Raw genomic sequence first — 173,830 nt, forward strand, 5'->3', positions numbered from 1 at the left:
TGGATCCAGTCAAAAATAAACAACTACAAATTAATAAAAAAATTCGATACGGATCTTGAAAGTGAAAGAACAATAGTATACATGTAATAATTCCGATTACATAGAAAATAAAGATAAGTAGTTCTAGTTTTGAGTGAAAGGAGAAACCATAGTTATGAAAAAAATTCATTCCAGTTATAATTTGAGCTCCAAAAAATAAAGAAATTCCAAATTGAAAAAATAATAAATCAGGCCCTCTTTTAATGACAAAAGTAATGAACGAAATGAAAAGTAAAAATACCCCTAAATAAATTGTTACATTTAATAATCGATCTAATGTAATCATGAATAGTGTCCCCTTTAATAGCATATTCATATATAAATAACAATTTCATTTAATTATAATATAACAATAAAATATTTTAAATGTTAGAAGTGTTGAGTTTTATAAATAAACTGTACAGACACAAACAACCTCACGCCCACATACACATAATAAAGACCACTATTTTGGCGGAGGTGAAAGGTTTGAGTCTATTCGCCGCAATTGGATATATGGTTCGAGAAGTGTTTGTCTTTGTTTCTTATGTGAAGAATAATGCGTTCCCGCAGCCATTATCATCAGATGATGAGAGAAAGTACTTAGAGTTAATGGAGCAAGGTGATGCTCAAGCGAGAAATCTTTTAATTGAACATAATTTACGGCTTGTAGCTCATATCGTTAAAAAATTTGAGAACACAGGAGAAGATGCAGAAGATTTAATTTCAATTGGTACGATCGGGCTCATTAAAGCAATCGAGAGCTATTCAGCAGGAAAAGGAACAAAGCTTGCAACGTATGCAGCACGCTGTATTGAAAACGAAATTTTGATGCATTTACGTGTACTAAAGAAAACGAAAAAAGACGTTTCACTTCATGATCCGATCGGGCAAGATAAAGAGGGGAATGAAATATCGCTTATTGATATATTAAAATCAGAGTCTGAAGATGTAATTGATATGATTCAGCTTAGTATGGAGTTAGAAAAAATTAAAGAGTATATCGATATTTTAGATGAAAGAGAAAAAGAAGTGATTGTGAAACGTTTTGGACTTGGGCTTGATAAAGAGAAAACACAGAGGGAAATCGCTAAGGCGCTTGGCATTTCTAGAAGCTACGTATCACGAATTGAAAAGCGTGCCTTAATGAAAATGTTCCACGAGTTTGTAAGGGCAGAGAAAGAGAAAAAAGCGAAAGAATAAAGTGTATTAGAAGCAGCCATATTTTAAAATGGGCTGCTTTTCTTTTTGTAAATAAGAAAAGAAAACGCGTTATGCTAAGAAGAAATACATGTTCACTGTTGAAAATGACGGATTCTATCTGTAATATTAGAAGGTGCTAAATAATTTAAGAATCATACCATACTTAGTTTTCTGCATGTATAATAAGGCTGCTTCATATGATATGTGGGAATAAGAACCAATTTCACATATGATATAGAAAGAAAAGAAGGGAAAACTAAAGTTATAGACTGATTAGGAGGTTTCGCAATTTGCGACGTACATTATATCGACTTATGATAGAACTTACAAATGGTCGCTTTACTTCTTATATATTACGTAAATTTGCACAATCTCGTTTGAGCTCTATCATTATTCCATCGTATGCGAAAGTTTTTCAAATTAATCAAGATGAGATGGAAAAGGGCTTGAAGGAATATAGAACATTGCATGATTTATTTACGCGTAAGCTAAAAGAGGGAAAGCGTAGTATTGATACAGATGCATCGAGTATCGTTAGTCCTGTTGATGGTGTTTTTGCAGATCATGGTCCTATTGAGGACACAAAGACATTTGATATTAAAGGAAAGCGTTATTCAATTGTGGATATGCTAGGTAATGAAGAACGTGCAACGCGATATGCAGGCGGTACATATATGGTAATTTATTTGAGTCCAAGTCATTATCATCGCATTCATAGTCCGCTTTCTGGTTCTGTGACTGAAAGATTTGTACTCGGTAGAAAATCATATCCGGTAAATGCAGCTGGTATGGAATACGGGAAAGAACCGTTGTCAAAAAATTATCGTTCTGTTACAGAAGTGAACAGTGATGGCGAGCATATGGCTCTTGTAAAAGTAGGTGCTATGTTTGTTAATAGTATTGAGCTTTTGCATGAAAGAGATACTGTTCAAAAAGGTGAAGAAATGGCATACTTTACATTTGGTTCAACAGTTGTGTTATTGTTTGAAAAAGATATGATAGAAGTAGTGCAGGAATTGAAGAGTGGACAAGAACTTCGTCTTGGTGAAAAAATTGCTACTCGATTAACTTACAAATAAAGAAAAGTTTTTATAACCGTAAGTAAGAGTTATGGACAAAGATACTTAATGATGAAATCCCCTAGATGGGAGTACTTGTTTATTCGAGAGCCATCGTAGGATGGCTCTTTTTACAGGTCATCCAATCATTTATCCCGTAACTGTCTGATTGGTACGGGCTGATTAAAGTTTCGCTTTATATGTAATCAAGAAGATTTGACAAGCTTGTCCTCTAATGAGCGTCTAATAATTTCTTGTTTTATAAGTAAAATGAAGTCGGGATTTAATTTTAGTTCTTTTGCTTTATAATAAGACTCAGTGAGTAACTCAGTAGATAACTGTTCCATATGTTTTGTTTTCAAGGTGAGTCACCTCCTAATAATATAAGGATTGATTCGTTGATGCATTTAATGTACCAAAAAAATATGACAGTCACAAACGAATGGTTATCCACATACCTAGGTGGATAAGGTGTGTATAGATTGTTAGTAAATTCCAAATTAACTGAAAGATTAATGTGGAAAATGTGTACAATTTTATCCACAGGTTATATATCGAAAAATGTTGTCGAAAAATTTTATGAAAAATCCTCAAAGAGGTGAAAGAAATTGAAGCTATTTTTACCGAATGAATATGTAAAAAATGTATATCATGTTCAACCAGAAGATTTAAAAAAACGTGGAATTAAAGGCGTTATTACTGATTTAGATAACACTTTAATTGAATGGGATCGTCCAAATGCAACGCCGCAACTTGAAGAATGGTTCTTAAAAATGAAAGAGCAAGGCATTCAAGTAACGGTCGTTTCAAATAATAATGAGCAACGTGTAAAAGATTTTGCTGATCCATTAGGTATTCCATTTATTCATAGTGCACGTAAACCGTTTGTTCGAGCGTTTAAGCGTGCGATACAAGAGATGCATCTGCAGGCAGAGGAAGTTGTAGTAATTGGAGATCAGTTACTGACTGACGTGCTTGGTGGAAATCGAGTAGGACTTCATACAATTTTAGTTGTACCGGTAGCACAAACGGACGGATTAGTGACGCGCTTTAATCGAAAAATTGAACGAAGAATTATGAAAAATATGAAGAAAAAAGGTTTAATTAACTGGGAGGAATAAAGTTTGACTGAAACAATTAAATGTATTGGTTGCGGTGTAGAAATTCAAACAGAAAATAAAAACGAAGTGGGGTATGCTCCTACCTCATCTTTAGAGAAAGAACAAGTCATTTGTCAACGTTGTTTTCGCTTGAAGCATTACAATGAAATTCAAGATGTATCGTTAACAGATGATGATTTCCTACGCATTTTAAATGGAATTGGAAAATCAGATGCATTAGTAGTCAAAATTGTAGATATTTTTGATTTTAATGGTAGCTGGTTACCTGGCTTACATCGTTTCGTAGGAAATAATAAAGTATTACTTGTTGGAAATAAAGCTGATTTAATTCCAAAGTCAGTAAAACATGATAAAGTAAAGCATTGGATGCGCTATAGTGCAAAGCAGCTGGGATTAAAACCAGAAGATGTCTTTTTAATTAGTGCAGCGAAGGGACAAGGGATTGCTGAACTAGCAGATGCTATTGAGTATTATCGCGGCGGCAAAGATGTTTACGTTGTTGGATGTACGAATGTAGGGAAATCGACATTTATTAATCGTATGATTAAAGAATTTAGTGATGAGACTGAAAATGTAATTACAACATCTCATTTCCCAGGAACAACACTGGATTTAATTGATATTCCATTAGACGAAGAATCTTCTTTATATGATACGCCAGGTATTATTAACCACCACCAAATGGCTCATTATGTTGGAAAGCAAAGCTTAAAGCTTATTACACCAACAAAAGAAATTAAGCCGATGGTATTCCAATTAAATGAAGAACAAACGTTATTCTTTAGTGGATTGGCACGTTTTGATTATGTAAGTGGTGGTCGTCGTGCGTTTACTTGTCACTTCTCGAATCGTTTAACAATCCATCGTACAAAGCTTGAGAAAGCAGATGAATTATATAAAAATCATGCTGGGGATTTGCTAAGCCCCCCAACACCAGAAGAATTAGAAAATATGCCTGAGCTAGTGAAATATGAATTTAATATTCGTGAACCAAAAACGGATGTTGTATTCTCTGGATTAGGATGGGTTACTGTGAACGAATCAGGAGCAAAAATTGTTGCACACGTACCAAAAGGAGTAAGTGTTTCATTGCGTAAATCTTTAATTTAATATGGAGAGGGATTTATGAAACAATTATATGGTGTAATCGGAAATCCAATTGGACATTCATTATCACCCGTTATGCATAACGATGCATTTGAACACTTGAATATGGATGCCCATTATCATGCATTCCTTGTGGAAGAGGAAGCGCTAGGGGAAGCAGTAAGAGGTTTAAAAGCATTAGGTATTTCAGGATTTAATGTAACAACTCCGCACAAGGTTGCTATTATGGAATATTTGGATGAGATTGATCCATTGGCAAGGAAAATCGGCGCAGTAAATACAGTGGTTCATAAGAGTGGAAGGTTAATTGGCTACAACACAGATGGAATTGGTTTTGTTCGAGCGCTGCAGTCAATTAGTAATGAACCACTTCAAGGGAAACGTATTTTGTTACTTGGTGCAGGTGGTGCTAGCCGAGCTATTTATTTTTCTCTTGCTGATGTAGGTGTAAAAGAGATTGATGTAGCCAATCGTACAGTAGATAAGGCGAAAGAACTTATTTCTGCACGTACGGCCGATGTTAATTCTGTTGCTTTGTCGTTAGAAAAAGTGACAGAAGAACAAGGGAATTATGATATTATCATTCAGACGACAACAATAGGTATGCATCCACACGTCGAACATACGCCATTACAAATTTCTTCGTTAAAAAAAGGAACGATTGTATCAGATATAATTTATAATCCATTTGAAACGAAAATTTTATGTGAGGCAAAAGAGCAAGGCGCAATCATTCAAAATGGTATTGATATGTTTGTTTATCAAGGGGCACTTGCGTTTGAAATGTGGACAGGACGTGTACCAAATATTGATCGAATGAAACAATTAGTTATAAAAAAGCTTGGAGGCTAACATATATGTTAACAGGAAAACAAAAAAGATTTTTACGTGCACAAGCACATCATTTAACACCAATTTTTCAAGTAGGAAAAGGCGGAGTAAATGAAAATATGGTGAAACAAATTGGAGAAGCGTTAGAAGTTCGTGAACTATTTAAAGTGAGCGTATTACAAAACTGTGAATTTGATCGTCGTGAAGTTGCAGAAGAACTTGCACAAGGTGCGCGAGCTGAAATCGTTCAAGTAATCGGAAGTACAATCGTTTTATACAAAGAATCAAGAGAAAATAAGCAGATTAAACTTCCTCGATAAAAAGATTAGCATGCGCTATTTTTATCGCTGATGCGTAATGATGTAGAGAGCGAAACCAATTGAACTTTTATTAATAGCGACTCTCTTCATTCCTAACCGAGGAGAGTTGCTGTATGTAAAAGGAAGGGGCGTTTCTTTTGAGGAAAATTGGCATCATTGGCGGTACATTTGATCCGCCTCACTATGGCCATTTGCTAATTGCAAATGAAGTATATCACGCTTTGAACTTGGAAGAAGTATGGTTCTTGCCAAACCAGATTCCGCCACATAAACAAGGACGGAATATTACAAGTGTAGAAAGTCGTTTACATATGTTAGAGCTCGCGACTGAGGCAGAAGAACACTTTTCTATTTGTTTAGAAGAGCTAAGCAGGAAGGGCCCATCTTATACGTATGACACTATGTTACAATTGACGAAGAAGTATCCGGATGTGCAGTTTCACTTTATTATTGGTGGGGATATGGTTGAGTATTTACCGAAGTGGTATAACATTGAAGCTTTACTTAATCTTGTAACGTTTGTTGGAGTTGCGAGACCTGGGTATACATTGCATACGCCGTATCAGATTACTACAGTGGAAATTCCGGAATTTGCAGTTTCTTCATCCTTATTACGTGAGAGATATAAGGAGAAGAAAACATGTAAATATTTACTTCCTGAAAAAGTACAGGTATATATCGAGAGGAATGGGTTGTATGAATCGTGAGAATGCACTTCATATTGTCAAACAACAAATGCATGAAAAACGTTATATACACACAATTGGTGTAATGGAGACAGCGATTGAGCTTGCTAAGTTATACGGTGTGGACGAAAAAAAAGCAGAGATGGCAGCTATATTCCATGATTATGCGAAATGTAGAGCGATTTCAGAGATGGAAGAGATTATTAAACGTGAAGATTTGCCGAAAGATTTACTTTGCTATAATAAAGAGTTATGGCATGCACCTGTTGGGGCATACTTAGTAGAAAAAGAGGTAGGCATTACGGATTCTGAAATTTTGCAAGCTATTACATATCATACAAGTGGTCATGAGAACATGACGATGTTAGATAAAGTGATTTATGTAGCTGATTACATTGAGCCTGGGCGAAAGTTTCCAGGTGTGGAAGAGGCTCGTAAACTCGCATATACAGATATAAATCAAGCTTTATTATTTGCGTTAAAGCGAACAATTCAATTTTTAATGGAAAAAGATCAGACGATTTATCCATTAACATTCCAAACATACAATGCAGTTATCAAGGAGGAAATAAGTAAATGAATGATAAAGATTTATTAGTATTAGCGGCAAAAGCAGCTGATGATAAGAGAGCAGAAGATATGGTTGTCCTAAATATGCAAGGTATTTCACCAATTGCAGATTATTTCATTATTTGTCACGGTAATTCAGATAAACAAGTGCAAGCAATTGCACGTGAAATTAAATCAAAAGCACATGAGTTCCAAATCGACGTACAACGTATGGAAGGTTTTGACGAAGCACGTTGGGTATTAGTTGATCTTGGAGATGTAGTTGCTCATGTATTCCATAAAGATGAGCGTAATCACTATAATTTAGAGCGTCTATGGGGCGATGTGCCACGTGAAGATATTACAGAAGAGCTAGGCCAATGAAATACGAACAATTTGCATTGTTGTACGACGAACTAATGAATGATGTCCCTTATGATAAATGGGTGGAATTCACAGAGGAAAGTTTACAGCAGGCAGATATGAAAGAGGCAAAAATTCTTGATGTAGCATGCGGTACGGGTAATGTAACACTGCCGCTTGTGAAAAAGGGTTACGATTTAATAGGTGTCGATCTTTCAGAAGAAATGTTAACAGTCGCTCAGCAAAAACTAGGTGGAGAGGGATACTTTATTCCTTTTTACCAACAAGACATGCGAGAGCTTGATGTTCCAGGTGAGTTTGACTGTGTCACTATCTTTTGTGATTCATTAAATTATGTATTGCAAGAAGATGGAGTGCAAGAAACATTTAGAAGGGTGTTTCACCATTTACGTCAAGATGGTTTGTTTTTATTTGATGTACATTCTTTATATAAAATACATCATGTATTTCAAAATGAAACATATACAGTGAATGGAGAAGAAATATCTCTTATTTGGAATTGCTTCCCTGGTGAAGAATCAAATAGTGTAGAGCATGATTTAACATTCTTTGTTCAAGATCCAGAAGAAGATGTGTACCATCGATTTGACGAGTGTCACGTGCAACGTGCATATCAAGTGGAAGAGTTAACGAAATGGCTTGAAGAAGCAGGTTTTACAGTGCTTCGCGTAACAGGTGATTTTGAACGACTTGAAGTTACAGAACAAACAGAACGTATTTTCTTCATGGCGAAGAAAAACGGATAAAACAAAAGCAACCGAGAAGGTTGCTTTTGTTTTATAAAGAAGATGTAATTTTAGTTCTAGCATAACTTGAAGATGGTATGCGTAAAGTGTGGAAATAGTAGTTGAAGTGAAAATATAGTATGAAAAAGTAAGTATTTATAAAAAGGATTTGGAATGAAAATGACGTATTTATTATGTGTGTTTATTGAATTGCTGATCAACGCATTCTAAATCTTCATCGAATTTTTCATGTGTTCGCTCGATTAACTTATGGAACATATCTCCAACATGTTCTTCTAAAACCCGAATGCCTTCCCCGGTAACGCCGCCTTTCACGCAAACCTTTTCTTGTAAGGTAGGTAATGTGAAGATTTCTTTTTCAAGTAATTTCCCCATCCCCACGACCATTTCACTTACTAAAGTAGTAGCCTCTTCGTGTGTAATATTTGTTTTATCTACAGCAGCGTTAATGAAGCGTTGTAGTAAATAACTAAAGAAAGCAGGACCGCAACTTGCTATATCAGATGAAACGCGCGTTATATCTTCTTCTATTACAATAGGCGTAGAAATGTTTTTGAATAGACGAAGTAGTTTTTGTTGCCATTCTTCAGAACAATTATCTCCAAATGTAAATAGTGAAGCGCCAGAGAGGGCGCGATTTGTGATGCTTGGAATGATACGCGCAACGTGGCAAGGTACGAGAGTCTCTAATTGTGATGGAGATATTGGACTTGTAATAGAAACTAAGCACGTTTCATCAGAAAAATGTTTAGCGTATTTTTTTAGGATAGGGTATATATCTATTGGCTTAACGCAAATAAAAATAAGTTGTGATTGTTCGATTACTTCCGGGATTGTTTTGGCTATATGAACGGAAGGGTATTTCTCTTTTATATGATATGCTTTGGCAGGCGTCCGATTAATGATTGTAAGGCACGAAGGTTTGACAGCACGGGTTTCTAAAAATGCATCGATTAGTATATTCCCCATGTTTCCTGTCCCTATAATTCCTATGTTCAAAATTTCATCCCTCCTTCGTAACAGCTTTCTCCTAAACAATATGAATGATGTTATAAATTTATGATTAGAGGTGTAAAATGATGTGGGATTTTCCGAAAAAGTGGTTAGGTTTAGTAGCTATTATTGGAACTTTACTTTTTCTTGTTTTTTGGAAAACGAACCAGAGTGCAGAACAAATGCCTATTACAATGAATGTGCAAGAGAAAGAGAAAAAGGGTAAACCGAAAATATCGGATGCACAGGAACAGAAAAGAACAATTATAATTGATGTGAAAGGAGCGGTTAGTAAAGAAGGGGTATATGAAATGAGGGAAGGAGATCGCGTAAAGGATGCGGTTCAAAAGGCTGGTGGTTTTTTGTCAGAAGTAGATATAAAAAAAGTGAATTTAGCACAAATTGTACAAGATCAAATGCTTCTTTATATACCGAGTAAAAATGAGTCAGGACAAGGAATGCTTACTTCTTCTAAGGAAGATGGCAAGATTCAAATAAATACAGCGGCGAAAGAGCAATTAGAAAAAATTACAGGGATTGGCTCTCGAAAGGCAGAAAGTATTTTGAAATATCGAGAAGAACATGGTCCATTTCAGAAAATAGAAGATTTATTAGAGATTGATGGGATTGGTGCAAAGTCTCTTGAAAAGATAAAAGATCAAATTATTATTCCGTAAAAGATTGACGAAGTTTTTCTTCTTTCGCTACACTACAAGTAGACAAAAAAGTAGGTGAAAAATATGGAACGAATTTCATGGGATCAATATTTTATGACGCAAAGCCATCTACTATCGTTACGTAGTACATGTACAAGGCTTGCGGTAGGAGCGACAATCGTTCGCGATAAACGAATTATTGCTGGTGGATATAATGGTTCGATTAAAGGTGGCGTACACTGTATAGATGATGGTTGTTACGTAATCGATAATCATTGTGTTCGGACAATTCATGCCGAAATGAATGCTTTATTACAATGTGCCAAGTTTGGTGCGAAAACAGAGGAAGCAGAAATTTACGTTACGCATTTCCCTTGTTTACAATGTTGTAAGGCAATTATTCAAAGTGGTATTACAGCGGTTTATTATGCGCAGGATTATAAAAATCATCCGTACGCCATAGAGTTATTTGAACAAGCGAATGTAACAGTGAAGCACGTTCCGCTAGAATATGATATTGCTGCATTAGAGGAGCAAAAACGTTATACGGAGCTAAAAGAATTATTTGCGTCTTTAGAAAAAGATAATTTATCAATGGAAGAATTACAGCATGTATTCACGAAAGCAAAAATGATGCTATAAGGAGTGAGTATAAGTTGCAGGAACAATGGGGGTATGTTGCAATCTCGTTTATAATGGGGATTGCAATCGCCTTTTCCTCGTCACTTTTATTGATAGTTTTTTGTCTCTTTGTATATATTTTCTTCTGTTTATATCGCACTTCGCGTAAAACCTTCATTTTTTGTATTGTAGCGTGCTTTAGTAGTGCTATATACACTTCCTATGTTCAAGAGTGGAATAAGCCTCTAGGAGAGTCCTATGGAGTTACAAGAGGGGTCATACAAAATACACCGCTTGTTAATGGGGATCGCCTATCTTTTCAATTTGAAGATCAGAATAAAAATGTAGTGCAGTTAAGTTATAGAATGAAATCAGCCTTGGAAAAGAAAAAGATGCAACAATTATACGCGGGGGTATCATGTATATTCGAGGGTGAGAGGAAAGAACCGCAAACAGCTCGGAATTTTCATGGTTTTAATTACCGTGATTATTTATATAAACAACATATTCATTTCATATTTGAGGCTACATATATTTCCGAATGCTATAAAACATCACTGTCGTTCATACAATGGATTCTTCTTTTGAGGCAACAAGTAATCTCGAAAGTTACAGAAATGTTTCCAGAGCAATCAGGTGCTTTTATGAATGCGTTATTATTTGGGGACAGACAACAAATGACGTTTGAAGTGGAAGCGCAATATCAACAGTTTGGTCTTGTACACTTGTTAGCAATTTCAGGTTCGCACATTGTATTGTTAATGGTGATAGTATATTTTATTTTGCTAAGAAGTGGTGTGACAAGGGAGGTAGCAACAATCTGTCTTATCGTCTGTATTCCTTTGTATATGGTTTTAGCAGGGGCATCACCATCTGTTATAAGAGCTTCTATAACAGGAGTTTTGATGTTGATTGCTTTTATGTGCTCTATTCGTTTATCTAGTTTAGATGCTTTAAGTGTAACAGCTATATGTATGCTTATATATGACCCTTATCTTGTTTTTAATATTGGATTTCAGTTTTCTTTTGTAGGCAGTTTTGCTTTACTTTTGTCTGCTCCGTTATTATTAGAGAGTAGCAACGGAGTAATCCGAAATTCTATTTATATATCTATTATTTCTCAGCTCGTTAGTACTCCGATTTTGTTATATCACTTTGGTTATTTTTCTCCATATAGTATTTTCCTCAATCTTTTATACGTTCCGTTTTTATCGATCATCGTATTACCATGTAGCATTATTATTTTACTGTGTATGCCAATTGTACCAGTTCTCGCAAAAGGATTTGCGGATGTATTATCAATAGGCTTGAGTATGTCTAATGATTTTTTAAGTTATTGTGAAAGTTTACCATTTACCCAGCTTATTTTCGGGAAAACGCCCTTCGTTCTTGTAACTGTATATTGTGTGAGTATTGTCAGTATATTGATGGTTTTGGAAAAGAGAGCGCCGAAAAAAATGGTATGTATAGTTGTGAGTGTATTTCTTTTTATTAGCACGTGTCATTATGTATATCCATATTTTAGAGGAAGCGGAAGTGTGACATTTATTGATGTTGGACAAGGTGACGCGATATTAATTCGCCTTCCGTATGATAAAGGGATTTATCTTATTGATACAGGTGGAACGCTTCGTGTGAATAAGGAAGAATGGCAACAGAAAAAGCATGAGTTTTCTGTTGGAAATGATGTTTTAATACCCTATCTACAAAAGGAAGGTATTAAAACAATTGATAAATTAATCGTAACGCATGGAGATGTAGATCATATAGGTGCTGCGCAAGAATTATTATCATATATACCTGTAAAAGAAGTTGTGTTTGGCCGAAAGAGACAAGATGCAGTATTAGAAAAAGTAGTAAAGAAAAAGGCATTAGAAAAGGAAATGAAAATAACTGAAGTGGTGGAAGGGGAGAAGTGGAGTGTAAATGAAGCGGAATTTTTCGTTTTAGCTCCAAAAGGAAAAGAAAAAAGTGAAAATAACGCTTCAATTGTAATATGGGCAAAATTTGGAGGGCTGAAGTGGCTATTTACAGGCGATTTAGAAGAAGAAGGGGAGAAGTTTTTAATAGAAGCGTATCCAGATTTGCGAGTGGATGTTTTAAAAGTTGCTCATCATGGGAGTAATACGTCATCTATAGAGCCTTTTTTGAACGTCATACAGCCCCATGTAGCGATTATATCTGCTGGTGAGCAGAATAGGTATGGGCACCCGCATAAAGAAGTGATAGAGCGTTTTGAGAAGATGGGGAGTGCAATATGGCGCACGGATAAGCAAGGTGCTATTTCCTATGTTTTTAAAGGAGAAAACGGAACCTTTCAAAGTAAAATCACATATGATGAAACACAGAATAGATGAAAAAGAGAAGACTGCCATGAAGTGGCAGTCTTTAAGAACCGATAAATTTAATGACAGTTGCAATGATGAAAAGTGTTGCGAAAAAACCAAATGAGACGATAAATCCTACTCCTGAATCAATAGCGTCATTTCGTTTACTTTGAACGTTTTGTTCAAAATCATTCATTTAGAATCCCTCCCAACATTCCACTTTAGTATAAAATATTGTCAGAAAAAAATCTACAATTTCCATAAGAAGAGGAAATGAGTATTTTTACTGTTTTCTAGTTCGCAAAATGGCGTGAGTTTTTCGTTTCCAAGCATGTTAACAGTTGGCACTTATACTCAAATTTTTATTGCGAATAATAAAGGGAAGGTGATTACCGCACACCAATAAGAAACCCGGGACTTATTGCGTGGCGTTTAATATAAATAAAGGGACGGGTTATAAAGCCTGTTCCTTTGTACTTGTAAAACAAAAGATAGGGCATTAGTATAAATATATATTGCCAAGTTAGGGAGTAGGAAAAAAGTATGAGTGATATACATAAAAAAATTAAAAAGAAACAGTTTGCTCCGTTGTATTTGCTGTATGGAACGGAAGCGTTCTTTATAAATGAAACGATAAAGGATATTACAACAGAAGCACTTGAAGAGGAAGACCGAGAGTTTAATGTTGTGACATACGATTTGGAAGAGGCGTATTTAGAAGATGTGGTTGAGGATGCGCGTACGCTTCCTTTTTTCGGGGAACGTAAAGTGTTATTAATAAAATCACCACTATTTTTAACTTCACAAAAAGAAAAGTTAGAACAAAATATAAAAATTTTAGAAGAATATATTGGTGAACCTTCTCCGTTCTCTATTCTTGTTTTTGTTGCGCCTTACGAAAAACTCGATGAACGAAAAAAAATTACAAAACTATTAAAGAAAACAGCGGATGTAGTAGAAGCGAATGCGATGCAAGTGCAGGATGTTCAGAAATGGATTGTTGCTCGCGCAGATGAAGTGCATGTGCATATTGATAATGCGGCTGTTAGTTTGTTGTTAGAGCTTGTCGGAAGTAATGTAACGATGTTGGCGAAGGAAATGGACAAGTTAACGTTATACGTTGGTATGGGTGGAGAGATTACAACGAAACTTGTTGCAGAGCTTGTGCCAAAGTCAGTTGAGCAAAATGTATTTGCTTTGACAGAAAAAGTGGTGAAAAAAGATATTGCGGGTGCAATGCAAATTTTGGATGGATTATTTACGCAGCAGGAAGAACCGATTAAATTGCTTGCGTTATTAGTGAGTCAATTCCGTTTGTTGTATCAAGTAAAAGAGTTACAGCAACGTGGTTATGGACAAAATCAAATTGCGTCTCATATTGGTGTACATCCGTATCGTGTAAAGTTGGCGATGAATCAAACGAAGTTTTTCTCTTTTGAAGAATTAAAAAAAGTGATTATAGAATTAGCGGAAGCTGATTATAGCATGAAGACGGGAAAGATGGATAAGAAGCTTGTGCTCGAGTTTTTCTTAATGCGGTTAAATCATATGTAACGATACAAAAAGTTCACGTACTTAATACGTGAACTTTTTTGTATATAAAAAAACGACCCAAATGGATCGTTTTTTAAACGCCTTACGCGTTTACTTGTTTCGCTAAGCGAGATTTTTGACGAGATGCAGCGTTTTGGTGGATAAGACCTTTACGAGCTGCTTTGTCAAGTTTTTTAGAAGCAGTTTTGAAAGCTTCTTTAGCATTTTCAAGATCGTTATTAGTAACTAAAGCTTCTACAGTTTTAACAGCAGAACGCATGTCAGACTTGATAGAAGCGTTATGTGCACGACGCTCTTCGCTAAGTTTAGCGCGTTTGATAGCAGATTTGATGTTTGCCATACTTTTCACCTCCCTGGTGCAATCGAATGACTCGATTCTTACATAGAACAAGTGATATTCTATCAAACGGTGAAGAGAATTGCAATAGTATATCCATGAAATTTCACGTAAAGGAAAGAATGACCTTATATAACTTTGGGAAATCTAACGATATTTACTATGAATTACGGAGGAGATACGATGAAAGAACCATTAGATTTAAGTAAATATAGCGTTAGAACTGACCTTGCTGTAGAAGCTCATCAAATGTTACAAGAGCGCCAAGAAGAACAAAAAGGGATACAGGGGGTTATTGTAAAAGAGAGGGAAGAAGAAGGTACTATAATTACAAAAGTCACAATTGATGAAGCGGCCTCTGAAGCGATGGGTAAAAAACCTGGGAATTATTTAACACTTGAAGTACAAGGTATACGTCAGCAAGATACAGAACTTCAACAAAAAGTAGAGCGTATTTTTGCAAAAGAATTTTCTTATTTCTTAGAAGAGGCTGGTGTTACGAAAGAAGCGAGCTGTTTAATTGTAGGTCTTGGGAATTGGAATGTAACACCAGATGCTCTTGGACCGATAGTTGTAGAAAATGTATTAGTAACGAGACATTTGTTTCAATTGCAACCTGAAAGTGTAGAAGAAGGATTTAGGCCTGTTAGTGCAATTCGGCCGGGGGTAATGGGGATTACAGGGATCGAAACGAGCGATGTTATTTATGGAATTATTGAGAAGACAAAGCCGGACTTTGTAATTGCGATTGACGCATTAGCTGCCCGTTCTATTGAACGAGTAAATAGCACGATACAAATTTCTGATACTGGAATTCATCCTGGATCAGGTGTTGGGAATAAACGTAAGGAACTAAGTAAAGAAACATTAGGTATCCCTGTTATCGCAATTGGTGTTCCGACTGTGGTCGATGCCGTTTCGATTACAAGTGATACAATTGATTTTATTTTGAAACATTTTGGCCGAGAGATGAAAGAAGGAAACAAACCTTCCCGATCTTTGTTACCAGCCGGATTTTCATTTGGAGAAAAGAAAAAATTAACAGAAGAAGATATGCCGGATGAAAAGAGCCGAAATATGTTTTTAGGTGCTGTTGGTACGTTGGAAGAAGAAGAAAAAAGAAGGTTGATTTATGAAGTGCTATCTCCTCTTGGTCATAATTTAATGGTGACCCCAAAAGAAGTTGATGCTTTTATTGAGGATATGGCAAATGTAATAGCGAGTGGTTTAAATGCAGCGCTGCATCATCAAATTGATCAAGATAATACAGGAGCATATACACATTGAGGAGACAAGATGATAATAGTTTGAGCCGCTTTGCGCTTTTGTGTATATGTAGTGTAGCTTTGTGCTTACTTATGATGATAGCAGGAGTGGCGCTTGCTAATCATGGTTTGAAAAGTATGAAAGGTTATCAGCAATTGTCGTATGAACAAATAGCTCATATGACAGGGACAGAGAGTACAGGTGCTGAATCAGAAGTTTTGGGTAGTTCATTTTCAGCTTCAGAAAAACAACAACAATTAGAACGTTTAAGAAGTTTTAATGTTGTAGAAGGAATTGGGATGGCGGTAGCAAGTGTAGCTTATGGAATGACGAAGTTTGGAACGGATATAGTTGTTGGAAAAATAAAAGAAATTTTTAGCTAAGAGTAACATGGGAGGCGGTTGTTTTACTGATTTGTAAGACAGCCGTTTTAAAATTTGAAAAGGGTTTGTCTCTTATGGTTTGTTCGCATAAGATATAGATAGAATGATTTGTCTTGTGAGCAGCACGAGTTTTCATTGAATCTTTGCTGCTCTATTGATATAATCAGTGCTAGTGTATATTGGCGAGACTATTAGGAGTTGAGAACATAGATGAATAAAGAAGAAAGAGCAAAAAGACAGTCCAAAATTCGTAACTTCTCCATCATTGCTCACATTGACCACGGGAAATCAACGTTGGCAGACCGTATTTTGGAGAAAACAAACGCGTTAACACAGCGCGAAATGAAGGCTCAATTGCTTGACTCTATGGAGTTAGAGCGTGAGCGCGGTATTACAATTAAATTAAATGCGGTACAATTAACGTATAAAGCGAAAGACGGTGAAGAGTATATTCTTCACTTGATTGATACACCAGGACACGTCGACTTTACGTACGAAGTATCTCGTAGTTTAGCGGCTTGTGAAGGCGCGATTCTTGTAGTAGATGCAGCGCAAGGTATTGAAGCGCAAACGTTAGCAAACGTGTACTTAGCGCTTGATAACAACTTAGAAATTTTACCAGTTATTAATAAAATCGACTTACCAAGTGCGGATCCAGAACGTGTACGTCAAGAGGTAGAAGATGTAATTGGTTTAGATGCATCAGAAGCGGTACTTGCTTCAGCAAAAGCTGGAATTGGTATTGAAGAAATTTTAGAGCAAATTGTTGAAAAAGTACCAGCTCCGGCGGGTGATTCAGAAGAGCCGTTACAATGTATGATTTTCGATTCTTTATATGATCCGTACCGCGGTGTAATTGCTTATATCCGTGTTGTAAACGGAACAGTAAAAGTTGGCGATAAAGTACGTATGATGGCAACGGGTAAAGAATTTGAAGTAACAGAAGTAGGTGTATTTACACCGAAGACTACGCAACGTGATGAGTTAACAGTAGGTGATGTAGGATTTTTAGCAGCATCTATTAAAAACGTAGGCGATACACGTGTTGGTGATACGATTACACATGCGAAACGCCCGGCTGCAGAGGCGTTAGCAGGGTATCGTAAGTTAAACCCAATGGTATTCTGTGGTTTATACCCAATCGATTCTGCACGTTATAATGACTTACGTGATGCGTTAGAAAAACTAGAATTGAATGACTCTGCTCTTGAATTTGAGCCTGAAACATCTCAAGCTTTAGGATTTGGTTTCCGTTGTGGTTTCTTAGGACTGCTTCACATGGAAATTATTCAAGAACGTATTGAACGTGAATTTAAGATTGACTTAATTACAACAGCGCCAAGCGTTATTTATAAAGTTTATTTAACAAACGGTGAAGATGTTATTGTTGATAATCCATCTAATATGCCAGACCCACAGTCTATCGATCGTGTAGAAGAGCCGTTTGTAAAGGCTGCAATTATGGTTCCAAATGACTATGTTGGAGCTGTTATGGAAATTTGCCAAGGTAAACGTGGAACGTTTATTGATATGCAATATTTAGATGAAACACGTGTTACATTGACATATGACATCCCGTTATCAGAAATCGTATATGATTTCTTCGATCAATTGAAATCAAATACGAAAGGATATGCATCATTTGACTACGAGTTAATTGGTTATAAACCATCTAAACTTGTGAAAATGGATATTCTTTTAAATAATGAACAAGTGGATGCTTTATCATTTATTGTTCACCGTGATTCAGCGTATGACCGTGGTAAAGTAATCGTAGAGAAATTAAAAGAATTAATTCCAAGACAACAGTTCGAAGTGCCAATTCAGGCGACTATCGGAAACAAAGTTGTAGCGCGTTCTACAATCAAGGCGATGCGTAAAAACGTACTTGCGAAATGTTACGGTGGTGACATTTCTCGTAAGCGTAAACTTCTTGATAAGCAAAAAGAAGGTAAAAAACGTATGAAGTCTGTTGGTTCTGTAGAAGTACCGCAAGAAGCATTCATGGCTGTACTGAAAATGGATGACAACTAATAATTAAAATGAAAAAGGAGTCGTTTATGCGGCTTCTTTTTTCTGTATAATTACTTTTTAGACATCTTAGCTTCTCTCATTTACAATGATGAGAGAGTTTTTTAGTGATCGATATAGAGTTAGGAGACTATTAATGTCCGAAAATATTCGAAAAGATATTCGAGAGAAAATACAAAATGGTAATTTTAATTGTGAAAAGGAATTGACGCTTTCTATTATTAGTGGAAAATGGAAAGTTGTGATATTGTGGCACTTAGGTGTGGAAGGGCCACATCGTTTTAGTGAATTACAACGACTATTCCCGAGCATTTCTCATAAAGTTTTGTCGAACCAATTAAAAGAGTTAATGGAGGATGGGATTGTTGATCGAACAGTGTATCCTGAAATTCCTCCGCGTGTTGAGTATTATATGACGGAATTAGGCATGTCGCTTTTACCGATCGTTGAAATGATGTATGATTGGGGAAAAATGCGAATGGAACAAATTCGTAATACGTTAGAGAAGTAGAGAATCCTCCGGAGTACGGAGGTTTTCTTTTTAGAAAGGTAGGAGTTATATTTGGTACAAGCTGCATATATTCATATTCCATTTTGTCAGCATATTTGTCACTATTGTGATTTTAATAAAGTGTTTATTGAACGCCAGCCGGTAGAGAAATATTTAGATTATTTAGAGAAAGAAATAATAAATACGGTTCAAAAAGTGCCGTTTGATAGTATGAAAACGATTTTTGTTGGCGGGGGAACTCCGACAGCTTTAAATATGGAACAGACAAAAAGATTACTCGAGATTATTAATTGTCATTTGCGTCCATTTGCTCCGAATTGCGAATTGACATTTGAAGCGAATCCAGGAGATCTACCGAAAGAGAAGTTGAATGTACTGCTAGAAGGTGGAGTGAATCGAATTAGTTTTGGTGTGCAAACGTTCCGTGATGAACTGCTTGAGAAAATCGGGCGCAAGCATACGAGGGAAGATGCATTTCTAGCGATTCGGGAGGCGCAGGAAGTAGGATTTAAAAATATTAATGTAGATATTATTTATGCTTTGCCAGGACAAACGATAGAAGATGTGAAGGAAACGTTAGACATTGCTTTTACGCTTGGTGTGCAACATTTCTCGGCATATTCATTAATTGTGGAACCAAAAACAGTGTTTTATAACTTAATGAATAAAGGGAAATTGCGTCTTCCGGGTGAAGACCATGAAGCGAAAATGTATGAAATAGTAATGGATGAAATGGAGAAACACGGTTATAACCAGTATGAAATTAGTAATTTCTCAAAAGGAGACAATAAAAGTAGACATAATCTCACATACTGGAATAATGAAGAGTATTATGGATTTGGAGCTGGAGCTCATAGCTATGTGAACGGGGAACGTATTCAAAATGTAGGTCCGCTGAAGCAATATTTTAATAAAATTGATGAAACAGGATTTCCGTATTTAGATGTTCACAAAGTGATTGAGAAAGAAAGAATGGAAGAAGAACTGTTCTTAGGGCTTCGAAAAACAAAAGGTGTTTCTAAAACGGCGTTTTACAGTAAATTTAATGTGGAGATGAATCAAATTTTCGCGAAGCAGTTACAAAGCAATCAAGGGCAGGGATTGCTTGAAGAGGAAGATGGATATGTACGTTTAACGCGAAAAGGAAAATTATTAGGGAATGAAGTATTCCAATCATTTTTGATTGACTAATTAAATGTTCCATAAACGTGAAAAAGTTTCATTATTTCGTGACGTTTCCGTTGACAATTGAATGTCAATTTTGGTAAGTTATTAATAGATTTAGCACTCAAAGACAAAGAGTGCTAACAGAGGTGATGATGAGATGCTTACGGAACGTCAGCTCTTAATTTTACAAACAATTATTGATGACTTTATTGGATCAGCGCAGCCTGTCGGGTCTAGAACGTTGGCTAAAAAAGATGAAATTACATTTAGTTCAGCTACTATTCGAAATGAAATGGCGGACTTAGAAGAATTAGGTTTTATTGAAAAAACGCACAGTTCTTCTGGACGTGTTCCTTCTGAGAAAGGCTACCGATTTTATGTAGACCATCTTTTAGCGCCGCAAAACTTACCGAACGCTGAAATTATACAAATTAAAGATTTATTTGCTGAAAGAATTTTTGAAGCGGAAAAAATTGCACAGCAATCTGCTCAAATTTTATCAGAACTTACGAATTATACGGCCATTGTTCTTGGACCGAAGTTAAGTACAAATAAACTTAAAAATGTACAAATTGTGCCGCTTGATCGTCAAACTGCAGTCGCTATTATTGTAACTGATACAGGGCATGTACAAAGTAAAACGATTACCGTTCCGGAATCTGTTGATTTATCAGATTTAGAAAAAATGGTTAATGTTTTAAATGAAAAGCTATCTGGCGTACCGATGGAAGAACTTCATAATAAAATCTTTAAGGAGATTGTTACAGTTTTACGTGGGTATGTTCATAATTACGATAGTGCAATAAAAATGTTAGATGGTACATTTCAAGTTCCTTTATCGGAAAAGATATACTTTGGAGGAAAAGCAAATATGCTTTCGCAACCAGAGTTCCATGACATTCAAAAGGTTAGATCTTTACTTACCATGATTGATAATGAAGCCGAATTTTATGACATTTTGCGCCATAAACAAGTCGGGATTCAAGTGAAAATTGGTAGGGAAAACACTTCGACGGCTATGGAGGATTGTAGTTTAATTTCCGCAACATATTCGATCGGAGAAGAACAACTTGGAACAATTGCTATTTTAGGTCCTACGAGAATGCAATATTCTCGTGTAATTAGTTTGTTACAGTTATTTACGAGACAATTTACTGATGGACTTAAAAAGTAAATAAGAGTAATACATTCGCTCAAGTGATGAAATTTTCATTGCTGTGTGTAATATATAATACTTAGGTAATCATGCTATACATGATACCTAATACCTTTTAAGGAGGTGAATATTGTGGAAGAGCGTAACGAACAAGTGGTAGAAGAAGTAAAAGAAGCGCAAGTTGAAGAAGCTGTCACGCCAGAAAGCAGTGAAGAAACTGTAGAAGAAAAAAGTGAGGCTGCTCTTTTACAAGAAAAAGTAGATGAGTTACAAGCGAAACTAACGGAAACGGAAGGTCGCACATTACGTCTACAAGCTGATTTTGAAAATTATAAGCGCCGTGTCCAAATGGATAAACAGGCTGCTGAAAAATATAGAGCACAAAGTCTAGTTTCAGACATCTTGCCAGCTCTTGATAATTTTGAAAGAGCGATGCAAGTGGAAGCGACTGATGAGCAAACGAAATCCTTATTACAAGGTATGGAAATGGTGCATCGTCAATTGCTAGAAGCGTTGACTAAAGAAGGTGTGGAAGTGATTGGAGCTGTTGGTAAACAGTTTGATCCTAATGAACACCAAGCTATTATGCAAGTGGAAGACAGTGAATTTGAATCAAACGCGGTTGTGGAAGAATTCCAAAAAGGTTATAAACTAAAAGACCGTGTGATTCGCCCATCAATGGTAAAAGTAAATCAATAAATTTACATAAAAGTAGGAGGATTAGCCATGAGTAAAATTATCGGTATTGACTTAGGTACAACAAACTCTTGTGTAGCTGTTATGGAAGGTGGAGAACCAAAGGTTATCCCAAATCCAGAAGGAAACCGTACAACACCTTCTGTTGTAGCTTTCAAAAATGAAGAGCGTCAAGTTGGGGAAGTTGCAAAGCGTCAAGCAATTACAAACCCAAATACAATCATGTCTGTTAAACGTCATATGGGTACAGACTACAAAGTAGAAGTTGAAGGTAAAGATTATACACCTCAAGAAATTTCTGCAATCATTTTACAAAACTTAAAAGCTTCTGCTGAAGCATACTTAGGTGAAACAGTAACGAAAGCTGTTATTACAGTACCTGCATACTTCAACGATGCAGAACGTCAAGCGACAAAAGATGCTGGTCGTATCGCTGGTTTAGAAGTTGAGCGTATCATTAACGAACCAACAGCAGCAGCACTTGCTTACGGTTTAGAAAAACAAGATGAAGAGCAAAAAATCTTAGTATATGACTTAGGTGGCGGTACATTTGACGTATCTATCCTTGAGTTAGCAGATGGAACATTCGAAGTTATTTCAACTGCTGGTGACAACCGTCTTGGTGGAGATGACTTTGACCAAGTTGTTATTGACCACTTAGTAGCTGAGTTCAAAAAAGAAAATAACATTGATTTAAGCCAAGATAAAATGGCGCTTCAACGCTTGAAAGATGCAGCTGAAAAAGCGAAAAAAGATCTTTCTGGCGTAACACAAACACAAATTTCATTACCATTCATTAGTGCTGGAGCTGCTGGTCCATTACACTTAGAATTAACATTAACAAGAGCGAAATTCGAAGAGCTTTCAGCAGGTCTTGTTGAAAGAACGTTAGAGCCAACTCGTCGTGCATTAAAAGACGCTGGTTTTGCTCCAAGCGAATTAGATAAAGTTATCCTTGTTGGTGGATCTACTCGTATCCCAGCTGTACAAGAAGCTATTAAACGTGAAACTGGTAAAGAACCATATAAAGGTGTAAACCCTGATGAAGTTGTAGCATTAGGTGCTGCGGTTCAAGGTGGCGTACTTACTGGTGATGTAGAAGGCGTACTATTATTAGACGTAACTCCACTTTCTTTAGGTATTGAAACTATGGGTGGCGTGTTCACGAAATTAATCGAGCGTAACACTACAATTCCAACAAGTAAGTCACAAGTATTCTCAACAGCTGCTGATAACCAACCGGCAGTAGACATTCACGTATTACAAGGTGAGCGTCCAATGTCAGCTGACAACAAAACATTAGGTCGTTTCCAATTAACAGACCTTCCGCCAGCACCACGTGGTATTCCACAAATCGAAGTAACATTCGATATTGATGCGAACGGTATTGTTAACGTACGTGCAAAAGACTTAGGAACAAGTAAAGAACAAGCTATTACAATCCAATCTTCTTCAGGTCTTTCTGATGAAGAAGTAGATCGTATGGTACAAGAAGCAGAAGCAAATGCTGACGCTGACCAAAAACGTAAGGAAGAAGTTGAACTTCGTAACGAAGCTGACCAACTTGTATTCCAAACGGATAAAGTTGTAAAAGATTTAGAAGGTAAAGTGGATGCAGCTGAAGTTGCAAAAGCAACAGAAGCGAAAGAGGCACTACAAGCTGCGATCGAGAAGAACGAGCTTGAGGAAATCCGTGCGAAAAAAGACGCTTTACAAGAAATCGTACAACAATTAAGTGTTAAATTATACGAGCAAGCTCAAGCAGCTGCAGGGCAAGCAGAAGGTGCACAAGGAGCACAAGATGCTGGCGCGAAGAAAGACAATGTAGTAGACGCTGAGTTTGAAGAAGTAAAAGAAGATAAGTAATATAAATAAGTAAGATGACAAAAAGTCAAAGTCAAGCGTGCCTTGGCTTTGGCTTTTTTCACGAATGAGGAGAAATGTGTGAGGTTCTTAAGTTTTTTACTCTGCATACTGTAAGTGAGGAAACTTTGTTGCAAAGCACTTTCTTTCGGTGTTAAAATTACGTTTATGTGAAAGATTCGGGGGTTGTAAATTTATGAGTAAACGAGACTATTATGAGGTCCTTGGACTTAGCAAGGGCGCTTCAACAGATGAAATTAAAAAAGCGTATCGTCGTTTGGCTAAAAAATACCATCCAGACGTAAGCAAAGAAGAAAATGCGCTTGAAAAGTTTAAAGAAGTACAAGAAGCATACGAAGTGTTAAGTGATGATCAAAAGCGTGCGCAGTACGATCAATTTGGTCATGCTGGTGCAAATCAAGGCTTCGGTGGATTTGGCGGCGGAGGAGACTTTGGCGGCGGCTTCGGTTTTGAAGATATATTTAGTTCTTTCTTTGGCGGTGGCGGCGGCAGACGTCGTGATCCGAATGCTCCGCGCCAAGGTGCTGACTTACAATATCAAGTCACTTTAGAGTTTGAAGAAGCTATTTTTGGCAAAGAATTAAACGTGGAAATTCCAGTAGAGGATCCATGTGATACTTGTAAAGGTAGCGGAGCAAAACCAGGAACTTCAAAAGAAACATGTAAACATTGTTCAGGATCAGGTCAAGTGAGTGTGGAACAAAATACACCGTTTGGTCGTATTGTGAACCGTCAAGCTTGTGGTCATTGTTCAGGAACTGGGCAAATGATTAAAGAAAAATGTACAACATGTCACGGTTCTGGTAAAGTTCGTAAACGTAAAAAAATCAATGTTAAAATTCCAGCAGGTATCGATAATGGTCAACAAATTCGTGTATCTGGAAAAGGTGAAGCTGGCGTAAATGGTGGACCAGCAGGAGATTTATATGTAGTCGTTCATGTAAGAAATCATGAATTCTTCGAGCGTGAAGGAGATCACATTATTTGCGAAATGCCATTAACATTTGCGCAAATGGCACTTGGTGCTGAAGTGGAAGTTCCTACTGTTCATGGTAAAGTGAAGCTGAAAATCCCAGCAGGAACACAAACTGGAACAGAATTCCGCTTAAAAGGAAAAGGTGCTCCGAACGTACGTGGATACGGTCAAGGAGATCAATATGTAGTCGTTCGCGTTGTTGTACCGACGAAATTGACTTCACATCAAAAAGATTTATTACGTGAATTTGCAGGGCAAGAAGAGCAGGATGATAGTTTGTTTGGAAAGCTTAAACGTGCTTTCAAAGGGGAATAATGGAAATAAAAAATGGAGTTGGTAAATTGTGAAATGGTCAGAAATTAGTATTCATACAACAGAAGAAGCAGTAGAAGCTGTCTCTCATATTTTACACGAAGCTGGTGCTAGCGGAGTTGCGATTGAGGATCCAGCGGAGTTAACGAAAGAGCGCGAGCAACAATATGGTGAAATTTATGCATTGAATCCAGATGAATATCCGGCGGAAGGTGTATTAATAAAAGCATATTTCCCGCAAACGGATTCTTTACATGAAACGATTGCAGGTGTAAAATCATCTATTGATGTGCTTCCATCTTACGACATCGAAATTGGTACTGGAAATATTACCGTTAACGAAGTCAATGAAGAAGATTGGGCTACTGCTTGGAAAAAATATTACCATCCAGTACAAATTTCTGATACATTCACAATCGTACCAACGTGGGAAGAATATACACCATCTTCTCCTGATGAAAAAATCATTGAATTAGACCCAGGTATGGCGTTTGGCACAGGAACTCATCCAACAACAACGATGTGTATTCGTGCTTTAGAAAAAACAGTTCAATCAGGTGACGCTGTCATTGATGTAGGAACAGGTTCTGGTGTACTTAGTATTGCAGCGGCAAAATTAGGTGCGTCTGCTGTTCAAGCATATGATTTAGATCCAGTTGCAGTAGAAAGTGCAGAAATGAATGTACGTTTAAATAAAACAGACGATATAGTTACTGTGGGACAGAACAGCCTATTAGAAGGTATTGAAGGCCCTGTTGATTTAATCGTAGCGAATTTATTAGCGGAAATTATTCTTTTATTCCCTAAAGATGCAGCGAGAGTTGTAAAATCAGGTGGATTATTTATTACATCAGGCATTATTGCTGCGAAGGAAAAAGTAATTTCTGAGGCGTTAGAACAAGCTGGATTTACAATTGAAGAAGTGTTACGAATGGAAGATTGGGTAGCAATTATTGCACGAAATGCGTAATATAGATTTTAGTCTATAATGAAAAGGGGAGTCTCTCACTATAAGGTGAGGGACTTGCCGTTTGTTATATGAAAAATGATAATGTTTCGTTCTTTTCGTAAGTGTTGACTTACGAAAGGAACGAAACTCTACTAAGGTGATTATATGCAACGTTATTTTGTAGAAGAAAAACATGTAAGTGAAGAAAAAATTCGCATTGTAGGTGATGATGTACATCACATTGCGAGAGTGATGCGTATGACAGCTGGCGATCAAATTTATTGCTGTGTAAACGGAAAAACAGCAGTATGTTCAATTGATGAAATTACCAGTGAATTTATTAATACGGCTATTGTAGAATGGGTAGAGGCGTCAAGTGAACTTCCTGTTTTCGTGACGATTGCAAGTGGACTGCCGAAAGGAGACAAGCTAGAGTTAATTTTCCAAAAAGGAACTGAGCTTGGGGCAGCTGCATTCTTACCATTTCAAGCATCTCGCTCTATCGTAAAATGGGATGCGAAAAAAGCTGATAAAAAAGTTGAGCGTTTAAGAAAAATTGTGAAAGAAGCTGCGGAACAATCACATAGAAGTGAAATTCCGGAAGTACATGCTCCGGCATCATTTAAGCAATTGCTTTCAATGAGTGGTGAGTATGATGTTTGTCTTGTTGCTTACGAAGAGGAAGCAAAACAAGGCGAGAAATCTAATTTTGCGAAAGCTTTAACGACAATGAAACCAGGTCAAAAGCTATTGATTGTATTTGGCCCAGAAGGCGGTTTAGCTGAGGAAGAGATTACAGCGCTTCGTGAACATAAATTTGTACCATGTAGTTTAGGACCAAGAATTTTAAGAACAGAAACGGCGCCGTTATACGCGTTAAGTGCTGCTTCGTATCATTTTGAATTGATGGGGTGATGATCAATGTCAACTGTTGCGTTCCATACGTTAGGTTGTAAAGTAAACCACTATGAAACAGAAGCCATTTGGCAATTGTTTAAACAAGGTGGTTATGAAAGAACAGAATATGAAAAGAAAGCTGATGTATATGTTATTAACACATGTACAGTAACGAATACTGGGGACAAAAAAAGCCGTCAAGTAATTAGACGTGCTGTTCGTCAAAATCCGGATGCAGTTATTTGTGTAACGGGATGTTATGCACAAACATCTCCAGCGGAAATTATGGCGATTCCAGGTGTAGATATTGTAGTTGGTACACAGGATCGTGAAAAGATGTTAGGTTACATCGAAGAATTCCGTAAAGAACGTCAACCAATTAATGCTGTCCGCAATATTATGAAAACACGTGTGTACGAAGAACTTGATGTACCTTATTTCACGGATCGTACACGTGCGTCTTTAAAAATACAAGAGGGTTGCAATAACTTCTGTACATTCTGTATCATTCCTTGGGCGCGTGGTTTAATGCGTTCTCGTGATGGAAAAGAAGTTATTAAACAAGCACAGCAATTAGTAGATGCAGGCTATAAAGAAATCGTATTAACGGGTATTCATACAGGTGGATACGGCGAAGATATAAAAGATTATAACTTAGCTGGATTACTTCGTGATATGGAAGCGGAAGTAGACGGATTAAAACGTCTTCGTATTTCTTCTATTGAAGCGAGTCAAATTTCAGATGAAGTAATTGAAGTGTTAGATAAATCTGAAGTAGTTGTACGTCACTTGCATATTCCGTTACAATCTGGCTCTAATACTGTATTAAAACGTATGCGTCGTAAATATACGATGGAATTCTTCCAAGAGCGCTTAGATCGTTTGAAAGAAGCGTTACCAGGCCTTGCGATTACATCTGACGTAATCGTTGGTTTCCCAGGTGAAACAGAAGAAGAATTCATGGAAACATACAATTTCATTAAAGAGAATCGCTTCTCTGAGTTACACGTGTTCCCTTATTCAAAACGTACAGGAACACCTGCAGCGCGCATGGAAGATCAAGTTCCTGAAGATGTGAAGAACGATCGTGTTCATCGTTTAATTGAGCTATCTAATCAATTAGCGAAAGAATATGCATCAGAATTTGAAGGTGAAGTGCTTGAAATCATTCCGGAAGAGCAATTTAAAGAGGGCGACCGTGAAGGGTTATATGTAGGTTATACAGATAACTACTTGAAAATTGTATTTGAAGGATCAGAAGAATTAATTGGTAAGCTAGTGAAAGTGAAAATTACGAAAGCTGGTTATCCATATAACGAAGCGCAATTTGTTCGTGTTCTTGAAGATGATGTGAAAAAAGAATCAGCAAGCGCATAAAAAGGGCATGCAACCGGAAACGGTTTGCATGCTTTTTTTATTTGAAGCGGTTAAGTATTAAAAATGGAGAGGTGTTTCGTACATCCCTGTATGAAAAAAGATGAAATGATAAAAATATAGTTGTCTTCAGGGGAGAAGGATACTAGCTATTTGCATATCTTTTGAAAAGGAAATGCGTCTATTCTTCTTTTATTCTGCCAAATAGTTGACCTGAAGTGATAAAATGTATTATAATCGTAAAAGACATGCTGAAGAAGTGTTTCTTTTTGCATGCTGAAATTAGTATGTAAGTGTGATGTTTCGGAGGGAGGGAAAGAGAATGTCAAAAACAGTCGTTCGTAAAAACGAGTCTTTGGAGGATGCACTTCGCCGTTTTAAAAGATCGGTTTCTAAAACTGGTACACTTGCTGAAGCAAGAAAGCGCGAGTTTTATGAAAAACCAAGTGTAAAACGTAAGAAGAAATCTGAAGCGGCAAGAAAGCGTAAATTCTAAGAGAGGGTGTAAGTTATGAGTCTTCTCGGTCGTTTAAACGATGATATGAAACAAGCGATGAAGAATAAACAAAAAGAAAAATTAACCGTTATTCGTATGGTTAAGGCTGCTTTACAAAATGAAGGTATTAAACTGCAACATACTCTTACTGAAGAAGAGGAAGTAACAGTTTTAGCTCGTGAAGTAAAACAGTATAAGGACTCCCTCCTTGAATTTAAAAAAGCTGGTCGTGAAGACCTTGTTAATAAACTGCAAAGTGAAATTCAGATTTTAAGCGCATATTTGCCAGAGCAATTAACTGAAGAAGAACTAGTTGATGTAATCAAGCAAGTTATTTCTGAAGTTGGTGCAACTTCTAAAGCAGATATGGGTAAGGTGATGACTGCTGTTATGCCGAAAGTAAAAGGTAAAACAGACGGATCACTTGTGAATAAGCTGGTTATCCAGCTATTAGCATAAAAAAACGTCTCATTTCGTATGAGACGTTTTTTTATTGTTCTTATTAAGGAGAAACGCTATGTTGCTTAAAAAGCGTTTCTGTAAGTGATAGAAACGCCTCTGGTATGTAAAAAAAGGTAACAGCCTTAGTTGTGATTAATCCCACCATAAAAAAGCTTTTTCGTTTTCTTAACTTCTTCGACTAACTCCTCAATGCTTTCTGTTCCCTGTTCCACTATATCTGGACAAAATTCATACATTTCTTGCACGAAAGATTGCATTTCTTCGTCTGTAGGTAACACGCTAAAAATGACATCAACCCAGTCATGATCTGCACCGATTATGATAAAAGGATAGCGATCATTCCATTTTCTTAGTTTAAAAATAACATCTATATTGCTAACTTCGTAATTAACGCCATTTGTTTGTTGGATTGTAAGGATATCAAATTGGCCATTTCCTTGTATAATTGCAATTCTACACTCACTCTTACTTCCGTGACTAAAACTTCTTTCGCAAATAAAAGCTAAGTATCCAAGCTTCTGAACCTTAGATTGAAGTTTTATAACTTGCTGTTCAGCATAAACCTCAAAGGTAACGAAAGAGACTCCAGCTATTTTAGATTTTGAATCAGTTACATAAAAGGGCTGGATGCTGCTGTCAGTAACTTGTTTTATAACATTCAAAATTTCTTGACTAAATCCAATTTCCTTTCGTATTTCCTCGCTTATTAATTCATTTTTTTGTTTTTTAATGAATCCTAATATTTTTTGAAATGCATATAACAACCACCTATAAAATCTTCTTACTTACAACGCAAAATTTAGAGTGGAGCCATTTCCTTTTTCGAATTTTATCTCATTTGTCTAATGAATGACAACTACTTATTCTATGGTCAGTATGTCACGCCCAGAACAAATTGTAACAGGGTTTTTCAAGTTTCTAACTGCTCGCTAGGCTCAATTTCTTCATGCAACTTGTACTGATATCCCCTAGGGGCGCATATTCTTGTATTAATACTTCTATTATTAAGGATAACATCTTCTGATCCATCATTGTCCCGACAAATATGATTTCATATAGCGACTGTTTTATTAACATGATATGAACTCTTACAGAATATAGTTATGTTAGTGAAGTCGTTATAACACGATAGGCACTTGTGAAGAAATACATATATGGGATGAGAGGGGGGTCTTTCGAGATGAAGAAATTAGAACAAATGAAAAATTGGTTAACAAAACAAGTAGACCTGCCAGTGGATGTATTAATGGATCTACCTCGGATTACTCTTGTTGGGCAAATACATATTTATATAGAAAATCATCGGGGACTATTAGTGTTTTCAGATAAAGAAGTACGATTGCTATTAAAACACGGTCAATTACTAATTAAAGGACAATCCTTTGTTATTAAAACGATTCTTCCAGAAGAGCTTTTGCTCGAAGGGATAATTGAGCAAGTAACATTTTTAGAAAATGAAAAAAAAGGTGATTGAAGTGAAACTTCCATTTGTGAAGTTTTTCTTCTTTGTCCTGTAAAAGTTCCGTTAATAGAGAATTAAAGTTTTACTTTGTTTCATTTTAGTACGAGCTATTTTAATGCTTCAAATGAAAAGTAGTATATCTACTTTTAGAAAGGTAGTGAAGGTGGTAGATGAAAAATAAATGGTTTATCAAGTGGCTTGGATATGTAAAAGTGCGAATTGAAGGTAGAGGAGCGGAACGGTTTGTTAATGAATGTGTACGGAGGAATTTATTAGTTTGGGATGTTAAGAAGATAGCTGATGAAACGTTAGTTTTTTGTATGTTGTTACGCGATGTGAAAAAAATAAAACCAATTTATAGAAAAAATGAATGTAAATTATATTTTATTGGACGTTATGGTTTTCCTTTTTGGAATAAGCGTTTAATTAAAAATAGCGGATTTTTAATTGGGTTTTTAATTTTCTTTTTTGGTGTGATTGCGATGTCAAATATGGTTTGGAAAATTGAAATTACAGGAGCAAAACCTGAAACAGAATATATATTGATGAAAGAATTGGATAAAATGGGTATTAAAAAAGGGAAACTACAGTTTCAAATGCCGAATGTAGAAGATGTACAACGCCATTTGACGGATAATATTAATGCGATTACTTGGGCGGGACTAGAAGTAAGAGGGACGACGTATCATTTTAAAATTGTTGAAAAAAACGAACCGAAAAAAGAAAAGGAACAACAACCACAAAATTTAGTGGCAAAAAAAGAAGCGATTATTACAAAAACGTTTGTAGAAGTTGGAAAACCAGTTGTACTGAAAAATGATCATGTAGAAAAAGGGCAGATTCTCGTATCAGGGATATATGGTAATGCGGAAAGCCCGACGATTGTTTCAGCGAAAGGTATTGTGTATGGCGAAACGTGGTATACATCTAAGGTGAATGTTCCACTAAAGACGCAATTCCAAGTGTATACTGGTAATGTATACAATGAACATTTTCTTAAATTTGGGGATACGAAAATAAAAATATGGGGATTTCAACATGATAAGTATAAACGCTCTCGTACTGAAAGTGTAAAGCATGATGTGAAATTATTTGGTTTTACACTGCCGATTGCATATGAAAAAGATGTTGTGAGAGAAGAGGAAGAAGCGAATCGAGAATATACAGAAACGCAAGCGATGAAAGTAGCGAAAGAGATGGCCGAAAAAGAACTAAAGAAAAAATTGGATGAACATGCTATGATTGTAAGTGACAAGATTTTGAGTAAAGAGGTTGAGGCGGATCAACTAAAAGTTACATTGCATTATACTGTGATTGAAAATATTGCAGAGCCACAACCAATATCCGAATCCGATATTCAAGGAGACTGAGTAATGGCAGAACAATTAGTAGAAATGAACCAACAATTGGAAAATACTAACGAAGCAATCGCTCTTTTTGGAGTCAATGATGCGCATTTAAAAGTAATTGAACGAGAACTTAATGTATCGATCGTAACTAGAGGAGAAACTGTTCACGTATCTGGGGCAGTTGAAACAGTGACACTCGTAGAAAAAATCTTACAGCAATTACTTGTTGTAATTCGTAAGAGTATATCAATTTCAGAGAGAGATGTTGCGTATGCAATTCAGCTCGCGCAACAAGGGAAAATTGCTCAATTTGAAGAGTTATATGAAGAAGAAATTTTCAAGACTGCAAAAGGTAAATCCATTCGTGTAAAAACAATGGGGCAAAGACGATATATTCATGCGATGAAGAAGAATGATATTGTATTTGGGATAGGGCCTGCAGGAACTGGGAAAACATACTTAGCTGTAGTAATGGCTGTGAGAGCTTTAAAACAAGGATATGTAAAGAAAATTATTTTAACAAGACCTGCTGTAGAAGCTGGAGAAAATTTAGGTTTTTTACCAGGGGATTTGAAAGAGAAGGTAGATCCGTACTTACGTCCATTATATGATGCCTTGCATGATATTCTTGGACAAGAATATACGCAACGTATGATGGAACGAGGAGTAATTGAAATCGCGCCGCTTGCTTATATGAGGGGGCGTACACTTGATGATTCATTTGTTATTTTAGATGAGGCCCAGAATACAACGGGTGCTCAAATAAAAATGTTTTTAACAAGATTAGGTTTTAGTTCTAAAATGGTTATTACAGGGGATCCGTCACAAGTAGACTTGCCGAAAGGGGTAAAATCAGGGCTATCTATAGCTTCTAATATTTTATCTGGTGTATCAGGTCTGTCATTTATTACATTAGAACAAACGGACGTTGTGAGACATCCATTGGTGCAACGTATTATTGAGGCATATGATAAAATGGAATGATCCTATTTGTCAGGATCATTTCTTTTTGTATGATAAGGTTGGCGAACGTCATATTTTTTACTATCATGAAAGATAAGGAAAATAAACTATAGGTACTGGTGTGTAAATTATTGCCTCAAAGTATCGTTGGGTAGAAGAAATGAAAGCTATAAATAGTTTCACTTTATTTCTGGAGAGGAGAAGGTATTGAAATCATGTCAAGATCTCAAGAAATTTCTAAGTGGTTTCGTAATTTACAACATTCGAAAAAACTAAGTTGGATTTCTTACGTTGTATTAGGAGCAGTGCTGTTTTTTGCACTTATGAATAATGTAAAACCAGAGCAATTAGATGTTAAGATGTATTCTATTGCGAAAAAGACAATCCATTCTCCTATAAAAATTGAAGATAAAGTTACAACGGATAAAAAGAAAAAAGAAGCCGCTACAAAAGTTGAAGATCAATATACATATAAAAGTGAGTATAAACAAAATAAAGTTGATATTGTGAATGACGTCTTTGCTAAAGTGGATGAAGTGGTGCAAGAGATTAAAGCTGTTGGACCGGATAATCAAAAAAAGATGACTGATGCTGAGAAAGTGGACAAGTTAAAAAAGAAACTACCCGCTGACTTAACGAAAGAATTATCTGATTCAAACTTACTAAATTTGATTAATGCAGATTCGAGCCAATTAGTATTAGCGAAAGATGCTGCGGTCACAGCGATTAATAGTGTCATGACTGAACATATTAAAATGGACGAATTGAAAGATGCGAAAGAACGATATGTAAGTGAGATGAATAGTGTTAATGTTGATAATGGTTTAAAAGAGTCGATTAAGGCGCTAGGAAGATATGCAATTTCAGCGAACTATTTTTATGACCCGGTCTTAACGAAAGAGAAGAGAAAAGCAGAGGAAGATTTAGTTCCACCTGTTTATATTCTTCAAGGACAAGTTCTTGTTAGAGAAGGTGAAACAATTTCAAGTGATGTGTATAATCAGTTGAAATTAGTTGGCTTGTTAGAAAAAGGGAACGGTTTTCAACCTTATGTTGGATTAGCGGTACTCATTGGTGTGTTACTATACTTTATGCATAAACAATTTGAATTGTTTTTAAAGAGAAAAAGAGAAGATAGACCATATGTTTTAGCGTATATTACAATTTTGTCTATCACAATCGTTTTAATGAAAATCATTAGTTTGTTTCAAAAACTTGAATATGCAGGGATTGCATATGTTGTCCCAGTAGCGATGGGAACAATACTTGTGAAATTAATGATTGGTGATCGATTTGTCTTTTTAACGAGTATGATTTTTTCTGTATGCGGAAGTATTATGTTTAATGAAGGAGTAACGAGTACATTAAATTATAGTGTAGGGATTTACGTATTGTTAAGTTCATTATCGGTTAGTATTTTCTTGAGAGAAAAAAATCGTCGTACAATGATTTTACAAGCTGGTATACTCGTTTCTGTATTAAATGTAGTCGTATTAGCAGCACTCTTATTACTACGTAATGGGAATTTTTCACCTCTTGAAATTGGTACGCAATTATTAATGGCTTCACTTTCAGGGATTATATCATCCGTTTTGGCTATGGGGATTTTACCATATCTAGAAAGTGGACTTGGAATCGTATCAAGTATGAAGCTTATGGAACTATCAAGTCCAAATCATCCGCTTTTACGCAGAATTTTGTTAGAAGCGCCAGGGACATATCATCATAGTGTAATGGTAGCGAATCTTTCTGAAGCTGCTTGTGAAGCAGTCGGGGCAAATGGTGTATTAGCACGTGTAGGGGCATATTATCATGATGTAGGAAAAATGGTACAACCGCAATTCTTTATTGAAAACCAAATGGGAATTGAAAACCCGCATGATAAATTAGATCCTGTAACGAGTAAAGATATTATAATTGCTCATGTAACTGATGGAGTGAGAATGCTCGAAGAATATCATATTCCACAAGAAATTATTGATATTGCTGGGCAACATCACGGTACAACGTTACTGAAATATTTTTATTATAAAGCAATTAAAGAAGATAAAGAAAAATATACAGAAGAGATGTTCCGTTATCCGGGTTCAAAAGCAACTTCGAAAGAGTCGGCAATTGTTGGTATTGCTGATAGTGTAGAAGCTGCGGTACGTTCTATGAATCACCCAACGCCAGAGCAAATTAATAATTTGGTGCAAAGTATTATTAAAGATCGACTGCAAGATGGTCAATTTAGTGAATGTGATTTGACGTTTAAGGAACTACAAATCGTTGGAAAAACGTTGTGTGAAACGTTAAATGGTATTTTCCATTCGCGTATTACATATCCGGAACCTCCGGAAGAAAAGGAGAAAGAATGAGTTTGTTAATTGATTTTATTGATGAAACTGAAGAAGTAAAAGAAGCGTATATGAGTTTAATTCGTGAAGTGTTAGAAAAAGCAGCTCAAATGGAAAATATCGAGGATGGTGCAGAGGTATCGGTGACATTTGTAGATAATGAGCGCATTAGAGAAATTAATCGTGATTACCGAGATAAAGATCAGCCTACAGATGTAATATCCTTTGCTATGGAAGAGATGGGAGAAGGGGAAATGGAGATTGTTGGTGCAGAGATGCCGCGCATGTTAGGTGATCTTATTATCTCTATTCCAAGGGCGAAAGAGCAAGCTGAAGAGTACGGACACTCTTTCGATCGTGAACTTGGATTTTTAGCGTTACATGGCTTTTTACATTTGCTTGGTTATGATCACATGACAGAAGATGATGAAAAAGAAATGTTCGGAAGACAAAAAGAAATTTTAGAAGCTTTTGGATTAGGAAGATGAAAAAAGGAAAACTTATAGATAGTTTTGGATATGCTATAGCTGGTATATTCTTTTGTCTTCGTCATGAACGAAATATGAAAATTCATTATTTAGCCGCAGTCATTGTTATGTGCTGCGGCTTTTATTTCCATATTACAAAAATAGAATGGATGATATTACTTATTGTAATAGGAAGTGTAATGAGTTTAGAAATGGTGAATACGGCTGTGGAAAAAACAGTAGATTTAGCGACTGCCGATATTCACCCGTTTGCAAAAAATGCAAAGGATGTTGCAGCAGGAGCGGTTTTATTGTTTACGATTATAGCTGTTATAATTGGTGCTATTATCTTTTTACCGTATATGGTATAGTTGCATTCCAAAGCTTTTATTAAGCCTTGGAAGTGCCGTAAAGGCCTTTAATGAGAGAGTGTGTATCTATTCACAGCTGTGAACAGGAAGGATGCGGGAATATGAATAGTAAACAATTAATTCTAGAAGCAATCGAAGCGCGTAAACAAGCGTACGTACCATATTCTAAATTTCAAGTAGGTGCAGCATTATTAACACATGATGGAAAAGTATATCGTGGATGTAATGTTGAGAATGCATCATATGGCTTATGTAATTGTGCCGAAAGAACGGCTTTATTTAAGGCGGTTTCTGAAGGAGATAAAGAGTTTGTAGCCATTGCAGTTGTAGCGGATACGAAGCGCCCGGTACCTCCTTGTGGAGCATGTCGACAAGTTATGGTAGAATTATGTAAACAGGATACGAAAGTATACTTATCAAATTTACATGGTGACGTTCAAGAGACGACAGTCGGAGAATTGTTACCAGGAGCATTTTTAGCGGAGGATTTACATGAATAGAAAAGGTTATAAATCAGGTTTTGTCTCTATTATTGGCAGACCGAATGTTGGAAAATCTACATTTTTAAACCGTATTATCGGCCAGAAAATTGCTATTATGAGTGATAAGCCACAAACGACTCGTAATAAAATTCAAGGTGTATATACAGAAAATGATTCACAAGTTATTTTCATTGATACACCAGGAATACATAAACCTAAACATAAATTAGGCGACTTCATGGTAAAGATGGCTCAAACGACATTGAAAGAAGTTGATATTGTTCTGTTTATGGTTAATGCAGTTGAAGGATTTGGTCGTGGTGAGGAATTCATCATTGAGAAATTAAAAGAAACGAAACAACCAGTATTTTTAGTCATTAATAAAATTGACCAACTCCATCCAGAGCAATTACTAGAGTTAATTGATCAATATCGTAAACTACATGATTTTGCAGAGATTGTACCAATTTCTGCGTTAGACGGTAATAATGTGGATGCTTTAATTGGAACAATTAAAAAGTATTTACCAGAAGGACCACAATACTACCCAGATAATCAAGTAACGGATCATCCGGAGCGATTTATTATCGCAGAGCTTATTCGTGAGAAAGTACTACATTTAACACGTGAAGAAGTGCCACATTCTGTAGCTGTTGTTATCGATGCGATTCAAAAGCGTGAGGGCGGCGCTGTTTATATAAATGCAACAATTGTTGTTGAACGTGCATCGCAAAAAGGAATCATCATCGGAAAACAAGGGAAAATGTTAAAAGAAGTTGGTAAGCGAGCTCGTTTTGATATTGAAGCGCTACTTGGTTCTAAAGTATTTTTAGAAGTATGGGTAAAAGTGCAAAAAGATTGGCGTAACAAGCTGTCACAGCTTCGTGATCTAGGTTTCCGCGAGGATGAGTACTAAAATAGAGTAAAGCTGTAATCAGTGGATGGTTGGTTCATCCACTGATTATTGGTTTTTATGAACTTTGATAAATTAGGAAAAATTTTTCTCACATGAAAATGGACAAAATGGGTCAATTTAATAACAACAAAGGAAATTGGTTTATAGGCTACGCTTATTGAGAAAGGTGGATTCTTATGCTAGATTTTACCTGGAAGTTTTTCTCCAAAACAGGAAGCATTGAAACGTACTTGCTTTTGAAAGAAATGGAAAAAGACGTAAACGATGAGATGGATCAACATGAAGAGGAGCTAGCGCATCTAGACTCTCCAATTTCTTGACCCGTTTTGTTCAAACCTTGGATGGTGACGAACATGTTTCAAAAAGTTGAGGGCATCGTTATCCGTACGACAGATTACGGAGAAACGAACAAGATTGTTACAATATTCTCAAGAGAACTTGGTAAGGTAAGTGCAATGGCAAGAGGGGCAAAAAAGCCGAAAAGCCGATTAGCATCTGTGTCGCAATTAATGACACATGGCCAGTTTCTTATTCAAATGGGATCTGGGCTTGGGACATTGCAACAAGGCGAGATTATTTCAACTATGAAAGAAATTCGCGAGGATATATTTTTAACTGCTTATGCATCATTTATTGTTGAGTTAACTGATAAAGCAACAGAAGATAAAAAACATAATCCGTATTTATTTGAAATGTTATATCAAACGTTGCATTATATGTGTGAGGGTGTGGACCCAGAAGTATTATCATTAATTTATCAAACAAAAATGCTTCCGGTATTAGGGATGCGCCCGTACTTTGATACATGTGCGATTTGTCATCAAGAAACAGATTTTGTCGCCTTCTCCGTCAGGGAAGGCGGTTTTCTGTGCTCGCGTCATGCGGAGCAAGACCCATATCGTATACCGGTAGGAGAAGCTGTTCATAAATTATTACGTCTTTTCTTCCATTTCGATTTACATAGGCTCGGAAATGTATCGGTAAAGGATAGCACAAAAAAACAAATGCGTTTAGTGTTGAATACATATTATGATGAATATTGCGGAATTTATTTGAAATCAAGACGTTTCTTAGAGCAACTTGATAAGTTTCAAATATAATTTTGGGCCGTATACGGTCCTTTTTACATACTTTCTTTTTCGAATAGCATATTTAGTATATAATATTTAAGAGATAGTATAACTTTTTTCGTTGTGCATTAAAGGTGGTGATTATCATAGAGCTGAATAAACGGCAAGAACATATCATTCAGATTGTAAAAGATCACGGTCCTATTACAGGGGAATCAATTGCAGCGCAATTGGGTCTAACACGTGCAACGCTAAGACCAGACTTAGCAATTTTAACGATGGCTGGTTATTTAGAAGCACGTCCACGCGTAGGTTATTTTTATACGGGTAAAACTGGGGGGCAGCTATTATCTGAAGCTGTTAAGAAAATTAAAGTACAAGATTATCAATCTAGACCGGTTGTAATTGATAAAAATGTTTCCGTATACGATGCAATTTGTACGATGTTTTTAGAGGACGTTGGTACATTGTTCGTTGTAGATCAAATGACTCTATTAGTTGGTGTTGTGTCTCGTAAAGATTTATTAAGAGCGAGCTTAGGAAAGCAGGATTTAACCTCTCTTCCGGTTAATATTATCATGACAAGGATGCCAAACATTGCGATGTGTCGTAGAGAGGATTCTTTATATGATATTGCGATGGAATTAATAGAAAGACAGATTGACGCAATGCCAGTTGTAAAAGATACGAAACAAGGTTTAGAAGTGATTGGGCGAATTACAAAAACAAATATTACACGTGCGTTTGTGAATTTAGTGAATAACGAATAAGTGTAATTTGTTTAAAGTGAGGTAATGTAATGGATAATAAAATCGTATATGTCGTATCTGATTCTGTAGGAGAAACGGCTGATTTGGTTGTTCGAGCAGCAATGGGGCAATTCCCATTTGCTCCTGATATTAGACGCGTACCGTATGTAGAAGATACAGGGACATTAAAAGAAGTGATTTCGATTGCTAAGAGTAATCAAGCACTTATATGTTTTACGTTAGTTAAGCCTGATATGCGCCAATATTTAGTGACAGAGGCTGCAAAAGAAGGAGTAGAGGCATACGATATTATCGGTCCTCTTATTGATCAAATTGAAGAAATTACAGGGCAAGTGCCGAGATATGAGCCAGGTGTTGTCCGTAGGTTAGATGAAGAATACTTTAAAAAGATTGAAGCGATTGAGTTTGCTGTGAAGTATGATGATGGCAGAGATGCACGAGGTATTTTGAAAGCGGATATCGTGTTGATTGGTGTTTCGCGTACATCAAAAACACCACTTTCTCAATATTTAGCTCATAACAAACGCTTGAAAGTTGCGAATGTACCACTCGTGCCAGAAGTTGACCCACCTGAAGAACTATATCAAGTGGCAAAAGAAAAATGTTTCGGTTTGAAAATTACGCCAGATAAGTTAAATCATATTCGAAAAGAACGATTAAAATCACTTGGATTAAGTGATGGAGCAACGTATGCAAACATTAATCGTATTCAAGAAGAAATTGATCACTTTGAGGAAGTAATTAGTAAAATAAATTGTCAAGTAATCGATGTATCGAATAAAGCGATTGAAGAAACAGCAAATATTATTGTGAATGCAGTGCAAAACCAAAAAATGTTTTAGCACATTTACCAAAGGTGAATGTGCTTTTTTCGCTCGTGTGAAATATGATACCTATAGATTTTGTAATAGATTGTAGCATAGTGGTTATACTTATACTCCTTTGTCTTTTATTATATTAAAGGTTTGAGTTAGTTATCCTGAAATGTAAGATGAAAAAATAAAGGGATATGTAGCGTAGTTGAAGAAAATATATTATAATAAAAAATTGTGATAAAAACCTATATTTTACGTTTAGACTTTAATTTTTCAGAATAAACTAGGGATAGGATTTACGAAAAAGACATGTAATTACGTTAAATCGACAAAATCTATACAAGAAAACGCACATTATGGAAGGATTCACAGAAGGGATGTAGAATACAGAAATATGCAAAACATCAACAACATATTAGTTGGTGTAGATGCATGTCCCGTGAAGGCTGAAATTGTGCAAGTTGGAGCGGAATTTCATGTCGGAATTTTGTTTGTCGCATCATATGCTCATCGTTTAAGAAAATAGCAAGGCAATCGGATCTTTGTAGACACTGAACAAAATGGAGTTGATTGTTTTATAAATCAACATGAAAAAGTTACAGATCTCAAGATCAAACAGTATATGTGGCTTGCTACTCTTCTTGTAAAAAAGGTGTATATTATTGTCTCTAAGAGATACATTTGTAACAGATGAGCAAATGTATACAATTTTATATAGCAGGTATGTATCTGCAATTTATGCAGATAAAGGACCTATAGGAAAGGTTCGAAATCGTTTATACAATGTAATCGGCAACACTTTCTAACAAGTTTAGAAAAATATTGTCGAATTATAAAGGAATTTTTTAATTTATATCGAATACAAAATACGACACGGAGATGGAGTTATGGGGAACAGAATTCCCGAAGAAGTTGTTGAACAGATTCGGACATCATCCGATATTGTAGAAGTGATTGGGGAATACGTTCAACTTAGAAAACAGGGGCGTAACTATTTCGGCCTTTGTCCATTTCATGGTGAGAATTCTCCTTCATTCTCTGTTTCATCTGATAAGCAAATTTTTCATTGCTTCGGATGTGGAGAAGGTGGAAATGTATTTTCCTTTCTAATGAAAATGGAAGGACTGGCTTTTACCGAGGCTGTTCAAAAGCTAGGCGAAAGAAATGGAATTGCGGTTGCAGAGTACACATCAGGGCAAGGACAACAAGAAGAAATATCTGATGACATTGTCATCATGCAACAAGCTCATGAATTATTGAAAAAGTATTATCATCATTTATTAGTAAATACGGAAGAGGGAAATGAAGCACTTTCATATTTATTAGACCGTGGTATTACGAAAGAGATGATTGAGAAGTTTGAAATTGGTTATGCATCACCTGCTTGGGATGCAGCGACGAAAATTTTACAAAAAAGAGGTTTATCGCTGTCTAGTATGGAACAAGCTGGCCTTCTAATAAGAAGTGAGAAGGATGGTAGTCATTACGATCGCTTCCGTGGAAGGGTTATGTTCCCAATCTATACGTTACAAGGTAAGGTGATAGCGTTTAGTGGAAGGGCGTTAGGAGAGGACACTCCGAAATATTTAAATAGCCCTGAAACGCCGATTTTTCACAAAAGTAAATTGTTGTATAACTTCCACCAAGCAAGACCGTTTATTAGAAAGCGTGGGCAAGTGGTTCTTTTTGAAGGATATGCCGATGTACTAGCTGCGGTAAAAAGTGGTGTGGAAGAAGCTGTTGCGACAATGGGAACAGCTTTAACTGAAGAACAAGCAAAACTTCTGCGACGTAACGTTGAAACTGTTGTTCTTTGCTATGATGGTGATAAAGCAGGGCGAGAAGCGACGATGAAAGCAGGGCAATTATTGCTAAAAGTTGGTTGCCAAGTGAAAGTCACATCCTTGCCAGATAAGCTTGATCCTGATGAATATGTGCAACAATATGGGACTACCGCTTTTGAAAATCTTGTGAAATCAAGTATGAGTTTTGTTGGTTTTAAAATAAATTATTTGCGTTTAGGGAAAAATTTGCAAGATGAGTCTGGCAAAGAAGAATATGTGAAAAGTGTTTTAAAAGAGTTATCGTTGTTACAAGATGCGATGCAGGCGGAGTCATATTTGAAGTCATTATCGCAAGAATTTTCGTATTCAATGGAAACACTTTTGAATCAATTGCACCAATATCGCAAAGAACAAAAGGTACAGCAAAAACAAATAAAGCAGGTTGCTAAACCGTCTCAAGTCGTTCAAACAAAACCGAAGTTAACAGGTTTTGAAAGAGCGGAAAGAGAAATTATTTACCATATGTTGCAAAGTGCAGAAGTAGCTGTTCGTATGGAATCCCATATAGAAGATTTTCATACAGAAGAACATAAAGGGATTTTATATGAACTATACGCATATTATGAAAAGGGAAATGAACCTTCAGTCGGAACATTTCTAAGTTGGCTTTCTGATGAAAAGTTGAAAAATATTGTCACTGATATTTCTACGGATGAATTTATTAATCCAGAATACACAGAAGAAGTGTTGCAAGGCCATTTGGAGACGCTTAGACGTCAACAGGAAAAACTCGAAAAGATGGAAATCATCTTTAAAGTGAAACAACTGGAAAAAACAGATCCTGTAGAGGCTGCTAAATATTATGTAGCATATTTACAAAATCAAAAAGCGAGAAAATAGCTTTTTTGATAAAGTTTTAGTATAATGAATGTTTGTATCTCGCGTAAGGAGGGGAACAGATGGCTGACAAACCAGCTCGTTCTAAACAAATTGAAACTGAAATGACCCTTGAGCAAGTGAAAGAACAACTCACTGAGCTCGGAAAAAAACGTGGCGTTCTTACATATGAAGAGATTGCAGAACGCATGAATGGATTTGAAATTGAATCTGATCAAATGGATGAATACTATGAATATTTAGGTGAACAAGGGATTGACTTAGTTGGTGACAATGACAACGACGAAGGCCCTAATAATCGCCAAATTACAAAAACAGAAGAAGAGTTTGACCTCAATGATTTAAGTGTACCACCTGGGGTTAAAATCAACGATCCTGTTCGTATGTATTTAAAAGAAATTGGTCGTGTAGACTTACTATCTGCAGAAGAAGAAATTCGACTTGCAACGCGTATTGAAGAGGGCGATGAAGAAGCGAAACGTCGTCTTGCAGAAGCAAACTTACGTCTTGTAGTAAGTATTGCAAAGCGCTACGTGGGCCGTGGTATGCTTTTCTTAGACTTAATCCAAGAAGGAAATATGGGTCTAATTAAAGCGGTTGAAAAGTTCGATTATCGTAAAGGTTTCAAATTTAGTACGTATGCAACTTGGTGGATTCGCCAAGCTATTACACGTGCGATTGCAGACCAAGCACGAACAATTCGTATCCCAGTTCATATGGTTGAAACGATTAATAAGTTAATTCGTGTACAACGTCAATTATTACAAGATTTAGGTCGCGAACCGTCTCCTGAAGAGATTGGTGAAGAAATGGATCTTGCTCCAGAAAAAGTACGTGAAATCTTGAAAATTGCACAGGAGCCAGTTTCTCTTGAAACACCAATTGGTGAAGAAGATGACTCCCATTTAGGTGACTTTATTGAAGACCAAGAAGCAACATCGCCTGCGGACCATGCAGCCTATGAATTGCTAAAAGAACAATTAGAAGATGTGTTAGATACACTAACAGATCGTGAAGAAAATGTTCTGCGTCTTCGTTTCGGTTTAGATGATGGACGAACTCGTACGCTTGAAGAAGTTGGGAAAGTATTCGGCGTAACGAGAGAGCGTATCCGTCAAATTGAAGCAAAAGCACTTCGTAAATTAAGACATCCAAGCCGTAGTAAGCGTCTTAAGGATTTCTTAGAATAGGTTATTTTTTAAGTTTACTTCACCTGTGTGAAGTAAACTTTTTTATTTTGTTAATTTTTGTTAAAATTTAGCTATCGGCAACGATTACAATTTCTTGTAATTTATTTTACAGAATTGTCTTTTGATTTGCAAATGCTCATTTTTCGATTTTTCGATTAATTTTGTTTATTCTATACAAAAATATATGTAGAAAAGCGAAAAATATGATGAGAAACGTTAATAATTATCGAAATAATAAGCGATATGACAATAAAAAACAATAAACTGAATTTATGGAATATTTTCAACAAGTGGTAGTTTTCTCTTTTCTGATAGAGCGTTTTCAAGTACAATGGAAATGACTGAATCATCTAACTATTTAGGGGTATAGAGGGGGGAGAAGAGATATGAAACGTAATCCGCTGATTCCGTTCGCTCTTATTGCAGCATTGGGTATTATCGTTATGTTTGTATTTTCATTTCAGGGGCTAAATAAATCTAAAGAGTTAGCTGATGCAAAAAATGGCGGGAAGCCAACGCAAACAGCATCAAAGCCAGAGGATATTGTGAAGCAAAGCTGTACGAGCTGTCATGGTGATCAGTTACAAGGGGCAGTAGGACCTAATTTACAAAAGGTTGGTGGGAAACTTTCAAAGGATGAAATTAAAGAAATTCTTTCGAAAGGAAAAGGAAATATGCCTGCTAATATAGTTCCAGCTGATCAAGCAGCTAAAGTAGCTGATTGGTTATCGAAGAAAAAATAAAGTGAAGCTTTAATCAGTGCGGCATCTCCGGTTGATTATTAGTTTTCACCAATCGGGCACTTATGAGTAGCCCAACTCCTACCTAACTTCTATGTTCTAGCAGAATTGTTCGCAAGTTACGGGATAAAGCTCTGTATAACAAGTCTTTTGCTTTTGCAAAGGGCTTGTTTTTCTATGTGTTCTAAAATAGGATGAGTAATAGAGAATTGAATTGTTGTTATGGGCTTGCAACAACTACTATAAATTCATTATCATGGAGACAGACTGACAAGAGAAGGAGTAATGGAAATACATGAATGAAGTAAAGCTTTCAAAACGATTAGAAGAAGTTGTGCGCGAGATTCCAGTAGGGTCTACAGTAGCTGATATTGGATCGGATCATGCGTATTTACCGTGTTATACAATTATAAATAATATTGCTACAAAAGCAGTTGCAGGAGAAGTTGTAGAGGGGCCATTTCGTTCTGCGCAGGCAACTGTAGCTGAAAGTGGTTTGCAAGATAAAGTAGATGTTCGTAAAGGGAATGGATTAGCTGTTATCGCGCCAGGAGAAGTAGACGTTATTACAATTGCTGGTATGGGTGGAGCGTTAATTCGTGACATTTTAGAAAGTGGTAAAGAAAAATTAGAAGGTGTAACACGTTTAATTTTACAGCCGAATATTGCAGCACATCATATTCGTGAATGGTTTGTTGAAAATGGCTGGGAGCTTATCCATGAAAAAATCGTAAAAGAAGATGGAAAAATTTACGAGATTTTAGTAGGGGAGCGAGGAAATGTCGAAGCGCCTTACTCGGAAAATAAACAAGCGGAATTGTTTATGGGATCATTTCTAATAAAAGAGAAAAGTGAAGCCTTTGTTGAAAAATGGGAAGGGGAATTAAAAAACTTCCAAAATATTTTAAAACAGTTAGAACGTGCGGCTGATTCTGAAGAAACAAAAGCGAAACGTGCAGAAATAGAAGCGAAAATGAAAATGATAGGGGAGATTTTATCATGAGTAAAATTCCAAATGGTCATGAAATTATTTCTTTATTTGAAAGTATGTATCCGAAGCATTTGGCGATGGAAGGCGATAAGATTGGTTTGCAGATCGGAGCGCTTAATCAACCCGTGCAGCACGTATTGATTGCTTTAGATGTAACGGAGGAAGTTGTGGAAGAAGCAATTCAATTAGGGGCAAATGTCATTATTGCGCATCATCCTTTAATTTTTAATCCGTTAAAAGCGATTCATACAGATAAGGCGTACGGAAGAATTATTGAAATGTGTATTAAAAATGATATTGCTGTTTATGCAGCTCATACAAATGTAGATATTGCTAAAGGTGGAGTGAATGATTTACTTGCTGAGGCGTTAGGATTGCAAAATACAGAAGTTCTAGCACCGACATATGCAGAAGAAATGAAAAAGATTGTTGTATTTGTGCCTGAAACGCATGCGGAGGAAGTACGTAAAGTTCTTGGAGATGCAGGTGCAGGCTACATCGGCAATTATAGCCACTGTACGTTCGGTAGTGCAGGGGTAGGTACTTTCATACCCCAAGAGGGAACAAACCCTTATATCGGAGAAACTGGACAGTTAGAGCGCGTGGAAGAAGTACGAATTGAAACGATTATTCCAGCTTCACTACAGCGAAAAGTGATTAAAGCAATGTTAACGGCGCACCCATATGAAGAAGTAGCATACGATGTGTATCCGCTTGATAATAAAGGTGACACGTTAGGTCTAGGAAAAATAGGATACTTACAAGAAGAAATGACACTTGGTCAATTTGCAGAACATGTGAAACAATCATTAGACGTGAAGGGCGCAAGAGTTGTCGGTAAGTTAGATGATACAGTGCGTAAAGTAGCTGTACTTGGTGGAGACGGTAATAAATATATAAACCAAGCGAAATTTAAAGGAGCAGATGTATATGTAACTGGTGATATGTATTATCATGTTGCTCATGATGCGATGATGCTCGGTTTAAATATAGTTGACCCAGGACATAATGTTGAAAAAGTAATGAAACAAGGCGTACAAAAGCAACTGCAAGAAAAAGTGGATGCAAAGAAATTCAATGTTCAAATTCATGCTTCGCAGTTACATACAGATCCATTCACATTTGTATAAGAAAAAACCGTTGCTCAATTAGGGCAACGGCTTTTATTATTGTTCTTTTTTTACCTTTACGCGAGGTAATATCTTTTGAAGTGGTACTTTTCGAACTCTTTCCCACGTCGCTGGATTCATTGGGTCATATTGCTCTAAGAACGCGATGACCTCTTTTGTAATCGGCGTTGGGGTAGAAGCACCTGCTGTGACAGCTACGTTTTCTATACCTTGTAGCCACTCTAATTGAATTTCGCTTACATCAGCAACTCGATATGCTTTTGTACCAGCGATTTCTTGTGATACTTGTGCTAAGCGATTTGAATTGTTACTTTTCGGATCACCAACAACAATTGTTAAGTCCGCAACATCAGCTTGTTTAGCGACAGCTTCTTGGCGAACTTGAGTAGCTAAACAAATTTCTTTATGGAATTCTGCTGTTGGGAATTTTTTTTGAATGTCCTCCATTAAATGTTGAACATCCCATTGACTCATCGTTGTTTGATTCGTAACTAAAATTTTATCTGTTGGTATTTCTAATGTTTTTAAATCATCAGCTCTTTCGATAAGGTGCACGATGTCAGGTGCAATACCAACTGCGCCTTCTGGCTCTGGATGATTTTTTTTACCAATATAAATGACATGATACCCTTCAGCTTTCTTAGCTTCGATAAGGTCGTGAGTCTTGGTAACATCTGGACAAGTGGCGTCGATTGTTGTTAAACCTTTTTCTTTTGCACGTTGTTTAACTTCTGGAGAAACACCGTGTGCAGTGAAAATAACAGTACCAGAATTAATTTTATCTAAAATTTCTAATCGACTTGGACCGTCTAACGTAATGATTCCATCTTCTTCAAAAGCGTCTGTAACATGTTTATTGTGAACAATCATACCTAAAATATAAATGGGTCTCGGCAATGATTTATCTAATGCAGCGTTACGTGCAATTACCATTGCATCGACAACACCGTAGCAATAACCACGAGGGGAAATTTTAACAATTTTCATATGAGTAATCCTCTCCTTCTAAACAAGGGATACTTTTGTGCATAGTCTTTTACATTATAAAGGAGGAGTGGATAGAAAACAAAGGATTGTTACACATATAGTTTTGGTTTTGTTGCTGTTTGTTGAACTGGTTCTTTCGGTAACTCTTTTTCTATTACAGGTTCAATCACTATTTTCTTTCGTTTTCGTTTCTTTTTTTGAGGCGCAGGAGGTGGACTTTCTACCTTGACTGGCTCTGTAACATCTTCCGTTTGATTTTCTTCCGTACTTTTTCCGGAGGTGAGGATTTTAACAATGCTTGGTAAACTACGCATAATAGGACCGTACTGCTCGACAACAGGACCGACAGATTGAACGACTTGGGATACTTTTTCGATATTATTTATCATATTAGTTGGATTCGAAATTAAGTTCGAAAAAAAACTGCCGATGCCACTGCTTGATGTCACTGCAGCTGTAGTTGCTGCGCCCCCGCGCGTTTCATTTGATTCATACATTTGAGGCGGTATCATTTGTTGCATATGTTGCTGCATGTATGGTTGGTATTGCGGATGTTGCTGGTATTGCTGTTGATATTGCGGCGGCGGTGGTTGCTGATGCATCATCGGTGGCCCTTCCATTTGTCGATAAGGCGGAACCATTTGCATAAAAGGCTCGGTTGGATCGTGTTTTTTAAAAAGCTTAGCAAGAAAACCTTTCTTTTTTTGCGCCATTGGTGGTAGTTGTGGAATGGGATATGGTGTATAAGGTTGTTGTCCTTGATTCGGATACATTTGCCTTATAGGGGATTTCGGAAACATGTGAGAAATCCTCCTTTCTTCAGTTAGGTATATACACATACAATATGCAATAAAAGGGAAGAAGGTTAGTTTTTGAAATGAAAACCTAAACTAAAGATGGATTTTACTTGTAGATTTCGATATAATGTAGACTTGACTGATTTGTGCGCGCAGTAGAAATTTTAGAAAGAAGGTGTAACTTATGACACAACAAACTTTTACACAGTATGATTTTAAACCATTTTTAATAGATGCAGTTCGTGAACTACGCTTTACAGAGCCGACAGGAATTCAGCAGAAAATTTTCCCGGTCGTGAAAAAAGGTGTAAGTGTAATTGGACAATCCCAAACAGGTTCTGGGAAAACACATGCATACTTACTTCCTACATTAAACAGAATTAATGCAAGCCGTGAAGAAGTACAACTTGTTATTACAGCGCCTACTCGTGAGTTAGCACAACAAATTTACGAAGAGATTGTGAAATTAACAAAGTTCTGTGCGGAAGATCAAATGATTACAGCGCGTTGTTTAATTGGTGGAACTGATAAACAACGTTCAATTGAAAAATTGAAAAAACAACCTCATATCGTAGTTGGGACACCAGGACGTATTAAAGACTTAGTAGAAGAACAAGCATTATTTGTTCATAAAGCAAATACGATTATTGTCGATGAAGCAGACTTAATGCTTGATATGGGATTCATTCATGATGTAGATAAAATTGCAGCACGCATGCCTAGAAACTTGCAAATGCTAGTTTTCTCTGCAACAATTCCTCAAAAACTAAAACCGTTTCTGAAGAAATATATGGAGAATCCAGAGCATATTCATATCAACCCAAAACAAGTTGCAGCTGGAAACATTGAACACTATTTAGTGCCTTCTAAACATCGTAACAAAATTGATTTAGTGAATAAAATGCTACTTCAATTTAAACCGTATTTAGCAGTTGTGTTCACGAATACGAAAAAGATGGCAGACCAAGTTGCTGATGGATTAATGGAACGCGGCTTAAAAGTTGGACGAATTCACGGGGATTTATCACCACGTGATCGTAAAAAAATGATGAAACAAATTCGTGACCTTGAATTCCAATACATTGTTGCGACTGATTTAGCAGCACGTGGTATTGATATTGAAGGAATTAGCCATGTTATTAACTATGAGCTTCCATCAGATTTAGATTTCTTCGTTCACCGCGTTGGCAGAACAGCACGTGCGGGTCATTCTGGTATTGCAGTGACAATTTATGATCCAGCAAACGAAGAAGCGTTAGATAGCTTAGAAAAACAACGTCATATCGAGTTTAAACATGTAGATTTACGCGGAGATGAGTGGGCGGATTTAGGTGAGCGTCGTCGTCGTAAGAGCCGTAAAAAACCAAATGACGAACTTGATGTTATGGCAACGAAAGTTATTAAAAAGCCGAAAAAAGTAAAACCAAACTATAAACGTAAACTTGCAACAGAACGTGACAAAGTGAAGAAAAAATATAGCAATAAAAAAAGATAAGGGATTCTCCTTATCTTTTTTTTATCCCGCTATTTGTGAGAGGCGTAATCAATATGGATAGAAAAGTATTGATTAAAGTTTCACTTAATCCAGCTAATTTAAATGAAGAGTATAGTCTGTTTAAATAGTCATATAAATTTGTGTAGTGCGTCTTTTGTGAACAAACAATTCACTACATATTTCTACAAATTATGCTATCATTATATCTATTGTATATTGAAGAGGTGATTGTATGTTAAAGATTGGATCTCATGTTTCCATGAGTGGTAAGAAAATGTTATTAGCAGCAAGTGAAGAGGCTGCTTCATACGGTGCAACAACGTTTATGATTTATACAGGTGCACCGCAAAATACACGAAGAAAACCAATTGAAGAATTGAATATAGAAGCAGGAAGAAAACATATGGAGCTGAACGGAATTGAGGACATTATCGTCCATGCACCGTATATTATTAATGTTGGGAATACGACGAAGCCGGAAACATTCCAATTAGGTGTAGACTTCCTTCGTATGGAAATTGAAAGAACATCGGCGTTAGGTGTAGCGAAACAAATTGTTCTTCACCCAGGCGCGCACGTTGGCGCTGGAGCAGATGCTGGTATTCAACAAATTATTAAAGGGCTTAATGAAGTACTAACGCCAGAACAGACGGTTAACATTGCGTTAGAGACGATGGCAGGAAAAGGAACAGAATGCGGTCGTAGCTTTGAAGAAATTGCAAAGATTATTGATGGTGTAAAATATAATGAAAAGCTATCTGTATGCTTTGATACGTGTCATACGCACGATGCAGGATATGATATTGTAAATGACTTTGACGGCGTATTAAACGAATTTGATAAGATTGTTGGTATAGATCGTTTGCAAGTACTTCATATTAATGATAGTAAAAATGTACGCGGAGCAGGAAAAGACCGTCATGAAAACATCGGATTTGGTCACATTGGGTATAAAGCATTGCATCACATTGTACATCATCCACAGTTAATGCATGTACCAAAAATTCTTGAAACACCGTATGTAGGTGAAGATAAAAAAGATAAGAAGCCACCATACAAATTGGAAATCGAAATGCTGAAAAACGGTACTTTTGATGAAGGACTTCTTGAAAAAATTAAAGCGCAATAAGGAGGGGATTTCCCCTCCTTATTTTAGTAATTGCTGAAATAATGTATTTACTTGTTGGGCAGTGGCAGGGGAGGTTACTTTTGCGATCTGTTTTAATAGCTCTAGTCGCTCGTTGTTATCGTAAATATTAATATTCTTACCTTTCATAAGTAAAACAATTTGATCAGCTTGTGCAGTCGTAATAGAAACTTCATATTCTTTGCTATATTTTAATAACTCTTTTGTAGAAATATGATTTAATTTTTTATTAACAATTTGTTTAATGAGGTTCATCTTGTTATCCTCCTTCACGCGTTCTTCTATCGAAATATATGAGCATATAGCTTGTACATATTCGTATAGAGTTTCTTTTTTCATGAGGAAAAGAAGCGTATGTTATAATATAAGGACAAAACTACAGAAAAAGAGTAAAGGGAGGACTTATGGAGCAAAAGCAACATCGAAAAGAAAGTGTTATTCATCTCATTTATCGTTTAGTTATGATTATTTTTGGAGCAGCATGCGCGGCGGTAGCGATTGAACTGTTTTTAATGCCAAATAAAATTATTGATGGTGGAATTATTGGTATTTCTCTTATATTAGATTATCTTACTCCTAATATTTGGTGGTTAAGTTTTTCTACTTTAGTCGTTGTTCTCAATATTCCATTTATGTATTCGGGTTATAAGCAAATTGGAAAAACATTTATGTTATCTTCGGCATTTGGTATTGTAGCGTTAGCATTCATTGAGTCAACGTTGCATGCGGTGCCACCATTTACAACAGAGCCCATTTTAGCGACAGTGTTTGGCGGTCTTATTTTAGGTCTTGGTGTAGGGCTCGTTATTCGTCATGGTGGATCAATGGATGGAACAGAAATTATGGGTATTTTATTAACGAAGAAATTACCTTTCTCTGTTGGCGAATTTGTAATGTTTGTGAACTTATTTATCTTTGCCTGGGCAGCATTTGTGTTTGGTGTGGAACAAGCTATGTATTCTGTTATGGCGTACTATATTGCATTTAAAACGATCGATACAGTAATTCAAGGGCTAGATGAAACGAAAGCAGTTTTAATTGTATCTGATCAATATGAGGAAGTATCAAATGCAATTTTGCATCGTCTCGGCCGTGGAACTACAAAGCTTGTAGCAAAAGGTGGTTACACGGATAAAGAAAAAGAAGTTATTTATGCAGTTGTAACGCGTCTGGAAGTGACGAAATTAAAGTCAATTGTGCATGAAATTGATGAAAATGCGTTTGTTACGATTATGAGCACGCAAGAGACAAATGGTGGTAAGTTTAAATCGGCTATTCACTAAAAGTTTATAGGGATATTTTTCGAAAGCAGAGAATTTTTCTCTGCTTTTTGTTATAATAGTAAGGTTTCTTGAAAAAAAAGATATATTTTAGGCAGATTGGTTTACAACTATAATAAGCTGTACTATAATTCAAATAGATATAAATCGGAATCATTCTGAATTAAAATAGGTGAGATGCTATGAATAATATATTAGAGATTGAAGGGTTAACATTCCGATATGAAGATCGGAATGTGTTAGAAAATATTAATTTGCAAGTTCCGAAGGGAGCTTTTTTAGGTTTAGTGGGACCGAATGGTTCAGGTAAATCAACTTTACTTAAATGTTTATTAGGCGTTTTAAAGCCAAAAGAAGGAAGCATTCGTGTGTTTGGTGTTGATAGTAAGAAGTTTAAAGAATGGAACAAAGTTGGTTATGTATCTCAAAAGGCAAACAGTTTCAATTCTGGTTTTCCAGCAACTGTTTCTGAAGTTGTGTCAATGGGACTTGTATCGAAAAAAGGGCTTTTTCGCTTTTTCACAAAAGAGGATAAGAAAAAGGTAGAAAAAGCAATTGCTGATGTAGGGATGAGTGAGTTTCAAGGTCGTAATATTGGAGAGCTTTCTGGTGGACAGCAACAGCGTGTATTTATTGCTCGTGCGCTCGTTAGTGATCCTGAATTGCTTATTTTAGACGAGCCTACTGTTGGAATCGATGTAAAAAATGTGGAAAGTTTTTACGAAATATTAGAGGATTTAAACAAAAGGCTCGGGATCACATTAATTCTTGTTACTCATGATATGGGAGCTGTTACCGAAAAAGTAACACATGTTGCATGTCTAAACCAACATCTACATTTCCATGGAAATGTAGAGAAGTTCCGAGAGTTAGAAGATGCAGAAATGTCCGTCTTATATGGGCATCATGTTCATCGTTTAGAACACGAGCATGAGCATCACGGGAGGATATAATGATACAAGATTTTTTACAATATGACTTTTTACGTAATTCTTTATACGCAGGTATTTTAATTGGACTTGTTGCACCGCTAATAGGTGTGTTTGTTGTTATTCGTCGTTTATCTCTTATTGCGGATGCATTAAGTCACGTGACGTTATCAGGTATTGCAGCAAGTTTATTACTTGAAAAAACCATTTTTACAGGTGGATTTTTAAACCCCTTATATATGGGGATGTTTTTTTCAATTGGTGGAGCGCTATTAATCGAAAAGTTAAGAACTGTATATAAGCACTATCAAGAATTAGCAATTCCGATTATCCTTTCGGCAGGGATGGGAGTTGGAGTTATTTTCATTTCACTTGCAAATGGATTTAACACAGACTTATTTAGTTATTTATTTGGTAGTGTCAGTGCTGTAACAAGTACGGATTTAATTATTATTGGGATTGTAGCAATTGTTGTTGTTGCGACAATTATTTTATTATATAAAGAGCTGTTTCTACTATCATTTGATGAGGAATACGCAGTATCAACTGGTTTAAGAGCGAAATGGATTCACTTTATTTTCATTATATTAGTTGCTCTTGTCATTGCAGTATCAATGCGTGTAGTAGGGGTTCTTCTCGTATCATCATTAATGACGTTACCAGTTGCAGCAAGTATTCGTATTGCTAAAGGATTTAAACAAACAATTTTCTTTTCCATTTTATTTGGTGAAATTGCAGTAATTGGTGGAATGTTTGCTTCGTATCAACTTGATCTAGCACCAGGTGGTACAATTGTTATGATAGCAGTTCTTATTTTAATCGGTGCGATTTTATGGAAGAAGAAAAAAACTGCATAAAGTAGGGATAGGTATGAATCTAACAGAAGCTTTACGCCTAATGAAAGAAAAAGGATACAAACATACTGGCAAAAGAGAAGAGATGCTCAGATTATTTGCAGCTCATAATCGTTATTTAACTGCGAAAGACGTTTTAGAGCATATGAAGGATGATTATCCAGGGCTTAGTTTTGATACGATTTATCGTAATTTAACAGTTTTTGCTGAGATTGGTGTTTTAGAACAAACGGAATTAAATGGTGAAAAACATTTTCGTTTTACTTGTTCTATTATGGAACATCATCATCATTTTATTTGTTTGGATTGTGGGGGGACGAAAGAGATTACTTCCTGCCCAATGGATTTTATGAATAAAGATTTTACCGGTTATGAAGTAACGGGTCATAAGTTTGAAATATATGGTCGTTGTCCAAAATGTGCAAAGTAAAAGCTCGTCGGTTACATAACTGACGAGCTTTTTTACGTAGAAAAAAAGGTTGCTCACAAATATTGTGGCAACCTTTTTTTTATTGTTCTTGTGTCTCTTTTTCTTTTTCTCGTTCAGCAGCCATTTCAGCAGCGATTACGTCTATTTCTTTTTTCAGTTCTTCTACCATTGTTTCTTCTGGTACTTTACGAACGACTTGCCCTTTACGGAATAATAATCCCTCTCCACGTGCACCGGCAATACCGATATCAGCTTCACGAGCTTCACCAGGACCATTTACAGCGCAACCAAGTACTGCAACTTTAATTGGTACTTGAAGTGTAGAGATGTATTCTTCCACTTCGTTAGCGATGCTAATTAAATCAATTTCAATACGACCGCAAGTTGGACAAGAGATAAGTGTTGCTGCGTTAGACGCAAGACCGAAGGATTTTAATAGCTCACGAGCAACTTTTACTTCTTCAACTGGATCAGCACTTAATGAAATACGTAGTGTATTTCCGATGCCTTTATTTAAGATTGCTCCAAGACCAGCGGCACTTTTTACAGTTCCGGCAAACAATGTTCCAGATTCTGTGATACCTAAATGTAATGGATAATCAAAAGCACGAGCAGCTTTCTCGTATGCTTCGATTGCTAAGTTAACATCAGAGGCTTTCATAGATACGATAATATCGTGGAAATCTAAGTCCTCTAAAATTTTAATATGATGTAGCGCGCTTTCAACCATACCATCTGCAGTTGGGTACCCGTACTTTTCTAAAATGTGACGCTCTAATGAACCAGCGTTTACACCGATACGGATTGGAATACCGCGCTCTTTTGCTGCATTTACAACAGCTTCTACTTTATGGCGACGACCAATATTACCTGGATTGATACGTACTTTATCGATGCCACCTTCAATTGCTTTTAAAGCAAGGCGATAATCAAAATGAATATCAGCAACAAGTGGAATGTTGATTTGTTTTTTTATATCAGCAATAGCATCTGCTGCGCGTTCATCTGGAACGGCAACACGGACGACTTGACAGCCAGCTTCTTCTAAACGCTTGATTTCAGCAACTGTTGCTTCAACATCATGTGTTTTTGTTGTTGTCATACTTTGTATAATTAATTCATTATTACCGCCGATTGTTAAATTACCGACTTTAACTGGACGTGTTTTTGTACGATGAGTCATTTCATTCACGAATAGATCGCTCTCCTTATAAAAGAAGTTTCTTATTTAGTCCCTCATATCAATAATAGTATACGTGATATAGGGCTATAGAAACCGAAGTGCTCGGTTTCACTTTTACTATTGTATCAGCGCCTTTATGTAATTGACAAGGATTAAGTGATGGCTTATTGATATAACGGGAATTTATAAGACTTTCCAATTTGTATTTTTGTAGCAGATGTACTTTTGTTTAATTGTTTAAAGTCGTCAATTACTTTTTCTATAGAAGGAATTTTTTTCTTGTTAATTTGTTCTGTAATAGAAAGAACTGTCTCGCCAGTTTTTACTTCAATTGTTTTATAAGATGTATCCGTTTCTTTTTCTGTTTTGTTTTCTTTATTTTGTTGGTTGTCAGTGTTTTCTTTTTTAATCGTTTGAGCAGCAGTTGTTTTTTTATATGAACTTAACATCGGTAAAGTACCGATTTTTATGTCGTAATAGAATATATAACCGAGAACAAGCACGAATAGGAATATACCTAATCTTTTCATATTCTTCACTCCTTTGCTAGGAATATATGCTTGTCCAAAAAAAAAATGCCTATTTAGGCATTTTTTTCGTTCTTATTTTTCTTTTGGTTTTGGAACTTCTTTAATCGTTAAGTACAGAACGATTAAAACAACTGCGATATAAATGAATGTTGATCCAGGTACGACAATCTTACATGCATCCATAATCATAAAGAAGATTGTTGGGATTGTGTAGCTGTACGCAGTTAGTGTCCAAACTTGTTTATAGGATAATTTACGTTGACCGCTCATGGCAGAACCGATGAAGGCAAGTAAAGTCACTCCTACAAAAGTGATAAATAGTTGGAATAGGTACACTAAAAATCCGATGACAAATAGTAAAATTGGGTAAATGTTATCGAATAAAGAAATGAAGTCTTGCAAATCTTTTTTCTCAAGAGATGCACCTAATAAGTCGTTATAGGAATATGTTTGAGTTTGACCATTTCCCGTAGAGACGATTTTATCTTTTAAAACAAATAAACCTGTTTTATTTTGATATTTTTCTAATTCTGTTGAATTTGGATCAAATACGAAAAGAGCATTTCCCTCTTCTTTTTCGATAGGTTGATCAATATCAGCTTTTAGTTCGCCATTTTCAATTTTAAAATCAGGTAAATCTTTGTCAATGACTTGATTTACCATGTTTACGCCATCTTGGAAAAAGCTACCGTATAGAAAAGTTCTTGGAATAGTAGTAATTAAACAAAGTAGCATAATATACAAAATGGTTTTACCGATTTTTTGAAAACGGAATAGCGCCATATCTTTAGGCGAGTATATGCTTTTTACAAATTGGGTAAATATGGACATAGATTCACTTCCTTTATGTATGTATAAAATCATTGTAACGTAGGAATCTAGAGAATCTCAAGATATATTATATTTACATATAGTGGAGATAACTAAATTTCTTTTTATTAACTTTCTTCTTTTAAATAAGAAAAATACAATTGACACTTTTCTTTTCTATATGGTAAATTTATCTTACATTTCTTAAAGGGTATATCCGATAGGAATTCCTTTATTTGATATGTTGTTACATACATAATTGTGGACCCTTAGCTCAGCTGGTTAGAGCAGACGGCTCATAACCGTCCGGTCGTAGGTTCGAGTCCTACAGGGTCCATATCCATTTCGCATGTTTATTATGTCAGCAGGAAGCTTCCTTGTAGAAGGAAGCTTTTTTTACGGAATATATGAGCATTTTAATTGAAAAGAAGTGGGAATTTTGCTACTTTAATGATAGCAAGACAATGTGATTTATTTGTTTGCACCCTATGGCAATTAGGGTAGAATGAAGTTGTATGTCACTTAAGTGGCAATACATAAACTGGGAGGAATATAACAATGGCAAAACACGAATTACCAAATTTACCTTATGCGTATGATGCTTTAGAGCCTCACTTTGACAAAGAAACAATGAATATCCATCATACAAAACATCACAACACGTACATCACAAACTTAAACGCTGCTTTAGAAGGTCATGCAGAATTAGCTGACAAAAGCGTAGAAGAATTAGTTGCAAACTTAAACGAAGTACCAGAAGCAATCCGTACAGCAGTACGTAACAATGGTGGCGGACATGCTAACCATACATTCTTCTGGACAATCTTATCTCCAAACGGTGGGGGACAACCTGTAGGTGACCTTGCAACTGCAATTGAAGCGAAATTCGGTAGCTTCGATGCATTCAAAGAAGAATTCGCAAAAGCTGGCGCAACTCGCTTCGGTTCTGGTTGGGCTTGGTTAGTAGTAAACAATGGTGAGTTAGAAGTAACAAGCACTCCAAACCAAGATTCACCTTTAACTGAAGGTAAAACTCCAGTTGTCGGTTTAGATGTTTGGGAGCATGCTTACTACTTAAATTACCAAAACCGTCGTCCAGACTACATCGGCGCATTCTGGAACGTTGTAGATTGGAACGCTGCTGAAAAACGTTACCAAGAAGCAAAATAATCGTAATAAATAATAAATATAGAAAAAGCTAGGGGAGAGCCCCTAGCTTTTTTCTATGCTTTCCTTTTACATAATTGGGCTTGTCTTTGGAAGACTAGAACATGAAGTAAAGGAGAGTTGTGTATGAAGTGGAAACATATAATTGGTGACGTTGAAGTGAATCGGGATTTAGTGTTATTGCTCCTTATAGGAGGTTTATACACGCTCGCAATTTCTTTATCGAATACGTTTGTAAATATTTATTTATGGAAACAAACACAAAATTATGTGAATCTTGGATTGTATAATTTGGCCAGCGTTGTATTACAGCCTCTCACATTTCTTGTAGGTGGGAAATTAGCGAAACGTATCGACCGTTCGATTTTATTACGAATAGGAGTAGGAACGCTCGCAATTTTTTTTATCGTTGTTTTAGTGGCTGGAAAAAGTGCTTCCCAGTATATTTTATTAATGGGGGCTCTTTTAGGAGTAGGATACGGTTTTTACTGGTTGGCTTTTAACTTATTGACATTTGAAATTACAGAACCAGAAACAAGAGATTTCTTTAATGGGTTTCTTGGACTTCTTACATCTTTCTCTGGGATGATCGGACCAATAGCAGCAGGATACACAATTTCACGTATGGAGAAATGGAGTGGTTATACTGTTATATTCTTTCTTTCATTAGTGTTATTTGCAATTGCTGTCGTCTTAAGCTTCTTTTTATCTAAAAGAGAATGTGAAGGGCGTTATGAAATTGTGCAAGTATTGAAAGAACGAAGGGTTGATAAAAATTGGGGAAAGATTACACGAGCTCATTTTTTCCAAGGATTGAGAGAAGGAACGTTTATTTTTGTCATTTCAGTGTATGTGTATTTAGCAACTAATAGTGAGTTCGCATTAGGGAAATATAGTTTAGTGAACTCTGCTGTATCCTTTGTATGTTATTACTTAGTCGCTCGCATGTTAAAGAAAGAGTGGCGAAAAAAAGCGATTTTACTTGGGGGCATTATTTTATATGCTGTCGTCTTTTTAGTTATTTTCAATGTTACATACACGAAATTACTTATTTATGCGGCATGTATTGCGATTGCATATCCTATTTTACTTGTTCCGTACGGGTCAATGACATATGACGTAATTGGTAGAGCGAAAAATGCGAGAGAATGGCGTGTGGAATATGTCGTTGTCCGGGAGTTATGGTTAAATGCCGGAAGAATCTGTTCCATTCTAAGTTTTTTATGTGCTGTACTATTCTTTCCACCTGAAAAAAGTTTACCTTACTTATTATGTATTTTAGGTGCTGGACATTTTCTTATTTATTTTGCAGTTAAAAATGTCAAATATGATGAGGGAAATGCGGGTAAAACAAGTGTTGTAACGCAAGGAACTACGCAGAATCAAACTGAACCAGAAGGTTAACTTCTCGTTTGTTTTATGCTAGAATAGAAAAAGATGTAAGACAGCAGTGAGGACACCTGTATGAAGGTGTCCCTTTCACATTACATAGCTGTTGGCAGAGGGGGTTTGTATGAGCAAGAAGCAGAAGCAAAAGCAAAATAAGAAAAAGACCCACGTTCCTTTTCGGTTAAACGTGTTGTTTTTCTGCGTGTTCTTAATGTTCTCCGCGATTATTGTAAAGCTCGGATATGTACAAATTGTTCGCGGTGAAGAATATAAGAATGAAGTAGAGAAGAAAGAGAACTCGACGATAAGTAATCCTGTACCGCGTGGGAAAATATTTGACCGTTATGGGCGACCTGTAGTAGATAATGCAGCTGTTCGTACCATTACATTTACAAAAATGAAAGGGTCAACTGCAGAGGATCGCTTAGAAACAGCGAAAAAGCTAGCAGATTTGATTGAAGTACCGACAGATAAATTAACAGATCGAGATAAAAAAGATTATTGGATTGCTATGCATAAAGAGGAAGCTAAAGAAAAAATTACGAATAAAGATCGTCAAGAGTTTAAAGATAAAAAAATTGATGATAAAGAATTAGACGAGCGTCAACGAAGTCGTGTAACAGAAGAAGAGGTTAATCAATTATCTGCAAAAGATTTAGAAATACTAGCAATTAAGAGTAAGATGGATGGCGGATATGCAATGACACCTCAAGTTATTAAAAAGGATGCTACAGAAAAAGAATATGCGATTATTAGTGAGAACCTAGCAACATTACCAGGTATAGATACGAATGTTGATTGGGATCGAAAATATACGTATGATGATTTATTCCGAAGTGTACTTGGTGGGGTGTCGACATCTGATGAAGGCTTACCGAGAGAAAGACTAGATTACTATCTTGTTCGTGATTATAATCGAAATGACCGAGTAGGAAAAAGTTATCTGGAGCAGCAGTATGAAGATAGCCTGCACGGTACGAAAGCGGAAGTGAAAAATCTTACAGATAAAAACGGTAATATTTTAGAAACGATTAATGTGGCAAAAGGGCAAAGTGGTAATGACCTGAACTTAACAATTGATATGGAATTACAAAAGCGTGTGGAAGATATTATTGCGAAGAATTTAATGAGATTTAAAGGAAGCGAACCTCTTTTAGATCGCGCATTCGTTGTAATGATGAATCCGAAAAATGGTGAAGTTTTATCTATGGCGGGGAAACAATTAGTTAACGAAGAGGGTCAAACGAAAGTAAATGACTTTGCATTAGGTACGATGACAAGTACTTATCCGATGGGTTCAACTGTAAAAGGTGCAACATTGCTTACTGGATATCAAACTGGTGCGATTCAACCAGGGGCGGTACAATTAGATGAACCAATTAAATTAAAAGGTACACCTACGAAGTCGTCTTGGAAAACGATGGGATATATTAATGACCTTACAGCGTTAAAAATGTCTTCTAACGTTTATATGTTTAAAACAGCGATGAATATCGCTGGTGTTCCATATGTAAGAGGCGGTACGTTAGATATACCTCAAAAAGCATTTGATACGATGCGTTACTATTTTGGTCAGTTTGGACTTGGTGTGAAAACAGGAATTGATTTGCCAAATGAAACTGCTGGCCAAATAGGTAAAGAAAAGAAACCAGGTTTCTTATTAGATTTATCAATCGGACAGTATGATGCGTATACACCGCTTCAATTAGCGCAATATATTTCGACGATTGCCAATGGCGGATATCGTATGCAACCACAAGTTGTAAAAGAAATTCGTCAACCGGCAGTGAAACCAGATGAAGTTGGGAAAGTTGTTCAATCTATGGAACCGAAAGTATTAAATCGTGTTGATATGCCAGAATCGCAAATTAAACGTATTCAAGAAGGATTTAGACAAGTGTATAACGATTCAGGTGGTACAGCTACAAAATACTTTGCAGGTGCAAAATATAAAGCTGCTGGGAAAACTGGTACAGCTCAAACTGTGTATGGCGGAGATCAAGAGATTGGTAGAAAGGCAAACGGTGAGCGTAAAGAAACATATAACTTAACATTAGTAGGTTATGCGCCACTTGAAGATCCTGAAGTAGCATTCTCTGTTGTCGTTCCATGGGTACATGATGATAAGACTGGTATTAATGGATATATTGGTCGTGAAATTATGGACGCTTACTTTGATTTGAAAAACCAAGAAGTAAATGGTGAAGCTCCAAAAGATGACAAAGACAATAAAAATAAAAATAAAGATCAAGATGATGAATAAAAAAGTTGTAGAAAAGCACACTATCTGAAAAGATAGTGTGCTTTTTTTTATGGTTTATGCATATCGTGTAATAAATGTGGACAAGTATACAACATTGAAAAACACGCGGCTGTATCAAAGCTACTTGTATATGATGGGATAGGGGATAACGGTTTTATAGGAAAAGCATCAGAGCAAATGAATAGCTACTACTGATTAAAATTTTATCGTATGTTGATTTTTGTGGAACTTTACAAAACTTTTACAAACAATTAAAACCGAATTAATAGTTTAGCAGTATTCTTATATCTGTAATCCTGTTATCTCCGGTTACTTCTAGGAGGAAGAACACGTGAAATGGATGCGTACACCGATTAAAATTTTCGTATTGTCGATATGGTTCCTCTGTTTTGAAATGTCTACTGCATTTGCTTTAAATGATACAGGAGAAGTGAGAGTTGATGGATCCTCAACGGTTTTTCCTATTATAGAAGCAGTAGCGGAGGAATATACAAAGGTGCATCCAGACGTGAAAATTTCCATCAGTGTTTCTGGAACTGGAGGAGGATTTAATCGTTTCAGTAAAGGAGAAGTAGATATAAATAATGCTTCGAGAGTAATGAAACAAGTCGAGAAAAATGAGATGAAGAAAAACTCTATTCAGTTCACACCTTTTGAGGTTGCTAACGACGGTCTTACGATTGTTGTGAATCGGCACAATACATGGGTAGACGATATGTCAGTAGACGAGTTACGTCTATTGTGGAGTGAAGATGGAAGAGAGAAGCGATGGTCACAAATTCATTCAACATGGCCACGTGAACAAGTGAAGTTTTATGCACCGGGCGTAGACTCTGGTACGTATGATTATTTTCAAAATGTCATCTTACAAAATCATCGCATTGTAAAAAAAGTCTCTTTGTCTGAAGATGATCAAGTTATTATGCAAGGGGTAATGAATGATAAACATGCCATTGCTTTTGTAGGATATGCTTATTATATGGCTAATCGAGATAAGGTGAAAGCAATAAAAGTGAATGGTGTATTTCCGACGAAAGAGACCATTCAATCAGGTAAGTATAAGCCGTTATCTAGGCCGCTACTTATTTATGTGAACAATGCATCTATCCGAAATAAAATGAATGTAGCAAACTATGTTGAGTTTATGATTCAACATGTTGGTAACCTCGCTGAAGAGGTCGGGTATGTAAAATTACGAAAAGAAAAATACAATGAACAGCTGCGTATGTTAACAGAAATAAAAAGGTAATGTCAGGGTGGAAAGGGGTTTTCATCTTTGGCTCATAATGACAAAAGTCAAATTACATTTTCTGTACAACATTTGATTGAAAGAAATACAAAACAAAGAAAAAAAACGCAGCGAATCAATCGAATAGTTCCTTTGTTACTAAAAATAATTGCTAGCGTTTCTATTGTGACGACACTTGGAATTGTTTTTACGCTTTCTAATGAAACAATCATGTTTTTTCAAAAAATATCATTATACTCCTTTTTGACGGAGAAAGAATGGTTACCATTTTTTGAAGATCCTAAATTTGGTATATTACCACTTATATGTGGAACGTTCCTTGTAACAGCAATCGCTATGTTTGTAGCAATTCCTATCGGTTTAGCGTGTGCCGTATTTTTAAGCGAATATGCTTCAAATAGTGCAAGAAAAATATTAAAGCCGATGTTAGAGCTATTAGCAGGTATCCCGACAATTGTATATGGTTTTTTTGCATTAACAGTTGTTACACCGTTTTTACAAAGGATTATACCAGATTTACAGTTTTTTAATGCGATTAGTCCAGGAATCGTTATCGGATTTATGATGATGCCTACAGTTGCATCTCTATCTGAAGATGCGATGAGAGCGGTGGCGAAAGGGACGAAAGAAGCTTCGTTAGCACTCGGAGCGACGCGGTTTGAGATGGTAAAACAAGTGGTGTTTCCATCCGCTTTTACAGGGATTATGGCAGCAATTATATTAGCGGCTTCTCGTGCAATTGGTGAAACGATGATCGTTGTAATTGCAGCAGGATCCACACCAAATGTATCGCTTGATCCGACACATTCTATTCAAACGTTAACAGCCTATATTGTGCAAGTGAGTTTAGGTGATGCTCCGCATGGAACGATTACGTATTACAGCATGTATGCTGTAGGTGCGACGTTATTTTTGTTTACCTTTATTATGAACATCATTTCGCAGTCTATTATGCGCCGTTTTAGGAGGATGACATAATATGCGAATGTTGAATCATAAAAAAATACAAAAAAATATGGCATCACGCTTTTTAAAAGATCGAATTTACAAATTGTTATTTTATATAGCAATTGTATTTTCAATCGTAATTTTGTTTGTGTTACTGTTTCAAATTGTTGAAAAAGGTATAAGTTATCTTTCAATAGATTTCTTTACAAATTTCGCTTCACGTAATCCGGAAGAAGCTGGTATTGCTGCAGCTTTGTCAGGGACAATATTATTTATGAGTATTGTTATACCCGTCTCTTTTATATTTGGCGTTGGAACAGCCCTTTATTTAGAGCAATATGCGAAGAAGTCTCTATTTAAAAAAATAGTAGAGATTAATAATCAAACGTTAGCAGGAGTACCATCCGTCGTATTTGGATTACTTGGTTTAACTATTTTTGTATATGCTCTTCATTTAGGCGAGAGTATAGTTGCAGCAGCACTAACGATGAGTTTACTCGTCTTACCAACAGTTGTTGTGGCGAGTCAAGAAGCAATTCGATCTGTACCAATTGCATTATTAGAGGCTTCTTACGGATTAGGTGCTACGAAGTGGCAAACGATGTATCAAATTGTATTGCCATATGCTTTCCCGGGGATTATAACAGGCTGTACGTTAGCGATATCAAGAGCAATTGGAGAAGCAGCACCACTATTAGTTATCGGGGCACTTGCGTTTGCGAATTATGTTCCATTTAGTATGTTTGATAGATTTACAGTTTTGCCAATTCAAATTTTTAATTGGATGAGTAGGCCACAAGAAGAATTTCAGTATGTAGCAGCAGCAGGGATGATGGTTTTGTTAGGTTTGTTGCTATTTATCAATATATTTGTTTTATGGTTACGAAATCGAAAATAAGTTGGAAGTGGATGAAAGGGGAATTCAAATGGTAGCAACAGTAGTAAATGTACAGGTGAAAAACGAAGAGAAAATCGAGACTGCGCCAAAGAAAGTAGTATTTGATACGAAAAACTTAAACTTATGGTACGGGGAAGACCATGCTTTAAAAGATATTAATTTAAGTATTCATGAGAATGAAGTTACAGCAATTATCGGTCCAAGTGGTTGTGGTAAATCAACGTACTTAAAAACGTTAAATCGCATGGTAGAGTTAGTACCGATCGTTCGAACTACAGGTGTAATTGAATATAGAGAACGCAATATATTTGATAAATCATATCCAGTTGAAGAATTACGAACGCACGTAGGAATGGTGTTCCAAAAGCCAAATCCATTTCCAAAATCTATTTATGAGAATGTAGCATACGGTCCAAAAATCCATGGTATTCGTGACAAAAAGACATTAGATGAAATTGTTGAAAAAAGTTTACGTGGAGCAGCGATTTGGGATGAGTTAAAAGATCGCTTGCACGATAATGCATACGGTTTATCTGGTGGACAGCAACAGCGTCTATGCATCGCACGTTGCTTAGCTATTGAACCAGACGTTATTTTAATGGATGAGCCAACGTCGGCACTAGATCCAATTTCAACATTAAAAGTAGAAGAATTAATTCAAGAGTTAAAGAAAGACTTTAGTATTGTTATCGTAACGCATAATATGCAACAAGCAGCGCGTATTTCAGACAAAACTGCTTTCTTCTTAAGCGGGGAAGTTGTGGAGTATACAGATACAAACAAATTATTTACGACGCCTTCAGATAAGCGTACAGAAGATTATATTACAGGTCGCTTTGGTTGATATCGTTGCAAAGCTAAGAGAAAATGCCCTCTTAACAGAGGGCATTTCTTATTTTTATCTCACTATTAATAGGGATTTTCTATCTTAAGGCTTATTACAGGCGTCAGAGGCTATGTAGGAGGTTTATCCCGCTATTTGCGGACAATAAGACCCCCACTTCAAAATTCAGCGAAAGCAAAGAAGTTAGGTGGGGATCGGACTGCCCGTAAAAGCCCGATTGATGAGGGCTGATTAAAGCTTCACTTTATATATAATGGCACATAATATTGAGGGGGAAGAAAAAATGGTAAGAGAACAGTTTCAAGGTGATTTAAAAGTGTTACAGCAAAAGGTGATTGAGCTTGGCGAATTAGCAAATGCGGCTTTATTGATTGCTATGGAAGGTCTGCATACAAGGGATGTAGAGAAAGCATTAGAGGTCATTGATGGTGATTACCGCATGGATAATTTAGAAGAGGAAATAAACGATCTTGCGCTTATGCTTATTACGAAGCAGCAACCTGTAGCAAGTGACTTAAGAAGGATCTTTATTTCGATTAAAACAGCGACAGATTTAGAGCGTATTGCAGATCATGCTGTTAATATTGCAAAGGCTACAATTCGTCTTGGGGAAAAAGAAGTGGCTGTTAGTTTGCACAATCTGGATGAAATGTTTGCGGTTGCAAATAAGATGTTGCAGTTAGCGTTAGAAGCATATGAACAAGAAAATTTAACTTTTGCGAAACAAATTGCTGAAATGGATGATTCTGTTGATGAAATATATGGAAAAGCAATTCGTGAGTTTATATCTTCAGTTCCGGAACAACCAGAAGCAATTACGCAAATTACACAATTATCATTTGTGGCGAGATATATTGAGCGTGTAGCAGATCATATTACAAATATTGCTGAGAATGTCTTTTATTTAGTAAAAGGAAAGCATTATTTATTGAATGAGTAGGAATCAAAGCAGGTGATGAGAAATCACCTGCTTTTTTTAGTCAAAACATGACAAAAAAAGCTCGTTGTTTCCTTTAGTTTATGATGATAAGATGTATCATAATGTAATGGAAAAATTAGTATATATTTTGTTTAATAAGTATTATTTTTATCAATTAATAGTAAGCGCTTTCTTTTAGTTTGAAACGTATATTTTTATAGGTGGGAAATTTAATTATAGGGTCTTCTAAATAAGGATTTGTTTAACCGGTCGAGTTTATGCTGCTCGTTCATGTCGGATAGAGAATATACATATGGTATATGGAGCTACTGAACATTATATAAGTGGAGGCTGAAGTATATGAAGGGGGTTATTTTAGCTGGAGGAAAAGGAAGACGCCTTAGACCATTAACATGTAATACTCCAAAGCCGATGTTACCATTATTAGAAAAACCAGTTTTAGAATACAATATTGAGTTATTACGCCAGCATGGTATTCGTGAAATTGCAATTACTGTTCAATATATGAGTACGGCCATTAAGCAATATTTTGGTGATGGTAGTAAATGGGGAGTTAACTTGTATTATTTTGAAGACTCTCCTCCGCTTGGCACAGCAGGGAGTATTAAACAAGCAGAACAATTTTTAGATGAAACCTTTGTTGTGATAAGCGGGGATGCATTAACTGACTTTCAATTATCAGAAGGAATTAGGTTTCATGAACAAAAGAAAAGAATGGTAACAATGTTTGTGAAAGAAGTAGAAAACCCACTCTCATTTGGATTGGTTGTAATGAATAAAGACCAGGAGGTTACGCGATATATAGAAAAGCCGGGCTGGAATGAGGTAGTCTCTAATATTGTGAATACAGGCATATATATTATGGAGCCAGAAATCTTTTCTTACATACCGCCTAGGCAATTTTTCGATTTCAGTCATGATGTGTTTCCGTTATTGGCAAACAAAAATGTATTATTCGCATATTTGTCGGAAGGTTATTGGTTAGATATCGGCACTTTTAATCAATACCGACAAGCACAATTTGATTTGTTAACGAAAAAGTTACAAGTACCTATTCCTTATACGGAAGTATTACCGATGGTATGGATGGGAGAAGGGGTGACGATTGGGAAAGGAACGAAAATTCATGGCCCCTCTTTTATTGGAGAAGGAGCAAAGATTGGTAAAGGAGCGGTAATTGAGCCGTATTCTATTATTGGGAAAAATAGTATCGTTTCAAGTTATTCTCATCTTCAAAAAAGTATTGTTTTTGCAAATGCCCACATTGGGAAGTATTGTGAACTAATAGAAACGACAATAGGAGAGCGTACAATGGTTGAAGATGACGTTACACTGTTTCAAAAAAGCGTTGTAGCGGATCATTGTCATATCGGGAAAAGTACGGTAATCAAGCAAAAAGGAAAACTATGGCCTTATAAGGCGATTGATAGTCATTCGATAGTAGGAGCGGCTGGTATTCAAGAGAGTGAGATGAGTGCAGGGTGGTTACAAAAAAGCCGTATTGTAGGAAGAGGGAATGTTGAAATTACTCCCCAGTTTATCGTGAAGATTGCGATGGCGTATGGATCTCTTTTTACAAAGGGAGAAAGTATATTAATTGGAAGTCAAGACAATATAGAAACAACCTCTTATAAAAATTTATTTTTACATGCCATTCATGGTATCGGGATTCATACGATGGAATGTAAAGAAATGAACGAGTCACTTTTTCAATATAGTGTTCATCATTTGCGATGTGCAGGTGGGGTTTTCATTCAAGTGGAGAATGAGAAGGAGATTGTTATAAAGTTATACGGTCAAGCTGGCATGCCTTTAACGTATAAGCAGCAAAAAGAGATAGAACAAGTATATATGTCCGAATCGTTTTATTACGTACATGAGAAAGAGATGGGGCGAAATAAGCTGGTTCATGTTTCTATGAATGAGTATATAGAAGTTATATTGGAGCATATTGATATCGAGAAAATACAAATGCAGAAGTTTCATCTTCTTATTAATAAGAGAAATGATACATTGCAACATTTACTTATGCTCTTTCTGCAAAGACTTGGATGTACAGTTACATGGATTTATGCGGGCGAACAAAAAGATCATGTGAAAGCTTTGATGAAATCAAGTAAAGCGAATATGGCTCTTATGTTTTCTGAGCAAGGAAATCATTTCGATTTATATGATAAACATAGTAATATTTACCAGGGTACAGATTTGGAAGAGGTAGATATTCCAGATTTCTTACTCGAATCGACAGGAAATATTTACCCAATGTCTTTGAAATTAGGAGAATGTTACCTTCTATTTTATACGCAGGATGAAAGAAAGTCGTTTCAAGTAAGATGGAAGCGCGATATTTTATATCGAATTGGAAAATTATTTGAGCTAATAGCATTGCAAGGGAAAACGTTTCTTAGCATAGTAGAGCAATCACCACCGCTCTATTTACTTTATGATGAAGTTGTATGTTCATGGAATGAAAAAGGGAAAATCATGAGGAAATTATTGGATGATATAGAAAGGGAGGAGGAGGGTATATTTGAAGGAGTACAGTTCAAATATACTGAAAAAGAGTGGTCTTATATCGTTTCTGATACAAAACAACCAAAATTTTTAGTGTATTCACATGCTAGAAACCCAGTGATAGCAAGGGAAAACATGAAAAATCTTATAGAAAAAATTAGACAATATCAAAAGGTGTAGAATTTTTATTTTAAAAGTGGTATTATAGTATAGTCTGATTTAAGTTATTAGTACTGGAGGGAAATAAGAATGCGTGTGAATATTACTCTAGCATGTACAGAATGCGGAGATCGTAACTATATCTCAAAGAAAAATAAACGTAACAACGCTGAGCGTATCGAGCTTAAAAAGTATTGCAAGCGTGACAAGAAGTCTACGTTACACCGTGAAACAAAGTAAGCAGTAGGAATATTTTCCTACTGTTTCTTTTTTTATTCGATTCCTATGTTAAAAGTGATACACTATCATCATAGAGTAAAGTGTCACTGTAAGGGGGAGAATGTGTGCAAGAAGAGAAAGTACGTTTGCGTAAACAAATAATAGAACACATGAATTCTTTATCAGAAGAACAGTATACAAATTTATCAGAACAGATTGCATTTTCGTTGTATGTGCAAAAAGAGTGGATTGAAGCTAAAATAATTGGAATTACTCTCTCAATGGAAAATGAAGTGAATACATATCCTATTATCGAAAAAGCTTGGGAAGAAGGAAAGAAAGTTGTAGTTCCTAAGTGTAATAAAGGAACAAGAACGATGTCCTTCCGGCAAATTAATAATTTTGATCAATTAGAAACAGTGTATATGAATTTACGCGAACCGATTCCAGCGCTTACGGAAGAAGTGAACGCGGATGACATTAATCTTCAAATCGTGCCAGGCGTCGCTTATACAGAGCGCGGAGAGCGGATTGGATACGGCGGGGGCTATTATGATCGTTATCTCGTGCATTATAAAGGGAAAACGCTATCATTAGCTTATGATTTTCAAATGGTAAAACACATTCCGGTAGAGCCATTTGATAAAAATATAGAAAAAATTATTACAGAAAAAGGAACAATGCTTATAAATGAGCTTGTATAGACAAATAAAAATTGACGAGACTTTTTCTTCTTGATTATAATAAAATATGTGAACGTTTTCTTATTATAATTTTTTATAGTAAGTGAGCATAGAGGGTGATGAAATGGTATCTATTTATGATATTCAGCAATTGCTAAAGAAATTTGGTACGATTATTTATACGGGAGATCGAATTGCAGATTTACAATTAATGCAAGATGAATTGCGTGAATTAAATCAATCACAGTTAATCGATCCACAAGACTATCAAACAGCTTTATTTTTATTGAAGCAAGAAATTCAAAAAGAGCTAAATAAGAATTAGATAAAGGTAGGTAAGCAACATGGAAGAGAAATGGTTAGTTGGTGTTGACCTTGGTGGTACAACGATTAAATTAGCATTTATTAATGTATATGGTGAAATTTTACATAAGTGGGAAATCTCTACGAATACAGGTGAGCAAGGAAAACATATTACACTTGATGTTGCGAAAGCAATTGATAAAAAGCTAGAAGAATTAGGCGAATTGAAGAGCAAGTTAATTGGTATTGGTATGGGAGCCCCTGGTCCTGTACATGTTGCATCTGGAATGATTTATGAAGCGGTTAATTTAGGGTGGAAAAACTATCCGTTAAAAGATTTATTAGAAGTAGAAACAGGATTACCTGTTGTTATTGATAATGATGCAAACTTAGCAGCGCTTGGTGAAATGTGGAAAGGTGCTGGTGAAGGTGCAAAAGATTTAATCTGTATGACACTTGGTACGGGCGTTGGTGGTGGTGTAATCGCCAATGGTGAGATTGTACACGGCGTGAGTGGTGCTGCTGGTGAGATTGGACATATCACAGTAGTTACAGAGAATGCTTTCCCATGTAATTGCGGGAAGTCTGGTTGCTTAGAAACAGTAGCATCTGCGACGGGTATTGTACGTGTTGCTATGCAAAAAATACAAGAGACTAATAAAGAGAGTATGTTGCGTTCTATGTTAGCTGAAGAAGGGCGTATTACTTCGAAAGATGTCTTCGAAGCACTTGGACAAGGTGATGAATTAGCAGGTGAAGTAGTAGAAAAAGTAGCTTCTTATTTAGGGTTAGCTGTAGCGAACCTTTCAAGTACGTTGAACCCAGAGAAAATTGTTATTGGTGGAGGCGTGTCTAAAGCTGGAGATGCGCTATTAGAACCGATTCAACGCTATTTCGAGCAATATGCTTTCTCACGTGCTGTAAAGAGCACGAAGTTAGCTATTGCAACACTTGGTAATGACGCAGGTGTTATCGGAGGAGCTTGGCTTGTAAAAAAGCACAAATACGAAGCGAAGATGATATAAGTTGTGAAATATGAAAAGAGGAAGGGGAAACCCTTCCTCTTTTTGTGCGAAATCTTGATGAAGAATAAAGTGTAAATGAATTAAGCTGCTGGTGGATACCCGTTATATAGAACAGTCATGATCGTAAACCATCCGAAAACGAGTACAGTTGCAATTGCAAAGCCGCCCGCGAAAAAGTTTTTTTCACGAAGTGTTCTAAGCGTAGCAAATACAGCTAACAGAGTGACAAGCGTAAAAATAATAACAAGGCCCATACAATATCCTCCTCTGTCTACCCATTTCTTATTATGAGTTTTTGGAATATTTACTCTTTTATATTGTACATGTTTTAAAAATGATTGTCGAGATAGCATCCTTTCTTTTCCTAAGAGAAAGAAATGTTGTATCATTAAAAGTAAGTTTAATAACTGGAGGAGATTTTTATATGAAATGGATACAAATGCCGCTAGGCCCATTGCAAACAAATGCTTATATTTTAATGAATGATCAAAAAGAGTGCATTATCTTTGACCCTGGTCACGAAGGTGAAAAGCTCGTTACATATTTACAAGAAGAACAATTAAAACCATTGGCAGTTTTATTAACGCATGCTCATTTTGATCATATCGGTGCTGTTGATGCGGTAAGAGACGCTTTTCATATTCCTGTATACGTGCATAAAGAAGAAGCTGATTGGTTAGGAGATGGAACTGTAAATGGCTCTCAAATTTTTATGATGAATCGCAGTATTACAGCAAAACCAGCGGATCATATTATTGATACAGAAGGTACATTAACAATTGGTTCATTTAATTTTGAAATTTTCGAGACGCCAGGACATTCTCCAGGAAGTATTTCTTATTATAGTAAAGAGGCGAATGCTGTATTCTCAGGAGATGTATTGTTCCAAATGAGCATTGGAAGAACAGATTTACCTGGTGGAAGTTTTGCTGAATTAATTGGAAGCATTGAAGAGAAATTATTTGTATTACCAGATGAAACAGCGGTTTTATGTGGACATGGTCCAGAAACAAGCATTGGTTTTGAAAAAGAAAATAATCCGTTTTTACAATAAGGAGTCATTATGGGAATGGAGCTCATTTTAAGAGAATGGATGGGGAAAGAAAAGGATTATTCAATTTCATATAGTACGTATATGAACCTTGTATTGTATACAGAAGGTCATGGATATTATATGAAAGAACGTGAAAAGATTGGAAGACAAGGGGATTTTTTTACAAGTAGCAACGTATCCTCTGTGTTTGCAAAAACTTTTGCTAAACTTTTTATTCGTCTTGTTGAAAATGGTGAAGTTGCTCCGAATATTTGTGAGGTTGGCGGGGGAACGGGAAAGTTTGCCTATGATGTTTTACAAGAATGGAAGCAATTATCTCCAAAAACCTTTATTGATTTAAACTATTCAATGATTGAAGTGAGCCCTTTTCATAGAAAATTACAGCAGGAGAATCTTTGCTCATTTTCTAATGTATCGTACTATACGTCTTATAGTGAAATGGGAGATTCTTTCGAGGGAATTCTTTTTTCAAATGAGTTGTTTGATGCATTTCCTGTTGAAATAATTGAGAAAAGAAATGGTATGTTGTATGAAGTACGTATTACATATACAGAGGAAGGAAACCTTTCAGAAGTATGTAGGCCGCTAGATAAAAGAATTGGTCGCTATTTATTGAAATATAATATTCATATTGCTGAAGGACAACGTTTTGAAGTCCCAATTGTGATGGAGGAGTATATAAAAGAAATTGCGAAATGGTTTCAAAAAGGTATATGTATTACAGTTGATTATGGATACACAAAAGAAGAATGGATGCATCCAGCACACCGTGAAGGAAGTTTGCGAGGATATTATCAGCATCAGCTAATAGGCAACCCTCTAGCATACCCAGGTGAAATGGATCTTACTACCCATATTCATTGGGACGAGCTAAAGGAGATGTTTAGTCTGCAAGGAATGAGTGCAGTATGGCATAAGAAGCAATCTGAGTTTTTGTTAGCGGCAGGCATATTAGAACAGCTTACGAATCATCAAGATACGAATCCTTTTTCTGAAACACAAAAACAAAATCGAGCAGTTCGTTCTATGATTTTGAATGGAGGATTAGGGAGTGCATTTGATGTTGTTATACATACAAAAGATATGCAACATTTACATTTTGATCGGTATGTAACCATATAAAAAAACAAGACACAGTATATACTGTGTCTTGTTTTTTAATACGACTTATGTAGTATTATATATTTCCTCTCATGATATATATTTATATTAAAGATATGAGATAAAAAATATAGAATACGTTCTTTTTCTTCGATTATTAGTCCCTAACCTAATAATACGCGAACGAGTTGAATGATTGTTTCATTCTCTACTTTGTAATAAATCTCCAATCCTTTTCTTTCACTAGAAACGATTTTAGCGCTTTTTAATTTCGCTAAATGCTGTGAAATTGTAGATTGTGGCATGTTTAAGCCAGTATACATTGTAGAAACGTTGCTTGGACCACGCTCGATTAATCCTTTTACGATACATAAACGAACAGGATGAGCTAGTACTTTTAATAATTCTGCATTACTTTCATATAGTTCTAATTCTTTTTGAAAGGTTTCTAACATGTTCTTTTCCACCTCCGTGTGAGCTATTATACCATACTATACATACCAAAAATTAAAAGAAAAGAAAATAGTTGTTGCAGAAAAAAAGTCCTAAAGTAAAGAAATTGTAAGAAAAGAGACCCTGATGTAAATAAAATAGATAAATTAGCACAGTTTTGTAAAATGACATTTTTGGGTGAAAATTTCGATGCGTTTTAAAAATTGAAAGATATAGATATATTTGTAACACAATTTTATCATGATTTTCTTATTCTTTCAAATGAATATACGAAATTTTTAAAATAATATGACAAAGGAATTATAATGATATATATAGAATATAAAACAGGTTAAAAGAAAAGAAGCTGAATGTAAGTAGCTTCTTTATGGTGATAATGAAATATTTGATTATGGCTGATAAATCTTAGGATGATCAAGTCATTAGTCATTTATTCTAAAATTCATCTTTTAGCAACTTTAAAAATCTGTGGTTCCATATGTTCTCGTAAAAATCAACTGTCTCTTTAGCGGACATAAAAGGATTATTCAACGTAGAAGTTGTTTTCTGGACCATAAAGTTTTCGTATCCCAGTCCGTGGGAAAACTTAATCGTAGCATCCATACAGTACTCTGTTTGGGCACCGCAAAATTCAATACGATGTACAGATAATTGAGCTAAAACTTCTTTTAAGTTTGTTTTATAAAATGAATTTGCATGTGTTTTTCTTACAAAAAAATCTTGTTCTTGAACATCTAAATCGGTATGAATAGCCCAAAGTTTTGTCTCGGGTACTAAATCATCATCACAATGTTGAACAAAAAGGATTGGTTTATTTGATTTTCTGTATGAAGAAATTCTTTTATTTACTTTTGTAAGTAAGTTCTGCAAATCAAATAAATGTTCTCCACTATAACATACCCCATGTTGTAGATCGATAACGATTAAAATATCTGCACAAGTATTCATTATTTTACCCCTTTTTTTACTTCTTAATATATCAATTAATCCATTATTTAGAAATAGGTGGTATCCTTTTATTTTTTATGAACGATAAGAAAAGAAAAAATAAATATGCTAGACAGCATAAAAAGAAGATATGAAAACTTAATTTCATATCTTCTTTTTTCTCTATGCATTTACAGGTTCTTCTACATAAGAAAGGGCGTTTTCAAAATCAGATATTAAATCGTTAACATTTTCAAGGCCGACTGACAAGCGAAGTAATGAATTAGAGATTCCTCTTTCATCACGAGCTTCTTGCGACAGTGCTGCATGTGACATTTTAGCTGGATACGAAAGAATTGACTCGACAGCTCCTAAACTAACTGCAAAAACAGGTAATTTTACTTTTGATAAAAATTGGCGGAGTGCATCTTCTGATTGTAAAGTGAAAGATAGGACAGCTCCCGCTGATGTTGCTTGAGATTGTTGAATATCAAAACCAAGATGTGTTTGTAATCCTGGATAATAGACATTTTGTACTTTAGCGTGCTCTTGTAAATAATGTGCAATTTTATTAGCATTTGCAGCTGAATGCTCGAGGCGTACATGCAATGTTTTTAGACCGCGAAGTACGAGAGAACAATCTTGGGGTCCTAAAATAGCACCGAATGCATTTTGTAAAAATCCAAGCTTTTGAGCGAGTTCTGTATCTTTTACGACTGCTAATCCGGCAGTAACATCACTATGACCAGCAATAAATTTTGTAGCACTATGAAGAACGACATCAGCTCCAAGTTCAAGTGGTTTCTGGAATAGTGGTGTCAAAAATGTATTATCAACAAAAGTAAGAGCACCAATAGATTTCGCGAGTTTAGAAACCTCGCGAATATCTGTCACTTTTAAAAGTGGGTTAGAAGGTGTTTCTACATAAAAGAGCTTGGTATTTGGTTTAATGTTTTGTTTTATTTCTTCTATATTGGTCATATTAACAAATGTATGTGAAACACCGTAACGGGAGAGTACTTCAGTTATCACGCGGTAAGTGCCTCCGTATACATCTTCTGAAATGAGTACGTGATCACCTTGTGAAAGAAGGAGGAATGCAGTAGAAATCGCTGCAATGCCTGATGCAAAAGCGAATCCCTTTGTTCCGCCTTCTAATAAAGCAATGATATCTTCAAGAGCTTCACGAGTAGGATTTCCTGATCGACTATAATCATATTTTCCGAACGTATCTACATCAAACTGGTGAAAAGTTGATGTGTTATAAATAGGAACGTTCACAGCTCCTGTTTGCGAGTCATGTTTATATTGGTTGTGCAGTAAGAGTGTATCTATAGAATAACTCATATTCTTACACCTTCTTTTACAAGTTTAATGGCTTGCTTTAAGTCTTGGATTAAATCGTTACTATTTTCAATGCCAACGGAAAATCGAAGAAGACGATTACATACGCCGTTTGCTGTTCTAATTTCTTCAGGAATATCAGCATGTGTTTGTGTTGCTGGATAAGTCATTAAACTTTCAACACCACCAAGACTTTCAGCAAATGTAATTAAGGATAAAGATTGTAAGAAGGGATTAATCCATGTTTCATCTTTAAGACGAAATGAAATCATACCACCTCTTCCTGGATAAAATACATCTGTCACCCCGTCTTCGTCATTTAAATACGCAACAACTGCTTTCGCATTTTCTTCATGTTGTCTCATGCGAAGTGCTAAAGTTTTCATGCCACGAATTAATAGCCATGAGTCAAATGGGCTTAAGACAGCCCCTGAGGCGTTATGATAATGAGCGATTTCCTCACAAAGTGTTTTCCCTTTTGCAACGACAAGTCCGCTTAGTACATCGTTATGCCCACCTAAATACTTCGTTGCGCTATGAAGTACGATATCGGCACCTTCTGTTAATGGCTGCTGTATATAAGGCGTGTAGAATGTGTTGTCTACAATAAGAAGTAGTCCGTGTCTTTTCGCTACAGTTGCGACAGCGGCAATATCAGTAACTTGCATTAATGGATTAGTCGGAGTTTCTATGAAAATAGCCTTCGTTTCAGTTGTGATCGCGTGCTCGATTTGTTTAATAGATTGTGTATTTACGTATCTACATCGAACGTTCCATTTTTTTTCGTGTTCAGAAAATAATCGATAAGTGCCCCCGTATAAATCTTCAGATACAATAAGTTCGTCTCCAGAGCGGAATAGAGAAAGGACGAGGAGAACAGCCGCCATTCCTGAACTACAGGCATAACCTTGTTCGCCATATTCTAAGTCTGCGATTGCCTGTTCTAAAAGACCGCGAGTTGGATTACCTGTTCTTGAATAGTCAAAGCCAGTAGACTTACCAATTCCTTCGTGACGATAAGCGGTCGAGAAATAAACGGGTGGATTAACCGTTCCTGTTGTAGTTTCACTACGATTTCCAATTTGCGCTAGTTTTGTTTCGATTGTTGACATGTGAAAATTCCTCCTTTTTAAATTGAACAATTAGTTGAATATAAAATAAAAAAAGCCTTCTAAGAAGAAGGCTTTCGGATTGAATAGAGTCTTCTTCTCATCTGTCAAATCTTTCACAATTTGCTGGAATTAGCACCTTATTAACAAATGTTAATGGTTGCTGAGGCGTCATAGGGCCAGTCCCTCTACCTCTCTAGATAAGAATATTCGTATGAAATTTTATTATGGTTTTAACTTTACAACAAAAGATAATTGAATTGCAACTTTATTTTAAATAATTTTTATTTTTCCGCAAGTGTCATTGACTTTTACATTTGTGCATGCTAAATTTATTAAAAATTAACAAACATTGTTAAAAGGGGAACGCATTTCCTTTTAGCTACATAAATAAAATAATAAAGACAAACTCTTATTGAGAGCGGTGGAGGGAAAGGCCCTGTGAAACCCGGCAACCTTCAAACGAAATGTTTGAAACGGTGCTAATACCTGCAAAACGAATGTTTTGCATAATAAGAGGAGGAACGATTATGTCCCCCTCTTCAAAGTGAAGAGGGGGTTTTTATATTGATAGAAATGAGGGAGATTCGTGAAATTACTAGATTTATTATCAAAAGGAATTGTAATAGGTGATGGTGCGGTTGGAACGTTATTGCATTCACATGGTTTGCAAAGTAGCTTTGAAGAATTGAATGTGTCTGATCCAGACTTAATTATATCGATTCATAAACAATATGTAGCTGCTGGGGCAGATGTGATTCAAACGAATACGTACGGAGCAAATGAAGCTAAATTACGTATGTATGGTTTAGAAAATCAAGTTACAGAAATTAATAGAGCGGCAGTAAAACTAGCGAAAGCATCTGTGACAGACAAAAATGCAATTTTAGGAACAATTGGTGGTATGAAACATATCGGAGCTGTTACAACGACTGATATGGAAAGGGAGTTTATGCTACTTGAACAGGCAAGTGCTTTACTAGAAGAACAGGTTGATGGATTACTATTAGAGACTTTTTATGACGAATTTGAATTAATTCATGCTGTTAAGGTGTTACGAAAACAAACGAACATTCCAATTGTAGCTCAATTAGCGTTACATGAGGCAGGTACAACTCAAAATGGAAATGATGTAAATGAAATATTAAAACAGCTTTTAGATTACGGTGCGAATGTTGTTGGACTAAACTGCCAGCTAGGGCCACTTCATATGACGGAAGCTTTTAAAATGATATCGATTCCGCAAAATGGCTACTTGTCAGCATATCCAAATGCAGGTCTCCCAAATTATGTGGAGGGGCGCTACGTATATGAGGGAAGTCCAGCTTATTTCGAAGCGATGACACCGAAATTTATTGAGCAAGGTATTCGGTTATTGGGTGGTTGTTGTGGTACGACTCCAGAACATATTCAAAGTATGAAGCGCGCTGTTGCGAATGTTATACCTGTAATAGAAAAAGACACGATCCAAAGACCGAAAGTAGTTCATACACATGAGAAGCGTTCGAAAGCTCAGGTTACTCTTGCGGAAAAGGCAAAAAAACAAACGACAGTTGTAGTGGAATTAGATCCACCGAAAACGTTAGATACACAGCGTTTTTTTGAAGGAGCAAGAGCACTAAAAAGAGCGGGAGCAGATGCTATTACTCTAGCAGATAATTCATTAGCATCGCCTCGCGTTTCTAATATGGCAATGGGGGCATTATTAACGAAGCACGATATTCCGGTATTAACGCATTTAACGTGTAGGGACCATAATGTCATCGGATTACAATCTCATTTATTAGGTTTATCGGCGCTAGGTATGGAGGAAGTGCTAGCTTTAACTGGTGATCCAGCACGTGTTGGTGATTTTCCAGGTGCAACTTCTGTATATGATTTGTCCTCTATTGAGCTCATTAAAATGATTAAAGAAATGAACGATGGACGTTCAATTTTAGGGAAATCAATTGGACCGGCGACAAGGTTTTCTGTAGGCGGCGCATTTAATCCTCACGTGAGGCACTTAAAAGCAGCGGTTAAGCGAATGGAACGAAAAATAGATGCTGGAGCGGAATATTTTTTAACTCAGCCAATTTACGATATCGCGTTAATTGAAGAAGTATATGAAGCGACAAAGCATTTGGAACAACCTATTTTTATTGGAATTATGCCGTTAGTAAGTAAGCGGAATGCAGATTTTCTTCATTTTGAGGTGCCGGGTATTACTCTTCCTGAAGAAATTAGAGAGAGAATGGATGGACATGAAACGAAAGAGGCAGCAATTGAGGAAGGGATTCGCATTTCACAAGAATTGATCGATGCGGCGATGAAATATTTTAACGGAGTTTATCTTATTACGCCATTTCTAAAATATGAAATTACAGAACATCTTGTTAAATATGTAAGAGAAAAGCAAGAAGTGAAAGAAGGTATTAACTGATGAAGTGTATAGAAGAAAAATTACAAAATAGCATTTTAATATTAGATGGTGCAATGGGGACAATGATTCAGCAAGAGGACTTAACTGCTGAAGATTTCGGAGGAGAAGAGTACGAGGGGTGTAATGAATATTTAGTAGAAACAAGACCAGATGTTATTTTAAAGATTCATAAAGCTTATATTGAAGCTGGAGCGGATATTATTGAAACAAACACATTTGGTGCAACAAATATTGTATTAAGTGATTATGAGTTGTCTCATTTAGATGAAGAACTAAATGAAAAGGCAGCACTTTTGGCGAAGCAAGCTGTTAAAGAAAGTGGAAAGGAAGTATATGTTGCGGGAGCGATGGGGCCAACAACGAAAGCGATTAGTGTTACAGGAGGAGTTACGTTTGAGGAACTAATTGAAGCTTATACAAGGCAAGCGAGAGGATTATTAAAGGGTGAAGTTGATGTATTACTCGTTGAGACGAGTCAAGATATGCGGAATGTAAAAGCTGCTTATATTGGAATTCAAGCAGCTTTTACAGAAATAAATCAAATTGTGCCTATCATGATCTCAGGAACGATTGAGCCGATGGGAACGACCTTGGCAGGGCAAACAATTGAAGCTTTTTATTTATCAGTAGAACATATGAAGCCATTGTCTGTTGGGTTAAACTGTGCGACTGGTCCGGAGTTTATGAGGGACCATATTCGTTCACTATCTGATTTGTCGGAGTGTTATATTTCTTGTTATCCAAATGCAGGTCTTCCTGATGAAGATGGACATTACCATGAGTCTCCATCTTCTCTTGCTGAAAAGGTGAAGCGATTTGCTGAAGAAGGATGGGTTAATATTATCGGTGGTTGTTGCGGTACGACACCAGAACATATAAGCGCAATGAAAGAAGCACTAGCATCTCTTAAGCCTCGTGACCATCATGAGAGAGAAGGACATGGAATTAGTGGATTAGAGGCACTGCAATATGATGAGTCTATGAGACCGTTATTTGTAGGTGAAAGAACGAATGTTATTGGATCACGTAAATTTAAACGATTAGTAGCAGAAGGGAAATTTGAAGAGGCTGCTGAAGTGGCAAGAGCGCAAGTGAAGAAAAATGCTCATATTATTGATATTTGTATGGCAGATCCTGATCGTGATGAAATAGAAGATATGGAGAAATTTTTGGCAGAAGTTACGAAAGTGTTAAAAGTACCGATTATGATTGATTCAACGGATGAAAATGTTATGGCAAGAGCACTTACTTATATTCAAGGAAAAGCTGTTATCAACTCTATTAATTTAGAAGATGGAGAAGAGCGTTTCGAAAAGGTAACACCGCTTCTTCGTAAGTATGGTGCTGCAATTGTAGTTGGTACAATCGATGAAGATGGCATGGCAGTAAGTGCTGAAAGAAAATTAGAAATTGCAAAAAGAAGTTACGAATTATTAACGACGAAATATGGTATACGCCCGTCAGATATTATTTTTGATGCACTTGTGTTTCCGGTAGGGACAGGTGATGAAGAATATATTGGTTCAGCGGCAGCGACTATAGAAGGCATTCGCCTTATTAAAGAAGCGTTACCAGAGTGTTTAACAATTTTAGGTGTAAGTAACATATCATTTGGTTTACCACCAGCTGGACGCGAAGTATTAAACTCTGTCTTTTTATATCATGCGACGAAAGCAGGCTTAGATTATGCAATCGTTAATACGGAAAAATTAGAACGCTATGCGTCGATTCCAGAGGAAGAAAAACGCCTTGCAGATGCATTACTGTTTGAAACGACGAAAGAAACGTTAGAAGAATTCACAAACTTTTACAGAGTTGCTAAAAAGAAAGATGTCGTTGTGCAAGAAACGTTAACGCTTGATGAACGACTAGCAAATTATATCGTAGAAGGTACGAAACAAGGGTTGCATGAGGATTTAAGTCTTGCACTTGAAGAAGGAAGAAAACCTCTTGATATTATTAACGGTCCGCTTATGACAGGGATGGATGAGGTAGGACGACTATTTAATAATAATGAGCTTATCGTTGCTGAAGTATTACAAAGTGCCGAAAGTATGAAAGCTGCTGTAAGTTATTTAGAGCCACATATGGAATCTAGTGATAGTGCGAAAAAAGGGAAAGTATTATTAGCAACTGTAAAAGGTGACGTGCATGATATTGGGAAAAACCTCGTTGAAATTATTTTAGCGAATAACGGATATGAGATTATTAATTTAGGGATTAATGTACGTTCGGATCGAATTGTTCAAGAAGTACAAGAAAAGAAGCCTGACATTATAGGTCTTTCAGGTTTATTAGTAAAATCAGCGCAACAAATGGTAACAACTGCTGAAGATTTAAAAGCAGCAAATATTGATGTTCCCATTGTTGTAGGTGGTGCAGCATTAACGAGAAAGTTTACAGATAATCGTATTTCACCATTATATAAAGGGCTTGTTTGTTATGCGAGTGATGCGATGACAGGGCTCGATATTATTAATAAGCTTCAAAAAGAAGAAGAGCGTGAGAAGATGAAACAGGCTAAAAAAGAACGTCATCTTCATATCGTAAAAAAAGAAGAGAAGAAAATAGAAATTCCAGCAGTAATTGAGCCATTACCAAAGTCAGAGGTTATGGTACCTGATTCAACAAAACGAATTGTATTACGAGATGTTCCAGTTTCACATCTCGCACCATTTCTAAATAGACAAATGCTACTTGGACATCACCTTGGATTAAAAGGAAACGTGAAGAAGCTTTTGAAAGAGGGAGATAAAAGGGCACATGAATTAAACGATTTAATAGACGAATTATTGCAGGAAGGACAATCTTGGTTAAAACCGAAAGCTGTGTATCAATTTTTCCCAGCGCAAAGCGACGGACAAAACATTGTAATATATGATCCAGAAGATCATACGCGTATTATAGAGCGGTTCACATTCCCTAGACAAGGAAAGGCTCCATATCGCACATTAGGTGATTATTTACGCCCAATCGGAGATGAAATGGACTATGTTGCATTCTTATCTGTTACGGTTGGAGAAGGAGTTCGGGCCATTGCTGAAGAGTGGAAGGTGAAAGGTGATTACTTACGCAGTCATGCGATTCAATCATTGGCACTTGAATTAGCAGAAGGGCTTGCGGAAAAAACACATATGCTCATCCGTGACCGCTGGGGCATTCCGGATTCACCTGAACTGACGATGGAAGAACGTTTCCGCACGAAATATAGAGGAATACGCGTGTCATTTGGTTATCCAGCGTGTCCAGAACTTGCAGATCAAGAAAAGCTATTTCGCTTAATTCATCCAGAGGAAATAGGTATTTCATTAACGGAAGGATTCATGATGGAGCCAGAAGCATCTGTAACGGCTATGGTATTTTCTCACCCTGAGGCAAGATATTTTAGTGTATTATAAGTCTAGAAGGGGGAGACGTATGAAGAAAATAGTCTTTACAGGTGGCGGTTCGGCAGGACATGTAACACCTAATTTAGCCATTATTCCATATTTACAGGAAGAAAACTGGGATATCTCTTATATTGGTTCTCATCAAGGTATTGAGAAAACGATTATAGAAAAGGAAGGTATTCCGTACTATAGTATTGCGAGCGGAAAACTACGCCGTTATTTTGATTTGAAAAATATAAAGGATCCTTTTCTTGTAATGAAGGGTGTTATGGATGCGTATGTAAGGATTCGAAAACTAAAACCAGATGTGATTTTTTCAAAAGGTGGTTTCGTATCTGTACCAGTCGTAATTGGAGGGTGGTTAAATAGAGTACCAGTTTTATTACATGAATCTGATATGACGCCAGGACTAGCAAACAAAATTGCGCTCCGTTTTGCTTCGAAAATATTTGTTACATTTGAAGAAGCAGCGAAACATTTACCGAAAGAAAAAGTAATATATACGGGGTCTCCTGTACGTGAAGAAGTGCTAAAAGGAAATCGTGAAAAAGGTTTAGCATTTTTAGGTTTTTCACGTAAAAAGCCAGTTATCACGATTATGGGAGGCAGCTTGGGCGCGAAAAAAATTAATGATACGGTTCGAGAGGCGTTACCAGAACTTCTTAAAAAGTATCAGATTGTTCATCTTTGCGGAAAAGATAACCTTGACGAAAGTTTACAAAATAAAGAAGGATATAGACAATTTGAATATGTACATGGAGAGCTGCCAGATTTATTAGCGGTAACAGATTTTGTTATTTCACGCGCGGGCTCCAACGCGATTTTTGAATTTTTAACATTACAAAAGCCGATGGTTTTAATTCCATTATCGAAATTTGCAAGCCGTGGAGATCAAATATTAAATGCAGAGTCCTTTGAAAGGCAAGGGTATGCCTCCGTATTATATGAAGAAGATGTAACTGTAAAATCTCTTATAAAGTATGTCGAAGAATTGAATCAAAATAATGAGAAGTATAAAACAGCACTAAAAAAATATAATGGAAAAGAAGCAATTAAAACAATCATTCAAAATATTTCAGAGGCATGATGAAACAATCATGCCTCTTTTAGTAGGGTGAAAGATTCCAAGAATTGATATTTTTATGTTACAATAATGAAAGGATTAATAGGGAAATTCCAATTAATGAGGCGTGAAAATACGAATGGATAAGGAGTGACTGTGTTGGAGCTAAGTCTCTATGAAAATACTGCACTTATTATATGCTTTGTGTTGTACGTTGGTAGTGTTATTGTTTATATTTCAAGGAAATTTTCGCAAGAAAGAGAGCTTGAAAAATCAGAGATAACAGCTGAACTAGAAATGTTAGCTGATGAAAGTTATAAAAAACAAAAAATAAAAGAAGACCATGAAGCATCCCATCATTTAAACGCAAGTAAGTTTTAAAGATGGGGATTTTTTTTGAAGTTGTTCTTTATTATACTTATAACAATTGACGCTAAAAGGAGTTTCCCGATACATAATGAAGGAGTGTATATAAATGAATTTTTATATCGCCTCGGGATTCAAAAATAAACACCTTGTTCGTTCTATAGCAAAGGAACTGAAAAACGCAGGATGGATCCATACATATGATTGGACTAACAATGAAAGAGCGGTTAATCAAGAACAATTAAGAGAAATTGGTCAGGCGGAAAAATTTGCTATAAAAGAATCGGATGTCTTTTTACTTATATTAGATGGCGGAAATGGGAGCCATACGGAGTTTGGAATGGCGATTGCGCTAGAGAAAAAGATATACATGTATCATGAAGAAAATCCGCTCCAAACAACGTTTTACCATTTACCAGAAGTAAATATCTTTGAGGGAGATGCAGAGGCGTTTGCATCGTATGTTATAAATAAAGTGAAATAATAGTAACTACTTAAAAGGTTATAAAGGTAATCTTTTGGGTACAGTGATGATAAGAAAAGTATATAAAGGAGTTACAGAATATGAAATTAGAAAATGGATGGGAAACAAGTTTTTTAGAAGTTGTACAAAATAGTGAATTTAAGAGAGAGGCACTTCTTAGTCAATTGCTTTGTGAGGATAGTGAAGAAGTAGAAGAGCTTGTTGATGATTACGGCTACGAAGAGATTGTTGAACGTGAACATGATGATGAGTTAGCAGAAATCTTAGGAGAAGAACTTTTTAGTGAGATGGAACGACAAGTATTCTTATCTTCAAACCCAGAAGAAAAACTTATTTCATTCGTCAATGGATTAGGTTTTCATGTATTAGATTGGATCGTTCTTCTTGAAACAGAATTTGGCATTGATAGTGCAAACTTTACATCAGATGCTGTGAAGATGTTAGAAAAGCGTTTCAGACAGTTTCCGTACATAGAGGACAAGACAATTTTTGATATGACGTTTGGAGAAGCGACGGATGTATTAGAATCTGTTACAGGATTACAACTAAAGGAAAAGATGAACGTATAATGAAAAAAGAACGTGATTGGATCACGTTCTTTTTTTACATAATAATAATTTTATCATCTAGTTTTGTCTGCCCGGTAAGAAGTGCGTTTAAATATTCCACTTTTCTTATACAAGCTTGTATATGTCTTTCAACCTCTTGTAACTCTGCTTGGTGATGCGTTTCAATTGGATGAATTTGTACGTTGAATTTTTCAAATTGACTACTATATGTTATTTCTGCATAGCCACTCATAATATCGGTTTCGTTATGAAATAAAAAATGCTTTGTTTTGTCACAGAATGATACATCCTGAAAGCCATATACTTTTAATGCTTCAATTACTTTTTTTATAATTTTTGTATTCATTTTTTAACCCTCTTTACGAAGTTCTACTTTTATATTATAACATAAAAAAATACATAGAAAGCGCTTCCAAATGTATTTTTTATAATATTTACGTTTCAATCATAAAAATGAAACAAAGAAAAAATAATTGTAAAGAAGGAAGGACTCTTTTATTGTTTCGTCATATATATAGAGAAATAGTGCAATGAAAGGAAATTTTTCGAGGCGGAGATTGTATTTCCAATTGGAGCGCAGTAAAAGAGGTGAGAATCTTGAACTTTGATATTGTAGGACAAAAAGCATATATAAAAGACGGACCGTACCGGAACCGAATTGGAATTGTAAAGAAAAATGAAGAACAAGAAAATTCGTACTTTGCCATTGTAATTGGAGAGCAAAGTGTTGAGGTGGAGTTAAAGGATATCGTTTTAGTTGGAGTGGACGTAGGACAATTTCATAAATGGTGCGAGCAAAATGGTTATTTGTAAAAGGGACGGGCTGTGAGATAATGAAATCTATTTGAGGAAAGAGAATATGTTATTGTATTCTCTTTTTCTATGTTTAAGGAGGCGAAAATGAAATATAAAGAACAAGAGTTTACGTTGGAGTTAAAAGAGAACATTCAATGTATGGAGAAGGAAATAGAGCGAATATCACTTAAACTTTATCGAGAGTATTCGCATTTATACATAGAAAAAAATATGGAATTAGATATGGGATTTGCAAGAGAAAAAGAGAATCCCTTTGAGGTGGGGTATGATTCATCAGTTGCTATAGCTATATTAGATGAAGAAAAAGAGATGATTGAATTTCACTATATTACAATTTGGAAATGCGAAAGAATCTTTTTAGGAATGTCAATTCAATCAAACATTTTGGGGAGTAAGAAAGTAGGAGAACTTGTTGATGAATCTTGTTATGAGATTGAGGAAGAGTTAAAAGAGCAACTAGAAGAATACTTGGAGTGATAATTCTCAAGATAAAATCTATAAAGAGGGAACGGAATAAAAAAGACGCTAACAATTGTATGTTAGCGTCTTTTTTTCATTATGAAGCAATTTCACCAGTTTTTGTATCATCTTGATTGTACGTATCATGATCTAATTCACCAAGCCATTTACTTGAAATAAGACCAGCTGTCATAGAACCACTTACGTTAAGAGCTGTACGCCCCATATCGATTAATGGCTCAACCGAGATAACAAGAGCAACAATACCGATTGGTAAGTTCATTGTAGATAGTACGATTAACGCTGCGAATGTTGCACCGCCACCAACTCCGGCAACACCGAATGAGCTAATAGCAACGACAGCGATTAAAGTTAAAATAAATTGTGGTTGTAATGGATCAATTCCTACAGTTGGAGCGACCATCATTGCAAGCATTGCTGGATAAATACCTGCGCAACCGTTTTGTCCGATAGATACTCCGAATGAAGCAGCGAAGTTTGCTATCCCTTCGGAAATACCAAGCTTTTCTTTTTGCGCTTCAATATTTAATGGCATTGCACCAGCACTAGAGCGAGATGTGAATGCGAATGTTAATACAGGGAATACCTTTTTTAAATATTGAATTGGATTTAAACCAGATAGAGCAATTAATAATAAGTGGATAATGAACATTACGATAAGTGCTACGTAAGATGCTAACACGAAGTTACCAAGTTTTAAAATGGCATTTATATCGCTACCAGCAACTGTTTTTGCCATAAGAGCTAATACGCCGTATGGAGTAAGACGTAAAATTAATGTTACCATACGCATTACGATTGCATATACAGCATCAAGCATCTTCTTAAATAATTCTGCTTGTTCTGGGTATTTTCGTTTTACACCTATAAAGGCAATGCCGATAAAGGCTGCAAATATTACAACAGAAATTGTTGATGTTGGACGAGCGCCTGTTAAATCAAGAAACGGATTTGTAGGCAATAGCTCTAATAATTTATCTGGAATTGTTGTCTTTTCAATGGAAGTAAATCTTTCTTCAACTAGTTTCAGACGAGCAGATTCTGCATCACCTTGTTGTAGGCCTGTTGCTGAGACATCAAAGCCTGCACTTGCAGCGATACCGACAGCTGCAGCAATACCTGTAGTAAGAATTAAAATTCCGATAATAAGACCACTGATTTTACCAAGGTTTTTCGTTAATTGTAATTTTGTAAATGCTGAAATAATAGATACTAAAATAAGTGGCATAACGATCATTTGAAGTAATTTCACATAACCGTTACCGATTAAGCTAAACCAAGTATTTGATTCAATAATTACTTTAGAAGTTGGCTCATAAATAAATTGTAATATAAGACCGAATATAATTCCGACTCCTAAAGCAGTAAATACACGTTTATTAAAAGATACATGCTTACGTTGCATATAATATAATACGCCAACTAAGATGAGCATGACTGCAACGTTAATTCCGACAAGCAGTGTATTCATGTTGATTCCCCCTAATTCCAATCTGTTATATAGAATATAAGGTAATAAAACCTATAAGTCAACTAGGAAATTCCGGAATTAAAAAAAGATGGCAATTTGCCATCTTTTAATGTCCAGCCCCAGGGACAAGTAAAAATGTCGTGTAGTATGTAAATCCTATGAAGAAAACAGTTAAATATGCCCCGAATACGTATATATACATACGCTCTGTCAATTTTAAATAGCTTAAAAGTACGAAGAAACCTGTTTGTCCTAAAAATAGTAGTGCAGCCTGTTGCATATCTCCTACGTAAAACATAACCGAGAAAATTCCAGTCCAAAAGCCGAGAACGCGAAACATACGATCCATGCTATCCCCTCCTTTTCTAGAAAAAGTAAAACCTCTTTTCATTATAGTTTATTTTTCTTACTATTGTAAATATTCGTTCATATAAAAAAGAAGCCTTTGAAATTGGCTTCTTTTTTATATGAAATTTAAATGGACATTTTATAATTACAAGATTTACATCCATCTAATAGACTATCATTTCGAGTTAATTCCATGTTAGGGAATAAGATTTCAAAAATTCCTTTCATCATATCTCCGTGCATGTTACAAATTTCAGTTGGATGATGAACAGCAACTTCTTTAAATGGACAATTGTGTACATCATAGAAAATTTTTGTTCCATCTGCACTTAATTCAAATGCAGGTGATAAGCCGGCTGTTGAGAAAGCTTCTTTTGCAATTTGAACTTTTTGTTCCACTGTTAAAGCATCTTCACTCACATTTAAACGCAGCATATGTTGTTGCATTAATTCGGCCCCGAATTGTTTTCCTGTTTCGTATAGCGCTTTCTCACCAGTAGCGCCAAGGCTAAGTAAAGAATTAAATGCTATTCTTGCTAACAATTGATAATCACGGAATGGAAATTGCAATTGAATAACATCTTCAGATAAGACATATAATCTGCTTGGTCTTCCGCCTTTTCCAGTTTTCTTCGTTTCCGATTTAAGCATATGAACATCTTCTAATTTAGATAAATGTAAACGCGCTACGTTTGGATGAATATCGAATTCATCTGCAATTTCTTGTACAGTTACGTAACTATGTTTTTGCGAAATATATTTATAAATGTAATAACGAGTTGGGTCAGCTAAAACACCTGTAATTTTTAAAGCTTGTTCCATGAGGATCTCCACCTTTATCACTTTATCCAAGATAATAACATTATAATACAGATAAACATTAGTATAGGTAATTTCAGACAATAATTCGGAAATTGTTCATAATTTCACAAACATATTTTTCCTTTTTGTTCTATTGAAAATACAAAAATCCAAATTTTTATTGTGCATATTTTCATGCTATATACATAGTGAGGAGGGAAAAGTGATGAATGGGATCGAAATTTTTGCGAATACAATTTTAAAAGAAGCGTGTAGAGTACAAGCGTCGGATTTACATATTGTGCCCCGGCAGAAGGATGTAGCGGTGCAACTACGTATAGGAAAAGATTTAATGACGAGACAATGTATTGAAAAGGAGTTTGGAGAAAAACTTGTCTCACATTTTAAATTTTTAGCATCTATGGATATAGGAGAGAAGCGGAAGCCACAAAATGGTTCGTTGTATTTGCAAATTGATGGACAAGAAGTGTACTTACGCCTTTCAACACTTCCAACAGTATACCAAGAAAGTCTCGTGATTCGCCTTCATTTACAAGCATCTGTTCAGCCCTTATCACATCTTTCGTTATTTCCAAGTACGGCAGAAAAACTACTCTCGTTTTTACGCTATTCACAGGGGCTACTCGTGTTTACTGGACCGACTGGATCTGGGAAGACAACGACAATGTATGCATTATTAGAGGTAATTAGAAAAAAGAAAACACGTCGCATCATTACACTTGAAGATCCGGTTGAAAAAAGAAATGACGATGTATTACAAATTCAAATAAATGAAAAAGCGGGTCTCACATATGAAACAGGATTAAAGGCTATTTTACGTCATGATCCAGATATTATTTTAGTCGGTGAAATCCGTGATGAAGAAACAGCAAAAATAGCTATAAGAGCAAGTTTGACAGGACATTTAGTAATGACAACGCTGCATACGAATGATGCGAAAGGAGCAATTATTCGTTTCATGGATTATGGTATAACGGGACAAGAGATTGAACAGTCTTTATTGGCTGTAGCTGCACAGCGACTTGTCGAATTGAAGTGTCCGTTTTGCAGAGGAAAGTGCTCAACTTTATGTAAATCAATGAGGCAAGTAAGGCAAGCAAGCATCTATGAGCTGCTATATGGATATGAGTTAAAACAAGCGCTTAAAGAAGCAAATGGAGAATGTGTTACTTACACACATGAGACTTTAGAATCATCAATACGAAAAGGATATGCTTTAGGCTTTTTAGAAGATGATGTTTATGTTTAAGAAAACATGGACTTTAAGTGATCAAGTAGTATTGTTGAAACGTTTAGGAGAACTATTAGAAAAAGGCTACTCTCTTTTACAAGCGTTAGAATTTTTACAGTTGCAATTACCTGTAGAAAAGAAAGTACAATTGCAGCGCATGATTGAGGGGTTAAAAGATGGGAAAAGTCTACACGATTCTTTTCATCAGTTAAGGTTTCATCAGGACATGTTAAGTTATTTATTTTATGCCGAGCAACATGGTGATATTTCTTTTGCCTTGCAACAAGGAAGTGCACTTCTTTATAAGAAGGATAAGTATAGGAAAGACATGATGAAAATAATGCAGTACCCTATGTTTTTAGTGTTTTTTCTAATAATCATGCTTTTTATTTTTAATCTCATCTTATTACCCCAGGTTAAAATGATTTATAGTTCGTTCGGTTCTACCACGCCACTACTTACAGAACGAATTTTAAGTGCAATAAAATTGCTACCTTACATTATTTTCACCGCTATTTTAACTGTAATCATTGGATGTAGTTTATATATGTTGTATTTTAGGAAACTTCCACATATTAGACAGGTAAAAATCATGCTTCGTATTCCCCTCATCAAAACATTTCTTATTTTAAAGCATTCGCATTATTTTGCTACTCAGTTGAGTGGTTTATTAAATGGCGGACTATCAGTATGCGAAGCTTTAACAATAATGATGGAGCAAAGATATCATCCGTTCTTTCAATATGAAGCGAGCCGGATTGAAAGACAATTAATTGCAGGAGAACAGTTACAATCTATCATTGCTAAAAGTGGGTATTACGAGAAAGAACTTTCTTATATTATTACGCATGGACAAGCAAACGGAAATTTAGCGATTGAATTAGGTGATTATAGCGACCTTATTATAGAAAAGATGGAACGGAAAATTAAACATATGTTAGTTATCATTCAGCCTATTTTATTTACATGTATTGGAGGAATCGTTGTTCTTATGTATTTAGCGATGATTATGCCGATGTTTCAAATGATGAATTCTATTTAGGGGGCATTTGTATGCAGAATGAGGAAGGATTTACTCTGTTAGAGATGCTATTAGTTATGGTTGTTATAACTATATTATTACTATTAATTATTCCGAATGTAGTTACACAGCGCTCATCGGTTCAAGGAAAAGGATGTGCGGCTTACGTAAAATCTATAGAAGCACAAATACAAGTATACCAATTACAGCATAATAAAATTCCATCATTAAAAGAACTGACAGATGAAAAGTATATTACAACTGACAAGTGTCCGAATGGCGAATCTATTCATATTTCAGATGATGGCACAGTATCAACTAGGGCATTGTGAAACAAAAAGGATTTACTCTTTTAGAAATGTTACTCGTTTTATTTGTTATTTCGGTATTAAGCGTAGTTACGTATTTTAGTGTTCATTCTTTATACGAGCGACAAAAAGTTGAACAATTTTTGAGACAGTTTTCAAATGATATTTTGTATATGCAGCAATTAGCGATAAACCGTCAAAAGCACTATACATTACGTTGGCATAAAGATAGAAATATGTATGCTATAAAAGAGTCAGGTACAAAGTATTATATCATCAAGAGAGAGTATGAAGAGGATATACAAATTGATTTGCATACGTTTCCAAATCCGATGACATATAATCCAAGCGGAAATATTAATAGAGGTGGTACGATTTTACTTTCGTATCGAAATTATAAATATGAAATTGTATTTCAGCTTGGGAGAGGGAGATTTACGTATCGTGAAATGTCAAAAAGGATCGATAATGGCTGAAATGATTGTATCGTTAAGTGTTTTAATGATGGCTGTATCGTTACTACTACCGCAAACAGTATTAGTTATGCAGGAAAGAAAAAATATACAAATTCGTTATAAAGCATCTGGATTATTAAAAAAAGAAGCAGCTATATATATGTATGAAAATAAAGAAAAGCGAATAATAGAAAAGAATATAAATGGAATTGTGTATTACACATATTGGGGAGGCAATGAAGTTTGTACCATGTGGAGAGATGTGAAAGACAGGATGATCGAAAAATGCTTTTATGCAGGAGAAAAAATAGATTAGAATTTGGATTTTCATTAATAGAAATGATTGTATGTTTGTTTCTATTATCAATATTTTTTTTACTCTTTCCCCGCCTACATTTCATTGGAATGGAAAATAAACAGTCAAAAGGATTAAATGATTGGGAGTGGGATGTGTTTCTAGGACAAATGCAATTGGAATTTCGTGAAGTATCATCTGGAGAACAGCTAGCCTTTGAAAATGGAGAAAGTATTTTACGATTCCGATCGCGTAATGGGGGCGCAGTGTCGTATGAAAAAGAGAATAGTCGTCTTATAAGAAAGGTAAATAGGCGCGGGAGGGAAGTTGTTTTACAAAATATTGGAACGGTTTCTTACAAACTAACACCACATTTACTCATTATAAATGTGAAAGATACTAGCGGGAAAATATATGAAGGGGTAGTTATGCGATATAGTGAAATGGAAATGAATGTATGAGAGGGCAAAATGGGTTTACAATGCCTGGAACGCTCATCTTTCTTATTTTATTAACTTCTTTTTTTATATACGAAACAAATATGTTACTTACAGATAAAAATTTTTATATAGAAATAGAACAAAAGTTTTTACTGGATGAATTACTTAACCGATCTATTACAGATATAAAAAAAGACTTACAGCACAAAGAAAAAGAAGATACATTTTTCTTCCAGTATGAAAAGGGAGAAGCGAGTGGAAATTATGTCTTTGAAAATGATTCAATTCTCGTTGCGTTGCAGTGCAAACTCAAACAGGAAGTTTTCTATACCGTGAGCTTTCGGTATAGAAAAAAGGATGGAAAAATAGTCGATTGGATAGAAGGATGAATATGTAAAATATACGGATAGGAACCATGATTATCCATTGTGAATGGGGTTGATTTTTTAGAAGAAATGGATAAATATAATGTTTAAAAGTTTAAATTTTCTCAAAAAAGAGAAAGGTAGAAAGAATATGATATATTCATGCTATCCAATCATTATTTTTAGGGAGAATAGGGAAATGACAAACAATAATCAAATAGGTGAAAATAAAGAACAAACTATTTTTGATCATAAAGGAAATACGATTATGACAGAAGATAGAGAAATACAAATTATTTCAAAATTTGAAGAACCTCTTATTGTCGTATTAGGAAATGTGCTAAGTAACGAAGAATGCGATGAATTGATTGAAATGTCTAAAAATAAGATGAAACGTTCTACAATTGGTTCATCACGTGATGTAAATGATATCCGAACAAGTAGCGGTGCATTTTTGGAAGAGAATGAACTTACTTCGAAGATTGAAAAACGAATTTCATCTATCATGAATGTTCCTGCGTCGCATGGTGAAGGATTGCACATTTTAAATTATGAAGTGGATCAACAATATAAAGCACACTATGATTATTTTGCGGAACATAGTAGATCAGCTGCTAATAATCGTATCAGTACTCTTGTGATGTACTTAAATGATGTAGAAGAAGGCGGGGAAACATTCTTCCCGAAATTAAATCTCTCTGTACACCCTAGAAAGGGAATGGCAGTATACTTTGAGTATTTTTATCAAGATCAATCACTAAATGAGCTTACGTTACACGGAGGAGCACCTGTAACGAAAGGCGAGAAATGGATTGCAACGCAGTGGGTGAGAAGAGGTACTTATAAGTAAAAGCGAGTATGTTACGTTTTGTTCTTCACAGTATAAGAAGAACAAAACGTTTTTTTTATTAAACAAAGTAGCATCTTTCGTTATAATAACAAGTAATAAATGACGATTGAGAGGACCGAAAATGAAATCTATATACATAACCGGCTATATGGGAGCAGGGAAAACAACAATTGGAAAAGCGTTAAGTAAAGAACTTCAAATGGATGTTGTAGATACAGATCAAAAAATCGAAGAAAAGCAAGAGAAGGTAATTCGAAATATTTTTGCCGAAGAAGGCGAAATGGCTTTTCGGGAATATGAAAGCGAAATGTTACGTTCACTACCAGTTTATAATGTCATTATTACAACTGGTGGAGGAATTATTGAACGAGCGGAAAATCGCAAGTGGATGAAAGAGAACGGAACTGTCGTGTATTTATATTGTGATCCGCATGTAATTGCAGAAAGACTTCGTGAAGATACGACACGTCCACTATTTCAAAAGAAAGATATAGATGCATTTGTAATGAAATTTGAATCGCGCCGAGCTTATTATGAGGAGGCGGAGATTTATATTGATACGACAAATAAGTCGGTAGAACAAATTATGATTGAATTAAAGGAGAAGATTAATGTATAAAAAAGTGGATATACTAATCAAGTAGAGGTGATGATAATATGTCTACTAATGATTATGTTCGCTTTGTGACGCAGCAGTTTGTGTCGTATATGGATGCTCCAAAAGAAGATCGAAAACAAAAGAAAGAACAACGCCGTGCTGAAAAAGAGCCATTTATGAATAAATGGTTTGGTGTTATGCCGCTGAGCGCTGCTTTGTTTTATCGAAACGTAAAAAGTAAAAGCAAAAAATCAAGTTAAATTTTAGTCATATGTCTAGCAAAATAAAGATCTCCTAGTGTCGTAATACACTAGGAGATCTTTATTTACTGCACGGATTCTTGTTCTTCCGTAACGGCATGTATTTTATTGTTCACCCATACGAACCCTATTCCAATACAAATAGAAATGCCCCAGCCGACAGCGGTCATAATCGCTCTCATTTCACCGTAGCCATCTACACCAAAAACAGAGATGAAATAAATTTTTAAAAAGCTTTTTAATATAAATTGCAGCCCGAAAAATAGCGTTAAATATTGCAGTGCTGGATATATACGACTATCACGATAAAGCTCACGACTTTTATCACGATCATGGCCTTGCAGCGCTGCAATATCCGCAGCAAAGTATAACATGAGTGGTTTTTTTATGAAAATTGTACAGATGACGATAATACCGAGTACGATGTGATAATATGCATCGTTCCACAACATTCGTTCAGCCGATCCAGATAATAAATCTACTGTCGTATTAGCGATGAGTGTGATTAAAATAAAGAACCCTGTCACGTTAAATTGCTTTTCCTTCTTAAACATATACAGTGTATAAACAATCCCAGGGACAGATGAGATTAACATTGCGTAATAAGGATCGATATAAGGTTTTGCAAATTTCCAAATGAGGAATGGGATTACGAGATAGAAGACGATATCTAATATAGCTTTTTTATTTTGATTCATACAACTCCTCCTTAAGTCATACATATATTTTATAATATAATTTCTGAAAATTATATAAGGTTTAATGGGAAAAGCAAAAGTATATTAAAGTTTTGGGAATTAGTAGATTAAAAAAATTGCCCCTAGCGTAGTAAGTTTTTTTAGTATATAATAAAGGAAACGCTTTCATTTTTGGTTTGTTCACAAAATGGACGGAAAATCACATATTTACTATCGATATGTTGCTTTATAATGAAACTAATTAAATATACATGCATACAATATTGTGAAATAAATAACATAAATAATCTATATAAATGTAAACGTTATCAAAAAAAGAGAGGTGGAGACAATGAGTAAATTTTTCTTCAATCATAATCCAGCAACAGTAGAGGATGGAAGGCTTGTTAAATATGCTGAAATTATTTATGGAGAAGGTGGCCGTTCTGTATTAGAAAATTTAATGGTGAAGGCATCTATCAGATTGCGTGATCGTTATCCGAATAAATCTGACGAGCAGATCTCGAACCTAGTAAATAAAGGTATCCATGATATGTTTCAAAAATATGTGAGCGAGTAAGAGTAGCCAATGGCTGCTCTTATTTTTTTGTATAAGGATTGTATCTCTAGCTGAAAATAAGCGTGTATTTTGAAATACATAAAAAGGAGTGAAAAAGATGAGCAATGGAATTGGACGTTCGAAAGAAAATCTTCCAACTGATGCAAATCATGTAAGCGCAAAGGATCGCGCGTATCAAAAACGTATGGCAAAGCAAAAACAACAAGAGCGTAATGAAGATAGAGAGTAACTCAAAATAAAGCTCCTTCTAAAGCAGAAGGAGCTTTTTTAAGATAGAAAATGATTCGCGGTAATATAAAAAAGGCCCCCGTTAATAATTTGCACTGTAATACGTGGTTCATACTGTTCTTGCAGGGCTTGTTTTTCAATTTCATAGCTTTCAGGAAGTTCTTCACTTTCTTCATAAAAACGGTTTAAAAGGTCTAAATCGTGATTCCAGCGCACTCTTGCTTCTTTGGCCCACGTATGGTCATCTTCTGCAATTATATTTTTTAAGGCGTCTTCTATACGTTGTAAACCACTTTGGGGTTTAATGATAGGCGAGAGCGTAAAACAAAAGTCAGGTATTTTTGGTGTAAGTTTAATGTTAGTTAATGTTTCATGAAAGTTTGCCATCATTGTTCCAGAAATGAGATGAATACCAATGGAGTGAAGGATGTCTTTTTTTCGATCACATTGATAGGAAACTTTTATATTAATACCGAGCCAAGGGTGGAGTGGTGTATGTGTTGCCCCGTTATGTCTTACATCCTCATATAAACGTATGTAAGAGCCTAATTCTTTTGTCGTTTGGAAAATTTGATGCAGTCGTGGTGAACCGTAGTGAATAAGTTCGCCATCGTTTTCTTCGTTTTCTGGATTTGTAATAAGAGTAAGGCGCATCGGATTCGGTACGCCTCCTGTTTTTTCAAGATAGTGCCAATAAAAAGGACGATTCATTAATAATTTGTCCATTTCAATTGTTAACTGCACGTCTAATAAGTGAGGGGAGCGCCCTAAAATTTCACAGTTATTCGCCTCAAAGAAATTGTATAAGTAATTATGGATTTCATGTTGCTGCATAGCCTTGCACCTCAGCTTCATTTCGTTTCGCAAAGTCGATAATAGATGTTAAGTTTTCCATCTTAATTCGAATTTCACCTTCGCTTTTTGATTGCGCGAAAATTTCTTGAATATGTGCATCGATGTTTTTCATATTAATTCTCGTTAAAATTTCATCGAGTTCACCGATAACACGCTCAAATAAGTTGATTTTTTCATATAACAGTTTCAGAATATGTTCTTCAACGGTATGCTTTGTAGCTAAGTTATAAATATGAACATCATTTTTTTGTCCAAGACGGTGAATACGTCCAATTCTTTGTTCAAGACGCATTGGATTCCATGGCAAATCATAATTAATCATATGGCTACAAAACTGTAAGTTAATGCCTTCCCCGCCAGCTTCCGTTGCAATTAACACTTGAGCACGAGTTTGGAAAAGTTCCTTCATCCAATCTTTCTTCCCGCGTTTAAATCCACCGCGGAATGGTACGGAAGAAATACCGTGTTGTTGTAAAAACCATTGTAAGTACATTTGTGATGCTCGGTATTCCGTGAAAATGACGACTTTATCGTCAATTTCTTTTATAAGTTCTAGAGCTTTAGTTGCTTTCGAGTTAAAAGGAATATGATTAATTTTATCCATTAGCACATCAATATGGGGATCCTTTATGTAATGTTCATTTTCCTTCTGTCGTTTTTCTACATGTTTTTTTAATGAATAGTAAACAGCCTCACGACTACTACACGCTTCTCGTTTTAAAGTTAATGATGAGAAAGCAGATGTGAAGGAATCTTGTCCTCGCCAATTTTCAATATCGTTATACAAAGCTTGCTCCTCTTCATTAAACTCAACAAAAATTGTACGTACATGTCTCTTTGGCCAATCGATACCGGTATTATGTCGTCTATTTCGCACCATTACTTTGTTAATAAGAGCTTTTAAGTCTTCATCTGATTCGGCTGAACGATTTTTTGAAGCGTAGTATTCTTCAAAGTTAGATTGATTGCCTAAATGTCCTGGTTTTAATAAAGAAACAAGGTTGAAAATTTCATCAATCTTATTTTGAACAGGAGTTGCGGTTAGTAATAAACAAAACTTCTTTTTTAATCGTTGTGCAAATTCATAGTTTTTTGTTTTATTATTTTTTAGTTTATGTGCTTCATCGATAATAATAAGGTCATATTCTAAGTTCAAAACGATATCGCGATGTGGTGAACGTTTCGCGGTATCAATTGATGAGACGATTACGTCAGCTTGTTCCCACGAGTAGCTTTTCTTTTGAGCGACAGCGGGAATGAAAAACTTTGTATTTAGTTCGTATGCCCATTGTGATACGAGAGAGGCGGGGACGAGTATGAGTACCTTTTTCACAAGCCCACGCACCATATATTCTTTTAAAATTAGTCCAGCTTCAATCGTTTTTCCAAGCCCTACTTCATCTGCTAGAATCGCTTTACCATTCATTTGTTCAATCACATTTTGAGCGACTTCTAATTGATGAGGAAGCGGTGTGAAATGGGATAAATGTTTCGGTGCTTGTAGTCCATCAAAAGTAGGAACAAGTAACGATTTTTCTGTTTCATAAGCTAAGTGATATAAATCCCAGTTTGTCCAAGGGCCATCTTCGTCAATTCTATTTAAAAAATTGTTTTGCCACGTCCGATCTACGGAAATATCGACATTCATTACGACTCTCCCACCTTTTATAAACTAAAGTAATTATTTTTTAATGTATGATGATTTGCCTTAAAAGAAGGCATGATTATCGTTATTAAAGGCTATATGATAGACAATAATAAAGTGTTAAATCTCAAAAGCTGTATTTATTGATTTTTAACATAAAAAATTCTAAATTATTTTTTATGCTAGAATATTGATGAAATATAGCGAATGATGTTAGGATAATGGTGTGAAATGTGTGGAATCTTTCGTATTTTATCCAAGAAAGTGATTTTTTATTTACGCTTTCATAAAAAAATATAATGAGATTCCGTATATCCTATCTTTTCAGAATGAAAATGTTTAGAAAAGGGAAACAACTTTTATTGATTTGTCAAAGCATAAGGGGGAGAGAGCATGATTACATTACAACGTACACCGTTATTTGATGTATACGCGAAGTATGGTGGGAAAACAATCGACTTCGGTGGTTGGGAATTACCAGTTCAATTTTCAAGCATTAAAGAAGAACACGAAGCTGTACGTACAGCGGCAGGTTTGTTTGATGTTTCTCATATGGGAGAAGTTGAAGTAAAAGGTGTAGATAGTTTAGCATTTTTACAACGTGTTGTTACAAATGACGTATCTACCTTAAAGGTAGGGGGCGCACAATATACAGCGATGTGCTATGAAAATGGTGGCACAGTAGATGATTTATTAATCTACAAACGTGGTGAAGAAGACTATTTATTAGTAATCAATGCATCAAATATCGAGAAAGATTACGAATGGTTAGCAAGTCATGTAATTGGCGATGCGACAGTAGTCAATGTTTCTAGTGAAGTTGCACAGCTTGCAATTCAAGGACCAAAAGCAGAAGGCATTTTACAAAAAGTTGTGTCAGAAGATTTGAAAGAAATTAAGTTCTTTAAATTTAAAAACGATATTCTTGTAGATGGAATTCCAGCACTAGTATCTCGTACAGGTTACACAGGTGAAGATGGATTCGAAATTTACTGTAAGAGTGAAGAGGCTGCAAAACTTTGGGAGAAACTTCTTGAAGTTGGAGCAGAAGAGGGCTTAAAAGCATGTGGTTTAGGTGCTCGTGATACACTTCGCTTCGAAGCAACATTACCACTTTATGGACAAGAATTATCAAAAGATATTACACCGATTGAAGCTGGAATTGGCTTTGCGGTAAAACCAAATAAAGAAGCAGACTTCTTTGGAAAAGAAACGTTAAAAGAGCAAAAAGACAACGGTGCTCCTCGTAAATTAGTCGGCATCGAAGTAATCGAACGCGGTATTCCTCGTACGCATTACCCTGTATTTATTGGTGAAGAAAAAATCGGGGAAGTAACGAGTGGTACACAATCTCCAACGTTAAAGAAAAGCATTGGTTTAGCACTAATTGATGTGAAATACGCAGCAGTTGATACAGAAGTAGAAATTGAAATTCGTAATAAACGCGTCAAAGCAGTAGTTGTTCCAACACCATTTTACAAACGTTCAAAGTAACGGGGAGAGGGGTAGATTTCATGTTGCATCGTTATCTTCCAATGACAGAAGAAGACAAAAAAGAAATGTTACAAACGATCGGAGTTCAAACGATTGATGAATTATTCTCGGATATTCCAGAGAGTGTTCGCTTTAAAGGGGATTTAAAAATTAAAGAAGCAAAATCAGAGCCGGAGCTTTTAAAAGAGCTATCTCAAATGGCTAGTAAAAATGCTAACTTAAAAGAATACGCTTCTTTCTTAGGAGCAGGCGTATACGATCATTATGCTCCAGTAATTGTAGATCATGTTATTTCTCGCTCAGAATTTTATACAGCTTACACGCCATACCAACCGGAAATTTCACAAGGGGAATTACAAGCAATCTTTGAATTCCAAACAATGATTTGTGAATTGACAGGAATGGATGTAGCAAACTCTTCTATGTATGACGGAGGTACAGCTTTAGCTGAAGCGGCAATGTTAGCAGCTGGCCATACTCGTAAAAAGAAAATTCTTGTATCTAGCGCGGTTCACCCAGAATCAAGAGCAGTACTTGAAACGTATGCAAAAGGTCAACATCTTGAAGTTGTTGAAATTAATCATAAAGATGGTGTAACAGATTTAGACGTATTACAAAGTGAAGTGGATGATACAGTTGCTTGTGTAATCGTTCAATATCCAAACTTCTTCGGACAAGTTGAAAAATTAGCTGATATTGAAAAAATCGTTCATCAACAAAAATCATTATTTATCGTTTCTTCAAATCCATTATCATTAGGTGCATTAACACCACCAGGGAAATTTGGTGCTGATGTTGTAATCGGTGATGCACAACCATTCGGTATTCCAACGCAGTTTGGTGGACCGCATTGTGGTTACTTTGCAACAACGAAAGCATTTATGCGTAAAATTCCAGGACGTCTTGTTGGACAAACTGTAGATTCAGATGGTAAACGTGGATTTGTATTAACGTTACAAGCACGTGAACAGCATATTCGCCGTGATAAAGCGACGTCTAACATTTGTTCAAACCAAGCGTTAAATGCATTAGCAGCTTCTGTTGCAATGACGGCACTTGGAAAACAAGGTGTGAAAGAAATGGCATGTCAAAATATTTCTAAAGCACAATATGCAAAACGTCAATTTGAAGCGAAAGGCTTCACAGTAACATTTGCTGGGCCATTCTTCAATGAGTTTGTTGTAGATTGCAAACGTCCAGTGAAAGAAGTAAATGATGCATTATTACAAAAGAATATTATCGGCGGTTACGACCTAGGCCGTGATTATAAAGAGCATGAAAACCATATGCTTGTAGCAGTAACTGAACTTCGTACAAAAGAGGAAATTGACACACTTGTAAACGAAATGGGGGCTATCCAATGAAGAACCAAGACCAAGCACTTATTTTTGAAGTGACTAAAGAAGGACGCGTAGGATATAGCTTACCCAAATTAGATGTAGAAGAAGTGAAACTAGAAGATGTGTTTGAGAGTGATTATATTCGAGTAGAAGATGCAGAGCTACCAGAAGTATCTGAACTTGATATTATGCGCCACTATACAGCACTTTCAAACCGTAACCACGGTGTTGATTCTGGATTCTATCCACTTGGATCTTGTACGATGAAATATAATCCGAAGATTAATGAGAGTGTAGCTCGTTTCGCAGGATTTGCAAATATTCATCCACTGCAAGATGAAAAGACAGTACAAGGTGCAATGGAATTAATGTACGACTTACAGGAGCATTTAATTGAAATTACAGGTATGGATACTGTTACTTTACAACCAGCAGCTGGTGCACACGGAGAATGGACAGGTTTAATGTTAATTCGTGCATACCATGAAGCGAATGGTGACTTTAACCGTACGAAAGTAATTGTGCCTGACTCTGCTCACGGAACGAATCCAGCATCTGCAACTGTAGCTGGTTTTGAAACAATTACAGTAAAATCAAATGAAAATGGCCTTGTTGATTTAGAAGACTTAAAACGTGTTGTCAATGAAGAAACAGCAGCACTTATGTTAACAAATCCTAATACATTAGGTCTATTCGAAGAAAATATTTTAGAAATGGCAGAAATCGTCCATAATGCGGGCGGTAAATTATACTATGATGGTGCAAACTTAAATGCGGTATTAAGCCAAGCGCGCCCAGGAGATATGGGATTTGACGTTGTGCATTTAAACCTTCATAAAACATTTACAGGTCCGCATGGCGGCGGCGGTCCAGGTTCTGGTCCAGTAGGTGTGAAAGCTGATTTAATTCCGTACTTGCCAAAACCAATTTTAGAGAAAACGGAAAATGGCTACCACTTCAACTACGACCGTCCAGAAGCAATTGGACGCGTGAAACCATTCTATGGTAACTTCGGTATTAACGTTCGTGCATACACGTATATTCGCTCTATGGGTCCAGATGGACTACGTGCGGTAACTGAGTATGCTGTATTAAATGCGAACTATATGATGAGAAGATTAGCGCCATTCTACGATCTTCCATTCGATAGACATTGTAAGCATGAATTTGTATTATCAGGTCGTCGTCAAAAGAAACTTGGTGTACGTACATTAGATATTGCAAAACGTCTGCTTGATTTTGGTTACCATCCACCAACAATTTACTTCCCATTAAATGTGGAAGAATGTATTATGATTGAGCCGACAGAAACAGAATCAAAAGAAACATTAGATGGTTTCATTGATAAGATGATTCAAATCGCTAAAGAAGTAGAAGAAAATCCAGAAGTTGTACAAGAAGCACCGCATACGACAGTCATTAAACGTTTAGACGAAACGATGGCTGCACGTAAACCAGTTTTACGTTATGCAAAGCCAGCTCCTGTACAAGTTTGATTAGAATAACAAAGGAAGAACTCGCTGAGGCGGGTTCTTTTTTTGTATGGAGAATTTGTGCAGAAATAGTGAAGAAAATGTTAAAAAATTATATTTTTTGTTTTCTAATGGTGCAAAGGTGTAGTTTTATAGGTAGTTTTGTTGAAAAAGTCGGTTTGATAAAAGTATTTATTTTTGTTAGAATTTTATTGAAATTAAGAAGATGTGATGAGGCGAAAATTACTCATTTTTATGTATATGTGAAAAAACGAGCAAGATGGAGGTGAAAGTGTGGGATATCGATGTTATAGAATGGTATACCATTTAGAAAATGGAGAAACAATTAAAGATGTAAAAGAATTTTGTTATCGTGACCAAGGAAAAGTGTTAGAAAGAGTAGCGCATCGTGTAATGGATAATAGAGAAGTGACGGCAATTGATAAACAAGGAACAATCATTTCAATAGCATGTGAGGACATTGTAAAGGTGGAACTTGATTACATAACAGAAAGTTAACCTTGAGTCATATCGAATTATTCGATACAATATACTGTTGAATGGTGAAGTGAGAAGAGAGGAGTTTATCATGGGTAGTACAAGACACTTTTATATGTTTATCTTAGCGTTTGTTCTTGTTGTGGCATTAACGATTTATTTAATCGTTGATAGCAGCTGGTACAACACAGTTCATCCGGCATTCCTTCTGTTTATGTATATAGGAATTGCAGTAGTAAGTTTCGGAATGAGAGACGAGATGTTAGATCGCTTTGAAAAGTGATACATATACGAAAGACCAACAGGAAAATGTTGGTCTTTTTTTCTTGCCAAAAATAGGATGGTGTGTATATACTGTGTATATAAGATATATACAGTATATACACACACTGGAGGAAAACATGAATATTATTATTTCGAATTCTTCCCAAGACCCTATTTATGTGCAAATAAGAAAACAATTAAGCCAGCTTATTTTAAATGGTGGTTTAAAGGGTGGAGACCAATTACCGTCTATTCGTAGCTTAGCGAAGGAATTACAAATTAGTGTAATTACAACGAAGCGTGCGTACGAGGAGCTTGAAAAAGAAGGATATATAGAAACTGTTGCTGGGAAGGGGACTTATGTTTCACGTAAAAATAATGAACTACTAAAAGAACAGCGGCTACGTCTATTGGAAAGTAAGGCTGAAGAAATCGTAAAAGAAAGTAAAGTGTTGCAGCTTTCACTTGAAGAATTGCAGCAGATGATCGCGTTTTTATATAAGGGGGAATAAGGGATGCTAGAGTTAAAAAAAGTTTGTAAAAGTTATGAAGATTTCGCAGTGAAAAATATAAGTTTTACATTGCCACGCGGATATATTATGGGGTTTGTCGGACCGAATGGTGCTGGAAAAAGTACGACAATCAAAATGATTATGAATTTAATTAGAAAAGATAGCGGTGATATAAAAATTTTTGGTAAGGACAACAAGAAAGCCGAAAAGGAAATAAAACAAAATATCGGCTTTGTATATGATGAAAATCATTACTACGAAGATTTAACGTGTGAGCAAATGAAGCGTATTATCGCACCGTTATATAAAAAGTGGGACGAAGAGCAGTATCAATCGTATATGCATAGATTGCAAGTTCCAAAGTATAAAAAAATTAAAGAACTATCAAAAGGGATGAAAATGAAATTTGCGATTGCCATCGCACTCTCACACCACGCAGAGTTTATTATTATGGATGAACCGACAGCAGGATTAGATCCAGTTGTTCGAAGCGAATTGCTTGATATGTTGCAAGGAATTGTAATGGAAGATGAAGTATCTGTATTATTCTCAACGCACATTACAACAGACTTAGAGCGCATTGCGGATTATATTACGTTTATCAACGATGGAGAAATTATATTTAGTGGTGAGAAAGATGAATTGATGGAGAACTACGTAATTGTAAAGGGAAGCAATGATTTATTAGATCAAGAAGGAAAAGAGCTATTTGTTGGATTACGAAAAAATAAATTTGGTTTCGAAGGTTTAGCGAAGGATAAACAAGCAATTATCGATTGGTTTGGAAATGAGGTTGTATTAGAAAAACCTACATTAGATGATATTATCGTTTACACTGCGAAAGGGAGAGGTGCCTATGCGTCAGCTCGTATATAAAGATTTGTTCTTTTTTCGGGTAACTTGGTTAGTGAATCTTGTTGTTCCCTTTGTGTTATTTATGTTAGATCCAGGTGGTGAATTGTTATTTTCGATGAGTTGTCTATTTATAACCCTTTCTTCTGTTATGACGCTAATCTTTATGGATGAAAGAAATAAAAGTGACATTGTTATAAATAGTTTACCGGTAAGTCGAAAGGATATCATTATTGCTAGATATATCTCCTGTGCAATATTCATTGTAGGCGGCATACTTTCTACGGTGTTAGTTGTTTTTCTTATAAGAGGTATTGTGGTTATTGGTGATATCGGTGCATATCATCCTAATCTATACATTGAAATTCCATGGTATGAAGTCATAAATGGAGCTGTTTACGCCGTATTTTTTGTTGTGACATTTTTTCCAAGTTATTATGTTACAAAGTCAAAGATAGCACGAAGTATAGTGTCAGGAGTATCAATGGCAGTTGGTGGAATTGCTTGGATATTTATAGGAGATGGACTGAATGAAACAACGTCATCATTCAGTAATTGGATTATGAATCCTTCGAACATTTTCTTGCTTATAGTTTGGGCGATTATATTAGTTAGTGTGTATATCGCTTCTATGTTTCTTACAATTAAAATTTACGGAGCACGTGATTTATAGAGAGGAGAATTTATATGCAGCAATTGATTTTGAAGGAGTTTTTCTTGCAGAAGAAGATGTTTCTTTTATATTTTTTAATACCTATTTTCTCCGTTTTTAGGAATCCGGTCCAACCCATGGGGATTGCAATAGGGTTATTTATAACATGTAGTACGATTATATATATTTCTTTTTATTATGAAGAGAAAAGTAAAACAGAAAAAATATTAGTGAGTTTGCCTATAACGAGAACAGAGATAGTTATAGCTAAATATATTGCAAGTTCATTATTTATTATGGCTGGTTTGAGTACAACTTTTATAGTCATAATATTAGGAAATATTCTATTGAACAGAGATATAGTTATGCCTGGATATGCAATATTTTCAGCAATAGTAGCAACTTTAATCTATTGTGTTGTAACGATACCCGCTAATTACATTGGAGGATATAAAGCTACTTCTGTTTTGAATGTTATTATGATTTTGCCTTTAACAGGTATGATTGGCCTTATGTGCAATATTTTTGGTGATAAAACAATTATGCTAAAAGTACTCCACTCTCAAGAGGCTACACTAGCAATGGGTGTTCTTGGTACTGGAGTGTTAGTAAGTATAGTCATATCAATGTTCCTCTCAATGAAAATGTTTCAGGAGGCAGAGTTATAGAAGTGACATTTTCATATTAGGAGGTGTAATACATGATCAAGCAACTAATTTTAAAAGATTTCATCATTCAATGGAAATTTTTAATGTGGTACATACTATATCCTATTCTCTTTTATATGGCTTTCAAAGATACGGAAAATGTATTCATAATTATGTCGTTCATTTTTACAGTTATGGCAACGATAAAAACATTTGAAGCAGATAGTAAAAATGAGAGCGAAGTTATAGTAAATAGTTTGCCAATATTGAGAAAACAAATTGTATATGCGAAATATATAGTAGCAATTATTATTCTTTTTATAAGCGTAACGGTCGGTTGCTTCACGATGGGAATGAAGAATGGGGTTAACCTATTTGAATTTATTGAAACGACAATGGTTGCTAGTATTAGCTTTATTTTAGTGTATTTAAGTTTGGTTTTACCGCTAGCGTTTTGGCTAGGTTATAAGAAAACTATTTTTATTACGATCGTAATATTCATGGCACCAATTGTTACTTTAGAAGCTTTGTTTCAAATCAATTTGGAACAAATTCAATTATATAATAGCTTGTTATTCGTTAGTTCAATATGCATGTTCATAGCATCGGTTTTCGTTTCAGTAAAAATATATGAAAAAAGAGAATTTTAAAAGGTGCCTCATAAAAGGCACCTTCTTCAATAACGACAATACGAGAGCAGTAGTTTATAAAAAGAAATGTTATTTGGTACATCTTTCGGAGTATGTAATATAAAGCTGAAAACGATAACGAGAATGAGAAAGAGGAAAAATAAAAATAGGATCTGCTTATGTATAGAATTTTGCATATCATTCACTCCTTTTTTAGGTAGTATGTCCAAAAGGAAGGAGTGTATGAAAAATTTTAGGAGGGAGAAGGATGAACAAAAGAAAATGGTTATATAGAATAGGGGTACTTTTCGTTTCAATCGGTCTCATATTAGCAAATTTTTATTCAGATATACCATCGCCATTTCCTAATTTGCATAAGGGGATTGGTATAAGTATTGTTATAGTTGGTCTGTTTTATCTTATCGCATCAAACTTCTATAGAAAGTCTAAATGAATATAAAAAAGGACAGCTACTCTTTTTCGGAAGAACTGTCCTTTTTAAATAACTTATTCCATAGTTTGGCGATACTCCATATAATGACGATTGCAATGGAGGCAATAATGGACCAAACGATTGATATAATTTCAAGTGTCATGTTAGGAAGGAAGGTGAGAATGGATACTACTTTATGAAACAATGATTCTATTATATGAAAACTTATTTGTAATAGAATGACGATACCAAGAGTGATCCATGCTAACACTTTCTTTCCTTTTTCTTTCCACATGACATTCACCTCACGTTAGCTTAATAGTTTTAAGCCAACAGCGCCGCATAGAATGCAGCTTAAGAAGGCAAGACGGCGCCAATCCGCTGATTCTCGGAAAATAAGAATACCTAGAAGTGCACTTCCGGCAGTTCCGATTCCAGTCCAAATCGCGTAAGCAGTTCCCATCGGTAACGTGTTCATTGCAAGAGATAAGAAGAAGAAGCTTACGCCGAAGTTAGCGATTAAGATAACTTTTGGTGCCCAGCCTTTCTTTTCAGTGGCTACTTTCATAAAGAGTACACCAATAATTTCACAAATACCAGCTAGAATTAAAAATACCCAAGCCATTTTATGCAGCCTCCTTCGCTTCTTTTTCTTCTGTTACTCGTTTTAGACCAATTACTCCGAAGAAGATTAAACCGATTAATAAAACTTTTACAATAGAGAATGGCTCCCCGAAAATGAAAATTTCTGTAAGAACGATTCCACCAGCTCCAATTCCTGTAAAGACTGCGTATACAGTACCGACAGGTAAATCTTTATAAGCTCTAAATAATAAGACGAAACTAATTGCAATTAATAGAGCAACACCAGCCCACTCAAGTGGTGCCTCCGCTTTTTTTAGTCCAATCACCCAAAAGATTTCAATAATACCAGCTATGATTACATAAATCCATGCCATATGTCATTTCTCCTTCCTACCAGTCGTTAGGTAAAGGGCTTAAAAACGACGCATTGCAAAGGAGCAATCCGTCAGTTTGAAAGTCCGCGCCAAAATACTTTCCAAGAAGCGTCTAGACGTGTCTCAAAACGATTTAAACCTGCGTATAGTAGTTCAACCATAAGACCGTCGAGTAAGCATAGAAAAGCCTCTAAGGCGTCTTTTACTTCAATGTTATGCAGCTCATCTCGTTCGCTTGCTCTTTTAAATACAGGGAATAAAAGTTTTCCGACGTTTTCAATGTGTACATTTGCTTTATCAATAATTTGTTCGCGAAATGCATCAGGCGGAAAATAAGAAGTTCGTAACCAAAACATTGATTCTTCACTTTCACCAAAGCGTTTTGCATAGCCTTTTAATAATTTTAAAAGCAATTTTTCAGTGGACGAATTGGAAAAGTTTTCGATATCGTTTGTAAAGCTCTGTAAATCTTTTTGAAGAGCGGATTCCAAGCATATAAAATAGAGCTCTTCTTTTCCTTTAAAGTGTGCGTAAATCGATGGTTTTTTAATCCCAACTTCTTGAGCAATATTTGCTAATGAAGTTCCTTCGTAGCCGTAGCGTGCGAAATGAGAAAGTGCTACAGCTTTAATGCGATTTGCTGTCATTTTCATCCCCTACCTACCGTTCGTTAGGTTCATTATATGAGATGGGAAATATAAAGTCAATAGGTGAAGAACTAAAAAAGAGCGCTATAGTTAACGCTCCTTTTTAAATTGTTTTTCGTTCAATTAAATGGAATGGAAGTTCTTCTGAGTTCCCAGTTATTTGTTCGGCCTGTATTTGTTTATGGAATAAGGTAAAAGCTCGTGATCCCATCGTGAGACCAGGATGTTCAATAGTTGAAATTTCTAATGCCTTTGAAATTTCATGGTTATCGAATCCTAAAATGGCGAGATCTTCAGGGACACGTATACCATGTTTTTTTGCCTCTGTTAGTAAACCGGCAGCTACTTGATCATTTGCTGTGAAAATAGCGGTTGGACGATTTTTCATATGTAAAATACGATGGAGTACTTGTGCCCCGTCCTGCATTGTATAGCATTGGTGAAAAATCCATTCAGGATGCAGCGTTTTCCCTCCGTTACGAAGTGTATCGGCGAACGCTTTTTCACGCTCCATGGAATTTACACTTGTTTTTCTTGCTAAACAGATTCCGATTTTTTCATGGCCTTTACTAAGTAAATAGGCAGTGCCGAGACGGAAGCCTTCATAATGATCTACGTAGATGGATGAAATGAGGGGATGGTTCATTTTTTCACATGAAATAATAGGGGCAAATTTTGCGAAAGGTTCAATTTGTTCCCAAGAGCTCGTTCGGGAGCAAATAATCATCCCATCAAATTGTTTCATTTTCATCATTTCAAGAACACGAATTTCTTCAAGGCTATCGTAATTCGTTTGACATAAATTAATATGATACCCAGCTAATAAGGCTTCGTTACCGATTCCTTCAATAATCGTACTGAAGTAGGGGAGGTTAATGAACGGGAGCATAACGCCAATTGTATATGTTTTCCCTCTTATTAAATGAACAGCATTTATATTTTTTGCGTAGTTTAATTCTTCAACAGCATCTAGAACACGCTTACGCTTTTCTTCTTTTACGTAAGGGTGATTATTCAGGACACGAGAAACAGTTGATATCGATACACCAGCAGTTTTAGCAATTTGTTTTATATTGGCCATATGTATCACCTCTTTCCCTTATTATAAAGGGAAAATAATAAGAAAGAAAAAATCTTGACCTGAAAAGCTTTTCACAAACTATGGTATGAATAAGGCTTCCTTTTATTCGCGTAACCTTTTCACTTGGGCGTAAGAATGATAGGGGTCTTTTTTGTTTGCAAAAAGTGTTGTCAAAATGTGTGAGAATAACGTGGAAAGTTTTCAAAGGTGGAGTTTGGTGACAAAGCGAATATGAAGAGCATATCAACGCTTCGTTCGTTAAGAGAGCGGTATGAAAGGACGGAAACAAATTGAAAAAAAGAATCATTTGTTTCGTGTTTTCTAGTTTCGTGCTTAGTTCATGTTCGTTTCAGCAAACAATGTATGAAGAAAAAAATTTGTGGGAACAACAGGTGGGGCTATGGATCGCGCTATTGATCATATTCCGCTAAAGGAACTTCCAAAATATTTTCCAGTGAAATTTAAAGCTCCAACTGTTTTACCGTATGACATGACGAGTGATGTGAAGGGGCAAGTAAGAAAAATTGGACAGAAGAACGCGGTCTTAACGATTAAATATAAACAGCAGGAGCCAGGTAGAAATGAGTATATTGAGTTAAATGTCGCAAATTTCCCTTATAGTTTTCCAGATTTCGTGGACGAGAAGCGATTTCAAGAACAAATGAAACTGAATAATGGAACGTCTGCTTATTTTAAAAATAAAGATGATTATGAACGTGGTGACGAATTTGCTACGCTTATATGGAAGGAGAAAGGAATTGAATATCAGCTGCTGTATCGGAATGTAGAAGGGAACGATGAAAAGGTAATCAAGCAGAATTTATTATACATTGCGAACAAGATGGAATGAAAAAACTAGCCGATTTATTCAGCTAGTTTTTTGTATGTTATTATTTCTTTTTAATTTTGCCTGTCCAAGATTTAAATCCACCTTGTAATTGGTAGAAATCTTTGTAACCTTGTTTTTTTAAGTATTGTGCTGCACGACCTGTACGGAATCCGCTTTGGCAGTATAAGTAAACAGGTTGATCTTGACGAAGTTCTTTGTGACGAAGGCGAATTTGTGATAACGGAATGTTACGTGCACCTAAAATGTGTCCTGCGTTATATTCATCTGTTTCACGAATATCGATAAGCTGTGCTTTACGGTAGCCAGCGCGAAATTCTTCTTCTGTAAGAGTTTTAATTAATTTTTTCTGATAGAAGTACATCCATACAGTGTAGCCGATGAATGCTACGATTACGGCTAATAAAATAATCCAAGTTGTTGACACGATTCTATCGCTCCCTTTTTTCTTATCCTACTTTCAATATTATAATGCCCATATGTATTTATGCAACAGATTCATTTGCATATAAGAAGAAATTTCGTATTCTTTCACAAATTTTGTCGAATTTGGTAGACTAGAGAATGTGAAAAATAATTGGTTATATGAGGTGCAGGATGGGAAAAGAAAAATGGTGTTATATTAACTCTGGTCAATGTTCACCGGCATTTAATATGGCGTTAGATGAATGTTTATTAAATTGGCAAAGTGAAAAGAAAATGCCACCAACAATTCGTTTTTATGAATGGGAAGTGCCAACATTAACAGTCGGATATTTTCAACGTGTTGAAAAAGATATTAATATGGATGTAGTTAACGAAAAGAAATATGGATTCGTTCGTCGTCAAACAGGCGGCAGGGGTGTACTACATGACAAAGAGTTAACGTACAGTGTTATTGTGTCTGAAGAGCATCCAAATATGCCAAAAACAGTTACAGAAGCGTATCGTGTTATTTCGCAAGGTTTATTAGACGGTTTTAAGGCATTAGGATTAGAAGCATATTATGCAGTTCCGAAAACAGAAGCAGATCGTGAAAATTTAAAAAATCCACGTTCAGGCGTATGTTTTGATGCGCCATCTTGGTATGAAATTGTAGTAGAGGGAAGAAAGATTGCGGGTAGTGCGCAAACACGCCAAAAAGGTGTTATTTTGCAGCACGGCTCGATTCCGTTAGAAATAGATTTGGATGAACTATACGATCTATTTTTATTCCCGAATGAACGTGTGAAGGAACGTATGAAGAATATGTTCTCTTCTAAAGCGGTAGCAATTAATGAATTAACAGACCGTACATTTACGATAGAACAATTAATTAAAGCGTTTGAAGTTGGGTTTGAAAAAGGATTGGATGTAGAACTTGTTCCATATGAATTAACAGAAGAACAGTTACATGAAGTTCAAACGTTAGCGAAAGAAAAGTATGAAAGTAATGAGTGGAATTATAAAAAATAAGAGATGGCAATTGCCACCTCTTATTTTTTTTATAGTAAATTAAGTACTTTTTCTACTTTGATTCCTTTATCTTGTAAAGAACGAAGACGACTTACAACGTCCATAATTTCTTTGTCAAATGTGACGCTAATACCTTGGCTTTGTAGTTCTTCTTTTAAGCTTTCGATAGAATCATCTATGTCGATGCCAAGCTCGTAATCTTGACAAACTTCAATTGTCTTTTTCACGAGTTTAACATAATTTTCTTGTAGTTTTGAATTTGTTTCAGTCAAAGCAGGCTGCTTCGGTTTTGCAGGAGCAACCGGTGCTGTCTCTTGCTTTGTAACTGGAGTAGTGACTACTTTTTTCACAGGTGCTGGAGTAGTGATTTCTACAGCTGCTTCTACGCTTACTGGCTTCGGTGTCGGTACCGGAGTAGGCTTAGGTGCCATAGCAGATGTTTCCACACGCGTAACAGGCTTAGGAGCAGGTGTAACTGCTTTTGGAGCTTCTACAACTACTTCTTTTTTCGGTGCTTCTTCTACCTGTGTTTCTTCTTGCTCGGCAGCTTCTTTATTTTCTTTACTCCACATAACGCGTTCAATTTCTAGAGAAACATTGTTTTTGTTCATCGCTGTTAATGTAACTTTACCAACTTCAGCGTTTCCAGTGAAATCAACAATTTTATAAATAACACTCTTGTTCCAATCCACGTTTCCGCTCAAAAATAATTCTTCGTTACATTTCGGCGTTAAGCCCTCGATTTTAATTTCTGCGTTTACACCGTTTTCACTATATACCATAATTAGCGAAGCATTTACATCTTCGTCTGCTAACATTAGTTCACGTACCATTTTGCCGGTGCGTACTTGCGTTTTCTTCTTAACTGACATCTAATTTCTCCTCTCAAAAATTCAGTAATAATAAAAAAATCGTATAACGAAAAATAATTGCTCACGAAGATTTATGATACCGATAATAAAAGCATCACGTCAACAATTAACTTTAATTATTTTGCATTTTTCTTATTTTCTTTATGAAATTTTTCAATTTGTAAAATTAGACAGAAGAAAAAACAGCCTTTTGAAGGGCTGTTAAAATTTAGATGTTCTATATAAAAATTTGTACAGAATATAAAAAGAAAGTGTAATAAGAGCACCTTGCAAAATAGACAAATTATAAAATAAGTATGGTTGTGTTTTGAAAAATACGTTTGCAATAACTGATAAGACAAAAGGTATAAATACCGATAATAAGAGAAGTGCTTTTTGTTTCCAGGAAACTAATATTGTAAAAGAGAAACGTCTAAATAAAGAAAAAGTTATGAAAGCACCAATTGTTAAAACGATAGCAGATAATATTGTTCCAGGAATACTAAATGGAATTCCTGAAGTGTTTGTATTTGAAAATAGTTTTTGCATAAGAGTAGTGAATGTATCGTATCCAATTTGAACAGCTAATAATAAACTAACTGCAAACCCAATAATGGCAGCTTGTTGGAAAGAATTTTGATGTTCCGAAGAGTTAATTAATTCATCGCAGTAAGCTTTTAAATCCTCTCCGAAAATATCATGCGCAGTTTTACCGTCTTCTTGTGCTTCTAAAAGATGATCCAATATTTCTAAAAGTAATTCTTCCATTTGTTTTTGTGGAACGCTAGTAAGGCGTAAATAAATAAGCATATCACCATAAGCAACTTCGTTTTCAGGTGTTAATAACTTTCTTTTTTTATTGTTTAACTGAACCATTTCTTTTTCAGTCATGACCTCGTCACTCCTTTTTAAAGTCCAAGTATTCTTTTTTGAAGAAAAGCCTATATAGTACATAGCAAGAGATGGCAAGCAAAGTACCGGTCCAAGGTGAAACTTGTAATGTAGTATAGGGATTTTTTATAAATAAAAAGGAAATACCGATTAATAGCATCCATAGGCTATGACGTATTAAAAAACTTCCTATATGCCTCCAAATAGTTGTTTTATTTTTAAATAAATCAGTGTTAATAAAATCGAAGACAAAACGTATCATAAGATGTACGGATAATGTAAATACAAGCAGATAAATGAAATCAATGTGTACAAATTTAAAACGTGCTTTATTTGCAAATAAGGGTAATACAAATGCAATTACGGACGAAATAGCAAAGTATATTGCTAGCAGGTAACAAGTTATAAATAAAGGAATTGATAATTGTTCCCATAAACTTTGCTTCGGTAGGGCGGCAATTAACTCGTCACAGTACGCCTGTAAGTCGTCTCCAAAAATATCATAAGCATTTTTTTCTTCTTGTTGGGCTTCAATAAGGTGATCTAGAATTTCAATTAGCAGTTCTTCTGCGTGGTATTCTGGCACTTTAGCTAAGCGGATGTATATTAACATGTCACTATAGGCGATTTCATTTTCTGCAGTTAATAATTTACGCTTTTGGTTATTTAATTCGATTAAATCTTTCGCTTTCATCCCCATCACTCTCCCTGTAATAAATTGTTCACCGTAGTAGAAACCATTCCCCAGCTTTGTTTAAATTCTTCAAGTTGTTCTAACCCTTTATCGGTTACGTGATAATATTTTCGCTTTGGACCGAGTGAGGAAGCTTTTAATGTTCCTTCAATCAATTTTTCTTTTTGCATACGTAACAATAACGGATATATGCTTCCTTCGCTTACGAATGTAAATCCGTGCTTATTTAATTTTGTACTCAGTTCATATCCGTACACTTCTTCTTGTGAAATAATGTATAGGATGCAACCTTCGAGCACACCTTTTAACATTTGGCTGTGCATGATTTCACCACCTTTCATCTAGGTAACTTGCGTTGCAAGGTAGTTATTATCCAAATTATAACATTCAGTAACTTGCAACGCAAGCTACTGAAGTGGAAAACTTTAATGAGTGTTAATTTTCATTCGTTCTTCATACTAACGAGAGGAGGGAAGTGTATGAAACCATTTATGCCAAAACTCGTTTACTTTGAACCGAAGGCACTCGAATATCCGCTTGGAAAAGAGCTTTATGAGAAGTTTACGAAGATGGGATTAGAAATTCGTGAAACGACATCACATAATCAAATTAGGAATTTACCAGGAGAAAATGATTTGCAAAAGTATCGTAATGCAAAGGCTACACTTGTCGTTGGAGTGAGGAAGACGCTAAAGTTTGATACGTCAAAACCGTCAGCTGAATACGCTATCCCGCTTGCGACAGGGTGTATGGGACATTGTCATTATTGTTATTTACAAACGACGCTTGGGAGTAAACCATATGTAAGAGTGTATGTGAACCTAGATGAAATATTTGAGAAGGCAAAGCAATATATGGATGAAAGGGCACCTGAAATAACAAGGTTTGAAGCGGCGTGTACATCAGACATTGTTGGAATTGATCATTTAACACATGCATTAAAGCGGGCGATTGAATTTATTGGAGAAAGTGAATACGGGCGCTTACGTTTTGTTACGAAATATTCGCATGTTGATCATTTATTAGATGCAAAGCATAATGGGAAAACTCGTTTCAGGTTTAGTATAAATTCACGGTATGTAATTAAAAATTTTGAACCAGGGACATCGCCGTTTGAAGAGCGAATTGAGGCGGCTCGTAAAGTAGCAGGTGCAGGTTACCCACTTGGTTTTATAGTTGCACCACTTTATATGCATGAGGGATGGGAAGAAGGATACCGGGAATTATTTGAGCGACTGTACAATGCGCTGAAAGATATGTCGATACCAAATTTAACGTTTGAATTGATTCAGCATCGTTTTACGAAACCAGCGAAAAAGGTTATTCAAGAGCGTTATCCAAATACGAAACTTGAAATGGATGAAGAGAAGCGGAAATATAAATGGGGACGATATGGAATTGGGAAATATGTATATAAAAAAGATGATGCAGAGGTATTGGAGGAAACGATTCGAGGATATATTCATCACTTTTTTCCTGACGCAGAAATTCAATATTTTACATGAGAGGAACTTGTATTTGAATGCAGGTTCTTTTCACTTTTGCAGATTTAGGCTCGTTTCCATCTTGTCACGTTATTCTTTCTGGTGTATCATTTTATTGATTGCTTCGTACGGAATAAGCAAAATGAAATTGGATGGAGGAAACCGATGCCTACCCCTAGTATGGAAGATTATATTGAACAAATTTATTTGTTGATTGATGAAAAGGGTTATGCCCGTGTATCTGATATTGCTGAAGCGCTTAGTGTACATCCATCCTCTGTAACAAAAATGGTACAAAAATTAGACAAAGATGAATATCTAATTTATGAAAAATATAGAGGGCTTGTATTAACATCAAAAGGTAAAAAAATTGGAGAACGTCTCGTATATCGACATGAATTGTTAGAACAGTTTATGCGCATTATCGGTGTGGATGAAAGCAAAATTTATAATGATGTAGAAGGAATTGAACATCATTTAAGTTGGGAATCAATTGACCGTATCGGTGATTTAGTACAATACTTTGAACAAGATGAGGTTCGAGTGGAAACACTTCGTGGTGTTCAAAAAGCAAATGAAGAGAAAAGTAATTAAGGGGAACGGATGGCGTTTCCTTTTTTATTTCAATTGAAAAGGATGGGAGAATGATGAAAGCAATTATTTTTGATTTTGATGGATTAATTGTGGACACAGAAACAATATGGTTTCACTCTTTCAGAGATGCTGTTCATGAGTACGGTGGAGAGCTACCTTTAGAGGAATTTGCGAAATGCATTGGAACAACAGATGATGTACTTTATGCATATTTAAATGATCACTTAAAAGAGAAGTTTAACAAAAGTGCATTAAAAGACAAAGTGGCAACTTTACATAAAGAGAAAATGAAAATGCCAGAAGCGCGTGATGGGGTAAAAGAATATTTAGAAGAAGCGAAAGAAATGGGATTGAAAATCGCACTAGCTTCTAGTTCATCTAGAGAATGGGTTATGCATTTTTTAGAAGAGCTACAGATCCGAGATTATTTTGAAGTCATTAAAACGAGAGAAGATGTTGAGAAGGTAAAGCCAGATCCAGCACTTTATCGAATTGCGATAGAAGATTTAGGCATTGAATCGTCAGAAGCTGTTGTATTTGAAGATTCATTAAATGGATTGAAAGCAGCAGTTTCAGCAGGATTAAAGTGTGTCATTGTGCCTAATGATGTAACACGGAATTTACCATTTGAAAATCATCACCTTCGAATTGAAAGTATGAAAGATAAAAGTTTGAAAGAAGTACTTCAAAATATAAAAAAAGACCGTGTTTCCTAAAAGGAAGCACGGTCTTTCTTTTTGTTTTTTTTACCTTCAATGACAGTTAAGTGAGACTGTTTTCTTTTTCGTTTCAAAGTGGAAGGATTCCCTTTTTTACCTTTGTCATTAGAAGTGTTTGACTTAAAGAAAGAGTTGCTTAGGGGTGCTACATTTTGTTTCCCGTGTTTGCGGTTCGATTGTTTTGCAGCGCGCTTATATGAGCTTTGCGAATTTGCAGAACCACTAGAATTTGTAAACATCTTGTATAGCAAATAAAAGATACCGACAACAAGTAACATGTACCCGATATTTCTTAATACACCCATGGGATTTGTAATAACAGATGAAACAAGGCCGAATATTGCCAATCCGATAATAAGCACAAATATAGCGAAAGTAAACGAACGACCGTTCATAAGGAACACCTCCTAAAAACATATATTGAAATTAGTATATTAACGATGAGGAAAGGAGTTGAACATCAATTTTAAATAATTATTGTTTGTTTTCTAAACGTAATAATTCTTCAAACGATGCAATAGCTACTTCCACTTGATCATTTGTTGGTTCTTTCGTTGTTAATAGTTGTAGCCATAATCCAGGATATCCAAGTACGCGTAATACAGGAATATCTCGTAATCGATTCGTAAATTGCAATACTTCAAAAGAAATACCAAGTACAACTGGAATTAATAAAATTCGGTTTATAACTCGTGCCCAAAGAGGATCTGTAGGGACTAGGAAATAAACGAACATTCCAATAATGACTGTAAATATAATAAAGCTACTGCCGCATCTATAATGGAGGCGAGTTTGCTTTTGAACGTTTTCTACAGTTAGAGGAAGGTTATTCTCATAAGCATTGATTACTTTATGCTCTGCACCATGATACTGAAATACCCGCTTAATAAGTGGGGTTAAAGAAATAAAGTATATATAGCTCAATAATAACATGAGCTTAATGACACTTTCGACAATGATTTGCCCAGTATGAGATGGGAAAATCGGTCTCGTTAATTCAGCTAATAATGCAGGAACTGCTGTGAAAATGACTTTACCGAATATGAAAGATAAAACGCCAACTGCTGCAACTCCTAATACCATCGTTAATTTTGATTGTTCTTCTTTTTTATTTGCAATTTGTTCATCATCTTCTGGGTGGACGTCAAATCGTTCTGAAGCGAAGTTTAAATGCTTTGCTCCATTCGCACTTGCATCCACAATAGCGGCAATACCTCGTAAAAATGGAATTTTTTTTAGGACAGATAATACTTTATTACGAACGCGTGGTAATCGATAAAATTCAATCGATTTATCTTTACGACGAACCGCTGTAACAGTATATTCTCTACCGCCAAACATAACTCCTTCTATGACCGCTTGCCCGCCATATATTTGTTTTGACTCTTCTGCCATGTTAACACCAACCTGTATTTGTTTCTCTCTTATGTAGAAAAAGAGGCAATTGTCATACTGGGTTCTGTCGTTTTGAAATAAGACAATCACCGAGTTTCCTTTATTTTATCGGCAAATACAAGTAGATGACAAGGGAAAATGTTATGAGAGTCGGACATTTCTTATTCTTTTTATAGACAAATTTCGCAGGATTTAAACATGCTTCAAAATAGTTTCGGGCATACTATTGAGCGGAGGTGTCGATGTGAGTCAAGAACAATTAGGAACAAGGAATTTTGTGCAAATCGGTTTGTTTGGTGGAATCTTTTGGGGCGGGATATGGTATTTCCTTCATATATTTTCATTCACGGAGGCGGGACCGAATTATTTCCTTTTACCATTTGCGTTTGGAAGTTGGAAAGAAGGTGTATGGGGCAATGTGTCAGGAGTAGTTTGTATGGGACTTCTTTCAATTTTGATTGCCTTTTTGTATAAAGCATTTTTTGCGAAGTTTGAAGGAATTATTGCAGGAATTATTTATGGGCTATTTTGGTGGGCATTACTGTTTTTGGGGATGGGTTTAATGGCACCTGTTATTAAAAGTGCGCTCCATTTACCAAAAGAGACAATTGTGACGACGATATGTATTTTTATATTGTATGGTGTGTTTATAGCATACTCTGTTTCTTACGCAGTAAATAGCAATAAAACAGAACAAGAAGGGCAAGAGAAGACGAACTATTCAAACAAGTAACTCCTATGTTAAAATATTGTATAGATATTTAATATTAAGGAGTTTTAAGAATATGAAAAAGTTACTCCTCGTAAACGGTCCTAACCTAAATCGCCTCGGTGTTCGTGAGGTAAATGTATATGGAAAGGGCACGTTAGCGACACTTGAAGCAGATATGAAGCAAGAAGCAGAAACAATGGGAGTGGAGTTAGAATGTTTCCAATCGAATCATGAAGGTGCCATTATCGACATTATTCATGAGGCGGAAGATATATATGAAGGGATCATTTTAAATCCGGGAGCATTTACGCATTATAGCTATGCGATTCGTGATGCCATTGCGAGCGTTTCGATTCCTGTTATTGAAGTACATATTTCTAACATTCACCAGCGTGAATCGTTCCGTCACGAATCTGTGACGGCAGCCGTTTGTGCGGGGCAAATTGTTGGATTTGGTTTTTATGGCTATAAGTTAGCGCTATTTGCATTAATGGAGAAATTGAGGGAGGCATAAAGTAATGGAGAAAATTGAAAGATTACGAAGTGCATTTGATGAGGCTGGTATTGACGGTATATTGTTAACAAATGAACATAGTCGTAGATATATGGCTAACTTCACAGGAACAGCAGGTGTTGTTCTTATTTCGAAAGAACGAGCTCAATTTATTACAGATTTCCGTTACGTAGAGCAGGCTAGTAAACAAGCAGTTGGATATGAAATTGTACAGCACGCAGGATTAATCATTGATGAAGTTGCACAGCAAGTGAAGGAACTTGGAATTCAAAAGCTTGGCTTTGAGCAAGATACTCTTACATATAGTTCTTATTCAGCACATAAGGAAGCGATTGATGCTGAATTTATCCCAACTTCTGGACTTGTAGAAAAGTTACGCTTGATAAAGACTGATTCAGAGATTAAGATATTAAAGGAAGCTGCACAGATTGCAGATGCTGCCTTTGAGCATATTCTATCATTCATTCGCCCGGGAGTATCTGAAATTGAAGTGTCAAATGAACTTGAATTTTTCATGAGAAAACAAGGAGCAACATCTTCTTCGTTTGATATTATCGTTGCTTCAGGTCTTCGTTCGGCATTACCGCACGGCGTGGCATCTGAAAAAGTGATAGAAACAGGAGATTTCGTTACATTAGACTTCGGCGCTTATTACAAAGGATATTGCTCTGATATTACTCGTACGATTGCAGTCGGTGAACCATCTGATAAATTAAAAGAAATTTATAATATCGTTTTAGAAGCACAACTACGTGGTGTGAACGGTATTAAAGCTGGTTTAACAGGTCGCGAGGCTGATGCGCTAACGCGCGATTACATAACGGAAAAAGGATATGGTGAATACTTTGGACACTCTACTGGTCATGGAATCGGTCTTGAAATCCATGAAGCACCAGGTTTAGCGTTCCGTTCTAATACAGTACTTGAACCAGGTATGGCTGTAACGGTAGAACCAGGTATTTATATTCCAGGTATTGGCGGCGTACGTATTGAAGATGATATCATTGTGACAAGTGAAGGTAATGAAGTAATTACGAAATCACCAAAAGAACTTATTATTTTGTAATACACAGGAGGATTTTTTTACATGATTTCAGTAAACGATTTTCGTACAGGTTTAACAATTTCAGTGGACAATGCCCTTTGGCAAGTACTTGATTTCCAACACGTAAAGCCAGGTAAAGGTGCTGCATTCGTTCGTTCTAAACTACGTAACATTCGTACAGGTTCTGTTCAAGAGAAAACATTCCGTGCAGGTGAGAAAGTAGAAAAAGCACACATCGAAAACCGTCGTATGCAATACTTATATGCAAGCGGTGAGGCTCACGTATTTATGGATAACGGAACTTATGAGCAAATCGAGCTTGGTGAAAAACAAATCGAGCGCGAGCTTAAATTCCTAAAAGAAAACATGGAAGTAGCAATTATGACTTACCAAGGTGAAGTACTTGGTGTTGAACTTCCGAATACAGTTGAATTAAAAGTATCAGAAACAGAGCCTGGTATTAAAGGTGACACAGCTTCTAACGTAACAAAACCAGCTACATTAGAAACTGGTCTTGTTGTACAAGTACCAATCTTCATTAACGAAGGCGAAATGCTTATCATCAACACTGGTGAAGGTAAATACGTTTCTCGTGCATAGTAGAAAAGCACTCGTGATAATCACGAGTGCTTTTTTTATAGAAAATAGGGTAGATAGTAAATCGCGGTTATTGTAAAACTGAAAGCTGTAAGACTAGCAGCACCTACTGTGTAAGGGCTCCATGTCATATGAAAAGGTTTTACTTCACCTGTTTTATATATAGTGTGATCAATATTGGCATTTTGGTTTATATTTAAAGCAATGAGCCAAATTGTACCGAATATCCCTAAGCTACAGAGGAAAAAGGACTCCATAAATGACCAACCGACCAATAATGAAAAAAGATAAATAAGAGCTAATTCTACTATAACGGTTAAACTAATTTTCAATGCCTTCATATTTTTCCTCCTCATTCTGTAATTTCAACCAGTTTAAAAAATTTTCACGTGACACGACATGCAGAGAGCAAGGTGACTTTACTTCTTTCTCTAGTGCAGCGTGTTCGTCTGGAAACTTGTTTTCCACATGCAATGAAATATAAGCTAGTTTTTCTTGTGCTTTTAACGAACGGATATTATTCGCTTTAGCACCAGCAAATACGTAGGAAAGTTGTAAGTCTAAAAAGGCGATTTTAAAGATTTCTTTTTTAGCAGCCTCGTTATAGCCTTTTCCCCAGTACGGATAGCCGAGCCAACTACCAATGTGAGATTGCTTCTTCTCATTATTAATATGTTTAAGTGTGGTGAGGCCAATTATTTCATCCTCTTCATTCACAATCATTCTCGATAAGGATTTCTTTTGACGTTCTTCTTCTATTGCGAAAAGAAGAAAGGCTTTCGTGTCTTCAATGTTTTCTACCGTTATCCCCAATGCATTTTTTATATGTGAATCACTTGATAGCTCGAAAATCACATTTGTATAGCGTAAATCGAGTGGTAATCAAGTAACGTTCTGCATGGTTTATACCCCTTTTAAATTAAATATACCATAAAATAATATGAATATTCAGATTCAAACAAAGACTTTAGAGAAAAATTATGTTTTTACTTCTGAAATAGACAACCTCTGCATATGGTTGTACAAATATATTCTTTTTTGGAATACGAAGTTAGTAACTGTTACGGGAGAAGGTGGAAGAATGAAACAGTGGCTAGCGGCAATGGAAACATCCGTGCTTGTTATGGGAGCACTTCGATTATTTTCAGGTAGTGCGGAAATATTTGCTGCTTTGCTTATGCTTTATGTGAATGATGCGAAGAAAGCGTTGTTTATAAATGGTATGTTAGCGTTTGTTGGACCGACCGTATTAATTTTAACAATGACAGTTGGGATAGCGAGTGTAGCAAGTGAAATTTCTTTCTTGAAGCTCTTTTTTCTAGGACTTGGAATTTTCTGTATTTTTATCGCGTTATTGAAATAGTAAGTCGAGTATAGTGGGGAGAAGCCGATGAAAGAGGTATTGGAAGTTTTACCAAAAACGATGAAGTACTTAATTGAAGAATGTAAGCAATACGATGCTTTAGAGGAAATTCGTGTTCGAATTGGAAGGCCGCTAGAGTGTATTGCACACGGAAAGGTGTTTTTTTATGACTATATTACTACTGCAGAGGATGCTATTTACTTATTGAATAAGTTAAGTCAGTTCTCAATTTATACGATGGAAGAGGAATTAAAACGTGGGTATGTGACGCTTCGAGGGGGACATAGAATCGGGTTAGCGGGAAAAGTCATTACAGAAAAAAGCGCAGTGAAAATGATTCGTGATGTCTCTTCCTTTAATATTCGTATCGCTCGTCAAAAAATAGGAATTGCTGAACCGCTTTTACCATATTTGTATGAAACAAGATGGTTAAACACGATGGTAATTGGCCCTCCGCAAACGGGAAAAACGACACTTTTAAGAGATGTAGCACGCTGCATGAGTCAAGGGGTAAGTGCTTCGGAAATTCCTTCCTGTAAAGTGGGGATTGTTGATGAACGGTCAGAAATTGCTGGCTGTGTGAAAGGGATCCCGCAATATGATTTTGGCACCCGAGTCGATGTGTTAGACGCATGTCCAAAGGCTGAAGGAATGATGATGATGATTCGTTCTATGAGTCCTGATATTTTGATCGTAGATGAAATTGGCCGTAAAGAAGATAGTGAAGCAATTATGGAGGCAGTGCATGCAGGTGTTCAGCTTTTTATAAGTGCACACGGATTTTCCTATGAGGATGTTGTGAAACGCCCATCGCTAAAAGCAGTGCTGGAGCTTGGCATATTTGATAGGTTTGTGGAGTTATCAAAAGCGAGGGGTCCAGGAACGGTTATGCAGGTGAAAGATAAATATGGAAAACCAGTGTTATCAAATAGAAAGGCTGAGGGCGTATGGTGAAAATATTTGGTGCGGTATTAATAGTTGCTGTCAGCACCTTTTTCGGGTTTTCCTACGCTAAAAGATATAGTGAGAGGCCGAGACAACTTAGATTATTAAAATCAGCACTTCAATCATTAGAAGCAGAAATTATGTATGGACACACACCTTTATCTGAGGCAGCCGAGCGATTGGTTAAACAAATGCCGAAACCGTTAAATTGGATATTTCAAAGTTTCGCTAGAAAACTAGAAAACGGGGAACAAACGGTAAGGGAAGCTTGGATAGATAGTTTGAAAGAGAACTGGAAGTTAACGGCCTTTCAACAAACCGAGTATGAAATACTGCAGCAATTTGGTGAAACGCTCGGGCAACATGATCGTGAATCACAACAAAAACATATTCGTTTATGTATTACACATTTGGAGAGAGAAGAAGAGGAAGCGAAAGCTTTACAACAGCAATACGAAAAAATGATCAAGAGCTTAGGTGTACTAGCGGGGCTACTTATCGTAATTTTACTGCTATAGGGGGGAGAAAGGCGATGTCCATTGATGTTGGATTAATATTTCAAATCGCCGGAATCGGCATTGTTTTAGCTTTCATTCATACTGTACTAAAAGAATTAAAGCGTGAGGATATTGCAAATTGGGTTATCCTTGTCGGTTTTGTCGTCATCTTATTTCATGTTGCATTTTTAATTAATACGCTATTCGACAAGATTAAAAGTGTCTTTCTCTTCCGGTAAAGGAGGCGGTTCGAATCGAAATCATACAAATTGTCGGATTAGGCCTCGTTGCTACGTTTTTAGCCGCTGTTTTGAACCAGCATAAATCTAGCATTACATCTTTATTTATTGTGTTCGTAGGTAGCGTGATGTTTCTTATTTTAATCGATCAAATTCATTCTATTTTACAAATGATTGAGAGAGTAGCGAGTGAAGCGAAAGTTAGTAACGTCTATGTGGAAACGTTACTAAAGATTATAGGAATTGCTTATATTGCTGAGTTTGGAGCTCAAATTACAAAAGATGCTGGTCAAGGTGCTATCGCTTCGAAAATTGAACTAGCTGGGAAAATCTTAATTCTTGTTATGGCAATTCCTATTTTGACGGTTGTAATTGAAACTATTCTCGGGTTTTTACCGACGGGATAAGGGGGAGTGAATGTTGAGGAGGTTTGGAGCTAAGCTGCTATTTGCTTGCTTCCTTTTCTTTTCTTTACCGGTTGTTGTACAAGCTTCTCCTGTAGAAACAAACGTCGTTGATCAACAATTGGATAAGCTCGGAATTGAAGATGTGAAGCAATTTTGGGACGGGCTTGTTACAAAATATGGAGGGTATTTGCCAGAGAGTCAAAAAGGAAGCTTTATGGAGTTTGTAAAGGGAGAAAAAGAATTCTCTCTAAAAGAGTGGATGATAGGGTTATTAAAATATTTATTTCATGAGCTTGCTGCTAATGGAAAACTGCTTGGCACGCTTATTATGCTCACAATCTTTAGTGCATTGTTGCAATCACTGCAATCTGCTTTTTCAAAAAGTAGCGTAAGTAAAATTGCTGATGCGGTTGTATATATGGTACTTATTATTTTTGCATTAAATAGTTTTTATGTCGTTATGACATATGCAAGAGAAACGATACAAACAATGGTAGATTTCATATTAGCGCTATTGCCAATTTTACTGGCACTTATAGCAACTGGGGGCGGGGTTGTATCTGTATCGTTTTTTCATCCGATTATCATTTTTTTAATGAATACGAGTGGACTTCTTATGAATTATATCGTTCTACCACTTTTATTACTGGCAACTATATTAAGTATTGTAAGTACGATGAGTGATCAATACAAAGTTACAAAATTGTCCAAGCTTCTGCAAAACGTTAGCGTTGGTATTATCGGTATCTTCTTAACGATTTTTTTAGGGGTATTATCTGTACAAGGAACAGCAACAGCTGTTGCTGATGGCATAGCGGTGAAAACTGCTAAATTTGTAACAGGAAACTTTATTCCAGTAGTCGGAAGGATGTTTACAGAGGCGGCAGATACTGTTATTAGCGCATCAGGATTATTGAAAAACACAGTCGGAATTATTGGGCTCGTCATTTTATGCTTAATCGTTGCTTTTCCAGCGATTCAAATTTTCTGTATCGCATTTATTTATAAATTCGCAGCAGCAGTATTACAACCAGTTGGAGGAGGAGCAATTATTCAATGCTTAGACATTATTGGACGAAGCATCATTTACGTATTTGCTTGTTTAGCTATCGTATCATTTATGTTCTTTTTAAGTATTACAATTATTATTGCTGCAGGGAATATTACACTTATGATGCGGTAGGGGGTGAAGAGTATGCAATTTGTTACAGAGTGGATTAGAAATATTATCGTTTTCTTGCTCTTAGCGACAATGCTTCATCTTATTCTTCCAAGTTCGAATTTGCAAAAATACGTTAAATTCGTTGTAAGTCTTTTGTTAGTTGTATTAATTTTAACGCCTCTTTTTAAACTATTGCAGACAGATGTAAATGAAGTAATTGCAAATTTTAATGAAGAAAAGTACGTAGCAGAGGGATCTGTAAAAAATTCAATAGATTCGAAGAAAAAAGAAATACAAGCCCTAACACGTGCATATAGTTTAGAAGAGATGGCTACCAAAATGAAAAAAGAAGTAGGAAAAGAGTTTGAGAAAAAGTATGGTATGACAGTCTCTGAAATACAAATAGTCGCAGCGGAAAGTACAGCGGAAGTAAAGGCAGCGAAAGATATTCAATCTGTTGTTGTGACGTTGAAAGAAAAAGAACGTAGTAAAAATGAGGCAATCGAAACAGTAAAGCCAGTTGAAATTAACACGAAAGAACCGCCGAAAAAAGTAGAGGAAACGAATGTAGAAATGAAAGACTTCTTTTCAAGCAGGTGGCAACTAGAGAATAAACAAATCCAAGTTCAAATGGAAGGGAGGACAGGTAGAGTAAATGGACAATAAAGATAAAAATTCGAAGTTCTTATTTTTTCGAAACTTATTGAATGGGGATCAAAAAGAAAGTAATGAGAAGGGAAAAAAGGTAACACCTAAGTTTTTACTTGTCCTACTCATACTTGGAATTTTGCTTATGTTTTCTAGTAGTTTATTGTCAAGTAAAAAAGAAGAAGTACCTGTATTTAAAGAACAAAAAACGCAAAACCAAGAAAAAGACGTACCAACTTTTGGTCAAAAAAATAATGATAATATGTCGAATGTAGAAAAATATGAAAAAGCGTATGAACAAGAATTAAAAGCAGCCTTAGAAGAAATAGCAGGAGTAAAAGATGTAACAATTAAAGTGAATTTAGATTCATCAGAAGAAAAAATATTAGAAAAAAATACAGTGAAACGTTCACAAAAAACAGGTGAAACAGATAAAACAGGCGGTAAGAGGGAAGTAGAAGATGAGTCCCTTGATGAAAAGACAGTCATTATACGTGAAGGTGATAAAGAAACTCCTGTTGTTTTACGAACAGAGAAACCGAAAGTACGAGGTGTTCTTGTCGTAGCAAAAGGAGTGGATAATATACAAGTTAAAGCGATGGTAAAAGAAGCTGTAATAAGGCTGTTAGATGTACCAGCGTATCGCGTTTCAGTTTCACCGAAAAATTGATAGGGAGGAAATAAAGTGTTAAAAAAACAAACAGTTTGGCTATTAACGATGTTAAGTTTAGTTGTTGTACTATCTGTGTATTACGTGACAACCCCTGACAAAATGAATACAGCATCGCCGGCAACTGGTGAAAAGATTGGACAAGAAAAACAAGGTACTGATAAAGCAGTAACAAACGAAGCACCTAAAGAAACTCCGAAAAAAGAAAATACAACCAAGGAAACAACAAATAAAGAGACAACAAATAAAGAAACAGACAAAAAAGAAAATGCTAAAAAAGACACAAGTAAAAAAGAGGGGAATGTATCAGTTCAATCAAGTGATGAGAATTTCACGGCTTTACGTATGCAGATGGAAGATCAGCGTAGTGAAGAGAAAGCAAAATTACAAGAAGTGATGAATTCTTCGAAATCTTCAGCGACAGAAAAGAGTAAAGCGAAAGATAACTTTGATGCAATCACTACAATGGAAACGAAGCAAGAATTACTTGAGACGGTAATTAAGTCTCAAGGAGGATATCCAGATGCTCTTGTAAGGGCTGATGGTACTGACATTAGAGTAACGGTTAAAGCGGCAAAACATTCACAGAAAGAAGCAAATAAAATTATTCAGCTTGTAAGAAGTGAAGGCGGATCAAAAGATGTAGGTGTGAAATTTGATCCACCAGCGAAATAAGTGAAACTTTAATCCGTAGGGGGTTCCCTGCGGATTATTAGCTTTTACTAAGTGAGGGGTATGCAAATAGTGAAATAGAGTATGTAAGTAAACACGTTAATAGAAAAAAGCTATCATTTTCGATAGCTTTTTTCTATTTCATCTTTGTAGTTATTTTTACTATGTTCAACTCGGAACGGAGAAACACGTTGTGAGTAAAAGATTAATGGTTCATGATGCTGATGATTACTTTTTCCGGATTTGACGTGGATGCAAAGAACGCATGCCCAAACGATTACGGCAGGTAAAAAAAGAATGAGCCATATCATATTTCCACACCTCGACACAATATATTTTCTACCCTTTGAACATACTATTCTTATATGAAGGAATGATGAACGGCGTGTAAACAAAAAAATAATATTTGGTAAAAATATGTTATTGACTATAGATGTGGTGAAGAGTGGAGAGGGAATGGCGTGTTTACTGTGTAACGTTTGGAAAAAGTAACGAATGTTTTTTAAGAAGTGGTCTTGCCAATTTCATGTGAAACTTGGTATTATTACTAGGTAATAAATTTTTTATTGAAATAATATTTTTACAGGAGTTTCGATTTATTATAAAGAAATATAAATTGGAATGTTTAAAAAATTTATCGTAAGATGGAAATAGTAAACATTTCTATTAGTTAATGAAATGTATTTTCTAATAGAATACATCGTATTTTTACAGTCAATCTAGTTTTCGTGACGAGAATCTGTAAAAACGGGACAAACAAGAGTATGGGAGTGGATTTTACATGTTTAAAATTCAAGAAGTTCGTGAATTAATTAAATTAATTGATAGCTCTAATATTGATGAATTTGAATACAAAAAAGACGGTACAACAATCAAAATGAAAAAGCGTGGTAATGAAATTGTTGCTGTACAAGCACCTGCAGCAAAACAAGTAATGCAATCAGTAGCACCTGTTGAAGTTGAAACGACAGTAGCGGCAGCGCAAGTAGAAGTACCAAAACAAGAAGAGAAGAAATCAGTTCAAAATGAAAACCTACATAAAATCACGTCACCGATGGTAGGTACATTCTATTCTTCATCTTCACCCGATACACCACCGTATATAAGTGTTGGAGATAGAGTATCGAAAGATTCTATCGTGTGTATTGTCGAGGCTATGAAGTTATTTAACGAAATTGACGCTGATGTAGAGGGCGAAATTGTTGAAGTTCTTGTTAATAACGGACAGCTTGTTGAGTATGGACAACCGCTATTTCTTGTAAAAGCGTAATAAGGGAGTCTTTGTGATGATAAAAAAAGTATTAATAGCCAATCGTGGGGAAATTGCTGTACGAATTATTCGTGCTTGTAAAGAAATGGATATTGAAACAGTTGCAATTTATTCAGAAGCAGATAAAGAGTCACTTCACGTACAGATTGCAGATGAGGCGTACTGTGTAGGACCAACGATTTCGAAAGAAAGCTATTTAAATTTGACGAACATTATTAGCGTTGCGAAGTTAACAGGATGCGATGCTATTCATCCGGGATACGGATTTTTAGCTGAGAATGCAGATTTCGCAGAGTTATGCCGTGAATGTAACTTGATTTTTATCGGTCCAAGTCCAGAAGCTATTTCAAAGATGGGCACAAAAGACGTTGCTCGTGATACAATGAAAGAAGCAGGGGTTCCGATTGTACCAGGTTCACAAGGTATTATTAAAAATACCGAAGAAGCGATCAAGCTTGCTAATCAAATTGGATATCCAGTTATTATTAAAGCGACTGCAGGTGGCGGTGGAAAAGGTATTCGTGTTGCACGCCATGAAGAAGAGCTTATAAAAGGAATTCAAATTACACAGCAAGAAGCTAGTACCGCTTTTGGGAACCCTGGTGTATACTTAGAAAAGTACGTTGAAGATTTCCGCCATGTTGAGATTCAAATAATGGCAGATACACACGGAAATGCCATTCATTTAGGAGAGCGTGATTGTACAATTCAGCGCCGTTTGCAAAAACTATTAGAAGAAAGTCCATCACCTGCACTTGATGAAGATATTCGCAAGCAGATGGGTGAAGCGGCAGTTAAAGCGGCGGTAGCGGTTGATTATACAGGTGCTGGTACGGTTGAGTTTATTTATGAATATAAAACGAAAACCTTTTATTTCATGGAGATGAATACGAGAATTCAGGTTGAGCATCCAGTTACTGAAATGGTAACGGGAATGGACTTAATTAAAGAACAAATTCTTGTTGCTTCAGGGGAAAAGTTATCGTTACAGCAAGAAGAAGTACAATTTAATGGTTGGGCAATTGAATGCCGAATTAATGCGGAAAACCCTGCCAAAAAATTTATGCCATCTCCAGGTAAAGTAGAAATGTACTTACCACCAGGAGGATTTGGTATTCGCGTCGATTCAGCTGTATATCCGGGATATTCAATCCCACCTTTCTATGATTCGATGGTTGCTAAATTAATTGTTCACGGAAAAACACGTGAAGAGGCAATTGCAAAAATGAAGCGAGCGCTTAGTGAATTTGTCATTGAAGGCGTACATACAACAATCCCGTTCCATTTGCAATTGCTAGATCATCCTGATTTTGTAAAAGGTGAGTTTAATACGAAATTTTTGGAAGAGCATGAACTTGTGACGCAGTGATACATTAAAGGAGGTTTTTTTCATGGCTGAACATATGTTAGATATGGGTCAAGATACAACTCTTGGTAAAGTAGAAATTGCACCAGAAGTAATTGAAGTAATTGCAGGTATTGCAGCTGCTGAAGTAGAAGGTGTAGCGGCAATGCGTGGTAATTTTGCTACAGATGTTGTTGAGAAGTTAGGTAAGAAAAATCATGGTAAAGGTGTAAAGGTTGAATTAGCAAACGAAGATATTATCGTTGACCTTTATGTTGTAATGTATTTTGGTGTAGCAATTCCAGTTGTTGCACAAAAGATTCAAGACAATATTCGCCAAGCACTCTTTACAATGACAGGACTTGAGCCAAAAGAAGTGAATGTTCACATCGTTGGCGTAACATTCGAAACACAAAAAACAGAAATCGAACCAGTGTAAGAATGAAAAAGGTGCCTAGTAACATAGGCATCTTTTTTATCGTTTCATTTCTTCACAAATTATAACCCTCTAATTATTATACTATTTCAAAAAATAAGAAATAAACAAGAAGATGTGTCGTTTTTCCAAAAAACGTACATTGTGATAAGATATGGAACTTGAAGTTAATCTTTTTATTATTTTTCAGCCTTGTAACCCGTGTGTGAAACGATAAATTGTGTTATTATCATTGTATTATAAGGTTGGAAAATCAATGAAAACTGTAAGAGTAAGTGAATTGACGGCTTATAAATTATAATAATATAACAAAGTATAAGGAAAGACTTGAAGCATAAAGGAGAGTTACAATGAAACGTAGGACGGCTAGAGAAAGAGCAATGCAAGCATTATACCAAATGGATATTACAGGTGAATTAGAACCGAAAGTAGCAGTGGAAAACACGCTAGATGAAGGTGAAGAAACAAATGAGTTTCTAGAATCACTTGTAGTAGGTTTTGTAGAAAATAAAGAAGCAATCGATGAAGCAATTCGTCAAAACTTAAAAAAGTGGAAGCTTGAGCGTATTAGTATTGTTGATCGCAGTATTTTACGTGTAGCTGTGTATGAAATGAAATACATGGAAGAAATTCCACACAATGTAACAATTAACGAGGCAATTGAAATTGCTAAAACATTTGGGGATGAGGAATCTCGTCGTTTTATTAACGGCGTTTTATCTAATATAAAAGATACACTGTAAATTCTTTAAGGGGGAATCTTAAAATGGTAGCAGTAATCATCAAAGGAAATGAAGTTGCGGAGAAAAAACGAGCACAATTAACAGAAGAAGTTGTGAAGTTGAAAGAGCAAGGGATTGTACCAGGATTAGCAGTTATTTTAGTTGGAGAAGATCCAGCATCTCGTTCTTATGTAAAAGGAAAAGAAAAAGGCTGTGAACAAGTAGGGATTTACTCAGAGCTAATTGAACTTCCTGAAACAATTACTGAGGAACGCTTGCTTGCTGAAATCGATCGCTTAAATGGCGATGACCGTATTAATGGCATATTAGTGCAATTACCTTTACCGAAACATATTGAAGAAAAAGCTATCATTGAAAGAATTTCACCAGAAAAGGATGTAGATGGATTTCACCCAATCAGCGTGGGACGTATGATGACGGGACAAGATACATTCCTTCCATGTACACCGCATGGTATTGTAGAATTAGTAAAAGAAACGAATCTTGATATTTCTGGAAAACATGTAGTAGTAATTGGAAGAAGTAATATTGTCGGTAAACCAGTGGGACAATTGTTCTTAAATGAAAATGCAACTGTCACATATTGTCATTCTAAGACGCAAAATATGAAAGAGTTATCGAAGTTAGCTGATATTTTAATTGTAGCTGTTGGACGACCTAAAATGATAACAGCGGATTATATTAAAGAAGGAGCGGTTGTAATTGACGTTGGTGTAAACCGTTTAGAAACAGGTAAACTTTGTGGTGATGTTGACTTTGACAACGTGTTAGACGTTGCGGGTTACATTACACCTGTGCCAAAGGGTGTTGGTCCAATGACAATCACAATGCTTCTTCATAATACTGTTGAATCTGCCAAACGTGCAGGTGTCGTTTGTAAATAATTTGAGTCGGCTATGAGGAGAGAGAAATGGAGAAGCAATATTTAACCGTTACAGCGTTAACACGCTATATAAAAACAAAAATAGAATATGATCCGCATTTGCAGTCTGTTTGGTTAAAAGGTGAAATTTCCAACTTTAAAAATCATAGCCGTGGCCACATGTATTTTACATTGAAAGATGAAAATGCAAGAATCGCAGCGGTTATGTTTGCGGGTCATAATCGTAATATTAAATTCAGACCTGAAAATGGGATGAAGGTACTCGTGAAAGGGAAAATTTCTGTTTACGAGGCGAGTGGTTCTTATCAAATTTATATTCAAGACATGCAGCCTGACGGAGTCGGAAATTTGCATTTAGCGTACGAACAGTTAAAAGTTCGTTTAGAAGAAGAAGGACTTTTTTCTCAAGTTTATAAAAAAGCAATCCCTCCTTACGCTAAAACAATAGGTGTAATTACGTCGCCAACAGGAGCAGCGATTCGTGATATCATAACAACGATTAAACGTCGTTATCCAATTGGGAATATTATTGTATTTCCAGTACTTGTACAAGGGGAGTCAGCGGCTCCCTCGATTGTACAAGCGATTCGTACAGCGAATGAAATGGGAGAGATAGATGTACTAATCGTTGGTCGTGGTGGAGGTTCTATTGAGGAATTATGGGCTTTCAATGAGGAAGTGGTTGCGAGAGCAATCTTTAAGAGTGAAATTCCTATTATTTCGGCAGTAGGCCATGAAACGGATTTTACAATCGCAGATTTTGTTGCAGACTTACGTGCGCCAACACCGACTGCAGCAGCTGAGCTGGCAGCACCTAACATTATAGAGTTACAAGAAAAGGTATTACAAAGAACTCTGAGATTGCAAAGAGCGATGGGAGAGTTAGTACATAAAAAAGAAGAAAAATTACAAGTGTTGCAAAAATCGTATGCGTTCCGTTATCCAAGACAAGTATATGAGCAAAAGGAAGAGCAATTAGATAGAGCGCTAGAACAGCTTGTTTTAGCGAAAGAGCGCTATATTGATAAAAAGGTGAATCAGTTAAAGCAACTTTCATTTTATTTAGAGAAGCACCACCCATCTCAAAAAATTATGCAAACGAAGGTAGCTGTTGAAACGTTGCAAAAGCAATTACAACGTGAAATGCAAACGTTACTCCAAACGAAAGAATTTGCCTTTGTAAGAGCTGCTCAACAACTTGAAGCGTTGAGTCCGCTTAAAGTAATGATGAGAGGGTACGGGCTTGTATATGATGAAGAGAAGCAAGTGTTAAAAAGTGTGAAAGATGTGAGCCTTGGAGATGCTGTTTCAGTTCAATTACAAGATGGAATACTAGATTGTAGCGTATCAGGCATAGAGGAGCGTGAATTGAATAATGGAAAATAAATTAAGCTTTGAAGAGGCAATTTCGCAACTTGAGCATCTTGTTTCTAAGCTAGAACAAGGTGACGTACCGTTAGAAGAAGCGATTTCTTATTTTAAAGAGGGCATGGAATTATCTAAGCTTTGTGATGAGAAGTTGAAGAACGTACAAGAACAAATGGCAGTTATTCTTGGGGAAGATGGAGAGCTTGAACCGTTTACTGCTTTAGGAGATGAAGCATAGTGACGATTGCTTTTGATACTTTTTTGAAAGAAAGTAAAACTTTCGTAGAAGAGAAACTTGTAAGCTATGCAAATGAATTACAATGTCCAAATGTACTTCGTGAAGCGATGGCATATTCTTTGGAAGCGGGTGGAAAACGTCTCCGCCCGTTACTTTTGTTTGCAACATTACAAGCGTTTGGGAAAGAAAGAAATCTTGGAGTAGGTGCAGCTTGTGCTCTCGAAATGATTCATACATATTCGTTAGTGCATGATGATTTACCTTGTATGGATGATGATGATTTAAGAAGAGGGAAGCCCACAAATCATAAAGTATTTGGTGAAGCGATGGCAGTTTTAGCAGGAGATGGCTTATTGACGTATGCTTTTCAAGTTATTATGGCATATGAGCAAAAAGAAATTTCTGCCGAAAAAAAAGTAAGACTTGTACTTGAACTTGCAAAAGCAGCAGGACCAGAAGGAATGGTTGGCGGACAAGTGGCAGATATGGAAGCTGAAGGGAAAAAGCTTACAATTGATGAATTGGAGTACATCCATAAACATAAGACTGGAAAACTGCTTGAGTTTGCTGTACTTGCGGGTGCAATACTTTCTGATGCGACAGAAGAGCAAGAAGAAAAGTTGCTTACGTTTGCCAAATATATCGGTCTAGCTTTCCAAATTAGAGATGATATTTTAGATGTTGAAGGTACTGAAGAAGAGATTGGAAAACCGATTGGTAGCGATCTTTCTAACGAAAAGAGCACATATACGACGTTGTTTACTGTAGATAGAGCAAAGGATATTTTAGAAGAAACAATTGCAGAAGCAAAAGGTGCAATTAGCTCCTTGCAATTACAAGATGAATACTTACTATCTATTTGCGATTTAATTGCAAAACGTAATAACTAATATAACAGCGTTTTCATTTGTTGAGTCATTTATCATTTTATGATATAAATGTAGGAAAAGGTTTTTCTTTTCTTGTTATTGGCAAAAATATATGTAGATTACATTGCCGTTATCACTTCGTGTTAGCGGCTATTTTTTTCATCGCCTAAAGAAATATGGTTTATAATAGGATTAGGGCGCAATAGACTGGGTAATATCGGGACAAGATGAAAAATAGAAAAAAGAATTTCTTGTTTTGTGTAAATGTTTTTTATAATATTTGACATGTTGACAGATTATGAAATGAAAGTGAGTGATCCATGTGGATCTAACGCAAATTCAAAACCCTAGTTTTTTGAAAGATATGTCTATCAGTGAACTAGAGGGATTGAGTGAGGATATTCGTAAGTTTTTAATTGAAGAGCTCTCTCAAACAGGTGGACATATTGCACCTAATTTAGGTGTAGTAGAACTCACAATTGCTCTGCATAAATTATTTGATAGTCCGAAAGATAAATTTTTATGGGACGTAGGACATCAATCCTATGTACATAAAATTTTAACAGGACGCGCGAAAGAGTTTGGTACATTGAGGCAATATCAAGGTCTATGTGGTTTCCCGAAACGTTGCGAGAGTGAGCACGATGTATGGGAAACTGGTCATAGCTCGACATCGTTATCTGCTGCAATGGGAATGGCTCTGGCACGTGATTTAAAGAAAACGAAAGAATATGTTATACCAATTATTGGAGATGGTGCTTTAACAGGCGGAATGGCTTTAGAGGCATTAAATCATATTGGACATGAAAAAACAGACATGATTGTTATTTTGAATGATAATGAAATGTCAATTGCACCAAACGTTGGTGCACTTCATAATGTACTCGGTCGTTTACGTACCGCAGGAAAATATCACTGGGTAAAAGATGAATTAGAGTATATATTAAAGAAAATCCCGGCAGTTGGTGGGAAAGTGGCTGCGACAGCAGAGAAAATAAAAGATAGTCTTAAATATTTACTAGTATCTGGTGTCTTTTTCGAAGAGTTAGGCTTTACATATTTAGGGCCAGTCGATGGGCACGATTATGAAAAGTTATTCGAAACGTTGCAATATGCAAAGAAAACAAAAGGCCCAGTACTTGTTCACGTTATTACGAAAAAGGGAAAAGGTTATAAACCGGCTGAGAGTGATGTTATTGGTACTTGGCATGGAACAGGACCTTACAAAATTGAATCAGGTGACTTCGTTAAACCGAAAGAAGTTGCACCAGCATGGAGTGCTGTTGTTAGTGAAACAGTACTTAAGCTAGCGAGAGCAGATGAGCGTATCGTTGCAATTACACCTGCAATGCCTGTTGGATCAAAACTTGAGAAATTCCAAAAAGAATTCCCAGATCGTATGATTGATGTAGGTATTGCAGAACAGCATGCTACAACAATGGCAGCGGGTATGGCAACGCAAGGGATGAAGCCATTCTTAGCAATTTATTCGACATTTTTACAAAGAGCATATGACCAAGTTGTTCATGATATATGCCGCCAAAATTTAAATGTTTTCATTGGAATAGACCGCTCGGGATTAGTAGGAGCAGATGGTGAAACGCATCAGGGCGTATTTGACATCTCATTCTTACGTCACTTGCCAAATATGGTGCTTATGATGCCGAAAGATGAAAATGAAGGGCAACATTTAGTTTATACAGCGATGCAATATGAAGATGGACCAATCGCATTACGTTATGCACGCGGTAATGGACTTGGCGTTCATATGGATGAAGAATTAAAGGCGATTCCAATTGGTACGTGGGAGACGTTAAAAGAGGGTACACAAGCAGCTATTTTAACGTTTGGTACGACAATACCAATGGCAATGGAAGCAGCTGAGCGTCTTGAAAAAACTGGAGTTTCAGTGAAAGTAGTGAATGCTCGCTTTATTAAACCAATGGACGAAGCATATTTACATGATCTCTTAGGGAAGAATATACCGATTTTAACGATTGAAGAAGCTTGTTTAATCGGTGGTTTTGGAACAGGAGTAGTTGAATTTGCATCTGAAAATGGTTACCATAGTGCATTAGTTGAACGAATGGGTATTCCTGACCGTTTCATAGAGCACGGAAGTGTAACAAAATTACTAGAAGAAATTGGTTTAACGACAGATGCTGTTGTAGACCGTATTCATACAATGATTCCATCAAAACAAAAAAGGGCGTAACAAATGAGCGTAAAAAAAGAAAGAGTAGATGTACTATTAGTAGAGCGAGGACTTATAGAGACGCGTGAGAAAGCGAAGCGCGCCATTATGGCCGGACTCGTATATGCAAATGAGATGAGACTTGATAAGCCAGGCGAGAAAATCCCGCAAGATACAGAAATTACGATAAAGGGACAAGTTATGCCATATGTAAGCCGTGGTGGTTATAAACTTGAAAAGGCATTAGAGGCATTTCATCTTGATTTACAAGATAAAGTTATGATAGATATTGGTTCATCAACTGGTGGCTTTACAGATTGTGCGCTTCAAAATGGAGCGAAATTATCTTATGCATTAGATGTAGGGTACAATCAACTTGCGTGGAAATTACGTCAAGATGAGCGTGTTGTTGTAATGGAACGGACAAACTTCCGTTACGTGACACCAGCAGACTTAGAACGTGGTTTACCGCAATTTGCTAGTATCGATGTTTCATTTATATCATTAAAGCTTATATTGCCAGTTTTAAAAACAATGCTTATGTCTAACGGAGATGTAGCAGCGTTAATTAAACCGCAGTTTGAAGCTGGAAGAGAGCAAGTTGGGAAAAAAGGTATCGTTCGTGATAGAAAAGTACATGAAGCTGTTGTAGAAATGATTGTCGATTTTGCTTTAAAAGAAGGCTATGATGTGGAAGGTTTAACATTCTCACCAATTACGGGTGGGGATGGTAATATTGAATTTTTAATTCATCTGAAATGGCATGGTGAACGTGAGAATGGCGAAAATCATTCGCCGGTTTCTATAGAGCAAGTTGTTACAGAAGCGCATGAAGTTCTAAAACAAAAAGGGAAAGGGGAATAACATATGTTGTTCCTCTTTTTGTTGTAATTGTATAATGATTGTAAAAACAATTGTGTACAAGAAACGAATTATAAGTTAACATAAATAAGTGAAGTATACCAATGTTTAAACTATGGTAAGAGATAGTGTGAGGTGCAAATGTATGAATAAAGGTCAGCGCCATATTAAAATCAGGGAAATTATTGCAAACAAAGAAATTGAAACACAAGATGAATTAGTTGATATTTTACGTAATGAGGGATTTAATGTAACGCAAGCAACAGTATCGCGCGATATTAAAGAACTGCACTTAGTGAAGGTGCCATTACATGATGGGCGCTATAAATATAGCTTGCCAGCAGATCAACGATTTAACCCGTTACAAAAATTAAAACGAAATCTAGTGGATTCATTTGTGAAATTAGACACGGCAGGACATATGCTTGTGCTAAAAACATTGCCTGGTAACGCTCATTCACTTGGAGCACTTATTGATCATTTAGAGTGGGATGAGATCATCGGAACCATCTGTGGTGATGATACTTGCTTAATTATTTGCCGTACACCTGACGATACAGGTGTTGTCTCTGATCGTTTCTTAAATATGTTGTAACAAAAAATCTTGTTTGCTTTCCATCGTAAAGTGGGAAGTGAACAAGATTTTTTTATTGGTCAAAAATATGAATTTTCAATTGTAATATAATATTTTGTTTGCATAAAATTAGAAAATAGATGGATTGACCCGTAAAACGAATGTTTGGTACAATGAAGCGGGTTAGAAGAGTATATACATACAAATATATAGCATGATTATTTGAATGAAGAACTGAGAAAATCCTTTAGTAAGGGATTATTTTATAACGAGGTGAATGGGGCATTGTTATCGGAATTATCGATTAGAAACTTTGCTATTATTGAAGCATTAAATATTTCTTTTCAAAAAGGTTTAACGGTTTTAAGTGGTGAAACAGGGGCCGGAAAATCGATTATTATTGATGCGATTAGTTTACTTGTAGGTGGCCGTGGGTCAGCAGAATTTGTTCGATATGGAACAGAAAAGGCTGAGATTGAAGGGCTGTTTTATGTTGAAGATGATAAGCATCCATGTATTGAAAAGGCAGAAGAGTTAGATATAGAAATAGAAGATGGCATGATTATTTTGAAGCGTGACATTGCTGCGAACGGGAAGAGTGTATGTCGTGTAAATGGGAAGCTTGTTACACTTAGCATATTAAAAGAAATTGGGAAAACACTTGTTGATATTCATGGACAGCACGAAACGCAAGATTTAATGAATGAAGAACGACATCTGTTTATGCTTGATCACTTTGATGGGGATCGAATCGTTAAACAACTAGGCATATATCAAAACGTATACGCTGACTATGAAAAATTAAAAAAACAATTGAAATCGTTAAGTGAAAATGAACAACAAATGGCACATCGCTTAGATTTAATTCAATTTCAGCATGAAGAAATTCGCAAAGCTGATTTAAAGATGGATGAAGAAAATGAATTAACTGAGGAACGATTGCAAATTTCTAATTTTGAAAAGATTTATAAAGCATTAGGTGATGCATATCGTTCATTGAGTGCTGACGGACAAGGATTAGATAATGTAAGAAGCGCAATGGGACAAATGGAAAGTATTACACATTTAGATGAAATGTATCAAGAGAATCATGATTCAATTGCAAATAGCTATTACTTATTAGAAGAGGTTGCCTATCAACTGAGAGAAAAGCTCGATATGATGGAGTATGATCCAAATCGTTTAGATGAAATCGAAACACGTTTGAATGAAATTCGTATGCTAAAGAGAAAATATGGAAATAATGTAGAAGAGATTTTAGCGTATGCTGACAAAATTGAACAAGAGATTTTTACAATTGAAAATAAAGACGTTCATATTGAAACGACGAAGAAACAGTTGAAGGAATTAGAAAGTGTTATTCTGAAAGAAGCAACGTTGTTAAGTAATATGCGTCATGAGCTTGCAGAACATCTTACAAATGCAATTCATCAGGAATTAAAAGAATTATATATGGAAAAAACGAAGTTTGAAGTGAGAATTATGAAGAGAGAAGGAAATGCAGAAGAACCTCTTGTGGAAGGTGCACCGGTAAGACTTACGGCGGACGGCTACGATCATGTGGAGTTTTATATTTCAACGAATCCAGGTGAGCCGTTAAAACCACTTTCAAAAGTTGCTTCTGGTGGAGAGTTATCTCGTATTATTTTAGCTTTAAAAAGCATTTTTTCTAAGCATCAAGGGGTTGCATCTGTTATTTTTGATGAAGTGGATACGGGTGTAAGCGGCCGGGTCGCACAGGCTATTGCGGAAAAAATTTATCGAGTATCAGTGAACTCGCAAGTACTTTGTATTACGCACTTACCTCAAGTAGCTTCAATGGCGGATTCGCATTTATTTATTCGAAAACAGGTAGCGAATGATCGAACAATTACATCCGTTACCGTTTTAACTATGGAGGATAAAGTAACAGAAATAGCTCGAATGATTTCTGGTGTGGAAATTACAGATTTAACGACAGAGCATGCAAAAGAATTACTTACACAAGCGCATCATTTTAAACAGACAGCAGAGGCTATCCAGTAATGGATAGCTTTTTTTCTCAAATGATGATTTCTTAATTCTTCCGGTTATAAATAAAGCGATGCAAGGAGAGATTAAAAAGTGAAGCCAAGAGGCTGAATGTGGGGTAGGAGCGAGGAGAGTGAACAAGTTGAAATTAGAAAAATTTCGAAAAATAATAGGTCTTTGTCTCCTTGTTTCTTTAGTTTTTATTGGATGTTTTAAACCGCTTCGAACGTTTATTTCATCACCGAAACAACTTGTTGTTTTTGAAGGGCAACAATCAGAAATATCATCATTACCAGTTTTCAAAGCTTCATCCACAAATCGTCATGTATTTACAGTGAGTTCGAATGAACAAAAACAAGGACTTATGGTAAATTCTCATCAAAATGGTGAAGCTGATATGGTATTTCAGCTTGCTGGTTTTCCAGTGAAAAAAGTAAATGTGAAAGTGTTAAAAGATTTTAAAGTGATTCCAGGTGGACAATCAATTGGTGTGAAATTAAATACAAAAGGTGTACTTGTTGTAGGCCATCATTTAATTCAAACTGAAAAAGGTAAAATATCTCCTGGTGAAACAGCAGGTGTGCAAATTGGAGATATGATTACTGAAATTAATGGTAAAACAATTGAAAGAATGAGTGATGTAGCACCGTTTATTCATAATAGTGGAGAAACAGGTGAACCGCTTAATCTTGTTTTGTTAAGAGATGGAAAATATATTCGCACGAAGCTAACGCCACAAAAAGACAACGGTGAATCGTCTTATCGAATCGGTTTGTATATCCGTGATTCGGCAGCTGGAATTGGAACGATGACATTTGTTCATCCGGATTCTATGAAATATGGGGCACTTGGTCATGTTATTTCTGATAATGATACAAAAAAGCCGATTCAAGTCGAAGATGGACAAATTATGCGCTCGACAGTTACATCAATTGAAAGAGGGAGTCATGGGAATCCAGGAGAGAAATTAGCAAGATTCTCACCAGATCGTGAAGTGATTGGCAATATTACAATTAATAGTCCATATGGTATTTTTGGAAAATTAAATACGAATATGAAAAACGGTATAATGGATAAAGCAATGCCTATTGCATTATCTCATCAAGTAAAAGAAGGACCGGCAAAAATATTAACAGTTATTGATCAAGATAAAGTAGAAGCATTTGATATTGAAGTTGTTAGTACAGTGCAGCAAAAATTCCCAGCCACAAAGGGTATGGTAATAAAAGTAACAGATAAGCGTCTATTAGCGAAAACAGGCGGTATCGTACAAGGAATGAGTGGAAGTCCAATTGTACAAAATGGAAAGGTAATTGGTGCTGTTACACATGTATTTGTAAATGATCCAACATCAGGATATGGTGTTCATATTGAATGGATGTTACATCAAGCTGGAATTAATATTTATGATCAAGAGAAAAAAGCGAGCTAATATATATTAGCTCGCTTTTTCTGTTGAAAAATTCGTTGAAATTTTGTAAAAGCTCCGCAAGAGGTGTTTTTTGTTGTAAAATAAAAGAAAAGGGTTGAATGTTTCGTTGTATTTCTATGATGGAATGTGTTGCGAAAGGGAATAAATGAACGATAAACATATTTTTTTGTGATTTTATCGGAAAGTAAGAAACTTTAAAAGGGAATTTTCACACAATTGTCGAACAATTCATGTAGCCTAGAAGGATACACATGTCGGAGAATCGATTCGGTAAGGGAGGAAAAGCTGTGGAGAAAATTAAAGTATGTCTTGTGGATGATAATAAAGAACTAGTATCAATGTTAGAGAGCTATGTAGCTGCTCAAGATGATATGGAAGTAATTGGTACTGCTTATAATGGTCAAGAGTGTTTAAACTTATTACAAGATAAGCAACCTGATGTACTCGTTTTAGACATTATTATGCCACATTTAGATGGTTTAGCTGTATTGGAAAAAATGCGACATATTGAAAGGTTAAAACAGCCTAGCGTCATTATGTTGACAGCATTCGGGCAAGAAGATGTGACGAAAAAAGCAGTTGACTTAGGTGCTTCATATTTCATATTAAAACCATTTGATATGGAGAATTTAACGAGTCATATTCGTCAAGTGAGTGGTAAAGCAAACGCTATGATTAAACGTCCACTACCATCATTCCGATCAGCAACAACAGTAGATGGAAAACCGAAAAACTTAGATGCGAGTATTACGAGTATCATTCATGAAATTGGTGTACCCGCTCATATTAAAGGATATATGTATTTACGAGAAGCAATCTCCATGGTATATAACGATATCGAATTGTTAGGATCGATTACGAAAGTATTGTATCCGGATATCGCAAAGAAATATAATACAACAGCAAGCCGTGTTGAGCGCGCAATTCGTCACGCGATTGAAGTAGCTTGGAGCCGTGGGAATATTGATTCTATTTCGTCCTTATTCGGTTATACAGTATCCATGTCAAAAGCAAAGCCTACGAACTCTGAGTTTATCGCAATGGTTGCGGATAAGCTAAGACTTGAACATAAAGCTAGTTGAGAGTAGAAGTAGCAATGGGTTTTCGTTTTTGTAAAACTGATGCACGCTGAAACTCTATGCTCGATATTAATTTTAAAACCAATAAACTTTTTAATGAAAGACCAATGAATGTTATAATTCGTTGGTTTTTTTATTTTGTTGAGAAAAAGAGATTATTTGATATCATGGAAAATAAAACCTATTTTTAGTAATATTACATATAAGTGAGTTTTTTATAAGGCAATTAAATAGATATAGATAGGGAGAAGGGGAATGAAAAATAAAATTTCAACTTGGCTAGGAATAGTAGCAGCTATGGGAGTTCTTGCTGTTGCAGTTACATTTGGAATGTTAGAACTTGCCGATAATCCAGTAGATAAAGAAGTGAGCGCTCAAATAGATAAAAAAGAAGACCAAACAATAGTAGGTAGAGAGGTAGATGGGGTCTTTGTTGATGTGTATGTTACTAAAAATTCTACTGAAAGCGAAGTCATTACAGCGATGCATCTCATGACTCATCAAAAAGTAGTGGCAGAAGGAAAATCGGGCTCTATCCCGATGATTCAAAATAATGCTAAAAAATTAAAAGAAATCATAAATAAGAGTAGCTTTGCGAAGAAAAATGAGCTATTAGCAATTGCTAATAGATGGGCACAAAAAGATTTTAGTAAAATTGTAGAAGATCACAATTATTTCTCGGATGCTCAAGAAGATAACGTTTGTAAAGCAACTAGAGCAATGGATGCGTTAGAAGAGCAACATTATATTTTAACTACATTCGGGGAAGAAAAAGCGAAAGAACTATACGAATCAGGGGATGCTCCGCACGTGCAATAAAAAATAATATAAAGGGCTTCTAGTTTTGTAGTATCTTGTTTTAAGGACGCAATGGGGACTTATAAATAAATAGTCTGCCTTCTTTATGACTTGTAACAAAAAAGAAAATATGTAACTTATTATTAAGTGATGAAGGAATGGCTAAATCGCATCGTAGCACATCTGTTAAAGGATTTTAGCAGAGAAGTCATCCGTGATATAATAGAAAATAATAAAAAGCCCTGCAAAACAGGACTGTATTACTCTTCGTCTTTATTTTGTTTTTCTAATTCAACTAGCTTTTGAATTAAAATGTGTTGCGGCATATGCATGAGCTGTTCGAGTGGAACACCTAATGCTTTTGATAAGCGGACTGCAGTATCTGGAGAAATTTGTAATGGTCTCATAGAAGTACCTCCTTTTTCGTATAGTATAGCATAAGATTGGGGGAGTGAGGATGACTCTTATATTTGCACATCGTGGTGCGGCTGGAACGTACCCAGAAAATACAATGATTTCATTTGAAGCGGCGGAGTCTTTTAGAGCGGATGGAATTGAACTTGATGTTCAATTGACGAAAGATGGAAAAGTTGTCGTTATTCATGATGAAACAGTGGACCGGACAACAAATGGAAAAGGTGCGGTTCGGAATTATGTATATGAGGACTTATGTAAGTTAGATGCAAGTTATAAATTCGGTGATAAAGTAGGTTTTTGTAAAATACCACTTTTAGAAGAGGTATTAGAATGGCTTGAACAAACGAGTTTGCTACTTAATATTGAACTGAAAAATAATAAAATTCCATACAGAGGTTTAGAGGAAGAAGTTATAACGCTTGTAAGGAAATTTAGTCTAGAGGATCGTGTTATATTTTCTTCGTTTAATCACTACAGTATGAAACGGTGCCATATGATGGCTCCTGATATTCAAACAGCAATTTTATATCGCGAAGGTTTGCATAGTCCGTGGGCATACGCGAAAAAAATGGGGGCTACAGCAGTACATCCGAATTATCGTTACCTTCAAGATGCTATTGCCGAACTAACGATGGAGAGTGGTGTAGAGGTTCGTCCTTATACAATTAATGAAGAAACGCTTATGCGTAAATATTTTGATATGAATATATCGGCGATTATTACTGATTATCCTGAAACAGCAAGAACTTTATTGTCGATAAAAAAATGAGACCGAGAGAAACGGTCTCATTTTTTATTTATCTCGCTATTTGTGGGCAGTAAGACCCTCACCTCAAAATTCAGTGAAAGCAAAGAAGTTAGGTGGGGATTGTACTGTCCGTAAAATCCCGATTGGTGAGGGCTAATTAAAATCCCACTTTATAAATAGTGAAGAATTTTTTATCTTCTAAAGCGAGCTTGTACTTTATTTCGTTTGCGATCTCGGTGTAAGACGAAGCCACCAAAGATATAAAACCCGAGCGCGAAGCAGAGAGCGCCGATTAAAAATTGTAACCACAGTATAGAGATTGGTGGAAATAGAATCCCGAATACAGTATCTCTCATTAACTTTATACCAAACACAGCTAATGAAATAGGGATGAGTGCTAATAGTAGAGCAATGTAACGCTGCATACATAACGCTCCTTTTCAGATTATTTAGTATATTCCAATGATGTTATACGGAAAGGGGGTTTGTCAAGAGGTTGCTGAACGAGTAAGATAAGGGTGTGAAAAAATTTGCAGAGCTACTTCGAGAGGAAGTGTAATATATGAAACAAAAAGTATTAATCGTTGGTGCAGGTGAAGGCGGGAGCGCATTGCTGAATCTGTTACAAAGTTCGAATATATTTCAAATTATAGGAATTATTGATATAAATCCATTGGCACAAGGATTACAAATTGCTAAGGAATATGGGATTGCAATTGGAGAAAGTATAACTCCATTTCTTTCTATGTATATCGATGTAATATTTGATATGACAGGTGAAGATGATTTACATAAAGTTTTATTGAAGAAAAAGAATAAAGACACTCTTCTTATACCAGGTGATATCGCAAAAATTGTTACAGGATTAGCGCATGAGAAGGAAGGGTTAATTGGACGGTTAGAGGAACAAACGCAACAAGGAGAATTGATTTTAAATTCCACGCATGACGGCATGATCGTAATTGATCGAGAGGGACAAGTTCGTCTTTTTAATAAAAGTGCAGAGCGTATTATCGGATATAAAAAAGAAGAGGCGATAGGAAAATATATTTTAGAAGTTATTCCAACTAGTAAATTACTTCGCATTATACGTACGAAACAAATAGAAGTAAATTATGAACTGACATTAGAGAATGGAAAGAAAATTATTACAACGCGTATTCCAATATTAAAAGAAGGCGGAGAGGTACAAGGGGCATTTGCGATTTTTAAAGATATAACAGAAGTTGTAGATTTAGCGGAAGAAGTTACAGACTTAAAAGAAATACAAACGCTACTTGAGGCAATTATTAACTCATCTGAAGAAGCGATTTCGGTCGTGGATGAAAAAGGAAGAGGTTTAGTTATTAACCCGGCATATACGAAATTAACGGGTTTAACAGAAGAAGATATTATTGGAAAGCCAGCTACAACTGATATTGTAGAAGGCGAAAGTATGCATATGAAAGTACTTCGAACGCGTCGTGCGGTACGCGGAATACATATGAAGATTGGACAAAAAAAGCGTGATGTAATTGTAAACGTAGCACCAGTTATTGTGGATGGAATATTGAAAGGGAGCGTCGGTGTCATCCGTGACGTGTCGGAAATTCAAAAGTTAACAAATGAATTGAATAGAGCAAGGCAAATTATTCGTACATTAGAAGCGAAATATTCATTTGATGATATTGTCGGAAATTCAGATGAAACAACGGCAGCTATCGAACAGGCGAAGCTAGGAGCGAATACGCCAGCAACAGTACTGTTACGCGGGGAATCTGGGACTGGTAAAGAATTGTTTGCACATGCAATCCATAATGGAAGTAATCGAAAATATAATAAGTTCGTCCGTGTAAACTGTGCGGCCATTTCGGAGACGTTGTTAGAAAGTGAATTATTCGGTTATGAGGAAGGGGCGTTTTCTGGAGCGAAAAGAGGCGGGAAACGTGGGTTCTTTGAGGAAGCGAATAACGGTAGTATCTTTTTAGATGAAATAGGGGAGTTATCTGCAAATACACAAGCGAAACTTCTTCGGGTATTGCAGGAAAAAGAAATTGTAAAAGTTGGTGGAACGAAAGCAATACCTATTAATGTTCGAGTAATTGCAGCGACACATGTGAATTTAGAAAAGGCTATTTTAGAAGGGAAGTTTAGGGAGGATTTATATTATCGATTAAATAAAATCCCAATTCAAATTCCGTCTCTTCGTCAACGTAAAGGAGATATACCGACAATTGCGGACAGATTGATTCAAAAAATTAATCAAGATTATGGTCGTAATGTAGAAGGGCTCACTGATTCAGCTATTTTATATTTACAATCATATGAATGGCCAGGAAATGTGAGAGAACTTGAAAATATTTTAGGGCGAGCGATTATTTTTATGAATTATAACGAGATATATATTGATGTACAACATTTACCGCCACTACATAATGAAGAGCAGACGGACTTGAAACAAAATCACTTATTACCTGAATTAGAAGAAAAGCCACTGGAACATTTAGTGACAGAGTTTGAAGGGAATATTATTCATGAATACTTGGAGAGATTTGACGGGAATAAAACACAAACGGCAAAAGCGTTAGGAATTTCCGTTCGAAATTTATATTACAAGCTAGAAAAGTATGACCATGCAAAAAATAGCATGCAATAAATTGCGTACCGTGCAATTTATTGCATGGTATACAAAAAGTGACAAAATAAGACAGAATTTTTTGTTATTTTCCAAAGTATTGATTTTACTGCATTTTGAATGCGTTTTCATAATTGGTAAGACCAATTTTAAAAGTTGGCACGGTATTTGCTTTATAAAGAGACGAGGGACGACGGAAAGGGTTGATTACAAAATATGAAGTTAAAATACTTAATTGATCAAGCAGCAGGACAGTCTAAAAAAACTGTGGCTGTGGCAGTAGCTGAAGATCATGAAGTAATTGAAGCTGTAGCGAAAGCAATTAAATTACAGCTAGCTCAATTTCGTCTATATGGAAATCAAGAAAAAATAATGGGGATGCTACAAGAACATGGTTTACAAACTTCAGAACATGTTGAAGTGATTGCAGTAATGTCTAGTGCAGAGGCTGCAGAACTTTCTGTTAAATCTGTGAGAAATGGTGAAGCAGACGTGCTTATGAAGGGTAACATCCCAACAGCGAATATTTTGAAGGCTGTGTTAAACAAAGAGTGGGGCCTACGTAAAGGTAGCGTACTGTCACATGTAGCGGCATTTGAAGTTCCGAATTACGATCGTCTTATTTTCGTTACAGATGCAGCGATGAACATCGCACCTGACGTAACACAAAAAGCTGCTATTATACAAAATACTGTAGAAGTTGCCCGGGCAATAGGAATCGAGTTGCCTAAAGTGGCACCAATCGCAGCAGTAGAAGTTGTGAATCCAGCGATGCAGGCGACAATTGATGCAGCGATGTTAACACAAATGAATCGCCGCGGACAAATTAAAGATTGTATCGTTGATGGACCACTTGCTTTAGATAATGCAGTATCACAAATTGCAGCAGAGCATAAAGGCATAGTAAGTGATGTAGCAGGTAAGGCAGACATTTTACTCGTCCCAACGATTGAAGCTGGAAATGTGCTATATAAATCACTCGTATACTTTGCGGATGCAAAAGTAGGAGCAATGATTGCTGGCGCAAAAGCACCGATTGTTTTAACATCTCGTGCTGATTCAGCAGAAACAAAAGTATATTCATTAGCATTGGCAGTTGCGACTGCTTCAAAATAAACCAAAAAGGGTAAAACATTAGGGGGAAACGACAATGACATTAGAAATCTTCGAATACTTAGAAAAATATGATTATGAGCAAGTAGTATTTTGTCAAGATAAAGAATCTGGTTTAAAAGCAATCATTGCAATTCATGATACAACACTTGGACCAGCTCTTGGTGGAACAAGAATGTGGACATATGATTCTGAAGAAGCGGCGATTGAAGATGCATTGCGTCTTGCAAAAGGGATGACATACAAAAACGCAGCAGCTGGTTTAAACTTAGGTGGTGCGAAAACAGTAATTATCGGTGATCCACGTAAAGATAAGAGCGAAGCGATGTTCCGTGCATTAGGACGCTACATTCAAGGATTAAATGGTCGTTATATTACAGCTGAAGATGTTGGTACAACAGTAGATGATATGGATATTATCCACGAAGAAACTGACTTTGTAACAGGTATCTCACCATCATTCGGTTCTTCTGGTAACCCATCTCCAGTAACTGCATACGGTGTTTACCGTGGTATGAAAGCAGCTGCACAAGAAGCTTTCGGTACTGACAATTTAGAAGGAAAAGTAATTGCTGTTCAAGGTGTTGGTAACGTAGCATATCACCTATGCAAACATTTACACGCTGAAGGAGCAAAATTAATCGTTACAGATATTAATAAAGAAGCTGTACAACGTGCAGTAGAAGAATTCGGTGCAACAGCAGTTGAACCAAATGAAATTTACGGTGTTGAATGCGATATTTACGCACCATGTGCATTAGGCGCAACAGTTAATGATGAAACTATTCCACAACTTAAAGCAAAAGTAATCGCAGGTTCTGCAAATAACCAATTAAAAGAAGATCGTCACGGTGACATCATTCATGAGATGGGTATTGTATACGCACCAGACTATGTAATCAATGCAGGTGGCGTAATTAACGTAGCAGACGAATTATATGGATACAATAGAGAACGTGCACTAAAACGTGTTGAGTCAATCTATGACACAATTGCAAAAGTAATCGAAATTTCAAAACGCGATGGCATAGCAACTTATGTAGCAGCAGATCGTCTAGCTGAAGAGCGCATTGCAAGCTTGAAAAATTCTCGTAGCACATACTTACGCAACGGTCACGATATTATTAGCCGTCGCTAATCATTCATATATAACTTTTACAAAAGGTGTGGTTACCTCTTATGAGGTTCCCACTTCCTTTTGAATTTATTAGTGGAGGTAGCAACATTGTCTGTAAATCGAATTCTTGTTATTAACCCAGGTAGTACATCCACAAAAATTGGTGTTTTTGATAATGAAAGACCCGTTCTAGAAGAAACTATTCGTCATGATGTAGAACAGATTGGGAAATATAAGCGAATTATCGACCAATATGAGTTTCGAAAAGAAACGATTTTAGAAGTTCTACATTCTCATGGTATTAACATTTCAAAATTAAACGCTGTTTGTGGGCGTGGTGGATTACTTCGTCCAATCGAAGGCGGTACGTATACAGTAAACAATGCGATGTTAGAAGATTTAAAAAATGGGTTTAGCGGTCATCACGCTTCAAACCTTGGAGGCATTTTAGCATATGAAATTGCTTCTGGATTAAACATTCCTGCATTCATTGTGGATCCTGTCGTTGTAGATGAGCTGGACCCGGTTGCTCGTATAAGTGGTATTGCTGGTATGGAGCGCAAAAGTATCTTCCATGCATTAAATCAAAAAGCAGTTGCTCGTAAAGTAGCTGAACAGTTAAATCACAAATACGAGGATTTAAATTTATTAGTTACACATATGGGCGGTGGTATTACAGTTGGTGCTCATAAAAAAGGAAGAGTAATCGATGTGAATAACGGTTTAAACGGAGAAGGACCATTTAGTCCAGAGCGCGCTGGTACAGTACCAGTAGGACAACTAGTAGAAATGTGTTTCTCTGGTGAGTATTACCGAGATGAAATGATTAAAAAACTTGTCGGACAAGGTGGACTTGTAAGTTTAATCGGTACAAATGATGCGATTAAAGTAGAGCAAATGGTTGAAAAAGGTGATCCTGAAGCAACTCTTATTTATAAAGCAATGGCGTATCAAGTTGCGAAAGAGATTGGCGGAGCTAGCGCTGTGCTTCACGGGAAAATCGATGCAATCGTATTAACTGGTGGACTTGCGTACAGTAAAATTCTTGTCGATGAAATAAAAGAGCGAGTGGACTGGATTGCAGATGTTATCGTACATCCAGGAGAAGATGAGTTAGAAGCGTTAGCAGAAGGAGCACTTCGTGTATTACGTGAAGAAGAAGCTCCAAAAGAATACGTTGTACGTGAAAAAGAAACGGTAGCTAGGGGTTGAGATAATGGCAAAAGAATATGATTTAGTCATCGTTGGCGGCGGTACTGGTGGATATGTTGCTGCAATTCGTGCATCACAACTAGGGTTAAAAACTGCACTAGTTGAAAAAGAAAATCTTGGTGGTACTTGTTTACACAAAGGATGTATTCCTAGTAAAGCTCTTTTACGTAGTGCGGAAGTATATGCAACTGCTAAAAAAAGCGAAGAGTTCGGAGTTATTGCAAGCAATGTAGAACTAAACTTTGCGAAAGTGCAAGAGCGTAAAGAGAAGATTGTAACACAGCTTCATAAAGGCGTTCAGCATTTAATGAAACAAGGTAAAATTGATGTGTTTGAAGGTATTGGCCGTATTCTTGGCCCGTCTATTTTCTCTCCGATGCCAGGGACAATTTCAGTTGAACTTGCAAGTGGAGAAGAGAATGAAATGTTAATTCCAAAAAATGTACTTGTTGCAACAGGTTCTCGTCCAAATTCATTACCAGGTTTAGAGTTAGACGGAGAATATGTAATGTCTTCAGATCATGCCCTAAAAATGGAAACGCTTCCTAGTTCGATTATCATCGTTGGTGGCGGTGTAATCGGTATTGAGTGGGCATCTATGCTTGCTGACTTCGGTGTAGAAGTTACAGTATTAGAGTATGCGAAAACGATATTACCACTAGAAGATCAGGACGTTTCAAAAGAAATGCAACGTCTATTCAAGAAAAAAGGTATTAAAGTGGTAACTGGTGCAAAAGTATTACCAGAAACATTGGTAAAAGATAATGGAGTAACAATCCAAGCTGAACATAACGGTGAGAATAAAGAATTTAAAGCTGAAAAAATGCTTGTATCTGTAGGAAGACAAGCGAATACGCAAAATATTGGCTTAGAGAACACAGATATCGTTGTGGAAAAAGGATACATTCAAACAAATGAGTTTTATCAAACGAAAGAATCGCATATTTACGCAATTGGAGATGTAATCGGTGGTTTACAACTTGCTCACGTTGCTTCTCATGAAGGAATTGTTGCAGTAGAACATATTGCAGGGAAAGAAGTTACACCAATTGATTACTCTATGGTATCAAAATGCGTATATAGCAGTCCAGAAGTTGCTTCTGTCGGTTTAACAGAACAAGAAGCGAAAGAAAAAGGCTATAAGTTAAAAGTAGGTAAGTTCTCATTCCGCGCAATCGGAAAAGCGCTTGTATACGGAGAATCAGATGGATTTGTAAAACTTGTAGTTGATGAAGAAATAAATGACATTCTTGGTGTTCATATGATTGGACCACATGTAACAGATATGATTTCTGAAGCTGGTCTTGCAAGAGTACTTGATGCAACACCTTGGGAAGTAGCACATACAATTCATCCGCATCCATCATTATCTGAGGCGATTGGTGAAGCAGCACTTGCTGTAGATGGAAGAGCGTTACACGCATAAAAATGTGGATTTAGGAGGTTATGAAAAATGGCAGAAGTAAAAGAAAAGCGCCATGAAGAGCTTGGCTTAAGTGATGAGCAAGTATTAGAAATGTTCCGTACGATGTTACTTGCACGTAAAATTGACGAACGTATGTGGTTATTAAACCGTGCAGGTAAAATTCCATTCGTAATTTCTTGTCAAGGACAAGAGGCTGCGCAAGTTGGAGCGGCGTTTGCTCTTGATAGAGAGAAAGATTATGCATTACCATACTACCGTGATATGGGTGTTGTACTAGCGTTTGGTATGACAGCTAAAGAGCTTATGTTGTCTGCTTTCGCGAAAGCTGGAGATCCAAACTCTGGTGGTCGTCAAATGCCTGGTCACTTCGGTCAAAAGAAAAATCGTATTGTTACAGGTTCATCTCCAGTAACAACGCAAGTACCACATGCAGTTGGTATTGCACTAGCTGGAAAAATGGAGAAAAAAGATTTAGTAACGTTCGTTACATTTGGAGAAGGTTCTTCAAACCAAGGTGACTTCCACGAAGGGGCAAACTTTGCTGGTGTACACAAACTACCTGTTATTTTCATGTGTGAAAATAACAAATATGCAATCTCTATTCCGGTTGAAAAACAATTAGCATGTAAAAACGTATCAGATCGTGCAATTGGTTACGGTATGCCTGGATATACAATAGACGGAAATGATCCGCTGGCAGTATATAAAGCTGTAAAAGAAGCAGCAGATCGCGGCCGTCGTGGTGAAGGCCCGACTTTAATTGAAACAGTATCATATCGTTTAACAGCACATTCTAGTGACGATGATGATCGTGTTTATCGTGATAAAGAAGAAGTAGAAGAAGCAAAGAAAAAAGATTCAATTATAACATTTGCAGCTTATTTAAAAGAAGCTGGTGTGTTAACTGAGGAATTTGAAAAACAAATGTTAGACGAAATTATGCATATCGTAAATGAAGCAACAGAATATGCAGAAAATGCTCCGTATGCAGCACCTGAAGATGCATTGAAGCACGTATACGCAGAATAGGGGGGAACGTTTCATGGCTGTAATGTCTTATATTGATGCTATTACATTAGCAATGCGCGAAGAAATGGAACGCGATGAGAAAGTATTCGTTTTAGGAGAAGATGTTGGTAAAAAAGGTGGCGTGTTTAAAGCGACACACGGTTTGTATGATCAATTTGGTGAAGATCGTGCGCTTGATGCACCGCTTGCAGAATCTGCAATTGCTGGGGTAGCAATTGGTGCGGCAATGTATGGTATGCGTCCAATCGCTGAAATGCAGTTTGCTGATTTCATCATGCCAGCAGTAAACCAAATTGTTTCTGAGGCAGCAAAAATTCGTTATCGTTCTAATAATGATTGGACTTGTCCAGTTACAATTCGTGCACCATTTGGTGGGGGTGTTCACGGTGCATTGTATCATTCACAATCTGTAGAAGCGATGTTTGCAAACCAACCAGGTTTAAAAATCGTTATCCCTTCTACACCATATGATGCAAAAGGCTTATTAAAAGCAGCAATCCGTGATGAAGATCCAGTATTATTCTTCGAACATAAACGTGCATATCGCTTAATTAAAGGTGAAGTGCCGGAGGATGACTACGTATTACCAATCGGAAAAGCAGATGTAAAACGTGAAGGTGATGATATTACAGTTATCACGTACGGATTATGTGTTCATTTTGCTCTTCAAGCAGCTGAAAAGCTAGCACAAGATGGCATCTCTGCACACATTCTTGATTTACGTACTGTATATCCATTAGATAAAGAAGCGATTATTGAAGCAGCTTCTAAAACAGGTAAAGTTCTTCTTGTAACAGAAGACAATAAAGAAGGAAGCATTATGAGTGAAGTGGCAGCAATTATTGCTGAAAACTGTCTGTTTGATTTAGATGCGCCAATCGCGCGTCTTGCAGGTCCAGACGTTCCAGCAATGCCGTACGCACCAACAATGGAAAAATTCTTTATGGTAAATCCAGATAAAGTTGAAAAAGCAATGCGTGAACTTGCGGAATTTTAATCGGGGGGACTATACATGGCTGTAGAAAATATTACAATGCCTCAGCTCGGGGAGAGCGTTACAGAGGGCACAATTAGTAAATGGCTCGTTAATGTTGGCGATCACGTAAACAAGTATGATCCGCTTGCAGAAGTAATGACTGATAAAGTAAATGCAGAAGTACCATCTTCTTTCACTGGTATTGTGAAAGAGTTAATAGCTGGTGAAGGTGATACGTTAGCTGTAGGTGAAGTAGTTTGTGTTATTCAAGTAGAAGGCGCAGATGAAGTGGCAGCAACAGCTGTTGAGGAAAAAACGAAAGAAGAACCAAAGGCAGCAGTAACTGCGCCTGAAAAAGCACTGAAAGTAAAACAACCAACTGATGGAAAACCACGTTTTTCACCAGCTGTCTTAAAACTTGCGGGTGAGCATAACGTTGATCTAGATTTAGTAGAAGGTACGGGAGCAAATGGTCGTATCACTCGTAAGGATATTTTAAAGCTAGTGGAATCTGGAAATATTCCGCAAGTAGGTGCGAAAAAAGAGGAAGCTGTAGCGGCAGTAGTAGAAGCTCGTCCAGAAGCACCAAAAGCAGCGCCAGTAGCGCAAAAAGTAGAAGCTGCGAAACCAGTTTCTGTACCTACAATGCCTGGCGATATCGAAATTCCAGTAACAGGTGTGCGTAAAGCAATTGCAGCAAACATGTTACGTAGTAAACACGAAGCACCACATGCTTGGATGATGATTGAAGTAGATGTGACAAACCTTGTGTCATACCGTAACTCAATTAAAGGGGACTTTAAGAAGCGTGAAGGCTTTAACTTAACGTTCTTTGCTTTCTTCGTAAAAGCAGTAGCACAAGCGTTAAAAGAGTATCCTCAAATTAATTCAATGTGGGCTGGCGATAAAATTGTTCAGAAGAAAGATATTAACCTTTCTATCGCTGTTGCAACAGAGGAAGAACTATTTGTACCAGTAATTAAGCAAGCGGACGAGAAAACAATTAAAGGTATCGCTCGTGAAATTACAGAACTTGCAGGAAAAGTACGTACGAAGTCGTTAAAAGCAGACGAAATGCAAGGTGGAACATTTACAATTAATAACACAGGATCATTCGGTTCTGTTCAATCTATGGGTATTATTAATTACCCACAAGCGGCTATTCTACAAGTTGAATCAATTGTAAAACGCCCAGTAATTATGGATAACGGTATGTTCGGTGCTCGTGACATGGTTAACTTATGTTTATCACTTGATCACCGTGTACTTGATGGTTTAATTTGTGGTAAGTTCTTAGGACGTGTTAAAGAAATTTTAGAAAACATGTCAGAAAACAACACATCTGTATATTAATAAAAAGCTCGCTTATGCGAGCTTTTTATCATCTTATTTCTTCATCTACATCCTACTATATGTATAAATACCTTTCCCAGTAATCTTACAATGAACGATTATGTATTAGGAATTTATGAAAATACATTGCTGATATATGGTATATGGATATAAAATAAGAAAAGAATAATTTTTTTGGCAAATCTTACTGATGAAACTGTAGTATAATATATTGTATTGTATGAAAAAGAGAGTTATTCTATATAAGTGTTTATAGATAATGTGTAATCAGTCGTCAAAACATGAAGAATGTTGACTCCTGGTTTTTTATTTTGCTGTAACAATGTTTCAGGAGGATGTCATGAAAAGAAGTACCGAATTTTTAAAAAGTTTAGATGTAAAATTAATTTTAATTTTGTTAGCATTATGTGTTACGAGTATAGCTGCTATATATAGCAGTCAGCAAACTGGCCAATATGGGGCTGAGAATTTTGCTTTGAAACAAGGTATTAACTACATAATTGGAATTGTAATGTTACTTCTTGTTGCAAGTGTTGATTCAGATCAGCTACAAAAATTATCATGGCCATTGTATATTGCAACGTTTTTGTCAATTATTCTACTAAAAATATTACCGGTTTCAACCTTTACACCGGAGATACTAGGGGCAAAAAGGTGGTTTAGATTTCCACTAATTGGATCTATTCAGCCGTCGGAGTTTTTCAAAATTGCACTGGTTATGTTAGTAGCAAATTTAGCAGTAAAGCATAATGCACAGCATATGATTCGAACATTTAAAACAGACCTAATATTAGTAGGAAAGATTATGCTAGTATCTATTCCTCCTACGGCAGTTGTATATAGTCAGCCGGATACAGGTATGGTGTTCTTATATGCTGCTGCTATTGCATGTATTTTATTTATGTCAGGTATTCAGAAGAAATTGATAGCAATATGTACAGTTATTCCGGTGACGATAGTATCTGCGTTAATGTTTATTTTCTTTAAGTATCCAGATTTTTTCTATAATAAGTTAGTTACTTTACTAAAGCCTCACCAACAGTCACGTATTTTAGGTTGGTTGGACCCATTTGAACATACAGATCAAGGTTATCAAACACAGCAATCGATTTTAGCTGTAGGTAGTGGAGGTATGGAAGGTAAAGGATACGGTGGAGGAAGCGTCTATATCCCAGAGAAGCATACTGACTTTATTTTCGCTACAATTGCCGAAGAAGGTGGATTTATCGTAGCAGCGTTAGTTGTGTTCTTGTTCCTATTACTACTATATCGAACAATTATTATTGGTTATTCAGCTGATAATTTATTTGGTACATTATTATGTGCTGGATCGATCGGGATATTAACGGTTCAAATATTCCAAAACATCGGTATGATCGTTGGATTAATGCCTGTAAAAGGTATTGCATTACCTTTCTTATCGTATGGGGGAAGTTCCTTATTCTCGAATATGATTATGATGGGGCTCATACTATCGGTACGGAAAACGTATAAAAAATATATGTTTTCAGTTAAGTAAAGAAGCTGGTTCGTTTTTAAACGAACCAGCTTTTTTACATATATGCTCATAAACGTTGCAAACTAAAACAGACTAGCAGTTTGGGATGTAAGGAGTGCAAAGTGATGCATATGCATATTTTTGAAGGAGCACGACATCTTTCTATTGGTGAATGGGTTGTTCGAGCCATAATAGCGTACATATTTTTAATATTAGTTGCGAAAGCAATGGGGCAAAGGTCTATCGCGCAGCTTCGCTTTTTGGATGTTGTATTAGTATTATTGCTTGGTGGGAATATTTCTAATGCACTTTCTGATGAGAAGGTCGGATTACTTGGTTCAATGATTACAACTTTTATACTAGTTGTACTTCATATTGTAAGCTCTATTTTAATGTTGAAATGGGATAGATGGAGACGCTTTTTAGAGCCAGCACCTATCATTCTTATACATAATGGTTGCATTGATTTTAGCAATTTGAAAAAGGCGAGAATTACGGCGGAATATTTATTTTCGGAACTTCGTATGCGAAATGTGAGCGATATTCAAACGGTTAAATTAGCATTATGGGAAGCAAGTGGTGTTGTTTCTATATTTCAGTATCCAGAATATGAAGCAGCTTCTCGGCGTGATCTGAAAGTGGCGGGGAAAAGGTCTCCAGTTTCTTTTATTTTAGTGAAAGATGGAAGGATTCAGCAGGACGTTCTCGCTTTAATAGGAAAAACAGAAGGGTGGGCAAAAGAGTTTTTAGAGAAGAGTGCGGAAATTGAGGCCATTATGTTAGCTACAGTAGATGAAGCACATAAAATAAATATTTTGTTAAAAAAATGAAAAATATACGCATTTTGTCGTTTCGTACATATGATACAATAGTGTGGACAACGAAAAAGGAGGCGATACGGTGGGATATGTAGAAGAATTACGAAAAATAGTTGGTCATCGCCCTTTAATTTTAGTTGGTGCTGTTGTACTCGTTATAAATGAAAGTGGATATGTTTTATTGCAGCAGCGGACAGAGCCGTATGGAAAATGGGGGCTACCTGGCGGGTTAATGGAGCTTAGTGAATCGCCAGAAGAAACAGCTTACCGTGAAGTATACGAAGAGACGGGAATAGAAGTAAAGAACTTACGACTGATCAATGTATTTTCTGGAGCGAACTATTTCACAAAATTAGTAAACGGTGATGAATTTCAATCTGTAACGACCGCTTATTATACGGATGAATACGAAGGGGATTTTGTTATGAATAAAGAAGAAGCAGTTCAACTTAAATTCTTTTCAGTAACAGAACTACCTGACTATATTGTAGGATCGCATAAAAAAATGATTGTTGAATATATGAAGATTATGGGAAAAAAGATATAATAATAGTGAAAGAAATACAAAAACACAGCTCTGGTTGGTAGTCCAGACGCATGATTTCATGTCAGTAACCTTCCCCTCCGGGATGTCCCGTATTTCTAAATTGTTTAAAGGAGGGGCTGTCAATGGATTTGACAGTATATCACGACGGTCAATTTTTTGTAGGAATTATTACACATAAAGAAAAAGGGAAATTGTGTGGAGCGAGGTATATTTTTGGAGCGGAACCGTCAGATGAAGAAGTGCTTATATTTGTGAATGGTCCACTTTTAGAGCATTTTCAGCACTTTGCAAAATGTGGTGTAGAAGTTAATGAAAAACAGCGTCCTAAAAATATAAAACGTATCATACGACAAGCAGCAAAAGAAATAAATGTTAAACGTTTTACTAAGGCGCAAGAGGCGATTAGTTTATCTTATGAATTGCATAAACAAGAAAAGAAAGTGCAGTCTAAAGAGAAGCGAGAAGCTGAAAAACAAAGAAGGCGTTTAATTAAAGTACAAAAAGCAAAGCAAAAACATCGTGGTCATTAAAGAAAAGGTGTTAGAGCAAGAGCTCTAACACCTTTTCTATACCTAAATACAAGTAAACTTACTTGTATTTCATAAACATTAACTGGTAAGATACAAATAGGTAGTTTTAGAGGAGGGAAAAGAGTGATTAATTTTAACTTTTTTATGAATGATGTTGTCCGCCAAGCGCGTGAAGAGATTGTTTCTGCTGGATATACAGAATTGACGACGCCGGAAGCGGTAGAAGAAGCGTTTAAAAGAAATGGAACAACACTTGTAATGGTAAACTCTGTATGTGGTTGTGCAGGTGGTATTGCTCGTCCTGCTGCTGCGCATTCCGTACATTATGATAAACGTCCTAACCACCTTGTAACGGTGTTTGCAGGTCAAGATAAAGAAGCGACAGCAAGAGCGCGTGAATATTTCGAAGGGTATCCACCTTCTTCTCCATCATTTGCTTTATTAAAAGATGGAAAAATTGTAACGATGGTAGAGCGTCATGAAATTGAAGGTCATGAACCGATGCAAGTTATTGCAAAACTACAATCGTATTTCGAAGAGAATTGTGAAGAACTATAAATAAGCGAAAAGGCGTTACGTCCACAACTAAGTGGATGTACCGCCTTTTTTATTTAGTATTAAAATTTAAGGGATATGCATAGTTATGTTATTTTATGCACTATTTTATACAATGAAAATGGCGTTTATATTGTTATTTTATTTATTTTTATTTTATATATTGCATAAAAATAAAAGTGCTGATACAATACAAACATCGAATAAATATTCTATTAAACTTTTAAATATACATTATTAGGGGGAAGAAAGATGAAGAAGTTATTATCAATATCGTTCGCACTTATTTTAATTGTAAGTATATTCAGTGCTTGTAGTAATGGGGAATCGAAAGAAACAAAAGGAAATAAGAAAGTACTCGTAATGGGAACTTCAGCAGATTATAAACCTTATGAATATGTAGAAGCATCAAAGAGTGATGAAATTATCGGCTTTGATGTTGATGTTGCTAAATATATCGGAAAAGAACTTGGTTATGAAGTGAAAGTGAAAGATATGGATTTTGGTGGTTTATTAGCATCTCTTAGCTCAGGAAAAGTTGATTTTGTAATGGCAGGTATGACGCCAACTGCAGATCGTAAAAAGAATGTTGATTTCACAGATATTTATTTTGTTGCTAAAAATATGGTTGTTTCTAAAAAGGACTCTAACATTAAATCAATAGAAGATTTAAAAGGGAAAAAAGTAGGGGTACAAACAGGATCTATTCAAGAGGAGAAAGCAGCAGAATTTAAAAAACAAGTCGATTTCAAAGTTGAGGGACGTGACCGTATACCAGAAATCGTACAAGAAATTAAAGCTGGTCGTTTTGATGCTGCAATTATAGAAGACACAGTTGCTAAAAATTATTTAGAGAAAATGAAAGATTTACAAGGAATTGAAATTAAAGAAGCCCCAGAAGAAGTTGGAGCAGCTATTGCCCTTCCGAAAAACAGTGATAAAACAGCAGAATTTAATAAAGTGATTAAAAAAATGCAAGAAAATGGAGAAATGGATAAATTAGTGAAGAAATGGTTTGGCAGCGAAAAATAAGCTGCCTTTCACTTTTCTGCGGGGGGAATGAGTAGTATGAATTTAGATTTTTCGGCGATTACGCCTTCGATACCATATATATTAAAAGGCTTAGAAGTTACTTTGAAAATTGTAGCAGTATCAGCTTTAGCAGGGTTTATTTTAGGGACATTATTAGCACTTTGTAAAATTGCTAGAATACGAGCATTAAATATAGCAGCAGATTTTTATACATCAATTTTTCGTGGTACACCACTTGTATTGCAATTAATGATTATTTATTTCGGTGTCCCACAAATAATTGGTTATGAAATACCAGCTTTTTTAGCGGCTGTACTAGCTTTTAGTTTGAATTCAGGTGCATACATGTCAGAAGTGATTCGTGCTGGTATTCAAGCAGTTGATAAAGGACAAACAGAAGCAGCAATGGCTTTAGGGATACCGTACGGAAAAATGATGAGAAATATTATTTTCCCTCAAGCATTAAAAAATATATTACCAGCACTTGTGAACGAATTTGCGACACTCACGAAAGAATCAGCTGTAGTAACAGTAATAGGCGCGACTGATTTAATGCGCCGTGCTTACATTGTAGGCGGTGAGACATTTAAATATCTTGAACCATTACTTTTTGTTGGACTGATTTATTATATGTTAGTCATTATTCTTACATTAGTCGGGAAGGCAATTGAAGGGAGAATGAAGAAAAGTGATTAAAATTGAAAACCTTCATAAATCATTTGGTAAAAACGAAGTATTAAAAGGAATTACAACAACAATTGAAAAAGGGGAAGTAGTTGCAATTATAGGGCCTTCTGGATCAGGAAAATCAACATTTTTACGCTGTATGAATATGTTAGAAGCACCAACGAATGGTCACATTTGGATTGGAACAGAAGAAGTAACGAACCCGAAAACGAATGTTATGCACGTTCGTGAAAATGTCGGTATGGTATTTCAGCATTTTCACTTATTTCCTCATATGACAGTATTAGAAAATATTACGTATGCTCCTATCAATGTAAAAGGAGTAACGAAGCAAGAAGCAGAAAAGAAAGCTGAGAAACTTTTAGAAAAGGTTGGATTATTAGATAAAAAAGATACGTATCCAAATCGCCTTTCAGGAGGACAAAAGCAACGTGTAGCAATTGCAAGGGCGTTAGCGATGGAACCGGAAGTTATGCTATTTGATGAACCAACATCGGCGCTAGATCCAGAGATGGTGAAAGAAGTGTTAGAAGTTATGAAATCGTTAGTTACGACAGGAATGACGATGGCTATCGTTACACATGAAATGGGCTTTGCAAAAGAAGTGGCAGATCGTGTTCTTTTCTTGGACGGAGGAAAACTTGTAGAAGATAGTGCGCCAACAGAATTTTTTGCAGCACCGAAAAGTGAACGTGCACAACAATTTTTACAAAAAATATTGTAATATGAAAAGGTTATGTGAATAATAAGTAGAAAAGGATGACATTGTGTCATCCTTTTTTTATACTAACTGTAAATACGTTTATACATATAGGAGCAATGAATGCTATGTTTAAAATTGGATATCGTACAGTAAAAACAGCAATAGGGACAGGCGCGGCAGTTTTTATTGCTCAGTTATTAGGATTAGAATTTTATAGTTCAGCAGGTATTTTAGTTATATTATGTGTACAAAATACGAAGCGGAAATCGCTTCAAGTGTCGTTACATCGTTTTTTAGCTTGTGTATTATCAATGGTATTCGCGTTTTGTATTTTTGAAACGATTGGCTATACACCACTTGCAATTAGCGTATTGTTACTTACATTTATTCCGACTGCAGTAATGCTTAAAATTCAAGAAGGCATTGTCACGAGTTCAGTTATTGTTATGCATCTATATTCATTGAAACAAATTACATGGCTTATAGTTGGAAATGAAATTGCTATATTAACGATAGGGATTAGCGTGGCGTTATTAGTAAATATGTATATGCCGAGTAGTGAAAATAAGCTAAAAGAGTATCAGGATAAAATAGAGAGTAATTTTAAAACGATTTTGTTTGAAATGGTTGTGTATTTACGAAATAGAGAAAGTAGTTGGAGCGGCTCAGAACTCATTGAAACCGAGAATATGTTAAATGAAGCGAGAGATTTATCGTTTAAGAAACTTGAGAATGCATTTATGCGAGAAGATGATTATTACTATCGTTATTTTAATATGCGCATGCAACAATTCGAAATTTTAGAGCGAATGATACCGCTAGCAGCTTCTTTATCGTGGACATATGAACAAGCTGACATGATTGCAGATGTTGTTGAAAACATTGGTAATGCTATTAGCCCGGAGAGTACTGGAGTTATTTCCTTAAGGCAGCTTCAAGAAATGAGGGGATTATTTAGAGACATGCCATTGCCAGCCACACGCGAAGAATTTGAGATACGTGCGAAACTGGTTCAACTTGTGTATGAAATGGAACAATATTTACTCATTAAAAGTCGCTTTAAGGGAAAGGATAATATAAAAGAACTTATATAGAAGGTAGGAATTATCTATGCCGTATCTTCTCTCTATCATATTATGTCTTTCTTTATCGCCGATTTGGCCTCTTGGTGATAATCCACGTGCCGGAGATCCTTTTATTATTGTAAATAAAGCAACGAATAAATTAGCTTACATTGACGATGGAAAGATTCAAAAGGTTTTTCCAGTAGCGACAGGGAAAACGAATGAATTAACTCCAGAGGGAACTTTTGATGTTGTAATGAAAGCGAAGGATCCGTATTACATTGCGAAGGATATTCCAGGTGGATCGCCGAAAAATCCACTGGGATCAAGGTGGATTGGATTTAATGCAAGAGGAACTGATGGAAGTAAATATGGAATACATGGAACAAACCAACCGAGTTCAATTGGAAAGTATATTTCACAAGGGTGTATTAGGATGAAGAAAAACGATGTGGAATATTTATTTGATCGCATTCCCATTGGAACGAAAGTATGGATTGTGAAATCAAAAAAAACATTTCAGCAATTGGCAAAAGAAAAAGGAGCCATTGCATATGAAAAAGCCAGCGAAAAAAAGTTGGCTTTTTCTATTATAATAAGTTGTCTTGACATGTGTACATAACCGTGCGTTAATGAAAATATAGAAAGATAAAAATAGATAAAGGGGTTGCTCATATGTACTTGAATCCAAAAATTTCGTATATGCAGTTTTTTATGGGATTTCTATTTGTTATTACATTCATATTGGCAACTTTTAATATATGTTCTTACCTTATAGCAATTGTATGTATGGCATTACTTAATCTCACTTTTGTTATTGGGGCATTTCAGCAGAAACAATATACAAGTTTTGTAATAGCGCTTGTAATGTCATTTTCCTTTAGTATTGTAGCAATTGTGTTTTATATAAAATAAACCATCTCGATGTCGAGATGGTTTATTTTGTCATGTGTAAAAAGTAAAAAAAGGACGAACGCATCGCCCTTTTTACCAAAACATACTCGCGCCAGCAAGTAATGTTGTTACAAGCATAGAAATTAGCATCACATAAACCATAACTTTTTGAGCTTTTTTATGCATCGTTATACCTCCTTGCAAATCAGTACAATTTCATTGTAACGAGAAATGAAATTATGGACAAGGGGAGAGTGAGGACAAAATTCGGTAAGGGGTTGCAAAATATAACAGGGAATTTAACTGTATGTAGAGAATATAGTAAAAGGGTGGATTGTTAATTTTTTGTTATGCAAGCTGAAGAATGGAGATACGATGATGAAAATATACGAAACAGATCGCTTACATTTACGGGAAATTGATGAGTCGTATACTGAAAAAGTTCTTCAATATTACGACAGAAATCGTGAATTTTTAAAAGCTTGGGAAGAGTATAGACCGGATGATTTTTTTACGTTAGATTATCAAAAGAAAAAGTTGCAAAAGGATAGAAAAGAGTTCGAAGAAGGGAAAATCATCAGACTATGGATTTTTAAAAAGGGTGATGATACGAAAATAATTGGGTGTATTTCATTTAATTTAATTGTTCGTGGTATTTATCAATCTTGTGTACTCAGTTATAAATTAGATAAAAAAGAGTTAAACAAAGGGTATACGACAGAAGCGCTTAGAAAAGCAATTCAAGTTGCTTTTGAGGAATTTCGTTTACATCGTATAGAAGCTCCGATTATGCCTCGCAATTTAGCATCTATACAAGTAGTGACGAAGATAGGTTTTCAATATGAAGGCGTGTCTAGAAAGATGTTAATGGTAAATGGCATATGGGAAGATCATATGCGCTGGGTATTGTTAAATGAGTAATAGAAAGCAGATGGCTATCTAGACATGTAAACCATCTGTTTTTTGTCTTGTATTTCGAAACTTTTGCGAAATTCTGTTATAATTAGTAGTGTTACATACATAATGGTAGTGCAGGAGGCGCAGTCTTATGATTAATCAAGAACGTTTAGTAAATGAATTTATGGAATTAGTACAAGTAGATTCTGAAACGAAATTTGAAGCAGAAATCTGTAAAGTATTAACGAAGAAATTTACAGATTTAGGTGTAGAAGTATTTGAAGATGACACAATGGCTGTAACTGGTCATGGTGCAGGTAACTTAATTTGTACTTTACCAGCAACAAAAGATGGTGTTGATACAATTTACTTTACTTCTCATATGGATACAGTAGTTCCTGGTAATGGAATTAAGCCTTCTATTAAAGATGGATATATCGTATCAGATGGTACAACAATTTTAGGTGCGGATGATAAAGCTGGATTAGCATCAATGTTCGAAGCAATCCGTGTTTTAAAAGAGAAAAACATCTCTCATGGTAAAATTGAATTTATTATTACAGTCGGAGAAGAATCAGGTCTTGTTGGTGCAAAAGCATTAGACCGTGAGCGCATTACAGCGAAATACGGTTACGCGCTAGATAGCGATGGAAAAGTTGGTGAAATCGTTGTTGCAGCTCCAACACAAGCGAAAGTGAACGCAATCATTCGTGGGAAAACAGCTCACGCTGGTGTAGCGCCGGAGAAAGGTGTATCTGCAATTACTATCGCAGCGAAAGCCATTGCGAAGATGCCACTTGGTCGCATTGACTCTGAAACGACTGCAAATATCGGACGTTTTGAAGGTGGTACACAAACGAATATCGTTTGCGATCATGTACAAATCTTTGCAGAAGCTCGTTCTTTAATCAATGAGAAAATGGAAGTACAAGTTGCGAAAATGAAAGAAGCATTTGAAACAACTGCAAAAGAAATGGGCGGTCAAGCAGATGTTGAAGTAAACGTTATGTACCCAGGATTTAAATTTGCTGATGGTGATCACGTTGTAGAAGTTGCAAAACGTGCAGCTGAAAAAATCGGTCGTACACCTTCTCTTCACCAAAGTGGTGGCGGAAGTGATGCAAACGTAATTGCTGGACACGGTATCCCAACAGTTAACTTAGCAGTTGGTTATGAAGAAATTCATACAACAAACGAGAAGATTCCTGTTGAAGAGTTAGCAAAAACAGCAGAATTAGTTGTTGCAATTATTGAAGAAGTAGCGAAGTAATGGAATAGAAAAAGCGTGTAAATCAATTGTGATTTACACGCTTTTTATTTTGATTCGATTGTTTTTACAAGGCGTATAAGCCAATACAAGAAAAACCATGGCAGTATATAAGTTGTTGCTACATGTACTAGACGAGAGAAAAATCCAAACGTATTCATCTTGAAAATTGGAAGTAGTAAATAATTAATTACGATGATTAATATAACTACAAGGAACGTATAGTTGAGTTTATTAGTTGATTTCATCATAATCAGCTCCTTTCACATGTATATCCTCTTTAAATAGATTGTAAAAAAGAACAAGTAATTATTATAACTATTGTGCAAAATTTGATATAATAAAAGAACGAACGTTCTGATTAGGGAGTGAGTACTATGCGAGAAATGTATCCGAAAAATGGTCGTGTAATTTTGCATGTAGATATGAATTGCTTTTTTGCATCTGTTGAAATTGCTCATGATCCATCATTACAAGGAAAGCCATTAGCAGTTGCTGGAAATGAAAAAGAGAGAAAAGGAATTATTATAACATGTAGTTATGAGGCGAGAGAATACGGAATACGTACGACGATGCCCCTTTGGGAAGCGAAAAGGTTATGCCCACAATTAGTTGTAAGGCGTCCTAATTTCACATTATATCGCGAAGCATCATTTCAAATGTTTCAAATCCTTTCTCGTTTTACAGAAAAGATACAACCAGTCTCAATAGATGAAGGGTATTTAGATATTACAGATTGCTACGCACTTGGTTCGCCTCTTGAGATAGCAAAGATGATTCAACAAGCACTATTAACAGAGTTACAGCTTCCGTGTAGTATTGGAATTGCTCCAAATCTATTTCTAGCAAAGACCGCTTCAGATATGAAAAAACCACTTGGTATTACCGTGCTTCGAAAACGGGATATTCCAGAACTGATTTGGCCACGTCCAGTTGGAGCAATGCATGGAATTGGTGAGAAAACAGCTGAAAAATTAAATGATATTCATATACAGACAATTGAACAGTTGGCAAAGGGAGACGAGCATATCATTCGTTCTAAAATTGGAAAGCATGGTGTTGATTTACAAAGGCGTGCAAAAGGTATGGATGATAGGGAAGTGGATCCGAGTCAAATGGGACAGCATAAAAGTGTCGGTAACTCGATGACTTTTGCAAAGGATATGGATGAAGAGAAAGAATTACTTGATATGTTAGATCGTTTATCAAAGTCAGTGAGTAAAAGACTACAAAAGCGAACCCTTGTCAGCTATAATATTCAAATTATGATTAAATACCATGATAGGCGAACAGTGACACGGAGTAAGCAATTGAAAAATGCAATTTGGGAAGAACGCGATATTTTTCAAGCAGCATCCCGTTTATGGAAGCAACATTGGGACGGTGATTCCGTTCGTTTACTAGGTGTTACAGCTACTGAAATAGAGTGGAAGACCGAATCGGTGAAACAATTAGATTTGTTTTCATTTGAAGAGGATGCGAAAAAAGAACCGCTACTTGCTGTCATTGATCAAATTAATGATAAGTATGGAACACCGCTTTTACAACGAGGTAGTCAACTGCTACGTAAGCAAGAGAGGTCGTTTCAACAAAAGTTAGAAAATAAGTTTATGTAGAAGGTGTCATGAAGTAGTAAATATCATGACACCTTTCATATTTAACTCGCTTCTAAATCTAAAGAAGTCTTCCATCCAGCTCCAGTAACGCCAGATTCTAATAGCATTCTACTTACTATTTTTTCAATTAAGATAGCCGCATTTGTCTTGCAATGTAATGTAGCCTGTATACAAACTTTTTGATTAGAATCTACATCTTCACTATACAACTCTTTTAAACCAAGCCCTTCTGTACTTACCATATGCATAAGTAAAAAACGAATATGTGCTTCATTTTCTTCTGAACAAGTAAGAGAAAGGAAGTAGTTGGTTTGTTCAGGTGATTCTTCTTTTGATTTTTTGTTCATAAAGAGAGCGATTGGGCGAAGAAGTATATTTGCTAGTAAAACGCCGGCTGCACCTAATATCGCTGCAACAAGAAAACCAGCGCCTGTAAGAGTACCGACAGCAGCTGCACACCATAAAGTAGCTGCCGTATTTAGTCCTCTAATACTAAAACCATCGCGGATAATAACGCCGCCCCCTAAAAAACTAATACCACTAACAACTTGAGCAGCAATGCGGGATGGGCTAGCATCATGATCAAGCATGACGGATAATAAAACAAATATACAGGCACCAAGTGATACGAGAGCATTTGTCCGCAGCCCGGCCATTCGGTGTCTCCATTGCCTTTCCATTCCGATGCAAGCACCTACAATAATTGCGATAACTAATCTGAATACAATGTCGTACCATACCATCATGGTCACCTCCATATATAAGTATCTGTTATGTTTTTTAGAATGAGCGGGGGATACCCACTCATTCTTATTTTTACAACCAGCTATGAAACTTTTTAATATAAAGCTTTTTCAGGAATTGTGTTAAGACAGCGTAGCCTAATAGTATTCCTACTAACCAAGGGAAGTAGCTAAGTGGTAATGCTTGTAAACCAACGGCTGCACCAAGTGGTGAGAATGGAATATAAATCCCGATTGCCATAATAAGAGCAGTTAATAAAACGACTGGTGTTGATGCAGTGCTTTGAATAAATGGAATCTTCTGTGTTCTTATCATGTGAACAATTAAAGTTTGTGTTAACAATCCAACGACAAACCAACCGGACTGGAATAATGATTGTTCGCTCGGTGTATTTGCGCCAAATACATTCCACATGACTACGTATGTGATAATATCAAATATGGAACTAATTGGGCCGATACAAATAATGAAGTTTCGTAAGTTTGCAGTATCCCATTTTCGTGGTTTTTCTAGAAACTCTTTATCCATTTTGTCCCATGGAATAGAAAGTTGTGAAATATCATAAAGTAAGTTTTGAATTAAAAGATGAATGGCAAGCATCGGTAAAAAGGGAATGAAAGCACTTGCTACTAACACGCTAAACACATTACCGAAGTTAGAGCTAGCTGTCATCTTAATATATTTTAAAATATTTCCGAATGTAGTACGTCCTTCTAAAATCCCGGCTTCTAATATAGTTAAACTTTTTTCGAGTAGAATAATATCGGAAGCTTCTTTTGCAATATCAGTAGCAGTATCAACGGATATTCCGACATCAGCTTCACGTAATGCTACAGCATCGTTAATGCCATCTCCCATATAACCTACAGTGTGTCCATTTCCTTGTAGTGCGCGTATAATGCGAGATTTTTGCATAGGATTCAGCTTCGCAAATACAGTCGTTTCTTCAGCAAGTTTTGCCAATGCTTTATCTGGTAAAGAATCAATCTCGTAACCGAGGATTGGTTCACCGATATCTAACCCAACTTCTTTACAAACCTTTCTTGTAACAATTTCGTTATCGCCAGTTAAAATTTTCACTTGTACACCATGTTTTTGTAATGCTTGAATGGCAGCTGCTGCAGATGGTTTCGGTGGATCTAAAAAGCCAATATATCCAGCGAGAATCATATCAGTTTCGTCTTTTACTGCGTACTCTTTATCATTTATTTTTCTATCTTTTTTATAAGCCACAGCAATAACTCGCATACCTTCACTATTCAATGTCTCACTTAGCTTTTTGACATTTGAGCGCATTTCCTCAGTAAGTGGAACAATTTTTTCATCCACTTCAGTGTAGTTGCAAATGGATAAAAGTTCTTCTACGGCACCTTTACAAACCATTGTATGTTCACTTGTAATGTCTTTCACGATGACTGACATACGCCGGCGGGCGAAATCGAATGGAATTTCATCTAGCTTTTGAAAAGCTGATGGATCAAAATTATGGTTTTCCTCTGTATGTTTAATAACAGCCTTATCTATTAAATTTTTTAATCCAGTTTGATAGAAACTATTTAAATAGGCAAATTGTAAGACACGATTACATTCATTTCCATTAGGATCTAAGTGGCGAACAAGGACAACTTTATCTTCTGTTAAAGTTCCGGTTTTATCTGTACAAAGAATGTTCATAGCACCTAAGTTTTGAATAGAATTTAGTTGTTTTACAATTACTTTTTGTTTAGACATGTTAACGGCACCTTTAGCTAAATTAGCAGTTACAATCATTGGTAACATTTCGGGTGTAAGACCAACAGCAACGGCAATAGCGAAGAAGAAAGCTTCTTGCCAATCTCCTTTTGTGAATCCATTAATGAGAAGGACAATAGGTGCCATAATAAGCATGAATGTAATTAAGAGCCAGCTTACTTTGTTTACACCTTTATCAAAGCTTGTTTCTACACGCTTTCCGATTACCTTATTTGCTAAAGAGCCGAAATACGTATCGGTACTTGTTGAGATGACAACAGCTTTTGCGCTACCACTTACAATATTTGTTCCCATGAAACAAAGGTTTTCCATATCGAGTGGATTGTAATTTTTTTTCATGTTTGTCGGTAAGATATGCTTATTTTCTGTATGGTAGCAGTGTTCGTATTTTTCTACAGGGAGTGCTTCCCCTGTTAAAGAAGATTGATTAACAAATAAATCTTTAGCGGATACAATACGCACATCAGCTGGAACGATATCACCGGCTGAAAGGGAAATGATATCGCCAGGTACAAGTTCCTCAATTGGAATTTCTGTTGTGTAATTTCGATTTAAATTCGTTACATTTTTTGTTTCATGTACAAATCCATTTATTCTAAATACGCTCGCAGTTGTTCGAACCATAGCTTTTAACTTATCGGCAGCTTTTTGAGAACGAAATTCTTGGGAAAACCGAATTGTTGCACTAAGTAGTACCATTGCAGATACGACAATTGTTCCTTGTATGTCATCTGTGAAAAAGGAAAGGGCTCCAAGAGCTAATAAAACGAAAATAAATGGATTTTTAAATGCCAGCAGAAATTGAATGTACCACGGCGCCATTTTATTATGAGCTATTTCGTTCGGACCGTATAAAGAAAGTCTACGAGACGCTTCTTGTTTAGATAATCCATCTTGTGTTGTTTCTAGAAGTTTTAACGCAGAGCTTACATCTTGTGTTGCAACCTCCACTAATAATTCGTTATTTGTTTGCATGCTATCTTGCTCATAAGCATGCTTTGTTTCTTGTCTTTGTAAATTAAACATCGGTAGTTCCTCCTCTGTCATGAAAGAGGAAACAATCTGTTACCTAACTATTTGAAATGGTGAGGAACAGTTTCTTTCCTACCTACATGATGAAATATGAATGTAAAACGTATGGGTATCTGGGCCGAATCATCAATTGCCAACTGTTCCTCACCTCCGTACAATTTAGTAGTTTCTGAATATGCTATGTTTGTTTCATAGTAAGGTGCATATATACGTAAAAAGACCTTTACTCAAAACGAGTAAAGGTCTGAATTCGCAGTTAAAAGAGTCCACAACAAAGACTGTTAGTAAACATAGATAAAAACAGTTTTTGTGTATGACAAAATACATGCACCTCTCCCTCGTTGAGTTTTAGC

198 protein-coding genes, 1 tRNA gene, 3 pseudogenes and 2 riboswitches are annotated in these 173,830 nt (G+C 36.0%); of the genes and pseudogenes, 156 read left to right on the forward strand and 46 right to left on the reverse strand.

Translation table 11 applies throughout. The features are described 5' to 3' along the window. Positions 1-325, reverse strand: a pseudogene (locus COK05_RS18625) (hypothetical protein); the annotation flags it as partial. A gap of 182 nt (positions 326-507) precedes the next feature. On the opposite strand from COK05_RS18625, the gene sigK reads away from it, so the two are divergent. Together sigK and COK05_RS18635 are read left to right on the forward strand one after the other, a co-directional pair. Further along, entirely contained in the window at positions 508-1,221 is a 714-nt protein-coding gene (gene sigK / locus COK05_RS18630; RefSeq protein ID WP_000051382.1) for an RNA polymerase sporulation sigma factor SigK, read from the forward strand. A gap of 290 nt (positions 1,222-1,511) precedes the next feature. After that, positions 1,512-2,300: a phosphatidylserine decarboxylase gene (locus COK05_RS18635; protein ID WP_098613786.1), complete on the forward strand. Its 789-nt coding sequence runs from the start codon at positions 1,512-1,514 to the stop codon at positions 2,298-2,300. A 185-nt stretch (positions 2,301-2,485) separates the two neighbouring features. Here COK05_RS18635 and COK05_RS18640 read toward each other — a convergent pair whose 3' ends face one another. Beyond that, the gene (locus tag COK05_RS18640; RefSeq protein WP_000850094.1) at positions 2,486-2,641 is read right to left on the reverse strand and encodes a sporulation histidine kinase inhibitor Sda; all 156 of its coding nucleotides are present in this window, start codon (positions 2,639-2,641) and stop codon (positions 2,486-2,488) included. 246 nt (positions 2,642-2,887) lie between these two features. On the opposite strand from COK05_RS18640, the gene COK05_RS18645 reads away from it, so the two are divergent. The 8 genes from COK05_RS18645 to COK05_RS18680 all read left to right on the forward strand — a co-directional run bounded on the left by COK05_RS18645 (position 2,888) and on the right by COK05_RS18680 (position 8,023). Beyond that, a complete protein-coding gene (locus COK05_RS18645) occupies positions 2,888-3,400 on the forward strand; it encodes a YqeG family HAD IIIA-type phosphatase (protein ID WP_000765307.1) in 513 nt (170 codons plus the stop codon). A gap of 3 nt (positions 3,401-3,403) precedes the next feature. Further along, complete coding sequence (yqeH, locus tag COK05_RS18650; RefSeq protein WP_098613787.1) at positions 3,404-4,510, forward strand: ribosome biogenesis GTPase YqeH; 1,107 nt, start codon at positions 3,404-3,406, stop codon at positions 4,508-4,510. 15 nt (positions 4,511-4,525) lie between these two features. Continuing rightward, the gene (gene aroE / locus COK05_RS18655) at positions 4,526-5,359 is read left to right on the forward strand and encodes a shikimate dehydrogenase (protein ID WP_098613788.1); all 834 of its coding nucleotides are present in this window, start codon (positions 4,526-4,528) and stop codon (positions 5,357-5,359) included. Between the two features lie 5 nt (positions 5,360-5,364). Further along, on the forward strand, positions 5,365-5,658 hold the full coding sequence (gene yhbY / locus COK05_RS18660; protein WP_000955228.1) for a ribosome assembly RNA-binding protein YhbY: 294 nt from the start codon (positions 5,365-5,367) through the stop codon (positions 5,656-5,658). A gap of 137 nt (positions 5,659-5,795) precedes the next feature. Next, positions 5,796-6,365: a nicotinate-nucleotide adenylyltransferase gene (gene nadD / locus COK05_RS18665; RefSeq protein ID WP_098613789.1), complete on the forward strand. Its 570-nt coding sequence runs from the start codon at positions 5,796-5,798 to the stop codon at positions 6,363-6,365. After that, on the forward strand, positions 6,355-6,924 hold the full coding sequence (yqeK, locus tag COK05_RS18670; protein ID WP_098613790.1) for a bis(5'-nucleosyl)-tetraphosphatase (symmetrical) YqeK: 570 nt from the start codon (positions 6,355-6,357) through the stop codon (positions 6,922-6,924). The genes nadD and yqeK overlap by 11 nt, the downstream gene beginning before the upstream one ends. Next, positions 6,921-7,277 (forward strand): ribosome silencing factor, encoded by a 357-nt coding sequence (gene rsfS, locus COK05_RS18675; RefSeq protein ID WP_000998173.1) that lies wholly within the window; start codon positions 6,921-6,923, stop codon positions 7,275-7,277. The genes yqeK and rsfS overlap by 4 nt, the downstream gene beginning before the upstream one ends. Next, positions 7,274-8,023, forward strand: a complete 750-nt coding sequence (locus COK05_RS18680) for a class I SAM-dependent methyltransferase (protein WP_098613791.1) — start codon at positions 7,274-7,276, stop codon at positions 8,021-8,023. The genes rsfS and COK05_RS18680 overlap by 4 nt, the downstream gene beginning before the upstream one ends. A 171-nt stretch (positions 8,024-8,194) precedes the next feature. Here the strand turns inward: COK05_RS18680 and comER are convergent, their stop codons facing one another. Then, a complete protein-coding gene (gene comER / locus COK05_RS18685) occupies positions 8,195-9,022 on the reverse strand; it encodes a late competence protein ComER (RefSeq protein WP_098613792.1) in 828 nt (275 codons plus the stop codon). Between the two features lie 77 nt (positions 9,023-9,099). Here comER and COK05_RS18690 point away from each other — a divergent pair, with 77 nt between their 5' ends. The 3 genes from COK05_RS18690 to COK05_RS18700 all read left to right on the forward strand — a co-directional run bounded on the left by COK05_RS18690 (position 9,100) and on the right by COK05_RS18700 (position 12,650). Further along, positions 9,100-9,693 (forward strand): helix-hairpin-helix domain-containing protein, encoded by a 594-nt coding sequence (locus tag COK05_RS18690; protein ID WP_098613793.1) that lies wholly within the window; start codon positions 9,100-9,102, stop codon positions 9,691-9,693. A gap of 63 nt (positions 9,694-9,756) precedes the next feature. Continuing rightward, a complete protein-coding gene (locus COK05_RS18695) occupies positions 9,757-10,314 on the forward strand; it encodes a ComE operon protein 2 (protein WP_000439773.1) in 558 nt (185 codons plus the stop codon). Between the two features lie 14 nt (positions 10,315-10,328). Next, the gene (locus COK05_RS18700) at positions 10,329-12,650 is read left to right on the forward strand and encodes a DNA internalization-related competence protein ComEC/Rec2 (protein ID WP_098613794.1); all 2,322 of its coding nucleotides are present in this window, start codon (positions 10,329-10,331) and stop codon (positions 12,648-12,650) included. A 31-nt stretch (positions 12,651-12,681) separates the two neighbouring features. Here COK05_RS18700 and COK05_RS18705 read toward each other — a convergent pair whose 3' ends face one another. Then, positions 12,682-12,816, reverse strand: a complete 135-nt coding sequence (locus COK05_RS18705; protein ID WP_000997609.1) for a YqzM family protein — start codon at positions 12,814-12,816, stop codon at positions 12,682-12,684. A 347-nt stretch (positions 12,817-13,163) separates the two neighbouring features. Here COK05_RS18705 and holA point away from each other — a divergent pair, with 347 nt between their 5' ends. After that, complete coding sequence (gene holA / locus COK05_RS18710) at positions 13,164-14,174, forward strand: DNA polymerase III subunit delta (RefSeq protein ID WP_098613795.1); 1,011 nt, start codon at positions 13,164-13,166, stop codon at positions 14,172-14,174. An 82-nt stretch (positions 14,175-14,256) separates the two neighbouring features. Here holA and rpsT read toward each other — a convergent pair whose 3' ends face one another. After that, positions 14,257-14,514 carry a 30S ribosomal protein S20 gene (gene rpsT / locus COK05_RS18715; RefSeq protein ID WP_001274012.1) on the reverse strand — a complete coding sequence of 86 codons (258 nt, stop codon included), beginning with the start codon at positions 14,512-14,514 and terminating at the stop codon, positions 14,257-14,259. 180 nt (positions 14,515-14,694) lie between these two features. On the opposite strand from rpsT, the gene gpr reads away from it, so the two are divergent. From gpr to COK05_RS18790, 14 genes are all read left to right on the forward strand, one after another. Continuing rightward, the gene (gene gpr, locus COK05_RS18720; protein WP_098613796.1) at positions 14,695-15,798 is read left to right on the forward strand and encodes a GPR endopeptidase; all 1,104 of its coding nucleotides are present in this window, start codon (positions 14,695-14,697) and stop codon (positions 15,796-15,798) included. Continuing rightward, positions 15,795-16,160, forward strand: a complete 366-nt coding sequence (locus COK05_RS18725) for a YqxA family protein (RefSeq protein ID WP_098613797.1) — start codon at positions 15,795-15,797, stop codon at positions 16,158-16,160. The genes gpr and COK05_RS18725 overlap by 4 nt, the downstream gene beginning before the upstream one ends. A 210-nt stretch (positions 16,161-16,370) precedes the next feature. Next, positions 16,371-18,194 carry an elongation factor 4 gene (lepA, locus tag COK05_RS18730; protein ID WP_098613798.1) on the forward strand — a complete coding sequence of 608 codons (1,824 nt, stop codon included), beginning with the start codon at positions 16,371-16,373 and terminating at the stop codon, positions 18,192-18,194. 133 nt (positions 18,195-18,327) lie between these two features. Further along, complete coding sequence (locus tag COK05_RS18735) at positions 18,328-18,702, forward strand: winged helix-turn-helix transcriptional regulator (protein WP_098613799.1); 375 nt, start codon at positions 18,328-18,330, stop codon at positions 18,700-18,702. A gap of 51 nt (positions 18,703-18,753) precedes the next feature. Beyond that, positions 18,754-19,893 carry a radical SAM family heme chaperone HemW gene (gene hemW, locus COK05_RS18740; RefSeq protein ID WP_098613800.1) on the forward strand — a complete coding sequence of 380 codons (1,140 nt, stop codon included), beginning with the start codon at positions 18,754-18,756 and terminating at the stop codon, positions 19,891-19,893. 133 nt (positions 19,894-20,026) lie between these two features. Continuing rightward, on the forward strand, positions 20,027-21,043 hold the full coding sequence (hrcA, locus tag COK05_RS18745) for a heat-inducible transcriptional repressor HrcA (protein WP_098613801.1): 1,017 nt from the start codon (positions 20,027-20,029) through the stop codon (positions 21,041-21,043). Positions 21,044-21,157: 114 nt separating this feature from the next. Next, on the forward strand, positions 21,158-21,724 hold the full coding sequence (gene grpE, locus COK05_RS18750) for a nucleotide exchange factor GrpE (RefSeq protein ID WP_098613802.1): 567 nt from the start codon (positions 21,158-21,160) through the stop codon (positions 21,722-21,724). Positions 21,725-21,751: 27 nt separating this feature from the next. Beyond that, positions 21,752-23,587, forward strand: coding sequence for a chaperone protein DnaK (dnaK, locus tag COK05_RS18755; RefSeq protein WP_097819252.1), 1,836 nt, complete (start codon positions 21,752-21,754; stop codon positions 23,585-23,587). Positions 23,588-23,780: 193 nt separating this feature from the next. Beyond that, complete coding sequence (gene dnaJ, locus COK05_RS18760) at positions 23,781-24,896, forward strand: chaperone protein DnaJ (protein WP_098613803.1); 1,116 nt, start codon at positions 23,781-23,783, stop codon at positions 24,894-24,896. 28 nt (positions 24,897-24,924) lie between these two features. Next, positions 24,925-25,863 (forward strand): 50S ribosomal protein L11 methyltransferase, encoded by a 939-nt coding sequence (prmA, locus tag COK05_RS18765; RefSeq protein WP_098613804.1) that lies wholly within the window; start codon positions 24,925-24,927, stop codon positions 25,861-25,863. A 144-nt stretch (positions 25,864-26,007) separates the two neighbouring features. Then, on the forward strand, positions 26,008-26,757 hold the full coding sequence (locus COK05_RS18770) for a 16S rRNA (uracil(1498)-N(3))-methyltransferase (RefSeq protein WP_098613805.1): 750 nt from the start codon (positions 26,008-26,010) through the stop codon (positions 26,755-26,757). A gap of 6 nt (positions 26,758-26,763) precedes the next feature. Beyond that, positions 26,764-28,116 carry a tRNA (N(6)-L-threonylcarbamoyladenosine(37)-C(2))-methylthiotransferase MtaB gene (gene mtaB, locus COK05_RS18775; protein ID WP_098613806.1) on the forward strand — a complete coding sequence of 451 codons (1,353 nt, stop codon included), beginning with the start codon at positions 26,764-26,766 and terminating at the stop codon, positions 28,114-28,116. A 319-nt stretch (positions 28,117-28,435) separates the two neighbouring features. Then, complete coding sequence (gene rpsU, locus COK05_RS18785) at positions 28,436-28,609, forward strand: 30S ribosomal protein S21 (protein ID WP_000048061.1); 174 nt, start codon at positions 28,436-28,438, stop codon at positions 28,607-28,609. A gap of 15 nt (positions 28,610-28,624) precedes the next feature. Next, entirely contained in the window at positions 28,625-29,068 is a 444-nt protein-coding gene (locus COK05_RS18790) for a GatB/YqeY domain-containing protein (protein ID WP_000054582.1), read from the forward strand. A 135-nt stretch (positions 29,069-29,203) separates the two neighbouring features. On the opposite strand, the pseudogene COK05_RS18795 reads toward COK05_RS18790, so the two are convergent. Then, positions 29,204-29,835: pseudogene (locus tag COK05_RS18795) on the reverse strand (DUF4253 domain-containing protein). 416 nt (positions 29,836-30,251) lie between these two features. Here COK05_RS18795 and yqfC point away from each other — a divergent pair. The 19 genes from yqfC to COK05_RS18890 all read left to right on the forward strand — a co-directional run bounded on the left by yqfC (position 30,252) and on the right by COK05_RS18890 (position 46,807). Beyond that, positions 30,252-30,545 carry a sporulation protein YqfC gene (yqfC, locus tag COK05_RS18800; protein ID WP_000732269.1) on the forward strand — a complete coding sequence of 98 codons (294 nt, stop codon included), beginning with the start codon at positions 30,252-30,254 and terminating at the stop codon, positions 30,543-30,545. Between the two features lie 158 nt (positions 30,546-30,703). Further along, positions 30,704-31,903 carry a sporulation protein YqfD gene (gene yqfD, locus COK05_RS18805; RefSeq protein WP_098613808.1) on the forward strand — a complete coding sequence of 400 codons (1,200 nt, stop codon included), beginning with the start codon at positions 30,704-30,706 and terminating at the stop codon, positions 31,901-31,903. 3 nt (positions 31,904-31,906) lie between these two features. After that, positions 31,907-32,866: a PhoH family protein gene (locus COK05_RS18810; protein ID WP_000840521.1), complete on the forward strand. Its 960-nt coding sequence runs from the start codon at positions 31,907-31,909 to the stop codon at positions 32,864-32,866. 194 nt (positions 32,867-33,060) lie between these two features. Next, complete coding sequence (locus COK05_RS18815; protein ID WP_098613809.1) at positions 33,061-35,205, forward strand: HD family phosphohydrolase; 2,145 nt, start codon at positions 33,061-33,063, stop codon at positions 35,203-35,205. Further along, positions 35,202-35,672: an rRNA maturation RNase YbeY gene (gene ybeY, locus COK05_RS18820; protein WP_098613810.1), complete on the forward strand. Its 471-nt coding sequence runs from the start codon at positions 35,202-35,204 to the stop codon at positions 35,670-35,672. The genes COK05_RS18815 and ybeY overlap by 4 nt, the downstream gene beginning before the upstream one ends. After that, complete coding sequence (locus tag COK05_RS18825) at positions 35,669-36,022, forward strand: diacylglycerol kinase family protein (protein ID WP_098613811.1); 354 nt, start codon at positions 35,669-35,671, stop codon at positions 36,020-36,022. Before ybeY ends, COK05_RS18825 begins: the two co-directional genes overlap by 4 nt. A gap of 101 nt (positions 36,023-36,123) precedes the next feature. Continuing rightward, on the forward strand, positions 36,124-36,522 hold the full coding sequence (locus tag COK05_RS18830) for a cytidine deaminase (RefSeq protein WP_098613812.1): 399 nt from the start codon (positions 36,124-36,126) through the stop codon (positions 36,520-36,522). Beyond that, positions 36,515-37,420 carry a GTPase Era gene (gene era / locus COK05_RS18835; protein ID WP_098613813.1) on the forward strand — a complete coding sequence of 302 codons (906 nt, stop codon included), beginning with the start codon at positions 36,515-36,517 and terminating at the stop codon, positions 37,418-37,420. Before COK05_RS18830 ends, era begins: the two co-directional genes overlap by 8 nt. A 176-nt stretch (positions 37,421-37,596) precedes the next feature. Beyond that, positions 37,597-37,740 carry a YqzL family protein gene (locus COK05_RS18840; RefSeq protein WP_000883924.1) on the forward strand — a complete coding sequence of 48 codons (144 nt, stop codon included), beginning with the start codon at positions 37,597-37,599 and terminating at the stop codon, positions 37,738-37,740. Positions 37,741-37,773: 33 nt separating this feature from the next. Further along, entirely contained in the window at positions 37,774-38,520 is a 747-nt protein-coding gene (gene recO / locus COK05_RS18845; protein ID WP_000487013.1) for a DNA repair protein RecO, read from the forward strand. 107 nt (positions 38,521-38,627) lie between these two features. Further along, positions 38,628-39,260, forward strand: a complete 633-nt coding sequence (locus COK05_RS18850) for a helix-turn-helix transcriptional regulator (RefSeq protein WP_000583756.1) — start codon at positions 38,628-38,630, stop codon at positions 39,258-39,260. A gap of 29 nt (positions 39,261-39,289) precedes the next feature. Next, the gene (locus tag COK05_RS18855) at positions 39,290-40,102 is read left to right on the forward strand and encodes a pyruvate, water dikinase regulatory protein (RefSeq protein ID WP_000368944.1); all 813 of its coding nucleotides are present in this window, start codon (positions 39,290-39,292) and stop codon (positions 40,100-40,102) included. A 367-nt stretch (positions 40,103-40,469) separates the two neighbouring features. Then, a complete protein-coding gene (locus tag COK05_RS31835) occupies positions 40,470-40,601 on the forward strand; it encodes a hypothetical protein (protein WP_098613814.1) in 132 nt (43 codons plus the stop codon). A 136-nt stretch (positions 40,602-40,737) separates the two neighbouring features. Next, a complete protein-coding gene (locus COK05_RS31395) occupies positions 40,738-40,881 on the forward strand; it encodes a hypothetical protein (RefSeq protein ID WP_176539456.1) in 144 nt (47 codons plus the stop codon). 81 nt (positions 40,882-40,962) lie between these two features. Continuing rightward, entirely contained in the window at positions 40,963-42,759 is a 1,797-nt protein-coding gene (gene dnaG / locus COK05_RS18870; protein WP_098613815.1) for a DNA primase, read from the forward strand. Positions 42,760-42,818: 59 nt separating this feature from the next. Then, positions 42,819-43,946 carry an RNA polymerase sigma factor RpoD gene (gene rpoD, locus COK05_RS18875; RefSeq protein ID WP_000764062.1) on the forward strand — a complete coding sequence of 376 codons (1,128 nt, stop codon included), beginning with the start codon at positions 42,819-42,821 and terminating at the stop codon, positions 43,944-43,946. A gap of 386 nt (positions 43,947-44,332) precedes the next feature. After that, entirely contained in the window at positions 44,333-44,689 is a 357-nt protein-coding gene (cccA, locus tag COK05_RS18880; protein ID WP_098613816.1) for a cytochrome c550, read from the forward strand. 292 nt (positions 44,690-44,981) lie between these two features. Further along, the gene (locus COK05_RS18885) at positions 44,982-45,689 is read left to right on the forward strand and encodes a tRNA (adenine(22)-N(1))-methyltransferase (protein ID WP_098613817.1); all 708 of its coding nucleotides are present in this window, start codon (positions 44,982-44,984) and stop codon (positions 45,687-45,689) included. Then, complete coding sequence (locus COK05_RS18890) at positions 45,686-46,807, forward strand: Nif3-like dinuclear metal center hexameric protein (protein ID WP_098613818.1); 1,122 nt, start codon at positions 45,686-45,688, stop codon at positions 46,805-46,807. Before COK05_RS18885 ends, COK05_RS18890 begins: the two co-directional genes overlap by 4 nt. A gap of 36 nt (positions 46,808-46,843) precedes the next feature. Here the strand turns inward: COK05_RS18890 and COK05_RS18895 are convergent, their stop codons facing one another. Together COK05_RS18895 and vrrA are read right to left on the reverse strand one after the other, a co-directional pair. Then, positions 46,844-47,794, reverse strand: coding sequence for a 4-hydroxy-3-methylbut-2-enyl diphosphate reductase (locus COK05_RS18895; RefSeq protein WP_098613819.1), 951 nt, complete (start codon positions 47,792-47,794; stop codon positions 46,844-46,846). An 89-nt stretch (positions 47,795-47,883) separates the two neighbouring features. Continuing rightward, the gene (gene vrrA / locus COK05_RS18900; protein ID WP_098613820.1) at positions 47,884-48,594 is read right to left on the reverse strand and encodes a VrrA/YqfQ family protein; all 711 of its coding nucleotides are present in this window, start codon (positions 48,592-48,594) and stop codon (positions 47,884-47,886) included. A gap of 181 nt (positions 48,595-48,775) precedes the next feature. Between vrrA and COK05_RS18905 the strand changes: the two genes are divergently transcribed. Both COK05_RS18905 and COK05_RS18910 read left to right on the forward strand, forming a co-directional pair. Further along, the gene (locus tag COK05_RS18905; RefSeq protein ID WP_098613821.1) at positions 48,776-50,086 is read left to right on the forward strand and encodes a DEAD/DEAH box helicase; all 1,311 of its coding nucleotides are present in this window, start codon (positions 48,776-48,778) and stop codon (positions 50,084-50,086) included. Between the two features lie 232 nt (positions 50,087-50,318). Further along, positions 50,319-51,215 (forward strand): deoxyribonuclease IV, encoded by an 897-nt coding sequence (locus COK05_RS18910; protein WP_098613822.1) that lies wholly within the window; start codon positions 50,319-50,321, stop codon positions 51,213-51,215. A gap of 18 nt (positions 51,216-51,233) precedes the next feature. On the opposite strand, the gene COK05_RS18915 is transcribed toward COK05_RS18910, so the two are convergent. Beyond that, entirely contained in the window at positions 51,234-51,488 is a 255-nt protein-coding gene (locus COK05_RS18915; protein ID WP_001048958.1) for a DUF2624 domain-containing protein, read from the reverse strand. Between the two features lie 149 nt (positions 51,489-51,637). On the opposite strand from COK05_RS18915, the gene COK05_RS18920 reads away from it, so the two are divergent. From COK05_RS18920 to COK05_RS18935, 4 genes are all read left to right on the forward strand, one after another. Next, positions 51,638-52,516, forward strand: a complete 879-nt coding sequence (locus COK05_RS18920) for a YitT family protein (RefSeq protein WP_098613823.1) — start codon at positions 51,638-51,640, stop codon at positions 52,514-52,516. 179 nt (positions 52,517-52,695) lie between these two features. Next, positions 52,696-53,466 (forward strand): metal ABC transporter ATP-binding protein, encoded by a 771-nt coding sequence (locus COK05_RS18925; protein ID WP_001059662.1) that lies wholly within the window; start codon positions 52,696-52,698, stop codon positions 53,464-53,466. Further along, positions 53,466-54,299, forward strand: coding sequence for a metal ABC transporter permease (locus tag COK05_RS18930; RefSeq protein WP_023523063.1), 834 nt, complete (start codon positions 53,466-53,468; stop codon positions 54,297-54,299). The genes COK05_RS18925 and COK05_RS18930 overlap by 1 nt, the downstream gene beginning before the upstream one ends. 13 nt (positions 54,300-54,312) lie before the next feature. Next, a complete protein-coding gene (locus tag COK05_RS18935; RefSeq protein ID WP_001054516.1) occupies positions 54,313-54,726 on the forward strand; it encodes a Fur family transcriptional regulator in 414 nt (137 codons plus the stop codon). Positions 54,727-54,805: 79 nt separating this feature from the next. On the opposite strand, the gene ispG is transcribed toward COK05_RS18935, so the two are convergent. The 3 genes from ispG to yqgB form a co-directional block, all read right to left on the reverse strand. Continuing rightward, positions 54,806-55,909, reverse strand: a complete 1,104-nt coding sequence (gene ispG, locus COK05_RS18940; RefSeq protein ID WP_153577907.1) for a flavodoxin-dependent (E)-4-hydroxy-3-methylbut-2-enyl-diphosphate synthase — start codon at positions 55,907-55,909, stop codon at positions 54,806-54,808. A 164-nt stretch (positions 55,910-56,073) separates the two neighbouring features. Beyond that, positions 56,074-56,439, reverse strand: coding sequence for a protein YqfZ (yqfZ, locus tag COK05_RS18945; protein WP_098613824.1), 366 nt, complete (start codon positions 56,437-56,439; stop codon positions 56,074-56,076). 72 nt (positions 56,440-56,511) lie between these two features. Next, positions 56,512-57,270, reverse strand: a complete 759-nt coding sequence (yqgB, locus tag COK05_RS18950) for a protein YqgB (RefSeq protein ID WP_098613825.1) — start codon at positions 57,268-57,270, stop codon at positions 56,512-56,514. 242 nt (positions 57,271-57,512) lie between these two features. On the opposite strand from yqgB, the gene COK05_RS18955 reads away from it, so the two are divergent. The 14 genes from COK05_RS18955 (at position 57,513) to glcK (ending at position 71,850) form a co-directional block, all read left to right on the forward strand. Continuing rightward, positions 57,513-57,586, forward strand: a tRNA-Ile gene (locus tag COK05_RS18955). Positions 57,587-57,807: 221 nt separating this feature from the next. Then, a complete protein-coding gene (gene sodA / locus COK05_RS18960) occupies positions 57,808-58,419 on the forward strand; it encodes a superoxide dismutase [Mn] (protein ID WP_098613826.1) in 612 nt (203 codons plus the stop codon). A gap of 123 nt (positions 58,420-58,542) precedes the next feature. Next, the gene (locus tag COK05_RS18965) at positions 58,543-59,820 is read left to right on the forward strand and encodes an MFS transporter (protein WP_098613827.1); all 1,278 of its coding nucleotides are present in this window, start codon (positions 58,543-58,545) and stop codon (positions 59,818-59,820) included. Positions 59,821-59,929: 109 nt separating this feature from the next. After that, a complete protein-coding gene (locus COK05_RS18970; RefSeq protein ID WP_098613828.1) occupies positions 59,930-62,068 on the forward strand; it encodes a peptidoglycan D,D-transpeptidase FtsI family protein in 2,139 nt (712 codons plus the stop codon). A 331-nt stretch (positions 62,069-62,399) separates the two neighbouring features. After that, a complete protein-coding gene (locus COK05_RS18975; RefSeq protein ID WP_098613829.1) occupies positions 62,400-63,317 on the forward strand; it encodes a PstS family phosphate ABC transporter substrate-binding protein in 918 nt (305 codons plus the stop codon). Positions 63,318-63,344: 27 nt separating this feature from the next. Further along, positions 63,345-64,295 carry a phosphate ABC transporter permease subunit PstC gene (pstC, locus tag COK05_RS18980; protein ID WP_098613830.1) on the forward strand — a complete coding sequence of 317 codons (951 nt, stop codon included), beginning with the start codon at positions 63,345-63,347 and terminating at the stop codon, positions 64,293-64,295. Position 64,296: 1 nt separating this feature from the next. Continuing rightward, a complete protein-coding gene (gene pstA / locus COK05_RS18985; RefSeq protein ID WP_098613831.1) occupies positions 64,297-65,163 on the forward strand; it encodes a phosphate ABC transporter permease PstA in 867 nt (288 codons plus the stop codon). A gap of 28 nt (positions 65,164-65,191) precedes the next feature. Beyond that, a complete protein-coding gene (pstB, locus tag COK05_RS18990) occupies positions 65,192-66,007 on the forward strand; it encodes a phosphate ABC transporter ATP-binding protein (protein ID WP_000226681.1) in 816 nt (271 codons plus the stop codon). A 283-nt stretch (positions 66,008-66,290) separates the two neighbouring features. Continuing rightward, positions 66,291-66,947, forward strand: coding sequence for a phosphate signaling complex protein PhoU (gene phoU, locus COK05_RS18995; protein ID WP_098613832.1), 657 nt, complete (start codon positions 66,291-66,293; stop codon positions 66,945-66,947). A gap of 339 nt (positions 66,948-67,286) precedes the next feature. Next, positions 67,287-69,641 carry a sugar phosphate nucleotidyltransferase gene (locus COK05_RS19000; protein ID WP_098613833.1) on the forward strand — a complete coding sequence of 785 codons (2,355 nt, stop codon included), beginning with the start codon at positions 67,287-67,289 and terminating at the stop codon, positions 69,639-69,641. Between the two features lie 69 nt (positions 69,642-69,710). Beyond that, positions 69,711-69,860 carry a 50S ribosomal protein L33 gene (gene rpmG / locus COK05_RS19005; RefSeq protein WP_001265616.1) on the forward strand — a complete coding sequence of 50 codons (150 nt, stop codon included), beginning with the start codon at positions 69,711-69,713 and terminating at the stop codon, positions 69,858-69,860. A gap of 104 nt (positions 69,861-69,964) precedes the next feature. Beyond that, on the forward strand, positions 69,965-70,543 hold the full coding sequence (locus COK05_RS19010) for a 5-formyltetrahydrofolate cyclo-ligase (protein ID WP_098613834.1): 579 nt from the start codon (positions 69,965-69,967) through the stop codon (positions 70,541-70,543). Positions 70,544-70,646: 103 nt separating this feature from the next. Next, on the forward strand, positions 70,647-70,847 hold the full coding sequence (locus tag COK05_RS19015) for a YqgQ family protein (RefSeq protein WP_000253699.1): 201 nt from the start codon (positions 70,647-70,649) through the stop codon (positions 70,845-70,847). Between the two features lie 19 nt (positions 70,848-70,866). Then, complete coding sequence (gene glcK, locus COK05_RS19020) at positions 70,867-71,850, forward strand: glucokinase (protein WP_098613835.1); 984 nt, start codon at positions 70,867-70,869, stop codon at positions 71,848-71,850. An 80-nt stretch (positions 71,851-71,930) separates the two neighbouring features. Here glcK and COK05_RS19025 read toward each other — a convergent pair whose 3' ends face one another. Then, positions 71,931-72,104: a DUF2759 domain-containing protein gene (locus tag COK05_RS19025; RefSeq protein ID WP_000524850.1), complete on the reverse strand. Its 174-nt coding sequence runs from the start codon at positions 72,102-72,104 to the stop codon at positions 71,931-71,933. Positions 72,105-72,274: 170 nt separating this feature from the next. Between COK05_RS19025 and COK05_RS19030 the strand changes: the two genes are divergently transcribed. Then, positions 72,275-72,904 carry an MBL fold metallo-hydrolase gene (locus tag COK05_RS19030; RefSeq protein ID WP_098613836.1) on the forward strand — a complete coding sequence of 210 codons (630 nt, stop codon included), beginning with the start codon at positions 72,275-72,277 and terminating at the stop codon, positions 72,902-72,904. A gap of 9 nt (positions 72,905-72,913) precedes the next feature. Then, entirely contained in the window at positions 72,914-74,026 is a 1,113-nt protein-coding gene (locus COK05_RS19035; protein WP_098613837.1) for a class I SAM-dependent methyltransferase, read from the forward strand. Positions 74,027-74,169: 143 nt separating this feature from the next. Here COK05_RS19035 and COK05_RS19040 read toward each other — a convergent pair whose 3' ends face one another. From COK05_RS19040 to metI, 4 genes are all read right to left on the reverse strand, one after another. Beyond that, entirely contained in the window at positions 74,170-74,460 is a 291-nt protein-coding gene (locus COK05_RS19040; RefSeq protein ID WP_000894377.1) for an ArsR/SmtB family transcription factor, read from the reverse strand. A 433-nt stretch (positions 74,461-74,893) separates the two neighbouring features. Further along, positions 74,894-75,406, reverse strand: a complete 513-nt coding sequence (locus COK05_RS19045; protein WP_098613838.1) for a cysteine hydrolase family protein — start codon at positions 75,404-75,406, stop codon at positions 74,894-74,896. A 162-nt stretch (positions 75,407-75,568) separates the two neighbouring features. Next, positions 75,569-76,732 carry a cystathionine beta-lyase gene (gene metC, locus COK05_RS19050; RefSeq protein ID WP_098613839.1) on the reverse strand — a complete coding sequence of 388 codons (1,164 nt, stop codon included), beginning with the start codon at positions 76,730-76,732 and terminating at the stop codon, positions 75,569-75,571. After that, on the reverse strand, positions 76,729-77,841 hold the full coding sequence (gene metI, locus COK05_RS19055) for a cystathionine gamma-synthase/O-acetylhomoserine thiolyase (RefSeq protein WP_098613840.1): 1,113 nt from the start codon (positions 77,839-77,841) through the stop codon (positions 76,729-76,731). The genes metC and metI overlap by 4 nt, the downstream gene beginning before the upstream one ends. Positions 77,842-77,935: 94 nt before the next feature. Further along, positions 77,936-78,045, reverse strand: a riboswitch (SAM riboswitch). Between the two features lie 202 nt (positions 78,046-78,247). Next, positions 78,248-78,357: riboswitch (SAM riboswitch) on the forward strand. 70 nt (positions 78,358-78,427) lie between these two features. Between metI and COK05_RS19060 the strand changes: the two genes are divergently transcribed. From COK05_RS19060 to COK05_RS19085, 6 genes are all read left to right on the forward strand, one after another. Beyond that, positions 78,428-80,260 carry a bifunctional homocysteine S-methyltransferase/methylenetetrahydrofolate reductase gene (locus tag COK05_RS19060; RefSeq protein ID WP_098613841.1) on the forward strand — a complete coding sequence of 611 codons (1,833 nt, stop codon included), beginning with the start codon at positions 78,428-78,430 and terminating at the stop codon, positions 80,258-80,260. Next, positions 80,260-83,658 carry a methionine synthase gene (metH, locus tag COK05_RS19065; protein ID WP_098613842.1) on the forward strand — a complete coding sequence of 1,133 codons (3,399 nt, stop codon included), beginning with the start codon at positions 80,260-80,262 and terminating at the stop codon, positions 83,656-83,658. The genes COK05_RS19060 and metH overlap by 1 nt, the downstream gene beginning before the upstream one ends. Positions 83,659-83,677: 19 nt before the next feature. Beyond that, the gene (gene murG, locus COK05_RS19070; protein WP_098613843.1) at positions 83,678-84,736 is read left to right on the forward strand and encodes an undecaprenyldiphospho-muramoylpentapeptide beta-N-acetylglucosaminyltransferase; all 1,059 of its coding nucleotides are present in this window, start codon (positions 83,678-83,680) and stop codon (positions 84,734-84,736) included. A 126-nt stretch (positions 84,737-84,862) separates the two neighbouring features. Then, on the forward strand, positions 84,863-85,093 hold the full coding sequence (locus tag COK05_RS19075; RefSeq protein ID WP_255290341.1) for a DUF3966 domain-containing protein: 231 nt from the start codon (positions 84,863-84,865) through the stop codon (positions 85,091-85,093). 94 nt (positions 85,094-85,187) lie between these two features. Further along, positions 85,188-85,562, forward strand: a complete 375-nt coding sequence (locus COK05_RS19080; protein ID WP_098613844.1) for a nucleoside 2-deoxyribosyltransferase — start codon at positions 85,188-85,190, stop codon at positions 85,560-85,562. Between the two features lie 80 nt (positions 85,563-85,642). After that, positions 85,643-86,131: a hypothetical protein gene (locus COK05_RS19085; protein ID WP_098613845.1), complete on the forward strand. Its 489-nt coding sequence runs from the start codon at positions 85,643-85,645 to the stop codon at positions 86,129-86,131. Between the two features lie 34 nt (positions 86,132-86,165). Here COK05_RS19085 and COK05_RS19090 read toward each other — a convergent pair whose 3' ends face one another. Beyond that, the gene (locus COK05_RS19090; protein ID WP_098613846.1) at positions 86,166-86,477 is read right to left on the reverse strand and encodes a hypothetical protein; all 312 of its coding nucleotides are present in this window, start codon (positions 86,475-86,477) and stop codon (positions 86,166-86,168) included. Positions 86,478-86,728: 251 nt separating this feature from the next. On the opposite strand from COK05_RS19090, the gene COK05_RS19095 reads away from it, so the two are divergent. Together COK05_RS19095 and COK05_RS19100 are read left to right on the forward strand one after the other, a co-directional pair. Continuing rightward, positions 86,729-86,944, forward strand: a complete 216-nt coding sequence (locus tag COK05_RS19095; protein WP_098613847.1) for a DUF3912 family protein — start codon at positions 86,729-86,731, stop codon at positions 86,942-86,944. 87 nt (positions 86,945-87,031) lie between these two features. Next, positions 87,032-87,424, forward strand: a complete 393-nt coding sequence (locus tag COK05_RS19100) for a hypothetical protein (protein ID WP_098613848.1) — start codon at positions 87,032-87,034, stop codon at positions 87,422-87,424. 79 nt (positions 87,425-87,503) lie between these two features. Here COK05_RS19100 and COK05_RS19105 read toward each other — a convergent pair whose 3' ends face one another. From COK05_RS19105 to COK05_RS19115, 3 genes are all read right to left on the reverse strand, one after another. After that, positions 87,504-88,898: an L-cystine transporter gene (locus COK05_RS19105; RefSeq protein ID WP_098613849.1), complete on the reverse strand. Its 1,395-nt coding sequence runs from the start codon at positions 88,896-88,898 to the stop codon at positions 87,504-87,506. A 106-nt stretch (positions 88,899-89,004) separates the two neighbouring features. Beyond that, entirely contained in the window at positions 89,005-89,247 is a 243-nt protein-coding gene (locus COK05_RS19110) for a DUF2626 domain-containing protein (protein ID WP_000375619.1), read from the reverse strand. Between the two features lie 125 nt (positions 89,248-89,372). Next, positions 89,373-90,068 (reverse strand): helix-turn-helix transcriptional regulator, encoded by a 696-nt coding sequence (locus COK05_RS19115; RefSeq protein WP_098613850.1) that lies wholly within the window; start codon positions 90,066-90,068, stop codon positions 89,373-89,375. A 205-nt stretch (positions 90,069-90,273) separates the two neighbouring features. Between COK05_RS19115 and comGA the strand changes: the two genes are divergently transcribed. The 10 genes from comGA to COK05_RS19165 all read left to right on the forward strand — a co-directional run bounded on the left by comGA (position 90,274) and on the right by COK05_RS19165 (position 95,891). Further along, positions 90,274-91,317 (forward strand): competence type IV pilus ATPase ComGA, encoded by a 1,044-nt coding sequence (gene comGA, locus COK05_RS19120; RefSeq protein WP_098613851.1) that lies wholly within the window; start codon positions 90,274-90,276, stop codon positions 91,315-91,317. Next, positions 91,310-92,341: a competence type IV pilus assembly protein ComGB gene (gene comGB, locus COK05_RS19125; protein ID WP_098613852.1), complete on the forward strand. Its 1,032-nt coding sequence runs from the start codon at positions 91,310-91,312 to the stop codon at positions 92,339-92,341. Before comGA ends, comGB begins: the two co-directional genes overlap by 8 nt. Before the next feature lie 11 nt (positions 92,342-92,352). Then, complete coding sequence (comGC, locus tag COK05_RS19130) at positions 92,353-92,652, forward strand: competence type IV pilus major pilin ComGC (protein ID WP_098613853.1); 300 nt, start codon at positions 92,353-92,355, stop codon at positions 92,650-92,652. Next, positions 92,649-93,104, forward strand: coding sequence for a competence type IV pilus minor pilin ComGD (gene comGD, locus COK05_RS19135; RefSeq protein ID WP_098613854.1), 456 nt, complete (start codon positions 92,649-92,651; stop codon positions 93,102-93,104). Before comGC ends, comGD begins: the two co-directional genes overlap by 4 nt. Further along, the gene (locus tag COK05_RS19140) at positions 93,097-93,399 is read left to right on the forward strand and encodes a type II secretion system protein (protein ID WP_141539175.1); all 303 of its coding nucleotides are present in this window, start codon (positions 93,097-93,099) and stop codon (positions 93,397-93,399) included. The genes comGD and COK05_RS19140 overlap by 8 nt, the downstream gene beginning before the upstream one ends. Continuing rightward, positions 93,369-93,839, forward strand: a complete 471-nt coding sequence (comGF, locus tag COK05_RS19145) for a competence type IV pilus minor pilin ComGF (protein WP_141539163.1) — start codon at positions 93,369-93,371, stop codon at positions 93,837-93,839. Before COK05_RS19140 ends, comGF begins: the two co-directional genes overlap by 31 nt. Then, positions 93,836-94,207 carry a competence type IV pilus minor pilin ComGG gene (gene comGG, locus COK05_RS19150; protein WP_098613856.1) on the forward strand — a complete coding sequence of 124 codons (372 nt, stop codon included), beginning with the start codon at positions 93,836-93,838 and terminating at the stop codon, positions 94,205-94,207. Before comGF ends, comGG begins: the two co-directional genes overlap by 4 nt. Positions 94,208-94,382: 175 nt before the next feature. Further along, entirely contained in the window at positions 94,383-95,033 is a 651-nt protein-coding gene (locus COK05_RS19155) for a 2OG-Fe(II) oxygenase (protein WP_141539164.1), read from the forward strand. A gap of 121 nt (positions 95,034-95,154) precedes the next feature. Beyond that, positions 95,155-95,652 carry a shikimate kinase gene (locus tag COK05_RS19160; protein ID WP_098613858.1) on the forward strand — a complete coding sequence of 166 codons (498 nt, stop codon included), beginning with the start codon at positions 95,155-95,157 and terminating at the stop codon, positions 95,650-95,652. A gap of 38 nt (positions 95,653-95,690) precedes the next feature. Next, positions 95,691-95,891, forward strand: a complete 201-nt coding sequence (locus COK05_RS19165; RefSeq protein ID WP_098613859.1) for a YqzE family protein — start codon at positions 95,691-95,693, stop codon at positions 95,889-95,891. A 65-nt stretch (positions 95,892-95,956) separates the two neighbouring features. On the opposite strand, the gene COK05_RS19170 is transcribed toward COK05_RS19165, so the two are convergent. Continuing rightward, on the reverse strand, positions 95,957-96,589 hold the full coding sequence (locus tag COK05_RS19170; protein ID WP_098613860.1) for a VC0807 family protein: 633 nt from the start codon (positions 96,587-96,589) through the stop codon (positions 95,957-95,959). 140 nt (positions 96,590-96,729) lie between these two features. Continuing rightward, positions 96,730-96,846, reverse strand: a complete 117-nt coding sequence (locus COK05_RS19175) for a hypothetical protein (RefSeq protein ID WP_003279814.1) — start codon at positions 96,844-96,846, stop codon at positions 96,730-96,732. A 74-nt stretch (positions 96,847-96,920) separates the two neighbouring features. Here COK05_RS19175 and COK05_RS19180 point away from each other — a divergent pair, with 74 nt between their 5' ends. Both COK05_RS19180 and COK05_RS31840 read left to right on the forward strand, forming a co-directional pair. After that, on the forward strand, positions 96,921-97,148 hold the full coding sequence (locus tag COK05_RS19180; RefSeq protein ID WP_000032702.1) for a hypothetical protein: 228 nt from the start codon (positions 96,921-96,923) through the stop codon (positions 97,146-97,148). Positions 97,149-97,245: 97 nt separating this feature from the next. Beyond that, positions 97,246-97,377 carry a hypothetical protein gene (locus tag COK05_RS31840; protein ID WP_000064668.1) on the forward strand — a complete coding sequence of 44 codons (132 nt, stop codon included), beginning with the start codon at positions 97,246-97,248 and terminating at the stop codon, positions 97,375-97,377. Between the two features lie 38 nt (positions 97,378-97,415). Here the strand turns inward: COK05_RS31840 and COK05_RS19190 are convergent, their stop codons facing one another. Both COK05_RS19190 and COK05_RS19195 read right to left on the reverse strand, forming a co-directional pair. Further along, on the reverse strand, positions 97,416-98,210 hold the full coding sequence (locus tag COK05_RS19190; RefSeq protein WP_098613861.1) for a YqhG family protein: 795 nt from the start codon (positions 98,208-98,210) through the stop codon (positions 97,416-97,418). Continuing rightward, positions 98,197-99,879, reverse strand: coding sequence for a DEAD/DEAH box helicase (locus COK05_RS19195; protein WP_098613862.1), 1,683 nt, complete (start codon positions 99,877-99,879; stop codon positions 98,197-98,199). Before COK05_RS19195 ends, COK05_RS19190 begins: the two co-directional genes overlap by 14 nt. Positions 99,880-100,269: 390 nt before the next feature. Here COK05_RS19195 and gcvT point away from each other — a divergent pair, with 390 nt between their 5' ends. The 11 genes from gcvT (at position 100,270) to COK05_RS19260 (ending at position 108,690) form a co-directional block, all read left to right on the forward strand. Next, positions 100,270-101,370, forward strand: coding sequence for a glycine cleavage system aminomethyltransferase GcvT (gcvT, locus tag COK05_RS19200; RefSeq protein ID WP_098613863.1), 1,101 nt, complete (start codon positions 100,270-100,272; stop codon positions 101,368-101,370). Between the two features lie 20 nt (positions 101,371-101,390). Next, positions 101,391-102,734, forward strand: coding sequence for an aminomethyl-transferring glycine dehydrogenase subunit 1 (gene gcvPA, locus COK05_RS19205; RefSeq protein WP_098613864.1), 1,344 nt, complete (start codon positions 101,391-101,393; stop codon positions 102,732-102,734). Next, entirely contained in the window at positions 102,731-104,206 is a 1,476-nt protein-coding gene (gcvPB, locus tag COK05_RS19210) for an aminomethyl-transferring glycine dehydrogenase subunit 2 (protein WP_000795712.1), read from the forward strand. The genes gcvPA and gcvPB overlap by 4 nt, the downstream gene beginning before the upstream one ends. 291 nt (positions 104,207-104,497) lie before the next feature. Beyond that, positions 104,498-104,701 carry a DUF3929 family protein gene (locus COK05_RS19220; RefSeq protein WP_000262495.1) on the forward strand — a complete coding sequence of 68 codons (204 nt, stop codon included), beginning with the start codon at positions 104,498-104,500 and terminating at the stop codon, positions 104,699-104,701. A gap of 70 nt (positions 104,702-104,771) precedes the next feature. Then, on the forward strand, positions 104,772-104,963 hold the full coding sequence (locus COK05_RS19225; protein WP_000535933.1) for a hypothetical protein: 192 nt from the start codon (positions 104,772-104,774) through the stop codon (positions 104,961-104,963). Between the two features lie 118 nt (positions 104,964-105,081). Continuing rightward, entirely contained in the window at positions 105,082-105,456 is a 375-nt protein-coding gene (locus COK05_RS19230) for a GntR family transcriptional regulator (protein ID WP_001021350.1), read from the forward strand. A gap of 3 nt (positions 105,457-105,459) precedes the next feature. Next, entirely contained in the window at positions 105,460-106,332 is an 873-nt protein-coding gene (locus COK05_RS19235) for an ABC transporter ATP-binding protein (protein ID WP_098613865.1), read from the forward strand. Further along, the gene (locus tag COK05_RS19240; protein ID WP_098613866.1) at positions 106,313-106,981 is read left to right on the forward strand and encodes an ABC-2 transporter permease; all 669 of its coding nucleotides are present in this window, start codon (positions 106,313-106,315) and stop codon (positions 106,979-106,981) included. The genes COK05_RS19235 and COK05_RS19240 overlap by 20 nt, the downstream gene beginning before the upstream one ends. A 14-nt stretch (positions 106,982-106,995) precedes the next feature. Continuing rightward, positions 106,996-107,628 (forward strand): ABC-2 transporter permease, encoded by a 633-nt coding sequence (locus COK05_RS19245; protein WP_098613867.1) that lies wholly within the window; start codon positions 106,996-106,998, stop codon positions 107,626-107,628. A 32-nt stretch (positions 107,629-107,660) separates the two neighbouring features. Beyond that, positions 107,661-108,257, forward strand: a complete 597-nt coding sequence (locus COK05_RS19250; RefSeq protein WP_141539165.1) for an ABC-2 transporter permease — start codon at positions 107,661-107,663, stop codon at positions 108,255-108,257. Positions 108,258-108,504: 247 nt separating this feature from the next. Then, a complete protein-coding gene (locus tag COK05_RS19260; protein ID WP_098613869.1) occupies positions 108,505-108,690 on the forward strand; it encodes a hypothetical protein in 186 nt (61 codons plus the stop codon). Between the two features lie 16 nt (positions 108,691-108,706). On the opposite strand, the gene COK05_RS19265 is transcribed toward COK05_RS19260, so the two are convergent. The 5 genes from COK05_RS19265 to COK05_RS19285 all read right to left on the reverse strand — a co-directional run bounded on the left by COK05_RS19265 (position 108,707) and on the right by COK05_RS19285 (position 111,356). Continuing rightward, positions 108,707-108,964, reverse strand: a complete 258-nt coding sequence (locus tag COK05_RS19265) for a DUF3975 family protein (protein ID WP_098613870.1) — start codon at positions 108,962-108,964, stop codon at positions 108,707-108,709. 15 nt (positions 108,965-108,979) lie between these two features. Continuing rightward, positions 108,980-109,294 (reverse strand): DMT family transporter, encoded by a 315-nt coding sequence (locus COK05_RS19270; protein ID WP_000312623.1) that lies wholly within the window; start codon positions 109,292-109,294, stop codon positions 108,980-108,982. A gap of 1 nt (position 109,295) precedes the next feature. Continuing rightward, a complete protein-coding gene (locus tag COK05_RS19275) occupies positions 109,296-109,628 on the reverse strand; it encodes a DMT family transporter (RefSeq protein ID WP_098613871.1) in 333 nt (110 codons plus the stop codon). 71 nt (positions 109,629-109,699) lie between these two features. Continuing rightward, positions 109,700-110,281, reverse strand: a complete 582-nt coding sequence (locus COK05_RS19280) for a TetR/AcrR family transcriptional regulator (RefSeq protein WP_141539166.1) — start codon at positions 110,279-110,281, stop codon at positions 109,700-109,702. Positions 110,282-110,378: 97 nt separating this feature from the next. After that, positions 110,379-111,356: a LacI family DNA-binding transcriptional regulator gene (locus tag COK05_RS19285; protein ID WP_098613873.1), complete on the reverse strand. Its 978-nt coding sequence runs from the start codon at positions 111,354-111,356 to the stop codon at positions 110,379-110,381. 400 nt (positions 111,357-111,756) lie between these two features. Between COK05_RS19285 and COK05_RS19290 the strand changes: the two genes are divergently transcribed. Beyond that, on the forward strand, positions 111,757-112,206 hold the full coding sequence (locus COK05_RS19290) for a DNA polymerase III subunit delta (RefSeq protein WP_098613929.1): 450 nt from the start codon (positions 111,757-111,759) through the stop codon (positions 112,204-112,206). A gap of 40 nt (positions 112,207-112,246) precedes the next feature. On the opposite strand, the gene COK05_RS19295 is transcribed toward COK05_RS19290, so the two are convergent. Next, entirely contained in the window at positions 112,247-112,630 is a 384-nt protein-coding gene (locus tag COK05_RS19295; RefSeq protein ID WP_000108654.1) for a rhodanese-like domain-containing protein, read from the reverse strand. 170 nt (positions 112,631-112,800) lie between these two features. On the opposite strand from COK05_RS19295, the gene COK05_RS19300 reads away from it, so the two are divergent. Beyond that, entirely contained in the window at positions 112,801-113,637 is an 837-nt protein-coding gene (locus COK05_RS19300) for a lipoate--protein ligase family protein (RefSeq protein ID WP_098613874.1), read from the forward strand. 29 nt (positions 113,638-113,666) lie between these two features. Here the strand turns inward: COK05_RS19300 and COK05_RS19305 are convergent, their stop codons facing one another. The 4 genes from COK05_RS19305 to COK05_RS19320 all read right to left on the reverse strand — a co-directional run bounded on the left by COK05_RS19305 (position 113,667) and on the right by COK05_RS19320 (position 116,396). Next, positions 113,667-114,509: a hypothetical protein gene (locus tag COK05_RS19305; RefSeq protein ID WP_098613875.1), complete on the reverse strand. Its 843-nt coding sequence runs from the start codon at positions 114,507-114,509 to the stop codon at positions 113,667-113,669. Between the two features lie 201 nt (positions 114,510-114,710). Then, positions 114,711-115,379 (reverse strand): DUF1048 domain-containing protein, encoded by a 669-nt coding sequence (locus tag COK05_RS19310; RefSeq protein ID WP_098613876.1) that lies wholly within the window; start codon positions 115,377-115,379, stop codon positions 114,711-114,713. A 7-nt stretch (positions 115,380-115,386) separates the two neighbouring features. After that, complete coding sequence (locus COK05_RS19315) at positions 115,387-116,073, reverse strand: DUF1129 family protein (RefSeq protein WP_098613930.1); 687 nt, start codon at positions 116,071-116,073, stop codon at positions 115,387-115,389. Positions 116,074-116,078: 5 nt separating this feature from the next. Next, positions 116,079-116,396, reverse strand: coding sequence for a PadR family transcriptional regulator (locus COK05_RS19320; protein WP_000556083.1), 318 nt, complete (start codon positions 116,394-116,396; stop codon positions 116,079-116,081). Between the two features lie 156 nt (positions 116,397-116,552). Between COK05_RS19320 and splB the strand changes: the two genes are divergently transcribed. The 3 genes from splB (at position 116,553) to COK05_RS19335 (ending at position 118,867) form a co-directional block, all read left to right on the forward strand. Next, entirely contained in the window at positions 116,553-117,578 is a 1,026-nt protein-coding gene (gene splB / locus COK05_RS19325; RefSeq protein ID WP_098613877.1) for a spore photoproduct lyase, read from the forward strand. Between the two features lie 144 nt (positions 117,579-117,722). Further along, entirely contained in the window at positions 117,723-118,151 is a 429-nt protein-coding gene (gene mntR, locus COK05_RS19330; protein ID WP_001143080.1) for a transcriptional regulator MntR, read from the forward strand. Between the two features lie 53 nt (positions 118,152-118,204). Further along, the gene (locus COK05_RS19335; RefSeq protein ID WP_141539167.1) at positions 118,205-118,867 is read left to right on the forward strand and encodes an HAD family hydrolase; all 663 of its coding nucleotides are present in this window, start codon (positions 118,205-118,207) and stop codon (positions 118,865-118,867) included. On the opposite strand, the gene COK05_RS19340 is transcribed toward COK05_RS19335, so the two are convergent. Continuing rightward, on the reverse strand, positions 118,864-119,265 hold the full coding sequence (locus COK05_RS19340; RefSeq protein ID WP_098613879.1) for an SA1362 family protein: 402 nt from the start codon (positions 119,263-119,265) through the stop codon (positions 118,864-118,866). The genes COK05_RS19335 and COK05_RS19340 overlap by 4 nt on opposite strands. Positions 119,266-119,344: 79 nt before the next feature. After that, positions 119,345-120,265: a DUF1385 domain-containing protein gene (locus COK05_RS19345; protein WP_098613880.1), complete on the reverse strand. Its 921-nt coding sequence runs from the start codon at positions 120,263-120,265 to the stop codon at positions 119,345-119,347. Positions 120,266-120,509: 244 nt separating this feature from the next. Here COK05_RS19345 and COK05_RS19350 point away from each other — a divergent pair, with 244 nt between their 5' ends. Genes COK05_RS19350 through efp form a run of 4 tightly spaced genes read left to right on the forward strand, consistent with a single transcriptional unit; the run spans position 120,510 to position 123,136 of the window. Next, positions 120,510-120,998: a YqhR family membrane protein gene (locus COK05_RS19350; RefSeq protein WP_141539168.1), complete on the forward strand. Its 489-nt coding sequence runs from the start codon at positions 120,510-120,512 to the stop codon at positions 120,996-120,998. Between the two features lie 52 nt (positions 120,999-121,050). Continuing rightward, positions 121,051-121,491: a type II 3-dehydroquinate dehydratase gene (gene aroQ, locus COK05_RS19355; protein ID WP_098613882.1), complete on the forward strand. Its 441-nt coding sequence runs from the start codon at positions 121,051-121,053 to the stop codon at positions 121,489-121,491. A 4-nt stretch (positions 121,492-121,495) separates the two neighbouring features. Beyond that, positions 121,496-122,557 carry a Xaa-Pro dipeptidase gene (gene pepQ, locus COK05_RS19360; protein ID WP_098613883.1) on the forward strand — a complete coding sequence of 354 codons (1,062 nt, stop codon included), beginning with the start codon at positions 121,496-121,498 and terminating at the stop codon, positions 122,555-122,557. A 21-nt stretch (positions 122,558-122,578) separates the two neighbouring features. Next, positions 122,579-123,136 (forward strand): elongation factor P, encoded by a 558-nt coding sequence (efp, locus tag COK05_RS19365; RefSeq protein WP_048563839.1) that lies wholly within the window; start codon positions 122,579-122,581, stop codon positions 123,134-123,136. A gap of 35 nt (positions 123,137-123,171) precedes the next feature. Here efp and COK05_RS19370 read toward each other — a convergent pair whose 3' ends face one another. Together COK05_RS19370 and COK05_RS19375 are read right to left on the reverse strand one after the other, a co-directional pair. Beyond that, positions 123,172-123,474 (reverse strand): hypothetical protein, encoded by a 303-nt coding sequence (locus COK05_RS19370; RefSeq protein WP_098613884.1) that lies wholly within the window; start codon positions 123,472-123,474, stop codon positions 123,172-123,174. Beyond that, entirely contained in the window at positions 123,455-123,988 is a 534-nt protein-coding gene (locus COK05_RS19375; protein ID WP_255290342.1) for a GNAT family N-acetyltransferase, read from the reverse strand. The genes COK05_RS19370 and COK05_RS19375 overlap by 20 nt, the downstream gene beginning before the upstream one ends. Before the next feature lie 226 nt (positions 123,989-124,214). Here COK05_RS19375 and COK05_RS19380 point away from each other — a divergent pair, with 226 nt between their 5' ends. Genes COK05_RS19380 through COK05_RS19420 form a run of 9 tightly spaced genes read left to right on the forward strand, consistent with a single transcriptional unit; the run spans position 124,215 to position 129,739 of the window. Continuing rightward, positions 124,215-124,496: a YqhV family protein gene (locus tag COK05_RS19380; RefSeq protein ID WP_098613885.1), complete on the forward strand. Its 282-nt coding sequence runs from the start codon at positions 124,215-124,217 to the stop codon at positions 124,494-124,496. Between the two features lie 27 nt (positions 124,497-124,523). Beyond that, a complete protein-coding gene (gene spoIIIAA / locus COK05_RS19385) occupies positions 124,524-125,450 on the forward strand; it encodes a stage III sporulation protein AA (RefSeq protein ID WP_098613886.1) in 927 nt (308 codons plus the stop codon). Continuing rightward, entirely contained in the window at positions 125,444-125,959 is a 516-nt protein-coding gene (spoIIIAB, locus tag COK05_RS19390) for a stage III sporulation protein SpoIIIAB (RefSeq protein WP_098613887.1), read from the forward strand. Before spoIIIAA ends, spoIIIAB begins: the two co-directional genes overlap by 7 nt. A gap of 14 nt (positions 125,960-125,973) precedes the next feature. Next, positions 125,974-126,177 carry a stage III sporulation protein AC gene (spoIIIAC, locus tag COK05_RS19395; protein WP_098613888.1) on the forward strand — a complete coding sequence of 68 codons (204 nt, stop codon included), beginning with the start codon at positions 125,974-125,976 and terminating at the stop codon, positions 126,175-126,177. A 23-nt stretch (positions 126,178-126,200) separates the two neighbouring features. Next, positions 126,201-126,584, forward strand: coding sequence for a stage III sporulation protein AD (gene spoIIIAD, locus COK05_RS19400; RefSeq protein ID WP_077393170.1), 384 nt, complete (start codon positions 126,201-126,203; stop codon positions 126,582-126,584). A gap of 10 nt (positions 126,585-126,594) precedes the next feature. Then, positions 126,595-127,767: a stage III sporulation protein AE gene (spoIIIAE, locus tag COK05_RS19405; RefSeq protein ID WP_000946110.1), complete on the forward strand. Its 1,173-nt coding sequence runs from the start codon at positions 126,595-126,597 to the stop codon at positions 127,765-127,767. 12 nt (positions 127,768-127,779) lie between these two features. Beyond that, positions 127,780-128,412 (forward strand): stage III sporulation protein AF, encoded by a 633-nt coding sequence (spoIIIAF, locus tag COK05_RS19410; protein WP_098613889.1) that lies wholly within the window; start codon positions 127,780-127,782, stop codon positions 128,410-128,412. Further along, positions 128,402-129,064 carry a stage III sporulation protein AG gene (gene spoIIIAG, locus COK05_RS19415; RefSeq protein WP_098613890.1) on the forward strand — a complete coding sequence of 221 codons (663 nt, stop codon included), beginning with the start codon at positions 128,402-128,404 and terminating at the stop codon, positions 129,062-129,064. The genes spoIIIAF and spoIIIAG overlap by 11 nt, the downstream gene beginning before the upstream one ends. A gap of 15 nt (positions 129,065-129,079) precedes the next feature. Further along, entirely contained in the window at positions 129,080-129,739 is a 660-nt protein-coding gene (locus COK05_RS19420) for a SpoIIIAH-like family protein (RefSeq protein WP_098613891.1), read from the forward strand. Positions 129,740-129,852: 113 nt separating this feature from the next. Here the strand turns inward: COK05_RS19420 and COK05_RS19425 are convergent, their stop codons facing one another. Beyond that, positions 129,853-130,047, reverse strand: coding sequence for a DNA recombination protein RecO (locus COK05_RS19425; RefSeq protein WP_098613892.1), 195 nt, complete (start codon positions 130,045-130,047; stop codon positions 129,853-129,855). Between the two features lie 470 nt (positions 130,048-130,517). On the opposite strand from COK05_RS19425, the gene accB reads away from it, so the two are divergent. From accB to COK05_RS19505, 15 genes are all read left to right on the forward strand, one after another. After that, positions 130,518-131,006 carry an acetyl-CoA carboxylase biotin carboxyl carrier protein gene (gene accB / locus COK05_RS19430; RefSeq protein WP_098613893.1) on the forward strand — a complete coding sequence of 163 codons (489 nt, stop codon included), beginning with the start codon at positions 130,518-130,520 and terminating at the stop codon, positions 131,004-131,006. 16 nt (positions 131,007-131,022) lie between these two features. Continuing rightward, a complete protein-coding gene (gene accC / locus COK05_RS19435; RefSeq protein ID WP_098613894.1) occupies positions 131,023-132,375 on the forward strand; it encodes an acetyl-CoA carboxylase biotin carboxylase subunit in 1,353 nt (450 codons plus the stop codon). Between the two features lie 22 nt (positions 132,376-132,397). Beyond that, positions 132,398-132,790, forward strand: coding sequence for an Asp23/Gls24 family envelope stress response protein (locus COK05_RS19440; protein WP_000807630.1), 393 nt, complete (start codon positions 132,398-132,400; stop codon positions 132,788-132,790). A gap of 347 nt (positions 132,791-133,137) precedes the next feature. Then, positions 133,138-133,530, forward strand: a complete 393-nt coding sequence (gene nusB, locus COK05_RS19445) for a N utilization substance protein NusB (protein WP_000830247.1) — start codon at positions 133,138-133,140, stop codon at positions 133,528-133,530. 23 nt (positions 133,531-133,553) lie between these two features. Beyond that, the gene (gene folD, locus COK05_RS19450) at positions 133,554-134,414 is read left to right on the forward strand and encodes a bifunctional methylenetetrahydrofolate dehydrogenase/methenyltetrahydrofolate cyclohydrolase FolD (RefSeq protein WP_000226732.1); all 861 of its coding nucleotides are present in this window, start codon (positions 133,554-133,556) and stop codon (positions 134,412-134,414) included. Positions 134,415-134,440: 26 nt separating this feature from the next. After that, complete coding sequence (xseA, locus tag COK05_RS19455; protein WP_098613895.1) at positions 134,441-135,799, forward strand: exodeoxyribonuclease VII large subunit; 1,359 nt, start codon at positions 134,441-134,443, stop codon at positions 135,797-135,799. Beyond that, positions 135,789-136,019 (forward strand): exodeoxyribonuclease VII small subunit, encoded by a 231-nt coding sequence (gene xseB, locus COK05_RS19460; RefSeq protein WP_000428423.1) that lies wholly within the window; start codon positions 135,789-135,791, stop codon positions 136,017-136,019. The genes xseA and xseB overlap by 11 nt, the downstream gene beginning before the upstream one ends. After that, positions 136,019-136,909 (forward strand): (2E,6E)-farnesyl diphosphate synthase, encoded by an 891-nt coding sequence (ispA, locus tag COK05_RS19465; protein WP_098613896.1) that lies wholly within the window; start codon positions 136,019-136,021, stop codon positions 136,907-136,909. The genes xseB and ispA overlap by 1 nt, the downstream gene beginning before the upstream one ends. Before the next feature lie 301 nt (positions 136,910-137,210). Next, a complete protein-coding gene (dxs, locus tag COK05_RS19470; protein ID WP_098613897.1) occupies positions 137,211-139,103 on the forward strand; it encodes a 1-deoxy-D-xylulose-5-phosphate synthase in 1,893 nt (630 codons plus the stop codon). Between the two features lie 3 nt (positions 139,104-139,106). Next, a complete protein-coding gene (locus COK05_RS19475; RefSeq protein WP_098613898.1) occupies positions 139,107-139,946 on the forward strand; it encodes a TlyA family RNA methyltransferase in 840 nt (279 codons plus the stop codon). A gap of 142 nt (positions 139,947-140,088) precedes the next feature. Then, positions 140,089-140,538: an arginine repressor ArgR gene (gene argR / locus COK05_RS19480; protein ID WP_001032580.1), complete on the forward strand. Its 450-nt coding sequence runs from the start codon at positions 140,089-140,091 to the stop codon at positions 140,536-140,538. Between the two features lie 264 nt (positions 140,539-140,802). Then, positions 140,803-142,542 (forward strand): DNA repair protein RecN, encoded by a 1,740-nt coding sequence (gene recN, locus COK05_RS19485; protein WP_098613899.1) that lies wholly within the window; start codon positions 140,803-140,805, stop codon positions 142,540-142,542. Positions 142,543-142,660: 118 nt separating this feature from the next. After that, positions 142,661-143,959 (forward strand): SpoIVB peptidase, encoded by a 1,299-nt coding sequence (spoIVB, locus tag COK05_RS19490; protein WP_002000940.1) that lies wholly within the window; start codon positions 142,661-142,663, stop codon positions 143,957-143,959. 287 nt (positions 143,960-144,246) lie between these two features. Beyond that, positions 144,247-145,041, forward strand: coding sequence for a sporulation transcription factor Spo0A (gene spo0A / locus COK05_RS19500; protein ID WP_141539169.1), 795 nt, complete (start codon positions 144,247-144,249; stop codon positions 145,039-145,041). A 252-nt stretch (positions 145,042-145,293) separates the two neighbouring features. After that, a complete protein-coding gene (locus COK05_RS19505; protein WP_098613902.1) occupies positions 145,294-145,857 on the forward strand; it encodes a PRK06770 family protein in 564 nt (187 codons plus the stop codon). Positions 145,858-146,096: 239 nt separating this feature from the next. Here the strand turns inward: COK05_RS19505 and COK05_RS19510 are convergent, their stop codons facing one another. Continuing rightward, positions 146,097-146,243 carry a YycC family protein gene (locus COK05_RS19510; protein ID WP_001247671.1) on the reverse strand — a complete coding sequence of 49 codons (147 nt, stop codon included), beginning with the start codon at positions 146,241-146,243 and terminating at the stop codon, positions 146,097-146,099. Positions 146,244-146,293: 50 nt separating this feature from the next. Here COK05_RS19510 and COK05_RS19515 point away from each other — a divergent pair, with 50 nt between their 5' ends. After that, positions 146,294-147,022, forward strand: a complete 729-nt coding sequence (locus tag COK05_RS19515; protein ID WP_098613903.1) for a glycerophosphodiester phosphodiesterase — start codon at positions 146,294-146,296, stop codon at positions 147,020-147,022. A 170-nt stretch (positions 147,023-147,192) separates the two neighbouring features. Here COK05_RS19515 and COK05_RS19520 read toward each other — a convergent pair whose 3' ends face one another. Further along, a complete protein-coding gene (locus COK05_RS19520) occupies positions 147,193-147,426 on the reverse strand; it encodes a DUF2627 domain-containing protein (RefSeq protein WP_098613904.1) in 234 nt (77 codons plus the stop codon). A 137-nt stretch (positions 147,427-147,563) separates the two neighbouring features. Between COK05_RS19520 and COK05_RS19525 the strand changes: the two genes are divergently transcribed. The 19 genes and pseudogenes from COK05_RS19525 (at position 147,564) to COK05_RS19625 (ending at position 166,190) form a co-directional block, all read left to right on the forward strand. Further along, positions 147,564-149,636 (forward strand): sigma-54 interaction domain-containing protein, encoded by a 2,073-nt coding sequence (locus COK05_RS19525; protein WP_098613905.1) that lies wholly within the window; start codon positions 147,564-147,566, stop codon positions 149,634-149,636. 195 nt (positions 149,637-149,831) lie between these two features. Further along, positions 149,832-150,731, forward strand: a complete 900-nt coding sequence (gene yqiS, locus COK05_RS19535) for a phosphate butyryltransferase (RefSeq protein ID WP_098613907.1) — start codon at positions 149,832-149,834, stop codon at positions 150,729-150,731. Positions 150,732-150,765: 34 nt separating this feature from the next. Beyond that, positions 150,766-151,866 (forward strand): leucine dehydrogenase, encoded by a 1,101-nt coding sequence (locus COK05_RS19540; protein WP_098613908.1) that lies wholly within the window; start codon positions 150,766-150,768, stop codon positions 151,864-151,866. 87 nt (positions 151,867-151,953) lie between these two features. Continuing rightward, a complete protein-coding gene (buk, locus tag COK05_RS19545) occupies positions 151,954-153,057 on the forward strand; it encodes a butyrate kinase (RefSeq protein WP_098613909.1) in 1,104 nt (367 codons plus the stop codon). A 4-nt stretch (positions 153,058-153,061) separates the two neighbouring features. Next, positions 153,062-154,483, forward strand: coding sequence for a dihydrolipoyl dehydrogenase (gene lpdA, locus COK05_RS19550; RefSeq protein WP_098613910.1), 1,422 nt, complete (start codon positions 153,062-153,064; stop codon positions 154,481-154,483). A 27-nt stretch (positions 154,484-154,510) separates the two neighbouring features. Continuing rightward, positions 154,511-155,512, forward strand: coding sequence for a 3-methyl-2-oxobutanoate dehydrogenase subunit alpha (gene bfmBAA, locus COK05_RS19555; RefSeq protein ID WP_000852549.1), 1,002 nt, complete (start codon positions 154,511-154,513; stop codon positions 155,510-155,512). A gap of 13 nt (positions 155,513-155,525) precedes the next feature. Further along, positions 155,526-156,509, forward strand: coding sequence for a 3-methyl-2-oxobutanoate dehydrogenase subunit beta (bfmBAB, locus tag COK05_RS19560; protein ID WP_000290071.1), 984 nt, complete (start codon positions 155,526-155,528; stop codon positions 156,507-156,509). Positions 156,510-156,524: 15 nt separating this feature from the next. After that, positions 156,525-157,841, forward strand: a complete 1,317-nt coding sequence (locus tag COK05_RS19565) for a dihydrolipoamide acetyltransferase family protein (RefSeq protein ID WP_098613911.1) — start codon at positions 156,525-156,527, stop codon at positions 157,839-157,841. A 340-nt stretch (positions 157,842-158,181) separates the two neighbouring features. After that, on the forward strand, positions 158,182-159,360 hold the full coding sequence (locus COK05_RS19575; RefSeq protein WP_098613912.1) for an FtsW/RodA/SpoVE family cell cycle protein: 1,179 nt from the start codon (positions 158,182-158,184) through the stop codon (positions 159,358-159,360). A 104-nt stretch (positions 159,361-159,464) separates the two neighbouring features. Further along, a complete protein-coding gene (locus COK05_RS19580) occupies positions 159,465-160,169 on the forward strand; it encodes a DUF421 domain-containing protein (protein ID WP_098613913.1) in 705 nt (234 codons plus the stop codon). Positions 160,170-160,239: 70 nt separating this feature from the next. Then, positions 160,240-160,704, forward strand: coding sequence for an NUDIX hydrolase (locus COK05_RS19585; protein WP_098613914.1), 465 nt, complete (start codon positions 160,240-160,242; stop codon positions 160,702-160,704). A gap of 122 nt (positions 160,705-160,826) precedes the next feature. Next, entirely contained in the window at positions 160,827-161,234 is a 408-nt protein-coding gene (locus tag COK05_RS19590; RefSeq protein ID WP_098613915.1) for a YjdF family protein, read from the forward strand. A 144-nt stretch (positions 161,235-161,378) separates the two neighbouring features. Continuing rightward, positions 161,379-161,792: a BrxA/BrxB family bacilliredoxin gene (locus tag COK05_RS19595; RefSeq protein ID WP_001979317.1), complete on the forward strand. Its 414-nt coding sequence runs from the start codon at positions 161,379-161,381 to the stop codon at positions 161,790-161,792. A 249-nt stretch (positions 161,793-162,041) separates the two neighbouring features. Further along, positions 162,042-162,821, forward strand: coding sequence for a transporter substrate-binding domain-containing protein (locus COK05_RS19600; RefSeq protein ID WP_098613916.1), 780 nt, complete (start codon positions 162,042-162,044; stop codon positions 162,819-162,821). Positions 162,822-162,857: 36 nt separating this feature from the next. Next, on the forward strand, positions 162,858-163,517 hold the full coding sequence (locus COK05_RS19605) for an amino acid ABC transporter permease (RefSeq protein ID WP_001046915.1): 660 nt from the start codon (positions 162,858-162,860) through the stop codon (positions 163,515-163,517). Beyond that, entirely contained in the window at positions 163,510-164,232 is a 723-nt protein-coding gene (locus tag COK05_RS19610) for an amino acid ABC transporter ATP-binding protein (protein ID WP_098613917.1), read from the forward strand. The genes COK05_RS19605 and COK05_RS19610 overlap by 8 nt, the downstream gene beginning before the upstream one ends. A gap of 104 nt (positions 164,233-164,336) precedes the next feature. After that, positions 164,337-165,305 carry an aromatic acid exporter family protein gene (locus tag COK05_RS19615; RefSeq protein ID WP_098613918.1) on the forward strand — a complete coding sequence of 323 codons (969 nt, stop codon included), beginning with the start codon at positions 164,337-164,339 and terminating at the stop codon, positions 165,303-165,305. Positions 165,306-165,321: 16 nt separating this feature from the next. Then, positions 165,322-165,884, forward strand: a pseudogene (locus COK05_RS19620) (L,D-transpeptidase). Positions 165,885-165,950: 66 nt separating this feature from the next. Next, complete coding sequence (locus COK05_RS19625; RefSeq protein ID WP_098613919.1) at positions 165,951-166,190, forward strand: DUF3894 domain-containing protein; 240 nt, start codon at positions 165,951-165,953, stop codon at positions 166,188-166,190. Between the two features lie 72 nt (positions 166,191-166,262). On the opposite strand, the gene prli42 is transcribed toward COK05_RS19625, so the two are convergent. After that, positions 166,263-166,355 (reverse strand): stressosome-associated protein Prli42, encoded by a 93-nt coding sequence (prli42, locus tag COK05_RS31400; protein WP_000549040.1) that lies wholly within the window; start codon positions 166,353-166,355, stop codon positions 166,263-166,265. A gap of 189 nt (positions 166,356-166,544) precedes the next feature. Between prli42 and COK05_RS19635 the strand changes: the two genes are divergently transcribed. Together COK05_RS19635 and COK05_RS19640 are read left to right on the forward strand one after the other, a co-directional pair. Continuing rightward, positions 166,545-167,090 (forward strand): GNAT family N-acetyltransferase, encoded by a 546-nt coding sequence (locus COK05_RS19635; RefSeq protein ID WP_141539171.1) that lies wholly within the window; start codon positions 166,545-166,547, stop codon positions 167,088-167,090. A gap of 127 nt (positions 167,091-167,217) precedes the next feature. After that, the gene (locus COK05_RS19640; protein WP_098613921.1) at positions 167,218-168,336 is read left to right on the forward strand and encodes a tripeptidase T; all 1,119 of its coding nucleotides are present in this window, start codon (positions 167,218-167,220) and stop codon (positions 168,334-168,336) included. A 44-nt stretch (positions 168,337-168,380) separates the two neighbouring features. Here COK05_RS19640 and COK05_RS19645 read toward each other — a convergent pair whose 3' ends face one another. Then, positions 168,381-168,581 carry a hypothetical protein gene (locus tag COK05_RS19645; protein WP_098613922.1) on the reverse strand — a complete coding sequence of 67 codons (201 nt, stop codon included), beginning with the start codon at positions 168,579-168,581 and terminating at the stop codon, positions 168,381-168,383. A 129-nt stretch (positions 168,582-168,710) separates the two neighbouring features. Between COK05_RS19645 and COK05_RS19650 the strand changes: the two genes are divergently transcribed. Beyond that, positions 168,711-169,949, forward strand: a complete 1,239-nt coding sequence (locus tag COK05_RS19650) for a DNA polymerase IV (RefSeq protein ID WP_098613923.1) — start codon at positions 168,711-168,713, stop codon at positions 169,947-169,949. Between the two features lie 41 nt (positions 169,950-169,990). Here the strand turns inward: COK05_RS19650 and COK05_RS19655 are convergent, their stop codons facing one another. Further along, on the reverse strand, positions 169,991-170,692 hold the full coding sequence (locus COK05_RS19655; protein ID WP_141539172.1) for an MgtC/SapB family protein: 702 nt from the start codon (positions 170,690-170,692) through the stop codon (positions 169,991-169,993). A gap of 73 nt (positions 170,693-170,765) precedes the next feature. Further along, positions 170,766-173,471, reverse strand: coding sequence for a magnesium-translocating P-type ATPase (gene mgtA, locus COK05_RS19660; protein ID WP_141539173.1), 2,706 nt, complete (start codon positions 173,469-173,471; stop codon positions 170,766-170,768). Positions 173,472-173,830: the final 359 nt, after the last annotated feature.

Origin of the sequence: Bacillus cereus (assembly GCF_002567495.1) — a bacterium.
GTDB lineage: Bacteria > Bacillota > Bacilli > Bacillales > Bacillaceae_G > Bacillus_A > Bacillus_A cereus_AQ.

Bases quoted from the DNA above. Each gene is read 5' to 3' on its own strand.
- era (WP_098613813.1), top strand. From the start codon at position 36,515: ATGAATAGAAAAGGTTATAAATCAGGTTTTGTCTCTATTATTGGCAGA.
- COK05_RS18965 (WP_098613827.1), top strand. From the start codon at position 58,543: ATGAAGTGGAAACATATAATTGGTGACGTTGAAGTGAATCGGGATTTA.
- COK05_RS18895 (WP_098613819.1), bottom strand. From the start codon at position 47,794: ATGAAAATTGTTAAAATTTCCCCTCGTGGTTATTGCTACGGTGTTGTC.
- rpsT (WP_001274012.1), bottom strand. From the start codon at position 14,514: ATGGCAAACATCAAATCTGCTATCAAACGCGCTAAACTTAGCGAAGAG.
- COK05_RS19045 (WP_098613838.1), bottom strand. From the start codon at position 75,406: ATGAATACTTGTGCAGATATTTTAATCGTTATCGATCTACAACATGGG.
- vrrA (WP_098613820.1), bottom strand. From the start codon at position 48,594: ATGTTTCCGAAATCCCCTATAAGGCAAATGTATCCGAATCAAGGACAA.
- comGB (WP_098613852.1), top strand. From the start codon at position 91,310: ATGTTTAAGAAAACATGGACTTTAAGTGATCAAGTAGTATTGTTGAAA.
- COK05_RS19525 (WP_098613905.1), top strand. From the start codon at position 147,564: ATGAAACAAAAAGTATTAATCGTTGGTGCAGGTGAAGGCGGGAGCGCA.
- COK05_RS19335 (WP_141539167.1), top strand. From the start codon at position 118,205: ATGAAAGCAATTATTTTTGATTTTGATGGATTAATTGTGGACACAGAA.
- COK05_RS19510 (WP_001247671.1), bottom strand. From the start codon at position 146,243: ATGAGACCATTACAAATTTCTCCAGATACTGCAGTCCGCTTATCAAAA.
- COK05_RS19230 (WP_001021350.1), top strand. From the start codon at position 105,082: ATGAATATTATTATTTCGAATTCTTCCCAAGACCCTATTTATGTGCAA.
- COK05_RS19110 (WP_000375619.1), bottom strand. From the start codon at position 89,247: ATGGATCGTATGTTTCGCGTTCTCGGCTTTTGGACTGGAATTTTCTCG.
- xseB (WP_000428423.1), top strand. From the start codon at position 135,789: ATGGAAAATAAATTAAGCTTTGAAGAGGCAATTTCGCAACTTGAGCAT.
- COK05_RS19635 (WP_141539171.1), top strand. From the start codon at position 166,545: ATGATGAAAATATACGAAACAGATCGCTTACATTTACGGGAAATTGAT.
- recO (WP_000487013.1), top strand. From the start codon at position 37,774: ATGTTTCAAAAAGTTGAGGGCATCGTTATCCGTACGACAGATTACGGA.
- bfmBAB (WP_000290071.1), top strand. From the start codon at position 155,526: ATGGCTGTAATGTCTTATATTGATGCTATTACATTAGCAATGCGCGAA.
- COK05_RS18925 (WP_001059662.1), top strand. From the start codon at position 52,696: ATGAATAATATATTAGAGATTGAAGGGTTAACATTCCGATATGAAGAT.
- rpsU (WP_000048061.1), top strand. From the start codon at position 28,436: ATGTCAAAAACAGTCGTTCGTAAAAACGAGTCTTTGGAGGATGCACTT.
- COK05_RS18690 (WP_098613793.1), top strand. From the start codon at position 9,100: ATGATGTGGGATTTTCCGAAAAAGTGGTTAGGTTTAGTAGCTATTATT.
- COK05_RS19250 (WP_141539165.1), top strand. From the start codon at position 107,661: ATGATCAAGCAACTAATTTTAAAAGATTTCATCATTCAATGGAAATTT.
- COK05_RS18830 (WP_098613812.1), top strand. From the start codon at position 36,124: ATGAATAGTAAACAATTAATTCTAGAAGCAATCGAAGCGCGTAAACAA.
- cccA (WP_098613816.1), top strand. From the start codon at position 44,333: ATGAAACGTAATCCGCTGATTCCGTTCGCTCTTATTGCAGCATTGGGT.
- COK05_RS19245 (WP_098613867.1), top strand. From the start codon at position 106,996: ATGCAGCAATTGATTTTGAAGGAGTTTTTCTTGCAGAAGAAGATGTTT.
- rpmG (WP_001265616.1), top strand. From the start codon at position 69,711: ATGCGTGTGAATATTACTCTAGCATGTACAGAATGCGGAGATCGTAAC.
- COK05_RS19580 (WP_098613913.1), top strand. From the start codon at position 159,465: ATGCATATGCATATTTTTGAAGGAGCACGACATCTTTCTATTGGTGAA.
- metI (WP_098613840.1), bottom strand. From the start codon at position 77,841: ATGTCAACAATCGAAACAAAACTAGCGCAAATTGGAAATCGTAGTGAA.
- aroE (WP_098613788.1), top strand. From the start codon at position 4,526: ATGAAACAATTATATGGTGTAATCGGAAATCCAATTGGACATTCATTA.
- COK05_RS18920 (WP_098613823.1), top strand. From the start codon at position 51,638: ATGGAGCAAAAGCAACATCGAAAAGAAAGTGTTATTCATCTCATTTAT.
- accB (WP_098613893.1), top strand. From the start codon at position 130,518: ATGTTTAAAATTCAAGAAGTTCGTGAATTAATTAAATTAATTGATAGC.
- COK05_RS19615 (WP_098613918.1), top strand. From the start codon at position 164,337: ATGTTTAAAATTGGATATCGTACAGTAAAAACAGCAATAGGGACAGGC.
- comGG (WP_098613856.1), top strand. From the start codon at position 93,836: ATGAGAGGGCAAAATGGGTTTACAATGCCTGGAACGCTCATCTTTCTT.
- COK05_RS18840 (WP_000883924.1), top strand. From the start codon at position 37,597: ATGCTAGATTTTACCTGGAAGTTTTTCTCCAAAACAGGAAGCATTGAA.
- accC (WP_098613894.1), top strand. From the start codon at position 131,023: ATGATAAAAAAAGTATTAATAGCCAATCGTGGGGAAATTGCTGTACGA.
- COK05_RS19225 (WP_000535933.1), top strand. From the start codon at position 104,772: ATGGGTAGTACAAGACACTTTTATATGTTTATCTTAGCGTTTGTTCTT.
- COK05_RS19340 (WP_098613879.1), bottom strand. From the start codon at position 119,265: ATGAACGGTCGTTCGTTTACTTTCGCTATATTTGTGCTTATTATCGGA.
- COK05_RS19270 (WP_000312623.1), bottom strand. From the start codon at position 109,294: ATGGCTTGGGTATTTTTAATTCTAGCTGGTATTTGTGAAATTATTGGT.
- COK05_RS19220 (WP_000262495.1), top strand. From the start codon at position 104,498: ATGGTATACCATTTAGAAAATGGAGAAACAATTAAAGATGTAAAAGAA.
- COK05_RS19440 (WP_000807630.1), top strand. From the start codon at position 132,398: ATGGCTGAACATATGTTAGATATGGGTCAAGATACAACTCTTGGTAAA.
- COK05_RS19160 (WP_098613858.1), top strand. From the start codon at position 95,155: ATGAAATCTATATACATAACCGGCTATATGGGAGCAGGGAAAACAACA.
- COK05_RS19425 (WP_098613892.1), bottom strand. From the start codon at position 130,047: ATGATATGGCTCATTCTTTTTTTACCTGCCGTAATCGTTTGGGCATGC.
- spoIIIAG (WP_098613890.1), top strand. From the start codon at position 128,402: ATGGACAATAAAGATAAAAATTCGAAGTTCTTATTTTTTCGAAACTTA.
- COK05_RS19265 (WP_098613870.1), bottom strand. From the start codon at position 108,964: ATGTGGAAAGAAAAAGGAAAGAAAGTGTTAGCATGGATCACTCTTGGT.
- COK05_RS19085 (WP_098613845.1), top strand. From the start codon at position 85,643: ATGAAATTAGAAAATGGATGGGAAACAAGTTTTTTAGAAGTTGTACAA.
- yqfC (WP_000732269.1), top strand. From the start codon at position 30,252: ATGAAGAAATTAGAACAAATGAAAAATTGGTTAACAAAACAAGTAGAC.
- mntR (WP_001143080.1), top strand. From the start codon at position 117,723: ATGCCTACCCCTAGTATGGAAGATTATATTGAACAAATTTATTTGTTG.
- metC (WP_098613839.1), bottom strand. From the start codon at position 76,732: ATGAGTTATTCTATAGATACACTCTTACTGCACAACCAATATAAACAT.
- COK05_RS19275 (WP_098613871.1), bottom strand. From the start codon at position 109,628: ATGGCATGGATTTATGTAATCATAGCTGGTATTATTGAAATCTTTTGG.
- COK05_RS18930 (WP_023523063.1), top strand. From the start codon at position 53,466: ATGATACAAGATTTTTTACAATATGACTTTTTACGTAATTCTTTATAC.
- lepA (WP_098613798.1), top strand. From the start codon at position 16,371: ATGAATAAAGAAGAAAGAGCAAAAAGACAGTCCAAAATTCGTAACTTC.
- spoIIIAB (WP_098613887.1), top strand. From the start codon at position 125,444: ATGGTGAAAATATTTGGTGCGGTATTAATAGTTGCTGTCAGCACCTTT.
- yhbY (WP_000955228.1), top strand. From the start codon at position 5,365: ATGTTAACAGGAAAACAAAAAAGATTTTTACGTGCACAAGCACATCAT.
- efp (WP_048563839.1), top strand. From the start codon at position 122,579: ATGATTTCAGTAAACGATTTTCGTACAGGTTTAACAATTTCAGTGGAC.
- COK05_RS19260 (WP_098613869.1), top strand. From the start codon at position 108,505: ATGAACAAAAGAAAATGGTTATATAGAATAGGGGTACTTTTCGTTTCA.
- nusB (WP_000830247.1), top strand. From the start codon at position 133,138: ATGAAACGTAGGACGGCTAGAGAAAGAGCAATGCAAGCATTATACCAA.
- dnaG (WP_098613815.1), top strand. From the start codon at position 40,963: ATGGGGAACAGAATTCCCGAAGAAGTTGTTGAACAGATTCGGACATCA.
- COK05_RS19090 (WP_098613846.1), bottom strand. From the start codon at position 86,477: ATGAATACAAAAATTATAAAAAAAGTAATTGAAGCATTAAAAGTATAT.
- COK05_RS19000 (WP_098613833.1), top strand. From the start codon at position 67,287: ATGAAGGGGGTTATTTTAGCTGGAGGAAAAGGAAGACGCCTTAGACCA.
- COK05_RS19290 (WP_098613929.1), top strand. From the start codon at position 111,757: ATGGATCGCGCTATTGATCATATTCCGCTAAAGGAACTTCCAAAATAT.
- COK05_RS18915 (WP_001048958.1), bottom strand. From the start codon at position 51,488: ATGAACCTCATTAAACAAATTGTTAATAAAAAATTAAATCATATTTCT.
- rsfS (WP_000998173.1), top strand. From the start codon at position 6,921: ATGAATGATAAAGATTTATTAGTATTAGCGGCAAAAGCAGCTGATGAT.
- yqfD (WP_098613808.1), top strand. From the start codon at position 30,704: ATGAAAAATAAATGGTTTATCAAGTGGCTTGGATATGTAAAAGTGCGA.
- COK05_RS19140 (WP_141539175.1), top strand. From the start codon at position 93,097: ATGGCTGAAATGATTGTATCGTTAAGTGTTTTAATGATGGCTGTATCG.
- splB (WP_098613877.1), top strand. From the start codon at position 116,553: ATGAAACCATTTATGCCAAAACTCGTTTACTTTGAACCGAAGGCACTC.
- COK05_RS18970 (WP_098613828.1), top strand. From the start codon at position 59,930: ATGAGCAAGAAGCAGAAGCAAAAGCAAAATAAGAAAAAGACCCACGTT.
- COK05_RS19315 (WP_098613930.1), bottom strand. From the start codon at position 116,073: ATGAAAGCGAAAGATTTAATCGAATTAAATAACCAAAAGCGTAAATTA.
- COK05_RS18815 (WP_098613809.1), top strand. From the start codon at position 33,061: ATGTCAAGATCTCAAGAAATTTCTAAGTGGTTTCGTAATTTACAACAT.
- COK05_RS18910 (WP_098613822.1), top strand. From the start codon at position 50,319: ATGTTAAAGATTGGATCTCATGTTTCCATGAGTGGTAAGAAAATGTTA.
- COK05_RS19515 (WP_098613903.1), top strand. From the start codon at position 146,294: ATGACTCTTATATTTGCACATCGTGGTGCGGCTGGAACGTACCCAGAA.
- dnaJ (WP_098613803.1), top strand. From the start codon at position 23,781: ATGAGTAAACGAGACTATTATGAGGTCCTTGGACTTAGCAAGGGCGCT.
- COK05_RS19575 (WP_098613912.1), top strand. From the start codon at position 158,182: ATGAAAAGAAGTACCGAATTTTTAAAAAGTTTAGATGTAAAATTAATT.
- prli42 (WP_000549040.1), bottom strand. From the start codon at position 166,355: ATGCATAAAAAAGCTCAAAAAGTTATGGTTTATGTGATGCTAATTTCT.
- COK05_RS18890 (WP_098613818.1), top strand. From the start codon at position 45,686: ATGAGTAAAATTCCAAATGGTCATGAAATTATTTCTTTATTTGAAAGT.
- COK05_RS18790 (WP_000054582.1), top strand. From the start codon at position 28,625: ATGAGTCTTCTCGGTCGTTTAAACGATGATATGAAACAAGCGATGAAG.
- spoIIIAC (WP_098613888.1), top strand. From the start codon at position 125,974: ATGTCCATTGATGTTGGATTAATATTTCAAATCGCCGGAATCGGCATT.
- COK05_RS19505 (WP_098613902.1), top strand. From the start codon at position 145,294: ATGAAAAATAAAATTTCAACTTGGCTAGGAATAGTAGCAGCTATGGGA.
- COK05_RS18855 (WP_000368944.1), top strand. From the start codon at position 39,290: ATGGATAATAAAATCGTATATGTCGTATCTGATTCTGTAGGAGAAACG.
- comGC (WP_098613853.1), top strand. From the start codon at position 92,353: ATGCAGAATGAGGAAGGATTTACTCTGTTAGAGATGCTATTAGTTATG.
- COK05_RS18810 (WP_000840521.1), top strand. From the start codon at position 31,907: ATGGCAGAACAATTAGTAGAAATGAACCAACAATTGGAAAATACTAAC.
- COK05_RS19180 (WP_000032702.1), top strand. From the start codon at position 96,921: ATGAGTAAATTTTTCTTCAATCATAATCCAGCAACAGTAGAGGATGGA.
- COK05_RS18705 (WP_000997609.1), bottom strand. From the start codon at position 12,816: ATGAATGATTTTGAACAAAACGTTCAAAGTAAACGAAATGACGCTATT.
- pstB (WP_000226681.1), top strand. From the start codon at position 65,192: ATGGTAGCAACAGTAGTAAATGTACAGGTGAAAAACGAAGAGAAAATC.
- COK05_RS19190 (WP_098613861.1), bottom strand. From the start codon at position 98,210: ATGCAGCAACATGAAATCCATAATTACTTATACAATTTCTTTGAGGCG.
- COK05_RS19565 (WP_098613911.1), top strand. From the start codon at position 156,525: ATGGCTGTAGAAAATATTACAATGCCTCAGCTCGGGGAGAGCGTTACA.
- COK05_RS19195 (WP_098613862.1), bottom strand. From the start codon at position 99,879: ATGAATGTCGATATTTCCGTAGATCGGACGTGGCAAAACAATTTTTTA.
- COK05_RS18680 (WP_098613791.1), top strand. From the start codon at position 7,274: ATGAAATACGAACAATTTGCATTGTTGTACGACGAACTAATGAATGAT.
- COK05_RS19605 (WP_001046915.1), top strand. From the start codon at position 162,858: ATGAATTTAGATTTTTCGGCGATTACGCCTTCGATACCATATATATTA.
- COK05_RS19310 (WP_098613876.1), bottom strand. From the start codon at position 115,379: ATGACTGAAAAAGAAATGGTTCAGTTAAACAATAAAAAAAGAAAGTTA.
- COK05_RS31840 (WP_000064668.1), top strand. From the start codon at position 97,246: ATGAGCAATGGAATTGGACGTTCGAAAGAAAATCTTCCAACTGATGCA.
- COK05_RS31835 (WP_098613814.1), top strand. From the start codon at position 40,470: ATGCAAAACATCAACAACATATTAGTTGGTGTAGATGCATGTCCCGTG.
- COK05_RS19520 (WP_098613904.1), bottom strand. From the start codon at position 147,426: ATGCAGCGTTACATTGCTCTACTATTAGCACTCATCCCTATTTCATTA.
- COK05_RS19030 (WP_098613836.1), top strand. From the start codon at position 72,275: ATGAAATGGATACAAATGCCGCTAGGCCCATTGCAAACAAATGCTTAT.
- spoIIIAE (WP_000946110.1), top strand. From the start codon at position 126,595: ATGTTGAGGAGGTTTGGAGCTAAGCTGCTATTTGCTTGCTTCCTTTTC.
- COK05_RS18695 (WP_000439773.1), top strand. From the start codon at position 9,757: ATGGAACGAATTTCATGGGATCAATATTTTATGACGCAAAGCCATCTA.
- metH (WP_098613842.1), top strand. From the start codon at position 80,260: ATGAAGTGTATAGAAGAAAAATTACAAAATAGCATTTTAATATTAGAT.
- COK05_RS19595 (WP_001979317.1), top strand. From the start codon at position 161,379: ATGAATGATGTTGTCCGCCAAGCGCGTGAAGAGATTGTTTCTGCTGGA.
- COK05_RS19170 (WP_098613860.1), bottom strand. From the start codon at position 96,589: ATGAATCAAAATAAAAAAGCTATATTAGATATCGTCTTCTATCTCGTA.
- COK05_RS18735 (WP_098613799.1), top strand. From the start codon at position 18,328: ATGTCCGAAAATATTCGAAAAGATATTCGAGAGAAAATACAAAATGGT.
- COK05_RS19370 (WP_098613884.1), bottom strand. From the start codon at position 123,474: ATGAAGGCATTGAAAATTAGTTTAACCGTTATAGTAGAATTAGCTCTT.
- dnaK (WP_097819252.1), top strand. From the start codon at position 21,752: ATGAGTAAAATTATCGGTATTGACTTAGGTACAACAAACTCTTGTGTA.
- yqgB (WP_098613825.1), bottom strand. From the start codon at position 57,270: ATGTCCATATTTACCCAATTTGTAAAAAGCATATACTCGCCTAAAGAT.
- COK05_RS19475 (WP_098613898.1), top strand. From the start codon at position 139,107: ATGAGCGTAAAAAAAGAAAGAGTAGATGTACTATTAGTAGAGCGAGGA.
- rpoD (WP_000764062.1), top strand. From the start codon at position 42,819: ATGGCTGACAAACCAGCTCGTTCTAAACAAATTGAAACTGAAATGACC.
- COK05_RS19040 (WP_000894377.1), bottom strand. From the start codon at position 74,460: ATGTTAGAAACCTTTCAAAAAGAATTAGAACTATATGAAAGTAATGCA.
- yqfZ (WP_098613824.1), bottom strand. From the start codon at position 56,439: ATGAAAAGATTAGGTATATTCCTATTCGTGCTTGTTCTCGGTTATATA.
- yqeK (WP_098613790.1), top strand. From the start codon at position 6,355: ATGAATCGTGAGAATGCACTTCATATTGTCAAACAACAAATGCATGAA.
- mtaB (WP_098613806.1), top strand. From the start codon at position 26,764: ATGTCAACTGTTGCGTTCCATACGTTAGGTTGTAAAGTAAACCACTAT.
- gcvPB (WP_000795712.1), top strand. From the start codon at position 102,731: ATGAAGAACCAAGACCAAGCACTTATTTTTGAAGTGACTAAAGAAGGA.
- folD (WP_000226732.1), top strand. From the start codon at position 133,554: ATGGTAGCAGTAATCATCAAAGGAAATGAAGTTGCGGAGAAAAAACGA.
- COK05_RS19080 (WP_098613844.1), top strand. From the start codon at position 85,188: ATGAATTTTTATATCGCCTCGGGATTCAAAAATAAACACCTTGTTCGT.
- COK05_RS19015 (WP_000253699.1), top strand. From the start codon at position 70,647: ATGGTATCTATTTATGATATTCAGCAATTGCTAAAGAAATTTGGTACG.
- yqiS (WP_098613907.1), top strand. From the start codon at position 149,832: ATGAAGTTAAAATACTTAATTGATCAAGCAGCAGGACAGTCTAAAAAA.
- ybeY (WP_098613810.1), top strand. From the start codon at position 35,202: ATGAGTTTGTTAATTGATTTTATTGATGAAACTGAAGAAGTAAAAGAA.
- COK05_RS19155 (WP_141539164.1), top strand. From the start codon at position 94,383: ATGACAAACAATAATCAAATAGGTGAAAATAAAGAACAAACTATTTTT.
- COK05_RS19300 (WP_098613874.1), top strand. From the start codon at position 112,801: ATGGGAAAAGAAAAATGGTGTTATATTAACTCTGGTCAATGTTCACCG.
- COK05_RS18905 (WP_098613821.1), top strand. From the start codon at position 48,776: ATGACACAACAAACTTTTACACAGTATGATTTTAAACCATTTTTAATA.
- bfmBAA (WP_000852549.1), top strand. From the start codon at position 154,511: ATGGCAGAAGTAAAAGAAAAGCGCCATGAAGAGCTTGGCTTAAGTGAT.
- COK05_RS19305 (WP_098613875.1), bottom strand. From the start codon at position 114,509: ATGTCAGTTAAGAAGAAAACGCAAGTACGCACCGGCAAAATGGTACGT.
- COK05_RS19035 (WP_098613837.1), top strand. From the start codon at position 72,914: ATGGGAATGGAGCTCATTTTAAGAGAATGGATGGGGAAAGAAAAGGAT.
- comGA (WP_098613851.1), top strand. From the start codon at position 90,274: ATGAATGGGATCGAAATTTTTGCGAATACAATTTTAAAAGAAGCGTGT.
- COK05_RS19285 (WP_098613873.1), bottom strand. From the start codon at position 111,356: ATGGCCAATATAAAACAAATTGCTAAAACTGCTGGTGTATCGATATCA.
- COK05_RS19240 (WP_098613866.1), top strand. From the start codon at position 106,313: ATGCGTCAGCTCGTATATAAAGATTTGTTCTTTTTTCGGGTAACTTGG.
- COK05_RS19320 (WP_000556083.1), bottom strand. From the start codon at position 116,396: ATGCACAGCCAAATGTTAAAAGGTGTGCTCGAAGGTTGCATCCTATAC.
- murG (WP_098613843.1), top strand. From the start codon at position 83,678: ATGAAGAAAATAGTCTTTACAGGTGGCGGTTCGGCAGGACATGTAACA.
- COK05_RS19175 (WP_003279814.1), bottom strand. From the start codon at position 96,846: ATGCATGTATATTTAATTAGTTTCATTATAAAGCAACATATCGATAGT.
- mgtA (WP_141539173.1), bottom strand. From the start codon at position 173,471: ATGTTTAATTTACAAAGACAAGAAACAAAGCATGCTTATGAGCAAGAT.
- COK05_RS19105 (WP_098613849.1), bottom strand. From the start codon at position 88,898: ATGAATACACTGCTTGTCGGAATTAACGTTGCAGTCATGCTCATCTTA.
- argR (WP_001032580.1), top strand. From the start codon at position 140,089: ATGAATAAAGGTCAGCGCCATATTAAAATCAGGGAAATTATTGCAAAC.
- gcvPA (WP_098613864.1), top strand. From the start codon at position 101,391: ATGTTGCATCGTTATCTTCCAATGACAGAAGAAGACAAAAAAGAAATG.
- spoIIIAF (WP_098613889.1), top strand. From the start codon at position 127,780: ATGCAATTTGTTACAGAGTGGATTAGAAATATTATCGTTTTCTTGCTC.
- xseA (WP_098613895.1), top strand. From the start codon at position 134,441: ATGGAGAAGCAATATTTAACCGTTACAGCGTTAACACGCTATATAAAA.
- comGF (WP_141539163.1), top strand. From the start codon at position 93,369: ATGCTTTTATGCAGGAGAAAAAATAGATTAGAATTTGGATTTTCATTA.
- COK05_RS19590 (WP_098613915.1), top strand. From the start codon at position 160,827: ATGGATTTGACAGTATATCACGACGGTCAATTTTTTGTAGGAATTATT.
- COK05_RS19345 (WP_098613880.1), bottom strand. From the start codon at position 120,265: ATGGCAGAAGAGTCAAAACAAATATATGGCGGGCAAGCGGTCATAGAA.
- sodA (WP_098613826.1), top strand. From the start codon at position 57,808: ATGGCAAAACACGAATTACCAAATTTACCTTATGCGTATGATGCTTTA.
- COK05_RS19280 (WP_141539166.1), bottom strand. From the start codon at position 110,281: ATGAAAATGACAGCAAATCGCATTAAAGCTGTAGCACTTTCTCATTTC.
- glcK (WP_098613835.1), top strand. From the start codon at position 70,867: ATGGAAGAGAAATGGTTAGTTGGTGTTGACCTTGGTGGTACAACGATT.
- gcvT (WP_098613863.1), top strand. From the start codon at position 100,270: ATGATTACATTACAACGTACACCGTTATTTGATGTATACGCGAAGTAT.
- COK05_RS19600 (WP_098613916.1), top strand. From the start codon at position 162,042: ATGAAGAAGTTATTATCAATATCGTTCGCACTTATTTTAATTGTAAGT.
- COK05_RS19025 (WP_000524850.1), bottom strand. From the start codon at position 72,104: ATGGGCCTTGTTATTATTTTTACGCTTGTCACTCTGTTAGCTGTATTT.
- COK05_RS19625 (WP_098613919.1), top strand. From the start codon at position 165,951: ATGTACTTGAATCCAAAAATTTCGTATATGCAGTTTTTTATGGGATTT.
- COK05_RS19380 (WP_098613885.1), top strand. From the start codon at position 124,215: ATGAAACAGTGGCTAGCGGCAATGGAAACATCCGTGCTTGTTATGGGA.
- COK05_RS19650 (WP_098613923.1), top strand. From the start codon at position 168,711: ATGCGAGAAATGTATCCGAAAAATGGTCGTGTAATTTTGCATGTAGAT.
- COK05_RS18770 (WP_098613805.1), top strand. From the start codon at position 26,008: ATGCAACGTTATTTTGTAGAAGAAAAACATGTAAGTGAAGAAAAAATT.
- COK05_RS19100 (WP_098613848.1), top strand. From the start codon at position 87,032: ATGAAATATAAAGAACAAGAGTTTACGTTGGAGTTAAAAGAGAACATT.
- spoIIIAA (WP_098613886.1), top strand. From the start codon at position 124,524: ATGAAAGAGGTATTGGAAGTTTTACCAAAAACGATGAAGTACTTAATT.
- COK05_RS19115 (WP_098613850.1), bottom strand. From the start codon at position 90,068: ATGGAACAAGCTTTAAAAATTACAGGTGTTTTAGCTGACCCAACTCGT.
- pepQ (WP_098613883.1), top strand. From the start codon at position 121,496: ATGGAGAAAATTGAAAGATTACGAAGTGCATTTGATGAGGCTGGTATT.
- pstA (WP_098613831.1), top strand. From the start codon at position 64,297: ATGCGAATGTTGAATCATAAAAAAATACAAAAAAATATGGCATCACGC.
- holA (WP_098613795.1), top strand. From the start codon at position 13,164: ATGAGTGATATACATAAAAAAATTAAAAAGAAACAGTTTGCTCCGTTG.
- lpdA (WP_098613910.1), top strand. From the start codon at position 153,062: ATGGCAAAAGAATATGATTTAGTCATCGTTGGCGGCGGTACTGGTGGA.
- COK05_RS19540 (WP_098613908.1), top strand. From the start codon at position 150,766: ATGACATTAGAAATCTTCGAATACTTAGAAAAATATGATTATGAGCAA.
- COK05_RS19640 (WP_098613921.1), top strand. From the start codon at position 167,218: ATGATTAATCAAGAACGTTTAGTAAATGAATTTATGGAATTAGTACAA.
- ispG (WP_153577907.1), bottom strand. From the start codon at position 55,909: ATGACTCATCGTACAAAAACACGTCCAGTTAAAGTCGGTAATTTAACA.
- COK05_RS19235 (WP_098613865.1), top strand. From the start codon at position 105,460: ATGCTAGAGTTAAAAAAAGTTTGTAAAAGTTATGAAGATTTCGCAGTG.
- aroQ (WP_098613882.1), top strand. From the start codon at position 121,051: ATGAAAAAGTTACTCCTCGTAAACGGTCCTAACCTAAATCGCCTCGGT.
- COK05_RS19165 (WP_098613859.1), top strand. From the start codon at position 95,691: ATGTCTACTAATGATTATGTTCGCTTTGTGACGCAGCAGTTTGTGTCG.
- COK05_RS18935 (WP_001054516.1), top strand. From the start codon at position 54,313: ATGAATCTAACAGAAGCTTTACGCCTAATGAAAGAAAAAGGATACAAA.
- phoU (WP_098613832.1), top strand. From the start codon at position 66,291: ATGGTAAGAGAACAGTTTCAAGGTGATTTAAAAGTGTTACAGCAAAAG.
- COK05_RS19645 (WP_098613922.1), bottom strand. From the start codon at position 168,581: ATGAAATCAACTAATAAACTCAACTATACGTTCCTTGTAGTTATATTA.
- COK05_RS19655 (WP_141539172.1), bottom strand. From the start codon at position 170,692: ATGGTATGGTACGACATTGTATTCAGATTAGTTATCGCAATTATTGTA.
- COK05_RS18885 (WP_098613817.1), top strand. From the start codon at position 44,982: ATGAATGAAGTAAAGCTTTCAAAACGATTAGAAGAAGTTGTGCGCGAG.
- gpr (WP_098613796.1), top strand. From the start codon at position 14,695: ATGAAAGAACCATTAGATTTAAGTAAATATAGCGTTAGAACTGACCTT.
- hrcA (WP_098613801.1), top strand. From the start codon at position 20,027: ATGCTTACGGAACGTCAGCTCTTAATTTTACAAACAATTATTGATGAC.
- COK05_RS18825 (WP_098613811.1), top strand. From the start codon at position 35,669: ATGAAAAAAGGAAAACTTATAGATAGTTTTGGATATGCTATAGCTGGT.